This is a genomic window from Sphingobacterium sp. UBA5789 (genome assembly GCF_002418355.1).
GTDB lineage: Bacteria > Bacteroidota > Bacteroidia > Sphingobacteriales > Sphingobacteriaceae > Sphingobacterium.
In genome coordinates, this window is record NZ_DIDX01000007.1 from 574,434 (window position 1) to 805,119 (window position 230,686).

The 230,686-nt window shown below is 39.3% G+C and carries 184 protein-coding genes, 3 tRNA genes, 1 CRISPR repeat array and 1 riboswitch (2 of these 189 only partly in view); of the genes, 90 read left to right on the top strand and 97 right to left on the bottom strand.

Annotated elements, in window-relative coordinates; all coding sequences use genetic code 11:
• The 6 genes from B4B65_RS19985 to B4B65_RS20010 all read right to left on the bottom strand — a co-directional run.
• Positions 1–1,275, bottom strand: the 5' portion of a protein-coding gene (locus tag B4B65_RS19985; protein WP_293918256.1) for a GMC oxidoreductase. Its footprint begins 432 nt before the window's first position; 1,275 of the gene's 1,707 nt are visible here — the first part of the coding sequence; it begins with the start codon at positions 1,273–1,275; the stop codon falls past the left edge of the window.
• A 481-nt stretch (positions 1,276–1,756) separates the two neighbouring features.
• Complete coding sequence (locus tag B4B65_RS19990) at positions 1,757–2,476, bottom strand: menaquinone biosynthetic enzyme MqnA/MqnD family protein (protein ID WP_201678360.1); 720 nt, start codon at positions 2,474–2,476, stop codon at positions 1,757–1,759.
• On the bottom strand, positions 2,469–3,098 hold the full coding sequence (locus tag B4B65_RS19995) for a histidine phosphatase family protein (RefSeq protein ID WP_293918258.1): 630 nt from the start codon (positions 3,096–3,098) through the stop codon (positions 2,469–2,471). Before B4B65_RS19995 ends, B4B65_RS19990 begins: the two co-directional genes overlap by 8 nt.
• A 4-nt stretch (positions 3,099–3,102) precedes the next feature.
• The gene (gene mqnE / locus B4B65_RS20000; protein WP_201678358.1) at positions 3,103–4,305 is read right to left on the bottom strand and encodes an aminofutalosine synthase MqnE; all 1,203 of its coding nucleotides are present in this window, start codon (positions 4,303–4,305) and stop codon (positions 3,103–3,105) included.
• Between the two features lie 88 nt (positions 4,306–4,393).
• A complete protein-coding gene (locus B4B65_RS20005) occupies positions 4,394–6,217 on the bottom strand; it encodes an ABC transporter ATP-binding protein (protein WP_201678357.1) in 1,824 nt (607 codons plus the stop codon).
• A 130-nt stretch (positions 6,218–6,347) separates the two neighbouring features.
• Positions 6,348–6,707 (bottom strand): hypothetical protein, encoded by a 360-nt coding sequence (locus B4B65_RS20010; RefSeq protein ID WP_293918261.1) that lies wholly within the window; start codon positions 6,705–6,707, stop codon positions 6,348–6,350.
• Positions 6,708–7,095: 388 nt separating this feature from the next.
• Between B4B65_RS20010 and B4B65_RS20015 the strand changes: the two genes are divergently transcribed.
• The 3 genes from B4B65_RS20015 (at position 7,096) to B4B65_RS20025 (ending at position 10,397) form a co-directional block, all read left to right on the top strand.
• Positions 7,096–8,250 (top strand): pyridoxal phosphate-dependent aminotransferase, encoded by a 1,155-nt coding sequence (locus tag B4B65_RS20015; RefSeq protein ID WP_293918263.1) that lies wholly within the window; start codon positions 7,096–7,098, stop codon positions 8,248–8,250.
• Positions 8,251–8,336: 86 nt separating this feature from the next.
• Positions 8,337–9,176, top strand: coding sequence for a prephenate dehydrogenase (locus B4B65_RS20020; RefSeq protein ID WP_293918265.1), 840 nt, complete (start codon positions 8,337–8,339; stop codon positions 9,174–9,176).
• A gap of 72 nt (positions 9,177–9,248) precedes the next feature.
• Entirely contained in the window at positions 9,249–10,397 is a 1,149-nt protein-coding gene (locus B4B65_RS20025; RefSeq protein ID WP_293918267.1) for a hypothetical protein, read from the top strand.
• A gap of 58 nt (positions 10,398–10,455) precedes the next feature.
• On the opposite strand, the gene B4B65_RS20030 is transcribed toward B4B65_RS20025, so the two are convergent.
• From B4B65_RS20030 to cas9, 14 genes are all read right to left on the bottom strand, one after another.
• On the bottom strand, positions 10,456–11,580 hold the full coding sequence (locus tag B4B65_RS20030; RefSeq protein ID WP_201678352.1) for a hypothetical protein: 1,125 nt from the start codon (positions 11,578–11,580) through the stop codon (positions 10,456–10,458).
• A 19-nt stretch (positions 11,581–11,599) separates the two neighbouring features.
• On the bottom strand, positions 11,600–12,730 hold the full coding sequence (locus tag B4B65_RS20035) for an SPFH domain-containing protein (RefSeq protein WP_293918270.1): 1,131 nt from the start codon (positions 12,728–12,730) through the stop codon (positions 11,600–11,602).
• A 109-nt stretch (positions 12,731–12,839) separates the two neighbouring features.
• Positions 12,840–13,496, bottom strand: a complete 657-nt coding sequence (gene pdeM, locus B4B65_RS20040; RefSeq protein WP_293918272.1) for a ligase-associated DNA damage response endonuclease PdeM — start codon at positions 13,494–13,496, stop codon at positions 12,840–12,842.
• Positions 13,496–15,919 (bottom strand): ligase-associated DNA damage response DEXH box helicase, encoded by a 2,424-nt coding sequence (locus B4B65_RS20045; RefSeq protein WP_293918274.1) that lies wholly within the window; start codon positions 15,917–15,919, stop codon positions 13,496–13,498. Before B4B65_RS20045 ends, pdeM begins: the two co-directional genes overlap by 1 nt.
• Positions 15,916–17,508, bottom strand: coding sequence for an ATP-dependent DNA ligase (locus tag B4B65_RS20050; RefSeq protein ID WP_293918276.1), 1,593 nt, complete (start codon positions 17,506–17,508; stop codon positions 15,916–15,918). Before B4B65_RS20050 ends, B4B65_RS20045 begins: the two co-directional genes overlap by 4 nt.
• The gene (locus B4B65_RS20055; RefSeq protein ID WP_293918278.1) at positions 17,505–18,506 is read right to left on the bottom strand and encodes a ligase-associated DNA damage response exonuclease; all 1,002 of its coding nucleotides are present in this window, start codon (positions 18,504–18,506) and stop codon (positions 17,505–17,507) included. Before B4B65_RS20055 ends, B4B65_RS20050 begins: the two co-directional genes overlap by 4 nt.
• Before the next feature lie 860 nt (positions 18,507–19,366).
• A complete protein-coding gene (locus B4B65_RS20060; RefSeq protein ID WP_293918280.1) occupies positions 19,367–19,906 on the bottom strand; it encodes a hypothetical protein in 540 nt (179 codons plus the stop codon).
• Between the two features lie 77 nt (positions 19,907–19,983).
• On the bottom strand, positions 19,984–21,549 hold the full coding sequence (gene rny / locus B4B65_RS20065) for a ribonuclease Y (protein WP_201678345.1): 1,566 nt from the start codon (positions 21,547–21,549) through the stop codon (positions 19,984–19,986).
• A 283-nt stretch (positions 21,550–21,832) separates the two neighbouring features.
• The gene (locus tag B4B65_RS20070; protein ID WP_002999122.1) at positions 21,833–22,123 is read right to left on the bottom strand and encodes a cell division protein ZapA; all 291 of its coding nucleotides are present in this window, start codon (positions 22,121–22,123) and stop codon (positions 21,833–21,835) included.
• Positions 22,124–22,182: 59 nt separating this feature from the next.
• Positions 22,183–22,491 carry a hypothetical protein gene (locus tag B4B65_RS20075; RefSeq protein WP_003004875.1) on the bottom strand — a complete coding sequence of 103 codons (309 nt, stop codon included), beginning with the start codon at positions 22,489–22,491 and terminating at the stop codon, positions 22,183–22,185.
• A 34-nt stretch (positions 22,492–22,525) separates the two neighbouring features.
• Positions 22,526–24,925, bottom strand: a complete 2,400-nt coding sequence (gene pheT / locus B4B65_RS20080; protein ID WP_293918284.1) for a phenylalanine--tRNA ligase subunit beta — start codon at positions 24,923–24,925, stop codon at positions 22,526–22,528.
• A gap of 231 nt (positions 24,926–25,156) precedes the next feature.
• Positions 25,157–28,282: direct repeats of the CRISPR family, unit length 47 nt; unit sequence GTTGTGAATTGCTTTCAATTTTGAGTATCTTTAGGATATAACACAAC.
• Positions 28,283–28,339: 57 nt separating this feature from the next.
• Positions 28,340–28,621, bottom strand: a complete 282-nt coding sequence (cas2, locus tag B4B65_RS20085) for a CRISPR-associated endonuclease Cas2 (protein ID WP_293918286.1) — start codon at positions 28,619–28,621, stop codon at positions 28,340–28,342.
• Positions 28,622–28,674: 53 nt separating this feature from the next.
• On the bottom strand, positions 28,675–29,568 hold the full coding sequence (cas1, locus tag B4B65_RS20090) for a type II CRISPR-associated endonuclease Cas1 (protein WP_293918288.1): 894 nt from the start codon (positions 29,566–29,568) through the stop codon (positions 28,675–28,677).
• A 5-nt stretch (positions 29,569–29,573) separates the two neighbouring features.
• The gene (gene cas9 / locus B4B65_RS20095; RefSeq protein ID WP_293918290.1) at positions 29,574–33,368 is read right to left on the bottom strand and encodes a type II CRISPR RNA-guided endonuclease Cas9; all 3,795 of its coding nucleotides are present in this window, start codon (positions 33,366–33,368) and stop codon (positions 29,574–29,576) included.
• Positions 33,369–33,675: 307 nt separating this feature from the next.
• Between cas9 and purL the strand changes: the two genes are divergently transcribed.
• Both purL and B4B65_RS20105 read left to right on the top strand, forming a co-directional pair.
• Positions 33,676–37,344 (top strand): phosphoribosylformylglycinamidine synthase, encoded by a 3,669-nt coding sequence (purL, locus tag B4B65_RS20100; RefSeq protein ID WP_293918292.1) that lies wholly within the window; start codon positions 33,676–33,678, stop codon positions 37,342–37,344.
• 205 nt (positions 37,345–37,549) lie between these two features.
• Positions 37,550–37,957, top strand: a complete 408-nt coding sequence (locus B4B65_RS20105; RefSeq protein WP_293918294.1) for an EthD family reductase — start codon at positions 37,550–37,552, stop codon at positions 37,955–37,957.
• 86 nt (positions 37,958–38,043) lie between these two features.
• Here the strand turns inward: B4B65_RS20105 and B4B65_RS20110 are convergent, their stop codons facing one another.
• The 6 genes from B4B65_RS20110 to B4B65_RS20135 all read right to left on the bottom strand — a co-directional run bounded on the left by B4B65_RS20110 (position 38,044) and on the right by B4B65_RS20135 (position 46,290).
• Entirely contained in the window at positions 38,044–39,309 is a 1,266-nt protein-coding gene (locus B4B65_RS20110; RefSeq protein WP_293918296.1) for an MFS transporter, read from the bottom strand.
• A gap of 351 nt (positions 39,310–39,660) precedes the next feature.
• Entirely contained in the window at positions 39,661–40,098 is a 438-nt protein-coding gene (locus tag B4B65_RS20115) for a hypothetical protein (RefSeq protein WP_293918298.1), read from the bottom strand.
• The gene (locus B4B65_RS20120) at positions 40,095–41,207 is read right to left on the bottom strand and encodes an efflux RND transporter periplasmic adaptor subunit (RefSeq protein WP_293918300.1); all 1,113 of its coding nucleotides are present in this window, start codon (positions 41,205–41,207) and stop codon (positions 40,095–40,097) included. The genes B4B65_RS20115 and B4B65_RS20120 overlap by 4 nt, the downstream gene beginning before the upstream one ends.
• A 4-nt stretch (positions 41,208–41,211) precedes the next feature.
• Entirely contained in the window at positions 41,212–44,364 is a 3,153-nt protein-coding gene (locus B4B65_RS20125; RefSeq protein ID WP_293918302.1) for an efflux RND transporter permease subunit, read from the bottom strand.
• 10 nt (positions 44,365–44,374) lie between these two features.
• Positions 44,375–45,763: a TolC family protein gene (locus B4B65_RS20130; protein WP_293918303.1), complete on the bottom strand. Its 1,389-nt coding sequence runs from the start codon at positions 45,761–45,763 to the stop codon at positions 44,375–44,377.
• Between the two features lie 104 nt (positions 45,764–45,867).
• Entirely contained in the window at positions 45,868–46,290 is a 423-nt protein-coding gene (locus tag B4B65_RS20135; protein ID WP_293918305.1) for an HYC_CC_PP family protein, read from the bottom strand.
• Positions 46,291–46,638: 348 nt separating this feature from the next.
• Here B4B65_RS20135 and B4B65_RS20140 point away from each other — a divergent pair, with 348 nt between their 5' ends.
• The 5 genes from B4B65_RS20140 (at position 46,639) to B4B65_RS20160 (ending at position 51,346) form a co-directional block, all read left to right on the top strand.
• On the top strand, positions 46,639–46,926 hold the full coding sequence (locus B4B65_RS20140) for a hypothetical protein (RefSeq protein ID WP_293918307.1): 288 nt from the start codon (positions 46,639–46,641) through the stop codon (positions 46,924–46,926).
• Between the two features lie 171 nt (positions 46,927–47,097).
• Entirely contained in the window at positions 47,098–47,973 is an 876-nt protein-coding gene (locus B4B65_RS20145; protein ID WP_293918309.1) for a DUF3347 domain-containing protein, read from the top strand.
• Positions 47,974–48,010: 37 nt separating this feature from the next.
• Positions 48,011–48,565, top strand: coding sequence for a DUF3347 domain-containing protein (locus B4B65_RS20150; protein ID WP_293918311.1), 555 nt, complete (start codon positions 48,011–48,013; stop codon positions 48,563–48,565).
• Positions 48,562–49,017, top strand: coding sequence for a heme-binding domain-containing protein (locus B4B65_RS20155; RefSeq protein WP_293918313.1), 456 nt, complete (start codon positions 48,562–48,564; stop codon positions 49,015–49,017). The genes B4B65_RS20150 and B4B65_RS20155 overlap by 4 nt, the downstream gene beginning before the upstream one ends.
• A gap of 73 nt (positions 49,018–49,090) precedes the next feature.
• Complete coding sequence (locus B4B65_RS20160) at positions 49,091–51,346, top strand: multicopper oxidase family protein (protein WP_293918315.1); 2,256 nt, start codon at positions 49,091–49,093, stop codon at positions 51,344–51,346.
• Positions 51,347–51,484: 138 nt separating this feature from the next.
• On the opposite strand, the gene B4B65_RS20165 is transcribed toward B4B65_RS20160, so the two are convergent.
• From B4B65_RS20165 to B4B65_RS20200, 8 genes are all read right to left on the bottom strand, one after another.
• Positions 51,485–52,729, bottom strand: a complete 1,245-nt coding sequence (locus tag B4B65_RS20165; protein WP_293918316.1) for a glycoside hydrolase family 88 protein — start codon at positions 52,727–52,729, stop codon at positions 51,485–51,487.
• Positions 52,730–52,780: 51 nt separating this feature from the next.
• Positions 52,781–53,707 (bottom strand): DUF5017 domain-containing protein, encoded by a 927-nt coding sequence (locus tag B4B65_RS20170; RefSeq protein ID WP_293918317.1) that lies wholly within the window; start codon positions 53,705–53,707, stop codon positions 52,781–52,783.
• An 18-nt stretch (positions 53,708–53,725) separates the two neighbouring features.
• On the bottom strand, positions 53,726–55,291 hold the full coding sequence (locus B4B65_RS20175) for a RagB/SusD family nutrient uptake outer membrane protein (RefSeq protein ID WP_293918319.1): 1,566 nt from the start codon (positions 55,289–55,291) through the stop codon (positions 53,726–53,728).
• Positions 55,292–55,309: 18 nt separating this feature from the next.
• Positions 55,310–58,411, bottom strand: a complete 3,102-nt coding sequence (locus B4B65_RS20180) for a SusC/RagA family TonB-linked outer membrane protein (protein ID WP_293918603.1) — start codon at positions 58,409–58,411, stop codon at positions 55,310–55,312.
• Positions 58,412–58,476: 65 nt separating this feature from the next.
• Positions 58,477–60,567 carry a polysaccharide lyase 8 family protein gene (locus B4B65_RS20185; RefSeq protein WP_293918321.1) on the bottom strand — a complete coding sequence of 697 codons (2,091 nt, stop codon included), beginning with the start codon at positions 60,565–60,567 and terminating at the stop codon, positions 58,477–58,479.
• Between the two features lie 14 nt (positions 60,568–60,581).
• Positions 60,582–61,982 (bottom strand): sulfatase-like hydrolase/transferase, encoded by a 1,401-nt coding sequence (locus B4B65_RS20190; protein ID WP_293918323.1) that lies wholly within the window; start codon positions 61,980–61,982, stop codon positions 60,582–60,584.
• 154 nt (positions 61,983–62,136) lie between these two features.
• Positions 62,137–66,147: a hybrid sensor histidine kinase/response regulator transcription factor gene (locus B4B65_RS20195; RefSeq protein ID WP_293918325.1), complete on the bottom strand. Its 4,011-nt coding sequence runs from the start codon at positions 66,145–66,147 to the stop codon at positions 62,137–62,139.
• 105 nt (positions 66,148–66,252) lie between these two features.
• The gene (locus B4B65_RS20200) at positions 66,253–67,134 is read right to left on the bottom strand and encodes a glycerophosphodiester phosphodiesterase family protein (RefSeq protein WP_293918327.1); all 882 of its coding nucleotides are present in this window, start codon (positions 67,132–67,134) and stop codon (positions 66,253–66,255) included.
• A 281-nt stretch (positions 67,135–67,415) separates the two neighbouring features.
• On the opposite strand from B4B65_RS20200, the gene rlmF reads away from it, so the two are divergent.
• The gene (gene rlmF / locus B4B65_RS20205; protein WP_201678321.1) at positions 67,416–68,330 is read left to right on the top strand and encodes a 23S rRNA (adenine(1618)-N(6))-methyltransferase RlmF; all 915 of its coding nucleotides are present in this window, start codon (positions 67,416–67,418) and stop codon (positions 68,328–68,330) included.
• Between the two features lie 107 nt (positions 68,331–68,437).
• On the opposite strand, the gene B4B65_RS20210 is transcribed toward rlmF, so the two are convergent.
• On the bottom strand, positions 68,438–69,466 hold the full coding sequence (locus B4B65_RS20210) for a helix-turn-helix transcriptional regulator (protein ID WP_293918329.1): 1,029 nt from the start codon (positions 69,464–69,466) through the stop codon (positions 68,438–68,440).
• Between the two features lie 357 nt (positions 69,467–69,823).
• Here B4B65_RS20210 and B4B65_RS20215 point away from each other — a divergent pair, with 357 nt between their 5' ends.
• Positions 69,824–71,245, top strand: coding sequence for an RtcB family protein (locus B4B65_RS20215; protein ID WP_293918331.1), 1,422 nt, complete (start codon positions 69,824–69,826; stop codon positions 71,243–71,245).
• Positions 71,246–71,289: 44 nt separating this feature from the next.
• On the opposite strand, the gene glmM is transcribed toward B4B65_RS20215, so the two are convergent.
• Complete coding sequence (gene glmM / locus B4B65_RS20220; RefSeq protein ID WP_293918333.1) at positions 71,290–72,672, bottom strand: phosphoglucosamine mutase; 1,383 nt, start codon at positions 72,670–72,672, stop codon at positions 71,290–71,292.
• 197 nt (positions 72,673–72,869) lie between these two features.
• Here glmM and B4B65_RS20225 point away from each other — a divergent pair, with 197 nt between their 5' ends.
• Together B4B65_RS20225 and B4B65_RS20230 are read left to right on the top strand one after the other, a co-directional pair.
• Positions 72,870–73,460 carry a phosphatase PAP2 family protein gene (locus B4B65_RS20225; RefSeq protein ID WP_201678317.1) on the top strand — a complete coding sequence of 197 codons (591 nt, stop codon included), beginning with the start codon at positions 72,870–72,872 and terminating at the stop codon, positions 73,458–73,460.
• The gene (locus B4B65_RS20230) at positions 73,457–74,242 is read left to right on the top strand and encodes a ZIP family metal transporter (protein WP_293918336.1); all 786 of its coding nucleotides are present in this window, start codon (positions 73,457–73,459) and stop codon (positions 74,240–74,242) included. Before B4B65_RS20225 ends, B4B65_RS20230 begins: the two co-directional genes overlap by 4 nt.
• Before the next feature lie 87 nt (positions 74,243–74,329).
• Here the strand turns inward: B4B65_RS20230 and B4B65_RS20235 are convergent, their stop codons facing one another.
• A complete protein-coding gene (locus tag B4B65_RS20235; protein ID WP_002999220.1) occupies positions 74,330–74,800 on the bottom strand; it encodes a MarR family winged helix-turn-helix transcriptional regulator in 471 nt (156 codons plus the stop codon).
• Positions 74,801–74,909: 109 nt separating this feature from the next.
• Here B4B65_RS20235 and B4B65_RS20240 point away from each other — a divergent pair, with 109 nt between their 5' ends.
• The 6 genes from B4B65_RS20240 (at position 74,910) to B4B65_RS20265 (ending at position 82,017) form a co-directional block, all read left to right on the top strand.
• Positions 74,910–75,146, top strand: a complete 237-nt coding sequence (locus tag B4B65_RS20240) for a FeoA family protein (protein ID WP_002999223.1) — start codon at positions 74,910–74,912, stop codon at positions 75,144–75,146.
• Position 75,147: 1 nt separating this feature from the next.
• Entirely contained in the window at positions 75,148–77,229 is a 2,082-nt protein-coding gene (feoB, locus tag B4B65_RS20245) for a ferrous iron transport protein B (RefSeq protein ID WP_293918342.1), read from the top strand.
• 6 nt (positions 77,230–77,235) lie between these two features.
• Positions 77,236–77,391, top strand: a complete 156-nt coding sequence (locus tag B4B65_RS20250; RefSeq protein WP_201678314.1) for a hypothetical protein — start codon at positions 77,236–77,238, stop codon at positions 77,389–77,391.
• A 155-nt stretch (positions 77,392–77,546) separates the two neighbouring features.
• Positions 77,547–79,178 (top strand): DUF4139 domain-containing protein, encoded by a 1,632-nt coding sequence (locus B4B65_RS20255; protein WP_293918345.1) that lies wholly within the window; start codon positions 77,547–77,549, stop codon positions 79,176–79,178.
• A gap of 81 nt (positions 79,179–79,259) precedes the next feature.
• Complete coding sequence (locus tag B4B65_RS20260; RefSeq protein ID WP_293918347.1) at positions 79,260–80,570, top strand: type IX secretion system plug protein domain-containing protein; 1,311 nt, start codon at positions 79,260–79,262, stop codon at positions 80,568–80,570.
• Entirely contained in the window at positions 80,524–82,017 is a 1,494-nt protein-coding gene (locus tag B4B65_RS20265) for an amino acid permease (protein WP_293918348.1), read from the top strand. Before B4B65_RS20260 ends, B4B65_RS20265 begins: the two co-directional genes overlap by 47 nt.
• 32 nt (positions 82,018–82,049) lie before the next feature.
• Here the strand turns inward: B4B65_RS20265 and B4B65_RS20270 are convergent, their stop codons facing one another.
• Together B4B65_RS20270 and B4B65_RS20275 are read right to left on the bottom strand one after the other, a co-directional pair.
• Positions 82,050–82,466: a response regulator gene (locus B4B65_RS20270; RefSeq protein ID WP_293918350.1), complete on the bottom strand. Its 417-nt coding sequence runs from the start codon at positions 82,464–82,466 to the stop codon at positions 82,050–82,052.
• Positions 82,463–84,370, bottom strand: coding sequence for a PAS domain S-box protein (locus tag B4B65_RS20275; RefSeq protein WP_293918352.1), 1,908 nt, complete (start codon positions 84,368–84,370; stop codon positions 82,463–82,465). The genes B4B65_RS20270 and B4B65_RS20275 overlap by 4 nt, the downstream gene beginning before the upstream one ends.
• A 403-nt stretch (positions 84,371–84,773) precedes the next feature.
• Between B4B65_RS20275 and B4B65_RS20280 the strand changes: the two genes are divergently transcribed.
• The 11 genes from B4B65_RS20280 to B4B65_RS20330 all read left to right on the top strand — a co-directional run bounded on the left by B4B65_RS20280 (position 84,774) and on the right by B4B65_RS20330 (position 102,001).
• Positions 84,774–86,780 (top strand): FUSC family protein, encoded by a 2,007-nt coding sequence (locus tag B4B65_RS20280; protein ID WP_293918354.1) that lies wholly within the window; start codon positions 84,774–84,776, stop codon positions 86,778–86,780.
• 380 nt (positions 86,781–87,160) lie between these two features.
• Complete coding sequence (locus B4B65_RS20285; protein ID WP_293918356.1) at positions 87,161–87,727, top strand: RNA polymerase sigma factor; 567 nt, start codon at positions 87,161–87,163, stop codon at positions 87,725–87,727.
• A 101-nt stretch (positions 87,728–87,828) separates the two neighbouring features.
• Complete coding sequence (locus B4B65_RS20290; RefSeq protein ID WP_293918358.1) at positions 87,829–88,956, top strand: FecR family protein; 1,128 nt, start codon at positions 87,829–87,831, stop codon at positions 88,954–88,956.
• A 193-nt stretch (positions 88,957–89,149) separates the two neighbouring features.
• Positions 89,150–92,635: a SusC/RagA family TonB-linked outer membrane protein gene (locus tag B4B65_RS20295; RefSeq protein ID WP_293918360.1), complete on the top strand. Its 3,486-nt coding sequence runs from the start codon at positions 89,150–89,152 to the stop codon at positions 92,633–92,635.
• A 3-nt stretch (positions 92,636–92,638) separates the two neighbouring features.
• Positions 92,639–94,093: a RagB/SusD family nutrient uptake outer membrane protein gene (locus B4B65_RS20300; RefSeq protein WP_293918362.1), complete on the top strand. Its 1,455-nt coding sequence runs from the start codon at positions 92,639–92,641 to the stop codon at positions 94,091–94,093.
• 5 nt (positions 94,094–94,098) lie between these two features.
• The gene (locus tag B4B65_RS20305) at positions 94,099–94,872 is read left to right on the top strand and encodes a DUF4843 domain-containing protein (protein WP_293918364.1); all 774 of its coding nucleotides are present in this window, start codon (positions 94,099–94,101) and stop codon (positions 94,870–94,872) included.
• A 10-nt stretch (positions 94,873–94,882) separates the two neighbouring features.
• Positions 94,883–96,439: a PKD-like family lipoprotein gene (locus B4B65_RS20310; protein ID WP_293918366.1), complete on the top strand. Its 1,557-nt coding sequence runs from the start codon at positions 94,883–94,885 to the stop codon at positions 96,437–96,439.
• Positions 96,440–96,450: 11 nt separating this feature from the next.
• Positions 96,451–97,827: a TlpA family protein disulfide reductase gene (locus tag B4B65_RS20315; RefSeq protein WP_293918368.1), complete on the top strand. Its 1,377-nt coding sequence runs from the start codon at positions 96,451–96,453 to the stop codon at positions 97,825–97,827.
• A gap of 75 nt (positions 97,828–97,902) precedes the next feature.
• On the top strand, positions 97,903–99,408 hold the full coding sequence (locus B4B65_RS20320; RefSeq protein ID WP_293918370.1) for a retropepsin-like aspartic protease: 1,506 nt from the start codon (positions 97,903–97,905) through the stop codon (positions 99,406–99,408).
• 1 nt (position 99,409) lies between these two features.
• The gene (locus B4B65_RS20325; protein WP_293918372.1) at positions 99,410–100,642 is read left to right on the top strand and encodes a thioredoxin family protein; all 1,233 of its coding nucleotides are present in this window, start codon (positions 99,410–99,412) and stop codon (positions 100,640–100,642) included.
• A gap of 18 nt (positions 100,643–100,660) precedes the next feature.
• Positions 100,661–102,001, top strand: a complete 1,341-nt coding sequence (locus tag B4B65_RS20330; RefSeq protein ID WP_293918374.1) for a TlpA family protein disulfide reductase — start codon at positions 100,661–100,663, stop codon at positions 101,999–102,001.
• A 79-nt stretch (positions 102,002–102,080) separates the two neighbouring features.
• Here the strand turns inward: B4B65_RS20330 and B4B65_RS20335 are convergent, their stop codons facing one another.
• The gene (locus B4B65_RS20335) at positions 102,081–102,938 is read right to left on the bottom strand and encodes an aminotransferase class IV (protein WP_293918375.1); all 858 of its coding nucleotides are present in this window, start codon (positions 102,936–102,938) and stop codon (positions 102,081–102,083) included.
• A gap of 18 nt (positions 102,939–102,956) precedes the next feature.
• Positions 102,957–104,000, bottom strand: coding sequence for an RluA family pseudouridine synthase (locus tag B4B65_RS20340; RefSeq protein ID WP_293918377.1), 1,044 nt, complete (start codon positions 103,998–104,000; stop codon positions 102,957–102,959).
• A 101-nt stretch (positions 104,001–104,101) separates the two neighbouring features.
• Between B4B65_RS20340 and B4B65_RS20345 the strand changes: the two genes are divergently transcribed.
• A complete protein-coding gene (locus B4B65_RS20345) occupies positions 104,102–104,992 on the top strand; it encodes a 1-aminocyclopropane-1-carboxylate deaminase/D-cysteine desulfhydrase (protein WP_293918379.1) in 891 nt (296 codons plus the stop codon).
• Positions 104,993–105,124: 132 nt separating this feature from the next.
• Positions 105,125–105,871: an isocitrate lyase/PEP mutase family protein gene (locus B4B65_RS20350; RefSeq protein ID WP_293918381.1), complete on the top strand. Its 747-nt coding sequence runs from the start codon at positions 105,125–105,127 to the stop codon at positions 105,869–105,871.
• Between the two features lie 243 nt (positions 105,872–106,114).
• On the opposite strand, the gene B4B65_RS20355 is transcribed toward B4B65_RS20350, so the two are convergent.
• The 3 genes from B4B65_RS20355 to B4B65_RS20365 form a co-directional block, all read right to left on the bottom strand.
• Positions 106,115–106,846, bottom strand: a complete 732-nt coding sequence (locus B4B65_RS20355; protein WP_293918383.1) for a hypothetical protein — start codon at positions 106,844–106,846, stop codon at positions 106,115–106,117.
• Positions 106,847–107,128: 282 nt separating this feature from the next.
• Positions 107,129–108,208 carry a linear amide C-N hydrolase gene (locus tag B4B65_RS20360; RefSeq protein ID WP_293918385.1) on the bottom strand — a complete coding sequence of 360 codons (1,080 nt, stop codon included), beginning with the start codon at positions 108,206–108,208 and terminating at the stop codon, positions 107,129–107,131.
• 192 nt (positions 108,209–108,400) lie between these two features.
• Positions 108,401–108,820, bottom strand: a complete 420-nt coding sequence (locus tag B4B65_RS20365) for a GNAT family N-acetyltransferase (RefSeq protein ID WP_293918387.1) — start codon at positions 108,818–108,820, stop codon at positions 108,401–108,403.
• 173 nt (positions 108,821–108,993) lie between these two features.
• On the opposite strand from B4B65_RS20365, the gene B4B65_RS20370 reads away from it, so the two are divergent.
• Positions 108,994–109,866, top strand: coding sequence for a hypothetical protein (locus tag B4B65_RS20370; RefSeq protein ID WP_293918389.1), 873 nt, complete (start codon positions 108,994–108,996; stop codon positions 109,864–109,866).
• A gap of 83 nt (positions 109,867–109,949) precedes the next feature.
• Here B4B65_RS20370 and B4B65_RS20375 read toward each other — a convergent pair whose 3' ends face one another.
• The 3 genes from B4B65_RS20375 to B4B65_RS20385 form a co-directional block, all read right to left on the bottom strand.
• The gene (locus B4B65_RS20375; protein ID WP_293918391.1) at positions 109,950–110,378 is read right to left on the bottom strand and encodes a DUF3995 domain-containing protein; all 429 of its coding nucleotides are present in this window, start codon (positions 110,376–110,378) and stop codon (positions 109,950–109,952) included.
• Between the two features lie 107 nt (positions 110,379–110,485).
• Entirely contained in the window at positions 110,486–111,253 is a 768-nt protein-coding gene (locus B4B65_RS20380; RefSeq protein WP_293918393.1) for a TIGR03915 family putative DNA repair protein, read from the bottom strand.
• 11 nt (positions 111,254–111,264) lie between these two features.
• Positions 111,265–112,518, bottom strand: a complete 1,254-nt coding sequence (locus B4B65_RS20385; protein ID WP_201678287.1) for a putative DNA modification/repair radical SAM protein — start codon at positions 112,516–112,518, stop codon at positions 111,265–111,267.
• A 151-nt stretch (positions 112,519–112,669) separates the two neighbouring features.
• Between B4B65_RS20385 and B4B65_RS20390 the strand changes: the two genes are divergently transcribed.
• On the top strand, positions 112,670–113,167 hold the full coding sequence (locus B4B65_RS20390) for a YdeI/OmpD-associated family protein (RefSeq protein WP_293918395.1): 498 nt from the start codon (positions 112,670–112,672) through the stop codon (positions 113,165–113,167).
• A 27-nt stretch (positions 113,168–113,194) separates the two neighbouring features.
• Here the strand turns inward: B4B65_RS20390 and B4B65_RS20395 are convergent, their stop codons facing one another.
• Positions 113,195–114,337, bottom strand: coding sequence for an Atu1372/SO_1960 family protein (locus B4B65_RS20395; RefSeq protein ID WP_293918397.1), 1,143 nt, complete (start codon positions 114,335–114,337; stop codon positions 113,195–113,197).
• A gap of 91 nt (positions 114,338–114,428) precedes the next feature.
• Between B4B65_RS20395 and B4B65_RS20400 the strand changes: the two genes are divergently transcribed.
• On the top strand, positions 114,429–115,226 hold the full coding sequence (locus B4B65_RS20400; protein ID WP_293918399.1) for an AraC family transcriptional regulator: 798 nt from the start codon (positions 114,429–114,431) through the stop codon (positions 115,224–115,226).
• 15 nt (positions 115,227–115,241) lie between these two features.
• Here the strand turns inward: B4B65_RS20400 and B4B65_RS20405 are convergent, their stop codons facing one another.
• Entirely contained in the window at positions 115,242–115,736 is a 495-nt protein-coding gene (locus tag B4B65_RS20405; RefSeq protein ID WP_293918401.1) for a thioredoxin family protein, read from the bottom strand.
• 33 nt (positions 115,737–115,769) lie between these two features.
• Positions 115,770–116,288 carry a GNAT family N-acetyltransferase gene (locus tag B4B65_RS20410; protein ID WP_293918403.1) on the bottom strand — a complete coding sequence of 173 codons (519 nt, stop codon included), beginning with the start codon at positions 116,286–116,288 and terminating at the stop codon, positions 115,770–115,772.
• Positions 116,289–116,438: 150 nt separating this feature from the next.
• Between B4B65_RS20410 and B4B65_RS20415 the strand changes: the two genes are divergently transcribed.
• The 7 genes from B4B65_RS20415 to B4B65_RS20445 all read left to right on the top strand — a co-directional run bounded on the left by B4B65_RS20415 (position 116,439) and on the right by B4B65_RS20445 (position 122,516).
• Positions 116,439–116,975 (top strand): hypothetical protein, encoded by a 537-nt coding sequence (locus tag B4B65_RS20415; protein ID WP_293918405.1) that lies wholly within the window; start codon positions 116,439–116,441, stop codon positions 116,973–116,975.
• Between the two features lie 202 nt (positions 116,976–117,177).
• Positions 117,178–119,433, top strand: a complete 2,256-nt coding sequence (locus tag B4B65_RS20420) for a sensor histidine kinase (RefSeq protein WP_293918407.1) — start codon at positions 117,178–117,180, stop codon at positions 119,431–119,433.
• A 5-nt stretch (positions 119,434–119,438) separates the two neighbouring features.
• Positions 119,439–120,068, top strand: a complete 630-nt coding sequence (locus tag B4B65_RS20425; RefSeq protein ID WP_293918409.1) for a response regulator transcription factor — start codon at positions 119,439–119,441, stop codon at positions 120,066–120,068.
• A 117-nt stretch (positions 120,069–120,185) separates the two neighbouring features.
• A complete protein-coding gene (locus B4B65_RS20430) occupies positions 120,186–120,659 on the top strand; it encodes an LIC11966 family surface protein (RefSeq protein ID WP_293918411.1) in 474 nt (157 codons plus the stop codon).
• A 138-nt stretch (positions 120,660–120,797) separates the two neighbouring features.
• Positions 120,798–121,187 carry a (deoxy)nucleoside triphosphate pyrophosphohydrolase gene (locus B4B65_RS20435; protein ID WP_293918413.1) on the top strand — a complete coding sequence of 130 codons (390 nt, stop codon included), beginning with the start codon at positions 120,798–120,800 and terminating at the stop codon, positions 121,185–121,187.
• Positions 121,188–121,203: 16 nt separating this feature from the next.
• Positions 121,204–121,734 carry a hypothetical protein gene (locus tag B4B65_RS20440; protein WP_293918415.1) on the top strand — a complete coding sequence of 177 codons (531 nt, stop codon included), beginning with the start codon at positions 121,204–121,206 and terminating at the stop codon, positions 121,732–121,734.
• A 263-nt stretch (positions 121,735–121,997) separates the two neighbouring features.
• Positions 121,998–122,516 (top strand): GNAT family N-acetyltransferase, encoded by a 519-nt coding sequence (locus B4B65_RS20445; protein WP_201678275.1) that lies wholly within the window; start codon positions 121,998–122,000, stop codon positions 122,514–122,516.
• A gap of 94 nt (positions 122,517–122,610) precedes the next feature.
• Here B4B65_RS20445 and B4B65_RS20450 read toward each other — a convergent pair whose 3' ends face one another.
• From B4B65_RS20450 to B4B65_RS20460, 3 genes are all read right to left on the bottom strand, one after another.
• Positions 122,611–123,642, bottom strand: a complete 1,032-nt coding sequence (locus B4B65_RS20450) for a threonine aldolase family protein (RefSeq protein WP_293918417.1) — start codon at positions 123,640–123,642, stop codon at positions 122,611–122,613.
• A gap of 191 nt (positions 123,643–123,833) precedes the next feature.
• Complete coding sequence (locus tag B4B65_RS20455; protein ID WP_293918419.1) at positions 123,834–124,052, bottom strand: DUF4287 domain-containing protein; 219 nt, start codon at positions 124,050–124,052, stop codon at positions 123,834–123,836.
• A 132-nt stretch (positions 124,053–124,184) separates the two neighbouring features.
• On the bottom strand, positions 124,185–125,132 hold the full coding sequence (locus B4B65_RS20460; protein WP_293918421.1) for a hypothetical protein: 948 nt from the start codon (positions 125,130–125,132) through the stop codon (positions 124,185–124,187).
• Between the two features lie 140 nt (positions 125,133–125,272).
• On the opposite strand from B4B65_RS20460, the gene B4B65_RS20465 reads away from it, so the two are divergent.
• From B4B65_RS20465 to B4B65_RS20490, 6 genes are all read left to right on the top strand, one after another.
• Positions 125,273–125,821: a GNAT family N-acetyltransferase gene (locus B4B65_RS20465; protein WP_293918423.1), complete on the top strand. Its 549-nt coding sequence runs from the start codon at positions 125,273–125,275 to the stop codon at positions 125,819–125,821.
• A gap of 434 nt (positions 125,822–126,255) precedes the next feature.
• Positions 126,256–127,722, top strand: a complete 1,467-nt coding sequence (locus B4B65_RS20470) for a phytoene desaturase family protein (RefSeq protein ID WP_293918425.1) — start codon at positions 126,256–126,258, stop codon at positions 127,720–127,722.
• Between the two features lie 28 nt (positions 127,723–127,750).
• Positions 127,751–128,602 (top strand): phytoene/squalene synthase family protein, encoded by an 852-nt coding sequence (locus B4B65_RS20475; RefSeq protein WP_293918427.1) that lies wholly within the window; start codon positions 127,751–127,753, stop codon positions 128,600–128,602.
• A 27-nt stretch (positions 128,603–128,629) separates the two neighbouring features.
• Positions 128,630–129,151 (top strand): isopentenyl-diphosphate Delta-isomerase, encoded by a 522-nt coding sequence (gene idi / locus B4B65_RS20480; protein WP_293918429.1) that lies wholly within the window; start codon positions 128,630–128,632, stop codon positions 129,149–129,151.
• Between the two features lie 4 nt (positions 129,152–129,155).
• Positions 129,156–129,641 (top strand): sterol desaturase family protein, encoded by a 486-nt coding sequence (locus B4B65_RS20485; RefSeq protein WP_293918431.1) that lies wholly within the window; start codon positions 129,156–129,158, stop codon positions 129,639–129,641.
• A complete protein-coding gene (locus B4B65_RS20490; protein ID WP_293918433.1) occupies positions 129,610–130,791 on the top strand; it encodes a lycopene cyclase family protein in 1,182 nt (393 codons plus the stop codon). The genes B4B65_RS20485 and B4B65_RS20490 overlap by 32 nt, the downstream gene beginning before the upstream one ends.
• Here the strand turns inward: B4B65_RS20490 and B4B65_RS20495 are convergent, their stop codons facing one another.
• Positions 130,792–131,445 (bottom strand): MarR family winged helix-turn-helix transcriptional regulator, encoded by a 654-nt coding sequence (locus tag B4B65_RS20495; protein WP_201678266.1) that lies wholly within the window; start codon positions 131,443–131,445, stop codon positions 130,792–130,794.
• A 383-nt stretch (positions 131,446–131,828) separates the two neighbouring features.
• Here B4B65_RS20495 and B4B65_RS20500 point away from each other — a divergent pair, with 383 nt between their 5' ends.
• From B4B65_RS20500 to B4B65_RS20510, 3 genes are all read left to right on the top strand, one after another.
• Entirely contained in the window at positions 131,829–132,425 is a 597-nt protein-coding gene (locus B4B65_RS20500; protein ID WP_293918436.1) for a Crp/Fnr family transcriptional regulator, read from the top strand.
• A gap of 133 nt (positions 132,426–132,558) precedes the next feature.
• Positions 132,559–132,840, top strand: a complete 282-nt coding sequence (locus tag B4B65_RS20505) for a GNAT family N-acetyltransferase (protein WP_201678264.1) — start codon at positions 132,559–132,561, stop codon at positions 132,838–132,840.
• A 300-nt stretch (positions 132,841–133,140) separates the two neighbouring features.
• A riboswitch (Fluoride riboswitch) is annotated at positions 133,141–133,208 on the top strand.
• A 29-nt stretch (positions 133,209–133,237) separates the two neighbouring features.
• Positions 133,238–134,545: a voltage-gated chloride channel family protein gene (locus B4B65_RS20510; RefSeq protein ID WP_293918438.1), complete on the top strand. Its 1,308-nt coding sequence runs from the start codon at positions 133,238–133,240 to the stop codon at positions 134,543–134,545.
• 14 nt (positions 134,546–134,559) lie between these two features.
• Here B4B65_RS20510 and B4B65_RS20515 read toward each other — a convergent pair whose 3' ends face one another.
• From B4B65_RS20515 to B4B65_RS20565, 12 genes are all read right to left on the bottom strand, one after another.
• Positions 134,560–136,284, bottom strand: a complete 1,725-nt coding sequence (locus B4B65_RS20515; RefSeq protein ID WP_293918440.1) for a HAMP domain-containing sensor histidine kinase — start codon at positions 136,282–136,284, stop codon at positions 134,560–134,562.
• A 35-nt stretch (positions 136,285–136,319) separates the two neighbouring features.
• A complete protein-coding gene (locus B4B65_RS20520; RefSeq protein ID WP_201678261.1) occupies positions 136,320–137,444 on the bottom strand; it encodes a sensor protein KdpD in 1,125 nt (374 codons plus the stop codon).
• A gap of 34 nt (positions 137,445–137,478) precedes the next feature.
• On the bottom strand, positions 137,479–138,579 hold the full coding sequence (locus tag B4B65_RS20525) for a porin (protein ID WP_293918443.1): 1,101 nt from the start codon (positions 138,577–138,579) through the stop codon (positions 137,479–137,481).
• A gap of 31 nt (positions 138,580–138,610) precedes the next feature.
• Complete coding sequence (locus tag B4B65_RS20530) at positions 138,611–139,177, bottom strand: K(+)-transporting ATPase subunit C (RefSeq protein ID WP_293918445.1); 567 nt, start codon at positions 139,175–139,177, stop codon at positions 138,611–138,613.
• A 54-nt stretch (positions 139,178–139,231) separates the two neighbouring features.
• Positions 139,232–141,244 (bottom strand): potassium-transporting ATPase subunit KdpB, encoded by a 2,013-nt coding sequence (gene kdpB, locus B4B65_RS20535; RefSeq protein ID WP_293918447.1) that lies wholly within the window; start codon positions 141,242–141,244, stop codon positions 139,232–139,234.
• A gap of 72 nt (positions 141,245–141,316) precedes the next feature.
• Positions 141,317–143,005 (bottom strand): potassium-transporting ATPase subunit KdpA, encoded by a 1,689-nt coding sequence (kdpA, locus tag B4B65_RS20540; protein WP_293918449.1) that lies wholly within the window; start codon positions 143,003–143,005, stop codon positions 141,317–141,319.
• Positions 143,006–143,064: 59 nt separating this feature from the next.
• Complete coding sequence (locus B4B65_RS21725) at positions 143,065–143,142, bottom strand: potassium-transporting ATPase subunit F (RefSeq protein WP_409590533.1); 78 nt, start codon at positions 143,140–143,142, stop codon at positions 143,065–143,067.
• 1 nt (position 143,143) lies between these two features.
• Positions 143,144–143,476, bottom strand: coding sequence for a DUF7674 family protein (locus B4B65_RS20545; RefSeq protein WP_293918451.1), 333 nt, complete (start codon positions 143,474–143,476; stop codon positions 143,144–143,146).
• Positions 143,477–143,727: 251 nt separating this feature from the next.
• Complete coding sequence (locus tag B4B65_RS20550) at positions 143,728–144,090, bottom strand: DUF7674 family protein (protein ID WP_201678254.1); 363 nt, start codon at positions 144,088–144,090, stop codon at positions 143,728–143,730.
• Positions 144,091–144,393: 303 nt separating this feature from the next.
• Positions 144,394–145,740, bottom strand: coding sequence for a sigma-54-dependent transcriptional regulator (locus B4B65_RS20555; protein WP_293918454.1), 1,347 nt, complete (start codon positions 145,738–145,740; stop codon positions 144,394–144,396).
• Positions 145,741–145,775: 35 nt separating this feature from the next.
• Positions 145,776–147,614 (bottom strand): UbiD family decarboxylase, encoded by a 1,839-nt coding sequence (locus B4B65_RS20560; protein ID WP_293918456.1) that lies wholly within the window; start codon positions 147,612–147,614, stop codon positions 145,776–145,778.
• Positions 147,615–147,702: 88 nt separating this feature from the next.
• Positions 147,703–148,575: a hypothetical protein gene (locus tag B4B65_RS20565; RefSeq protein ID WP_201678251.1), complete on the bottom strand. Its 873-nt coding sequence runs from the start codon at positions 148,573–148,575 to the stop codon at positions 147,703–147,705.
• 257 nt (positions 148,576–148,832) lie between these two features.
• On the opposite strand from B4B65_RS20565, the gene B4B65_RS20570 reads away from it, so the two are divergent.
• The 4 genes from B4B65_RS20570 to B4B65_RS20585 all read left to right on the top strand — a co-directional run bounded on the left by B4B65_RS20570 (position 148,833) and on the right by B4B65_RS20585 (position 155,466).
• Positions 148,833–150,110, top strand: coding sequence for a deoxyribodipyrimidine photo-lyase (locus B4B65_RS20570; RefSeq protein ID WP_201678250.1), 1,278 nt, complete (start codon positions 148,833–148,835; stop codon positions 150,108–150,110).
• A gap of 204 nt (positions 150,111–150,314) precedes the next feature.
• On the top strand, positions 150,315–153,059 hold the full coding sequence (locus tag B4B65_RS20575; RefSeq protein WP_201678249.1) for a 2-oxoglutarate dehydrogenase E1 component: 2,745 nt from the start codon (positions 150,315–150,317) through the stop codon (positions 153,057–153,059).
• 55 nt (positions 153,060–153,114) lie between these two features.
• Positions 153,115–154,365 (top strand): 2-oxoglutarate dehydrogenase complex dihydrolipoyllysine-residue succinyltransferase, encoded by a 1,251-nt coding sequence (odhB, locus tag B4B65_RS20580; protein ID WP_293918459.1) that lies wholly within the window; start codon positions 153,115–153,117, stop codon positions 154,363–154,365.
• A gap of 102 nt (positions 154,366–154,467) precedes the next feature.
• The gene (locus tag B4B65_RS20585; protein ID WP_293918461.1) at positions 154,468–155,466 is read left to right on the top strand and encodes a hypothetical protein; all 999 of its coding nucleotides are present in this window, start codon (positions 154,468–154,470) and stop codon (positions 155,464–155,466) included.
• A gap of 24 nt (positions 155,467–155,490) precedes the next feature.
• Here B4B65_RS20585 and B4B65_RS20590 read toward each other — a convergent pair whose 3' ends face one another.
• Both B4B65_RS20590 and B4B65_RS20595 read right to left on the bottom strand, forming a co-directional pair.
• Positions 155,491–157,428: an LTA synthase family protein gene (locus tag B4B65_RS20590; RefSeq protein WP_293918463.1), complete on the bottom strand. Its 1,938-nt coding sequence runs from the start codon at positions 157,426–157,428 to the stop codon at positions 155,491–155,493.
• Between the two features lie 2 nt (positions 157,429–157,430).
• A complete protein-coding gene (locus tag B4B65_RS20595) occupies positions 157,431–159,311 on the bottom strand; it encodes an LTA synthase family protein (protein ID WP_293918465.1) in 1,881 nt (626 codons plus the stop codon).
• A gap of 167 nt (positions 159,312–159,478) precedes the next feature.
• On the opposite strand from B4B65_RS20595, the gene B4B65_RS20600 reads away from it, so the two are divergent.
• The 3 genes from B4B65_RS20600 to B4B65_RS20610 all read left to right on the top strand — a co-directional run bounded on the left by B4B65_RS20600 (position 159,479) and on the right by B4B65_RS20610 (position 163,357).
• The gene (locus B4B65_RS20600; protein WP_201678244.1) at positions 159,479–162,094 is read left to right on the top strand and encodes a valine--tRNA ligase; all 2,616 of its coding nucleotides are present in this window, start codon (positions 159,479–159,481) and stop codon (positions 162,092–162,094) included.
• Between the two features lie 116 nt (positions 162,095–162,210).
• Entirely contained in the window at positions 162,211–162,894 is a 684-nt protein-coding gene (locus tag B4B65_RS20605) for a M15 family metallopeptidase (RefSeq protein WP_293918467.1), read from the top strand.
• A gap of 25 nt (positions 162,895–162,919) precedes the next feature.
• Positions 162,920–163,357, top strand: coding sequence for an SRPBCC family protein (locus tag B4B65_RS20610; protein ID WP_293918469.1), 438 nt, complete (start codon positions 162,920–162,922; stop codon positions 163,355–163,357).
• Positions 163,358–163,414: 57 nt separating this feature from the next.
• Here B4B65_RS20610 and dnaB read toward each other — a convergent pair whose 3' ends face one another.
• Positions 163,415–165,013 carry a replicative DNA helicase gene (gene dnaB, locus B4B65_RS20615; RefSeq protein ID WP_201678241.1) on the bottom strand — a complete coding sequence of 533 codons (1,599 nt, stop codon included), beginning with the start codon at positions 165,011–165,013 and terminating at the stop codon, positions 163,415–163,417.
• 451 nt (positions 165,014–165,464) lie between these two features.
• On the opposite strand from dnaB, the gene ubiE reads away from it, so the two are divergent.
• The 5 genes from ubiE to B4B65_RS20640 are packed head-to-tail and all read left to right on the top strand — an operon-like array spanning position 165,465 to position 168,755.
• Positions 165,465–166,205: a bifunctional demethylmenaquinone methyltransferase/2-methoxy-6-polyprenyl-1,4-benzoquinol methylase UbiE gene (ubiE, locus tag B4B65_RS20620; protein ID WP_293918472.1), complete on the top strand. Its 741-nt coding sequence runs from the start codon at positions 165,465–165,467 to the stop codon at positions 166,203–166,205.
• Positions 166,202–167,032 (top strand): PorT, encoded by an 831-nt coding sequence (locus B4B65_RS20625; RefSeq protein WP_201678239.1) that lies wholly within the window; start codon positions 166,202–166,204, stop codon positions 167,030–167,032. The genes ubiE and B4B65_RS20625 overlap by 4 nt, the downstream gene beginning before the upstream one ends.
• A gap of 8 nt (positions 167,033–167,040) precedes the next feature.
• The gene (locus B4B65_RS20630; protein ID WP_293918475.1) at positions 167,041–167,808 is read left to right on the top strand and encodes an SDR family oxidoreductase; all 768 of its coding nucleotides are present in this window, start codon (positions 167,041–167,043) and stop codon (positions 167,806–167,808) included.
• 24 nt (positions 167,809–167,832) lie between these two features.
• Positions 167,833–168,282, top strand: a complete 450-nt coding sequence (locus tag B4B65_RS20635) for a GatB/YqeY domain-containing protein (RefSeq protein ID WP_201678237.1) — start codon at positions 167,833–167,835, stop codon at positions 168,280–168,282.
• A 20-nt stretch (positions 168,283–168,302) separates the two neighbouring features.
• Positions 168,303–168,755, top strand: a complete 453-nt coding sequence (locus tag B4B65_RS20640; protein WP_201678236.1) for a GNAT family N-acetyltransferase — start codon at positions 168,303–168,305, stop codon at positions 168,753–168,755.
• 35 nt (positions 168,756–168,790) lie between these two features.
• Here the strand turns inward: B4B65_RS20640 and B4B65_RS20645 are convergent, their stop codons facing one another.
• The gene (locus B4B65_RS20645; RefSeq protein ID WP_201678235.1) at positions 168,791–169,747 is read right to left on the bottom strand and encodes a GNAT family N-acetyltransferase; all 957 of its coding nucleotides are present in this window, start codon (positions 169,745–169,747) and stop codon (positions 168,791–168,793) included.
• A 3-nt stretch (positions 169,748–169,750) separates the two neighbouring features.
• A complete protein-coding gene (locus B4B65_RS20650; protein ID WP_201678234.1) occupies positions 169,751–170,584 on the bottom strand; it encodes a 1-acyl-sn-glycerol-3-phosphate acyltransferase in 834 nt (277 codons plus the stop codon).
• 208 nt (positions 170,585–170,792) lie between these two features.
• Here B4B65_RS20650 and B4B65_RS20655 point away from each other — a divergent pair, with 208 nt between their 5' ends.
• From B4B65_RS20655 to B4B65_RS20685, 7 genes are all read left to right on the top strand, one after another.
• On the top strand, positions 170,793–171,455 hold the full coding sequence (locus B4B65_RS20655) for a CBS domain-containing protein (protein ID WP_293918479.1): 663 nt from the start codon (positions 170,793–170,795) through the stop codon (positions 171,453–171,455).
• Between the two features lie 74 nt (positions 171,456–171,529).
• Positions 171,530–172,414: an NAD kinase gene (locus tag B4B65_RS20660; protein WP_293918481.1), complete on the top strand. Its 885-nt coding sequence runs from the start codon at positions 171,530–171,532 to the stop codon at positions 172,412–172,414.
• Positions 172,415–172,468: 54 nt separating this feature from the next.
• A complete protein-coding gene (locus tag B4B65_RS20665) occupies positions 172,469–173,332 on the top strand; it encodes a DUF6089 family protein (protein WP_293918483.1) in 864 nt (287 codons plus the stop codon).
• 22 nt (positions 173,333–173,354) lie between these two features.
• Entirely contained in the window at positions 173,355–174,092 is a 738-nt protein-coding gene (locus B4B65_RS20670; protein ID WP_293918485.1) for an isoprenyl transferase, read from the top strand.
• 117 nt (positions 174,093–174,209) lie between these two features.
• Complete coding sequence (bamA, locus tag B4B65_RS20675) at positions 174,210–176,786, top strand: outer membrane protein assembly factor BamA (RefSeq protein WP_293918487.1); 2,577 nt, start codon at positions 174,210–174,212, stop codon at positions 176,784–176,786.
• 74 nt (positions 176,787–176,860) lie between these two features.
• Positions 176,861–177,394, top strand: a complete 534-nt coding sequence (locus B4B65_RS20680; protein ID WP_201678228.1) for an OmpH family outer membrane protein — start codon at positions 176,861–176,863, stop codon at positions 177,392–177,394.
• 111 nt (positions 177,395–177,505) lie between these two features.
• Complete coding sequence (locus B4B65_RS20685) at positions 177,506–178,081, top strand: OmpH family outer membrane protein (RefSeq protein ID WP_201678227.1); 576 nt, start codon at positions 177,506–177,508, stop codon at positions 178,079–178,081.
• Between the two features lie 268 nt (positions 178,082–178,349).
• On the opposite strand, the gene B4B65_RS20690 is transcribed toward B4B65_RS20685, so the two are convergent.
• Positions 178,350–178,673, bottom strand: a complete 324-nt coding sequence (locus tag B4B65_RS20690) for a hypothetical protein (RefSeq protein ID WP_003005210.1) — start codon at positions 178,671–178,673, stop codon at positions 178,350–178,352.
• A gap of 297 nt (positions 178,674–178,970) precedes the next feature.
• Here B4B65_RS20690 and B4B65_RS20695 point away from each other — a divergent pair, with 297 nt between their 5' ends.
• Together B4B65_RS20695 and B4B65_RS20700 are read left to right on the top strand one after the other, a co-directional pair.
• The gene (locus tag B4B65_RS20695; RefSeq protein WP_293918491.1) at positions 178,971–180,266 is read left to right on the top strand and encodes a 4Fe-4S dicluster domain-containing protein; all 1,296 of its coding nucleotides are present in this window, start codon (positions 178,971–178,973) and stop codon (positions 180,264–180,266) included.
• A gap of 14 nt (positions 180,267–180,280) precedes the next feature.
• Positions 180,281–181,075, top strand: coding sequence for a (Fe-S)-binding protein (locus tag B4B65_RS20700; RefSeq protein ID WP_293918493.1), 795 nt, complete (start codon positions 180,281–180,283; stop codon positions 181,073–181,075).
• A gap of 83 nt (positions 181,076–181,158) precedes the next feature.
• On the opposite strand, the gene B4B65_RS20705 is transcribed toward B4B65_RS20700, so the two are convergent.
• A complete protein-coding gene (locus B4B65_RS20705) occupies positions 181,159–181,893 on the bottom strand; it encodes a class I SAM-dependent methyltransferase (RefSeq protein WP_293918495.1) in 735 nt (244 codons plus the stop codon).
• A 202-nt stretch (positions 181,894–182,095) separates the two neighbouring features.
• Between B4B65_RS20705 and B4B65_RS20710 the strand changes: the two genes are divergently transcribed.
• The 5 genes from B4B65_RS20710 to B4B65_RS20730 all read left to right on the top strand — a co-directional run bounded on the left by B4B65_RS20710 (position 182,096) and on the right by B4B65_RS20730 (position 187,938).
• Positions 182,096–182,638 carry a hypothetical protein gene (locus B4B65_RS20710; RefSeq protein ID WP_293918497.1) on the top strand — a complete coding sequence of 181 codons (543 nt, stop codon included), beginning with the start codon at positions 182,096–182,098 and terminating at the stop codon, positions 182,636–182,638.
• 541 nt (positions 182,639–183,179) lie between these two features.
• Positions 183,180–185,063, top strand: coding sequence for a serine hydrolase domain-containing protein (locus B4B65_RS20715; protein WP_293918499.1), 1,884 nt, complete (start codon positions 183,180–183,182; stop codon positions 185,061–185,063).
• Positions 185,064–185,105: 42 nt separating this feature from the next.
• Positions 185,106–186,233, top strand: a complete 1,128-nt coding sequence (locus B4B65_RS20720) for a helix-turn-helix domain-containing protein (RefSeq protein ID WP_293918501.1) — start codon at positions 185,106–185,108, stop codon at positions 186,231–186,233.
• A 92-nt stretch (positions 186,234–186,325) separates the two neighbouring features.
• Entirely contained in the window at positions 186,326–187,009 is a 684-nt protein-coding gene (locus tag B4B65_RS20725) for a hypothetical protein (RefSeq protein WP_293918503.1), read from the top strand.
• An 11-nt stretch (positions 187,010–187,020) separates the two neighbouring features.
• Positions 187,021–187,938: a hypothetical protein gene (locus B4B65_RS20730; protein WP_293918505.1), complete on the top strand. Its 918-nt coding sequence runs from the start codon at positions 187,021–187,023 to the stop codon at positions 187,936–187,938.
• A gap of 138 nt (positions 187,939–188,076) precedes the next feature.
• Here the strand turns inward: B4B65_RS20730 and B4B65_RS20735 are convergent.
• From B4B65_RS20735 to B4B65_RS20760, 6 genes are all read right to left on the bottom strand, one after another.
• Positions 188,077–188,160, bottom strand: a tRNA-Leu gene (locus tag B4B65_RS20735).
• A gap of 67 nt (positions 188,161–188,227) precedes the next feature.
• The gene (locus tag B4B65_RS20740) at positions 188,228–189,112 is read right to left on the bottom strand and encodes an exopolyphosphatase (protein ID WP_201678218.1); all 885 of its coding nucleotides are present in this window, start codon (positions 189,110–189,112) and stop codon (positions 188,228–188,230) included.
• Positions 189,109–191,157, bottom strand: coding sequence for a polyphosphate kinase 1 (gene ppk1, locus B4B65_RS20745; RefSeq protein WP_293918507.1), 2,049 nt, complete (start codon positions 191,155–191,157; stop codon positions 189,109–189,111). Before ppk1 ends, B4B65_RS20740 begins: the two co-directional genes overlap by 4 nt.
• A gap of 111 nt (positions 191,158–191,268) precedes the next feature.
• Positions 191,269–192,291, bottom strand: coding sequence for a Gfo/Idh/MocA family protein (locus tag B4B65_RS20750; RefSeq protein WP_293918509.1), 1,023 nt, complete (start codon positions 192,289–192,291; stop codon positions 191,269–191,271).
• Between the two features lie 17 nt (positions 192,292–192,308).
• The gene (locus B4B65_RS20755) at positions 192,309–192,884 is read right to left on the bottom strand and encodes a hypothetical protein (RefSeq protein ID WP_201678215.1); all 576 of its coding nucleotides are present in this window, start codon (positions 192,882–192,884) and stop codon (positions 192,309–192,311) included.
• Positions 192,885–192,947: 63 nt separating this feature from the next.
• Positions 192,948–195,524, bottom strand: a complete 2,577-nt coding sequence (locus tag B4B65_RS20760; RefSeq protein ID WP_293918511.1) for a phosphoenolpyruvate carboxylase — start codon at positions 195,522–195,524, stop codon at positions 192,948–192,950.
• Positions 195,525–195,730: 206 nt separating this feature from the next.
• On the opposite strand from B4B65_RS20760, the gene B4B65_RS20765 reads away from it, so the two are divergent.
• The 3 genes from B4B65_RS20765 (at position 195,731) to B4B65_RS20775 (ending at position 199,395) form a co-directional block, all read left to right on the top strand.
• Positions 195,731–196,144, top strand: a complete 414-nt coding sequence (locus B4B65_RS20765; RefSeq protein ID WP_293918513.1) for an organic hydroperoxide resistance protein — start codon at positions 195,731–195,733, stop codon at positions 196,142–196,144.
• Between the two features lie 91 nt (positions 196,145–196,235).
• Positions 196,236–198,425, top strand: a complete 2,190-nt coding sequence (locus tag B4B65_RS20770; RefSeq protein ID WP_293918515.1) for an FUSC family protein — start codon at positions 196,236–196,238, stop codon at positions 198,423–198,425.
• Between the two features lies 1 nt (position 198,426).
• Positions 198,427–199,395, top strand: a complete 969-nt coding sequence (locus tag B4B65_RS20775) for a YpdA family putative bacillithiol disulfide reductase (protein ID WP_293918517.1) — start codon at positions 198,427–198,429, stop codon at positions 199,393–199,395.
• A 2-nt stretch (positions 199,396–199,397) separates the two neighbouring features.
• Here B4B65_RS20775 and B4B65_RS20780 read toward each other — a convergent pair whose 3' ends face one another.
• Positions 199,398–200,003 (bottom strand): TetR/AcrR family transcriptional regulator, encoded by a 606-nt coding sequence (locus tag B4B65_RS20780; RefSeq protein ID WP_003005256.1) that lies wholly within the window; start codon positions 200,001–200,003, stop codon positions 199,398–199,400.
• Between the two features lie 108 nt (positions 200,004–200,111).
• Between B4B65_RS20780 and murB the strand changes: the two genes are divergently transcribed.
• The 3 genes from murB (at position 200,112) to B4B65_RS20795 (ending at position 202,235) form a co-directional block, all read left to right on the top strand.
• Positions 200,112–201,128, top strand: coding sequence for a UDP-N-acetylmuramate dehydrogenase (gene murB / locus B4B65_RS20785; RefSeq protein WP_293918520.1), 1,017 nt, complete (start codon positions 200,112–200,114; stop codon positions 201,126–201,128).
• 309 nt (positions 201,129–201,437) lie between these two features.
• A complete protein-coding gene (locus tag B4B65_RS20790) occupies positions 201,438–201,941 on the top strand; it encodes an RNA polymerase sigma factor (RefSeq protein ID WP_002999461.1) in 504 nt (167 codons plus the stop codon).
• Positions 201,942–201,986: 45 nt separating this feature from the next.
• Positions 201,987–202,235, top strand: a complete 249-nt coding sequence (locus tag B4B65_RS20795) for a cytochrome b5 domain-containing protein (protein WP_293918523.1) — start codon at positions 201,987–201,989, stop codon at positions 202,233–202,235.
• 18 nt (positions 202,236–202,253) lie between these two features.
• Here the strand turns inward: B4B65_RS20795 and B4B65_RS20800 are convergent, their stop codons facing one another.
• The 7 genes from B4B65_RS20800 to B4B65_RS20830 all read right to left on the bottom strand — a co-directional run bounded on the left by B4B65_RS20800 (position 202,254) and on the right by B4B65_RS20830 (position 210,671).
• The gene (locus tag B4B65_RS20800) at positions 202,254–203,174 is read right to left on the bottom strand and encodes a PfkB family carbohydrate kinase (protein WP_293918525.1); all 921 of its coding nucleotides are present in this window, start codon (positions 203,172–203,174) and stop codon (positions 202,254–202,256) included.
• Positions 203,175–203,233: 59 nt separating this feature from the next.
• Positions 203,234–203,307 (bottom strand) — tRNA-Asn (locus B4B65_RS20805).
• Between the two features lie 470 nt (positions 203,308–203,777).
• The gene (locus B4B65_RS20810; RefSeq protein WP_293918527.1) at positions 203,778–204,845 is read right to left on the bottom strand and encodes a DUF5007 domain-containing protein; all 1,068 of its coding nucleotides are present in this window, start codon (positions 204,843–204,845) and stop codon (positions 203,778–203,780) included.
• 8 nt (positions 204,846–204,853) lie between these two features.
• Positions 204,854–205,552 (bottom strand): hypothetical protein, encoded by a 699-nt coding sequence (locus B4B65_RS20815; RefSeq protein WP_293918529.1) that lies wholly within the window; start codon positions 205,550–205,552, stop codon positions 204,854–204,856.
• Positions 205,553–205,571: 19 nt separating this feature from the next.
• Entirely contained in the window at positions 205,572–207,083 is a 1,512-nt protein-coding gene (locus B4B65_RS20820) for a RagB/SusD family nutrient uptake outer membrane protein (protein ID WP_293918531.1), read from the bottom strand.
• An 11-nt stretch (positions 207,084–207,094) separates the two neighbouring features.
• Positions 207,095–210,235 carry a SusC/RagA family TonB-linked outer membrane protein gene (locus tag B4B65_RS20825; RefSeq protein WP_293918533.1) on the bottom strand — a complete coding sequence of 1,047 codons (3,141 nt, stop codon included), beginning with the start codon at positions 210,233–210,235 and terminating at the stop codon, positions 207,095–207,097.
• Positions 210,236–210,464: 229 nt separating this feature from the next.
• Positions 210,465–210,671, bottom strand: a complete 207-nt coding sequence (locus tag B4B65_RS20830) for a hypothetical protein (RefSeq protein WP_293918535.1) — start codon at positions 210,669–210,671, stop codon at positions 210,465–210,467.
• A 62-nt stretch (positions 210,672–210,733) separates the two neighbouring features.
• Here B4B65_RS20830 and B4B65_RS20835 point away from each other — a divergent pair, with 62 nt between their 5' ends.
• Complete coding sequence (locus tag B4B65_RS20835) at positions 210,734–211,174, top strand: hypothetical protein (RefSeq protein ID WP_293918537.1); 441 nt, start codon at positions 210,734–210,736, stop codon at positions 211,172–211,174.
• A 314-nt stretch (positions 211,175–211,488) separates the two neighbouring features.
• Here the strand turns inward: B4B65_RS20835 and B4B65_RS20840 are convergent, their stop codons facing one another.
• Genes B4B65_RS20840 through B4B65_RS20855 form a run of 4 tightly spaced genes read right to left on the bottom strand, consistent with a single transcriptional unit; the run spans position 211,489 to position 218,005 of the window.
• A complete protein-coding gene (locus B4B65_RS20840) occupies positions 211,489–212,559 on the bottom strand; it encodes a DUF5007 domain-containing protein (protein WP_293918539.1) in 1,071 nt (356 codons plus the stop codon).
• An 8-nt stretch (positions 212,560–212,567) separates the two neighbouring features.
• Positions 212,568–213,266: a hypothetical protein gene (locus B4B65_RS20845; protein ID WP_293918541.1), complete on the bottom strand. Its 699-nt coding sequence runs from the start codon at positions 213,264–213,266 to the stop codon at positions 212,568–212,570.
• An 18-nt stretch (positions 213,267–213,284) separates the two neighbouring features.
• Positions 213,285–214,817, bottom strand: a complete 1,533-nt coding sequence (locus B4B65_RS20850; protein ID WP_293918543.1) for a RagB/SusD family nutrient uptake outer membrane protein — start codon at positions 214,815–214,817, stop codon at positions 213,285–213,287.
• 11 nt (positions 214,818–214,828) lie between these two features.
• Complete coding sequence (locus B4B65_RS20855; RefSeq protein WP_293918545.1) at positions 214,829–218,005, bottom strand: SusC/RagA family TonB-linked outer membrane protein; 3,177 nt, start codon at positions 218,003–218,005, stop codon at positions 214,829–214,831.
• Between the two features lie 410 nt (positions 218,006–218,415).
• On the opposite strand from B4B65_RS20855, the gene B4B65_RS20860 reads away from it, so the two are divergent.
• The gene (locus B4B65_RS20860; RefSeq protein WP_293918547.1) at positions 218,416–218,643 is read left to right on the top strand and encodes a hypothetical protein; all 228 of its coding nucleotides are present in this window, start codon (positions 218,416–218,418) and stop codon (positions 218,641–218,643) included.
• Here B4B65_RS20860 and B4B65_RS20865 read toward each other — a convergent pair.
• Both B4B65_RS20865 and mgtE read right to left on the bottom strand, forming a co-directional pair.
• Positions 218,609–218,682: transfer RNA gene (locus tag B4B65_RS20865), tRNA-Asn, on the bottom strand. The two genes, B4B65_RS20860 and B4B65_RS20865, sit on opposite strands and share 35 nt — an antisense overlap.
• A gap of 126 nt (positions 218,683–218,808) precedes the next feature.
• Positions 218,809–220,188, bottom strand: a complete 1,380-nt coding sequence (mgtE, locus tag B4B65_RS20870) for a magnesium transporter (protein ID WP_201678203.1) — start codon at positions 220,186–220,188, stop codon at positions 218,809–218,811.
• Positions 220,189–220,946: 758 nt separating this feature from the next.
• Between mgtE and B4B65_RS20875 the strand changes: the two genes are divergently transcribed.
• Positions 220,947–223,772: a hypothetical protein gene (locus B4B65_RS20875; protein ID WP_293918549.1), complete on the top strand. Its 2,826-nt coding sequence runs from the start codon at positions 220,947–220,949 to the stop codon at positions 223,770–223,772.
• Positions 223,773–223,853: 81 nt separating this feature from the next.
• Here B4B65_RS20875 and B4B65_RS20880 read toward each other — a convergent pair whose 3' ends face one another.
• Positions 223,854–225,044 carry a phosphoglycerate kinase gene (locus B4B65_RS20880; protein ID WP_293918551.1) on the bottom strand — a complete coding sequence of 397 codons (1,191 nt, stop codon included), beginning with the start codon at positions 225,042–225,044 and terminating at the stop codon, positions 223,854–223,856.
• Positions 225,045–225,159: 115 nt separating this feature from the next.
• Positions 225,160–226,929, bottom strand: a complete 1,770-nt coding sequence (gene sppA, locus B4B65_RS20885; protein WP_293918553.1) for a signal peptide peptidase SppA — start codon at positions 226,927–226,929, stop codon at positions 225,160–225,162.
• 109 nt (positions 226,930–227,038) lie between these two features.
• On the opposite strand from sppA, the gene folK reads away from it, so the two are divergent.
• Positions 227,039–227,521 carry a 2-amino-4-hydroxy-6-hydroxymethyldihydropteridine diphosphokinase gene (folK, locus tag B4B65_RS20890; protein WP_293918555.1) on the top strand — a complete coding sequence of 161 codons (483 nt, stop codon included), beginning with the start codon at positions 227,039–227,041 and terminating at the stop codon, positions 227,519–227,521.
• A 7-nt stretch (positions 227,522–227,528) separates the two neighbouring features.
• Positions 227,529–227,879, top strand: a complete 351-nt coding sequence (locus tag B4B65_RS20895; protein ID WP_236581848.1) for an Hpt domain-containing protein — start codon at positions 227,529–227,531, stop codon at positions 227,877–227,879.
• Here the strand turns inward: B4B65_RS20895 and B4B65_RS20900 are convergent.
• Together B4B65_RS20900 and rho are read right to left on the bottom strand one after the other, a co-directional pair.
• Entirely contained in the window at positions 227,876–228,565 is a 690-nt protein-coding gene (locus B4B65_RS20900; protein WP_313270992.1) for a CDP-alcohol phosphatidyltransferase family protein, read from the bottom strand. The genes B4B65_RS20895 and B4B65_RS20900 overlap by 4 nt on opposite strands.
• A 79-nt stretch (positions 228,566–228,644) precedes the next feature.
• Positions 228,645–230,132: a transcription termination factor Rho gene (gene rho, locus B4B65_RS20905; protein WP_201678197.1), complete on the bottom strand. Its 1,488-nt coding sequence runs from the start codon at positions 230,130–230,132 to the stop codon at positions 228,645–228,647.
• Positions 230,133–230,473: 341 nt separating this feature from the next.
• On the opposite strand from rho, the gene B4B65_RS20910 reads away from it, so the two are divergent.
• On the top strand, positions 230,474–230,686 hold the start of the coding sequence (locus B4B65_RS20910; RefSeq protein ID WP_293918560.1) for an MFS transporter. The gene runs 1,515 nt beyond the window's last position; the window shows 213 of its 1,728 coding nt (coding positions 1–213); it begins with the start codon at positions 230,474–230,476; its stop codon lies beyond the right edge, outside the window.

The following is a 230,686-nucleotide window of genomic DNA, read 5'->3' on the forward strand; positions in this document are numbered from 1 at the left end:
CTCTCCCTGTAAAGACATATATACAGACCATCCACCGGGTTGCGTCAAAGCATCTTTATAATCCGCGCCTAACTCCTGCCCTTCGAGACTTCTGCTCCATCCCGATCTGGAAGCACCCAGTGTCATCATATAGCCTCCCTGAAAATCAGCATCTTTGCTGTACAGATTCCGGAAAGATGGTACATATAGATTAGTAGGTCTTCTGCCGTAGTGATAAGCATCCTCAAATCCGTCTATGGTGGCAGAGATACGTCCTCTGTAATTGTGAAAAGCAATATAACGGCCCAGAATATCATTTTTATTTCCTAACCCTTTGGGGAAAGCTACAGATTTCGAATTCATAAGAATCAAATTACTGTTAAGAGTAGAACTATTCAGAAAAATAACTTTAGCTTTAATCTGTTTTCTCTCCTTTGTCTTCGCATCAATAACCTGTACTGCAGAAGCCTTCTTCGAGACTTCATCATATACAATTGACTCCACTAAGGTATCTGTCATTAAAGTCAGATTACCCGTTTTTTCCGCATAAGGCAAAGTAGAAGCATTGGAACTGAAATAACCTCCAAACGGACATCCTCGCTCACAAAGTGAGCGTGCCTGACATTTCATACGACCCTGCTGACGGTGAAATTCGGTTAACTCGGCAAGATTGGCACAACGGCCTATAATGACGTGTCTGTCTTTAAAGTGCGTATTGATTTTCTCCTTTATGTACTTTTCTACCACATTCATCTCAAATGCACCGACCACCTCACTATCCGGCAGGCTATCGATGTTATCTCTGTTGCCTGAAATCCCAACAAATTTTTCGACATGGCTGTACCAGGGAGCTAAATCACTGTAGCGGATCGGCCAGTCTACCGCAAATCCGTCACGTAAAGGTCTGTTAAATTCAAAATCGCTCCAGCGTTGGGTTTGTCTTGCCCATAGCAATGACTTACCGCCGACCTGATAGCCTCTGATCCAGTCAAAAGGCTTTTCCTGAATGTAAGGCTGATCTTTATCTCTGATATAAAAATGCTGAGTCGCCTCACTGTAATTATAGTGTTTACTAATCACCGGATTCTGTTCGATCATTTCACGGGTTTTGGCATTGTGATGCGAAAATTGCCATGGATCCATATTAGCTGTAGGGTAATCTTTGATATGCTTGACCATTCTGCCACGCTCGATAACCAGTGTTTTAAATCCCTTCTCACAGAATTCCTTTGCAGCCCACCCTCCGCTTATACCTGAGCCCACTACAATCACATCAAAATCGGTGTCATTCATCATATTCGGTTTAGTACTTCTTATTTGGTTATTCTAAAATACTAAAATTCAGTTAGCTGTCACCGTCAAACTTTTGATACAATAACCTATTGCCTTAAAAGGAGAGAAAAACAGTCCGGTCAAGCCCTTAGCTATTCTATGTCGTAAGCATTAGCGTAGCGGTGCTCGTGCCTATTCAATCTCTACAATTTCACTGGAACCTCTCTGCCCTGCGGGCATCTCTCCTTAAAAACGAGAGAAAAACAGTCCGGTCAAACCCTTAGCTGTTCTATGGCGCAAGCATTAGCGTATCGGTGCTTGTGTCTATTCAATCTCTACAATTTCACTGGAACCTCTCTGCCCTGCGGGCATCTCTCCTTAAAAAGGAGGGAAAACTTTCTTTGTACTATACTTTTTATCCCCATATACTCAGCTCTTTAATACAAATAAGAAGGCTCCGGATTGAATCCGGAGCCTTCCACTATTTTATAAATAAAACCGCAGCTTACAGTGATCTGTAAAGCTCCAGATATCGTTCTACAGCTTCCCGCTTAGCTTCTGTTAAATGAAAATCCAGATTTTGTGTCAGATATTGCTTATAGTCTATTCCTTCGTAAACAGGAAGACCGGCTATCACATCCTCTGCATGTTCTACTCCATACTTCAGGGCTTCATTAAATTCTTCAACAAAAGATTCCGGAAGTTTCTTATTGGAAACCCACAAAGCAAAGGCAAATGGCAGCCCCGTAAAATTTTTCCACTCTAATCCCATATCGTATACATAAGGAACTGTACCTTTCTTACCAAACGTACGATCACCGATCAATACATAAGCATCTGCTTCTCCTTCCGTAAGAATCTCCACATCCCGTTTCCAGTAATACTTCAACAGAATACGTGCGAGTCCGTTAGAAGTACGGGACTGTGGATCCAGCAGAATAGAAGATATCTGATCTGCAGGCTTCTGTGAAAAGATAAAGACAGAATCTACAGCACCTTCAGTACCAATACAAAAATCCGTATTGATATAGTATTCCGGCAGACTCAATAAAGCCGCTGTAGGGATAATCCCCATATCGACTTCATTATCAATAACACGCTGTGCACAGGCACTCGGATGATCTACACGAAGGTCTATTTTATTTTTGATGTCGGAATGATTAATTCCGTTTAAAAAAGGCAATGTATTGGTATAAGATACGGCAGATATTCTTATTTTATTCATGCTCGGCTATTTCTTCCAAATGTTTGGTATTATAATAATCTATGACATTGAACTTGCCATTTTCAAATTCAACAATATAAAGTGCGGTATTTGTATGCGGAAAATCATCCATCATACATACATCCGTATCTGTAAGGACACACATCAGAATACGCAGGGCACGTCCGTGCAGACAAACCAGAATAGTCTTTTCTTCTGCTTGATCCAGCATATAGGCAATTGCTTCCTTCTGACGCTCCACCAGTTGGTTTGGAGATTCTCCTTCATCGATATTCAGGTCTAGTTCCCCACTGCGCCAGGCCTGTATGACCTTTTCAAATCCGGACATGATATCCGGAGTCTGTTCCTGACCTTCGTAAATACCCCAGCTGATCTCATCCAGTCCGATAAGCTGCTCCCATTCTATTCCCTGCTCGATAAAGGGTGCCACTGTCTGGTGAGTGCGCAATAAAGTAGAAGTGTATACCTTATCAAAGGGTACATCTTTGTAAGCTTTATAAAAAGCGTCAGCTTGCTTTCGTCCGTTATCGTTAAGCGGAGAGTTAACTCCTCTTCCCTGCACGATCCCTTTGAGATTGAGATCTGTCTGTCCGTGGCGTATAAAATAAAATGTCTTTTTCAAAAAATCAGCTGTTAAGAACCGGCAAAGCGTAATAATTCTTTTTCTTTGCAGACTCATCATCAAATACATGATCCTTATAATCCGTAACGATATGGTATAGCGTATCCCGTTCTATAGGATGGCGTCCTACATTCTTGATCAGTTCTACCAATTGTTGCGTGCTCATAGCAGGCGTCTGCTCTTCCGCTCCGGCCATACTATATATTTTGGTCGTATCATCTAATGTACCGTCAATATCATCAACCCCAAAGCTCAGTGACATTTGTGCGGTATCTCTGGAAATCATTGCCCAGTATGCTTTAATATGCGGAAAATTGTCCATGTAAATACGGGCAACAGCATAGTTACGAAGATCTTCGATAACAGAAACCTCATCCACGTCAGACATCTGGTTTTCTTTATTTCTGAATTTCAGCGGTATAAATGTTTGAAATCCCCCTGTCTTATCCTGCAATTGACGCAAGCGCTCCATATGATCTACGCGATGCCAGAATTTTTCAATATGGCCATACAGCATCGTCGCATTGGTATTCATACCTAACAAATGCGCTTGCTCATGTATATCCAGCCACTGTTCGGCAGTACATTTATCATGCGCAATCTGCTCTCTGATTTCCGGGTGAAAGATCTCTGCTCCTCCTCCCGGCATAGAATCCAGACCAGCTTCTTTAAGATATTTCATACCATCAAAGTGGCTCAATTTAGCTTTTTTGAAGATATAATAATATTCAACAGGTGTTAATGCTTTGATATGTAATTCGGGACGGTGTGCTTTGCACTTACGGAAGAAATCAGCATAAAATTCGAGGTTTTGCTTAGGTACAACACCTCCGGTTATATGCACTTCAGTGACAGGCTCGTCATCGTATTTTTTGACAATGTCGATCATAGCGTCCACATCCATTTCCCAACCTTCTTCCCGCTGTTTGATCATTCGTGAATACGAACAGAATTTACAATCGTATACACATACGTTTGTCGGTTCAATATGAAAATTTCGATTGAAATAGGTGATATCGCCGTGTCTTTTCTCCCGGATATAATTTGCTAATACCCCCAGGTAACTTAATTCTCCCTTTTCGTAGAGCAATACCCCTTCCTCAAACTCGATGCGCTCTCCTGCTACAACTTTCTCTGCAATGCGGCGCAATTCGGGGTCTAAACGGCTATCGTTGATTAAAAAATCTATTTTATGTCTAGCTTCCATTTCTCTTCTCCTATTAGACAAATGTACCAATATTAGAATAAAAATGCGAGCAGATTCTTGTTAAAACATTCAATTTACAAAAAGATTACTATTCACCAAACTGTTGCATATCAATAAGGCGTTTGTATAGCCCCTGCTTGATCAGCAGTTCAGAATGTGTACCATACTCTACAATCTTACCGCCTTCCACAACGACAATCTTATCCGCATTCTGAATGGTACTCAACCGGTGCGCAATAACCACAGTTGTTCTGTTTTCCATTAGTTTATACAACGCTTCCTGCACCAGTTTTTCAGATTCGGTATCCAATGCTGAAGTCGCTTCATCCAACAACATAATCGGCGGATTTTTCAGTACAGCTCTTGCGATACAAAGGCGTTGACGCTGACCTCCGGATAATTTGGCACCACGGTCACCGATATTGGTCTGATAACCCCCTTCTGTATTCAGGATAAACTGGTGGGCATTTGCAATTTTTGCAGCAGCCTCAACCTGTTCCTGTGTAGCAGACTCGTTGGCAAAAGCTATATTATTAAAAATGGTATCATTAAACAATATGGAATCCTGATTCACCACGCCTATTAATCTGCGCAGGGATTCCTGATTGAGATCCCGCAGATCTTGACCATCAAACAATACTTTTCCACCAGTCACGTCCATAAAGCGCGGTATCAGATCGACTAATGTGGATTTACCACCACCGGATGGACCGACTAACGCAATTGTTTTCCCTTTTTCAATCGTAAGATTGATATCCGACAGCACCTTGTGTTCGCCATAAGCAAAATCCACATGTTCAAAACGGATATCTGAATTGAAATTATCAACGGTAACAGCATCTGCTTTATCCACAACTTCACTTCTTTCATCGATCAGTTCCAATACACGTTCACCAGCTGCGACTCCGTTATGAATATTACTGAATGAATCGGTAATCGCTTTTGCAGGACGCATAATCTGAGAGAAGATAGCAATGTAGGCTATAAAATCTGCAGCCGGAAGATCGCCGCTTCCACTTAGCACCAGACTCCCGCCATACAACAGAATGACAGCGACCATAACTACCCCCAGCAGTTCCGAGACAGGAGATCCCATCTGCTGCCTGCGAACCATGCGGCGCATAATATTGGCATAGCGGTGGTTTTCGTTATTAAATCTGTTCTTTACAAAATCTGTTGCATTGAAGGCTTTGATAATACGGACACCGGACAATGCTTCATCCAGATAAGTGATCATATTAGCATAGGATTGTTGCCCTTCCTGTGCCTGAGCTTTTAAGGTCTTTACTATACGTGAAATGAAAAATGCAGAAACAGGGATAACCAGCATAGAAAATAAGGTCAGCTTCGCCGATATCACAAATAGCATAATCAGATAAGCGATCAATTGCAAGGGTTCTTTAAATACAACCTGCAACGTACCTGTAACCGAAAATTGTACCACCTGTACATCTGAAGCTATCTTAGAAATTACATCTCCTTTACGTTGTCCGCTGAAATATCCCAGATGAAGATCCATAACATTGCCAAATACAGCTTTACGAAGATTCAACAACGTATGAATTCGTAAATTTTCCATGATTCGCTGAGAAAAATAACGGAAAGCATTACTGATCAATACCGAGATTACAATCACGATACAGACGATCTTCAGTGCTTCATACGGACCATATTGCTGATTAGCCCAATTGGCATAGTAATTAAAGTAGCCCAGAATATCAAACATACCATCCGGCTCAACTAAAGCAGCCTTTACTTCTCCTTCCGTATTGAATAACGTGTGTAGTAAAGGAGCTAACAAAGCCAGATTAAGGGTACTGAATATGACTGTGACCAACGTACATATAATATACGGGATCGCATATTTTTCAATGGGTTTGGCAAATGAAAGTAGTCTAAAATAAGTCTTCATTTAATGTTATAAGCCAACAAAAATAGTAAAAATGTCAACCTTACGCATAAAGTTGAACATTATAATAAACAATGTTACACAATTAAGACAGGAATACAGCCTGTTTTTTAATTCAATAACGGCAATTTAACTATTCGGATACAGCCATTATTTGTGATAGTTCCACCGCCTTTCCTTTATTGTTTTTGCTGATGTCTGCGGCTTCAATAAAAGCACATATCTCTAATGTCTGTGCAATGTCTACAGGTGATACATCGGAGTCAAAAAAGTCAACAATTTTATGTAGAAGCGGATTATAACCTCTGAAATCTCCCAGTCTCACATTTTCCTGTTCACCATAAATTATGCCACCAAAATCATTCTTTCCGATACGCATGCCAAGTACCGTATCTATGCGTCCTCCATCCCATACACCTACAATCAGATCCGAATCTGTGGTATGTACCCGTGAAACCGCTTTACAACCTGTTCCCATTGCAGCAAATAACATCTCTACACCATGAATACCATACCAAAAAAATCAGGATGTGTGCGTTCGAGGGTTACAGGTGTAAAACATCAGAAGCTAATAATTTTCCATAGTGGTCTGCAATAAACTTCTTCCATTCCATCGATATACCGCAGTGAAGATGTGGAGAACATCGGTGTATTATATCATCATTGCGCCCAGAACCGCACTACCAGTGCGGATAAACTCTCTTCTGCCCGATGTATTCTTTTAGTTGATTGATGTTGAATGAATGATAAATGTACAAAAAAGGAAATATGCTCTAAAAGAGAAATAGCTTTATCCGGCACTTTCGTTGCGCTTTTTTATTATATTTTAGTGTAAATAGGTTCATTATTTTTACTTTAGGGTTTTCAAAACACAAATTAAAATGCAAATTAACGTTGCCAAAAGGTTGCAACAGACCGAAGAGTACTACTTCTCTAAAAAATTGAGAGAGATTGACGAGCTCAACAAAAGCGGAGCCCGCGTGATCAATTTGGGAATTGGAAGCCCCGATTTGCCTCCACATCCCGAAGTTATTCAAACCCTTCATGAGCAAGCCAGCTTGCCCAATACCCATGGTTATCAAAATTATAAAGGTAGCCCGGTATTACGCAAAGCTATTGCTGAGTGGTATGAACGATATTATCGCGTATCTCTTAATCCTGAAAAAGAGGTTTTACCTTTGATCGGTTCCAAAGAAGGCATCGTCCATATTTGTATGACATATCTGCAGGAAGGCGATGAAGTGCTTATACCTAATCCGGGATACCCGGCCTATGCTGCTGCTGTACGTCTCAGTGGTGCAACAGCTATTCCTTACACCATGACAGAGGAAAATGACTGGCTGCCCAACCTGAAAGAACTGGAGCAAACGGATCTTTCGAAAGTAAAGATTATGTGGATTAACTATCCGCATATGCCGACCGGATCTAAGGCTACTGCTTCCTTTTTTGAAGCTGTGATCGCATTTGGTAAAAAACATAATATACTGATCTGTCACGATAATCCGTATAGTTTTATTCTGAACGATCATCCGCAAAGTATTCTGGAGACAGAAGGAGCGAAAGATGTAGCAATAGAACTTAATTCCCTGAGTAAATCGTCCAATATGGCCGGTTGGAGAATAGGTATGCTATGTGCTGCAGAAGAACGTATCAATGAGATTCTGCGATTCAAAAGTAATATGGATTCAGGTATGTTTTTACCTCTTCAGCTTGCTGCTGCTAAAGCCCTTAGTCTGGATAGCACATGGTACACGGAGCTGAATGCTTCCTATCAGAAAAGAAAAGATAAAGCACTGGAATTGTTGAACCTGCTTAATTGCAGTTATCGCGAAGACCAGGTTGGTCTGTTTATATGGGCCAAAGTGCCGGAAAAGTATACCAGCGGATATGAACTAAGCGATGAAGTCTTAAATAAGGCTCGTGTCTTTATCACTCCCGGAGGAATTTTCGGAGATGCCGGCAATGCTTATATACGGGTCAGCTTATGTGCTACAGAAGCTGTATTTGAAGAAGCCATAGCACGCATCAGTGGTTAGCTTGCAAACAACTTACGCATACAGCAGACAAAAAAATCACTGTATAACAGTTGTTTAATTTTTACTTTTTTAATTATCATTTTCTAATGAACTTAGCAATTGTCGGAATCGGACTGATCGGAGGATCAGTAGCCATCCGATTGAAAGAAAAGGGAAACTTTTCTAAAATAATAGGAGTTGACAAGAGTGAATCTAATCAGAAAAAAGCTCTTCAGCTTCATCTGGTTGATGAAATCGCCTCTCTGGAAGAAGCTGTAAAAAACTGTAAGGTCATTATTCTGACAGCTCCGGTAAATGCAATTTTAGAACTTGCACCTAAAATACTGGATCTGGTCACAGATCAGGTCATCATTGATATGGGCTCTACAAAGGAAAATATTCTCAAACTTATAGAGAATCATCCTAAAAGAGGACGTTATGTAGCCGCACACCCGATGGCAGGAACCGAATATTCAGGTCCTGAAGCTGCTATACCTGGTCTGTTTAAAGATAAAATGATGGTATATGTAGAAGCTTTCCGCTCAGACGAGGATGCCTTTGAACTGGCAGATTCCATTACCGAGCAACTTGAAATGAAAACTTCCTACATGAATGCCAATGAGCATGATGTACATACGGCATATGTATCCCACATTTCTCATCTTACATCTTTTGCACTGGCACTCACGGTATTGGGTAAAGAAAAATCACAGGGCCGTATTTTTGAACTGGCCGGTTCGGGATTTGAATCTACGGTACGTCTGGCAAAAAGCTCACCAGACATGTGGACTCCGATATTCAAACAAAACAGGACAAATGTACTGGAAGTGCTGGATGAGCATATCAAGCAGCTGCAACTCCTGCATAAGGCTATTGAAAAAGAAGATTATGATGAGCTGTATAAGCTGATTAAAAAATCGAATAAGATCAAAAGGATTATTAAATAAGAATAGTGCTGCAGACTTCAAACTTTGCAGCACTATCTGCTTTTATATAAATAGGAACAAAACCTCCCTACTATGCAAAGAGATCAGCCGGTCTATATTTCACTGACCGCAGACCAAAGTCATAAAATAACTATCCCTGCAGGACAGGGAAGCTTTTCTATTGGCACTAAGGGTATTTCCCAAGGTAAATATGACACCTGGGTGGAAAAAGCAGATGTTATACAATGGAATTGCTTTGATGAATTCAGAACACCTGCCGGCTCACACTGGCCGAGATTTTTCTATTATGCAGGGAATGATAACGGATTCGTTCAATGGTCAGATCAAAGACCTGTTGAAGATTTTCATTGGTTTCCGTATGAACCTGTTTCAGCAGATCTGACAAACGCTGATATAGGAAATTTTTATGTTCATTCAGCAGGAGAACGGGTCGAATTAACATTGGGGAGCAAGATCAGAAGACTCTACCTGTCAGGAAACCTGACACAACTACACATAGAACAACCTACGGGGATACCTTACCTTCATTTCTCTCCCGATACAGTAAAGACGGATGCACTTCCCTATAAATTACCTGTATTTAAAAATTTCGAACACATACCACATATTGATGTAAGTGTTCCTCCCGCAGGTCAGCCATTCGACTGTGAAAGTCTTCTGCAATTCAAAAATATGAAATCTTTGAGTCTGAACGGAAATCTAACAAATATGCAAGCGCTGAAGGAATTGCAACATCTGGAGTCAATAGAATTGAGATATGTTTCTGATTTGGCGGATATGCCCACACTTGCAACATGGTCTCAACTAACATATTTTATCGGATGGAATATAGAAGAAGAGGCAGGTAAAGTATTGAAAAAAGAATTGCAGCAACTCAGTAAAGAAAGAGTATTTAAGTATGCTTCAGTATCCAAACTAAGAAAAAGAATCTGGTTTATAACAGAATATGGAATTCCATTTGCAGACTGGACAGATAAAAATGCAAAACTGGCAACCAAAGCTTATAAAACAGCGCTAAAGGAAATCAGCAAGGCTAAAACAGAAGATGAGGTAAAAGATTCGGTTGTTAAAGTAATCCGGGTTATTAATTCCTTACCGGACATAGAGACTACAGAACGTGAAGATGCAGGGCTCGCTGTAGATCAGCTTATTCAATCTTCCTCCTTAGCAATCTCAACTGAAAAAGCCAGTCAATGGTTTGACGAATACCGGGATTTTTAAGGTCTTTCAAATATTCCATAGCACAGAATTTGAATTCTGAACTATGGAATATTCATATCTACCCTACTCCTAAAAACAGACCAATAATATACAGAATAAGAATTCCCAAAAGAATAGCTCCTACAATTTTCCAAGTACTATACGGCCGGTCACCGTATACCTTTCCACTGAAGGCATTGATCATAATCTGATAGTATTTCCCATTATACTTATAAGATGTCAGCCATACCGGCAGCAACACATACCGTATCCCTTCTTTACTGAAATCTGTCTGTACCGAATCAATACGCTGTTCATCACCACCTATATCATCCTGTATATATCCTCTGATCTGATAGTGCATGACCGCTTTGGCTTCAGCCATTGCCGCCTGAGGATCCAGCTGATAAGTCTGTGCTGAAAATCCACTGATATACTGTTCATTGAAAGGAACAAGCTTATCCAAATGCCAGGGCCCGAGTTTGTCACTGGAAGCCTGAGAAAGTGACTGTGAAGCGCATATAGTGATATCCTTAAAGGCCACAGAGACTCTTCCGGAAGCATATCGCCAGCGTGTGCGCTGATCCTGTACTGTCGTGGTATTCCCATCCTTATCTCTTACCGTCCGCTCCACATAATAATGATCTCCCCGCTCGCCGGTATAATCGGAAACTGTATTTGCATTGAACACCCAGAAAGGAATATACACGCCCTTCAATGCATTCAGAGAGTATGTATCAAAAATTCTTTTAAAATCATTCGGCGCAAACCAGCGCTTACCTCCCCAGGTTTTAAATTGCTGATAAGCCCGCTTATTATCTATAAAAAAGGGAACCAGCGCCTGAGGCCGCACAATATGTTCGGTATGATGATCAATAACCAGAGGCGAAGAGCAAAAAGCACATTTTGCTGCGACTACATGTGAAGGCAGTGTTGTGGATGCCCCACAGTTTGTACATTTTGCAATTTCCTGCAGCTCCTCATATCGGTTGTCGTTGACATCTTTTATAGAAGCAATGTAATGATCATAATCAATAGGAAAGGTAAGCGGAGGAGCATTCTCCACATTTTGCACTATCGTATTACGTGTACCACAATACGGACATAACAAATAATCTGTACCGGGTTTATAGGCCAGAGGAGCACTACAACCGGTACATTTAAATGTTTTATTTATTTCAGCAGTTTTTTCTTCAAATGCCATGAACAACGATTGAATTTGCTTAGGCGCCTGGTATCGGAGGAGGAGTCTGCTGGAACAACTGAGCAAGGTCTGTCGTCTGCGATGCCGCAATCCAATTGTCAAATCCGGCTTTCCAAACCAACATATTTGAAGTCAGTCTGCCACCTGCAATCATCTCTTTGAGCTGTGTCATATCAAATGGTCCCTCCTGCTTATTGTTGACTGCGACATAGTAAGCAACTTGCACAGGTAACGGTGGCGGAACTGCCCCAGCTTCCTGAGCAGCAGGCTGATTACCCTCAAACTTACGTTCCTGAAAAACTCCGGCCATATTACCGGCCATTCCCATTCCTAGTCCCGCACCCATGCCGGCACCCATCAATCCGCCACTACTTGGATTCTCAGCAGCTTTTTCCATTGCATTGGCCGCCTGATACTGTGCATATGCTCCCAAATCTCCCACAATTCCCATACTGCTGCGTTTGTCCAGTACCTTTTCTACTTCATCCGGAAGGGAGACATTTTCTATTAAGAATTTATTAAGCAGCAATCCGATCTCTTCAAATTCAGGGCTTATTTTTTGTTGAATAAGACCTGATACTTCATCATAATTAGAGGCCAGATCAAGAATCGGAATTTTGGATTCGGCTACAGCATCCATACCACGGGTAACCGCAATATTACGCAGCTGTTCATTTATATCATCTACCGTAAATGTAGGATTGGTTGCAGAAATTGTTTTGATAAACAAGCCGGGATCTTTGACACTGAAAGCATAGTTACCAAATGCACGCAGCCGTACCGGACCGAATTCGGCATCTCTGAGCATAATAGGATTGTTGGTTCCCCATTTCTGATTCACAAACTGTCGCAGACTCACAAAAAAAACGTCTGCTTTGAAAGGACTGTTGAAACCATATTTCCAGCCCTGTAAAGTCGTCATAATAGGCATGTTCTGTGTTGAAAGTTCATATCGCCCGGAATAATACACATCGGCAATACGTCCCTCATTCATAAATACAGCAGCCTGACCTTCGCGTACAGTAAGCTGTGCACCCATTTTTATCTCATTCTGATAGCGTGGAAATTTCCAGACAATGGTGTCTTTGGTATCATCCACCCACTCGATGATATCTATAAATTCATTTCTGATTTTATCTAACAATCCCATAATTTTCAAGTTTATATGGATTAAAGATAGCACTTTTACAGCATATCAAAAGAAAGATTTAACAGGTATAATAAGCTATTTTGCAGGGCTGCAATCTGCTATACTGAAGTTAAGCAAACTCTTTTATTTCGACGACCTCATCATAAATAACAGAAAAAAAACGAGCATTATCCTCTTTCGGCAATATATGCAACCCTGTCCATTTGCCATAGGCCGGCAAGGTGAGAACATTGTTTTTCAAATGGAAACATGGAAGCCTGAACTGTTGCCGGCCCTTTCCTCTGACGACACATCCGGGATGCAGGTGTCCTACAATATTGAACATGTAAGCGGGCAAATCTGCAACAGGTTCGTGCGAAAACAGCAGTCCTTCAGCCAGAATATATTGTGGAATAATCTGTAAACGTGCTTCAGCCCAGTGCGTATCTACCAAAATATCATGATTACCACGGGTAAGCAAAAAACTGATTTTCGGATAGCGATGTGTAAACATAGCAAATGCTGTCCAGTCTTCATTCCAGTCTGAATGAAACAAATCGCCCAGTAATATTACCCGTTCTACCATCAGCTCCTGCAATAACAATTCCAGGCGGCTGATTTCTTCTTCTACTTCTACAGGAGGCACAAATAATCCCTCCTTCCGAAAATGTTTCATCTTGCCCAAATGCCAGTCTGACACGACCAACAAATGATAAAAGGGAATATACAGTACTTTCTGAGGCAGTAAAAAGCAATCTAATCCATTCAATACAATCTTCTTTGCCATTACTCCAAAGTTAACTGCATTTTCAGTTTTTCCAAACGGCTTTGCCAATCTTCATTACTGTAACGTTCGCGGAAAGATTCGGAAAAAACGGGAAAAGCGAAAGGAGTCAGCTTTTCAGGATGTGTCAATATAATACGGTGTCCACTGATCCGGTTGAAAGCAGTCTGCATACGTCCTTCCTCCAGCTGAAAATCAAATACTTCATCATAGGCCTCTCTCAACAGCAGATTATGAGGATCATAATCCTGAAATACAGAAAAAAACAAACCTGAATTAGCCTGCAGATGTTTGGTTTTCACATTCTTACCGGGAAATCCCTGAAAAACCAGTCCTGCAATCCCTGCGATATCCCTGAAGCGCCGTCTGGCCATCTCCTGCACATTGATTCCGCTTGACAGATCCAAATGCAGATGCTCGGGTGAAAATACTTTTTGTAATAAAGGAAGAGTAATATCAAATTTCGTTTCGGAGACCAGTTCGAATCCATACTCATTTGTAGCAATACTAAAGGTCGCAGGCTGAATCTTACCCAACCTGTAAGCGATGACCTGAGACATTCCTTCATGCACAAGCTTGCCTTCAAAAGGATAAACAAATAAATGGTGTCCATATCGGGTTTCCATATATTCGACCAGCAGCTCGTCTTCTACCGGCAAAGCAGAGCGAACCTTCTGTTCCTTAAAAAGAGGTTGTAAAAAGCGGATCTCTTCACTTTGATAACTCCTTTTCTGAATATGCTGAAAACTATGACGGATCGCATCTCCCAGATCGGGAGATATGGAAAAGCGTCCACCCATCCACGACGGTACTACTCCTTTCTTTTTTGTAGAAGGTTTAACGGTCACGTCCATTCCTCTGGTATGCAGCAATTCCAGCTGCCTTCCGGAGAACCAGAACACCTCGCCTTCCTTCAGTCTGGAGATAAAGGATTCTTCTATGGACCCCAGATACTTGCCATTCATAAACCGAACCCGCATCATGGCATCGGATACAATCGCACCAATACTAAGCCGGTGTCGCATAGCCAGTTTTCGTGATGTAACTTTATACAATCCGTCAATATATTCCAGACGGTGAAAATCGTCATAAGCTGTAAGTGATTTACCCCCGTGAATAAGCATCGCCATACATTCATCAAATTCTGACCGGGATACCGATGCATAACAGTGTGTCTGCACGATTTCCGCAAAAATCTGATCTGCATCAAATCCATCCCCTACAGCCAGTGTCATTAAATACTGAATCAGCACATCAAAGCTCCGGATATAAGGTATGCGCTGTTCGACTATATGCTCTTTTACAGCATATTTCAGCGAATCTCCTTCTATAATTTCAAGCGAATTCGTAGGTACATAATAGATTTTTGAAGTCTCATCCGGCCGGTGTCCCGAACGGCCTGCACGCTGTAAAAAACGCGCTACTCCTTTTGGAGAGCCTACCTGCACCACACAATCCACCGGTCGAAAATCTACTCCCAGATCCAGGCTACTGGTACAGACCACCGCTTTTAATCGGCCTTCATGTAGTGCTTCTTCCACCCAAAACCGAATCTCATCACTCAGTGAACCATGATGGATTGCCAGTAATCCTGCAAATTCGGGGTAGTTCAGAATAATCTGCTGATACCATATTTCAGCCTGAGACCTTGTATTGGTAAATATCAGGGTCGACTGATGTGCGTTAATGATTGGAATGACCTTATCCAGTAACCGGATTCCTAAATGTCCGGCCCACGGAAATTTCTCTAGTGAATCCGGCAGAACAGTCTCGATATGAAGTTTCTTTTTAATATCTGCTTTGACCATTACACCGGTATTTTCTATACCCAGCAAGATATCCTTTGCCTCTGCCAGATTACCTATAGTAGCGGAAATGCCCCATATCTTCAATCGCGGATTGATGGCCTTAAGCCGGCTTAAAGCCAACTCTACCAACACCCCACGCTTGCTGCCTAACAATTCGTGCCATTCATCAATGACAATAAATTCCAGTGATTTGAAATACGCGGTACTGTCTTTGGATGCCAGCAGCAGATGCACACTTTCCGGTGTGGTAATCATGGCCTGCGGAGGAGTCTTACGTTGTCGCTGACGAACCGATGCAGTGGTATCACCCGTACGTAATTCAATAGTATAATCCAGATCCAGTTCTTCCGAAACTGCATTTGCAGCTTTATAGATTTCTTTGGACAAGGCCCGTAAAGGCGTGATCCAAAGTGTATGTAATTTCTTATTCTTAGCGACAGAATGATGCGCATAATAATGATCCAGAATTCCAAACCATACAGCAAATGTTTTCCCGTATCCTGTAGGGGCATTTAGCAATCCGGAATTTCCTTCACGAATAGCTTTCCAGGTTTGCTGTTGAAAACCATGAGCCTTCCATCCCTGATTATGAAACCATACGTCTGCAAACTGATTCATTTCAACGAATCGATTAAGTCCAACAAATCTTGTTTTGTATTCGCATCTTTTGCTAATTTATCCTTTCGCCATCGCAGAATCCGGGGAAACCGCAAAGCGACACCCGATTTATGCCGGCTGCTGAGATTAATCCCTTCAAATGCCAGCTCAAAGACCATTTCCGCTTTGACACTTCTTACTGGTCCGAATTTTTCAATTGTATTCCGTTTGATCCAGTTATCCATACTAATCAGCTCCTTGTCTGTCAATCCTGAATATGCTTTCGCAAAAGGTACTAATTGCTCTCCATCCCAAACAGCAAAGGTGTAATCGGTAAACAAATTTGCCCTTCGCCCATGTCCGGACTGTGCATAAATCAATACCCCGTCTATCGTCATAGGATCCGTTTTCCACTTCCACCAGTTCCCCCTTTTCCGTCCTGTTTCATAGGGACTTGACTTGCGCTTGATCATAAGTCCCTCCGCATTATGTTCCCTTGCATGTGCTCTGTAAGATGCTGCTTCCTCCCAGGCACTGAACTGTAAAGCCGGAGACAGCAACAGGACATCAGCAACACCGGCTGTATCCAGCACATGTTGCAGAAGATTACGTCTTTCCGCTAATGGAAGTGCTCTCAGATCCTTCCCTTCCCATTCCAGAAGATCATAGCACACCATCACTAACGGAGCATCAGCCAATGTTTTAGCAGACAGATTTTTGCGTCCTATACGGGTCTGCATAATATTAAAATCAAGGGGTGTGCCCTCCTTCCAGGGGATAACTTCGCCATCGATCACCGTACCGTTTGGAAGCAGGTCTTTTAATTTATGAAATTCCGGAAATTTCTCCGTCATCAGATCTTCCCCTCTGCTCCAGACAAAAAGTTCGTCTTTTCGGATAATAAGCTGTCCGCGGATACCATCCAGCTTAGGCTCCAATATCCAGTCTTCGAGATCACCCAGCTCTTCTACCGGAGAATCAATCGCATAAGCCAGATAAAAGGGATAAGGTAGAAAATGCTTATCTTCATTCAGATCACTGAAAAATAAAGAATCCATCTGCTCAGTAAGCGGACTCCATTTCCCCATAAGCCGGTGCTCCACAACAGCCTCTTCCATTTCCAGATAACGGGCAAGCCCTTTTCCTACGATCTTTTTGGATACCCCAACCCGAAAATTTCCGGTCAGAAACTTATTAAAAAGAAAAAGTGCTGTGCCGGATAATTGTGTCCAATATCCCAAAATCACTTCTTTCTGTACATTTTCCGGCTGCCCATACAGGTTTATCAATTGCTGATAGATGGTATGCAATTCAAATGTAATTGCTGTATTTGATGCCGGTAATACCAAAGCCAGACTTTCGGCAAGATCCCCCACAATGTAGTAGCTTTCATCCAGAAGCCACAGTGGAATATCGGCCAGTTCTGCAGCCCATACTTTTAATAAACTGGTCTTGACAGGACGTTTTGGTTTATTACCCATTAGCAATGCTATTCCAAACAGCTGATCCTCCTGTCTGGCATTTATCAGATAATGATGAATGGCTTCAATTTTTTCATTTGTCCGGGTTGTACTGTCCAGTGCTTCGAAGAGTTCTACAAAATCTTTCATTCCATATCCTCCTCTTCCTGATCATGAAACAGTGTTTTGAAAACAGATGCTTTTACACCCAGATGTTCATTGACCCATTTTGAAAATACTGCTTCGTAACCATGTGTTACATACACGTGGCCGGCACCAGTTTCCTGTACAGCTGCATTAAGCTGTGACCAGTCGCAGTGATCGGACAGGACAAATCCCTGATCCACTCCTCTTCTTCTTCTGGCTCCGCGCAATTGCATCCAACCGCTGCACATGGCGATCTTGTAGGGTCTTAATTTCCGTATCCAGGGAGTATCCATTGCAGATGGCGGTGCAACAATAAGCGCACCCTTTATGGCGGATCGATCCGTCTCCGCAAGAATCCGTTGTCCCGGGAACTGATACCCCACCTCCTGTAGTGCCTGATTAACATTCGCTACAGCTCCGTGCAGGTATATCTCACCGATAGAGGTATCCAGATGTTTTAATATGTTTTGTGCCTTTCCTAGAGAATACCCCAACAATACTGTATTTAATCCTTTATCCTGATTCTGCTTCCACCAGCGGTTGATGTCTTCATACACATCAAATGCAGAAGGAAAATGATACACCGGCAGTCCAAATGTAGATTCTGTGATAAAATGATCACACTTGAGCAATTCAAAAGGTTGTGAAAGACCATCCTCACTCCATTTATAGTCACCTGTAAATACCCAGACTTCTCCCTGATATTCCAGACGTACCTGAGCCGAGCCGATAATATGTCCTGCAGGATGCAGACTTATCTTTACCCCGTTGACGGACATTACCTCACCGTATTCCATGCCGGTAACATTGTTTTCTACCCCAAGACGCAGACGCAATATCGGAATACTGTCCGGATGACACCAGTAGTGTCCCATCCCCCAGCGTGCATGATCACTATGTGCATGGGTAATCAGGGCATTATCAACAGGTTTCCATGGATCAATATAAATATTCGCTTGTTTACAATACAGACCTTTGCTAGTCACAGATAGTAATTTCATATAATCCCGGGCTTCCTTTCTTATGCTATATTTAGTATAAGACAATAAAAGGTAGCAAATTGTTTAGGTTGTACACCGGAATGAAGAGCAATTATGTACGTGTAAAGTTATCAGGGTACTTACTGGCACTAAAAATAAATACTCTACATACACTGCAACTGATTAGGACACCAATTGACGCAGCGGGCTGTAATCAAATCACGCAATAGCAAAGCAGACATCAGGAAATATGTCGTAGGCGTTTGCCGGTGTTCTTACAGGCATTACAAAGAAAGCTCCTATACGTTGCTTAGAAACTTATTTTATCAATTGGTGGGGACACCAATTGACGCAGTGGGGTGTAATCAAATCACGCAATAGCAAAGTAGACATTAGGAAATAAGTAGTATACATCTGCCGCTGGCCTCACTGGCATTACAAAAAAGCTCCTCTACTTTGCTTAGAAATTTATTTTATCAATTGGTGAGGACACCAATTGACGCAGCGGCTGTAATCAAATCACGCAATAGCAAAGCAGGCATCAGGAAAGAAGTAGTATACGTCTGCCGCTGTCCTTATAGGCATTACAAAGAAAGCTCCTCTACTTTACTTAGAAACTTATTTTATCAATTGGTGGGGACACCAATTGACGCGGAGAGCTTATCAAATCACTCAGTAGCAAAGCAGACATCAGGAATGTAGTATGCGTCTGCTGCTATCCTTACAGGCCTTACAAAGAAAGCTCCTATACATTGCTTAGAAATTCATTTTATCAATTGCAGAGAGCTTATCAAATCACTCAGTAACAAAGCAGATATCAGGAAATAAGTAGTATGCGTCTGCCGGTGTCCTCACCGGCATTACAAAAGAGGATGTAAGAATTAAAACTTTAGTTTAAGTTTCTTAAAAACAAAACTCCATAACCATATCGGCCCTATAGTGATTAACCGTATCAGGCTATTGCTTGATACAGGACCTGCTTCTCTTTTTGTCAAGGCAATCAGTACAGCAAGTGAAACCAGCATAATGAGTCCGGTGATCAACCATACTGCGGGACCTCCTGCTCTTTCCAGGTATTCCAGCTGAACAATAAAAAAGCTCATAATACCGATCTCAATCAACATAGCATAAGACAACGTAGGTGCCAGACGAAGATAAGAATAAACGATAACAGCAATAAAAATTGATCCCCAGTTAAGAAAAGTATGCCATCCCATTTTGACCATAAAATCAAACTGCGGGAAAGGAATCATCCAGATCAGTCCCATTAGTCCAAAGAAAAATAAAGTTAAAAAAACAGCATACAATCCTCTGTTTTGAGGATTTGCAAATACGGTTGATAACTCTTTGAAATAAATATCTACTGGTCTTAAAACTTCCTGAGGAACAGGACTCGGTTTGTTTTTCTTTTTATTACTCATGAGACTCTTTTAACAGAAAGAAGCTGTCTGAAAGAATAATTCCCTCAGACAGCTCTCCTTTTTTATCTATTATCTTCTTATTTCGCGTAAGCCACAGAACGTGTTTCCCGAATTACGGTCACTTTAATCTGTCCCGGATAAGTCATTTCCGTTTGAATACGGTTAGAAATATCTGCAGCCAGAATTTCAGCCTGCGCATCTGTTACTTTTTCACTTTCAACGACAACGCGTAATTCACGTCCCGCCTGGATAGCAAATGTTTTCTCCACGCCTGGGTATGACAGCGCAAGATCCTCCAGTTCTTTCAGACGCTTGATATAGCTTTCCACTACCTCACGACGAGCTCCCGGACGGGCGCCTGAGATCGCATCACAAGCCTGTACTACCGGAGAGATCAATGAAGTCATTTCGATTTCATCATGGTGAGCTCCGATCGCATTACAGACATCAGGATGTTCTTTATATTTTTCGGCCAGCTGCATTCCTAAAATTGCGTGCGGCAGTTCAGGATTATCATCAGGCACTTTTCCAATATCATGCAACAGACCTGCACGCTTGGCAAGTTTCACATTCAATCCCAGTTCTGCTGCCATTGTTGCTGCAAAATTGGCAACTTCACGAGAGTGCTGCAACAGGTTTTGTCCGTAAGACGAACGGTAACGCATACGTCCTACCATACGGATCAGTTCCGGATGAAGACCATGTATACCCAGATCTATAGCTGTACGCTCACCGATCTCTACGATTTCATCTTCGATCTGTGTTCTTGTTTTTGCGACTACCTCTTCGATTCTCGCCGGGTGAATACGTCCATCAGTCACCAGACGGTGTAAAGCCAGACGGGCAATTTCACGGCGTACCGGATCAAAGCCTGACAGAATGATAGCCTCCGGTGTGTCATCTACAATGATTTCAACTCCGGTAGCGGCTTCCAGAGCACGTATATTACGACCTTCACGACCGATAATACGTCCTTTGATCTCATCATTTTCGATGTTAAAGATGGAAACGGTATTTTCGATAGCCGATTCGGTTGCTGTACGCTGAATAGTCTGAATAACGACTTTCTTAGCTTCTTTTGTTGCCGTCAGTTTGGCTTCATCTACGACATCCTTGATCTGAATCATCGCCTGAGAACGGGCTTCTTCACGTAAAGAATCAACCAGCTGATTTTTGGCTTCTTCAGCCGTTACTCCGGCAATATTTTCAAGTTGTTTGATTTGTTGAGATTTCAAATGGTCCACTTCTTCGCTTTTCTTCTCATTCAGCTCTACAAGTTTTTCCAATTGCTTTTTAGTATTGTCCAGTTCTTGTTTCTCGCGGTTCAGGTTTTCCAGCTTCTGGTTAATAGACTGCTCCTTCTGGCGGGTAGCATTCTCTTTTTGGACAATGGTATTATTACGCTGATTTACTTCTTTTTCATGTTCAGCTTTTAGTTGTAAAAACTTCTCTTTTGCTTCCAGAAGTCTTTTCTTTTTGATATGCTCCCCTTCCTGTTCTGCCTCCTTCACGATTTTCCTGGCGTTTTCATGTGCAGCTTGTTCTTGCCTTTTAAACAACATTTGCAGCACATAACGGCCAATCAGAACACCCACGACGAGGGAAACTATGATTGTGATTGCTATTATGATCTGTATATTCATTTGTTTTTATGTGTGTTATATTAGTTGATAAAAATTGTTTCTATATGTTTTGATTTAAAATTTTTGCAAAAAAAAACCGCAATTAAATATAAACGGGTACCAAGTATTATTAAACTTCCATTACACATGATTAAGCGATTGATCATGACCTAGATGGCTTACGCAAAATGGTCTACATCTTTTTTTCGCCCGTGATATTGAAGCGTTAAGTTTAAAATAGTGACAACCCGAATTTAATTGCGGCAAATTCGTAGTTACAAAGCGTTGTATAAGAACGATTTTGTTATTTATTAAAGAAACCTGTCAACAACTGATCCAGTTCATGAACAGCCTGCTCTACCCCTTCTTCGTGGTTTTGTGCATTTTTTTCGGCTTTCAACATCCCTGTTGCATATTGCAGGACACACATAGATAATAAATCCTGTTTATCCCGAACTGCATAGTTGTCTTGTAGTTCTTTTATTCTCTCATTAACCAATTTCGCTGCATGACGGATAATCTCCTCCTCACCTGCATCCACTTTCAACGGATATACCCGATCAGCGATATTTATTTTTATGGAAATATCTCCCATTTTTCCTTTGAGCTTATAGTAAACAAATGCTGTTTTTGTACTTCCTTATCTCCGTTATCTTACTTCAATAAGCCTATGCACTTGTCTATTTCTTTAACAAAATCGTTAATTTTTTGCTTCGTGTCAAGTATTTTCTCATTTATTGCGTCTTTATCCACATTCGAATCTTCCAAAGTACGCGCTACAGCAAGCGCTTTCACCTTTTCTTCTGTCTGCTTTACTTTTTCGGAGCTTGTATCCAAAGCCACCTGTAACGATTGCACTTCTAATTTAAGTAAATCATTCTCTTCCTGCAAGGCTTCACACAATTGAATTAAATTTTTCGTTTTCTCAACGATAATATTCATTTGTGTTGATAAAGATGCCATACTTATTTACTGCAATTAAAGTTATACTCCACTATTAGCGCACTACTGCGCCTAATTCTTTCTCAAAGTTAAGAATTAATTTTTGAACTATAGCGTCAATTTGTTTGTCTGCCAAAGTTTTTTCTTCATCCTGCAAAACAAAGCTTAAGGCATATGATTTCTTACCCTGAGGCAGTTTATCGCCTTTATAGACATCAAAAATATTGACTTCTGTAAGCAACTTACGCTCCGTTTTAACTGCCACCTGGCGGAGTTTTTCAAATGTAACAGCCTCATCAACAAGCAATGCCAGATCACGGCGAACAGCCGGAAATTTGGAAACTTCCTTGTATTTAATGCTATTTTTTCGAATTACTTTCAGCACCTGATCCCAGTCAAAATCAGCAAAAAACACCTGTCCGTCTACATCCGCCTTTTTCAGATTAGACTGTGCTACTGCACCAAATGCAACTAATGTTTTCTGCCCCTTTTTATATGATAATCCGTAATCGAAATAGGTAGAATCTGTATCTACGACTTCAAGTCCCTGTATATTCAATCTGCGGATAATAGTATCCACAGCAGCTTTAATGTTGTAAAATGAAACAGGCTTTGCTTCTCCACTCCATTTTTCGCCGGTTTGTCTTCCTGCAAGAGCGAGTCCAAGATGTTGCCTTTCCTGATAACCTTCTTCCAGTAAGTGGTAAGTACGCCCGAATTCAAAGAATTTCAGATCTGTACTTTTTCTCTTCTGGTTGTAAGACACTGCTGTCAAAGCAGAAAATACCAGATTCTGACGCATTGTATCCAGATCGCTGCTTAACGGGTTTAACAATTTCACGGCTGTATCCACATCATCCACATATTCAGATTTGGTCAATGAATTCGATAAAATCTCATTATAACCATTAGCAATCAATAAATCCGCAACCTGATTCAATACCACTTCTCTGTCCGGTTTTTCCGAAGTATTTAAAGAGGCATTGATCTGCTGTTTGATCTCTATATTATTGTAACCGTATATACGCAGAACTTCTTCTACAATATCCACTTCACGGGTTACATCTACTTTAAAAGGAGGTACCTGTACCAGCAGTTCATGTTCATTTTCTTTTGCAACAGTGATTCCAAGAGAGGTAATGATGGAGCGAATATCTTCCTTCGGAATCGCTTTACCGATAAGACGTTGTACATTCGCATAATTGACCGTAAACTCGAACGGAGAGACCGGATCAGGATACAGGTCTGTAATCGCTGAACTCACTGTGCCTCCTGCAACTTCAAGAATCAATAATGCAGCACGTTTGAGTGCAAATTCTGTCATATTCGGATCGGTTCCTCTCTCAAAACGGAAAGAAGAGTCCGTTTTCAACGCATGTCTTTTCGCTGTTTTACGGACAGATACGGGATTGAAATATGCGCTTTCTAAAAATATATTAACGGTAGAAGCACTTACTCCGGAATGTAAGCCACCGAATACACCGGCTATACACATTGGTTTTTCTGCATCTGCAATAACCAGATCTTCTGCGGACAAGGTACGTGCAACTCCGTCTAAAGTTGTAAAAGCTTCTCCTTCTGCAGCATTACGCACAATGACCTGCTGACCGGCAATCTGATCAGCATCAAAGGCATGCAGAGGTTGTCCCAGATCATGAAGTACATAATTGGTAACATCCACAATATTGTTAATCGGACGAATACCGATAACATTCAGTTTTTCTTTCAACCAATCCGGAGATTCTTTTACTGTCACTCCTGAAATATTTACACCTGTATAACGGGGTGCAGCATCTGTATTTCTGACGGAAACTACAGTTTGCACAGCACTTCCAGCTGACTGAAATGCAGAAATATCCGGTAATGTAAATGAAGTTCTGAAAAAACCCGCTAAATCACGCGCTACTCCTAAGTGAGAAGCGGCATCAGCACGATTGGGAGTCAGACCGATTTCATAACGGTAATCATCTGTAATGTGAAAATAATCACGGGCTGTCTGTCCTACCTGTGTATCAGCAGGTAGCACCAGGATACCATCATGCGATTTGCCCAACCCAATTTCATCTTCTGCACAGATCATCCCTTCTGATACTTCACCACGGATTTTAGATTTATTGATTTTAAAAGGTTCTCCTTCCAGCGGATGCACAGTAGTTCCTACAGTAGCTACTATTACTTTTTGTCCGGCAGCTACATTCGGTGCACCGCAGACGATGTGCAACAATTCTTCACGTCCTACATCTACAGTTGTGACACGAAGACGATCCGCATTGGGATGTTGTTCACAAGTCTTCACTTCCCCTACAACAAGACCTTCCAATCCTCCGGGTATGCTCTGAACCGTTTCCAACACTTCTACTTCCAGACCAATATCTGTCAAAATATGAGAGATTTGCTCAGGAGTCTTATCCTTTATATCAACAAAATTCTTTAACCAGTTATATGAAATATTCATTGTCTAATCTATATGAAGCACAAAGATAGAACTTTGTAACGAAATACGGATTCCGCAGCTGGTAAAATTTGAATAACTACGCATATGGAATGTATTATTTTTTGAGTAGATTTAGGTATTGCTTTATTATAAACTGTCCGCGATCGTAAAGGTTGAGCTTTCATACGGTCGGTTCTTTGATTTAATGATATTTACAATAACGCTAGCTCGACAGAGATCCGTTCGTCAACTGTTGTGAATTGCTTTCAATTTTGAGTATCTTTAAGATATAACACAACAGATTAACAATATTGACATCATTAGGTCAAGTTGTGAATTGCTTTCAATTTTGAGTATCTTTAAGATATAACACAACCAGGATTTAAGCCGAAGAAGGACATCTATGGTTGTGAATTGCTTTCAATTTTGAGTATCTTTAGGATATAACACAACACCCGGGTATTCTATGGAGAGACAACAATAGTTGTGAATTGCTTTCAATTTTGAGTATCTTTAAGATATAACACAACTACAGGTAGTTTTCTGATGACTATCATTGTGTTGTGAATTGCTTTCAATTTTGAGTATCTTTAGGATATAACACAACCCTCTCAATATGACCTCTTGCGTACGTGTAGTTGTGAATTGCTTTCAATTTTGAGTATCTTTAGGATATAACACAACTCGCTGCGCTGCGCTCTGTCAGCTGCGTCCGTTGTGAATTGCTTTCAATTTTGAGTATCTTTAGGATATAACACAACCAACTTTGCCAGTTGATCTTCCAATCTCTTGTTGTGAATTGCTTTCAATTTTGAGTATCTTTAGGATATAACACAACGTGCTTCGGGGCTGTTGTATTCGTTCTCCAGTTGTGAATTGCTTTCAATTTTGAGTATCTTTAGGATATAACACAACTAATGAAGTTGGCACGGTGTTAGCATTTATGTTGTGAATTCCTTTCAATTTTGAGTATCTTTAGGATATAACACAACCAGAGGTAAAATAATCTTTTCGCCAAGACCGTTGTGAATTGCTTTCAATTTTGAGTATCTTTAGGATATAACACAACTTTTGATTGACTGGTGTCAATGCGCCATAAGTTGTGAATTGCTTTCAATTTTGAGTATCTTTAGGATATAACACAACCAGAGGTAAAGTAGTCTTTTCGCCATGAGCGTTGTGAATTGCTTTCAATTTTGAGTATCTTTAGGATATAACACAACGTGCTTCGGGACTGTTGTATTCATTTTCCAGTTGTGAATTGCTTTCAATTTTGAGTATCTTTAGGATATAACACAACAACTGATCCTAGAGCTATAAGAGCTACCCCGTTGTGAATTGCTTTCAATTTTGAGTATCTTTAGGATATAACACAACTTCTATAGGTTTTATAATATACCATTTCCCGTTGTGAATTGCTTTCAATTTTGAGTATCTTTAGGATATAACACAACGCAATTGTAAATAAACTCTTGTCTCTTTTGGTTGTGAATTGCTTTCAATTTTGAGTATCTTTAGGATATAACACAACTAGGTTTGTATGTTTGTATTGTAGTTAATGGTTGTGAATTGCTTTCAATTTTGAGTATCTTTAGGATATAACACAACAGTTTATAGATACAGGGGTTGCTGTCTCAGGTTGTGAATTGCTTTCAATTTTGAGTATCTTTAGGATATAACACAACGTCAAATTCATATCTCTTTCTACCTTGTATGTTGTGAATTGCTTTCAATTTTGAGTATCTTTAGGATATAACACAACTTCCTGCAAAACTAACTTTTATAAGAGGCTGTTGTGAATTGCTTTCAATTTTGAGTATCTTTAGGATATAACACAACTGTAATAAAAATTAAAGACATTGGGTGAATGTTGTGAATTGCTTTCAATTTTGAGTATCTTTAGGATATAACACAACACAAGTCATGTGTTAACGACAAGCTACGTGGTTGTGAATTGCTTTCAATTTTGAGTATCTTTAGGATATAACACAACGTTATAAACCAATGTCGTATACTCTTCTTGGTTGTGAATTGCTTTCAATTTTGAGTATCTTTAGGATATAACACAACTTAAGGTGCTTATATCCCTGACCTGATAAGGTTGTGAATTGCTTTCAATTTTGAGTATCTTTAGGATATAACACAACTTCTTCAACCCACTGGTGAAACTCGAAACAGTTGTGAATTGCTTTCAATTTTGAGTATCTTTAGGATATAACACAACCCTGGCTAATGCAGATCTGACAGCTGCTGGGTTGTGAATTGCTTTCAATTTTGAGTATCTTTAGGATATAACACAACTGCGGATCTGGAAACAGCTAATTCCACTATGTTGTGAATTGCTTTCAATTTTGAGTATCTTTAGGATATAACACAACATTTGCAAATATTCTCCTATGTGGCAAGCAGTTGTGAATTGCTTTCAATTTTGAGTATCTTTAGGATATAACACAACATATCTACCCTTCCTTATACGGATAGTATGGTTGTGAATTGCTTTCAATTTTGAGTATCTTTAGGATATAACACAACTTTCTCTTGGGGCATCAAATACCTCCACCGTTGTGAATTGCTTTCAATTTTGAGTATCTTTAGGATATAACACAACGGACTGGAACTTTATGCTAAACGTAATAGCGTTGTGAATTGCTTTCAATTTTGAGTATCTTTAGGATATAACACAACAGAACTAAAGAAGTTATAGAGATAGCACTAGTTGTGAATTGCTTTCAATTTTGAGTATCTTTAGGATATAACACAACTCCTGCTCCTAATTGACCTCCTGCTCCGCTGTTGTGAATTGCTTTCAATTTTGAGTATCTTTAGGATATAACACAACTTTGAATATAGAGAGAATTATCATAGATGGGTTGTGAATTGCTTTCAATTTTGAGTATCTTTAGGATATAACACAACGCCTGACTTGTTAGAATATCCTAATATACTGTTGTGAATTGCTTTCAATTTTGAGTATCTTTAGGATATAACACAACAGCGGTTTCTTTGCCTACTGCCGTCACTTTGTTGTGAATTGCTTTCAATTTTGAGTATCTTTAGGATATAACACAACCAGATCGATGTCGAATGTGTCTCCCTTTAGGTTGTGAATTGCTTTCAATTTTGAGTATCTTTAGGATATAACACAACTTCGAACGCTTCGTTTTTTGACCTCCCTAAGTTGTGAATTGCTTTCAATTTTGAGTATCTTTAGGATATAACACAACATTACCAGGGATGACCTGACAACAGACAGTGTTGTGAATTGCTTTCAATTTTGAGTATCTTTAGGATATAACACAACTGCCGTGCAAAACGTGTGTACTCATTTGAGGTTGTGAATTGCTTTCAATTTTGAGTATCTTTAGGATATAACACAACCTCAAAATTTAATCCGTTGATAATCAACGGATTTTTTATTATTTTAGAAATTAAAATTCAGAATAATTCAAGTTGCTGAAAGGTTGGAAAGGGTTGTTCTTTATTTCTGGCAAAGAAAATTTCAATATCACCAAATTGTTTGTCAGTAATACACATGATTGCTACTTTACCTGCTTTTGGGAGCATTAGTTTTACCCTTTTGATGTGTACTTCTGCATTTTCACGACTGGGACAATGTCTTACATACATGGAAAACTGAAACAAAGTAAATCCATCATCCAATAAGTACTTACGAAATCTACTCGCATCTTTCATATTTGCCTTGGTTTCGGTTGGCAAATCTTACAATACTAAAACCCACATAATCCGGTAAGCATTAAACCTTTCGGTTTTCATATTAGTTCAGGATAAGCTATCAGACGTTTCTCACCTGTATAGCATTTATAAAGTGATGACACTGTTGTTTTTATTGCAACCAACAATGGTCTTTTCTTTCCATCAATCTTTACATCTTTAATAGCGATTTGAAGGATATGAGCTTTAAACTCCTTGGTTAGTTCTTCTGTGTCTTTATGTACTTCAAGCCATTGCATAACCAATAGGTCTAAAAATGGGCGATAAGGCTCCATGAGATCATCTGCAAGACAATAGGGATTGTATTTGTTTTTGTGAAAAATACCCAAAACGGGCAACAAACCAGTCTCTACAATAGCCCTTGCCACAATACTGCGCAAAACAGCATATCCGAAGTTAAAAAACTGATTGGGTGAATCCCCAAAACGCTGCCGGAGAAAGTTTGAACTGATAAGATATTTCCAATAGTGTTGCGCTGCAATGCCTTCCATATTGGTAATATCTCCACTTTTCACATTATCCTGATAATCCATCATGGGTTCGTAATAATTTCCTAATTGTTTTAGGACCTCCTTTTGGTTCTCAATTTTACATTCAACCGTTTGTTTCCAAAGCTGCTTTTTGAGAGGTTCACTGGCTTCCAACTGGTCTTTTACCCGATCTGAATGTTCAGTATGTCCATACAGTGGGAGCATCATCCCATGAGGTAAATGCTGTGCGTCACAACTGACCACTACGACATTGTTTCCCATCATTTTCTGAATAAGCTGATGTGAAATAGTAATCTGAAAATGATCCAACATCAACAACCCCAAATCTTCTACCGGAACTTTACCTTTTAGTCCTTTAGTTTCGGGACACAGAATATACATCTGCTCGTCTTTGAGTTTAAGATAAGCAGGGTTACCAATGTAGATGGAACGGGTGATCATAATTATTATTCTCCGATTTTGGTAATTTCTCCTAAATGATTCAATCTTACCTTTATTGGATTTAAAGAAAATAAAGAGCCCAAACTTCTAATATTATAAAACCTTTTACTTTCTTTAGCACCATCTGTTTTCTTTAAATCAGAATTTTTAGTTTCTAAATGATGCCTGAACCAATAATTATTTTCAGAAATACTCCATACTAAATACAAATGTTTGCTTAATAAAGATTTATCATTATTAGCTAATGCTTCATCAAATTCTTCCTGTGATAGTCCCAAAATAAACATTTCATTTTGCTGCATACTGAATTTAAGATTCAGTTCATCAGCGGGTAATTTATCCAAAAAAGATACTGGAAGTTCTTTGTTTAATAACTCATTCCAAACTTCTGATGAATCTCTGATAACAGCAGGAATATTGTATTTTTTTCTTTCTACAGCATGCCAAAATGTACAGCTATGCTGAATAAGCTTATAAGCTTTATCATCATAAATTGCAATATGATGATTGTTACCCGTAAGAACAAAACCTATAGCTCTTCCATCTTCATCTTTTTTAATAACCTGTAAATTATCCGCATCCGGACGAGCAAACAATCTAACGGTTATAATCGGAATTTGTTTTTCTTCATTAAACCAAAGGGTATCCTTAAAAGCTTCTTTTTCTTTATTTCCAAATTGAGCAAGTCTTTCTATTACTATTTTTTTTATTCTTTCATCAACAATATCATTGGCCTGACTTGCTTTTAGACTCTGTAATTTGTATTTCAATACCGTTGCATCATTGTAACAAGATGCTTTTTCTAAGATTTCGTTTTTTTCTTTATTCAAAAAGATTGGTTTCTTATTTAATGTTGACAGAGCCTTTTTAGAATTATTTTCATTTTCTGAAAGCCTTGTTTCAACAAGATTTTTAATTCTTGGATTTGCAATTTTATCCGAGTTTTCAAACAAATACTTCAAAGGTTTATCTTTTTCTATCCCTTTTATTTTTCCATAAACAGATTGTTCGTGCAAAGCCCCTCTCGGTACAATAACACCAGTATCTTTGTTCTTTCCTGTTGCTTTAAATTTTGTTATTGTTGCTACTTTTTTCCCTGCTTTAAAAGAAATTAAAATCTTGTCAGCTTCTTTCATTACTTCCTGTATACTAAAAGGCTTCTGCGTTTTAAGATATTTCTCTAAGAGTGTGGTCTTTTCATTAAATTCTATCTTAGCTTCTTCAACCTCTTTCATCATCAAATCTTTTGTCTCACTCGAATTCAAAGTATTTATCCGTTGAATAAAGCCTTGCTTTGTGCAGGCAATGACCAAAGCATCAATAGCATGATGACGATGGTCATCTCTTTTTGTCCAGTTTTCGATTTCATCTTTTTGATGTTTTCTTTTTCCATGTTCACTTGTCCATTCCTTGGTGATGGTTTGTCCTAACTTTTTGTATTTAGGCATCTGAAGATTCATCAAAACATCGTCCCACCCCCATAAATTACGAAGCCTAGCAGTAACACCACCTTCAGTTGTTGTTACATTATTACATATCTTTTGTAAAATCTCTCTTGATTTGCGGGAAATATATTGAGTGTCTCTCAATTGTCTGTCAATGAAATTTTCCCAAAGCTTTTTGTCGGTTTCTGTTTCTTTTCCAAGCTTTTTTCTTTCAAGATATTCTTTGTGTGAAACTTTCAATCTTTGCATTTTACTGTAAGAGATAATTCCTCTCTGAAACCAGTCATCTACACGCTCGGAGTATAGCCTGAACTGTTCATCGCCTTTTGTAGCAATGTAATCATATGCAGTTTGATTCGTTTTTGTTGAGTTACATTTTCGATGAACCAGCACTTTATTGGTCTGAGAGTCATCAAACAATAAAGCTTTTGGCACAATATGATCTACATCGTAAGCATCTCCACTCAAAGCCTCTGTTAAATTGAAAGTTTCACCACAATAAATACATTGATTATTGACTTTAGCTTCTTTCAGGTTTTTACTAAGCGATGGAAATATGAATTTGTATTTTTGAATATATCGTTTGGTTACAGGCAGTCCTAATTCTTCTAATCGTTTTCCAATCTCATCATTCAATTTTTTGTTTTTAGAATTTTGTAAATCAGTTTCGTTCCGCTCATCTTTACTTTGTTTGAGTTCGCGGGCAAGTTCAACTCTAATTTCAGAAGGCTTTCCATATTGCTCAAGAATCGCATTAATCACATTAATCATCTGGTTGAGAATTTTTTCAACAATAGGCTGTTTCAAACTGTTTTTAGGAAGAAGTTCTAATCTGTCTAAAGTGATTTGCCGCTCTCTTTCATCTCTTGTCAAAGAATTAGAGTGATTATAACCTGCCAAACTGCAAGATTGAGAATAATCATAACCCTCCATTAAAAAAGGAAGAATTTTCCTCATGGATTTATTTGATTTATTCCCGAAACCCTGCTTATTAAAATCAATACGAGACAGCTTTTCCGCAGTTACTTCATCAAAATCAAACCTTTTTATTAGAGCATTTTTACATTCATCCAAATCTTTAAGTGAATAAATGGTATGCCATAGTTGAAACAATGGTCCTTTCTCCAATGATGGATCAAGTTCAAGACCCGCCCTTTCTTCAAGAATCTCGCCTGTCTTCCTATCTACCAATAACGCAGTTTGATTTGTAGTCGTGATAAATACATCAAAATTTAAAAGTTTATTATCACCTAAAATACTATGAAGAGCTGAATACGTCTCATTTCCTTTAATGCCTTTCTGTATCTGCTTATTCACATATACATTTTCTTTTTTTAATTCTAAAATTTCAAGAAGTTTACTAAAGCTTAGACTTTCATTTTTGAATAAATAATCGGCTAAAATTTCCTTTTCTTTTAAATCCGGAATCTTTTCACCCCATTTATATTTGCTGCCTTCCGGATTTTTTATTTTTAAAGTGATTGTATTAACAACTTCCCAAATTCTGCAAAGCTGAAATAAAGGAGATGTTTTGGGTGCAACCTTAGGACCAACAAAAACCATTTTATCTTTGTTTTTTTCCTTATCAAAAACAGTTTTTTCAAAGCCTTCAAATTCACAAATACTAACTAATCCTTTTTGAGATTTCAGTTTTCTTTGAAAATAAATGATTTCATTTCTTAGTTGATTCACCACCTTATCTGTAAGGAAATCGTGCTTCTCTCGTTGAGTACTAATGATAGTATCAAATTCCTCTATATAAGCTTCTCTTGGATAAACTTCTTCTTTAATTCTGAAGTATGAATTATTGGCATTTGCATTGTACAATTCTTCATAAAAATACTGTCCTATAGTCTGTTTTCTATCTTTCAGCTGAGCATAACGACCTTTTACCGCCTGAACATAATCTGTATCCTTCTTATCGGCGTTAGCCTCGCTCCTGGCAGACTTATAACCTCTTTTCTGATTAAGCATATATAGAATACGTCCTAATTGTTCTGCAGAAATATTTTCATCTGGGTTAGCTGAATCACTTCTCAGCTTCCACAAATCAAGCATTGGAAGTTTTAACAATTCTTCTGTTGGAAAAATATTGTATTTATTCAGAATTTTCTTTAGATCATTTTTCTTTAACTGTTTCCTGTCATAACCCTTTCTCTGGGTACGACTTACTGTTCTGCTCTGGTTTTTCGTAATCGACAAACCTCTTTGAAATTCTTCCTTATCACTTGTTGATAAAGGAATTATCCTAGAACCCATAGCAATAATGCGGATAGGAATATTATTTTCATCAATTTCTATCAACGCCCAACCAATAGAATTTGTCCCTAAATCAAGCCCAAGTATATATTTCATAATTTATTCGCAATTTTAGTTTCTTAAATATATAAATAATAAAATACATCCTAATTACGGTTTTCCGTATTTCAAATAAAAAATATTTATTAACTTTGTCTTGAAAGCAATTCACAATAAGGATTATTCCGTTGTGCAAACATTCAAGGCGGGGCAACTCGCCTTCTTTTTTACCCTTTTTGCTGCTCTGGCTGCGAAATTCAACTATCTCCTTAGTTCCTTCCATTTTTTACGTTGTTATGCTATTTAAGTCAAAGGATTAACGTATTTTTGTACTTTAATTCTACAAGACAACAATTTCATAGTAATGATTCATTTCTTTGTGAACCAATCGAACACTGTTTATGCTGTTCAAACTCAAAAAGATTTATCAACCGAAGATATCTCTAAACTCAACTGGCTATTTGGCAACGCAACCAAAATTGAAAAAACCACTCTTGATGATTACTATGTAGGCCCTCGTGCTGCAATGATCACTCCGTGGAGTACCAATGCGGTGGAAATTACCCAAAATATGGCCGTTGAAGGAATTATTCGTATTGAAGAATTTCAGCCGGTGACAGCTGATTTCACTGACTTCGACCCGATGATCTCCCAAAAGTATAATGCGCTTACACAGGAAATGTACAGTATCAACATTACACCTGAGCCTATTATGGATGTGGATGATATTGCTGCTTACAACAAGCAGGAAGGTCTGGCTCTCAATCCGGAAGAAGTAGAATACCTGAACAACCTTTCGATAAAGCTGGGTCGTAAGCTGACAGATTCTGAGGTTTTTGCATTTTCGCAAGCCAACTCAGAGCACTGCCGTCATAAAATCTTTAACGGGACATTTGTAATCGATGGTGAAGCTAAACCGACTTCTTTATTCAAACTGATCAAAAAAACATCTGAAACACATCCTAATGATATCGTTTCAGCATATAAAGACAACGTGGCTTTTATAAAAGGTCCTGTTGTGACACAATTTGCACCACAGTCAGCGGATAAGCCTGATTATTACACTGAAAAGGAATTTGAATCTGTAATTTCATTAAAAGCAGAGACGCACAACTTCCCGACTACTGTAGAACCCTTCTCAGGTGCTGCTACAGGTTCAGGAGGCGAGATCCGTGACCGTCTGGCTGGCGGACAAGGTTCTTTACCACTGGCAGGAACAGCCATCTATATGACATCTTATTCCCGTCTCAACGAAGAGCGTCCATGGGAAAAAGCAATGCAGGAAAGAGATTGGCTGTACCAGACACCAATGGATATCCTGATCAAAGCATCCAACGGAGCTTCAGATTTCGGTAATAAATTTGGCCAGCCCCTTATTACAGGTTCTGTCCTGACTTTCGAGCATGAAGAAGAAGCCCGTAAGATCGGATATGACAAAGTGATTATGCAAGCCGGAGGTATAGGTTACGGCAAGCTGGATCAGGCAAAAAAACATAAGCCACAACCGGGAGATAAAGTAGTAATTCTGGGTGGTGAAAACTACCGTATCGGTATGGGAGGGGCTGCCGTATCTTCTGCAGATACCGGAGCTTTCGGATCAGGAATCGAACTGAATGCCATTCAGCGTTCTAATCCTGAAATGCAAAAACGCGCTTCCAACGCCATCCGCGGACTGGTAGAATCCGACCACAATCCAATCGTGTCGATCCATGATCACGGAGCAGGCGGACACTTAAACTGTCTTTCTGAATTGGTAGAAGAAACCGGTGGATTGATAGACCTGGACAAATTACCTGTCGGGGATCCTACCCTATCTGCAAAAGAAATCATTGGTAATGAATCTCAGGAACGTATGGGATTGGTTATTGGTGAAAAAGATATTGTTACTTTACAAAAGGTAGCTGACCGGGAGCGCTCACCGATGTATACTGTCGGAGATGTCACCGGTGATCACCGTTTTACTTTCGAATCCAAAACTTCGGGAGAAAAGCCAATGGATTTTGCACTGGAAGATTTCTTCGGGTCTTCTCCGAAAACCATTATGAACGACAGCACTGTTAACCGTACATATGCTGATCTGGACTATACAAAAAATGATATCCCTACTTATCTGAATCAGGTACTGCAACTGGAAGCGGTAGCTTCCAAAGACTGGCTGACAAATAAGGTAGACCGTTGTGTGGGAGGACGTGTTGCAAAACAACAATGTGCCGGCCCGCTACAATTGCCGCTGAACAATGTCGGTGTCATGGCGCTGGATTACAGATCCGCTGAAGGTATTGCCACCACTGTCGGTCATTCGCCGGTTGCAGCATTGGTAGATCCGGCAGCAGCTTCACGTACAGCAATTGCTGAAGCACTTTCTAACATCGTATTTGCTCCGATCAAAAACGGACTTTCTGGTATATCATTATCCGCCAACTGGATGTGGGCATGTAACAATGAAGGAGAAGATGCCCGTCTGTATGAAGCAGTACAGAGCTGTTCTGACTTTGCTATTGCCTTAGGCATCAATATTCCTACCGGAAAAGATTCCCTGTCCATGAAGCAAAAATATCCGAACGGAGATGTGATTGCTCCGGGAACTGTGATTATTTCTGCGGCAGGAAATTGTACAGATATCAATAAAGTCGTAGAACCAGTCCTGAATAAAAATGCAGATTCTGTTTACTATATCAATCTCTCAAAAGATACCTTCAAATTAGGGGGGTCTTCTTTTGCGCAGATTTTAAACAAAGTAGGTAAGGAAGTACCGACAATCACAGATGCTGATTATTTCAAAAAAGCATTCAATACAATTCAGGAGCTTATCAAAGCGGATCAGATCGCAGCAGGACATGATGTAGGTTCCGGAGGTTTGGTTACGACTTTACTTGAATTGTGTTTCGCAGATGTAAATCTTGCTGCAAACTATGATCTGTCCGGTTTACAGGAAACAGATACGGTAAAAGCTTTGTTTAATGAAAATATCGCTGTTGTCCTTCAGGCTAAGAACGATGCTGCATTTGAAAAAGCATGTTCGGAAAACGGAATTGAAGCGGTGAAGATCGGTGAAGTTGTCGAAGGTTCATCTGTAACATTCAAGAATAATGAAGATCTGTTTACGTTCAATGTTGCAGAGACAAGAGATACCTGGTATAAAACATCATTCCTGTTAGATTCGAAACAATCTAAGAACGGCATGGCTCAGGAACGTTATACCAACTACAAAAACCAGCCGTTGAAATATGTATTTCCGGCTCATTTTGATGGTAGAAAACCCACTATTGACAATACACGTCCGAAACCAAAAGCAGCAATATTGCGTGAAAAAGGTTCAAACTCTGAGCGTGAAATGGCAAATGCCATGTATCTTGCAGGCTTTGATGTAAAAGACGTGCATATGACCGATCTGATCTCCGGTCGTGAAACATTAGAGGACATTCAGTTTATCGGAGCAGTAGGTGGATTTTCTAATTCTGATGTTTTAGGTTCTGCTAAAGGTTGGGCAGGTGCATTTCTCTACAATGAGAAAGCGAAAAAAGCATTGACTGATTTCTTTGCCCGCCCGGATACTTTATCTGTAGGGATATGTAACGGATGTCAGTTGTTCATGGAACTGGAACTGATCAACCCTGATCATGATGTACATGGAAAAATGCATCACAATACTTCGCAGAAACATGAGTCTAACTTTGTATCTGTAAAAGTTCAGGATAATAATTCAGTGATGTTATCTACGCTTGCCGGATCAACTTTAGGCGTATGGATCTCACACGGAGAAGGTAAATTTAATCTACCTCAATCGGAAGAGCAATACCAGATCGTAGCGAAATATGCTTATGAGCAATATCCTGCGAATCCTAACGGTTCCGATTACAATACAGCTATGTTGTGTGACAAAACCGGTCGTCATCTGGTTACCATGCCACACATTGAACGTTCAGCGTTCCAGTGGAACTGGGCTTACTATCCGAATGATCGCAAAGATGAGGTATCTCCGTGGATTGAAGCCTTTGTCAATGCCCGCAAATGGATTGAAAATCAAAAATAGTCTTTCAGATATATATTGTAAAAATCTCCTCTTTAGCTTAAAGAGGAGATTTTTTTATTAAAACCTCTCCCTGACCTTTCCTTAGAAAGAAGAGGGAATTGTTTCATCTCAAATTCTATGTAATTTATTAAATGAAAAATCACCTATATTTATATTCATAAATCTTGACCAATAAAGATTATAAACCCTTGTCATATCAAACATTATGAAAACAAAAATCGGATTACTGATGGCCATAATGGCTCTCCTGATCAGCTGTCAGCAAAGTTCTGCTCCTTCCTTAGCCTTTCATAAGAAAGGTATGATTAAAGTGACCATATTCTATCCAAAAGGGGAAGGCACGACCTTTGACATGGATTATTATATCCACAAACATATGCCTTTAGTTCAGCGGGTGTATGGTGATGCATTAAAAGGTCTAACGATAGATAAAGGAATAGGAGGCGGATCTCCCGAAACAGCTGCGCCCTATATGGCCATGGGGCATCTGTACTTTGAAAATGTAGCAGCTTATGAAGAAGGATTAAAAAAGAACAGAGAGACCTTCGCAGCAGATTTTCCGAAATATACGAATGTTATGCCGGTCGTACAGATCAGTGAAGTGATTCAATAAAATGAAAGAGGCTGTCTTAAAAAGATCTCGCTTAATATAATCTCTTCAGACAGCCTCTTATATACCTCAGTTGATACAGGTAGCTATTATACCTGTTCCGGAGAATTTTCTTCTTGTTTCTCTGTTATTGTATTTTTCTCCTTACCCAATCTCATCAGCGAAGGCGTAAAGAAAGACAGTAATCCTACTCCTACCACAACCAGTCCGAGGATGATGAAGGTAAGATTCACGCCTATGGTATCTGCTACAAAACCTGTACTTAACAGTCCGACAACAGAAGGGATGACTACAATACTAAAGAACATCGAAAATACACGTCCCATCATAGCCGGATTTACCTCTTCCTGCAATACCGTCATAAAACTGGCATTGTATACAGAAGCCGCTAATCCACCAATTCCTGTAAGTACAACGAACAGTATAAATCCGGAGACAGGAAGCCAGCCGGATATCGCCAGACTAAGACCTAGCAGCATATGCATGGTATTAATAATAATGACTTTATGGATATTTGGCTTCCAGATACCCAACAATCCGCCACCGATCAGCATACCCACACCCCAGGCCATTTCAACTATACTCATTTCTATTTTGTCTCCGCCAAAATGATTGATGGTCATCAACGGAAAAAGTACAGCGACAGGCATAATACAAAAAGTAGCAATGACAGTATACAGGAACAGGTAAGAAAGTCCTCTGTTCTTACGTATTTCTTCCCATCCGAGTTTAATATCCTTCCACACCTGCTGTAGACTTGCTTTGGCTTTCTCTGCTATTTCCGGATTGGGAATATGCACAAAGAGTAAGGAGGTAATCGCCACGACTGCTCCGGCAATATCCAAAAGCAACACATTGCCGATCGACATAAATCCAATTGCCAGCGCTCCAAGAGCAGGTCCTGCAATACTCGAAACGGATTGTATAATCTGATTTATACCTGCTATCCGTAACAATTCAGATGGAGGTGCAAGCATAGGAATCGCGGCCTGCATAGCCGGCATATGGAATGCCGAACCTACTGAACGCAGAGCTAGCATAACATAGATTAACAACAGACTTTCATTGCCCATATAAAAACTAACGGACATGATCAGTGTACAGAATGCCACGAACCCATCTGCAAACATCATTGTTTTCTTTCGGTCCCAACGATCAATATATACACCTGCTATCGGACCGATAATAGCCTGCGGAAGCAGACCTGCAATAGCTGCATAAGCCAATACTTCAGCAGAACCTGTTTCCAGACTCAACCAGATAATTACAGCAAAGTTGACTGCCGTACTGCTTAACAGGGAGATAAACTGTCCCACCCATATAATAGAAAATTTCTTTTTCCAGGAATTTTGCATATAAAATAATTTTGAGAATACCTTAAAAGGCACACTCCGGTCAATAAAAATAAAAAAATGATTTCCAATGTTCCGGAAACGGAAACATTGTGATAGAATTTAAAAAGAAATCCTATACCCAGCTAGGCGACAAGTCTGTCACGAAAGGTGTAAATTCTATATAATACTGCTATCCACATGATGGTATGTGTTTAAAATATGTTGCAAATATAGTATTTTTTTCGAAATTAGAAAATAACTATTAAACACCTGTAGGAAGATACGTTTTATACTTTAAAAGTCAAAAGCCCTCACGGGCTTTTGGATAGGATAACATATGATAATCACAGGTTGTACTGAATACATCGCATTTTAGTTCTGCTGTTGTTTTTCCAGAATAAATTGATCATATGTTTGTTTACTTTTAAAATATGCGACCTCGCCATTCTCCCCGATCATGACAATATAAGCAGAAGCTTTATCCACACTTTTCATCGTTTGCGGATCTATAGCTGTACGGACAGCAGCGTCTTTTGGGATACGCTCTTTACACATATTGCAGCAACCGTAATAGGTCTTTCCTTCAAAATCTACCTTAATCTGTTCTTTACCCATATAGGCGTCATTGACCATACAAACTAATTCTGAAGGCACATGGTCTCCTTTTTTTACCGTCCCTGCCAATGCTATAGGTTTAGCCGGACTGTTTTCTTCTACACTTGTCCCTTTCGCAGGAGTATTGTTGTTCTGACATCCTGTTAACAGAATCAGCAGCATAGCTGATCCACTTAATATTTTTATAATTTTCATGATCTTTTGTTTTTTATATTTGAAATTGTTGTGCCTTCCTGAATTTCTTCAGAAGCTTTCAGTATAATTTGATTTCCTTCTTCCAGATCCCCGAATATTTCTACCTGATCCGGCATACTTCGGCCTTTAGAAACAGGCACTTTTTTTACTTTACCATTTTCATCTTTGAGAATGTATACCCCCAGATTACTTTCTACCAAAGCAGTTTTCGGTACAAAGAAAGTTGCTTCAGAATGCTGTAAAGGAATCAATGTCTCTGCAACCATAAAGGGCTTCAGTTCCTGCTGTATATTGTTGAAGTCCGCTTCAATCTTTTCCGCACGAAGTTTCAGATCCAACGTACCTGATTTACGGGATATTTTTGCGAAATACTTTTTCTGCGGCAGAGAACGTACGGTAAAATGAATAGTATCCCCCAGATGGAGGAAACCTGTATTTGCTTCCGGAACGGAGAGGGATAGTCTAAGCTTCTGCGTATTCTGTACAGTCAACAGGGGTTTCTCCCCTCCTTTTCCCATTGGACTCACATATGCCCCAAGATCGACGTTACGATCGGTGATAACTCCCGAAAAAGGCGCACGGATCAGCAGATAGTCTTCTATATTCTTCAATTCCTGATAGCTCGCTCTGGCCGCATTGAGTTGTGCTTCATCAGCAATACTTCTGGCTGTGATCTGGTCCAGTGCATCACGTGAAATTGCTCCCTTTGTCTCATTTGCTTTCAGCATACGATCGTAACTCGCTTTTGTAGCTGCATAAATTGCCTCTTGTCCTTTCCACTTTTCCTTTGCAGTAGCCAGCTGAGACTGGATCTCAGGAGCTTCCAGAATTATGAGCACCTGTCCTTTGCTGACACGATCCCCTATATCCACGCGAATGTTCTTTACATAACTATTGACTTTTGCATAAAGATCCGTTTGCTGATCGGGTGACAACTCACCTGCCAGCTTCAGTCTGACGAGTGGATTGCTTTTTTGAACAGCGACTGTTTCCAGATTTTGCGGCATAGCCATTGTCATTTTTTCTGATGTTTGTTTCTCTTCTTTATTAAAGCCGGAACATGAGGTAAACAGGATTACCGAAGCCAGCACATATATTAAATTGTTCATAGGATTAACGATTAGTATTGGAGGGTGAATAATGGATACTGGATTCATCTTCAGGATCAAGTGATACGGAAGTAATACTGCTTTTTTGCTGTATCCAGCTGAACAGTAGTGGCAGGAGAATCAATACGGAAAAGGTAGACGCAAAGAGTCCGCCTACTACGGCCCTGCCCAATGGAGATACCTGATCTCCGCCTTCTCCGAATCCGATGGCCATGGGCAGCATCCCGGCGACCATTGCAAGTGTGGTCATTATAATAGGACGCATCCGCAGATTAGCAGCTTGCAGTGCTGATGTGGTCGCATCTCCGGTCTGCAGGCGAAGGGTCTCTGCATTAGTAATCAGCAAGACTGCATTGGCAATAGACACGCCTACGGACATGATAATACCCATAAAAGACTGCAGGTTGAGTGTAGAGCCTGTAAGACGAAGCAGCAATAAAGAACCTAATACTACAAAAGGTACAGTAGTCAATATCACAAATGAAACTTTAAAGGATTGAAAATTGGCGGTCAACATCAAAAATATCACAAGAACTGCTATTAATAATCCGCTTAACAAACTGTTGAAAGTATCATCCAGTACAGGAGCCATTCCGGCCAGTTTGATATTGACTCCTTTGGGCAGTTCACCTAAAGACGCAATAGCGAGTTCCACATCCTTTTTCGCTCTTTGCAGATCTACCTGATGTAAATTAGCAGTAACTGTGGTGTACCCCATGGTGCCGTCATTGTAGCTTTCGCCCATTGTTTTGACAGGCGTGATTGTGGCAACATCCCCAAGGACCGGTCTGTCCGAATTTTTGGATAATGGAATATTCGCCAGCTCGTCACGTGAAGTCAGCATATGCTGAGGCATCTGTACCTGTACATCATATGCAATATACATCATCCCTCCTACCCACATATTCTTACTTGTATAACGGGAAGAAGCGGTCGTCGCAACCAGTGATCTGGCAATATCCTGAGCATCTAACCCCAGTTGAGCGGCACGGGTACGGTCAATCTGGATTTCCAATGCCGGATAGTTCATAGACTGAGGAATTTGCTGATCACGCATGTAATCCAGCTCTTTGAGCTTAGTCAGAAGCTTATTGGCGTACATCATATTCATCTTTTTCATCATTCCCGAAACACGGATTTCAACCGGAGTATTTGCCCCCTGACTCAGTATTTTTTCCGTCAGTTCTATAGGCTCAAAAGACAATTTCAATTCGGGCATTCGCTCACGCAGATGTTTTCGGATCTTATCTTTCAACGCATCTGTATTTCCGTCTACAGACCGAAGGGCAACCTGCATCAGGGCTTCATGTGGCCCGGCATTATAGAGATAGATAGGACTCACGGCAAATGTCGAAGGATGTTGTCCGATAAAAGTGGAGGAGATACTGACATTATCTTTTCCTAATAAGGTATCCAGTTCGCCCAGCACGGCTTTGATTTTTTGTTCGGTTTTTTCTATCCGTGTACCTTCGGGTGCTGTGATCCTTAGCTGAAACTGACGGGAGTTTACAGATGGCAACACATCTTTTCCAATATGCATATACATAAAGGAAACAGCTATAATCGCAGCAATCATACTGAGCGAAAAGATAATTTTCTTACGCTGCATCAGCTTGGTTAAAAAGTATAAAAACCGTACTTTAAAACGATCAAATCCACTTTCTTTCTCTTCATGTTTCTCTTTATTCTTCATCAGCCAGTTGGCCATTACAGGCACAAAAGTCTGGGACATCAGAAAAGATATGATCATGGAGAATCCTATAGCTAATGCAAGCGGCATAAATAATGCTCCCGGTATTCCAGTCATCACGACAGCCGGAGCAAACACAGCAAGAATACATAAGAGAATCAGCAGTTTTGGAAAGGCTATTTCTTTACACGCATCCCAGATCGCCTGAGCCTTTGTTTTTCCCATAGCAAAATGTTGATGAATATTCTCAACAGTAACGGTACTTTCATCTACCAATATCCCGATGGCCAGTGCCAATCCGGACAATGACATGATATTAATAGTCTGTCCGAACAGCTTTAGAAACAGTACACCTGCTATAATGGAAATAGGAATGGTCAGGATTACAATCAAAGCCGCTCGTCTGTCTCTCAGGAAAAGCAAGACCATCAATCCGGTCAGAAGTGCGCCCAATACTCCCTCTACGACCAGACTTTTCACAGCATTAATAACATATACAGACTGATCAAATTCATAGGAGATCGACACTCCTTCCGGTAGATTACGCTGGATATTCGGAATCGCTTTCTTGAGACTACTAACCACATCATAAGTAGAAGCATTGCCTGACTTGGCGATATTAATGTAAACAGAACGTTTGCCATCTATCAGCGCATAGCCTGTCGTAATATCTGCACCGTCTTTTACAGTCGCTACATCCCGGATATATACATTATCAACCTGTCCTTTAAAAATCGGGATATCACCAAATTCTTCTACCGTCTTCAGGGTATTGTTAGTCGGGGTCAGGTAGTTAATATCATTGATATATACATTTCCTGAAGGAGAGGTAATATTCTGCCTGCTGATAGCTTCCACTACCTGTTCCGGAGATAGTGAATGCGTCCTAAGCTTACCGGGATCAATATTAATTTCAATCGTTCGGGGACTACCGCCAAAAGGCGGTGCTGTTGTCAATCCCGGAATAGCAATCAGGAATGGCCGGGCATTGAAATTGGCTATATCCTGTAGCTCATTATTGGTTTTCGTATCACTTCTGAATACGAGCTGCCCTACAGGTTGTGAAGAAGCATCAAAACGAATGATAAACGGAGGTGGTGCACCGGGAGGCAGGAATACCTGCGAACGGCTGGATAACGCATTGATGGATGCAATAGCTTCTCCCATATTCGTCCCTTCATAAAAGTTTATTTTCATCAGGGTTAATCCCTGGGTATTTTTGGTTTCAATACTCTTGATCCCATTCGCAAAGAGCATCATATTCACGTACATTTTAGTGAAATATCCTTCCATCTGTTGTGGCGTATACCCGTGAAAGGAATGTGCAATATAGACTACAGGCAAGTTCATTTCAGGAAGTATATCGACCTGAACATCTTTGGTGGCCTTGATTCCAAAGAATAAAAGTCCCACTACCATTACCATAATGGAAACGGGTTTTCGCAATGCGAAACGTATTAGATTCATTTTTCCTGAATTATTTTGAACGTGAATAAAGTAACGGATGGAGATCCCCGTTTGCTGCAGACTGCAGCAGCAGAGCCTGCCAGATATTATTCTTAGCAATCTCATGCTCTATCTCTGCCCGATTGAGTGCATAGAGTGCCTGTGTAAAGTCAATCAGTGTCGTTAATCCATTTTCGTAAAGTGCGCTGTGCTGCCGATAGGCTAATGTGGCAGACTCCAACTGAATCTTCGTCTCTTTGAGGTTGTCTCTGGCATTTTCATATTGTGCATTTGCCAGTGCTTCCTGTGCCTTCAGCTCTTCATGTACACGTTCATAATCATGTCTGAAAGCTTGTGTAAGGTATTGTTGTTGCTTCTGCTTATGATTATTACGGAAAATATTACTGATGTTCCAGTTCAGATTAAACCCTACTATATAATTGGCTCTGTCTATACCTGCTCCTTTCCAGTAAGAAGAAGAATAAGCTGTATTATCCTGAACATAATTCCAGTCAAAGCCTGTACCTCTTCCCTGAATCACACCAAATGCGGACAATGAAGGCTTTTTTGTGGCAAGGGCGACTTTTTCCTGCTCAACACTTTCATCGATTTTATGTTGCCGGAACAAAAGAACCGGATGCTGTCCGGCCGGAAGAGCGGGTGTCCTTGCTGCCGGAGGTTCCGAAGTATAATAAAGACTGTCTGTCGTATAGTGCTGAAAAGGTTCTCCCATTAAAACAGCCAGGTCTGTGGAATATGCCAGTACCTTATCATATGCTTTAATCTGGGCAGACTGAGCATTGGATACTTCTGCTTTGGCTAAGGAAGCATCAACTTCTGGTAGCAGACCACTGTTTGCCCGGCTTTGTGTCATTTCATAAAATACCGTTGCCCGATACAGATTCCGTTCCTGCACATATCGGAGACGTTGACTGGCGACGAGATTGAGGTAAGCGGCCCCCACTTTAATCTGATGTTGAAAAATTTCCTGGTCCAAATCGGATACCTGCACCTGATAACCGGCACGTGCTGCAGACAGTTCGCTTTTGAGTCTGCCGAAAGTAAAGATATTCCAATTGATATTGGCCAGATACAATGATCCGAATGCTGAATTCCAATTCTGTTCGGCCAAAGGCATAGATGTGGATGCTACACCCAATCCACCATAGGCGTACATAGGACCATTCTGTGCATTTACAGAGCCGAATGACTGCTGCACCATAGCCGTTACATCCGGCAGGTACATGCTTTTACGGTAAGATACATTTTCCGAAGATGCATCTATTAAAGACTTCTTAGCCTTGATTTTTTGATAATTTTGAACGGATCGTTCTGCTGCATCAGGGAGTGTCAGCATCTGCCCTTGTACAAGGGAAAATCCAAGACACAGTATCCCTGATACTATAATTTTTGGATACATATCCTATATAGTAAAATGAGACAATAAACAGATTTTATGCATATCTTCTGCCTCCAACAGTATGTGTTGACAGGCTGAGACTACTAAAATGAATGGGTTATTGTCTAAATACGATATACGCAATGATAAATATACAGCGGAGTTGCCTGTACAGAGAGGAGAGGTTGAGGATAATGCTCAAAAGCAAAGGTCAGATAAACGGAAGGCGATTCGAATACAGCTCCAAAAAAACGATGCAGAATAGCTTCGTTCCAGAATTTGAAAGACAGCTCCGTTTTGACAACCTTCTGCTTCTCCTCGGTTAACTTAAGTACTTTTGTCTCGTGCTGGCAACAGCCATCTTTTTTCTTTGTCTGTCCCTTATTTTTGCTTACACAGATCGCACAGGGCTCCTCAGGGGGAATAGGTTTAGTGAAAAAGTTGGTTTCCTGAACAGTTTCTTTTTTACAGAAATGTGTCTGAATGGCTACACCAAAGGCAGACATCAGATACAGATAAGAAAGAAAAAGCAGAAATATTTTTTTCATATACGGTACAAAAATGCTCAATTATGGACGTATGGAAGTTATATTATTTCCGGTAATGGTTATAGAATTTCAAAGATTACGGCAGAGTTTCCTATATAGATTTTAGAGTCAGGAAGACTAAAACATATAAAAAAAACCGGCTTATAAAGCCTTAAAAGCACTTACTGTTCACATCAGCTTTTACCATAATTCTACACATCTTTCCCATAATAATATAACAGATTGATTTTATTCTTAGGTCTTCATACCCTAATTTTGTATTTGATGTATAGAACATGGTATATCATATTTTCTGTCCTGTGGCTCGGCCTGATATTATCACCGCAGCAGGCTTTCTCCTGTGAACCCATGGAAAAGCATAATCCTGCATCCTCATCACATTGCAACACCGATCGTAATATCAGATCCCAAAAGTCTTGTTGTGATGATCAGCAAAAACATCACGAAACAAAAGATTGTGATCAGAAATGTAGTGACCAGATCTGCCATATCCCGGCAAAATTAAACCTTTCTGCATCATCTCTTTTAACATTCAATCCACAACTTTTCGACATCAGTAAATCCGTATTCTGGAAAAATGACATGTCGATCCTGTGCGTTTCCCTATCCATCTGGCAGCCTCCCCGATTAGTTTAATCCGTAATGTATAGCCAGAAGTGTGTCCTATCCGAAGAGATGGCTCCTTCTCCGTTTACTCTTAGATGTAAACCATTATATCCACTTGTGACATTATAATATTAATTAATCTATATGGACAACATACCCTGAATCTCATAGAAGATCCGGGTATCAAAAGACAATACTGACATGAAATCACTCAAAAATATATTTTCACTGATCTTATTATTAGGAATAGCAGCTTCACCTGTGCTGGCTGCTGCACAAATCAAAAATGCAAAAACTGAAACTATCCGCATTGAAGGAAGTTCACAAGCCTGTAAAAACCTGATTGAAAAGGCAGGAAGCAAAAAGGGTGAATCTGCACTCGACTGGAATACAAATACCAAGGAGGCTTCACTCACCTACAATAGTCAGAAAACATCAAAAGACGAAGTGCTGAAACGTGTTGCTTTGGCTGGGTTTGACAACGAAATGTACCTCGCTCCAACAGATGTATATCAGGCACTTAGTCCAGAATGTCAATATAAAGGTGCAATAAAAACAAGTATGGCAAAATCCGGATCAAAGAATATGGATCATGCCAAGATGGATCATTCAACAACAGAAGGTATCAACGAACGTACTGCTAAGGAGTCTAAACTCGAATCTTTGTACAAGAATTACTTTACAATAAAAGATGCGTTGATAAAAGGTGACAGCAAAACTGTAACAACAGCTGCTGCAAACTTAAAATCAGCAATTGCAGCCATTAAAATGGGCGAGCTGCAACCAAAAGAGCATGATGTATGGATGATGGTCATGAAAGATCTTGAAAAACAGGCCGCAGCTCTTCAGTCTTCAAAGGGTTTGGATAAACAAAGAGTAGCTTTCACTGCATTATCCGAAACTGTCTATAAATTGATCAAAGCTTCTGACCCTGGTTATATGGTTTACTATAACCACTGTCCAATGTTCAATGATGGTAACGGAGCAAATTGGTTAAGCAAAGAAAAAGCTATCCAAAATCCGTACTACGGATCGCAGATGCTAACGTGCGGATCAACAAAGGAAATCATTAAATAAGAAGTCAGAAGAATTAATGCATATAACAATTCACATTATGAAAAGAATAATCATATTATTACTGGCTCCAATACTGTTGATGGCTTGTCAATCTAATACGAAACAAAAAGATAGCAATTCAGCAGATTCAACAGCACAAGATTTACCGGTAAGTTCGGATTCTGATCCGAACTTACCAATGGTCACAGCTTATTTAAACTTGGGAAAATCTCTCTATGACCAGGATCAAGAAAAAATAATGGAGATCGCAAATACATTTGCTCAGATACTCAACTCTCAGCAATCTGACAAGCTGCCTGCAGACTCAAAGGAAGATATCAAAGATATACTGGATAATACCAAGGAGAATATCCAACACATTATCGATAGTAAAAACAATCTTATCCATCAAAGAGAACATTATGAAATTATCAGTGAGGATATATATGACTATATTAAATTACAAGATATAAAACGTACTCTTTACAAATTTGAATGTAAACATGGAGAAAAGCCACAGATTTGGCTTTCAGATACGAAGGAAGTACATAATCCCTATCTGGGAAGAGAAAAACAAGCATGCGGTACGCTGACAGAAACTTTAAATGAATGAAAACGACAGGAATAATTGCAGTCATTATAACCGGAGTATTTGTTGTTCTCCAGTTCATTCCTGCAAGTCCCAGAAATATTCAAAAAGATAATAACTTTAGCTTTACCATGCAGTTTTTACCCTCAGAACATGTTGCTGGTTTATTAAAGACCTTCTGTTTTGACTGCCATAGTAATCATACCGAATATCCCTGGTACACAAATCTCCAGCCGGTAGAGAGTTTTATGTCTGTGCATATAAAAGAAGGAAAAGAAAGATTAAACTTTGATGAATTAGCAACCTATAGAAAGCGTAAGAAACTAACAAAATTCAAAAGCATAATTCAGGTACTTCAAGAAAATAGCATGCCGTTGACTTCATATAAAATAATGCATGGATCACTATCTAAAAACGAACGGGACTCTTTAATTTCATATTTTGACGGGTTAATATTAAAAGAAGAAAAACTATAAGTCTCACAAGGAAACAACAAATAAAAATCTCATTTTGAGCTGTTCAGCGAATGGCTCATAATTTAAAATTTAAATGAAAAATCAACTAAGATTAATATTTATATCTCTCTTCGCTTTGCTACTTCTGCAGGAATCAGAAGCTCAGCAAGTCAGGCGTTACGATTTGTATGTAAGAGATACTATCGTAAACTATGCGGGCAAACCTAAAAGAGCGATTGCCGTAAACGGGCAGATACCTATGCCGACGCTTGAATTTACAGAAGGTGATACGGCAGAGATTATCGTTCACAACGAACTGAAAGAAAATACATCCTTACACTGGCACGGTTTGTTTCTTCCGAATAAGGAAGATGGTGTCCCCTATCTGACTCAACCACAGATCGCACCCGGAACCACATTTACGTACCGGTTTCCCATTATCCAAACCGGAACACACTGGTATCATTCTCATACGGGATTGCAGGAGCAGATTGGTATGTATGGAAGTTTCATCATGAAGAAAAGGGCAGATGACAAGACTTTCCGAAAAGGTATTGATGATCTGCCGGCTGTACCGGTTATATTAAGCGAGTGGACAAATCTAAATCCGGATAATGTGCACAGAATGTTGCACAATGCAAACGACTGGGCTGCCATAAAAAAAGATGCTACTCAATCCTATGCTGAAGCGATCAAAGAGGGAAAGCTCAAAGTAAAGCTTAAGAATGAATGGAAGCGGATGATGGCTATGGATGTCAGTGATGTATATTATGATAAGATATTAATGAACGGCAATCCTCTTACAGATCTCAAAAGCGTAGATGGTAAAGCTCTCAAAGCCGGCGATAAAGTAAGGCTTCGTATTTCTAACGGAGGTGCTTCTTCTTACTTCTGGTTACGTTATGCAGGAGGAAAAATAACGGTAGTCGCTAATGACGGTAATGATGTAGAGCCTGTAGAAGTAGATCGTTTAATTATAGCTGTATCCGAGACTTACGATGTAGTCCTGACTATCCCGGAAGATGGTATAGCATATGAATTTATGGCGACAACAGAAGATCGTACCAACTCGTCCAGTTACTTTATCGGAAATGGTGTAAAGCAGTTACTCTCTCCTCTTCCGCGCCTCAAATATTTTGAAGGAATGAAGATGATGAATGATATGATGAAGATGAATGGAGATCTGGATGATATGGGTATGCAGATGAGCCTCAATAAAATGGACATGAATGTGGTCATGTATCCTGAAATCACCGGAAGCAATTCAAAAAAACAAGATCATAGCAAGCACAATATGGATGCTGATCCTAACCGTTATAATGCAAATGCGTTAGGTGATATCGTGACCCTAAATTATACTATGTTGTCCTCTCCTTACAACACCAAACTTCCGGAGGATGCTCCCGTCAGGGAATTAAAATTTGTACTGACCGGAAACATGAACCGCTATGTATGGAGTATGGATAATAAAGTGCTTTCGGAAACAGATAAAATACCTGTCAAAAAAGGAGAAGTATTACGTATCACGATTTATAACAATTCAATGATGCGGCATCCTATGCACTTACATGGATTTGATTTTAGGGTAATCAACGGTAAAGGTGAAAAGTCTCCCTTGAAAAATGTTCTGGACATTATGCCAATGGAAACAGATACGATTGAGTTTCTGGCTAATGAGGAAGGGGATTGGTTTTTCCACTGTCATATCCTCTACCATATGATGTCCGGAATGAACAGGGTATTTGAAGTTGGCGATTACAAAAATCCTATTTTACCGGATAAAGCCGGAGCTTATAAAATGCTGCAGAAGGAAAGCAATATGTGGCACTTTATGGCACAGAATGATTTTGCTACGAATGGGAATGATGGTCAGGCTATGTTACAGAATGCCAGATGGAGTGTCGGAACGGAATGGAGACTGGGGTATAATGATATGCATGGCTATGAAGTAGAGACACATGTCGGCAGATATATCGGAAAGATGCAATGGCTGATGCCTTTTGTAGGTTTTGACTGGCGTTACCGTAAGATGGGAAAAGATGAACATGAAAAAAATATGTTCGGTCAGACCAATAAGAAAGATAAAAGAGGTGCAGTCAGTTTAGGTTTTATGTATACGCTGCCGATGCTGGTCAACTTTCAGGCAGAGGTCTATCATGATGGAATTGTGCGTCTGGCGGTTATGCGTGAAGACATTCCACTTTCTAAAAGGTTACGTGGCGATTTTATGTATAATACAGATCAGGAGTATATGCTGGGACTTAATTATATACTGACAAAGAATATGAGTATACGTACCCACTACGACAGTGATATGGGATTTGGCGCTGGTCTGTCTCTCAATTATTAAATTTCAATAAACATATAAGATTCAAAACAAGCCCCTGAACACTTGACTACCGAAAGGTATAGTGTTCAGGGGCTATTTGTTACTGCTGAAGTTTGTTTTATCGGTCAGCTGTTACCGTTGAAACAGTTTGATCTGCCTCTACTTTTTGAGTTCGCGATAGCGGTTAAGGGCTTCCAGAAAATAGTAATCTGCATAAGTCAACGGCACATCAATCTCACTGGAATGTGGCATACTACCCACAGAATGTAACAACAGAAAACCACCATTGGTGCCTGCCTTTGCCAGATATTCATCTGAAGAAAGTGATTTAAGAATATGCTCAGATGCTTCCAGATAAGTTTTGCCTTTTTCCTGTGCATAACCGCTTAATTCAAGAAGTGCAGAAGCAACAATCGCTGCTGCTGAAGCATCCCGGTGTATTACATCATAGCGCTTGGCATCATACGCCCAATCAGGTTTGTAGCCTTCCTGATTTACATTAAAATCCCAGTATGGAACTTTATCTTCAGGTAAATTAGCATGATTAAGGAAAAAATCTGCTGCATGTTGTGCGGTTGCCAGATACTTAGGATCTTTTGTTTCCCTGTACATCACTGTATATCCGTATACAGCCCAGGCCTGCCCTCTGGACCAGGTAGAATTGTCTGCAAAACCCTGATTAGTCTGCTGATGTAATACTTTACCAGAAGTCGTATCATAGTCTACTACATGGTAGGTGCTGTAATCCGGACGGAAATGGTATTTCATAGTCTGATCTGCATGACTGATAGCAACTTTTTTATATTTATCATTCCCGGTCAGTTTACTCACGTAAAACAACATTTCAAGGTTCATCATATTATCAATTATGACCGGATAATTCCAAAGTGTTTTCTTGTCCCATGACATTTTTGAATTCCACGATTTGATCAATCCAACCTTGGGATTATATCGTGTCAGTGCGGACTCTGCAGACTGAATAAGGATCTTATTATAGGCATTTATTTTTGTGCTGTCTTTCAGGTTTTTTATTGCATTACCATAGGAACAATACATTACAAAACCAATATCATGGTGCTGGGTCAGAAATTTCCCCTCTTCCAGTGCTTCTGTCCATTTTATAGCTGCTGCTTCCCACTTTGGATCTTTGTTATATTCGTATATATTCCAAAGGCTGCCCGCAAAAAATCCTCCGGTCCAGTCCCATACATCCGTACCTTTCACATTGCCGGCAGAATCCAGAGTACGCGGAAAAACGGTAATATCTTTGGAATTGTTGAGTAATACGGTGTACTGCTCTTCTGCTCTTTTAAAATCTTTAGCAACAAAATTTTCTGAGCTGGAAGAACATGCCATTGTAAGGGCTAACATAGAGAGCGCAGTGGCTTTAAATAATCGTGTCATATCGATATAATTATAATTTATTTTTTAATTGGAGATTCACCCATTCAGTTCTTATTCTGTAATGTTAACTGTGACATCTTTAGTAACCTGATCCTGTCCATATATATTTGCATTGGCAGCGACAAAGGTTACTGTATATTTACCAGGTTTTGTATACACATGACTATGGCTATCCATTCGGGTGGCCATGTTTTTGAGTGCAACTCCTGTATCCGGACTTACGGTAGTTAGATTCAGACCTGAAGTCACTGCCCATACCTGATTACTTCCTACAGCGGCTGCACCACCGGCATACTTAAGGATATTATCGGTCCCAAATATCCATGTAACCGGAGAAGATGGGAGTACTTTTACAAATTTCCATCCTGCTTCTTTTATACCCGATACCGTGAGTACCTGTCCATCGCTTGTGATGGTATTGATATTAAATGCATTGATCCACCAGCGTGGTTGTGTAGATCCCGTCACACCCGTATATTTAAAAGCAAAATAGATTGGCTTCTGAACATCTACAGTCAGACCTGTCTGTTGTAATGCCAGTAAATTGACGGTGCCGGAAGGTGCATAAGTGGCATCGTTGGACTGGATGGGTGATAGTGTAAAGGCACTTGTAATATCGATCCAATCTGATGGAATAATGTTTGCAGCGTCATATATGGCATTAAAATTTTGCGTAGCAAGTAAACGTAAAGAATTCGGCTGCTGGGTATCAGCACCGTATCTTCTGTTTGACGCAAAAGAAAGCTGGATTACCTCGCTCTCTGCACGTGTACGATCCCGGTATATGTAACGGTGACTTTCTTCACCAGACCAGAATACCAGTTGATCCGGATTACCGCTTAACACAAAACGAACAGTATCTCCAACCTTATAATTGGCTTTTTCTGTACTGACCGATAAGGATACCGGTAAATTTTCTCTTTTTTCACATGCTACCAGCAAGTAGCATAATGATAATATATATACTATCTTTTTCATATAAGTATCAACTGATTATTACCACCCCGGATTTTGTTTAATAGCATTATTCAATGAGATCTCCGCAATTGGAATTGGAAGCAGGAGATCCCGATCGGCAACATTTTTCCCAGCCAAAGACATGTATTTAACTGCTGCCGGTGCAGATGCTTCGATCTCAGTTGCAAGTGACTTCATATTAGACTGAAAGAGTCCCCAGCGGATGAGATCATATTTACGGATTCCTTCAAATGCTAATTCGCGGAAACGCTCATCACGAATGAGTTGTCTCATATCATCTTTAGTACCTATGGCTGTACTCTTATCGGATGCTTTGGCCCGGTCACGCACCTGCTTAACCGCAGCTTTGGCTTCTGCAGTAGCTCCATTGACTTCATTTTCAGCTTCCGCATACATTAACAATACATCCGAGTAACGCAGTAATGGAAAATTAATAGGCGTGTAGTTTTTATTGCGGGGCAAAACCCTTTCATATGGTCTCCGGTATTTGGCAGCATGCCGGTTTTCAATATCTGTAGCTGCATAATATACTGAATCGGTAACTTTGTTATTTACATAGGAATATTTGTAGGTAGCGATATTCCAGTCTCTGCGCAGGTCGGTATTTTCATATGCCTGATACAGTCGCTTAGTAGTCGCAATAAATCCGTAGGAATAACCATATGCCTCATCATTACATTGAATTCCGATGGCATTTCCCAGACGACCGGCTTCAAAATCTGCCGAACGATTACCTGCAAACTCGACTTCCCATATAGATTCCTGAATATTGTATTTGTCTGATGCCATATCTTTAAACAGTTTTGCATAGTCACCAATCAGCGCATGCTGATAGCCAGAAGAATGCACTACTTTTCCTGACCACTCTAATGCTTTCTCATATTTGGAAACATCGTTGAGCGGAAATCCTGCCATTTTAAGGTAAACACGAGCCAGTATACCTTGTATAGCTGTCCTAGTAACCCGACCTGAATAACCATATTCATTGATGTTTTTAACCATTGCTTCCGCAGCCTCCATTTCAGAGACTACAAACGTATAGATGTCTTTTGCTGCAGTTCCTTCTATATTGACATCTGTAACAGATGCTGTCGGCAATGTTTTCAAGGGAACATTGCCCCAGTGGCTTACCAGCAGGAAATAATAGTAGGCTCTCAAAAACTTAGCCTCTCCTATCGTCACTCTTTTTACCATTTCATCCATTTGCACTTCATTGATCCGGTATAACAGTGTATTTGCTCTTTCAATACCTTCGTACAGATAGCGCCACAATGCACGCACATTACTTTCGGAAGCATCAAAATTGTAGACCGATAATCCTGCCACATAGGCACTCCGGTAATATACGCCTTCATCGGAAATAGGAAGGTAAACAGACAGATTGCTTCCGTACACTTCTTCCTTACCCAGGATATCGTATACTCCTGTCAGTCCGGCCTGTACATCGGCTTCTGTTTTATAATAGTTTTCTTTAACAATGAAAGTAGGGTCCTTATCCAGAAATTTACTACATCCCGGTAACAGGAAAACGATCACCATCAGCAGCACTGCTGTTGAAGAGATATTTTTTATCGTGATTTTCATGTTTATCTTTTTAAAGTCTTACAAACCAACATTTACTCCAAATACATAGGTTTTTGGGCGAGGGTATGATGAATAATCAAAGCCCGGTGTCAAAGCCGAATAGTATACCGCTACTTCCGGATCAAAACCGGAATAATTTGTAAACGTATACAGATTTTGAGCAGTCGCATATATACGCAAACTTCTGATCTTCAACTTGCTTAACACTTTCGGATCAAAATTATAACCCAACGACACCGTTTTCAACCTGAGATAAGAGGCATCTTCCACGACACGGGATGAATAAGCATAAGGCCCCATTCCTCCGACTCTAAACATCTCATTGGTTTGATTTTCGGGTGTCCATCTGTTTTCAAATGTTGCAAACTGATTGAGGTTGGTTTTGTTTCCTGCCTCAAACCAAAGCCGGTTCGCATTGACTACATCATTTCCATACGACCACTGCATAAACACATTCAGATCAAAATTCTTATATCTGAAATTGTTGGAGAATCCTCCCTGATGAATGGGATAGGCATTTCCGATCACTGTCCTGTCGTAGTTATCGACTACATTATCTCCATTCAGATCCCTGTATTTAATATCTCCCGGGCGGATATTAGATCTCGAATTGCCATTCGTACTCACACCGGATTTGAGCTCATATGTGCCGTTAGGCAACAGATTGAAGTCTTCATACTGGTATACTCCATCCCATATAAATCCATAAATTTGTCCGATTGGCTGTCCTATTTTTGCAATATAGAGTGGAATCGATGTATAGTTTTGATCCCATGGAACTGTGCTTGTAATACTTTCCTGATTTTCGGTCAGAGATACCACACGGTTTTTATTGAATGCGATATTGAAAGATGAATTCCAGTTAAAGTCGGTTTTCTTTATTACATCTCCTGATAAACTGATTTCCAAACCTTGATTAGTAGTAGCACCGATATTCTTGAAAGCAGTGGAATAACCTGTACTCAGAGGCAGACTGGCATTCAACAGAAGATCTGTAGTCTTTTTCTTATAATAATCTACTGTCAACAGTAAACGTTGCTTGAATAATCCAAGATCCACCCCAATGTTAGATTGTTTGGTGCTTTCCCAACGCAGATCGGGATTAGCAATAGAACTCAAATATACGCCTTGTGTAATCGTGTTATTAAAGGGATAATAACCATTTGTCCCTGGCCCTGTATTATCAAAACTTAACTGTGCATAGGTTGCATATTCATTGACTCTGTTATTTCCTGTCACCCCATATCCCAAACGCACTTTCGCATCTGAAAACAAGGTTTGTTCTTTCATAAAGCTTTCATTGATCAGTCTCCACGCAAATGCTGCTGACGGAAAATACCCCCATCTGTTATTTTTTCTGAATTTGGAAGAACCATCTGCCCGGTAGGAAGCTGTAAGAAGGTACTTATTCTGATAACTATAGTTTACCCGGGCCAGATAAGACATCAGTGACCATTCTGTATTCAGAGAGGTAACAGGTTGTGCAATTCCCTGACTCAAGCCAGCCAGACCCAGATTTTCATTAGGAAGCTGTATTGCAGAAAGGCCATAGCGCTTCCAGATATTTTCCTGAAATGTAATACCGGCCACCGCATTCAATGTATGATCTTTACCAAATTTCTTATTATAGGTCAGCAGGTTCTCATTCAGCCAGGTATAGCTATCGGTATACATAATAGAACCGTTCACTTTATTGATGCTGGCCCAGTAACCGTAACGCGTCATCGAATTATTAAAAGATTCCTGTCTCCAGTCGGTCTTGTTGATACCCCCGTTGATACGAAGTTTCAGGTCTTTGGTAAAAGCATATTCTGCATACCCATTTGCAATCAATCTGTTGTTAAAATTAGCCCGGTATTCATTCTCCGCAGACATAATCGGATTGATACGATAATCGTTACTGGCATCCACATCAGGATCTATCAATGAATTAACAAGATCTGTATCATTTCCGAATCCTACCGGACGGTATCCCCAGACACTGTACATCAGATAATTCATCGCCGAATAGGTGGCATCCGGTGCGGATGGATTAGTACCCGAAGTTTTAGTTGCAGTATACATGGCATTAACCCCCACTTTGAGTTTATTGAAGGTCTGATCTAAAGTCATTTTCCCCTGATATCTTCTGAATCCTGAATTGATAATGATACCATCCTGATTAAATACATTTCCGGAAAAAGAATATTTAGTCGATTTATTTCCCCCCATTACCGATAAGGAATGATCCTGCATAGTAGCTGTTTTGAAAAGCAAATCCTGCCAGTCATTTCCGGTTGCATTACGGTAATCTTCCAGACCTTTACCCTCTCTGAAATACGTGAGTTTGATTCCGACAGAGTCAATATCTCTTTGTAATTTCACAAACTCATAAGGATTCATCAGTTCCATTTTATTGATAATCTGCTGTACACCTACATAACCGGAATAGTTGATAACCGGAGCTCCTTCCTTACCTTTGCGTGTTGTGATGAGGACAACTCCATTTGCACCTCTGGCTCCGTATATAGCTGTAGCAGAAGCATCCTTAAGTATTTCTATAGATTCGATCTCCGCAGGATTCAACACATTGGCATTTGCATCTTCCATCGGAAATCCATCAATAACATAGAGCGGTTCGTTGGATTGTGTCAGAGAGTTAGCCCCCCTTACGACAATGTTAACACCTGATCCCGGTTTACCACTTTCTGAAGTAACCTGCACACCCGCAACCCGTCCGGCAAGAGCTTCCAGAGCCGATCCTACCGGAGCCCGTTTGATATCTTCCATTTTAACTGATCCTACAGATCCGGTTACATCTTTACGCTGAACTTCTCCATAGCCTATGACAACTACTTCATCTAAAGACCGGTTATCTTTACGGAGCGTTACAGACATCGCTCCCGCACCGGGAATACGGACATCTTTGGATTCATATCCGATGTATTTAAACGTCAACACCGCATCGGTACCGGAAATCGTAAGATTAAATTTCCCCTGTGTATCGGTAACTGTACCTGCTTTTGCATTTTGCAGAGAAATAGATACACCCGGTAAAGGCTGCCGGGTTTCCTCGTCATAGACCGTCCCGGTAACGGTCCTTCCCGATTGGGCAGATCCTGTATGCCAGATCAGCATCATCAGGAACAGGCTTATTATTCGAATACTGTTCATAAATATTAATGGTTTATAGTGGTTTAATTGGTTTAATTCATAATCTGTCTCACGGTAGACCCCTGTAACTCCCGTTGCGGAAGAGATATCGTCCGGGGTTGTCCAGCTGTCCCCTGTCCTGCACTAACCGTGATCTGTGTCTCTTTATAAAGCGGATCTGCAATATCCAGAATTACCTGATTGCCGGTTTTTCTCAGCATAAAAACACAGGGCTTATCCGTTGTCAACATCAATCCTTCATGTTCAATTTTGCCAGCCTCATACATTACGCCCATAAGCAACTGATTTGCGGCATGATATACAATCTGAGCCCGCTTTGTATTTTCGACTACCTGAGCCTGATTCTTTACCTTGGCAAATGCTTTGGCACTGGACAGGGCAGGCAATACACGGTATTCATAGTGTGCATCCTTAGGCCGTATCCCATGATCAATCCATAACTTAAATACCTCTCCTTTAACAGGTGCTGCCTCTCCTGATTTATTGATCCGTTTCCATGACCCTTCCTGTGTTTCTGCTGAAAGAAATGTTTTCTGTCCTTCTGCAATCACATATCCCGATCCATTATGCCACAACCAGGAAGCCGAAACGGGCATAGGAGCTTGTTTTTTGACTGTTGTTTTACCATCCAATTGTATGGCGCCCTGTAACCAGGCCTGATTGACAGTAGTGGTAATCGGAACATCCAGATCACTGTTGATATCAGCGCCCAGACAGAGGATTTCCTGATCAAAGAAAAACCATGATTTTTTCGCTTGCACAGCATCATAATTCATCTGGTAAGCTGTAACTCCATAGAGACTGTCTGATACTCCTCCGGCAAACTGATTATTCCCGCGCACTCCCCATTCTGTATCCATCAGTTTATCCTCTTTGTGATCGGGAGATGTCGTCCCCGGAATTTTATCCCATTCCCAGACGGGCATTATATTCATATATTCTGCTCCATTCTGCTGTATATTCATGGCACCATCAGACAAGTATCTTCCATACAAATTTTCACCATTTCCGGCCTCACTTCTGTTGGTACGGTCACTTGCTGTCCGTACAGACACATGATATTCAGGACGGTTATGAAGGGTAAAATCTGCTTTCCAGAAATAACGGTGAACTGGTTTTACCTCTTTTGAAAGATTAGAAGGGTTTTCAAATTTAGCCTTCTCTGATTCGTAAGCTTTTATATTCTTACTATCGATCAGCATAGCGATATCCAGACGTTTAGGCTCATTCGTTTTCAGCAAGATATCTTTTCTGCTCACTCCTCTTCCTTCTACATTAAAATCCATGTATTTACTGCGGTGCATAGGGAGAAAAGTATGACGATAGAAACCGGTTAGCAGCGCCAACTTATCCTCAGCAATAAAATAAGGTGTATTGTAAACGTATTTTAAAATTGTGAATAATCCGGTCAGATACACATTCCCATATCCTGAAATATAGAGTTGAGGACCATGTTGTAAATAAGAATAGTCATATTGCAGTCCCTCTTCTCCGTCAACTAATTGTACAGGCTGATACAGCTCGCTCAGAGAATAGCTCAGAAGTTCTTTATCTTCGGTAAGCAGTGATCTGTAAAAATAGTGCATAGCGATATCTGTTTTATTGGCTCCCGTCTTTGCTGCGGCATCACCTCTTTTCATACGTTCTATCAACTTCTGATCAAGTTCTGCCGGTAGTTTTTCAGCTCCGTAACGGGATAATATCAACAGCACCCCCAGTTGCTGTGGTACACTGATTTCATTATGCCACCAATTGCCGCTTTTCGGATCTTTATCATACCAGAATTGATAGGCCTGTACGATAGCATTATAAAACTTAGGATCATTATAATGCTTTCCGTCCTTGTTGATATAGGACTGAATAAGGAGTGACAGTCGTGTGAGATGATCAGAAGGAGTCCATTTTGTAAAAACGACATCCGCATAATCGATATCATCCCAGCTTCCGTTTTTACTCATTCTGGCCAGCATATCTTCAGCCCGCTTATCCGCACCGGCATCTGTTCGCAGGTGATCATCAACAATACGCTTACTGATCGTTCCAAAAGGATAGGTAGCTTGTGCTGATACTGACTTGGTCAGCATCAGTACAAGAAAGCACATTATTATCTGTAGGTATTTCATAGGTAATTGAATATTTAAGGATACTGACGTTCCATCTTTCTTCCGATGACGTCCATTTTATGTTTCATAATCTGATTATAATCTCCATAGGGACTTACCCAGTGTGGATTGTCGAGACCTTGTTCCCAATGTTGCAGGAGAGCGGTCAGTTCTTTCACTTTTTGAGGCTGAGCTTCTGCCAGATCTTTAGTTTCTCCGATGTCACGGCTGAGATCAAATAATAAAGGTGATTCTCCTCTTACCTGTATAAGCTTCCACCGTTCTTTGCGAATAGCAGCTGCAACCCCTCTTCTCCAGCAGAGATACGCATGAGGTTCCTGATTATTTTTACCGCTTATAAACGGTAAAATATTTACTCCGTCCAGCTGCATGTCTGATCTTACTGTTCCTCTTGCCGCAGCAACGCAGGTAGGAACCAGATCGAGCGAACTGACCAGGCCATTGTAATCTTTACCTTCAGGTAGCTCTTTCGGCCAGTGCATAATCATTGGAACACGGATTCCACCTTCCCATTTGGAACCTTTAAGTCCTCTCAACGGACCATTATCGGCTCCGTTATTGGTAGCAGCCCCATTATCATTTAGAAAAATAAGTAATGTATTCTCCAGTTGCCCGCTTTCCTTTAGCTCAGCGACTATGCGACCGATACCGTCATCCATAGCAGACATAAGTCCCGCATAACTCCGGCGCTGAGCATCTTTAAGGTGTGCAAACTGTGCTAACTTTTGAGGTGTTGCCTCTACAGGAGTATGCACTGCATTATAGGACAGATATATGAAATATGGTTTATCCTGTTTTTGGCGAATGTAAGATATGGCTTTATCTGTAAACATATCCGTAAGGTAATAGACATCCTTTTCATCCACTTCGGTATAATCATTCAGGATCTTTTCTTCTTGCTTAATAGCCGTTCGGATAGGGAAAAAGCTACGATGACCACCTATAAATCCAAAAAAATGATTAAATCCTTTATGCAGCGGATGATGCTTTGTCTCATTTCCCTGATGCCATTTTCCGATAGCTACTGTTTCGTATCCGTTTGACTGCATCTGATCAGCAATAGTACGAATGGTATCCGACAAACCTACATCCTGAATCTGATAGCCTTTTACTGGTAAATTAGAGACGTTGTGTTCAAATCCGCTTCGTTGTTGATATTGTCCCATTAACAGACCTGCACGTGAGGGTGCACATACTGAAGCAGTCACATAACTGTTTGTAAAACGAATTCCTCCCTGAGCAAGGGCATCTATCTGTGGAGTAGGAATATCCGGACTTCCATAACAGCCAAAGTCTTCGTATCCGCCGTCGTCTGACAGAATAAGAATAATATTAGGACGCTGCTGCGCACTAACAGATCCCGTTGTCAGCATGAATAGGGTGAACAGAAAAACGATTTGATTCAAGGTTCCCATTGATCACGTCATTAAGTTTATCTACAATTTGGTCATATCGGTATAACATACCTGTATTCCGATATTCAAATATTCAAAGATCCGGGAAACAGAACAGGGTAATATTTTACTTTTTTAGGGTGAAAATTTTACATTATGCCTCTGTTATACTTTATCAGCTATTTTTAGAATAATCTGTAGGATTCTTTCCAAAATATTTTTTGAATTCTTTACTGAAATATTTTGGATCATTGAAACCAACTTTGTAGGCAATCTGAGACACGGGCAGATCTGTCTCCTGCAGCAGCGCAGCCGCACGATTGAGACGGAGTATTTTAATAAAATCACCTATAGTCAGTCCGGTTAGTGTCTTGACTTTTTTATAAAAAGCAGTTTGCGAAACCCCCATATGTGCGATCAGATCCGTTACACGCAGATCTGCATCTTCCAGTCTGTTTTCTATATGGGATTTCAACTCTTTGAGAAAAACAGCATCTATATCCGTATAGGTTTCTTCTGAGGTAGGATTTAAAAGAGATTCTGTATATTTTTCCCTCAGGCGGTCTACATGATCCAACTGGTTGCTGATCTGCAGTAGTAAAACCTGTATACTAAATGGTTTGATAATATATGCATTGGCTTTTGCCTCATATCCGGCTGTGATCTGCACTTCCTTGTCCATTGCAGTTAACAGAATTATAGGAATATGACTGGTTGCAGGATCAGACTTCAGTATACGTGTGAGCTCCACCCCATCCATTTTCGGCATGGATACATCAGAAATAATCAATTGCGGAAGTATCTCTAATGCCATCTGCACACCCTCTTCACCGTTTGCTGCCGTATATACATCATATTCCAGCTCCAGTGATTTGAGCAAAAAGTCTGCGACATCTCTGTTATCTTCAACAACCAGAAGGCTTCTTTTTAACTTAGGATGTATAAGGGAAAGTTCGGCAGACGGAATGCTTACCTCTGAATTATGCCGGAACATTGTATTTTCCGGATGTACAGGATAGGAGGTCGGTACAGAGGCCGGCAGTAGAATGGTAAATGTGGTTCCCTTTTGAGCTGTAGATTGAACATGGATTGTTCCTCCATGCTGTTCAACGATAGCTTTACACAGTGACAGTCCTATTCCCCAACCTTTTTCACGCACCTGGTCACTCTGATAAAAATTCGCAAATACTTTCTCCAGATCTTCCTCAGCGATCCCCATACCTGTATCCGTGATGACGACAGCTACTTTAGTTTGCTGTCTTTCTGCCTCTATACTGATTGATCCGCCTGCAGGTGTAAATTTGATTGCATTGACCAGCAGATTGGACATTACTTTACTGAATTGATAAGGATCGAGATAAACAGGCTCTGTAACGGTACATTTCAGGGTAAAGTGGATTCCACCTGTATGAAAAGCCTCCTGAAACAGCTCAACCTGTTCCTCTATAAAAGGCAACAACATCACTTGCTGTAATCTTAACTCCACTTTACCTTCTTCGATTTTCCGGAAATCCAGCAATTCATTGACCATCAACAAGAGGCGATCTACATTCTTTTTGATGATACCAAGGTAGTAGGATCCGGTTTCCTTTTCGCGGATCTGTTCCAACAGCTTATCCAGCGGAGCGACAATCAGTGTCAGTGGTGTACGGATCTCATGTGATATTTTAGTAAAGAAATCCAGTTTTGCCTGATAGAGACCATCCAGATCCTTTGCATACTTCTGCTGATAGAGCAGTTCATTGCTCAATTGGATCTGCCGGCGTCTGAAGCGGTCAAAAAGATATCCTCCGGAAAGCAGAATCATTGCATAGAGCATATAGGCCCACCAGGTCTGCCACAGAGGGGGCCGAACTTTGATGGTCAATGCATACGGTTTATCCCCCCATTTACCGTCTGCATTTGTAGCATTGAGCAGCAAGGTATAATTTCCGGGAGAAAGATTCGTATAACTGGCAACGGGTTGGTCCACATAGTTCCATTCCTGATCAAAACCATCAAGTTTGTACCTGTATTTTATTTTAAACTGATTGATATAGTCAATGGAGATAAAATCTATGGTAAAATAATTCTGGTCGTAGTTGAGTGTAAGCCCGGACATCAGACTTATATCGTGATCCAGCAAATGAGTAGCATCGTCGGGATGTACAATCGTGTTGAACAGTTTGAGTGCCGAAAGCCTGATTTCGGGATTCTTAGTTTGTCCGGTAAATTGCTTCGGATTAATCTCGACAAGCCCTTTATAGGTACCGAAATACAAACGACCATCATGGGCACGGGTCGAAGCATTAAGACTAAATTCGGAAGACGGTAATCCGTCATGTGTATCAAAAAGCTGGATATTGCCGGTTTCAGGGTTTAATCTGGCCAATCCTTTATCCGTAGCTACCCATACCATTCCCTGTTCATCAAATTCCAGAGACATTATATTGGGACTTGGCAGACCTTCTTGTATACTCCAGCGATCAAATTTATGTGTGGCTTTATCAAATCTGTAGACACCTCCCTTATAGGTTCCGATCCATATTTCTTTGGAAGGACTTTCCCGGATACAATGGATATAAGAAGATGTAAGCCCTTCCTCTCCAATCTCATACAATTCAAACTGAGTGGTATTCTTCCATAGCACATTTAACCCCTTAACTGTTCCAACCCAAACATTCGCAGATTGATCGATCAGGATATCCTTGATGTAATTGTTAGACAAACGGACTTTGGAGGTATCGTTAATATAAGAAAAACGCTGTTGTGTGCTGTCATAAATATTGATCCCGTTGGAAGCAGTACCAATCCAATACTTCCCGTCCGGATGGCGCTGAATGCTGCTTATGTATCCCTGATTAAGCATATGCAAGCCGGGAGAAAACGACTGTATACTTTTCCCATTCTGCTGCAGTACATCTATTCCTCCGTCAAACAAGCCTACCCATATCCGGTCTTTATCTATCCATATGGATTTGACTGTAGAAGAACGAATTTGCCCGTAAGTCCCGGATATACTTGTAAACCTTTGGGTTTTCCGGTCCAGATAATCAAGACCGTTGCCTTCGGTTCCTATCCATAAATTGTCAAACTTATCGACTTTCAACTGGCTTATCAGATCTCCGCTCAAACTGTTGACATACGGATTAGCACGATATATTTTAAAGTAGGATTTGGTCGGATGAAATACGGATACACCTCCGAAATTGGTACCTAACCAAATGGATCCGTCCTTATCTTCAAATATATCTTTAATGGAATTGTCCGAAAGATTGCTGCTGTTGGAAAGATCTTTATGTATCTGATCTATACGTCCGCTTTTCAGATCCTCAATAGTCAATCCGCTCATTGTACCGATATACAATTTTCCTGATCTTTTGGAGTAGATGATTTTGCGGATAATATTATTACTTAACTTACCATTCTCCTTTGTATAATTATGTATAATACCATTTCGGAGATCATATCGTATAATTCCCTTATTATCTACTCCTATGTAAAGCTGATCGTTTACGCATTCCAATGCTCGGACAAAGTAAGATCCGGAAGGATGCAATATTCCGGATTGCTCTATCTTAATTTTATGATTTTTTGGGATTTGAATTTTATTTAATCCTTTATCTGTCCCTACCCATATATTCCCTGCAGCATCTTCACTGATCGTATTTACTTGCTGACCGACAAGCCCTTCCTTATCACCTATATGAATAAATTTTCGGGATTTGTTGCTTTCCAGATAACTTAAGCCTTCATTAGTTCCGAAGAATATTCTTTTATCTCGTGTAATGTAAATGCAAAGTATTGCAAATGAATGTGGCCTGCTTTTGCCAGCTACCTGATAATTAATCTGTTCAAAACGGTCTTCGGCCAGTGAATAGTAACTAAGTCCTTTCTGTGAACCAAACCAGATATTTCCGGTTTCATCTTCTTTGATACTGTAGATATAATCATTGTCTATAAGCGTTGTCGGGTCATCTGCAGTATGTGAATAATGCGAAACAGTACGACCGTCATAGCGATTGAGCCCGTCTCGTGTACCAAACCACATAAAGCCCCTCCGGTCCTGCCCGATAGAAAGTACGGTACTGTTGGATAGCCCGTCTGCTACTGATAAATGGTCAAAACGGTACTGCGCGAACGATACATCAGGTAGAAATAACAGCAACAAAAAAAGATAGTATACTAATTTCGGCTTATAGGTCATAATTCAAATATAATTGAATTTCTAAATAATAGACCAAAAAGCTAAGAAGGAGCTTAAAAAAAGAGCTCCAGGTTTAGTATTTTAAGCAATGAATTAAACGTTTTCCTATCTCAAAGCCTGTGAAACCTCTACAGGCAGGTCAGACTCAAGTATAGAAGCTCCATCCTCAAAGACCGCACGGTATTGCTCTGCTCTGGCTTCTTTGCTGCTTAACTTATCATAGGTCGGGGCTGTAGAAATCATACACATCACTGATTTGGAATGGAAAAAGTCATACATCTGCTGATTGGCTGCTTTCACTTCAGGGCCGATATATACGATCATCCGGTTATACGGCAGTCCTGACGCTTTAAACTTATCCAGTGCAGATTGATCTTTGATATGCATAGACATATACTGATCAGGGTTTTTATCCAGATAATATTTAGCCTGATCTACATGATGTACCGTGACCCAAACCCAACTGTAAGCATTATGTTTTTTGATAATACCGGCAGTCATTTCCATAGGCAGATCTTTTTTATCCAGATTGAGGATTGTCTTTCCTTTAGCCCAGTCTATGACTTCATCCAGTGTATTGATACGGTAAGGGGTTACATTACCGGCATGGTCTTTAAGCTTCAGCTTTTTCAGTTCCTTCCAGGTGTAATCCGATACTTTTCCCTTCCCATTTGTGACGCGCTCCAGATCAGCATCGTGCAGCAAAACGGCAATACTGTCTTTTGTGAGCCGGGGATCAATCTCAAAGATAGCGGGAGTATGTCTTAACACGGCCTCAAAAGCCGGGATAGAATTTTCAGGAAGCCCTTGCTCTATTGTCCCCCGATGTCCGCTTATTATTTTTTTACCTGGTGTATACTGAAAAGCTTTGTACATATCCGCTACCGTTTTATAACTCTGTATGTGAAGTTTTTGAGCAAAAGCATTTGAAATAGTATAGCAGGTAACCAGAATCAATGGCAGAAGCAGTTTGCAATAGGTTTTCATATGTATATAGTTTATTTTTAAGGATTACAGGAATAGCCGAACCAGATATAAAGAACTTATCAAACAACTCCTTCACTTGTGTTTGTACAGCCTTCACGATATGGATATTTCACAGGTATTATTCTGACAGTGAAAATAAGAATTCCAGTTTAACAAAATGTAATCTTTTTGTTTCCCTGAGATCAAGAATCTGCAGATCCTGACGATTAGTCACAGTCCTATAATTTTATACATGTCCGTAAGGATTTAAATCTTACCTTTGTTTTTTTAAAATTCATCATATGAAACCGTCCCCAAAAGAAATAAAAAAGACCCTTCATTCGCGTAATAAACATATTTCGGGTTACGATTTTCAGCGTTTAACGAAAAAAAATCCGAACCTGAGCGGATTCTTAATCACAAACCCTGCAGGGCAGGTCACTATTGATTTCGCCGATCCAAAGGCCGTATTTGAACTTAACAAGACATTATTGCTTTTACATTACGATCTGCAACATTGGGAAATTGGTAAAAACAGTCTATGTCCGCCAATTCCGGGCAGGGCGGATTATATACATTATGTCGCTGATTTACTGGCGAAAGACCACAATGGAAATATTCCCCGTGGCCCGCAGGTAAAAGTGCTGGACATAGGAACAGGAAGCAGTCTGATCTATCCGATCATCGGACATCAGGAATATAAATGGTCATTTGTAGGTACAGATATTGATGCGCAGTCTCTGCATCATGCTTATATGAACAGCTCCAAAAACGAAGCATTGAAAAAATCAATCGTTTTGAGAGAACAGAAAGATAAGGCACATGTATTTGCAGGTGTGATATTACCGGGTGAAAAATATGATCTGGTGCTCTGCAACCCTCCCTTTTATGGTTCACGGGAAGAGAACTGGAAAAGTACAACCAGGAAATTTCAGAATGTCAATAAGAATAAAGAAGCTCTTCCGGTTCAGAATTTTGGAGGTAATGCCAACGAACTTTGGTATGAAGGCGGGGAAAAAGCTTTTATCCGTACGATGATCTATGAAAGTATGGATTACCAGGCACAACTGGGCTGGTGTACAACATTAGTCGCAAACAAAGACAACCTGAAGCCTTTAGTTGCTGTTCTCGAATTTAAGAAAGCAAAAGATATCGAAATCATCAAAATGGAACAAGGCAATAAGATAAGTCGGATTCTGGCCTGGAGATGGTCCTAATTGTCTATAAAAAAGATAAACTGAAGCCGCTGTTATAAAAATAGCGGCTTTTTTATAGTATTGCCGGTACTTCCATATCCATTTGAAAGCAAATCGCTACCGAAAAGCTAACTCTTATCTGTTGGATTATAAAGTTCATTCATTTTGTTTATCCTCCTCGCAATCCGGGTCTGCAGATTACGGGGAGAAAGCACTTTAATGCATTCGCCGAAACCCAGGATTTCGCGTTCCAGCTCAAAATTGAGCACCACATCCAGACGAATCAATATACTCCCGTTTTCTTTACGATCCAGCAACTGCTGTGAACTATGTATGGGTTTGGTCAGTACATAATCTGCATTGTAAGCGTCCACTTCCAGGATGATCCGCTGTCCCCTGTCTTTCTCCGTCTTAGTGACACCAATGACATCAGAATAGTATCTTTCAAAATCCACCCCATCGTATTCCACAAAACCATCCTTTGCCATTTCTTGTATCTCTTTCATACGATCGAGTGCCAGTGTCAGTAACATCTTTCCTTTCCGGGGTTTACATATCATAAACCAACGGTTACGATATTCCTTCAGCAAATACGGATAGTAGACGCTTTCTGTAGGATGTTGAGACTTAAAGGATTGATAACCGATCAATAAAGGGATCTTCTGTCGTATAGCCCGATGGATAACAGGAATCCAGTCCAGCCCCCGTAGCAATTTATTTCCTTCCAGCTGTATGGTACTTCTTTCCGTTTTGCCGGTTTTATGAAGACTATTTTCCAACCGGGCAATCAAATCGCTCATTTCATCAAAATAAGAAAAGCCATTAAGGTGTTTCAGTACATCAACGACTTCTTTCATTTTGTCCATATCGGCAGTTGTCACAGGAGAATTGCTGATGCTGTATTCCCGATCCGAATAACTGTAAAACTTGCGGTCTGTAACTACAATCGGGGCATTATACCCCAGCTTATCGCTTCGCATAAGTTGAATATCCGCCTGTACAGTCCGTCTGGAAATCCCGTTTGTAATTCCTTCATACTCGTACAGAGCATCGGCTACTTTTTCGATAAGATCATCCAATGTCCATTTTCGGTGCCTGTTTCGGAGGCAATCATCAATCGTTTTATAGCGTATCAGGGCGAGCTTATTAGTTGCCATACTATCAGGTTTTTTTAATGAATGGGAATGTTATCGTCTATTTTGATTTTTAAAAGTAATCAATCCGCACTGTATCTACGCAATCAAACTGCGCAATAAAGCAAAAAAAAGATTTTAAAATCAAAATTTTAAAATTAAAAAACTAAAAATAAGACACTTAAAACTTTAAAACAATATAACATCTATCTGCGCAAAAGCACTGCGTCATACCTCTTGCATCTTTGTATTGTCAGGTCGATGACTTGAGAAGCTCCGGAGATACAGGTTGGAATCCTGTCACCTGCGAGAGGTGTAGCTTAAAGGCATAAAGAGCCGGTTAGAAACAATAAAATTTTTAATAATTTGCATTATACAGATATGACACAACGAATTAATGGCAATGATTTACTTGCCCTGGGATATAAAGAGAACTATTCATTAGGTACAGCGCTCAAAATCAACAAGAAAAGATTAGGATTTAGCAGAGAGGAAATGCTAAACCGTTATAAAGAAATTCTGGGAGATCCGGAAGCTTTTCTGAATGACCCTATTTTTTCTCCGCTGGCTCAGTTGCTGATAGATGAAAACAGCATACCTGCAGACGATACGATTCCATTGATTGAAGATCCAAAAAATTACGAGATTTATGGTTCAGAACAAATCGAGGATGGGGCCAAACATCAAATGAATATTGCGATGAAACTACCTGTAACAGTAGCCGGTGCACTGATGCCCGATGCGCATCAGGGATACGGTCTTCCGATTGGTGGTGTACTTGCTGTAAAAAATGCGGTTATCCCTTACGGTGTAGGAGTAGATATAGGTTGCCGAATGGCTTTATCTGTTTACGATATACCTGCTGACAAGCTAACGGAAAATAAAGAAATTTTTCAGAAAGAGCTGCTTGACAATTCCCGTTTTGGTGCCGGACACGGATTTTTAAAATATCAGCGAAGCGATCATGCTGTCCTGGACAATATTTTGTTTGACGAACATCCTCTGATCAGTACGCTCAAGGATAAAGCCTGGTCTCAATTAGGAACTTCAGGTGGAGGCAACCATTTTGTAGAATTCGGAATTATTGAATTCAAAGAAACTGATACCACATTAGGAATACAGGCTGGTACTTATGTCGCTTTACTGACGCACTCCGGATCACGTGGTCTTGGTGCAACGATTGCCGCACATTACACAAAGATCGCTAAAGAGCTATGTAAATTACCGTATTCGGCGAGCAACCTTGCTTATCTGGATCTGAACAGTGAAGCCGGACAGGAATACTGGATGGCGATGAATCTTGCCGGGGATTATGCTTCTGCCTGCCACGAGATCATCCACACAAAAATGGCTAAAGCACTAGGCGCAACAGTATTGGCGAAGGTAGAAAATCACCATAATTTTGCCTGGAAAGAGAAATGGCATGAAGAAGAGGTCATTGTACACCGAAAAGGAGCAACTCCTGCAGGTAAGGGGGTATTGGGAATTATCCCGGGATCAATGACTGCACCCGGATTTCTGGTAAGAGGAAAGGGAGAACAAAACGCTATTAATTCCGCTTCCCACGGAGCAGGACGTCAGATGTCACGTACACAAGCCATCAAGACTTTATCTAAAAAAGCATGGAAAGAAATGCTGACAGACCACGGTGTAACGTTACTGGGAGCCGGAATGGATGAAGCGCCAATGGCTTATAAAAATATCCATACTGTGATGGAAGCACAGACAGATCTGATCGATGTGCTGGCTACCTTTTCACCAAAAATCGTTCGAATGGCTGATGACGGGAGCCGGGAAGACTAATCTGCTGCAATAAAAAACGGGCACTGAAAAGTGCCCGTTTTTTATTATTTAATAATTTCTTCAATCTCCCGAATTATCTTCTGTGCAATTGCTTCTGCAGCAGCTGCTGTCGGACCCTCGGAGTAAATCCGAATAATAGGTTCGGTATTAGATTTACGGAGATGTACCCATTCATTAGCAAAATCAATCTTCAGTCCATCGATAGTCGAATGATCTTCGTGTTTGTATTTTTCTTCCATTTTTGCCAGCAGATTATCAATATCTAATTCTGGTGTCAATGTGATTTTATTTTTAGACATATAATACTGAGGCAGTTCAGCACGATACTCGGACACCTTTTTACCTAATCTGGCCAGATGCGTCAGGAAGATAGCCACTCCAACCAATGCATCACGACCATAGTGAGATGCCGGATAAATAACTCCGCCATTCCCTTCTCCACCGATCACTGCATTCACTTCTTTCATTTTGGTCACTACGTTCACTTCACCTACAGCAGCTGCAAAATATTCACCACCATGTTTGACAGTCACATCACGCAATGCGCGTGTAGAAGAAAGATTAGACACCGTATTGCCTTTTGTATGCTGTAAAATATAATCTGCAACGGCCACTAAAGTATATTCTTCTCCAAACAGCTCTCCGTCTTCCATCATAAATACCAGACGATCTACATCCGGATCCACAGCGATACCCAGATCAGCAGCATTTTCTGTAACAGCTTTGGAAAGATCTGTCAGATGTTCTTTAAGAGGTTCCGGATTATGTGGAAATTGCCCGTTTGGCTCGCAATGAATTTTATATACTGTCTTTACTCCCAATGCATCCAGTAATGCGGGAATAAATAATCCTCCGGTGCTGTTCACCGCATCCACGGCAACTTTAAAATTAGCATTACGCACCGCTTCCACATCCACAAGATCCAATGCCAATACATCATCTATATGCTTTTGCAGATACGAATCATTCTTTTCTACCTTGCCTAATTGTTCTACTTCTGCAAAGTCAAAATCAAGACTTTCACCCAGACTCAGGACTTCTTTGCCTTCGGCATCATTGATAAATTCCCCTTTATCATTCAATAACTTCAATGCATTCCATTGTCCAGGATTGTGAGACGCAGTCAGAATAATTCCTCCTCCTGCATTCTCTTTCGGAACAGCTATTTCTACTGTAGGTGTCGTTGACAACCCCAGATCTATCACATCAATACCGATACTTTGTAAGGTGCCGATCACAAGATTGCTGACCATCTCTCCCGAAATACGCGCATCGCGTCCGACAACAATTTTATTATTTCCGCTTTTTTTGACAATGATTTTGCCAAATGCAGCTGTAAATTTAACTATGTCAATCGGAGTCAGACCTTCTCCTGACCTACCGCCGATTGTACCTCTAATGCCTGATATTGATTTTATTAATGTCATCTCAAATTATGTTTACCGGGTAAATTTAAGAGAATAGCTGTATATTTTATAATTAACTGTTTCTTTTTTGCTGAACTAACCGTATATTTGTTGCAACAAAGTTTCATTTGATGGAATTATTTCTGTAGGTATAAATTATTCTTACTTTTGGTATTGGTTTACCTCATACAGACACTGTTCATCATTAAATAGAAAACATGATTCAACAACTTATTGAAATTGACCAGGCTATCTTTTTAGCCATTAATCAGGGACTTAGTAATCCCTTTTTTGACTGGTTACTTCCTATTCTCAGAAACCCATACACCTGGGCTCCTTTATACTTATTCCTGGTGATCTTTTTCATTAAGACATACGGAAAAATGGGGATTCTGATCGTGGTTTTTACACTTGCAAACTTTGGTATTTCGGACGCTGTTTCTTCTCATCTTATTAAGAAAACGGTGAAACGTGTACGTCCGTGTAATGACATTGAATTCAAAGAAGAAGTCAATATCCGGGTCAGGTGTGGCTCCGGTTTTAGCTTTACTTCTTCGCATGCCACCAATCACTTTGCAATGGCCTTTTTCTGGATTGTACTTTTCCGCAGAAAATGGAAACATACACTTTGGCTGGCTATTACCTGGGCGACACTAATCAGTGTATCCCAAATATATGTCGGTGTACATTATCCATTTGATGTCCTCTGTGGGGCACTTCTGGGAATTTGCATCGGATTACTGACCGGAAATCTGTTTAAAAAACTGAGGCCGGACTTTTTTAATTCGACTTCTCCAATAACTGAATGAGCGCAACCCTTATCATAGCAATTTTATTTATTTCCGCTTTATCCAGCGGAATCGCTGTCTTTTTTGTCAAAAGAGACAACACCAGCAACCTCAAACTGATACTTTCCTTTAGCGGGGCTTATCTGTTTGCGATCACTGTACTCCACCTGATACCACATGTATATCAGGCATCCAATACCGACCCCGGGATTATCGGGCTTTATGTACTTGGCGGATTTTTGTTTCAGCTTGTACTGGAACAATTTTCTCAGGGGATAGAGCACGGGCACATCCATAATCACGGACATCAGGCATTCCCGATCGGAATCATGATAAGTCTGTGTCTGCATGCTTTTCTGGAAGGAATGCCTTTAGCATCCGCCCATCAGAGTGAGCTGGTATTTGGTATTGCGATACATCATATTCCTGCAGCTTTTGCTTTGGGAAGTTTATTGCTAAACACCAAACTGACCAAAACAAAGATTAGTGTCTTCATCATTATTTTTGCAGCAATGACTCCTCTGGGATTTTTATTAAGCAAAGGTATCAGTGCCGGAGAAGTAGGAAATATTCAATTGTATTTTGATAAAATCATGGCCGTAGTTATTGGTATATTCTTACACATTTCTACGACTATACTGTTTGAATCTGGTTCTGCGGATCATCATCATTTCAACAAGAAGAAAATGATTGCTGTAGCTTTGGGTGTGGCCGTATCACTGTTCAATTTCTTATTTGACAGTCATGATCACGGCGATCATCAAGGTCACGATCATACTGAACAGCATGATCATCAGCATTAGTAAATAGATATCCTGAATAGCAGGTATCTAAAAAAGTGTCATTCGTTTTCAGACAAATGACACTTTTTTTATAAGCTGTTATTTCTTCTATTCTTCACCCGAACAGAGAGATCCTCTCAGTTTGTCCAGCAGATCACTTAGTTTTTCACAATCCTTTTCTTTAAAATTCTTTGGCAGGATGTCGTTAAGCAGCATAACCTCTTCCAGTTCTTCCAATACCTGTAATCCCTTGTCAGTGATCAGCAGATCCACGGATCTCTTATCTCCTGAACTTTTACATCTGGAGATCAGATCCTTTGCCACCAGACGATCCATCAGTCTGGAAATGTCCGGAGTATTTGTTAACAACCGGCTTTTCAGCAGATTATTGGTTGCCGGATTCGGATATTGACCACGAAGAATACGCAGTGCATTAAATTGTTGCAAAGTAATCTGCTGTTTTTCAGCCCGCTTTTCCAGAATTTCGGTCAATTTATTCGCAGTAAAAACAAGATTAACCGTCACTTTATGCCACTCGCTTTTGAACTGTCTGACTTTTAATTCTTCCTCAATCTTCATAATTAGTCTAAATAAATTTAATACACTCAAATGACAAGGTTTCCCCCTATTTCCTCAAAACAATTACTATATTTGGGGTTTAATTGTTCATTAACTTTAAATATACAAAATGCAGCACAATAATAGCTTGGATAAATTAAAAAAAGGCGAAAGAGCAAAAATACTTAGTTACACTTCTACAGATATCCCTGCCAAATTCTTTGAAATTGGGTTTCTTCCGGGTATCGATATTGAAATAAAACATATTGCTCCGTTTAATGGTCCAATTTGTGTCAACATTCTTCAGAATAACGCCCTTATTGCATTACGCAAATCCGAAGCTAAACATATAATTGTCGAAAAATAGCATGAAGTCCCCTATAATAGCCCTGCTAGGGAATCCCAATGTTGGTAAAACATCCCTATTCAACAAAATCACAAAGTTACATCAAAAAGTCGGAAATTATCCCGGCATTACAGTAGAAAAACGTGAAGGAACGGTTAGTTATGCAAACCAAACCTATCGTGTTATCGATCTACCCGGAACCTACACGCTGTTTCCCAATTCTCTGGACGAGGAAATTGTATTCAACACCTTACATAACAAGCAAGGAAACAATTTTCCGGATCTGGTTGTAGTCGTAAGTGAGCCTACGCATCTGAAACGATCCATCGTACTCTATCAACAAGCCAGAGAACTTGGTTTACCTGCTATTTTTGTAATGAATATGATCGATGAAGCCAAAACAAAAGGCATACACATCGATCTGCCAAAGTTAGAGCAATATTTACAGACTAAAGTTTATCAAACAAATGCCCGGACCGGGGAAGGTATAAATGAAGTCATCAAACAGTTTAAATCTATACCGGGAAATTATTTTGGAAGTTTAGCCATTGATGAACAGTTTCATGCTGCACTGGATGAAGCCAAAAAACTATTCCCGCTGGAAACAGAATATTCCACCTGGCAGTTTCTTGCCCAAAATAATGTAGACTTTTTATCCAACGACAAAAGAGCGGCATTAAATGATATTCGCCTGAGATATAATCTTGATACGGCTATGCTGCAAAAAAGTGAATCTCTGATCCGGCATAAACTGATTGATGAAAAGTTACAAGATATTATATCCTACAATCATCAGGAGAAAAAAAGTATCACACATGGCATTGACCGTATATTATTACACCCGCTATGGGGTTACGTTATTTTCTTCGGCCTTCTTTTCTTAATGTTTCAGGCCATATTTGCATGGGCATCTCCGCTGATGGATTTTATTGATGAGACATTTGCTTCTCTTTCTGCATATGTTCAGGAATTGCTTCCTGCAGGACCTGTTACAGGTCTTCTTACAGATGGTATCATTGCCGGTATAGGTGGTATCGTTATTTTCGTTCCACAGATTGCTATCTTATTTCTGTTTATCTCATTGATGGAAGAGACAGGATATATGAGCCGTGTTGTTTTTCTTATGGACAGATGGTTGCGTCCATTCGGACTTAACGGTAAATCCGTTATTCCGCTTATGTCCGGAGCTGCCTGTGCTGTTCCCGCTATCATGTCTGCAAGGAATATTGAAAACAGTAAAGAACGGTTAATCACTATGCTGGTAACTCCTTTTATGACCTGTTCTGCCAGACTGCCGATCTACATAGTTATCATAGGACTTGTTATTCCGGAAACCAAATTTTTAGGATTCAACATCCAGGGTATTACTTTATTTGCGCTATACATCCTTGGTGTAGTCAGTGCGTTAGGTTCAGCCTGGTTATTAAGCAAAATGCTGAAAAGCAAACATAAGACCTTCCTGATTTTTGAATTACCGACCTATAAACTTCCTGACTGGAGAAATGTAGCCATGAATGTATGGGAAAAATCTTCCGGTTTTATTATCAATGCAGGTAAGATCATTCTTGCCATGTCCATTATCCTATGGGTATTAGGAAGCTTCGGCCCCGGAAAATTCAATCGTGCTGAAGAAATAGTAAATCAGCAATACCCTAATGCTAGCGAAGAAGAACTGGAGAATCATATCAAATCCTTTGAGTTGGAAAACTCCTTTTTAGGTATATTAGGTACGACTATAGAACCGGCTATTGCACCATTAGGCTATGACTGGAAGATGGGTATAGGTCTGATTTCTTCCTTTGCGGCCCGTGAAGTATTTGTCAGCACGATGGCCACTGTCTATGCTCTTGGTGATACAGATGACGAATCTACCATACAAGGACAGATGCGTAAAGAGATCAACAGAAATACCGGATTGCCGGCATACAATTTTGCGTCCGGAATTTCGTTATTACTTTTTTATGCCTTTGCTATGCAGTGTATGAGTACCATTGCTATTGTTAAAAAAGAAACAGGTTCCTGGAAACTGACACTTTTACAAACAGGTCTCATGACAGGACTTGCATATATTGCAGCATTCATCGCTTATCAACTTTTAAAATAGACGATTATGACGAATGAAATCATACAATACAGTATCATAGCAGTTGTTTTTATTGCAGCCGTGATCTTTCTTTACCGCAAAATGAAAGGTTCGTCCAAAGGAAGCTGCGGATGCTCCAAAGGAGCGTGTTGTAATGTTAACGAATCTGCAAAGCAACAATAAACAATCTACAAAGGGAGCTACAACAAGCTCCCTTTTTTTGTATTCCTCCCTTATTTTTAAAGATCTTCCTTAATCGAAAAATATTTCTGAAAAAAAATGAATTATTTTTTGTGGAATATGGATATACCCTGCATCCTTGTCCAAATTTCACTATTATGAAGATCGAAACAACCATAACAACAGCTCTTTTCTGTCTGTTAACAATCACAGGAGCAAACGCACAACAATCAAAAATTGTTAAAGCGGATTTAAAAGATGTCACGCTGTATATAAATTCAGCTGAACTCAACCATCATGCAAATCTGATATTACCCATAGGTACAAGTGAAATTGTATTTACACATGTAGCCAATGGAATAGATGAAAACAGTATACAGATCGGCACGTCGCCGGACGTCACTGTCATGTCTGTACGTGCGGCCCAAAATTATATACAGACAGATGTAAAAACAGAGGCTTACTTAAAAGCCGAACAGGCTTATCAAAAAGAGGAAGATATCTTCAAAGCATTGCAGAATCAGAAGTCTACGGAAGAAAGTGTTCTGAAGTTATTGGAAAGTAATCAGAAAATCGCCGGAACCAACGGCAATACGACTGTGCTGGAACTTTCCAAAATGGCAGACTACTACAAAACTAAATACCTGGAAGTAAAGAACAACATTTCAGCCTTGGAAGATAAGATTACGAAGCAGAAACAAATACTGGAAAAAGCCGAAATTCAGCTCGATGAGGTAAAAGGCCAGAATACAGGTTCAGGCGGACAGCTTATTGTACAGGTATTAAATAATAAAGCAGGCAACCAACCCTTTGATGTGACGTACCAAAGTCCGAATGCGTCATGGTATGCGTCCTATGATTTGCGTGCTGCAAATACAAGTTCACCTTTACAGATCATATACAAAGCAAATGTCACCCAACTCACAGGTGTGGATTGGAAACAGGTCCATCTTACATTAGCAACAGGAAGTCCGACTCAATATGGAATGGTGCCTACATTACAACCCTGGTCTCTTTATTATCAATCCAATATGCAGTTACCTGGTTATTCCGCTCAACTCAGAGGAAGAGTAGCGGGCATCGCACTGGATGAGAATAAGCTTGAGGAAGTGGTAGTCGTGAATGATAAAAAATCAAAAGCGAAAAGCAGTATCAGTGCTTATACGCAACAAGTCGAAAATCAACTTAATACCACTTTCAATATTGCTATTCCATATGACATTGCTTCTAATGGTAAACCGCATAGCGTTTCCCTGAAAGAATACAGCCATATGGCTAATTATACATATACGGCTGTTCCCCGTCTGGATCCGACAGTATATCTGATGGCAGAGCTTACAGATTATGAAAAATTGAATCTGATGCCGGGAGCCGCAAACATCATGTTTGAAAATATGATGGTGGGTAAAACAACGATCAACCCTAACAATACATCGGATACCCTGAAATTAAGTATGGGCAGAGACAAAATGATCAGCATCAAACGGGATAAAGTAAATGATCTGTCACAGACAAAAGTATTTGGAGGCAGTAAAAAACAAAGCTTCGTATACGAGATAAGTATCAAAAACAATAAGAAAAACGGTGAAACGATCCTGCTGGAAGATCAATTCCCGATCTCAACAGATAAATCTATGGAAATCACATTAGATGATGACGGTGCTGCAGAAGTAAACAGAGAGACAGGAATTCTCAGATGGAAAGTAACCGTTCCTTCGGGTACAACCAAGAAAATCAGATTTGGATACACGATCAAATATCCGAAAGACAAGCAACTAAATATTTATTAAAAAATGATTATCTTAGAAAACCGCTGTATGTTTACAGCGGTTTTTTTAGTTTTAAACCTTTAAGTCCTTATTTTTGCAGGCATGAATAAATGTATAGTGTTAGGTGTGGTCTTTTTCTTTATTGCCGGCATCAGCTACGGGCAAAAGAAAAAGAAGAAAAAAGATAACGATTCGGATCGCTCGCCTAAACAGGAGCTTATATACGACAATATCAATTACCTGCCCAGCATACAATCTGTACAACTCTATCCGGGCACTGCTGAATCTACTCTACCTGTTATTGATCTGGAACAAAGAAATCAATTGGTATTGAGCTTTGATGATCTGCGGGCAGATATCCGCAATTTTTATTTTAGTATTGAACATTGCGATGCAAACTGGATGCCCAGCCGACTTTCTCCACTGGAATATGCGGAAGGGTTCAATGAAGGACGAATAGATAATTACTCCAGTTCAAAAGCCACTTTTCAGCCATACACAAACTATCAGGTTAATTTTCCGGATGAATACGTGGGGCCTAAACTTCCCGGTAATTATCTATTGAAAGTCTATGAAGACGCAGACAAGAGCAGGCTTATTCTGACGCGTAAGTTCTATGTGATCCGCAAACTGATGAGCTTATCGGCCAAAGTAACTCCTTCAACAATAGTAAGTTTGCGTAATAAAAATCAAAAACTGGATGTATTTGTAAAGACAGGAGCCGTCACAGTTACCAATCCACAAAGAGATTTACGTGTAGTCGTTTTACAGAATCAACGTACAGACAATATGATGAGTCTTTCTGACCCTATGTTTGCCGGAGCAACAGAGATCAACTACAACAACAGTCAGACACTTGATTTCAAGGGTAACAATGAATTCAGGTATGTAGATTTACGCAGTCTGAAATTAGGATCCGAACGAGTCAGCAGTATCCGTATGGATTCGCTGGTGAGAGTAGACCTTCACCCTGATGAAGACAACAGTGCTTCCACATATGCTTCCACATTTGATGAAAACGGAAAATTCTACATCCGCAATATGGACCAGCGGGAAGCTACACTCGAAGGAGATTATGCTCAGGTAACCTTTTCTTTAAAAACAGATCAGGCGATAAAAGGTGATATTTATATTGTGGGCGGATTCAACAATTACCAACGTACATCAGCCGGAAAACTGCACTACAATGAAAGTCTTAAATTGTGGCAGGTTGTATTGCCGCTCAAACAAGGGTTATATGACTACGAATACGTCCTGCAAGACCCTTCAGGAAAAGTTAGCACAGATGCATTTTCAGGAAGCTTTTATCAGACAGGCAATAATTATCAGATCCTTCTGTACAACCGTAAAATAGGAACCTTCTGGGATGAGCTCCTGGGATTTGGAGAAGTCAGTATTAATAATCGTAAATAATCATACAGCAGTGGAAGAAAACACTTCAGAAAAAAAAGAGTTAAACAGAGGGTTAAAAAACCGTCATATTCAACTGATCGCCTTAGGTGGCGCTATCGGTACCGGTTTATTTTTAGGGATAGGTCCGGCTGCAGTATTAGCCGGCCCTGCTGTTATCCTGGGGTATGCAGTAGCAGGAGTTATTGCATTTTTCATCATGCGTCAGCTGGGTGAAATGGTAGTAAATGAACCTGTTTCGGGAAGTTTCAGCCATTTCGCTAATAAATATATGGGGCCTTTTGCAGGATTTTCTTCCGGCTGGAATTACTGGTTTCTGTATATTCTGGTCAGCATGTCCGAACTTACCGCTATTGGTGTGTATGTACAATTCTGGTGGCCTGAAATCCCTTTATGGCAATCCAGTTTATTCTTTTTTATTGTTGTCAATGCGCTCAATTTAGCTTCGGTCAAAGTCTATGGAGAAGCCGAATTTTGGTTTTCCATTATCAAGGTACTGGCTATAGTCGCTATGATTATTTTTGGAACGTACCTGTTATTCAGCGGTTCCGGAGGGGAGCAGGCTTCTGTTACAAATCTGTGGAATGACGGAGGATTCTTTCCCAAAGGTTGGTTATCAGAAGACGGCAAAGGTGGATTTCAGGGATTGCTGGCAGCCATGGCACTCATTATGTTCTCTTTCGGAGGACTAGAGCTGATTGGAATTACTGCTGCAGAGGCTGAAAATCCGGAGAAAAATATCCCGAGAGCTACCAATCAGGTGATCTATCGAATATTGATTTTCTATGTTGGAGCATTGATTATTCTGTTTTCGCTGTCACCATGGCGAAATATTACAGCGGGTAGCAGTCCGTTTGTCATGATCTTTGAAAATCTCAAAGGATTTCAGTTTTCACTGTTCGGAAATACATTTTACTTTACCTCCATCATTGCCAATGCACTTAATATTATTGTACTGACAGCCGCTTTATCTGTATACAACAGCAGCGTGTATAGTAATAGCCGTATGTTGTATGGATTAGCCAAACAGGGTAATGCTCCCCGTTTCCTGCTCAAACTGAATAACAATCATGTGCCTATTATGGCGATATTGGTTTCAGCAGCATTTGCCGCAATTTGTATTGTTATAAACAAGCTGATACCGGAAAAGGCATTGGGGATTCTGATGTCTCTCGTTGTATCCGCATTAATCATCAATTGGCTGATGATTTCTATCACGCATTTATATTTCAAAAAGGAAAAGATTAAAGAAGGAAAGAAAACTTTATTCCCCTCCTTTCTATATCCTGTAAGTAACTATATCTGTCTTATCTTTCTGGTCGGAATATTAGCGATGATGTGGATAACAGGCCTTAAGATTTCGGTTGAACTTATTCCTATCTGGTTGATTCTGCTTTATCTGGGATATCTGATGGTAAAGAAACGTAAGGCTAATCAGATTGAATCCTGAAAACGATATTAGTATTGATCTAAGGCTGATAATTATTGATTATCAGCCAGATACTCGTTAATATATCCGAAAAGCCTGTCCTTTGTGATAGGCTTTTCTATATATTCATTAATAAATACATAATTATGGATTTTCTGTTTATCCGTAGTGCTTGTTGATGAACTTAAGATATAGACAGGTATATGCAGTACAAAGTTTATCCCTTCCTGCATGATTTCGTCCATCATCTCCCAACCTGACAAAAAAGGCATATCAATATCCACAAAAAGAATATGCGGAAGCTTATCTTCCTCATGCTGATACAATCGAAAGTAGTTCAAAGCCTCCAGACCATTTTCGAAGACCTGAACCTGAACAGGTAATTCCGAAAAATTTTCCAGCATCTTACTGAAGATAAGTCTGAATATAATATCGTCATCAACAATAGCTATACGTAAGGTCTCTATCATATGGTTAGAATAGGTACATCCTGATGTAAATAAAAATGTACGGTAAATATACTTCCACTACCGGGTTCACTTTTGACTGTGATTTTTCCTCCCAGTGATTCTATCTGGCACCGTGTCATAAATAAGCCGACTCCTTTACTATCAAATCCCCGATGAAATGTTTTCCTGAACTTAAAAACCTGATTACCATACTTTTGAAGATCGATCCCCACACCATTATCTTCAAAACTCAGGCATACATTATTTCGGTCCTGATATGCACGGATATGAATATGTGGACGCTTCCCTTCAACAGAATATTTTAACGCATTACTGATGAGGTTTAGCATAATACTTTCCAAATATATTCTGTAGTAGTAAATTCCCTTTACTTCAAAGTCTGTTGTTACGACTGCTTCTTTACTTTGTATTTCAACAATAAATTGCTGAACAACCTTATTATAGATTTGATCAAAGTCACAGTAATGAAAAGGAATAGTCTGCTGGTTACGAATTTCAAGAATCTCAATCAATTCCTGTAAAATCTCTGTTAGTCCGTCACTGCTGGACTGCAACAACTGCAGATATTCTTCCTTATCATTTTCATTCTCTGCCGTCAGGATTTCCTGAATAAGCATTTTTATATTGACTACCGGCCCTCTCAGATTATGTGCTACGATCTTATTAAACTCTTCTAGCTGCTGAATTTTTGTTTCGAGATCAAACATAGCCGTTTTTAACTGATTTTTCTGACGTTCCAATATTTCCACATTCTTTTTGGACAGACTGATATCCTGTACCTGAGCAATATAAAAGATAGTAATTCCCTTTGCATCTGAAACTCTGGAAGAGGTCAGCAGACACCAGACATAATGTCCTTTTTTGTGCCGGTAACGTTTCTCTATCGTATAACTATCCAACTGACCCTTTCCAAGTTTTTCCAAATTCTGCACATCCATTTCCAGATCCTCAGGATGAGTATATTCATGAAAACGAAGGGTAGTTAATTCAGCAAGTGTATAACCCAGTATTTTACATAATGTCTTATTTACTTCCAGACACACACCTTCCTGATTGACCATAGCCATACCTATACCCGAATACTGGAAAGCCTGATTGAATTTTTGTTCATTGATTCGTGTCATTTCCTCCCGTCTTATACGTTCAGTAACATCCGAAACAATGACTGCTACCCGATCCTCCATGAAACGGATGGGTCGGGTTTGTATTCTATACCAGTTGTCTTTATGTGAATCAAACGGGGACTGATATTCCATTTCATTAGAAATTCTTTCTGCTAAAGAATTCTGTATAAGTGCAAGAAATGACGTTGCCAGATCAGAAGGAAATAATTCCTCTATGTTTTTATTCAGAAAATAATCAGGGACATAAAACAGGCTTTGGGGATCATTCACCCAGTAATTGAGGATAATACCTTCTGCAGTAGCTTCGAATACAATGTCATCTAATGATGCAACCAACAGATGAAGCTGTTTTTCATTTTCTAAAGCCTTGCGGTTTACTTCCATAATCCGGCTCACATCTGAAAATGAAGTCAGGATAAAAGGGGTATTTCCAATACATATCTGTGTAACATTGAGATTGTGCCAAACCATCTGTTTATTTTCCTGCACAGATACCATAATCACGTCTTTCTGCGCTACACCTGTCTCAGCAGTGATATTAACCGGAAATTTCTCATAGGAAAAAGGAATAAAATGCTCATCACAGAAAGTAGCAAACAGCTCAAAAACATTCTTTATTAAACATGATTCTTTCGGTATGTTCAGAACCCGGCTTGCCTCTTCATTCCAGAAAACCAATTTGCCATCAAGACTTGATACAACCATACCTTGAGTGGTTCCATTAAGTATAGGTAATAGTACCTCATCGACTGACAGATTTTCAAATTCCTCTGAAAGCATTCTCTCTTGTGGTTTATTATTCAATATTTAATTACCCTATTACAAAAAAGTAAGGTGTTTGAATCCAAAACTTTTTCAAGGTGGTTTAGACAGCGATCAACGATTGTTGGGGAATATCTATAATATAGTATTACATACTTATTTACATTGCAGTACTTAGAAAAAGAAATCGGATTTCTATCTAAAACATACTGAAATTCATAAAAAAGTAAATTTTCCGACAATTATATTTTAAATGTAGGAATTTCAATTATTTATTTCGGTGTTTGGCCAAATATTTTTTAAAACGGAATTATCAGACGACATTAGAATTACATTGTCATTTTTAAGATTGATTTTATATGCAGGCATAATAGATCCATAAATATTTATATTTTTGCACAAAATTTAAATGTCTGATTATATGGCATTCTACGCGCTTAAGCACAGAATTTCTTCGGTTTCAAAACTTGTTTTCCAGTTTATTTCAGGGGAAAACAGTGGGGATGCTTTTCGCAATATTTTTACAACACTTGTACCCAGCATTATAGTCTTTTACTGCGGACATCTGGATACTGCCATTACGGTAGGTATGGGTGCATTATTATCTTCTCTTACTGATCTACCTGGCAACCGGCAGGACAAATGGAAGTCTGCAAAATGGTGCATACCCTTATTTTTTACAGCTTCATTTGCTACTGCTTACGCCATCTCTTCCGCCTGGCTTCTGCTTCCCTTACTCATTGCATCAGGTTTTATATGCGCAATGTTATCGGTATTTGGACTGCGGGTAGGAATTACAGGTACTCTAACCCTTATTTTGGTCAGTTTTGTGGTTGGTTTATGGCCTTCGCATCCGTTATCCTTCAGTATAGAAATTACTTTAGGTGCAATATGGTTTTATATGGTCAGCATTGCGCAGGCTTATATTGTACCTTACCGTTCATTACGCCATGCCATGGCTGATGGCTTTCGCAGTATGGCTGTATTGCTTCAGGCCAAAGCAAAATGTTATGATGAGCTTATTCCGTTAGATAAAGCATACAGAGAACTCGGAAGATTGCATATTCAGGTAAGCGATCAACAAGAGACTATACGATTCCTTCTGCTAAGAGAAAAGAAACTGATTTACTCTGAAGAGGGAAAAGTCTGGTTGAATCAAGTCTATCAACTGATTGATCTGTATGAACTATTAATGGCTCTTGACCACGATTACGAGTCTATCCGAAAGACTCTGGAACCTACAGGCGCACTTCAACACATCCGTAAGCTGATTATCAGGATAGCCGGAGAAATAGATTTATTAGCAGCAAATTACTCCAAAAAGGTATCGGATCAGCATAATAATCATATGGAGATTTCCTCATTACTGAATGAGCTTATCGCTATACGGGATCAGCAAGAGGGCGAAGCTTATTCCATTTTAAATGCGACTATACGTAATATTCAGTTGATTCTCGACTTCATTACACGTATACGATCTACATCGGATGCGAAGGTATTTGATTCGGTAAAGGAAAATGAATACCAGCATTTTCTTTCCTTACCGCCACGCGGATGGATTGCGGTCAAAAATCAACTCAGTTTTCACTCCACGATATTTCCATTTGCCTTACGACTGGCCGTTTTATTTGGGTTAGGCGGACTATTCGGTATGCTCCTTCCGGAATACAGATATACTTACTGGATTCTGCTAACTATTGCTATTGTAGCGCGACCGGGTTTTGTAACTACTCAACGCCGGAATTTCCAACGCATTACAGGTACACTTACAGGTATTCTCTTAGGAATATTGATTCTGAATCTGATTTCCAATATATCCATACTCCTTATTATAGCAGCAATATGTCTTTATGGTTTTTTCCTTTTCAACAAACCGAATTACCTGGTCAGCGTGCTGTTTATTACGGCAGGGATTGTCATTACTTTAAATAGCTATGAGGGAAATATCGACCGTATACTGGGAAGCCGTATCATATTTACGCTGATCGGATGCCTGTTGGCTGTAGCAGGTTATTTCTTTGTTCCGATAAGGCAGAAGCGCGGTATGTTAAATCTTGCTGATCTGGTCGTAAACCATAATGATCAATATTTTAAAGCCGTTGAAGGACAGCTGCACGATCATCAATCTGATATATATGAGATTCGCCTGGCAAGAAAAAAAGCACAAACAGCTCTGGCTTCATTTTCAGATACCATCACGCAGTTACAGAATGAACCCGGTAATAAAAAGAAAGACTGGTCTGATGCGAACACCTTTCATGCTCTTGCTTATCGCATCAATTCGCTGATCGTAGGATTATCCATCAATGTTACAGTGCAACATCAGTCAGCTGTAAAATCACAGCAACTAGAGGAACGTATACTGGCTATACAGAATCTTCTGAATGAACTGGATCAACTGGCAAAAAGCCTGAGACAGACAATGTAAACGCTGTTTTGGGTGGACACCTTTTATTATCAAAACAATTACTTCAGATGCTTGGCCGGACAATTCTGTTTTATCACAACAGAAATCAGAAAAAGATTTTTAAAACCAGATAGATTCTTCTATTTTTAAGGAAACAGCAGCAAGATATATCACTAACTATTGCTGCAAAATGATAATGATGTATAACGCAGACACGAAATTCTTGCAATCAAATGCATATACATTTTAAATTAACCCTTAAAAACGCTTACTCTTATATTTTGTTACGAAATATCTAAAATACTTAGAGAATGACGTGCAGTAATAGATTCTCAATCAGTTTAAAACCATCTATTGCACTAAATGCCACTAATTTATTACATTTGTCCGCACCCAAGCACATGAATACAAGTACAGAACATACCTACCTGCCTTTGTTAGCTAAAATCGCTAATGATGATCAGCATGCTTTTTCTGAACTGTACGATATATTTTACCCATCCTTGTCCCGGCATATCCTTCAAAAAATTGATGATAGTGCCGTAGCCGAAGATTTATTGCATGATCTCTTCCTTAGTTTATGGAAAAACAGGGAGAATTTGGTAAAAATAGAATCTCTGCCGGCTTACCTCTACTCTTCCTGTCGATATCTTGTCATTGCCTACTATAAGAAAAAAACAGCAGTAGAATATTACGATGATTTGTCTGATTATGATCTTCTTCTAGATGAGCAACCTTTGGAAGAACGCTTGCATTACCGCTATATACTGGATATTGTAGAACAGGAGATAGAGAATTTACCTGAAAAATGTAAACAGATTTTCAGACTGAGCAGAGAACAATTCAAAACAAATAAGGAAATTGCAAAAGATTTTGATATTTCCGAATCTACTGTAGAAAACCATATCAACAAGGCTATCAAACGATTAAAATCTGTTACACGTCATTTTTTTCATTTTTTCCTATAATATTTCAAAAAAATAAAAAAAGAAGTAGGTGCTATCTCCTTCAAGTCTCACTACATATATACAACCGAACTGTAAAAGTTATCAGCTAGCAGCCGTATATTATGAAAGCAGACAAGAAGATCAGTCATATTCTAACTAAATATTTGCGCAGGCAAGAGAGCGTTGAGGAACGCAAAACATTGTACAAATGGTACGATGAGCTCAATCATGTGCATACAGATGTCGATCCAAGGTCTTCTCATAAACGGACAAAAGCAAAACTTTTGAAAGAAATTAATCCATCATATACCATCAGACCGCTATGGTATAAAATGGGTGCAGTAGCTGCTTTGTTGCTGATCGGGTATTTTGGTTATATGTATTATAATGCCCGGAACAGTTTCACTCCTATGGATGCTCAGGAAATCGCAGCTATAAGTCCTGGAGAAAATAAAGCCACTATAACGCTGGCAGATGGTAAAATAATAGATCTGAATGAGTTGGATCAAAGCCAAACGCTCCCAACTGGCAGCGGACTGTTTATTAAGGATGCTTCCGGTCAGGTTACATATGTCAATAAAACAGCATCTTCAAATCCGGGTAAATTAAACATACTAAAAACACCTAAAGCCGGACAATATAATATTATTCTTTCTGACGGTACCAAAGTATTTCTTAATGCAGAATCCAGCCTGACTTATCCCGAAACATTTGGTAGCAGCGATCGCATTGTCACCCTCCAGGGAGAAGGCTATTTTGAGGTAACTAAAGATCCGAACCATCGCAAGTTTATTGTAAAAACTGCAAAACAAACAACAGAAGTACTGGGTACCAAGTTTAATATTAATGCCTATGAAGATGAACCCGTCGTCAGAACCACACTTGCTGAAGGATCTGTCCGTGTAAATCCAACAAATAAAAACATCAGTCCGATAACCTTAAAACCTGACGAGCAAACTGTACTACAGACAAATAAGATGCTGAGTCAACAGGTAGATGCCAGCTATGCTATAGGCTGGACACAGGGACAATTCTGCTTTGACGGAACCAACTCTTCGGAGGTACTTAGGCAAATTGCGCGCTGGTATGATGTAGAGATCGAATATGCAAACAAAAATGCAATCACATATAGTGGGAAGATCCCAAAAAATCTATCGCTGGATAAACTTATAAAACTACTGGAGTTCGCAGATATAAACGTTCAGGCAGTGACCAATTTGCAAAACAAACGAAAATTAATCATAAACTAACCCTTAACTAAAAATGAAAAGAATGAAATACAACTACGAAACCAGCTAAACCAGACAGTAGCAGTAAAACAAAAAATCCGGAAAGTGCGCCAACACGATCCGGACCGATACGTTTAGCTGCTAAAAAAACAGTGGCAATTGTTTTTTCTAATTATCGAATAATTAAATTTTACATCTAAACTTAACAAAGTTAATGAAAATTAATCTAAACCGTCTTTCAAAAAAAGACGAAATGCATCCTGCTATACAGCGAAGCAAGGACGATATATTACCTACCTGTCTCTTTCATCAGCTCAGCAAAATGCATGCAAATAAGACACTAACAAGTATAGTTATGAAAGTGCAAATTATAGCTTTCCTGATGGGGATAGGGCTATTACAGGTACATGCTAATTCGTATGGACAAAACATCACGTTAAAGCACAATAGTATCACGCTGGAAGGCACACTCAAAGAGTTTGAGAAACAAAGTGGTTATGTCTTTTTCTATAAAAAGGCAGATGTAAATCCTGTAAAAAACCTTTCCGTTCATCTGGAAAAAACACCTTTAAGACAGGCTTTAAATACAATCCTCAAAGACGCTGGATTCAGTTATGAATTTTTTGATAAAACTGTGGTTTTAAAGAAAAGACCTGTACAACGGCCTCAGGTAATCATTAAAGAGAGTACGCTCATATCGATACCTCAGCAGGTCTATATCAGAGGAAAAGTAATAGATGAAAGCGGAAAGCCGGTAGCAGGTGCTTCAGTACGGTTGAAGTCAGACTCAAGAAAAGGCGTCATGACTACTCCAGATGGTGTATTTACGCTACCGATCACAGCAAATAATGAAACGGTAGTTATTTCATCTATCGGATTCAAGACCACAGAAGTAAAAGTTAAGCTGGAAGATTCTCCTATTACTGTTCGCTTAGAAAAATTGGAACAGACTATGAAAGAAGTGGTGGTATCTACAGGTATTTTCAAAAAAGAAGATAAAAGTTTTACCGGATCCTCCAGAACGGTTACAGCCGAAGAGCTCAAGCAATTTGGCAATCGCAATCTGGTTACCTCACTACGGAATATTGATCCTTCCTTTAATATTATTGAAAGTAACTCCTTCGGATCCAACCCTAACCTTATGCCGGAAATACAGATACGCGGTAATTCCAGTATTCCGAATGTCGGAGAAATTCAGAATGAATCTAATACACAACTGAATACCCCTTTAATTATTCTGGATGGTTTCCAGTCTAACTTAAGAACACTATTAGATATAAACGAAAATGATGTTTCATCCATCACCATTTTAAAAGATGCTTCAGCGACTGCCATGTACGGATCACGTGGAGCAAACGGGGTAGTTGTCATCACTACCAAATTGCCAAAACCCGGCAGATTAAGAGTGAGTTTTGGTTCTAACCTGAATGTGGAAAATGCGGATCTTGGCGGTTATCATTTACTGAAATCAAGAGACAAACTGGAGCTAGAGCGTCTGGCGGGATATTATAATTCCCCAAATGCTTCTACCGATGTTCCATTAAAACGTTATTATAATTTTATTCTGAATGAAGTAAACAGCGGTGTTGAAACCGATTGGTTAGCTCTTCCTCTGCGCACTTCTTACGGATTACGGAACAATCTTCGTCTTGAAGGTGGTGATGGTCAGTTCAGGTATTCTGCTGCGGTACAAAGCAACAATATTGCCGGAGTAATGAAAGGATCGGATAGAAATACATTCAACGGAACGATTACCCTCTCCTATACCTATCAAAATTTACTCTTCAGAAATTACCTGAATATAAACAATGCTAAAAGCAGTGAATCTCCTTATGGTGAGTTTTCAGACTATGTCAAACAAAATCCATACTGGCGTCCTTATGATGAAAACGGTAACGTAAATAAATTACTTGGAAATCCTGGAAACCGTGACTATGATCAATACTGGAGTACACTACCCACCAACCCATTGTATAATGCGACGCTGAACACGTACGATAAAAACAATTCAACTAAGATTACAAATAATACTTCTGTAGAATGGCGTATTATTCCTGAATTAAATCTGCGGGCACAAATAGGAATTACCAAAGAAAACATTCAGGGAGATCGCTTCAGACCAGCCGAACACACAGCATTTGCCAATTACTCAGGAGTCGATCTGATACGAAAGGGTGATTATAAATATTCCATCGCAAACGGATTTTCTTATGACGGATCATTGAATATGGATTTCAACAAAAAAATTAAAGATGTACATGCTATCTATGCAGGTGCCAGTCTGAACATGCGACAAGACGAATTCTCGACCTATAGTTTTATTGCTGAAGGTTTCCCTAATGCTAATCTGGATTTCATCACGATGGGCTTACAATATGCCAAAGGCGGAAAACCTACAGGTAATGAGCAATTTAACAGAGCTATCGGCTTCGTGGCGAATCTGAACTACATCTATGACAATCGTTATTTTGCTGATTTTGTATACCGCAGGGATGGTTCATCCCAATTTGGTGCCAATCAGCGATTTGCGCCTTTCTGGTCAGCGGGTATAGGCTGGAATATTCATGAAGAGGCCTTTTTCAAGGAGAATACTAAAGTCAACAGATTAAAATTAAGAGGATCTATCGGAACTACAGGTTCTACGAATTTTAATTCATATCAGGCAATGACTACTTATGCATACTTTACGGATGACCGTTATTTCAACTGGAACGGAGCATATTTATTAGGATACGGTAATGAAGATCTTAAATGGCAGCAAGCCTTAAAAATGAATATCGGAACAGATATAGAGCTGTTCAACCGCTATTTATTGCTGAACACAGATTATTATGTAGAAACGACCCGGGATTTGGTATCCTCCGTGAATACGCCTGCTTCAAACGGTTTCCCATCTTACACAGCTAATATAGGTCGCTTACGCAATAAGGGCTTTGAAGTTCGGGCAACTGTCTTTCTTAAAAAACAGGCTAATGGATTTATGTGGTCTGTCACAGGAGCAGTTCTCCAAAACCGCAACAAAGTTATAGAAACTTCGGCAGCGTTGAAGGAAGCACAAAAAGCTATACAAAATATGCAGTCAGATGCCCGACAAATGTATGTGGAAGGCTATTCCAGTAATGCCATCTGGGTAGTACCATCCTTAGGGATAGATCCAAGTACAGGCAAAGAGCTTTACCTTGGTGCAGATGGTAATCCGACATATACATGGAGAGGAAAGGACGTAATTGCTGTAGGTAACACAGACCCGGATTTATTTGGAAATTTCAGTACAATGATCCGTTACAAAGGTTTTGTTTTCAATACTTCTTTTCGTTACAGAATAGGCGCACAACAATACAACAGTACTCTAGTAGAGCGGGTAGAAGCGTCCAATTACAAATACAATATGGATGAACGGGTATTCTTTGAAAGATGGCAGAAGCCAGGAGATAATGTTCCATTTAAAGGAATTACAAACACGACTCCAACCTACAAATCTTCACGTTTTGTTCAGGATGAAAACACGCTCATCATGCAAAATTTTAATATTCAATACAATTTCGCTGGAGCAGCCTGGTTGAAAAAAATGCGCTTTGAGAATATCAATATTTCAGCCGATGTAGCCGAACCGATGTATCTGTCAACCATACGTAGAGAACGAGGCACTATTTACCCATTCTCCAGACAATTTTCCTTAAGTATTAATGCAACATTCTAAAAAATGAAAAAGAAATTAATAATCACCTGTATGGCAGCAGTCTTTTTGGTCAGCTCCTGCAACAAGTATCTGGATGTTCTACCTAAAACACAAATACCCGAGGAGGCTCTGTTTGATTCAGAACAAGGATTTAAAGATGCATTAGCCGGTGTATATATCAATGCTAAAAATGAAAACGCATATGGAAGACATTTAAGCTACGGAGCGATTGAGAGCATTATTTCCAGCTGGGATATCTCATCAGGTACAACTGAACAACAAATTGGACTATTCAATTATCAGGATGATAGAGTTTTAGCATTATTTAACGGCATTTTCAGTCAGCAGTACAGAACTATTGCTCATATCAATCAAATTCTGGAAAATCTAGAGTCCAGAAGAGCTGTATTGAAAACAAAGAACATGTACGAGCTTGTCAAAGCAGAATGTCTGGCTATGCGCGCTTGTGTGCATTTTGATCTGATACGTCTTTATGGCCCTATGCCTCTTGAGCCTTCAAAAGGTAATCAACTGGCATATGTCACTACTTTTGGAAAAGGGCTTAACGAACATATTTCTTACGATCAGTTTAAGCTAAGAATCTTTCAGGATCTGCAGGATGCGGAAGCCTTGCTCAAGCCCTTCGATCCAATTATAAAGTATAGCCTCACAGAGCTTCGCAGACCGAATAGCGGAGATTTCTTTCCTGACGATACGTATTTCGCTTACAGACCTCTGCGTATGAATTACTATGCTGTAAAAGCACTTGAGGCAAGAGCGCATCTATGGTATGGAGAAAAGGATCTTGCGTTTGCCTCAGCAAGTGAAGTCATCGAAGCAAAGGATTCAAACGGTACACCGAAATTCAAGCTTGGTACCGGTGCAGATTTTACAGCCAAGAATTTTGTGCTTACCGGCGAACAGATCTTTGGACTCTATGAAAATAACATGAATAAAAGCTATACAGATTATTTTGGCAGCGGCATGTATCGGAAAGGAACAACAACTACAACCATTAGCCGGGACCTCTATGGGAATACAGGAACTGATATGCGTGAGGCCTCACTATGGAATTTAATAACATTAACCAACGGTGCGAAATATTATGTTATTTCCAAATATCTGCCTCTGGAGCTCAACGCAACGTCAACCGATAATGACTACAAACAAATACCAATGCTACGGGTCAGTGAAATGTACCTGATAGCAGCAGAGGCAGCTCCATTTGCACAAGGAGTAGAATACTTTAAACAATTTCGTGCTGCCCGTAATATTTCACAGTTGGCTGTCCCGCAGAATGAGCTGGAACTGAATATCCAAATCCTTCGGGAATATAGAAAAGAATTCTACGCCGAAGGACAGGCTTTCTTTGCATTCAAACGTACAAATGCGCCCAAATCACAGATTTTATTTGTTCCAACAGCGGCTACAGTCAATTACCTTCTGCCAATGCCAACCGTAGAAATCACAAATCAATAAAAAAAATGAAGAACTATACATATTTTATTATAGTTGCTTGTTTTGTTATGGCAACTATTGTCTCCTGCCAAAAGGATCAGTATTATTATTTTAATGATGTGGCAAGAATTCAGTTCGGACCACCTCAGTATACCGGTAAAACGATATATTCAGAATACGCAGACACCACTAAGTCAGCTACGTTCTACTATGATGATAGTAATGTAAAGCTGGATACCGTATATTTTGATATATACACTATAGGGGGTATCAAGAATACAGACCGTGTTTACAAAATCCAACAATTACAATTAGCCGGACTTGACAATGCTGTACCGGGTAAACATTATATTCCATTTGATGATCCTTCCATTCAGCAACTCTATGTTATAAAAGCAGATTCTGTACATGCTCAGGTGCCTGTAATTCTGAAAAGAGATCCGGAATTAAAATCTAAAACATTGAATCTGGGAATCGTCGTACAGGAAAATGAGAATTTCAAGTTTGGTGAACAAACGAAGTTATGGCGTAAACTTAGTTTTACAGACCGGTTAAGTAAACCCGATGCCTGGACAGCTTCCATTAGTCAGTATTATTTTGGTCCATACAGTGTGGTCAAACATGCCTTTATGATTGAAGTCACTAATGAACGATGGGATCAGACATTTATGTCTAACCTTCCACTAGACGTCACTAATTATTACAAATCGTTCTTAGCAACTGCCTTAATCAATTATAATAAAGAGCATCCCACTAATCCGTTAAAGGATGAAAACGGTGTCATTATTTTCTTTCCTTAATCAGCTAAATATGAAAACAACAAATTTTTTATTATATGTAATAGGGGCTGTATTCTTGTTCTCTTGTGCAAAAGACAAAAGTAATTACAGCTATACAGACGGAGAGCTGATCACTATTGAAGGAGTCCGGGATAGCTATTCTCTCATTTCCCAGAAAGACACATTAAAATTGAATCCTACTATACAATCAAATAAAGAAGGAGAATTTGAATACCGATGGGGAATCTACGAGACTAATGTTCAGGGACGTACCGAACCGCTGGATACCATTGCCCGTACCAAAGAACTGAATTATTATATACAAGAGGATGCCAAAGACTGGATACTGGTATTTATGGTACGCAACAAAAAGACCGGCTACACACAATATAAGAATTCAACATTAACAGTTAACACACAGTTTACACGCGGGTGGTATGTGCTCAAGGATGACGGAACTCAATCTGACCTTGATCTCTTCTTAACACCGGCTACTGCCCTGGCGGAAGGAAAAGTTGAAGATGTATTTAGCCTTGTTAATGGCAAAAAGATGGATGGTAAAGCCACTTCTTTAAGCTTCTTCTCTGGGTACAAAAGCACGGTAACAGGTACATTAGGTAATACTCGCGCTATCATGGTTTCAACGGAACAGGACATACAGGCGATTAATCTCAATACACTCAGAACCATTCGTAATAAAGAAGATATTTTTTTAGGTGGTGCTCAGAGTGTAGGTCCTGCATCTGCTGTATTTATAGCCTCTACAGCCAATCATGTGATAAGTAAAGGACAGCTTTATAATATTAATTCCAACTCTCCAAACTCAGGACAATTCGGAAACAGGATAATGATAGATGCAAACAATTCGACATACGAACTATCAAAGTTCTTCTGTACCAGTACTAATGCTGATCCCATATTATTCGACAATATTTCAAGCTCATTCGTTACGCTGGCAAATGGCTCAGGATCTCTACTGACAAACTTCTCAACAGTTGCAAATGCTCCTGTTCCGGTTAAGAATAATAATAAAACAGCATTGTATATGGGATTCAAGAATTCCGTGTATTTACCTGCTCCAAACTATTATTCACAGGTGAAAGGTTATGGAGTTTTTCAGGACAAAACAAATCCTTCACTTAAAACTATATCCTATCTGGAACAGGATAAGTTGGTTTTAAAAATCACAAACGATACTATTGCCAGCTCCAGACAAATCTTTAATGCAACCCAGTACAGTTTACTTACGGAAGATGAAAACTTGCTATACTTTGCAAACCGCAATCAGCAGATATACAGCTATAACCTGAGTAATAAATTTGAACAATTACAATACGCACTTCCCGCTGGTGAAGAAGTGACATTCATCCGACACCTGAAATATACATCTACTGCTGATGTCGCTTTTAACTTCAATTTTGTAATCATCGGATCCAAAACAGGCTCAAATTATAAAATCAGAATGTTCAGAAAAAACTCCGGCAACCTGGAGTCTACACCTTTTCAGACACTAGAAGGAAAAGGTTCTCCAAAAAACATTATCTATATTTCACCAAGAGTAGCTGAAAACACTTTTCCAAATTCGTAATCTAATCTATCATGAAAAAAACACTTCTATTATTTATATCAGCCCTTTCCGGTTTAGTGACATTTGCCCAATCTCCTGTAGAAATAAAAGGTAGTCTGGAAAGAGAATTTCTTAAACCCGTCAAACTTTTTAAAGTCGTAGAAGGAAATGCAGTAGAAATTGCAGCTTCCACACCTCAGGGTGAAGGAAAATTTGGTTTTATTTTCTATCCCCAATACGAAGGATTATATGCTTTAGGAACAGGAAACCCAGGCAGTCCGAATGATAATTATAAATTCTATTTCAAACCCGGTGACAAGTTATCCGTAAGATTATTGGATTCCAGCTACGTATTGACCGGAACAGAAAACAGTAAAGAAAATCAGATCCTGACCCAATGGCATGATCTTGTCTTTCCATTAGAACAAAAAGCAATCAACTTTATGAAAGTGCAGAGTACTTTCGTGGATTTCTTCCCTGATCTGGAAAATATTACGGAGAAAGCAAAAGGATTCGCACAAGGCAAATCATCCGGCAACCCTACATTCGATAAGCATCTTAAGAACTACATGAGCAGTGATCTGGCTATGTATGCAACTAACTTTTTAAGTACACCCAGATCTGCACATCCGGCTACAGATGAACTAAGTCCGTTTTATGAAACTATAAAAGCAAAAGATTTTGCAGCAACCACCCAATTGGTTTATGAAAATCCCTGGGGACGTCGTCTCCTCTCCGGTATTATAATGCTCAATATGAAACAGGAAAAGATCAAATATGCTCAGGGAATACAGGGTATAAAGGATCAATTTGCGTTTTTGGCAAATGACACATTAAAGGGGGATGCTGTATTAGATGCGGTGAGCAGACTGAAAACATTTGAAGCCTATAAAGAAATTATGGATCAATATGGTTCTTTCGTAGTTACTCCTAGTCAGAAGAAACGCAATATGGATATTATGTCAGAGCTTGCTCAGCTAAAAGCCGGAGATGCAGGTTTGAATTTTGCATATCCCGATCCAAACGGAAAGACTGTAAAATTTGAAGATCTAAAAGGAAAAGTTGTTCTGATAGACGTATGGGCAACATGGTGTGGTCCCTGTAAAGCCGAAATTCCTTTTTTGAAAAAACTTGAAGAAGAGATGAAAGGAACAAACCTGCAGATTGTCAGCATCTCTGTAGATGAAGCCAAGGACAAAGATAAATGGGCTAAAATGATAAAAGATGAAAATCTGGGTGGTCTTCAGTTATTTGCTTCTGGATGGGGTGATTTAGCACAATACTACAAGATTAAAGGTATTCCCCGTTTTATGATTTTCGATAAACAAGGTAAAATTGTAACAACTGATTCTCCAAGGCCTTCTAACCCGGAATTGAAAACATTATTAAACAAAATTTTGCAACAATAAACCTGGTAATGGTACAGTCTGAAAAGTAAAATTTTCTTTTCAGACTGTATTGTTTTATTAATACCAAGAAAGCATATGAATCGTATTTTTTTCAGATCAGTATTGATCTTCATGCACTTGTTATGTTTAAACTTTGCATTTGCACAACAGGATCACAAACTAGTACAGCAAATCAGGCAGGCCTTTAAGGATAAGAATTCTGCTAACTTAAAGGTCGCTTTAGCACCTTCATTTTCTGTTGCCGGAAATACGCAAGAAGGAGCGTTGCGTTATCTGGATCATATTCTCTCGAGCTATCCGGCTCAGGATGTCAGATTTGTATCCATCAAAAAGCAAAATTCAGGACATAGAATAGCAATAGAAATCAGCAAAACAGATAAGAGCACGATACAAACAGCCTTGTATACCGACTCTGCAGATCGTATGCTCTATCTGGATCTTTTTGATCAGCTCTATGGTATGAATCGCTATCAGACATCTCGCTTACGGGCTAAAATACCTTTCGAAAATCACGAGGGAACAATAATATTATCGGTAAAGATTAATGATTTTAAACGTCCTTTACGCCTGCTGTTTGATACAGGAGCCGACGGCATGGCCGTCAGCCAACAACTTGCCGATGAAATCGGGCTTAAAGTAACCCGTCAGAATAACGCTTCTGTGGTAGGAGGCAATATGCAGATTCAGGTATCTGATAATAATACTATTTTCTTAGATACGCTGAAATTATCCGGTCAGGGTATTGCGATATTTCCGGAGATGCACAGGGAGACAGATGGCATCATCGGCAATAGTCTTGTAAAGCGATTTATCACAAAAGTTGATTATGATAAATCCGAATTGCTGCTCTATGATTTTGGAAATTATCAGTACGAACAACAAGGACATAGTATTCCTGTTGAAATGCCTGCAGGTTTACTTATTATCCCTGGTAATCTGGAGATCCGCCCTGGAAAATCCTATACCGGAAATTTTGTCTTTGATACAGGAGCATCCTATTCATTGATATGTTTCAGGCCTTTTGTCCGGACGAACAAACTACTGGTTAGCGGATTTAGACCGGAGTACCAGGGCACCACAGCAAGCATGGGTATGGTCTCCCCTACTTTTACCGGACGAAGTCACAGCTTTTCTTTTTCTCATTTACCAGCAGTACCCAATTTGCCCGTTACCCTCATGGCAGGAGGAGCTAATAACGAAAACTGGAAACCAGAATTTGACGGATCGATTGGTGTACGCCTGATCAGCAGATATAATTTCACCATCAATCTCCAGAACAGGGAGATATATCTGGAACCTAATCACCTGTATCCGTATCCTCAGGATTTTTCAATCGGCAGTTATCTGTTTGGATATGATTCGGACGGTACATTGCGTTTACTCAGTCTCGTGGGAGCAGAGGATGAGAAAGTAAAATTAACAACCGGAGAAGCTATCTCAAGTATAAATGGTATTGCGGCACACAGCTTCTTAAAGGATAAGACTGCTCTGGAAAGCATCTTAAATCTGGAAAAGGGTACAGCTATAGCTATAAAGCCGCAATCTGATACCGTTACAGAATCTTACACTATCAACCGATAATATGAAAACAAATTTCAAAAAACTTCATACACTTATTATACTGATGCTCTTCAGCACAGGGATATTAGCACAGCAGCTTAATGTTTTCAAAGGTTCATTTGATCAGTTAAAGGCGCAGGCACAAAAAGAAAACAAGCTTATTCTGGTTGATCTATATTTTGAAGGTTGTATGCCCTGCAAACAAATGGACAATGAAGTATTTCCTGATCCTAAAATCGTGTCGCTGTTAAACAAGGATTACCTGCTTTTCAAAACAGATGTATTTAAAGAGATGGAAGGAAAGCTTTTGTCCCGCAAATACGCTGTGAGTGGTTTCCCGACTTTTCTATTGTTAGATGCAACAGGAAAATTAATCACTATGGAATCCGGCTTTTATGCCGTTGATCGTTTTGCAACCTTATTAGAGACAACAAAAAAGCAGGCATCTAACAATATCTTCAAAGCTTTTGATACGGATCTGAACAAATCTTATCCGGATTTTTATTCTGCACGCTATATGATGACCGGACAGAAGTTTGAATCTTCAGTCGTAAAGGAATATCTGGATAAACAATCCGACCCCCTTTCTGAAGTTCCGTTTGTATGTATCCTGAACTCCAATATCTCACATTACAATCAGCTTGTATACAATCATCTTCCCGAATTACTGGAGCGCTATGGCACATCCATTCTGCAAAACAAGATCACAGCTATAACAAAGACTAATATTGTAAAATTTGGCAAAAACAATCAAAAAGACAGCTTGTTAGCCACGCTGGATTATATCAGACCCACTTACAATGAGCGTCTGTGGTCCGTATATTTACCCATATTTATTACAGATTACTACAAAAACGGCGGCCAGGCTACAGATTACATACAGCTTATAGAACATGTTAAACCCTTCGCATCATGGGACGCAGAAAGTAATGCATACGCCAGACTCATTATAGATCAGAAACAGCAAACCGAAGTTCTGAAAGCATTGGAATTAAAATACCGTACAGCGTTGAAAGAAACGACTACAAATGTAGCTGATCAATATAAATACAGTTTGATACAGGCATATCTCGGAAATAAAGAGGCTGCTATGGATCAGATTCTCAAATTAAAAAAGAGTCCGGTGAATGCAGATAAAAATCCGCTGATTTCTGCACATGCAATTACGGAGCTGGAAAATGCGATTAAGAACAATACTGTAATGGCATTAAAACCAGTCAATGCATTGACAACAATTCCTTACTCCTTAAACTAAAACAACAGTATAAATCATATGAGAACTTCCTTATTCATTCTGCTACTGAGTCTTCTGACCAGTAGCCTGATGGCTCAAAATGCCACTATTATCAATGGAACTGCAGACAAAAAAGCCTACGCAAAAGTATTTCTTTACAAAGTATTGAATGGTCGTCTGGTGGAAATAGCTACGGCTACGCCAGATTCATCCGAACGCTTTGCTTTCAAATTCACACCTGAATATGAAGGATTGTACGCAGTCGGCGGATCAGATGTCCTAAGTTTACGTCATGTATTTAAATTCTATTTTAAAGGAAATGATGAACTCAACATCCGTTTAGAAAAAGCAAATTATTCACTTTCCGGTAACAATAGTCCTGAAAATATTGCACTGACAGACTGGTTCAAGGCATCTTATTCGCTATTGGATAAATCCGTCTATTGGTCCACAATAAGTACCTACATGGATTTCTTCCCGGAAGTGGAAGAAATGTATACTCAACTTGACGCAATCAAATCACGTAATAAAACAGGAAATGCTAAATTTGATGCATTTTTTTCCAAAATAGTTGATTTTGACTTTGCTAATCTGGCTATTGGTTATCTGTATACACCTCGTTCTGCCCATCCAAGCAAAGAAGAACTTTCAGATTATTATATCCAGTTCAAATCAGATCCGTTTCTTTCGGAAGACTTGTTAAAGTTCCCTTACGGAGACCGTTTCATGACCAATTTAGTGTATAAAAAAATTGATCTGGCGAGTAAACCGACTTTCGAACAACAGGTAGAAGCTATACCTGTTGATGTCATCAAAGGACAATATGTATTAGCCCGACTTTCAGGTGCCCGCTCTTATAGTGATTATCAGGAAATGTATAACCAATACAAGCAGTATTTTATATTAAAGGATCAACAGGAACGTACACAAGCCATCGCTGTTAAACTGGCTGATACGAAAGAAGGTACACAGGCCATTGCCTTTAGCTATCCGGACATATCCGGTAAAAAAGTTTCACTGGCTGATCTGAAAGGAAAACTGGTATTGATAGATCTATGGGCAACCTGGTGTGGTCCCTGTAAAGCAGAAGAACCACATTGGGAGAAATTGAATGAACAGTTTAAAGGAAAAGATATTGCCTTTGTAGGGATATCTGTAGATCAGGACAAAAAAGCATGGGATAAATATGTTCCTGAGAAAAATCTAAAAGGTATACAATTGCATGCCGGTCCGGGAAATGATCTTTCAGCAGCCTATAAGGTAACGGGTATTCCCCATTACATATTAATTGATAAAAAAGGAAATATTATTACGACAGACAGTCCGAGACCGAGTGACCCTAAGCTTAAATCCCTGATTGAAACCTGGTTAGCCAGATAAAATTGAAAAAGGTGTCTGACAAATGACAGACACCTTTTTTATAACACAAAGAAGAAAGAGTCAGAAACTTTACAAACCTCTAATCTTCAACTTGATAATTCCATGTCAGCAATTTCTCCTGAAGTATTCTGGATATCTTATTAAAATATCTTTTTTGTTTATATCCCATTACCCATTGCACTCCGTGCACAGCATTTGTACAAAAGATCTCATCCGCCTGGCTCATAATCTCCGGGCTGATTTGCGCTTCTACCACTGCTATACCTTCATCCGCTGCCATATCCATCACTACTCTTCTCATTATTCCAGCAATACAACCTTCTGAAATTGCAGGAGTATATAACACCTTCTCATAAAAGACAAATATATTGGATGAAAGGGCTTCACAGAGATACCCTTCCTGGTTAAGTAACAATACTTCATCAAAACGATGCTTTCGCTTATGTAAGCCTGCCATGACATATATCAAAGCATTATTTGATTTGAGTTTAGAGAGATCACTGTATGGTTTACGGTATTCGGTATATAAATCCACAATCAGACCGACCTTCTTATCCCGTAGAGATTCGGGTATACGCACGATCTGAAGGACATAAGCCGTTTTATTAGTTTCCGGACCATACAGTCCTCCTCCGTCACGATAGACGATCAAACGGACCCGCACCTGCTGTCCCAGCATATTATTCTTACGAATCAGTTCTTCCGTCTTGGATTTGATAAAAAAGGCATCAAATCTATGTGCATCTTCCATATGCAACATACGGAGTCCTTCCTGCAAACGTTCAATATGAAAGGGCAAAAACCGGATATCTCCGTCTTTCCATAGCATAGTCTCAAACAGACCGTCACCATACCGGAAAGCTCTGTTATCTGCCGAAACGATAGCGTCGGATTCCGGCACAATCTTCCCGTTGCAATTAATATATGTTGTAGACATAAAAATTCTATATATAAATTAGTTGGTCTCCTGACCAGATGTCGTGGAGTACCCACGCCACTTCTCTAATGCTAAACGGAAATCTTCCGGTAATGGTGTTTCGAATGTTAAAAATTCTTTTGATTTGGGATGTTCAAATCCCAGAACCTGCGCATGAAGTGCCTGTCGTGGTAATAAAGCAAAACAATTATCCACAAACTGTCTGTACTTATTGAACACAGTACCTTTAAGGATACGATCGCCGCCATATGCAGCATCATTAAATAGCGGATGTCCTATAGATTGCATATGCGCACGGATCTGATGTGTACGCCCGGTTTCCAGCTGACACTCAATCAGTGTTACATACCCTAATCTTTCCAGCACACGATAATGAGTAACCGACCATTTTCCTTTCTCCGGATCGTCATACATCGTCATCACTCTCCTATCCTTGAGGTTGCGACCGATATAACCGGTTACTGTTCCATCTTCAGCGATATCTCCCCACACCATAGCCACATATTTACGAACAATACTATGATCGAAAAACTGTTTGGCCAGGTAAGTCATAGCCCATTCTGATTTAGCGATCACCAGCAGGCCACTGGTATCCTTATCTATGCGATGCACTAATCCCGGACGACCCGCATTCCCGGGCATAGTTGGCAACTGGTTGAAGTGATGCGTCAATGCATTGACAAGCGTACCGGTGTAATTATTAAATCCGGGATGAACGACCATGCCTGCAACTTTATTAACAACCATTACTTCATCATCTTCAAACATGATATCCAGTGGAATATCTTCCGGATATACCTCCGTATCTCTTGGCGGATCAGGCAATACAACAGAGATAATATCAAATGGCTTAACCTTATAACTGGATTTGATAATGTTGTCATTGACCAATACAGAACCTGCATCTATTGCATTCTGAATTTTATTCCGGGAGGCATTCTCAACCCTGTTCATTAAAAACTTATCGATACGCAGCAAAGCCTGCCCCTTATCTACTTCGATTCTTAAATGCTCGAACAACTCCTGCTCGTCCTGTTCCTGTATTGCTAAATCTTCTGCCATCGTACAAAAATAGCTGAATTCAGACAAAATCCTCTTACTTTTGTAAAAGTAACCGAATATGTTGGTCATTTGACACTACAGGCAAGGTTTAATGTTTTACAATGGAATTGACATTCAATTTTCACAGTCCTGAGGAAGAAATAATATCACCTCTTTATATTGAAAAAAATATAAGGGTCTTTGTCAAAAGGGATGATCTCATCCATCCTTATATTTCAGGAAATAAGTGGAGAAAATTAAAGTACCCTCTCCAGAAAGCACTTCAGCAAAACAAAAAAAAGGTGGTTACTTTTGGAGGAGCATGGTCTAACCATCTTCTGGCAACAGCTTGTGCGGGAGCTAAATTCGGATTCACAACACATGGCATTGTACGTGGGGATGAAGTAAATAATCCTGTACTTACACTTTGTCGTCTATATGGCATGACGCTGCATTTCGTCAGCCGCGATCAATATCAGGATAAAGCAGCTCTTTACCTGCAATATTTTGGAGAAGAGACCGACCATACATTCTTTATTGACGAAGGAGGATATGGCAGAGATGCTGCAGAAGGTTGTGCCCATATTATCGGAGAGCTGAAGCATGATTATGATCACATTTGCTGCGCTTCCGGCACAGGTACCACAGTAGCCGGATTACAACTGGGACTCCAAAAGACGAACCTGACTACTGTTCTGCATACTGTACCTGTATTGAAAGGTGGAGCATTTATTCGTGATGAAGTGGAAAACCTGGGAGTCGATCCTTCCGGAATACTACTACATACAGATTATCATTTTGGAGGCTATGCCAAAACTAAACCGGAATTACTGGACTTTATACGTGATTTCGTGTCCCATACCGGAATTATGATTGAACCTACCTATACAGGAAAGCTGTTTTTTGCGATAGATGATCTTATCCGACAGGATTATTTTAAAGCAGAATCCCGTATTTTACTTATTCACACAGGTGGATTAACGGGTTTTTTGGGTATGTATGAACGTTTCTAAACTTTAGAATCTGTTGTCATTCTGACTTATTTTTTGCGCTGAATTTTTATCATTCAATAACATGGATCACTTTTTCCCAAAACAATTCGTACTATACAGGCGTTTTATAACTATAATCAACAAAAAAAGTCTATGTCACAATCCTTATTCAAACAATTACATCAACAGTCTACACCTCTTTTATTAGGAAATGTATGGGATGCACATTCTGCTCAACTTGCTGAAAAAGCAGGATTTGCAGCATTAGGATCTTCCAGCCATGCGATAGCGAACCTTCTTGGTTATGAAGATGGAGAGAATATAGCCTTCGAAGAATTATTTTTTATCGTAGAACGCATTGTTAAAGCAGTTAAAATTCCTGTGTCTGTAGATTTTGAAGCAGGATATGCTGATGATCCGGCTACTGTAGCCAAATATGTGAAAAAGCTAAGCGATATAGGTGTTGCAGGTATCAATCTGGAAGATGGTCAGGTTGAAAACGGCAAACGCAGTCTTGGAAGTTCACAATTACTGGCCGACAAGATAAAGGCAATCAAATCTGTAACCGATATTTACATTAATGCCCGGACAGATACGTATGTTACCAAGCAGGAAAATGCGTTGAAGCAATCTATCGAGCGTGCATTGATTTATCAGGAAGCGGGAGCAGATGGAATATTTGTCCCTGTTATTGAAACAAAAGCAGATATTCAGCAATTTACAACCGAAGTAGCCCTACCATTGAACGTCTTTCTCACGCCTAACCTCCCACAATATGACGAATTGGGAGAACTTGGAGTAAAAAGACTTAGCCATGGTGCAAAGCTTTATGAATGGTTAATGAAGAAGGCTGAGGAAGAATTGGCTTCATTTAAAAAACACCCCGTACTCCCAAAATAAGAAATTAAAAAAGTTCTGCATGCTCTCCATATCCAATGTATGGAGAGCATTTTTTGTTTAAGTAAAAGCTTACGCATACCTTCAATCGAAGTCGTTCAAATCAAAGTTTATAAATACCATGTTATTAAGGTATTTTCTTCTTTTCATTATTCAGATTATTCCTTCCATATTATCTCCACAAATATATATACAGTTTCAATCTGCCTACATGGAGGAAATCCCTTTTAGCCATCAGGGCTTTTGTCAATTGTTTAGTACTTTGCCAATTTCCTCACCACTATAAGTCATTATGAAATTACTACTCTTCTGATCATCCAATGTCACACTTTTTAGATTTACAAGGTCAGGAAGAATTTTTAGAAGCTCTGATTTTACATTTATTTTAGGCTTGGAGGCACCAAATCTTTGGTTGGTAATACGTAATTGTTCCAGACCTTTTGCATCCTTCAATGCGCTCAGACCGGATAAATAATTCATACTTACCAAGGATACATCTTTCAAGTTTGTCAGTTTTGAAAAATTAAAAAGATTTTTTGATTTAAGATGAAATAGCATTAAGCTTTTTAAGCTTTCAAACTCACTCAAAAATGTCAGGTCCACAATACATGGAACTTCTGAAATGACAAGTTTTTCGAGTGATTTTATATTTGGGACAGTAAAGTCTTTTGTTTTTGATTTAAAAGTATCTATAGTAAGAGATTTTATGGATAGACTTTTTATGAAATCAAAATTTTCGAGACTTCCACCTGAAATTTGCAATTCTCTCAATGTCAAACATTCGGATACTGGGGAAAAGTCCTTTATGCTACCTGAGAGAGTAAGTCTTTCCAGGTTTGTAAAATTTTTCAGGAACTTCAGCGAAATCGGCTTGAAGAAAATCAGCATTAGATCCTTAATTTCTGATAAATCTCTGTCTTTAAGGATATCTAAATCTTTTACGCCGTTTGATATTTCAATTTCTAATTTATCGGTCATTTTCTTGCTAGGTTTTTGTGTTAGTGAACTTACAGGTCACTTATAAATATACGAAACTTTGTCATAAAGACAGCCCCCATAATAGAACACTTACCCCTCCCTATTCCGGTTCTTTATTTTTTCAAGTCTTCCTTTTTTAGTTATATACCTCCATATTTATAAACTAAAAAAGCGGTTATAAAGTCTTTATTTATAGCCGCTTTTTACTTACTGGTCTTTGGTACATTTTTACTCAGAATTTATTTTAAAAGAACAAATCCTGTTAAAAAAGTATTGCTTATTTTAAAAATTTGCTCCTGCAAATTTAAAGGGAGAAGTTACTTTAAATGAGCCGGAAGATTCTCCCGAATACGTTTCATTATGAGCAACTGAAAGCTTTAATACTTTCCCTTTCTCACTAAAATCTAATTTCTTCAAATCTACCCAGAATGTATTTGGAGTCAGGACTGTTTCGAAATAATAAACAAGATTTTTATGATCCGACAACGATCTCCATCGTGTAGATGATATATTAGGTTCTTGCTCAGAAGATATACCAAACGGAACAGAACAATTACGAATAACACTCATTACGCTTCCTACAGCTACTCGGGTATCATCTGTCTGCGGTATAGCTCCGAGATAAAATTTAGCCCTCGCAAAACGGTCCGCGGCACGGTTAGTACCCGGCAGCATAATATTTCCCGGAATAGAAGACCAGTAATTGCTTAACGCTAATTGCTGATCAAACACCGGAGAGTTAGTCATCACAGTATAGGAAGGGTCATGATGAATAACCAGTTTACCCTCTATATACTCAAAAATTGCATTATCACCTTTAGCATCGGATACAGAAAGATGTAAAGTTGTAAACTTATCGGTTCCTGGAATTACATCCGACACAACCACAAAATCATGCTTGCGCATCGCATTGACCACTTCTTCTACAGTGGCAAAGTTATCCAGCATATACTGCGCCCATGCAGATATAGCCAGTCCTTTCTTTCCATCTTTCGGATTAAATGTTTCATACTTTGATTCTACTAACCACAATACATTAGCAACCAATCCTTTTTCATTCATTCCGTCAGTAGTCGCAATATCAAAAGCACTGGTTATCAAACTACCGTATTGTGATGTCCACTCCAGCGAATATGCTCCTATTTCACCGTTTCGCTTCATACCTCTCGGAAAAACCCAAAGGTTAGCCGGAATATCATCCTTCCAGTCCATTGAACGGGCAGTTATTATAGTATTAGCGGGTCCTTTATAGACTAAACGTGTACATGCGTCAAGCGATGAGGGCAAAAGAGACAAACCACAAGCCAAACCCATACAAGCGAACTGAAATCGACGTAATGTTGACATTTTTTTATTTTCCATACTTTTTAATATAGTTTATTTAAATAATAGGATAAATACTAAGTTAAATGTTTTTTACTATTAAAATGTCTAAAAATATAAAAGAATAGCGATGTCTGAGGGATATCATTTATAAAGAGATAGAAAGCTTCCGTCAGTACAGCTCAACATCAGGTTTTATAAAGCAAGTAACCCCGTTCAGGATAAATTACATCAAAGTATCAATTCCATTCGGACGTACCGAATATTGTTTTTGGTAAAAGTATCTCCAGTTTTTTGCATACCAAATTTTTCATAAAAGGCCATTGCATCGAAACGGGAGTTGCACCAGATTGCTTTTGCATCATAACGACGACAAAATTCAAAAACGGCAAGCAACAACTGACTCCCTATGCCTTTGTGCTGATGATTTTTTAAAACTGCAAATTTCCTGAACTGAAACAAGTCTTCATGACGAAAAACAGAAATTACTCCAACAATTTCGTCACCTAAATAGGCCGCAAAATGAGTTCCTTCAAAATCATCATCAATCTGTACATCTTTCAATGATCCATCAGGATAAAGAATACGTTGCCGAATATTCCAGGTACGCGGAGCGACTACCTGCTCAATACGTATAGCTTGACTTTCCATAAGCATGGTGTTAAAGATTCTTTGCCTGCAAAAATATAAAGATTTGAGAACTACTTTACAACCTTTTCTATCGACAAACTCTTTCACTAAAATTAAAAGAAGTAAAACTTCGAGCCAAAAAGCAACCTGTTATTTATTTTATTAATTCTAAAACTAAACCCTAACTTTACAACATGAAAAATTACATTCTACTTGCATTTACTTTAATCTTTTCATTTAAAATTCATGCACAGCAACAGCCTGCAGCGTACGCTTTAAATGAAGAGTATAACTTCTGGAATATTGATCAGGGTACCACAGCATATGTTATAGCGGATCAGGCATATATACGGGATTATCCTAATACTACAGCCAAACTCATAGATTCAGTAACTGTAGGAACAGCCGTAAAAATCTTAAGTCCGGGATACAATGGTAATAAAGTAAAAGGATTTTCTGCACCCTGGCATGAAGTTTCCTACCAAAAGAATAATGAAACAAAAAAAGGGTTTATCTGGTTAGGATTATTGGCTTTGGGACAACAGGTAGATAATGAAGGTAATCAGTATATATTTGGATTTGACAGATTTGTTCCGGAACGCAATGAAACACCCGCATATTATAGTTGTGATGTCAAGTTACTGGATAAGACCGGAAAATTGATCAGTAAATATAATTTTCACTATGATTACCTTGATCAAAGCTTTTTTCAGAGTAAGCTTCTACCTAACATGGGATTGGACGGTTTGAAAAATATCCTAAGGCTTGAATTTGCTGGTGAAGCCTGTGGTATTCCAAGTGAGTATTATTATGTAGGCTGGAATGGCAGTGAATTTATCGACATGCCGAAGCGTTACACTGTAAGTGATGCCGGCATTTTCTATTATGAAGAGAAAATACTCTTTCCCTCCGAACATAAAAAAGAACCGAATATGGTGTACAAACTAATTGAAGAGGGACAGGCAGATGATCCGGACAAAGAAGATTCTAAACTCACCATTACAAAAAAACAGGAGACCTATATCTGGAATGGAAAAGTCTTCTCTCAATTACTGGAAATGAAGTAAAATAACTTATTACATATTATAAATCCAAAGGCCCCGGCAGCAAAATACTGCCGGGGCCTTTGGACTTTGTCAAAGAGCACATATCACAGCAACAGCAATATATGTCCCAGAACCAGTAACAAGCACAAAGGAGTATAGATCCATTTATCTCTGACAGCAAAAGTAGTTTGTGTAAATCGTTTGGTAATCCCTACATATCTGAAATCACCAATAGCACGTAGCAAAAAGATAGCACCAACAACAATAATTGCATAGCGTAATAAAGATTCCTCAATGTCCAACTGAAGAAAACCGATATACATCAGATTAATTCCCGCAAACAGAAAAAGTCCTAAAGCAACAAATAAAGTACCGCCTTTCCGGGGCACAAAGATGCGTCTTCCGTTACTATCTGTTGGTATCGTGCCCGCGATTCCCCATTCTCCGCCTAAAACCCAGTATACATGCAAAACGGCTAGAAAAACAAAAATAAATGCATTTATATATGCAGGTATAATGTCAAATGTTATCATGGAAATACAAATTTTAAAATATAATATAGTAACTGTTTAATAGATCCTAATCGCCTTTAAGATGAATATTGAAATTTGAAAAGGATGCGTGGGTGTTCCTGAATTTGTCACCCCAAAACTAGCGATTTTTCATTAAGATATTTCCAATATCGTTTGGGTACATGTTGTATATGGAGTTTCATATTCTTCCGCTCCTTAATATTTACACTCTGAAAATATCTCTTCCACAAATCGTCATACAATAGTTCATTTTCATGTGCCTTATCCATTACATTTTGATCTGAAGGAATGAAATCGAAATGAACTTCTGTCACTTCTGACTTGTCATAGTAGATTCTATAATCTCGTTTCACATCATAAATAAGCCACAATTGATCCGCATATCTGTTTTTAAAATGCGAACTGATTAGTGGTAAAATATTGAAATCAGGTTCTATTCTGGCCATATATAGTCCATCCTCCATTTGTCTGAACCGCACAAAAGCTTTAAACCGGTGACGTTCGCGGGATACGGACTTCGTAATTTGCTTGAGTTTCAACACATCTTCATGTCCATAATTAGCGGATACCTTTACCTTTGATCCCAGATAATACTGAACCAGACGCAGGATCAGTAATTCTATATCATTTTGTTCGGAAAGGTAAGCGCAGTAAAGTTCCTGCACAACATCCTTCCCTGCTTTAAGAACAATTCCTTTGAGCACCCTCTCTGCTTTATTACTGTCCGTATAGACCAGATGTTTCTCCCCAAATAAATGTTGCTGAGTTGTTTCATTGTTTCTACTGATGGCATGAACATCCATCCGGTATTCATACACCTCAAAGATTAATGTCATTAATCCATACCAACTCCCGTCATATGCGATGATCATCATACTTTTTCAAACTAAAACAAGGTCAATTGTTGATTGAACATTTTTTCATATTTGGATTTGCCGGAGGTCAGAATATAGTGCTTGATTGTTTCAGCTGGCTTATCCGACCGTAAAGGCACAAATCCCTGACAGCTGATAAAATATTTAACCTTATTAACAGACACGCCTATTTTCTGAAGGTTTTCCAGACGCAATGCGCCAAACCTCCTTGCAGCTACAATTTTTTTTGCAGACGTCACACCTATACCCGGCACACGCATAATCATTTCATAAGATGCCCTGTTAATATCGACAGGAAACTGATCCATATGGCGTAATGCCCATCCAAGTTTGGGATCTATATCCAAATCCAGATGGGGATGAGTTTCATTGAGAATATCCTCTCGCTTAAATCCGTAAAATCTCAACAGCCAATCTGTCTGATACAGTCTGTTTTCACGTAATATCGGAACTTCAGAGCCTAATCCGGGAAGCCTTTTATCATTGGAAACAGGTACATAACCCGAATAATAAACACGCTTAAGATTATAATGCTGGTAATAATGATCTGCGGTCTTCATAATATGCAGATCAGATTCTCCCGATGCCCCAATAATCATCTGCGTGCTCTGCCCGGCAGGAACAAATTTGGGGGTGGACCGGATAATTTTCTTTTCTTCTTTGGTACGGATAATTTCGTTTTTGAGATAGCCCATCGGCTTATCCATATCTGCCCTGTTCTTTTCAGGAGCCAGAAGTTTAAGCCCCTGTTCCGTAGGAATTTCCAAATTTACACTCAGACGATCTGCATACAAGCCTGCTTCGAACATAAGTTCATCGGAAGCACCTGGAATTGTTTTAAGGTGAATGTAACCATTGAAATTGTGCTCCTGTCTAAGTTTCTTAGCTATTTTTGTAAGCCGCTCCATCGTATAATCTGCGTTCTTAAAAATACCGGAACTCAGGAACAGCCCTTCTATATAATTACGTCTGTAGAAATTGATCGTCAGATCCACCACTTCCTGCACCGTAAAAGCTGCGCGCTCAATATTATTGCTGCTACGGGAAACACAATACGCACAATCAAAAATACAATGATTGGTCAGGAGAATCTTCAGTAAGGAGACACATCTGCCGTCCTCCGTGTAGGTATGACAGATACCTGCTCCTGTATCGCCTAATCCGTTTTTTGTATTTTTACGATTACTTCCGCTGGAACTGCAACTTACGTCATACTTAGCGGCATCAGCTAGTATTTCCAGTTTTTGTTTTATTCGATCCGACATAAACTAATTATATTAGCAATATTACCAATTATATTAGTTTTTTCAAAATATTTTAACAGTCAATTTATTACAATATGGGCACCTGCTATTTTATTTTGCTTCAATTTCCCTGTTGACATAGGGTTGTCACCGGTATCTTTACTTTTGCAGGATGACTATAATTCAAAAAGGAACAGAAGGCTCCGATCTTCTTGTAGACAACATATATAACATAGAAAAATTTGAGGGAAAAGGCGGCTGGCATTTTATTCGTCTACCGGAAATAGCGCAAGACAGGAATGCTAAATTTGGCTGGGTCAGAGTTAGCGGAACTATTGATCATTATGAGATCCGGCATTATAATCTGCAGGCCATGGGAAATGGTATATTATTTTTACCACTTAAAGCCGATATCAGAAAAAAGATAAATAAAAAAGAGGGAGATCAGGTACATGTCCGACTGTTCCGTGATAATTCGGATATAGAAATTCCGAAAGAACTCAAAGCATGCCTTACAGATGAACCTGCTTTATACAGATGTTTTATAAATCTTCCCGAAAAAGAGAGAAAATCCATTATAAAAAGAATCTGTTCTGCTACAAAAGAAGCGGATAAAATAAAACGTATTGCTCAGACCTTACAAGATCTGAGCAGAATCGCTGAATTCTAATCTTTTTTATAACTGGAGAACAGGAATTTATTCGACCTCAAATACCGCCTGTATTTCTACAGCAGAATTGACCGGCAAAGAGGATGCACCAAACGTAGCACGGGCATGTTTACCTCTTTCGCCGAAAACTTTGACGGTAAGATCAGAAGCAATATTCATCAGGTCAGCGTGCTTGCTGTACCCGTCTTTCGTATTAAAAATACCGGTCAATTGCACACAACGGACTACTTTGTTGAGATCACCGTCCACAGCATCATTCAATACAGCTAATACATTTAACATTGTCACTTCTGTAGCTTGCTTAGCCTGAGCCTCATCGATCTCTACTCCTATTTTGCCGGGATGTACAATCTTTCCTTCCTTCAAAGCGACCTGATTGATAAATACCAGATTACCCGATTTTACGAAGGGCTTATAATTACCCGCCGGAGCCGGTACTTCAGGCAAAGTAATACCCAGGTCTTTTAACATATTATTATTTGCTGCTGTTGCAGCCGGGGGCGCTTTCTCATTCTTAATAAATGTTCCTTTCATAGCAGATGCCACTTTTGCAATAGTCTCTCCCTGCAACTGAGCAAGATAACGCTCACTTTCGCTAGGTCTTGCAACATTCTTCAGAGAGGCGAGACTGGTTGTACCTAACACGGTATTTCCCTGAGGAGTTGATTTATCTATATGTTCATAACCTCTGATACCACTGGGTACAATAATCATCCCATGAACTGCCAGACTATTCCAAAATCCCTGAATAGCAAGCTCACGCCCTGCACCACTTCCTGCAGACATAAAAACAGTGGCTGGAATACCTTCAAGACTGTGGCGCTGCCATATTTCTACAGTCTTTGACAGAAACGCACTCATACCTGTGCTGATATTACCAAAATAAACCGGTGAGCCAAAAGCGATACCATCATAAGCGGAAAGCTCCTCCACTGATGCTACCGGAATATTCTTTAACAACGGATGAGCAGAAACAGCAGTCTGCTTGATTACAGCAATCGCTTTACTATTCTTTTCGATACCCTTAGCGACTTCTTTAGCCAATTCATATGTACCTCCGTTATCAGAATAAAATAATACCAAAACCTTGGTCTTATCTTCCTGCGCTTCTATATTATTTGTCATAATCATAGCCATTATCATTAAGAAAACCATTCTTCCTATTCTCATATTAATACAATTTGTTGTTTAATCTGTTTGTAAAATAAATGTACAATGCAAAGATAAGACAGGCGTTTTTATTAATTTTGCCAAAAAAATTATGAAAAACGACACGAAGTGCGGCCTATTGGAACAAAAACAAGGTGAATTTTCTGACACAATCAGCAAGCAAGCGTATGTATGGTATGAAAAAGACTGGAAACATGATGACTATGAACATACACACAGTCGTGCGCAACTCCTTTATGTAGAAGAGGGATATCAATATGTACATATGGAACAGAAGATCTACTTATTACCACAGAATCATGTGATGTGGATTCCTTCATCTGTCAGTCATCGTACCACGTCCGAAGCACAGACTGTAAATTTAATGACAGTATTGTTCCATGAAAATCAGCCGGAAGCTTTTTATAAAAACATCCATGTATTTGCTGCACCAGCTATTCTTAAGGAAATGCTTCTGTATGCACAAAAGTGGAGTCAGCAGACGGATCGAGATCCGGAGGAAGATGCTTTTCTACATGCGCTACTCATTAGTCTGCCTCACTTTTGCAGAGAAGCGGATAGTCTTCAGATTCCCATACCTGCTGACACACGATTACTCCCTGTCTGTGCTTATATCAATATGCACTTTCACGAACAACTACAGATTCAGCAATTAAGTGAGATCGCAAATTTATCTGTACGTACATTGGAAAGGATTTTTAAACAGGAAACAGGAATTACCGTACAGAAGTATATACAGCTGATTCGTATCATCAAAAGTATAGAATTGAGCGATTCCGGAAAATATACACTCAAGCAAATCGCTTATATGGTAGGTTACAAAAGCGCCGCAGCCTTTAGTTCAAGTTATCTTGCGATAATGAAGAAAAGGCCGGGTACTAAAAAGTAAGAATCAATGGAAGGATTACCGGGTAATTGATTTCCGGAAAAAAGCCAGGACTTTTTCCTTATCATAACCTTTTCCGGCTTCCAGACTTCCACTATCATGTACATTCAACACCTGACCATTCTTGTCCAGCACAATGAAAAAAGGATAGCCTAATTTTCCGCCTTCAGGAGCATATTTCTGAAAGACTGCTTCATTTTTATTCTCCTGTGAATAGTTAAGATGATAATACAATACGTTCTTGTTCAGCAGATCTTTGATTTCCGGAGTTTCATGGATGTAGGTATTAAAGCGCAGACACCAGATACACCAGTTACCACCTGCCTGAATGATAATAGTCTTATTCTCCTTTTGTGCTTTTACAACCAAAGCATCTATGTCTTTCTGAGCATCCGCTTCCGGATGATAAGGTTTCTCAAATGTTTCCTTCTCAATTGCAGACTTAGTCTGTCCAAATCCCAATTGTACGCTACAAATCATCATGGCGAACAACAATATCCTGATATTTTTCATATTAAAAATTAATGACTATCCAAATTTTACGCTCTAACTTACCAGCAACAATTTCTCAAATGCTTTACGGGCACTTCCTCTAAAATATACTTCACCGCAATAACTATAGCCTAGTTTTTCAAAAATGCGTAGCATCGCCAGATTATCGTAGTTAGTATCCACCTTGATGCTATATACTTTATTTGCAACAGCTACAGCTTCTACCTGTTGCATGATAAATGTAGCTGTGCCTTTGGTCTTAATATCCTGTGCAACTGCCAGACGGTGAACAACGGCATAAGACTGATCACTTAGCCATTTCCCTTCCAATGAATCATAAGCAGGTTCACCATCAAAGATTACAGCAACGTATCCAATAATAGCATCCTCCTGAAATAAAATGTGACCGTATCCGGATTCAATATCGTGACGGATCGTATCCAAATTTGGATATCCATCCTGCCATTGCCGGCTTCCATCCTGCTTTCTCAATTCAATAGCCTGCTGCAAAATGGTCCAGATTCTATCTATATCTCCTATTCCGGCCTGACGTAATATTGGGGTATCGCTCATACTCTATATCTGATATGGTAAATGAAAAATACAATTTTAGCAAAAGAGAAATAAAATACAGCACATATTCTGTAAAAAAGTAAATCATACAAGAACCTGAAAAACAGAAACTCAGAAAAATATGTTATATTTATATCAAAGACTATTCTTATGAAAAAGCTCATCTTCACCGGATTATTCCTTTTATGTTTAGCAGCAGTGTCTGCACAGGTAGTTGTCAATCCTGACGGTACACATTCTGTTGTAAGCGGAAGTCATATTATAAATTCAAATGGAACCGTTTCTGCCATCCATGGCGATCATATCATTGGTTCAGATGGCAGTATTTCTGCAAAACATGGAAATCATATTATAAATTCAAACGGAACAATTTCTGCAATACATGGCAACCATATTATAAATTCAAACGGAACAATCTCTGCTATACATGGCAATCATATTATTAATATGAGCAGTGGAACTATTTCAGTAGTACAGGGAGTTTACCCGCTGCATGAAGATGGCTCACTGAATTTGTTGCAGAATAATTTGCTGATCCCGGAATTATCTCCGTCTAATCAGAAAAAATACAGTTTCAATCCGTTTAAAATTGTTAACTATTCAGATTCGTTACAAAATCAGGATACAACTCCGAAGAAAATCAGATCTACAAAGAGAATCAAATTATCTAAGAAGGATACGAAATAGAATTACACCATTTTACAAGTTGTAAAGCACATTTTGCACCCATGTTACGATCCTCATAGCAGATAATTTCTGTCTGGTGAAATAATATGCTGTCTTCCAAAGTAAATATTGGCTATCTTATTATTTTTAAGATTTCTTTACCCGAAAATCCCGTCATTTTTATATTTTAACCGTTTCAACAGACAGCCAAGGCAGTTAAGTAATGAACAAATCGATTTCTATTTATCTTGTCAGTAGTATATTATGTATATTCTTACTATTTGTATCCCACATATGTAGAGCTCAATCTGCTATAGAAGAGGCCGAAATCCGTTACAAAAAGGCTATCCCTGAAAGTACCGATCAACTTATGCTGGCAGGAAAATATGCGCAGACGCTTTTCTTCAATAATCGTCAGGAAGAGGCTTTCCGTTTATTGGAAAAAAACATCCGGGTGGCTGAAAAGAAGAAAGACGGTCAGTATGCGGCATATCTGAACAGCATCGCAGCTATGAACAGCCGCATACTCAACAATAAAACAGCTTCCGATCAATACATTAAAAAGGCAAAATACTATGCCAATGAAACCAGCGATATCATTACAAAAGGCTATGTGATATATTGTGAAGGTTGGTTACAAGTCCGTGATGAACAGGAAGCTTTAGCTGTAAAAAGTTTTCAGAATGCTTTAACGTTACTTGACAAAGTGCCGAATACAGAACTGGTTCTTAACCGCAAAACAGCTATATATAAAGAACTTTGTACGATATATTCCAATTGGAAAGCATATGATCTTCAAAAACAGTATGCTGAAAAAACACTGGAGGTTGCCAAAATAAGACAAGATCCCATGAGTATCTTTGACGCATATATGCTGATGGGATATATGTATGAGCAACAGCACAAGGAGAATCGTACTGATCAAAAAGCACTAAAAGCTGCTGAACAGTATTACCTTTCCGCCATTAACACCTATCAGCAGCAAAAAAACAAGATGGCGATTCCTTCAGATCTGTCTTTCGCAGCTATTAATCTGGCCAATCTGTATATGGAGTTTTATCCGGAATCCTATAGAGAAAAATCGCTGAACTATGCAAAGCTGGCACTGGAAAAGGGAAAGGAAACACAGCAATACACCCATGTCGCAGCGGCCTACGGAATCCTGTCTGAATTCAGCCTTCAAGAAAATAAACGTGACGAGGCTAAAGATTACCTTCTGGCATCATTAGCGGCATTAATGAAGGAAAATTTTATCGATCAGGGAGTTGCTATGAGTTTATTTCAAAAGCTAACTGAACTTTACGAAGAAGAAGGAGATTACAAACAGGCAATACACTACTACAAGCAATACATTGCTGCATTTGAAGCCGTATACAATTCAGAAAAAATGGAACTGGGGCGTCGTCTGGAAGCTCAGTTTGAAAAAGAAAGACAAAAGCAACTGCTTATTCAGATGCAATTGCAGGCCGACAAAAAAGAACAGCAGCTATCCCTTATGCATGCCTTATCCGGACAACAAATGCAGCAGCTGGAAAACATGAAACTGAATGAGGAAAACCAAAAGCAACAGCTGGAAGTCGTACAGCTGGAAGCTGAAAAAAGAGGACAGGAACTCCGGCTTTCCCGTCTGGAGACGCAACAGCGGGCTAATGAGCTTTTTTCATCCAAACAGCAACTGGACTATAAAACCCGTATCAATACTTTTTATTTCCTGTTAGTCTGCGCATTTTTCATTAGTGCCCTCCTCCTTTTATATGCGTACAGGCAGCGCTCAAAAACATTGAAACAAAACGAAAACATGCATTTGCTGGAATTGGCAAGAGAAAAACAGAACAGCAAAATATCCAATCTTACAGCGATGTTGGAAGGTCAGGAAGCAGAAAGATCCAGGCTGGCCAGGGACCTGCATGACGGATTGGGAGGACTGCTATCCGGAACAAAAATCGGACTGTCCCGTGCCAGCGAAAAAGCTGAAAAACCTGATCTCAAAAATGCGATCAGCTCCTCTCTGGATCAGATAGATATTGCTGTACAGGAACTAAGAAGAGTCGCTCATAATCTCATGCCGGAATTGCTGATAAAATATGGCCTGCAGGAAACTATCACAGAATATACAGCACGAATGTCAGGCGAAAAACTAGAGGTTTCAGCCGAATTTGTAAATTGTACAACTCCACTCAATCAGGAACGGCAGATATTAGTATACAGAATCATCCAGGAGTTGGTAAATAATGCCATAAAACATGCAGAAGCAAGCCAGATTATTGTACAGTTATCCGAAAATGATAACAGATTGCACATAACTGTTGAAGATGATGGCAAAGGATTTGATCCGAAACAACTAAACGGTAAAAAATCTGCTGGTATGCATAATGTAGAAACCCGGCTTTCATTTTTAAAAGGAAAAATAAATATTCATTCTCAACATAATATAGGTACAACAATAGAACTGGACTTTCCACTTGATCCCAACGCTTAAGAAGTATGATAGAAATTATGATCACAGATGACCATCCAATGGTATTGGAAGGTTTAAAAAATGTACTCGCTACAGAAGACGACCTCAATCTTGCAGCCTGCTTTACAGACGGAGCATCTCTGATAAGCGGACTAAAGGAAAAACAACCCGATATTCTGTTATTAGACATTAACCTTCCGGATATCAACAGCATAGAACTCGTCGCTAAACTCAAATCAGCATACCCTGAAATGAAGATTATAGCGCTCAGTGTACATAACGAATTTGCCGTTATCAACAGCATGCTGACTGAAGGTGCATCAGGCTATATTCAGAAAAATGCTTCAGGATCCGAAATCATTACCGGTATTCAGACGGTATACAATGGAGGGCGTTTTCTATGTGCGCAGTCAAAACTCATCATGGATAAGAAGACTGCCGAAGGTCTCCGCAATGTTCCCAAAATAACGCGTCGGGAAAAAGAAATACTACAGGAGGCAGCCAAAGGTCTTACCTCAACGGAAATTGCAGATGTACTCTTTATCAGTACCCATACAGTAGAGAGTCACCGCAAAAATCTCATTGAAAAATTTAAGGTAAAAAACATCGCCTCTGTTATCGGATTAGCTTTAGAATACGGATTGATTCGGAAATAATATCCATACAATCAAAATCACTGATTTTGGGGATACTATCGCTTTTCATTTAGCTCTACTTTTGTAATGTGCCTGAATGAAAGAGGCAATCATATGTATAAACTAATTTCAAAAAACATGAAAAACATTATTTCAAAAAGTTTGCTGATGCTACCGGTTCTGTTGATTATGAGCTGTGGTGCAAAAAAAGATCCTGTAGAGTACAACAATGAACTCATGACTGTCATTAATGGTGGAGAAAAAAATATCACAGAAATGAACAGTGCAATGCAGGCTGGAGACTTCGACAAAGCAGGAAAAGTACAACAGGAATGGAGCGCGGCTCTGGATAAAGATATCAAGAAAGTAGAAGAAATCGGTGATTTTAACGGTGACGCCAACCTGCAGACTGCAATTCTTACAGGATTAAAGGGGTACAAAAAAATTGTTGCGGAAGACTATCCTAAACTAATTGATCTACGCAAAAACAAAAAAGAGGATCCTGCTACAGAGCAGCAATTACTGAATAATATCAACAATGCGCTGGAAGTAATGGCTAACGGTGTGAATGAAGCTTCAGGTAAATTTGAAAGCGAGCACGCTAAAAAATAATCTTATTAACAGACCATGTTAAGTGCGTTAGACATGGTCTGTTAAATTTTTATCCCCTTCCCTACCTCCTCTCTCCTACATTACACGATTTACTTTTCTTATTGACCCTCCATTCAGATTTGTGTATCTTCACTTCATATGTTATATGTTACTTGTGCAATCATTATCCATCAGGAAAAAATTCTGATCTGTCAGAGATCTGAGAAGATGAAATTACCTTTAAAATGGGAGTTTCCGGGAGGAAAAATAGAGCCCGGAGAAAGTAAAAAGGATTGCCTGATAAGGGAAATAAAAGAAGAGTTACATCTGCATATAGAAGTAAATGAAGCTTTAAAAATGGTAGAGCATCATTATACTGATTTTTCCCTGCAGTTATTTCCTTTTGTATGCAGCGTTAGAGGTGGACAACTCACTCCGCAAGAACATGCACAAGCCTTATGGGTATCTAAACAGCAGCTGATGGACTATGACTGGGCAGAAGCAGATATTCCAATAGTGAAAGAATTCTTATTAAGTGAACTCATCTAAATGAAACCGTAATGTTATGGAATTGAGAAAAGAAATAGAGCCTCGTCTTGATATCGCAGAAAAACTTTATCCGCAGATTTTAAAGCTTATTCTCGACTATACGGATTATTGTGATGAACAGGGAGATGAAGAACTGGTCGAATACAAAAGGCTTGAACAACACTTACATCTTCTTACAGGCAAAGAAATGTCAGCATTTAACCTCTGGGAATGGTGGGAAGAAAGCGGAGCTGAAACATTGGCTTTTGACATCAGCCTACCCGATCCTGAAAAAGTAGATCATATTTCTTCGGAAGAGCTTTCGGAAATAGTACGCCGATTAAAAACTTATGAAGAGTCCGAAGAGGGCTCAAATTCGTTTCGTTCTATGTTTCATATACATCTTACCTTTGGTAACGGATATTTTGACAAATTCTTAAAATTAAATTTCAAAACTTATGATCCCAAACTTTTTCAACGTAATAAGGATAAAAACGGAAACTACTTTGAATACGGGATTACTGAAATAACAGATATACTATGGAATAATGGAGACTACAAAGCATAACCCTGTTTAATCCCACCTCCTTTTATCAAATCTCAGCTCATCTTCATTTCTATCCGCATTTATTACCATCTTACACTGTAAAACGCAGTGAATTGTCAGCTAAGCGCAACATATTTCTTCAGAGCCACATATCTTAACAACCTTTTACCTTAATTTACAGATTATTACACTCAAATTTAAGAAAACTGACATTAATCTTTCATTTTTTGAAACCTGTGTATTGCAGCAAAGCGAGACTTTTTTTAATTTAGGACATATCTGACATGGAAAAAGTAATAATTGAAACAGAAAGATTAATAATCAGGGAACTGGAGGATTCTGATTGCAAAGGCATTTTCAGATTAGATTCTAATCCGGAAGTTCACAGATACCTCGGCGGAAAGCCGCTGACAACGGAAAAACAGGCATCTGAAGTTATTGCTTTCATACGAAAACAATATCAGGAACATGGAATCGGCAGATGGGCCGTCATCCAAAAAGAATCCAATGAATTTATCGGATGGTCAGGTTTTAAACTGATCAAAGTCATGACGAATAATCATATTGACTACCTGGATATCGGATACCGTTTTGTTCAGGAAGCATGGGGTCAGGGTTATGCCACTGAAAGCGGAAAAGCCTGTCTGCAATATGCCAAAACAAACCTGACTCATTATCCAATCCACGCGATATCGGACATTAATAATCTGGATTCGAAAAAAGTCCTGGAAAAACTGGGGTTTGAAGCAAAAGAGATTTTTGATTACGAAAATCAACTCCACTTCTGGTATCATTTGCGCTAATCTAAAAAGATAGGATTACTTGCATTTGCTATCCGAAAAAACAAGTTTCGCACATATCAAAAATACTCCGGTTAGTATAAAAATCTGTCTGGTATTACGATGATATACGCTTCAGATCTTTAATAAATTCATCTACATAATATTCTTCTGTAGCCCATGATGTAATCAGTCGAATAGCGGAGTGTGATTCATCAATTTGCTTCCATATATAAAAATCATACTTGGCACTCAGTTCTTCGATAACAGATAAAGGAAGAACAGGAAAAATCTGATTGGTCACCGATACCGTAAGCATAGTATATTGACATTCTTTCACCGCTTCAGCTATTTTCATTGCCATAGTATTAGCATGTCGCGCAAGACTAAAGTACAGGCCATCCCTGAATAACTCCAGAAATTGAATTCCCAATAACCTCCCTTTGGAAAGAAGTCCTCCTTTTTGCTTGATCACAAAGTCAAAATCAGGATAAAGAGTCGGATCCGGCAGGACAATCGCCTCTCCCAATAGTCCGCCGTTTTTGGTAGCACCAATATAGAATGCATCTGCAAATCGGGATATATCCGCCAGTGTCAGATCATTTTCTTCGGCAGTAAGTGCGTGTCCCAGTCTGGCTCCGTCCAGATACAGAAGTAAGTTATTTTTACGGCAGCATGCGGATAGCTCCTGTAATTCTGTTCTCCTGTAGTGTGTTCCTATTTCTGTGGAATTAGAAATGTAAACCAATCTGGGTTTTACCATATGCGGAGCTAGCGAATGTGCGGACAGCACACGTTCTATATCCGCAGGCTCTAATTTCCCATCTCCCTTTTCTACAGCGATTACCTTATGCCCTGTAGATTCTATTGCCCCTGTTTCATTCGCAAAGATATGTCCGGTAGTTGCACTGATCACAGCCTCGTGTGGACGTAATAAGGCCGCTATACAAATAAGATTTGCTTGCGTCCCGCCGGAAACAAAATATATAGCAGCATTTGTATTCTTCAGTTCCCTTCTTAAAATTTCTTTTGCTTCAATGCAATAACTGTCTTCACCATAACCGTTCTGTTGAATAAGATTGGTTCGGACAAGCTGATCTATAATCTGAGGATGGGCACCTTCTGAATAATCATTTTTAAAACTGTACATGCTGCAATAATATTTATATATGGAAGCAAAATTACAGTTTATATAAACAATGAGCACAATATTAAAATGAAAACCGACAGCTTCATCCTTTTATGATGCCACTGCCGGTTTTCTGTTTTTCATAGGAGTGAAATATCTCCTTAATTAACAGGTCTTTTGGGACAACCTGTATCTCCCTAACCTAAGTTAGATTAAGATCTCTTTCCTTTCAAATAAGCATATATAGACATTGCATGTCCATGCCCCAGATCAAAGTCTGCCTTCAGCCATTCTAATACCTGTGTAGCTTTGATATCAGACTTGAGTTTTCCATTTTCTACAAAACCCTTTTCCGTAGCTAAAGCTTGCAGATCTTCAGGACTCTTTCCTGTCTTGGTTTCAATATTATCTAAATATGCTTGAAAGGACATCTATATTAATTTTTTATGTTAGATTAATTTCTGTTGTATCACAGGAACCAAATATAATGTCATTCCGGACTAATATGCTTTTCATATGACAAGAAAACAAAATTTTCGTTAATATGCAACAATTCTAGATAATCAATTTATCCAGCTCCAGCAATAGATAACTAATATTCTGATTAATTGTACGCGTTGCTGATTGCATCTGATTAAGCATCGTTGCTCTGTTATGTAAGTCTTCGGCAAGATATTGGCCTCCGTCACTGAATATAACTGACTGATCAGCAGACGCAGTATCCCGGCAAACTGATATTTTAACCATCTCTCTTTCATATTCTGGATTAAGGATTTTTCACCTCTGTTGGAGAATTTCTTTTCCGTAAACATATACCAGATGAATGGAGGAAAATTAGGCGATTCCAACTTTTCATGCCATACATCACGCAACAGATTTCTTCCATGTATAAATTCTACTTTTCTGCCTTTAGGATTGAAAGTAGCCAATCCAAAACCGGCTCCCAATACCCCACCGCCAATACCTATAATATCGCTCCACATATCATTTTTGACTATTCCGCCGGCGATGGAAGTTGCAGCTCCAGCTACGATAGAATACAATATCAGCTTATTGGATTTGCCGGCATTTAAATTATCTACGAAATTCCCCATTTGAGCTACGCGCTCTCCTTCACAGTCATACTCAGCAGCAACAGCATCGAGTTCTGTCAGTGAAATACTGATTTTATTGTTAATTACGTTTTTGAGTTGAAGAATTTTCAACTGAGATGCCATTGTAGAATCACTTTTCAGTTTCATAATAGCCTCCACCTCATCCACATTACCCAAGGCATTCAATATTAAAATGCTTTGATCAGAGAAGGATTTGCGCAGTGAAACATTAGCGTTAAGAATAGAATCCGCATTATAAGACGGAACTACGTTCTTATAATCATAGATAAAAGGAGATTTGCAGTAGCTGTCTCTTAATGTCAGAATATTGCTGTTTATAGTCTTTGAACGACTCGAAGCACAAGACATTAAAAGAAGCAAAACAACATGACAGATCCAAAAATTTCTTTTCTTCATTCCTTATGTTTATAACATCAAAATAAGATCCCGCTTTAGATAATAATTCCTAATCGAAAAGTAAGATATTTTTCTAATAAACCGAATTAAATTATATAAATTCCCTAAAATATAAGGATACACACTAAATTATAGTAAAAATGGAAATCAGAATAGATGAACATATCAAACTGCAACAGACATCTCCTGAACATGCAGACGGACTCTTTAAGGCCGTCGATCAGAACAGAGTTCATCTTTCTAAATTTTTACCATGGGTGAGCAATATGCAGAAAGTAACAGATTTTGATGAATACATACAATATTGCATGGATCTTTATGATCAGCAACAGGAGATCAGTTTTGTCATTTTCCTGCATCAAACCATCATAGGAAGAATCGGTCTACATCATATAAATCAACCGAACAAAAGTGCGGCTATCGGATATTGGCTAAACAGAGATATGGAAGGGAAGGGAATCATCAGCCGATCATGCAAGCAGATTATTGATTTTGCATTTACAGAGTTAGGTCTAAACCGCATAGAGATAAAAGCTGCTGTAGAAAACACCAAAAGCCAGGCTATACCTGAAAGACTGGGTTTTCAAAGGGAAGGTATTTCAAGACAATCCGAGTTTGTGAATGGTATCTATCTGGATCTCGTGGTATTTTCCATATTAAAAGAGGAATGGAACCATTCTGTTAAATAAGAATGGGTGGTAAACTGACGTTTACCACTCCACTACACTAACTATAAACTATATTAAATAAAGGTTTCCAAATACATTTAAGACATTAAAGGAATGTAAGGCCTATTTTAATTTCTTCAGCTTTCTCTTATTTACGATAATTGAAATCATCCGGATTCGGCCGTATGGATTTTTTCCTTATCAGTTCGGATTCCATCTCCATAACATCTATTCCTGTTTGTCTTGCTTTAGCATAGTTTCCATACTATTGTATATAAACAACCAACGTTTTAAAAATATTGAATTTAACAAATACATATCGATAAATTAAAAATATGTTAACAAACTAAATTTTGATAAAATATGTTTGTTTTAAAACTTTTTTAATTCAAATATCCTAAAAAATAGAATTAAAAAATACTATATTTGATAAGATTTGAATTTTATCAAACTATATGGATGTTTCAGTAATAGGATCAGGAATATCGGGTCTGGCCGCAGCCTGCTATCTGGCAAAACAAGGTCACAATGTTTCTGTTTTTGAAAAAAACAGCACTCCCGGTGGTCGTGCGCGTCAATTCAGAGAAGAAGGATTTGTGTTCGACATGGGTCCCAGCTGGTATTGGATGCCGGATATTATCGCATCCTTCTTTCAGGATTTTGATCATGAAGTTTCAGACTTTTATGATTTGCAACGCTTAGATCCTTCCTATACGGTCATTTTTGATGAAATAGAATTGCCTGTACCTGCAAATATGGCGGAACTGGAAAATCTATTTGAATCGATAGAATCAGGCAGTAAACAAAAATTAAGACAGTTTATGCATAATGCAGCTGTCAAATATGAAATAGGCCTGAAGAAATATGCTACATTTCCTTCTTTCAGTGTAATGGAATATGTACAACCGGATATTTTTAAAGCATTGATGCGTCTTGACCTGCTTTCCAATATGGATAGTCATGTTAATAAGTATTTCAAAAATCCATATTTACAGAAGTTAATGAAATTTCCGGTGCTTTTCCTTGGGGCAATGCCTGACAAAATCCCGGCGATGTACAGTTTGATGAATTATGCAGATGCTTCTCTCGGCACCTGGTATCCTAAAGGGGGAATGTATAACATTATTGAAGCACAATATAAACTGGCTAAAGAATTGGGTGTATCCTTTTATTTTGATCATGACATTAATGAGTTGCTGGTCGAAGGAAGACAGGTAAAAGGATTAAGAGCTAATGATAAAACCTTTCATTCAGATTTTGTTATTGCGAGTGGAGATTATCATTATATGGAACAGTTACTCCCAGCTCATCTGCGCAATTACAATGACACCTACTGGAGTAAACGCCAGATGGCTCCCACCTGTCTTATCTTTTATCTGGGAATCAACAAAAGATTGGCTCTTACTCACCACACCTTATTTTTTGACAGTGATTTCAATGCTCATGCACGCTCCTTATATGATAAAGAAGAGTGGCCGAAAGAGCCTATGTTTTATGTGTGCGCTCCCTCAGTTACAGACCCTTCTGTGGCACCGGAAGGACATGAAAATCTTTTTGTGTTAATTCCGTTAGCGTCCGGACTGGAAAAAGGTATAGATGAAGTTTCAGCCTTTTATTTTGAAAATGTAATAAAGAGGATGGAATCAAGACTGCATACCGATATAATGCCCCATATCTGCTATCAAAAGAAATATACCATTAAAGATTTTAAGGAAGATTATCATGCCTTTAAGGGAAATGCCTATGGCCTCGCAAATACACTGCGTCAGACCGCATTTGGGAAACCCAGTCTTAAAAACCGCAAAGTTGACAATATGTTGTACTGTGGTCAGCTATCTGTGCCCGGACCAGGTGTACCTCCTGCCCTGCTTTCTGGTAAAATAGTTGCGGATCAGGTTGCCCGATATTTAAGTAAAACGTAATTCTTCAAAATCTTATAAACATCTACCCATGGACAATCTCAAAATCTTCAATGAACTATCCCGCTTGTGCAGCAAAAAGGTTACCCAGCTTTACAGCACATCCTTCAGTAGTGCCATATCTGTATTGCATTCTGATCTGCACAAACCTGTCTATAGCATCTATGGATTTGTGAGATTGGCGGATGAGATTGTTGATAGTTTTCACGGATATGATAAAAAGAGTTTACTGGACGATTTCAAAAGAGATACTTTTGGAGCTATAGCGTCCGGAGTAAGTATAAATCCGGTGCTGCACAGCTTCCAGTGGGTAGTCAATACTTATGATATTGATCATCATTATATACATGCTTTTTTTGAAAGTATGTATGCTGACCTCGACAAGAAAGTATGGAAAGATCAAAATGAACTAAATGCTTATATTTACGGATCAGCAGAGGTTGTAGGTCTAATGTGTCTGCATATTTTCTGTGAGGGAGATCAGGCACTTATTAAAAAGCTCACTCCTTCCGCTCAGGCATTGGGAGCAGCTTTTCAAAAAGTAAATTTCATGCGGGATCTTCGTGAAGACACTTACGATCTGGGGCGAAGATATTTTCATGATATTCAGATGGACCAATTTGATAAGGATACAAAAATCAAAATTGAAGAACAGATCACAAAAGATTTTGAAGAAGCATTTAACGGGTTAATGCAACTGCCATCCAAATCCCGATATGGTGTATTGTTAGCATACAGGTATTACCTTTGTCTGTTCGAAAAAATAAAACGATTACCTCCGGAAAACATTTTAAATAAAAGGATCAGGGTACCTGATTATCAAAAATTATTTCTTTTACTTAGAATCAGCCTGGGAAGCCGGCTAGCAACTAATCTGGCTTAGCTAAATGATAGAATTATGATAACACCTATGGAACAAGAACTCATAACCGTCAATATCAACGATGAAGAAACAGGAGTAATATCTAAATCTCAGGCCCATCGTCTGGGAATATTACATCGTGCATTTTCAGTACTCATCTTTGACACAGAAGGAAAGATGCTCTTACAGAAAAGGGCAGATGAAAAATATCATAGCGGAGGACTGTGGACAAATGCATGTTGTAGTCATCCGAGTCCGGAAGAAACAACTCTGGATGCTGCTCACCGCCGACTTCAGGAAGAAATGGGATTTGACTGTCCCTTATCTTATATGTACAAATTCCAATATTTCGCAAATCTGGATAACGACATGATCGAACATGAAATGGATCATATTTTTGTGGGTACGTACAATGGAACTATTATTCCAGATCCCGATGAAGTATCTTCCTATGCATATATGACTTTGGATGATATTTCTTCCCGCATACAACAGGAACCGCAGACGTTCACCATCTGGTTCAAAATTATTTTCCAGCATTATCTGGATCATTTAAATACTAAATCTTAACATTATGCATTGGATTCTGGGTATTTTTCTTACACTCTTCACATTTTGCTCTATGGAGATCCTGACCTGGCTGACCCATCGCTATGTGATGCACGGCTTCTTGTGGTTCCTTCACAAAGATCATCACCAGACTACTCCCGGAGCATTAGAAAAGAATGACTGGTTTGCCGTAATTTTTGCTATACCCTGTATTATTCTTTTTGAAAGAGGCAATTCAACCAACACACCATGGCTGAGTTATGTTGCAGCTGGAATTTTATTATATGGAATTGCTTACTTTCTTGTACATGATATTATTATTCATCAACGCATTAAGTGGTTTAGAAATTCAAAAAACAGCTATATAAGAGCCATGAGATGGGGACACAAAATGCATCATAAGCATTTAAATGCTGATCCCGGCGAATCATTTGGATTCTTATGGGTAGAAAAAAAATACAGGAATAAGATCAAAGCGGATGATGAAAGAAACCGGAAGCAGCAGCACTAGTTTTGACTACATTGTGACCGGAGCTGGTCTTTCCGGTCTGAGTCTTGCCATAGCACTAAAGGATTATCTCCTTACTACGGGCAAAAAATTATTACTGATAGACCGCAGCTTTGAAGAGTATACAAACAGAACCTGGTCATTCTGGGAGGAAAATAATGGTATTTTTGACTTTCTATGTCATGCGCGTTGGCAAAAACTAAGATTGTATGCAGATGACAAAGAGATTATAAGTTCTACATCTCCCTTTACATACAAATCTATATCTTCAGAAGATTTCAGATCATATTGCTTTACTATTATTCAATCTCATCCTCAGATTACATTGGTAAAGGATGATGTAACAGATATTACCCAATCTACCCCAAATGAGCTTATAGTAAAAACCAAATCCGGCAGATTTGCTGCAAACTACGTTTTTGACAGCCGATTTGATCCGGCTCTTCTATCGCATTCAAACGTCAATACGCTCTGGCAACAGTTTCAGGGATATTTTGTCAAAACAGATTTCGCAGCATTCCGTAAGGATGTAGCGGATATTATGGATTTCAGAACCGAACAACAGAATCATGTTGCTTTCTTTTATACACTGCCTTCAGATGCTAATAATGCCCTTATAGAATACACGCTATTCACTTCAGTTCTGCAAACGCCTGAGTACTTTGAAAGAAATCTAAAAAAATATCTGGATCAGCATTTAGGGAATCATCGCTATGAAATAACGAAAACGGAGGAAGGTAAGATCCCAATGACATCCTATCGTTTTCCCAGACGTAAAGGGAATATTATATATCTGGGTACTGCAGCCGGATGCAGTAAGGCATCTACAGGATATACTTTTTATTTTATACAGAAGCAGATCGGTCAGATACTCAACCACCTCCAAAATGAAACCTTGGATCAATACGCTTCCCCTTCAACGTTTGACAGGTTTCATTTTTATGACCGGATTTTATTACGCATACTAAAAGATCAGCCCGAAAAAGGTCATCGTATTTTATTCAGTATGTTTCAACGGAATAACGCTACTCAGGTTTTTCGTTTCCTCCATAATGAAACCTCCCTAATGGAAGAATTAAGACTTTTTGTCAAGCTGCCTGTTTACCTTTTTTCAATATATGCTCTTAAAGAACTTTTTGGAACAAAAGTATAGCTAGTTTTCTGTGTGAAGATAATCCGTAAGTTCCTGTTTGTCTTTATGCCCGTACTGATCGTGGTGATAATGATCCAGTTTTGCCAGCAGATAGATCAGCAGCTGCCGCTCTGTCTGGTTAAGATTTCCTGATACTACATTTCCCACCATTCTCATCTTAGGAAGCATATCTATAAGTACTTTTCTTCCCATAGGGGAAATTGAAATAGGCTTGGATCTTTTGTCTCCGGATCGTTCGGCTTCCATGATCATTCCCATACGCATCAATCGCTTGATCACTTCATTACCGGAAGCTTTTTCCATAATATTCTTACGGATCAATTCTGATTGCGGTAATTTGTCATAGGTAAACAGAACCATCAGGTAAGTAAATTCTTCAGGAGTCTGCAACGGAGTACCCGCAAATGCTATTTTTATATAATTTTTCGCATATCTGTATAACATGACCAAGAGTTTCCCGATATCTTCAGCTGGCATATCCCGTTCCATAATAGGTACATAGTCACCTCCTACCTGTCTGGTAACTGTGTGTTGAGAAAGACGGTTTACATGTACAAAAGATGCAAATCCTTCATATGTCAGATTTTCAGGGTACTGCGTACAATATTCGTCCAGTTGGTCGATGACCTGAATTAACAAGTTCTTAGGTATCATAGACATTATTTGCTAAATATAGTATTCAAAATTAAACAATAATAGATTGTAAACATACTTTTATAAATTAATTATTTCCACATCATACAATTTATTATGATACCTCTTCTGAAAGCCTCAAGCAATTGAAAACAAACATTTTAAAACAAAAACCAGACCTGCACCCAGTAAAACAATAAATAAAAATCAAACATTCATATAAAAAAATAAAATAAATTTTTAGTTTAACTAATTTAAACAACTAAAATTTAGTTTTTAACCACACTATATTGATACATAAATATATACATGTATTTAAGAATGATTTTTCTAACTAAACTCACAGAAGATTAGTGAACATTCAAAAAATTAGCTAAGTTTAAAGTGTAAACATCTATAGACACATGAACAATTTTTCTTTTGTAAGCTACCTGACTTCTAACATTGATATAGATACAGAAAGTGTCGAACAACTGGTATCCCATTGCCGGACTGTAGCTGTTAAAAAAGGAAATTATCTTCTGCGTGAAGGTGAGGTAGGAAAATATACCTATTTTGTAGAACAGGGGCTGCTTAAACAATATTCCATAGATGAAAAAGGCAAAGAGCACATCCTTCAGTTTGCTCCGGAAAATTGGTTTGTATCAGACAGAGGAAGTGTTTACTTCGGTCTTCCATCCCATTATTACATTCAGGCACTGGAAGATAGTAAAGTCATGCTGATAGAGGAAGAGTTTATTATAAAACTATCAAAAGAAAATCCTTCATTTCTGGAATTCAATAATAAGAACCTGCACAACCATATTCGTCATCTGCAAAAGAGAATCACATTATTACTTAGTGCTACTGCAGAGGAAAGATATCTTGATTTTATAAAGATATATCCTAGCCTGACCCTTCGCGTTCCTCAGACACTTATTGCTTCCTATCTTGGGATAACACCTGAAAGTCTGAGCCGTGTACGCAAGGATCTGGCGACACGAAATTTCAGACCTTTATGATTTTCTTATCATGCATCAATGGTCGCTTCTTCCTAAAGCCATAGCTTTGTCTTACAAAACAAAATCAAAAACTGATGGTTGTTATCAATAGTTGGTTTGAAATACAGATCAGTAACTTATAAAACATAAAAAAATGGAAATCAAACACGTACAGGAAGGACAAAAGGGATACTTTTCAATGATGGATCAGAATATCGAAGCAGGACGGATCACGTATACCTATGCAGGCGAAACTAAAATCATTATTGATCATACAGATGTAAATGACGAGTACAGAGGACAATCTATAGGGAAGAAGATTGTATTGGAAATAGTAGATTTTGCACGCACCAATCATATCAAGATATTACCCTTATGTCCGTTTGCCAAATCGGTATTTGACAAGACACCGGAGATCAAAGACGTATTGTTTTAATAACAACGGTTATAGATAAACAGTTGGCGGGGACGCCAACTGACGCAAAACAAATAAGATAATTTACACCAGCAACTTTAATGGAGAGAGTCTTTTATTCCCCATTATGCCGAAGTAATGACATCTTCTAAAAGGGAGAGAAAACTATCCTGAAAAGCCTTTTTTCTCTCCCTGTTAAGGAGTGATCCCGATTTATCGGGAGACAGGTTCGCGGGTAAACTCAAAACCGGTTTATCACCCATAAAAACAATTACATATCTTGTTTTCCTGAAAGATAGTTCTTAGATTTGCGCACAGACAATTAAAAAAGGAAATGGTGTTCTTCCTTAACCAAACCGCTTTAGAAAGCTGATGACGCCTGATTGATAAATGTTAAACTATTTAATCAGGAATAATTATGCTTACGAAACAACCAAAATCCATTCGTCAAAAAACTCAGATCCGCACCCGGTTATTCTTTCGGAATTACCCTACAATGCCCTATATTCTTAAATGGGTCTTTATCAGTCTTATTCTAGGGGTATGTATAGGATCTGCTTCTGCAGGTTTTCTTATTTCACTGGAGTGGGTGACCAATTTTCGGGAGGAGCATAAATGGATTATTGCCCTACTTCCTGTAGGTGGCTTGTCTGTAGGGTTGCTGTACTATTGTTGGGGAAAAGATGTAGAAGCAGGTAATAATCTGCTGATTGATACGATTCATACACCTGGGCAAACTATTCCGTTTAAAATGGCACCTTTTGTCTATTTAGGGACCATTATTACACATTTATTCGGAGGATCAGCAGGAAGGGAAGGCACAGCACTGCAAATGGCAGGTGCTATTGCAGATCAGTTCAGCAAACGATTAAAACTCAATCCTGAAGAACGTAAAACATTAATTATTGCGGCCGTCGCAGCTGGGTTTGGTTCCGTATTCGGTACTCCTCTTGCCGGAGCAATATTCGGAATGGAATTTTTCCTTATCGGACGGCTTCGGTATAATGCCATTTTTCCTGCCTTTGCTTCTGCGATCTGTGCAGATCTTATTACGAAATCGTGGAATGCTCATCACACCCATTACCATATAGATATTGTTCCGGATCTTTCATTTGTAAATATTATACTGGCGGTACTGGCTGGTGTTCTTTTCGGATTATGTGCGACCGTATTCAGTCGTACATTAAAGAAAACATCCCAACTTTTCAAATCTTATATCAGCTACCCTCCATTACGGCCTTTTATCGGAGGAATAATCGTAGCCACTGCAGTGTGGTGTATCGGCACTACTGCTTATATAGGACTTGGTATCCCCGGCATAGAAGCATCTTTTCAACAAACAGCATTGCCCTATGATTTTGCATTGAAAATGGCTTTCACGATCCTTACCTTAGCGGCTGGATTTAAAGGAGGTGAAGTTACTCCACTCTTCTTTATCGGAGCCACCCTAGGTAGTGCATTATCCTTATTTATTCCCCTACCTCTGGGTTTACTGGCGGGAATGGGATTCGTAGCCGTATTTTCCGGTGCCACCAATACGCCACTGGCCTGTAGTATCATGGGAATAGAACTTTTCGGTGCTCAGGCAGCAGTATACATAGCCATTGCCTGCATACTGGCGTATCTGTTTTCCGGAAACACCAGTATTTACGGAAAACAGATGATAGGTGACCCTAAAAACAAAAGATTCTCTGCCCTCACAGGAAAACGGATTAATGATATCTGATACTTTCGGGTAAACTAACTTTCAACAGGAAACGAGAAAAAGAATGTGCTACCTAAGCCGGGCTTGCTCTCCACTCCTATTTTCCCTGCCTGATTTTCTATAAAATCCTTGCTGATAGCCAATCCGAGTCCCGTTCCCGATTTGGCACTTCCCGGAATCTGAAAGTAACGTTCAAAAATACGTTCCTGATATCGGGGATCAATTCCCCGACCAAAATCCTGTACAGCAAACACTAATCTATCCTGCTCTTTGTATAAGGAAACAATCACTTCATTATGGTCCGAAGAATAGCGAATAGCATTAGTGATAAAATTGGTTAATACCCATGCTGTTTTTTCTGCATCAACAAGGATAAAAGGAAGGTCTGGCTGCACCTGCTGTACGATTGACAGGTTTTTCTGTTCTGCCGGAATACGTGTAGTATCCACCGCATATTTCAAGATCTCTAAAGGGTCGTTAGCCTGCATATTCAATTGAATATTGCCTGTTTCGACCTGAGACATATTTAACAGTTCAGAGGTAATTTTCAACAACCGTTCGCTATCATCTCCGATACTTTCCAGCAATTGCTGCTGTTCATCTGTCAAGGAGCCGGTACGTTCATGTGCCAGAATATTAAGGCTCATTTTTATAGAAGATATAGGTGTTTTCAGTTCATGTGAAACAGTAGCAATAAAATTAGTCTTCGCAAAATCAAGCTCTTTGAAAGGAGTAATATTCTTCAGCATAATGACATAGCCGATCAACTCGGACTCCTGTTCTCCTGTAGGAACTACATTTATATCAATGATTTCCTTTTCAAAGTATTGTTGTTTTCCGTCAGCAGCTATTTTCACTGGCTCAGCCGAACTCTTTTCCGGACTCATCATATCTCTGATCAACAGCCTGACAAGATCATTATTAACAGCAATATCCTGAATTTGTCTGCCTTGTATAGCCGTCCATTCCAGTCCTGTGACCTTTAAGGCCTCATGATTCGCAAATAATATCTTTTTCTGTTCATCAATTCCTATGACAGGATCATGCATATTATTGATAAGTGTTTCAATTCTTGTTTTTTCTTTGAGGATAATGGCCAGATTACTGTTGGAATATTCTTCCAGTTTCTGTGCCATAGTATTAAAAGATCTGGCCAGCTCACCGAATTCGCTATGTCCTTCGAAGTGCACCCGTTCACTGTAATTCTGAGCTGCTATCTGCTTTATACTGCCGGTGAGTTCGCGTATAGGATCGGCAATATTGCCGGGCAAATTCACAAATAACACAAAAGCAATCAAAAAACAAAGCGCTCCTGTCACGGATATCCAGACAATAGCTGAAGCTGCTGTTTCATTTGCAATATCACTTTTACGTCCTATAGCTTCCATATTTAAACGCATGACTTCTGCTATGTCTTCACGGATCAGGACCTTCAGGTTAGCTGTTTGTGGATTTTGTTTCAATTCACCCAGATGGACTACAATTTGTTCCGTAGCCTCTTTCTCTCCTTTTTCAGTTTCGTTAGCCCGCTGTAACCGGAGGTTTTTCTCAAAATCAGTTAAAGCCAACGGATCCGAATCCAATTTATCCAGCGCAAGCAACATGTTGCGGCCATACTCCAGTGTATTGTAATTGGCGAGTAGAATATTTTTAGTGTCTTTCTTCAGACTATTCACATAATAGGTGCTTACTCCTGCCAATAAGACGATCAGAAGAAATAAAACACCTACTCCAAAAGTCAGTTTTTGTTTAGTTCTCATATCCGTTAATATTTTCAGTCCCTGACAAACGGATGTCAAGATAAAATAATTAAATCAATATCTGCTGATGACAGTTTTTTTAATAACTCATTGAACACTCCTGTTGCCAGTATAATCCCAAATAAGGTCAGCTTCGGCTTACCTATACAGACAGTTGTAATGTTCATTTTACTCACCTGCTCCAGAATTGCATTTGGGATTTGTTTACTTTTCACCTGCAATACCTGCCCCCCCAATTCAGTTGCTAATTTAAAATTATTGATCAACAAACGCTGTTTATCCAGTGCGATTTTATCCACGCTTTCCCGGGGAGTCTGCACATACAAGACATACCATTCTCCGCCATAATAGCTTGCCAGACGTGCTGTCTTTCGGATCACATTCTTTGCTTTCCTGGCATCACTCCCAATACAGGCCAGAAAACGATCATGTCTTACCATCATCCCTTTATGCACCACATGGTCTACCTGTCTCACCACATGTCCCGCAACTTCTTTTAATGCAAGCTGCCGCAGCTGAAGAATATGGTCACTTTGAAAAAAATTATTCAATGCAGCCTGTATCTTATCAGATGGATAGATTTTTCCTTCCTTCAGGCGTGCGATCAGATCTTCCGCTGTGAGATCAATATTGACAACTTCGTCTGCCAGGGCAATAATCCGGTCGGGTACGCGCTCTCTCACCTCTATTCCGGTTATGGTCTTTATTTCCTCATTCAGACTCTCAATATGTTGTATATTGACCGCACTGATTACACTAATGCCGGCCTCCAGTATTTCCAATACATCCTGCCAGCGCTTTTCATTCTTGCTGCCTTCAATATTAGAATGAGCCAGTTCGTCTACAATCACGACCTCAGGATGGAGATTAATGACAGCCTGGACATCCATTTCTTCCAGCTCCTTGCCCTTATAGAAAGAAGTACGTCGTGCAATGACTGGCAACCCTTTTAATTGTTCTACCGTTTCCACCCTGTTGTGTGTTTCTACATAGCCGATCTTTACATCAATAGCATTTCGCATCAGCGAATGTGCTTCCTGCAGCATCCGGTAAGTCTTACCTACACCGGCACTCATACCGATGTAGATTTTAAACTTCCCTTGTTTTGATTTCCTGATCAGGGAGAGAAAATGTTCTGCATTCTTTCTTTCATTTTCCATGTCCGGTAGTGGATATACTTTATTGCAAAATATGTTAAAAACTAATAGCTAAAGCAGTAGTTGCTGTAAAGCTATTGTCTGTCAGACGCTGATTCCGATCGGTAAAAAGAGCATCTTTACTGTTCAGATTTCTGAGCTCCGTGCGCCAGATCACATTAGACAGGATATGATAATCTATATTGACAGAATATCCAAAGGTCTGAAATCCATGTGGGGTATCCGAAGCAATGATTACACCTTTCTTATCCTGATAATATTCACCTCTTGCTGTCAAGCTGACCCGTTCTGATGCTGCATACCGCGCCAGCACAACAGGCGTATACCACACATCATAATCCTCGGATCCTTTCTTCTCCTGCTGCGCACCAATATCGAATCCTGCAGTCAGTCCGAATCGATCACTAACCTGATAGATCGCATACAGATTATGAAAATAACGCATCTGCCGTACACTGTCAGCCTGATCACTTCCGATAAATGAACCGCTGTTTAAAGTCAATCTCTCCGTAGGTTTGAATGTCAGCTGATGTCCAAAGGATACGGTGTTATTTCCGTCTACCCGTCTGATCCGCTGCCATCCGTTCAGTACAAGAGCACTCATCATCCATCGCGCATCCGGGGTAGTATAAGTGATCTTTGCTCCTGTTTCAAAATAAGGTGAATTCTCGGCAAACAGACTTCTTGTCAATGCCCAGTTATCTTTACCTGCTGCGCTTTCAAAGCCCAGATGCGAGGGCATTATACCGGCATCTATCCAAAGGTCATGTTTTTCAGAAAGCCTCACGCCGATATTAGCTTCATATACATTTTTCATAACATCATTTTCTGCAGCATAGTTTGCACTCATATAAGTCCCGGCAGCCACTGCCAGATTGGACCGCACACGATCCGCAGAGTAAGACGCTTTCAGATAGGCCAGATTCAGATTGACTTCATCAGACCGGTTGTGACTATACAAAAAACCAGGTCGGGTATGATTCTCCGGTCTGTTAAAATCCTGTGTATAATAAACCTCTGCGTATCCTCCGAAACGTAATGGATTTGGTTGTTCATTGGTCTGCGCACAAGCCATCTGCTGTATTCCCAAAGCACTAATCCCCATCAGCGCAGCAATTAATTTTAAAGTTGTATTCATAAGTTTGTCGATGTCAGAACAGTTATTACAGTTATTTTTTACTCCGTTGATCTAAGGCTATATTCAGCTTTAGAACATTGATTTTCTCCGGACCGAATAAGCCCCATAAAGGTTTTTCGATCTGTTGATTTACCAGCTGTTCAACTTCAGATAGCGCCAGCTTTCGGACTCTAGCTATACGCTGAATCTGTACTTTAGCGGCCTGTACGGAAATATTCGGATCAAGACCACTTCCGCTGGCGGTAACCAGGTCTACCGGGATATCCGATTTTTTGATGCCAGGATTATGTTGCATAAATGTCTCTATACGTGTCTGGACAGCTTCCAGATATTCTTTATTAGATGGACCTTTATTGCTGGCTCCTGATCCGGAAGCATTATAATCAACAGCAGAAGGACGGGACCAGAAATACCGGTCTTCTGTGAATGACTGGCCGATATTACTGTAATAAGTATGACCATTGTATTGGACAATCTCACCCTTACCCCTGTTTGGACTGACCTGAGCAAAAGCCCAGACAAGTGCAGGATAAAGGACTGTAAATAGAATAAGTGTTCCTAAAGTCAGCTTAATCGCTGGTAGAATATGTGTTTTCATTATGATTAACTTTATCAATGTATTATGAAACAATGGTGATGATAGAACCTGATATTATATAAAAAGAGATACGACTACATCTATGAGTTTGATCGCCACAAAAGGAATAAGTACCCCTCCGAAACCATACAAAAACAAATTGCGCCGCAATAAGGCTGAAGCTCCGATAGGTTTGTAAGTCACTCCTTTGAGTGCCAATGGAATCAATACCGGAATAATGATTGCATTAAAGATCACGGCAGACAGAATAGCACTCTGAGGGCTTCCCAAGTGCATTATATTCAGTCCTTGCAAGGCCGGAATAGCTGTGATAAACAATGCCGGAATAATCGCAAAATATTTAGCCACATCGTTTGCGATGGAGAACGTTGTCAATGTACCACGCGTCATCAGGAGCTGCTTACCGATCTCCACAACCTCAATCAGTTTGGTGGGATCATTATCCAGATCAACCATATTTCCGGCTTCCTTTGCGGCCTGCGTCCCGCTATTCATCGCTACACCGACATCTGCTTGTGCCAAAGCAGGAGCATCGTTTGTACCGTCTCCCATCATCGCGACCAACCGACCTTCTGCTTGTTCCTGTTTGATGTAATTCATTTTATCCTCAGGTTTAGCTTCTGCTATAAAATCATCCACCCCGGCCTTCTCTGCAATGAACTTTGCCGTAAGCGGATTATCACCGGTAACCATTACCGTCTTTATGCCCATCTTCCTCAACCGCTCAAAACGTTCCTGTATACCCGGCTTTATGATATCCTGCAATTCTATCACACCCATCACTTTTTCATTTTGCGAAACGACAAGTGGTGTTCCGCCGTTACCAGAGATCTGCGTAACCCGCTCTTCAATCTCCTGAGGAAAGGTATGGCCAGCTTTCAGCACAATATTGCGGATCGCATCGGTAGATCCCTTGCGAATACGTGTATCTGTAAAATCTACACCCGAAGTACGGGTTTCAGCTGTAAAATTGATATAATGTGGTTCTTTTATCTGCAGTGTCAACGGATCCGGATTAGCCAGTTCAAGAATAGATTTTCCTTCAGGTGTATCATCCGCCATAGAGCTGAGAACTGCAGCCCGGATAAGTTGTTTCTCTTCTATTCCATCTGCTGCATAAAATCGGGTTGCTTTGCGGTTACCGATCGTAATAGTCCCTGTTTTGTCCAATAACAGAACATCAATGTCTCCGGCTGTCTCTACCGCCTTTCCCGATTTGGTGATGACATTTGCACGAAGTGCTCTATCCATTCCCGCAATACCGATAGCAGATAATAGTCCTCCGATAGTAGTGGGAATAAGGCATACAAACAGTGCAATGAAAGAAGCTATAGTGATAGATACATTTGCATAATCTGCAAAAGGTTTCAATGTCACGGTTACAATAATAAATACCAGCGTAAATCCGGCAAGCAATATCGTCAGCGCAATTTCATTGGGTGTCTTTTGGCGACTTGCACCTTCTACCAGAGCGATCATTTTATCCAGAAAACTTTCCCCGGGTTGTGTTGTCACCTTCACTTTAATACGATCCGACAGGACTTTGGTTCCACCGGTAACAGAGCTTTTATCACCTCCAGCTTCCCGGATCACAGGAGCAGATTCTCCGGTGATGGCACTCTCATCAATAGTCGCCAGTCCTTCGATAATTTCCCCGTCGGTCGGAATTACATCTCCAGCCTCGCAAATGAAAATATCACCTTTTTTCAGTGAAGAAGAAGAAACTGTAGTTCCATTCTCTAGTTTCGCAGGAGTCTCTTCACGGGTTTTGCGAAGACTGTCAGCCTGCGCTTTTCCTCTTGCTTCAGCAATAGCTTCCGCAAAATTGGCAAACAAAAGCGTGAAAAATAAAACCACAAACACTGTTGCATTATATCCAAAACTACCCTGTGAACGGTCTCCACTCAGCGTCCAGAGGGTGACGACAAGCATCACCAGTGTACCTACTTCTACAGTGAACATCACCGGATTCCGAAACATAAGCTTAGGATTTAACTTGACAAAAGATTGAGCAAAGGCTTCTTTTATCAGATCTTTTTGGAACAAAGATTTATTAGTTGAGTTCATATTGTTATTTATATTATAAATGAGCCTTAAAGCAAAAGAGTAATCTCTTATACGACTGTTCTGTATTGCGGCTTAGTTAAGTGAAAAATGTTCGGCGATAGGACCAAGTGTCAATGCCGGAAAGAAAGCAAGTGCTGCGACAATAATGATTACAGCAAAAACCATGAGTCCGAATGTTGGGGTATCTGTTTTTAATGTTCCCGATCCCTCAGGAATGTAATTTTTAGCAGCCAGCAAACCTGCAATGGCCACAGGGCCTATAATGGGCAGGAAACGACTCAGAATCAAGACAAATCCGGTACTGACATTCCACCACAACGTATTGTCCCCCAATCCTTCAAATCCACTACCGTTATTTGCAGCAGAAGACGTATATTCATAGAGCATTTCACTGAATCCATGAAAACCAGGATTGTTCAATGTGGCCATTCCATACTCCGGGAATGCACTTGCCAGAGCTGTTCCCACCAGGATCAGGAAGGGATGCAAAAGTGCGATGATCATAGCGATCTTCATTTCACGGGCTTCGATTTTCTTTCCCAGGAATTCCGGAGTCCTTCCGACCATCAGACCACTGATAAACACACCCAGAATAATAAAAATAAAAAAGTTCAGCAGGCCCACTCCATTTCCGCCATAGAACGCATTAATCATCATAGCCAACAACTCATTCATACCGCTGAGGGGCATAGTACTGTCATGCATAGCATTGATAGATCCGGTAGAGATCACAGTGGTCGCAATACTCCAGTAACCTGAGGCAATCGCGCCAAACCGCATTTCCTTTCCTTCTGTATTGCCCGATGAAATATCAATACCCATCCCGCTTACTGCAGGGTTACCTTTTGCTTCCAGGATAATATTCGGAATGACCAGCAGTAAGAATCCTACAGTCATAACTCCGAAAATCATCCAGGAGAGTTTTTTCCGTCTTATAAAATAACCAAAGGCAAAGATCATAGCCAATGGAATGATCATCTGCGCAAACATCTCCGTGATATTGGTCAGATAATTCGGATTTTCAAACGGATGATTAGAATTGACTCCAAAAAAACCACCTCCGTTAGTTCCTACGTGTTTGATAGCAATAAAACCCGCAGCCGGACCCGTAGACACTTCTACTGTCTTTCCCTCCAGCGTGGTCATACTATCCTTTCCGTTGAATGTCATCGGTGTACCGTTAAAGACAAGAATCAAGGCTACAACAATAGATAACGGAAGTAAAATACGCGTACAGGATTTAACAAAAAAGTTGTAGAAATTGCCAAGTGTATCACTTCTCTTTTCGCGGAATGCCTTGAAAAGAATAACCCCCGCAGCCATGCCTGTACCAGAGCTTACAAATTGCAGAAACATCAGCCAAAATTGACTCAGATAACTTACACCGGTCTCTCCCGAATAATGTTGGAGATTACAGTTAACGACAAAAGAAATAGTCGTATTAAAAGCCAGATGTGCTGACATATTGGGATTGTTATCCGGATTTAAAGGTAGCCACTGCTGTGTCATAAGGATAACCATACCCATCAAAAACCAAAGCATATTAATGGTCAGCAATGCAGCCATATGCTGTTTCCAGTTCATTTCCTGATGCTGATCAATACCGCTGGTACGGAATATTAATCTCTCCAGCGGATTGAAAACAGGATCAAGCCATGTTTTTTCATTTCCGAAAACTTTAGCGATATATTTTCCAAGAGGTATAGCCAGAATGACCGTCAGGACAAACATAAAGACTATACCTAAAATTTCTGTGTTCATATTATTGTTTTAGATTATTTGTTGCGGCGTATAAGATATACACACCGTAAATAGATGACTTAAAATTTTTCCGGTTTGAGTAACACATAACAGATATATACAAACACCAGAATAGAGATAATAAATAATGCGGTCATGTTAATTTTCAATTATTGTTTTCAAATACACCTGTCTCAATTCTTTTGGAAAAAATGTCAGATGTTTCTTTAGACTTTTTGGAGTTTCCTCATTTGCTATAATGCATAGAAACTCATTTTCAATAGCATTTTTATCGTGCAATTTTCCGTTCAGATATAGAATATTGACAATCTGAGCGGCTTCAATGGCCATAGCTTGCTGTTCTTCATCACCCTGAATGTGCTGTAAAAAATAACCTGCCAGTGATTGCAAAGCGGTATAATCATCGCTGATCTGCTCATGAATGACCTGAGGAAGCCATTCACGGATTGTTTTAATAACTTTAGTTTCCATATCGCGAATGAATAATTAGATTTTATCAAAAAAATGGATGGATTTATAGAACAGCGCAAAACATATAATGCCTGCTATAATTAATAAGACTGTAAGCATGGATAAGTGTAGATATTGATACATAAATCTGAAAGATGAACCGATCAGGATCACGTAGACAAAAAGGTAGATCAACAAACGGAACGGTTTGACCTTGCTCCATCTGCCGACAATCTTTCTCTTATCCTGATAAGTACATGTGGATTTCATAATTATAATGATGAAAGTTGACGGATATAAACGGAACGTAATGAATAAGGAATCTTAGTCTCAACGGATTGCCATTCTTGCGGATGACAGATACGTTTCATTCCGTTGAATGATCGTACAAAGAGATTTTCGATGATCTCTTTCACTGCGGCATCGCTTCTTCCGTAAAGCCATCCCATAAACATCATACTCCAGCGTACCCGAGGCAGATTATGGTGCTGAAGCATATCTTTCATAAAAGTGACTACGATCTGAATAGCACCTGCGATATTCTCCCTTGAACTAAGCCTGTTAACTTCCTCACTGACTTCCGGGATCTCGGCCGAAATAAGGGGAAGCAGATCTGATTTGTGAATAATTTTCATCGGTATAAAATTTATATTATCTGATTTGGAATCCCTTATGCCAAAAGAAAGACCATTTGAATTATAAAAAATACAACTATCTGAAAATCAATTAAAACAATAGTTTTTAGAAATTTTAAACATAAAAAAAGCCTATCATTTTGATAGGCTCATTATTAAAATGGAAGGGTTAATTTATTTATTCCTGTACAGGAAGTATGCTGATCTTCTGTTATTGTCTTAGTAAATCTGTCAGTATCTGATACCCCAAAAGATATTTCATAAATAGTATACTATATTCCGGAACAGATCCGCTGCTTTCATTTATATACTCATCTTATATTCCTCTATTTTACGGTAGAGCGTGGCAATGCCGATTCCCATTAAACGGGCAGCTTCAGCTTTATTTCCCTGTGTATGGAGTAATACCTTTTGGATATGTGCCTTCTCCGCCAATGCCATAGAGAAAGGCGATTGATACTGCGATTCTCTGTCTATTCTATTAAATTCATCTGGCAGACATGTCATATCCAGTACATTTCCATCGGATACGATCACACTCCGTTCGATAATATTTTTCAATTCTCTGATATTCCCTTTCCAGGAATAGTTTTTAAGCGCATTTAAGTAATCCGGTGTACATGTCACTGAACTAAGATTTGCTTTAAGGGCATATATCTGCATGTAATACTGCGCCAGTAATTCAACATCCTCTTGTCGCTCCCTCAAAGGAGGCAATGTGATCGTAAATACGGATAACCGATAGTAAAGATCACTTCGGAAATGCTCTTTTGCTATCTCTTCTTCCAGATTGCGGTTAGTAGCAGCCAATATGCGTACATCCACACGTGTAGCTTTCGTATCCCCGACTTTAAGAAATTCACCAGACTCCAGCACACGCAATAACTTAGCCTGTAAATCTATTGACATCTCTCCTATTTCGTCCAGAAATATAGTACCGGTATTTGCTTCTTCAAATAAACCCTTTTTATCTTTACTGGCTCCGGTAAAGGCTCCTTCTCTGTGACCAAACAGCTCACTTTCCAGAATTTCTCTTCCGAATGCAGAACAGTTAATAGCCACAAAAGGCTTGCTCTTCCGGTTGCTTTCATAATGGATGGCCTGCGCAAAGACTTCCTTTCCCGTACCGGTCTCCCCCAGCAGTAAAACCGTCGTGTCCATAGGAGCGACTTTCTTTCCTAAAGCCACAGCCTGTAAAACAGCTTTTGACTTGCCGATAATACTTTCAAAAGAATACTTTTTCTCAATCTTAAGCTCCAGTTGATGGACACGTTTTGCCAGAGAAGCCTTATCATATGCCTTATTCAGCAACGGAATGATCCGGTGATTATCATCCCCTTTGGTAATATAATCAAATGCACCGTTTTTGATAGCTTTCACACCATCCGGAATATTACCATAGGCCGTTAGCAGAATTACCTCTGCAAAAGGCTGCAGTGTTTTGATTTGCGGAATAAAACTTACGCCATCCCCATCCGGCAATTTGACATCACAAAGCACCACATCATAATCCGATTTATTCAATTGCCTGAGTGCTGCCTTGAGACTATCCGCTTCCGTCACCTCGTAGCCTTCACCTTCAAGACCTATTATGCGGGCAAGAAGGGTCCGTAGTTTATGCTCATCATCGATTAACAGTACTCGTTTCACAGTTCTATAAATATAAATTTCCTGATATCCCTAATTTAAATAATTCCGTACAGCGACCCTCCCTTTTCACCCAATACATCGACTCTGCGCTCGACTGCTTCATCTTTGATCAGTGCAGGAGCATGATGAGGTTTACTGCGTGCATCAATAATAAACGGACCTTCACATCCCCAATGTTTAAATCTGGTAAAACTCCGGATACCGTAAATATCATAGGCAGGATTACTTCTTGTGAAAGTCACCCATACAAAGTTATTGACGGTCTCTGCTGCAAAGCCGGCATCATCTGTCAATACGATCATTGGTATTCCAGTCCAATCCAGATGAGCCACCTGATTACACCATTCTTCAATGACGGACTGTTCCTGTTCATAATTCGTAAATGCACTGCCTTCGACCATCAGTACTCCCGGTATCGCCATACGTGCATGTTGAAAAGGTCTTGCCAGCTCAAATCCGGCCGGGAGCTCCGTTGCCAGCGTTCTTTTCTGTGTTCCTGCAGCAGCAAATACCACTTTAGATCCGGCATTCAGTCCGTCTCCGGAATAATCCAGGGTATCAATTGTCGTATTTGTCTGAAAATGAATATCACGTGTCAGATCTATACGCTCTAATATATGTCTGAAAAACTGCGGGATATTATGGATATCCAGTTTAGGATTATCTTCATAAGCAGAAATAAAAAGATATTTAGCAAGACTCAATTGATTCTTTCCCAGGATCTGATTAGCAATAGTAAGGATTTCCTGGGGACGATCCACTTGTTGGTAAGGAGTATACCGTTCTGAACCAATGGCGAACAACAAAGGATGCACCCCTGCCGGATCAACCGCATTCACCGCATGTAATCCATTGATTTCCTGCGGAATTGCAGAACCTGTGATTTCATGTATTAAAGCTCCGAAACTTGTATCTTCCTGAGGAGGTCGCCCTACCACAGTAAACGACCATATCGGATCTTTTTTGTGGTACACATTGTGTACCCGCATCAACGGAAAAGGGTGTGTAAGACTATAATAACCGATGTGATCCCCAAACGGACCTTCCGGTTTATTTTCATTAGGATATACAGTTCCGGTGATCACAAAGTCTGCATCTGCAGAAATACAAAAACCTTCCTCATCATAGAAGTATCTAAATCTTCTGTTACCCAGGGCACCTGCAAAGATCATTTCAGACAAGCCTTCGGGTAGTGGCATGACAGCAGATAACGGGTGAGACGGAGGTCCGCCAACAAAAATACTCACTTTCAAAGGTATCCCAAGTTCATTTGCCTTAGTCTGATGTACTCCTATTCCTCTGTGCAACTGATAATGCAATCCAATCTCCCGGTTCGGTACATACTCATTACCGGATAATTGTATGCGATACATGCCCAGATTAGCATTCATAATACCAGGTTTGCTTACATCTTCGGTATATACCTGAGGCATCGTGACGAATGCACCTCCATCCATTGGCCAGTTTACAATTTGTGGCAATTTGCTGATCTGCGTTTTACCATACAGAATCGGAGCTCCGCTCTTTCGTTTCCACGGCAGAGCGCCCAGAGCGGTCATGGAAGATCCTACATATTGAAAAGGATTTTTAAGTACAGCAGCAGGATTCATTTTGACATCCACAAGTTTTTTCAGATGATCCAAAGAATCCCGAAACATAAATTTTGAACGCTCCAGCGTACCGAAAAGATTGGAAACGGCAGGAAATTCAGAACCCTTAATACGTTCAAAAAATAAAGCCGGCCCTTCCTTGTCAAACACACGCATGTGTATAGCTGCCATCTCCAGATGAGGATCAACTTCTTCTTTTATTCGTATCAGGTGGCCATTTCTTTCCAGATCCAGCACGCATTCCGCTAAACTTTTATATCCCATAACTGTCGTATCTTGAAGATTACAAAAATAACAGAATATACCAAGTAAAGGCTTATTTTGACAGAATTATCAAAATAACAGTAACAGATTAACAATCCTGTTCAATCGCCTGTTCCAGTGGAGTGAGTTCCATGGGCATCAATTGCTGCCATTGCTGATTATCAACAATATCTTCATAACGGATAACCTGTCTGAATTCCTCAAAATCTTCACCGTTAATGTCATATAATTTTGTAAATATCGCTTTGACCAGGGGCTTGGGAAGGATAAGAGTTCGGGGAGGAGCCTGATCCGGACTAAAACGGGCATAAAGATTAAAAAAGTCACGGAAGCTCACAACAGAAGGCCCTCCCAGTTCGATTACCTTATCTGTAAATACATCCATTTTCAGCATTTTTTGTAACCAACGGATCACATCTAAAGCTGCAATGGGCTGAAAACGGATTTTAGCAATCCGGCCAACATAAGCAACTATTTTTTGCTGCTCCAGAACTTTGAATATATTATCCAACATAGACCCCAATCCTACCGCACAGTTATTCAAGACAATAGTATATTGTATCTGTTGTGCATTGAAAAGATCTATTATAGGACGAAGATGTTTTTTGTCCATCAGACGTGCGACATAGGTAATACGCCAGCAGCTCTGTCTTCTTACCAGTTCGATAAAATTACGCAAAGCTACCATTTCCAGCTTGATATGAACAGGATCATTAAGGGTTGGTACCTGAGCAAAATAAATTGCAGCATCCAGATGCCTGATCTGAAAATGATCGTAATCCCCCGTTCTGCGTATCAGATCTACAGGGTACAACTGCGCCGTCACCGGCTCAGAAGTTCGGGAATAAAAGAGTTCCGTATTACGGGTTATGGCTGTCACATGCAGCTCTTGGTTAGCAAGATGTGCAGCAGCTCTCTTTCCCAGATAATTGTTCAATCCGCATATCAGCACTTCTTTCATTCCGATTTGAATTTGTTTAGTAGAATGTTCCTCAATCAGTTTTTGTTAAAGAAGGAACATCCGTAGGCTATTTATGTTTAGGAAAACTTTAAATGTTACAAAACTTCTTTAAAAACTACCCGTTCAAAAAATGTCCGAATATTGTCAATTATAGCATAATTGAACTAAAACTAACCTATATAACCTAATAAATAACGTATATTTGCAGTTATTTAGAAAGATTCAACATAACAGTTGATGCGTTTAAGAAAAGTTTTATGGAAAGTAAAGTGACTCTTATTTGGTTTAGAAACGACCTTCGTTTTCATGACAATGAGATTCTTTTTGAAACAGTCAGTAAAAGTCCTATTATTATTCCTGTTTATTGCTTTGATCCCCGTTATTTTTCCAAAAAATCAAGTGGTCATCGAAAGACAGGGGTTCACAGAGCACGTTTTATTCTGGATTCTGTAAGAGAGTTGAAAGAAAAATTTGCTGCGATGGGTTGTGATTTAATGAGCTTTGTCGGCTATCCTGAAGAAATCATCCCCAGACTCGCTGCCAAATATGAAGTCAATGAAGTTTTTCACCATAGGGAGGTCGCATCACGCGAAACTATAATTTCTGAAAACGTAGAAACTGCACTCTGGAAACTTAAAATCAATCTAAAACATTTTATCGGACATACCTTATACCACAAAGAAGACCTTCCTTTTCCTATCCGTGATATCCCGAATGATTTCATGGTATTCAAAAAGAAAATAGAAAGAGAAAGCACCGTAAGACAACCCTTCCCTACTCCGGAATTGATGGTCACACATCCTCATCTGGAGAAAACAACTATACCGACGCTGGAAGAGCTTGGCTATACGGACGAGGAAATACAAGCTGCAAATAATAACCCTATTCATCTGCGCGGTGGTGAAGATGAAGCCCTTAAGAAAGTTGAAGAAGTATTATCGGGACAATTCAATGAGCAGCTGGACTATATGATGCTTTCGCCTTACATTGCAGCCGGCGCATTATCACCAATCTATCTTTATCATAAAATAAAAGAGGCCAAACTTGTTCTGAATAAAAAAAGGACAGAAAAATTAACTGCACAGCTGCTATGGAGAGATTATTTCCGTTTTATGCTTAAAAAATACCCAAATGTGTTCTTTAAGAAAAACGGGACAGGCAAGAACGAATATTCAAATGCCGATACCAATCCGGAAGATCTGAAAAAGTGGCAATCCGGACAGACGGGCTATGAATTTATCGATAAGGCTATGCAATTCCTGTCTCAGACGGGCAATCTGCCCTCAGACCTTAAAAAAATAGTAAGCCTGTTTTTTGTCCAGGAATATCAGGGAGACTGGAGAAAAGGCGCTTCCTATTTTGAAGATATGCTGATAGACTATGCTCCTGCTACCACATACGGATATTGGGCGCATTATGCAGGCGTGGGAACAAGTATTAAAAACAATACTCCGGCATCCTGGGAAGTACAAATGAAGAATAGTTATCCGAACGGGTTGGAAATACCATTCTTCGATCAAAATATTGTGGCTTAAATAAATAACCAAACAGCTCTAAAAGCTAAAACCGACATATTTGAAAAGTATTTGACCTGAGCAATACGGTTTTTCCAAAACATGCGTTGAAAAGGTCAATACTCTCATTATGAACTTTAAAAACATACTATTTTCTGACAAATGATTAGCCAAAACTCTTTTATAATTCCTAACTTTGGCGAAATAATACTTTTACGTTTCTAAATGGACAATTTAACATATTTGAGCAACGCCGATTCAAGCTATATTGACGGTCTGTACCAAGCTTATAAACAAGATCCGCAATCTGTTGATTTCGGGTGGCAAAAGTTTTTTGAAGGATTTGATTTTGGATTGACAGAAGAAAAAGGTGCTATCTCAGGAGAAGCAGGTGCTGCACCGGAACATTTCTTAAAAGAAATCAATGTATTGAACATGATCAACGGATACAGAGATCGTGGTCACCTGTTTACCGAAACTAACCCTGTCCGTGAACGTCGTAAATATTTTCCAGGTAAAGAATTAGAAACATTCGGTCTCTCAGAGGCTGATATGGATACAGTATTCAATGCCGGTGTTGAAGTAGGTTTAGGACCTGCCAAACTTAGAGATATCCGCCAACTGATCGAAGACACCTACTGTCGCTCTATCGGTGCGGAATTTCGTTATATCCGTAACCCGGAGAAAATCAAATTTCTTCAGGACAAAATGGAAGTGGAACGCAGCACACCAAACTTCTCATTGGATAAGAAGAAACGTATCCTGAAAAAGTTAAATGAAGCTGTAATTTTTGAGAACTTCCTGGGCACCAAATTCTTGGGTCAGAAACGCTTTTCTCTTGAAGGAGCAGAAAGTCTGATCCCGGCACTGGATTCTATTATTGAAAAAGGTTCTGAAATCGGAATACAGGAATTTGTATTGGGTATGGCTCACCGTGGCCGTCTGAATGTACTTGCCAATATCATGGGTAAATCGTACAAAACGATCTTCTCTGAATTCGAAGGTAAGATGCTGGAAGAAGATCCTGAAATCCACTTCGGAGGTGACGTAAAATATCACCTGGGATTCTCCTCAGATGTAAAAACTGATGATGGTAAATCTGTACACTTAAGTCTTGCTCCTAATCCTTCTCACTTAGAAACAGTAGATGCGATCATCGAAGGTATGGTACGCTCTAAGATCGACATGAAATATGAAGGTGATTCATCTAAGATCGCTCCGATTATGATTCATGGAGATGCAGCTGTAGCGGGACAAGGTATCGTATACGAAGTCATCCAGATGTCCAAACTGGATGGTTACAAAACCGGAGGAACGATTCATATTGTCATTAACAACCAGGTAGGTTTTACCACCAACTTTAAAGATGCACGTTCATCGACATACTGTACAGATATTGCTAAAGTAACCTTATCTCCTGTTTTCCATGTGAACGGAGATGATGTAGAAGCATTAGTATACGCTATCAACCTGGCAGTAGAGTATCGCCAAAAATATAAAACAGATGTATTTATAGATCTGTTGTGCTACAGAAGATTCGGTCACAACGAAGCTGATGAGCCTAAATTTACACAACCCCTGCTTTATAAAGCGATAGAAAAACACGCTAATCCGCGTGAGATCTATGCGCAAAAATTATTAGATCAGGGCAGTGTTGATGCCAATCTGGCAAAAGAAATGGAAAAAGAATTCCGCAGCCTGTTACAGAGTCGTCTGGATGAAGCTAAGGGATCTCAAAAATTAAATGACGAAACACCTATGTTCTCAGGAGCATGGAAAGGACTTCGTCAGGCAAAAGCCAATGACATCTTCAAAGTTGCAAATACAAAAGTAGACAAGAAGAAATTCCTGGAGCTAGCCAAACAAATCAGTACACTTCCATCGGATAAAAAATTCTTCCGCAAGATCACTAAAGTGTTTGAAGATCGTTTGAAAATGATTGAAAACAACAATTATGATTGGGCAATGGGCGAACTAATGGCTTATGCAACTCTTCTTAATGAAGGAAACCGTGTTCGTATTTCGGGTCAGGACGTACAACGTGGTACATTCTCACACCGTCATGCGGTAGTGACACTGGAAGATTCAGAAGAAAAATATGTGCCTTTAGCCAATATTGAAGGCGGAGACAAATTCAATATTTACAATTCGCACCTTTCAGAATACGGGGTATTAGGTTTTGAATACGGATATGCTTCCGTCAATCCACATTCACTGACTATCTGGGAAGCACAATTTGGTGACTTTGCAAATGGTGCTCAGATTATCTTTGACCAGTATATTTCCAGTGCAGAGACAAAATGGAGACGCTCTAACGGTCTTATTATGTTATTGCCTCACGGTTATGAAGGACAAGGCCCTGAACACTCTTCAGCACGTATAGAGCGTTACCTGGAGCTGTGTGCCAATAACAATATCATTGTGGCTAACTGTACAACCCCTGCTAATTACTTCCACCTGTTGCGTCGTCAGTTACACAGAGACTTCCGCAAACCATTGGTAGAAGCTACCCCTAAAAGTCTGCTTCGTCATCCGAAAGCGGTGTCAACATTAGAAGATTTTACGGAGAAAGCTTTTCAGGAAATAATTGACGATCCGAATGTAACAGCGAAATCTGTAAAACGTGTTATCCTTTGTTCTGGTAAAATCTACTACGAATTATTGGAAAAACAAGAGGCAGACAAACGAAATGACGTAGCGATTGTTAGAGTAGAACAACTCTTCCCTGTAGCCTTCGATCAGATCGCTGCATTGCGTAAGAAATATGCAAAAGCAGAATTTATCTGGGTACAGGAAGAAAACGAAAATATGGGAGCATGGCCATTCTATTTGCGTAAATTCAATGGTTCAGATCTGAACTTGACTGTTATCGCAAGAGAAGAGAGCGGAAGTACAGCAACAGGCTATATGAAACAACACGCTGCCCAACAAGCTTCCATTATTAATAAAGCATTCGAATTAAAAAAATAAAACATAAAACTGCAGCTGATGTTATCATCAGCTGTTGTTCACAAAAAGAGATTATATGAGCTTAGAAATCAAAGTACCAGCCGTAGGTGAATCGATTACGGAAGTAACCTTAGCACAATGGTTGAAACAAGATGGCGATTATGTAGAAATGGATGAAAACATCGCCGAATTGGAATCTGATAAAGCAACATTCGAATTACCTGCAGAAAAAGCCGGTATCTTGAAAATTATTGCACAAGAAGGAGATACTTTAGAAATTGGTGCTGTAGTATGTACAATCGAGGAAGGATCTGCTCCTGCCGGTGGTGGTGCTGCCCCTAAAGCAGAAGAAACCAAGGCTGCTGCACAACCTGCTGCATCTACACCTGCGCCAGCGGCTGCAGACGATGAAGATCAAAATTCATATGCTGCAGGTACAGCGTCTCCTGCTGCTGCTAAAATATTAAGAGAAAAAGGAATTGATCCTGCCGCTGTAAAAGGTACAGGAAAAGATGGACGTATCACAAAAGAAGACGCTGAAAAAGCGCAGGCTGGTGCTAAACCTGCAGCAGCTCAACCAGCAACTTCAGCTCCTGCTGTTACACCAGCTCCTGCAGTTGCCGGTGCACGCAACGAGCGTCGTGAGAAAATGACTTCTCTACGTAAAACCATTGCTAAACGTCTGGTAGCAGTGAAAAACGAGACAGCTATGTTAACGACATTCAATGAAGTTAACATGCAGCCGATCATGGATCTTCGTGCTAAATACAAAGATACATTCAAAGAAAAACACGGTGTTGGACTTGGGTTCATGTCATTCTTCACAAAAGCAGTTACAACAGCGCTAAAAGAGTGGCCAGCAGTCAATGCCCGTATTGAAGAAAACGAATTGGTATACTCTGACTTTGCAGATATCTCTATAGCTGTATCCGCACCAAAAGGATTAGTAGTACCTATCATCCGTAATGCGGAATCTCTTTCACTACATGAAATCGAGAAAAAAATCGGAGAACTAGCAGGTAAAGCCCGCGACAACAAGTTGACTATTGAAGAAATGACAGGTGGTACATTTACCATTACAAATGGTGGTGTATTCGGATCTATGATGTCTACTCCTATCATCAATGCTCCTCAGTCTGCAATTCTGGGAATGCACAATATCATCCAACGCCCTGTTGCAGAAAACGGTCAGGTTGTGATCCGTCCGATGATGTATATTGCATTATCATATGATCACCGTATTATTGACGGACGTGAGTCTGTTAGCTTCCTGGTACGTGTAAAACAATTACTGGAAGATCCTGCAAGACTACTATTAGAAGTATAGTTCTTTTAGTTATATTTCAAAAACAATACAACAAACAGGCTATACTAACACTATAGCCTGTTTCTGTTTCCTCGTATCTTATTTGCCCAAATCTCTGTACTAATGGTTAGAAGATTCATCACGTTACTCCCTATATTACTGTTTTATTTAAATTCTTATAGCCAGGATCTCGGTTTTCAGATAGACTTTCTCGGCTACGCTGACAACAGAGAATTTAAAATCCCGTACACCGAACCTAAAACCATATTCGGAACCCGTATATCTCCTGAACTTTACTTCAGGCTGGGAGACAACCATACCGTACATGGAGGAGTACATGTCGCTCAGGAATTCGGAGAGAAAGAGCATAACAACCCTATGGTAAGACCCATCATTTATTACAATTACAGAAATGAAAATTTTGATTTCTCCATAGGACATATTCCACGTTATGATCTGATGAAAAATACGCCACGTGCTATTCTCAATGACACTCTTATCTACTTCAGACCCAATATTGAAGGGATGATGCTCGCATACAGAAACGATCATTTTCAGCAAAGACTATTTATAGACTGGACCAGCAAACAATCTGATAAATACAGGGAACGTTTTCTGGTCGGAATGAACGGAAAGGTAAGAGTTAGTGATTTTTATTTTTCGGATGATCTCATTCTATGGCATAATGCTCTTTCTGCAAACGGCAATATAGAAGAGCATATTCAGGATAATGGGGTAGGGATATTTAAACTAGGAAGCGATCTGAGTAATCACACCCCGCTGGACTCCCTTACTATAGATGCCGGAATACTCGTCGGAATAGACCGGGTAAGATCCAAATATGAATTCAGATTTCAGAAAGGCTTTACATCCACTATTTATATGGCTTACAAGAGATTTTCATTAGAGAACACCTTCTATAAAGGAGACAGTCAAAATACACCTTATGCGGACAGTCATTACAGATACAGTACATATGACCGGCTTGATGTTGGCTGGACTCCTTTTCATTCCACCAATATTCAGGGAACACTCAAACTGGCTTTACATTTTACGCCAGGGCATATAGAAAATCAGCAAATGTTTACTCTACGTTATCTTTTGAACAGAGCAATACTGTAATAAGGATTAATAATATTGGTCCTACTACTTTTTATACGTCAGCTTATTCCCGATCATACGATTGTTGTACTGCTGAATAAAGGCTTTCATTTTGGTTTCCATCGTATCCAGAACTGCAGGATGTTGCTTCAGCAGATCAGTTTTCATAAACCGGTCCTCTTTCAAATTAAATAACGTAAGCGGGCCTTTGCCATCATAGGTCATAAAATAATCCTTGTAATAGAAATTAAAAGATCCTGAGTTATTATTCACAACAAAGTTGTCATGCTGTTGTTCAGCAAACCCGTTAAAACCAAATGAAAAATAAGGTTTATCATAATGAAGGTAGCTGAGTACCGTTGGCATAATATCCGTTTGCTGAATCAACTTTGAAGACCTGCCTTTGAGATCTCCTCCGGGATAATAGAATATAATTGGAATCGCATATGCATTGGGCAGTGTTTTATATTCCGGAAGGTAACTTACGGTAGCATGATCCGCACAGATTACAAATAGCGTATTTTTATACCACGGCATCTTTGAAGCTGTAGCAAAAAACTCTTTCAAGGCATGATCTGTATATCCTACAGGCTCTTGTACTTCTAACGGTCCTTTCGGAAAAACACCCTTATATTTCTCGGGCACCTTAAAAGGATGATGGGAGGACAAAGAAAAGAAACTGGCAAAAAAAGGCTGTTTGAATGTATTGATCTTATTAGCCATAAACTGCATGAACGGCTCATCCCAAATCCCCCATATACCGTCAAAATCAGAATCATTATTATATTCGTTCTTACCGAAATAATTTTTGATTCCTGCCAGTCTGGTATAGGCTGAAAAACCCATGCTTCCATTTGGAGCACCATGAAAAAATGCAGTTTCATACCCCTTGTCACCCAGCAATTTTGCAATACTTGTGGTTTCATTACCAGAGTAGATAGAGAGTACGAAAGGCTCTCCTACCGAAGGAATACCTGTAATCACAGAAGGCAAAGCATCTATAGATTTGCGCCCGTTTGCATAAGAATGATCAAATGTGTAAGCCTGTCCGATCAGGGAGTCCAGGAAGGGTGTATAACCTTTGTACTGACCATTCTGAATATCTTTATTCAAGGCACCAATATGTTCCTTTGCATAGCTCTCCAAAATCAGAAATACCACATTAAGTTTACGGAATGAAGCCGTATCCACGGGCTGATGAATAGTTGGGTAAACCTTCTCCAGTTCCAACTCTTCAAAGTAATGAACAGGCTTCAGATTGACGGCCTTAAGTGTTTTCAATATAGAAAAAGGCGTATTCAGCACAATATTCATCTCCTCCGGCACTTTGACATAATCGCCGGCATTACTCAGGGTAATAGGCCGTGTACTATGCGCCCAGCCCCCACGTACTCCTCCAATAAACAGAAAGACATAAAATAACATCAATATAAGATGAATACCTGCTGTTTTCCAACTGAACACATTAGGCTTTACAACCTTGATAAGATCATATGTCTTTGCCAAAAGATAAACCAATCCGGCAAATAATAAAACCAGATACCAGTAGCCCAGCAAAAAATCAAAAGTAAGTTTCAGCAGATTATTTTCATTGGCAAACTGATCAATTACAGTCCCTGTAGTCCTCTTTAATGTAAAAGGATAATAGGCATAATCGATCAGGTTAAGCGCTATACCTATACTGTTTGTAATGACAAATATCCACTTCGCTATCCGCTGATAAGTGTTGTTGTACTTAAAAGGAACAGGAATTATATAGAGTAAAATATAAAGGATATTGAGATAAAGCAAAGCAGCAACATCAAACTTGACACCGCCTTTCATCATGATAAAAAGTTCCCCTGCACTTACATTAGGAAACAAACCAATATTAAGCCAGTAAAAACCAATCCGCAATAATGCATAAATAAATAAAAGCAGTAAAAAACGAAACGCTATAGCTATAAAAGGAGCCACAGGATGCTTTAATGTCAATACTTTCATAACTAATACTTCAAAAATTCATCGTATACCTTTTGGTAGTACGCTTTAGCTATATTTAATAAACTATCATTTTTGGCAACAGGATAAGCTCTGTTTTGATTGTAATTGATGATTTTACCGATGTTGTCAAAACTTAAGGCCTGCTCCGGAGTGATTACCCCAAAGGCATCCTTAGAATTATAAAACGCAATTTGCGGTGTAGTCTTATTAAATAAATCCCTGCTCCAGTGATAGCGGTGAGAAGAGATCCCCATCTGCTGCAATAAAGTCGCCACAAGATCAGTCTGATTACCAATACGGGAGTAAACTTTACCCCTGTATTCTGGTTTTATAACATCTCCAAAAAATAATAATGGGATATGAAAACGGTTAGGATGCGACAAATCCCATTTCTCCGACGGCAAACGGTGTCCGTGATCTGCGATCACCACAAAAAGTGTGTTCTTGTACCACTCTTTCTGTTTAGCCTTGGAAATAAAATCGTACATCACCGAATCTGTATAGTATGCCGTGCTTCTGAATTTATCTGCATTTGTCTTATTGCCAAATTTATAACCATTCTTCAGCTCAAACGGTTCATGATTGATCAGTGTAAAGATCGTTGAAAAGAAAGGTCTCTTTTCCTTATCAAAATCTGACAGCATCCGTTTGAACACCTCATGATCATACGCTCCCCAGGACGCACGGTCAACATGATTATCAAAATTGGCATTATCTACAATCTTAGCAATGCCATGCATATACATATAAGATTTAAAATTATAAAACTCACTCTGACCTCCGTGATAGAAAGAAGTATGATAACCTGCAGAATCCAGTTCCTGACCTATAGCCGGCATATTCTCATGCTTATCTATATATTTAATAATGCTTTCAGGTCCCTGAGCCGGAAAAGCACTCAGCGTACCCACCATACCCTTATCGGACCGATCTGAAGCTGAATAGATGTGATCAAAGAATACACCTTCGCGGATAAGTTTTTCGAAATTCGGAGAAATACCCTTTTCGCCACCCATAGAAGCAACCAGATCACCAACGTAGCCTTCCAAAAGAATAAGCACGACATTGGGTCTCTTATTGGTCAGTATTTCCACAGTAGAATCCGGATTTGCCGTAAAAGCAGGTTTCAAGGTTTCAGCCAAAGAAGTCTTGTCCGGATAGAAGTTATACGGATTCTGCAGTTTAGTACTCCTTTTGAAATAATCCCGCAAAAGCGCCCATTGCGTATTGACTGCAGCATGATTGTAAAATGTTGTTTCCGAAAAATAAGCCTTACTCGAATTTAAAGTAGCACGTCCGTATCCACCACGGATAAACGTAAACAGGATAAAAATACAAACGGCAAATTTCAAAAAATTAGGGAGTACTTTCTTGAGGTTAAAGTAATGCACCTTACCCAGCATCCAGCGATACAATTTCCATCCTACAAAAATGAAAACAATCATCCCCAGAATAGGGACAAAAATAGGAGTAGATTCAGCAGAAGCAACTGCCCCTGACGGAGATGCCCAGAAAGCATCAATAGCTCTCCGTGAAATCTTATCTCCCCACTCTCTGTAAATATTAATATTGATAAAGGTCACTACCGCGTAGACCGTCAATATACTTACAGTGTAAATATCTATCCATCTTCTCGAAAAACGCACTTTAGGAAAAAACGAAAGTATGCTATAGAACAAAAACGGAAGCGCTACAATATAAGATACTGCAGAAAGATCTAATGAAAGTCCGTTATAGTAAATTCTGAAAATATCAGCGAAATGATTAAAGCCTATCTTCTCAAAAAAAGAGCAGATAAATAACAGGCGATCTACAAAAGTGATAAGGAGCCAAAACAAAAAATATTGAACCAGAGCCCTTACCTCATTAGTTATATCATTCATTGTTAACGTCAAATAAAAATAATGGTGCAAAAGTACACTAAATTCAGTGAGTTAATTCTGTATTAACAAAATATTATCAAAGTATGATGACTCTTTTACAAACTGATTCTTAAAATAAGTAAGGACAAATGCTTATTTTTGTATTCTTTTATTTTTTACTTACAAAAATGAGTATAGCGAAAACTTACAATCCTAAAGAAGCTGAAGAAAAATGGTACAGCTATTGGATGAATAACGGATTTTTCCGTTCGACTCCAGATGAACGTGAACCGTATACAATCGTAATGCCTCCTCCCAATGTTACCGGAGTTTTACACATGGGTCATATGTTGAATAATACGATTCAGGATGTGTTGATCCGTCGCGCACGTATGCAAGGTAAAAATGCATGCTGGGTACCGGGAACAGATCATGCATCTATTGCTACGGAAACTAAAGTCGTCGCTATGCTTAAAGAACAGGGTATTGATAAAAAATCAATCAGCAGAGAAGATTTTTTGAAATATGCCTGGGAATGGAAAGAAAAATATGGTGGCATCATCCTGAAGCAACTCGAAAAGCTGGGAGCATCATGCGATTGGGAACGTACTAAATTCACAATGGACCCTGAGCTTTCTGAAGCTGTATTGGACACCTTCATCAAATTCTATAAAGAAGGATATATCTATCGTGGGGTACGTATGGTCAACTGGGATCCTCAGGGAAAAACGGCGTTGTCTGACGAAGAGGTAATCCGTAAAGAGGTTAACCAAAAACTATACTATATACGCTATAAGGTAAAAGATTCAGACGAGTACGTAGTCATTGCGACCACACGCCCTGAAACGATCATGGCCGATTCAGCAATATGTATCAATCCCCATGACGAACGTTACCAGCATTTAAAAGGAAAAACAATACTCGTACCACTGGTAAACCGTGAGATACCCATCATCGAAGATGAATATGTAGATATGGAATTCGGTACAGGCTGTTTAAAAGTAACACCTGCACACGATCTTAATGACTATGAACTTGGACAAAAGCACAATCTTGAAGTAATAGATATCCTGAATGATGATGGTACGCTCAACGAAAAAGCAATTATCCTAATTGGTGAAGATCGCTTCATTGCCCGTAAAAAAGTAGCAAAACTACTGGAAGAGGTGGATCAGATCGAAAAAATAGATGATTATAAATCACAGGTCGGATTTTCAGAACGTACTGATGCTGCCATAGAACCTAAGCTATCTATGCAATGGTTCTGCAAAATGGATGAATTAGCTAAACCGGCATTAGACTATGTTATCAGTGGAGAAGTGAATCTTATACCGGACAAGTTTACAGCCAGCTACAAACACTGGATGGAGAATGTCAAAGACTGGTGTATCTCCCGTCAGTTGTGGTGGGGACAACGTATTCCTGCCTGGTATAACGACAAAAATGAATGGGTAGTTGCAAAAACAGAGGAAGAAGCCATTCAGGAATTTACAAATCAAGGTAAATCAGCAGCTGGTATACGCCAGGAAGATGATGTACTGGATACCTGGTTCTCTTCCGGTCTGTGGCCTATGTCCGTATTTGACGGTGTACGTAATCCTGAAAACGAAGATTTCAACTATTACTATCCGACCAATGATCTGGTAACTGCACCCGAGATTTTATTTTTCTGGGTAGCACGTATGATGATCATGGGGCATCATTATACGGGAAAAGCACCTTTCAAAAACGTATATCTGACCGGAATTGTACGCGACAAACTGGGCCGTAAAATGTCGAAATCACTGGGCAATTCCCCGGATCCTATCGAACTGATGGAACAATATGGCACTGACGGAGTACGTGTAGGGATGCTCCTGTCCTCTCCTGCCGGAAATGATCTGATGTTTGACGTGTCCTACTGTGAGCAAGGACGTAATTTTGCAAATAAGATCTGGAATGCATTCCGTCTGGTAAAAGGATGGGAAATCTCGAATGAACCCGCACCGGAAGCTGACAGAACTTCTGCGGCATGGTTTGATGCCAGATTCAATCAGGCACTGGTAGAAATCGAAGAACACTTTGCGAGTTACAGATTATCAGACGCCTTAATGGCGACATACAAACTCATCTGGGATGATTTCTGTGCATGGTACTTGGAATTAATCAAACCCGCTTACGGATCTCCGATTCCTGCTGAAACATTTGAAACTGTAAAAGCTTTCTTCCAGCGTGTATTAACACTGGCGCATCCGTTTATGCCATTCCTCACAGAAGAGCTATGGCATGACGAACTATTCGGCACACGTGAAGCTAACGACTGCTGTATCGTCGCAGAATACCCAAAAACGGAAGCTTTTGATGAAACACTTATCAAAGAATTCAACACCGTAAAACAAGTTATATCTGAGGTAAGAAATGTACGTAATACCAAGCAGATCTCTCCGAAAGTAGCTTTGCCACTGGCAATAAATGCAAATGATATCGATTTCAGGAAATACGAGGACAGCATTATCAAGCTGGCAAATATATCCGAACTGACATTTGTAAAAGAAAAGATCGCTGGTGCTGTCAGTTTTCTGGCAGGACGTGATGAGTGTTATATTGCAATGGAAAACAATATCGATGTGGATGCAGAGCGTGAACGTATCGGCAAAGAAATTGAATACCTTAAAGGTTTCCTGATCTCAGTAGACAAAAAACTCTCGAATGAACGTTTTGTCCAAAATGCAAAACCTGAAGTTGTTCAGAATGAACAAAATAAAAAGGATGATGCACAAACGAAAATCAAAATCCTGGAAGAAAGTCTCGCTAATCTAGGCTAATAATCTTCATACAGCATAATACAGAGGCTTCGTCACATGTGGACGAAGCCTCTTTTCGTTTATAAACATGGTATTTAAGCATTAAGTTCTTAAATTTAGGTTCACCTCTTATAAAAATGAAAAAGATCAGTATACTTAGTCTGCTTATTCTGGGAACCCTTTCCTGCGCCTCCATACATGTTGTACAAAAACTGCCGGATGGTTTTGTTTATATCCACAAACTGATTCCCAATATTCAGTACGACATTCGTTATGCAGGTGACCACAACTTTACAGGAAAAAAGATCAAAAGTTATAATAAAGAAGTAGCGATTCTTTCAAAGCCCGCAGCGCGGGCGCTGAAGAATGTTCAACGGGAACTGAACAGACAAGGTTTAGGCCTCAAGATATTCGATGCTTACCGTCCTCAGACAGCAGTAGATAATTTTAAAGAATGGGCACTGATTATAGAAGACACGCTGGCTAAGAAAGAATTCTATCCGGATATTGATAAAAAAGACCTCTTCCAATCAGGATATATCGCCGAAAAATCGGGACACAGCAGAGGCAGTACAGTAGACCTGACAATCATCTACAGTAAGAGTAAACTCGAACTGGATATGGGAAGTCCTTTTGACTATTTTGGAACAGCTTCCCATCATGACTATTCTGATCTTACAGGCAGACAGAAAGAAAATCGAAAAATTCTAAAAACAATAATGGAAAAATACGGTTTTAAATCTTACCAGAAAGAATGGTGGCATTATACTCTTAAAGACGAGCCTTATCCAAATGAATACTTCAACTTTCCGGTAGAATAGAGCAAACAGAAAAACGTATTTCGCTATGACGACACTAACGTACAGCATTGAAATCAATGCAACACCCGAAAAAATCTGGCAAACGCTTTGGGATGAAGAAAGCTACAAAGTCTGGACACATGTATTCAGCCAGGGAAGTTATTATAAGATTTCAGATTTTAAAGAAGGAAATACGATTCACTTTCTGACTCCGCGGGGAGATGGCATGTACAGCCTGATCAACAAACTTGACTATCCGGATTATATATCCTTTCAGCATCTTGGTGAGATAGTCAATTTTGAGGAAGTACCCAATCACGATCCGGAATGGGGAGAGTTATATGAAATATACGAACTTCATCCGGAAGGAAAAAAGACTATACTCCTAGTGAAAGTAGATACACTGACAGAATATAAAGAAAGTATGAACAAGACATTCCCTCTGGCGTTGCAGAAAGCTAAAGAAATAGCCGAACAGCCTTAATCATGAAGAGGAAGGAATACCCTTACAACTAAAATTAATTAAAATCTGCCTGAAGGATTAAAAAGGAGCATCGTCCGGCATATCATTCATACGCGAAGGCATTGTGATACCTCCTCCTCCAAATCCTTCAAATGAAGTAGAAGGATTCATCGCTGATGAAGAAAATGTTGTCGGCTCCGCACCGAAACCACCGGCATCTCCCATACCTGAAAATTCGTCTTCCAGATCGACAAACTTCACGAATTTACCAACGAAACGTAAAGGAACAATACCCGTTTCACCATTACGGTGTTTTGCAATGATAACCTCCCCGACACCAGCCGTAGGACGTCCTTCCTCATCTTCGGTAAGACCATAGTATTCCGGACGATACAGGAAGAGTACCATATCCGCATCCTGCTCAATAGATCCCGATTCACGCAAATCGGAAAGCATTGGACGTTTACTGTTTCCCGGACGGGATTCTACAGCACGGCTCAACTGCGAAAGAGCCAATACCGGTATATTCAATTCCTTAGCAACAGACTTCAATGCCCGTGAGATACTACCAATTTCCTGCTCACGGTTACCTCCACCCTTGCCCTCAGATTTACCATGCATCAGCTGCAGGTAATCGACAATAACCATCTGAATATCGTGTTGCGCTTTCAGACGACGGCATTTGGCACGGAACTCAAATACGTTAAGAGCAGGTGTATCATCGATAATAAGTGGAGCCTCAGTCAGACGCCCGATTCGGGAATGTAACTGTTGCCACTCATGATCCGCAAGGTTACCCTTTTTAAGTTTTTCCTGTTCAATTTCAGTTTCACCGGCAATAAGACGATTCACTAACTGAACCGAAGACATCTCCAGCGAGAATACGGCTACCGGCTTATTATGATCCACGGCAGCATTACGCGCTACAGACAGTACGAAAGCCGTTTTACCCATCGCAGGACGTGCCGCAATAATAACCAGATCCGAAGGCTGCCAGCCCGAAGTCATGCGATCTAAAGCGGTCAGACCGGAAGGAACCCCTGTCAGACCATCAGTTTTATCCCTCAACAATTCTAAAGAAGAAATAGCCTCACGCATAATGTCATCCATTTTACGGGAATCTCTTCTTAAATTGTTTTGGGCAATATCAAACAAACTTTTCTCCGCATGATCCAGAAGATCAAAAATATCAGCCGTCTCATCATAAGAACTATTGATAATTTCTGTCGAAACTTTAATAAGCTCTCTTTGAATATACTTTTGAGATATAATTCGGGCGTGATACTCAATATTGGCGGCAGATACTACACGGTCAGTAAGAGAAGTAATGTAATATGCTCCTCCAACCATTTCCAATGCTCCCATCTTACGTAATTCGGTGATCACTGTCAAAATATCAATGGGCGAAGTTTTCTGAAACAGATTGAAAATAGCTTCAAAAATCTTCTGATGAGCCTCCTTGTAGAACGATTCGGCTTTCAGGATATCAATAATCTCACTCAACGCATTCTTCTCCAGCATCAAAGCACCCAAAACAGCCTCTTCCAGATCAATTGCCTGTGGAGGCAATTTGCCCAACCCACTGACCAGATTATTGAGACGTGTCCGGCGCTCTCCGTAATTTGCCCGCTTATTGCTGTCAAATTTATTGCCTGAAAATTCGTTTTCGTTGCTCATGTTGAGGACCTGCGTTTGTTTGTCGATGATTAAATATTTTGAAATCCTTTGTTGAGAATTTTAGCTACTCTCGCATTGGGGATAACAAAAGTATAAAAAATACTTTTGGTCCAAACAAAGAGTTGTACACAGCCTTAAAAGTTGCCTCAACAATCATACTAAAAACTGTTGATACAGACCGTTTACCGCGACCTAGTTATCAACAGCAAGTGTTGACAAAATGTGAATTACTATTATAACTACTAAATTATCAAATTGTTATGTAAATGTGGATAACTTTAGCGTTTGTTAACAACATAAAATTACACAAACTGATTTCACCTTATTAAAGCACTATATACAGCTAATCTCTGTAGCGATTAACAGTCAATGACTTATAGAATAATAATGAAAAAATATTTCTAAAACAGGACGTCACTAGCTGCAAGATAATATTGTATCTTTGTAAACTATGACAAATGAATCATCCACTTTAAAGCCATATAAAAACGCAGAAGGCGACAAAAAAACACAAGTTGCAGATATGTTCAACAATATATCCAAGACTTACGATTTTCTGAACCATTTTATGTCCTTAGGTATTGATATTATCTGGCGTAAAAAAGCAATCCGCTCTCTCAAATCGATTCAACCCCAACTTATGCTGGATGTAGCAACCGGAACAGGAGATTTTGCATTGGAATCAATTAAGATTCTAAATCCTAAAAAAATCATAGGTGTAGATATTTCGGAAGGAATGCTACAGGTAGCACAGGAAAAGATTACAAACAAAGGTCTGCAGCAGCAATTTGAAGTTCAACTTGGAGATTCAGAAAAACTGATGTTTGAAGACCATACTTTTGATGCAGTAACTGTAGCTTTCGGTGTACGTAACTTTGAAAATCTGGAACAAGGGCTTGCAGATATTTGTCGGGTACTCAAACCGGGAGGAAAAGCGGTTATTCTTGAATTTTCAAATCCTAAATCCTTCCCGATCAAACAGCTGTACAATTTTTATTTCCATAATGTCACACCATTTATAGGCAAATTGTTTTCGAAAGATAGCAGTGCATATTCTTATCTTCCGGAATCAGTCGCTAAGTTTCCCGATGGAAACCGCTTTGCCGCTATTATGAAAGAAGTCGGATTTTCCGAAACAATCATACGTCCTCAGACATTTGGTGTATGTACCATTTATGTTTCTACAAAATGATAAAAAAACTCAGTTTTCTAATTGGTCTGGTTACTTTGCCCTTTTTAGTAAGTGCGCAATCTATCTCATTGCCTTTTTCATCCCGATATGACGAGAATGCTACACTCCTCTTTGGTATACAGTATTCCTATGTCAATTCCCGGTATGTCATGGGATTAAAGAAAGATTGGTCCGGCTATCCGTTAGATTATCCTGAGGGAAATATCAACGAAATAAAAGATCTGAGATCTATCAAATCAGGTGTAGGTCATGGAATGGGTGTAGGCATTCCGATGCATCTGCGAATCACAGATAATCTTTATACTACCCTCAGCCCGACATTTGTATTCATAAACAATTCCAGTATCATTTATACCGGAACAAATGACGATGGGAGTACACAAAAAACACTGACCCGAAGAACCAGACACACTACGCGATCAGAAGGAGGAACAAATTTCAATTCATTTGAATTCCCGTTAAGTCTCAAATTCCGTTCAGATGAGAAAATTCTGAAAAACAAGTTCAACCGATACAGAGGATATATGATTGCGGGAGTAAAATGGACAAAATGGAGTCAGCTAAATGATGATTATGATGCGCTGATGGCCAGTAACCAACAATCTCCTGATCCCATTATCATCAAACCGGATTATCTTTCGTGGGAAGCAGGCATAGGAGCAGATATTTTCTTTACCCACTTTAAAGTGTCTCCTGAAATTAAATTTTCTCAAAGTTTTGGTAATGTACTTGACCTGAACCATCCTCTGTCAGTTAACAACAAATTTATGCGGCCGCTGGACAAAACATTGATCCGCAACGTATACTTTAGTTTGATCTTTCAATAATATTAAAAATGGAAAAAATCGCTTTTATTACAGGGGCCAGTTCCGGAATCGGTGCTGCCTGTGCTGAAGTATTAGCAAAAGAAGGCTATAACCTGCTGCTATGCGCAAGAAGAATAGACAGATTGGAGGAATTAAAACAAAATATTTCCGCTCAATATCCAGACTGTAACATCTATATTTTTAAATTGGATGTCCGAAATGCTGAAGAAGTGCAGTTATCTATTCATAATCTGCCGGAAGAATGGAAAAATATGGATGTCCTGATCAACAATGCAGGACTCAGCCAGGGGCTGGATCCGATCCAGAATGGAGATATAGGTGATTGGGACCGGATGATCGATACAAATATAAAAGGATTGCTCTATGTGACACGTACAGTCGTACCTTTCATGGAATCCCGTAAAAAAGGTCATATTGTCAATCTAGGTTCTATTGCAGGCAAAGAGGTCTATCCAAATGGAAATGTATATTGTGCAACCAAGCATGCAGTAGATGCCCTAAATAAAGCTATGCGAATAGATTTATTAGCTAAAGGCATTAAAGTGACCGGAATAAATCCTGGAATGGTAGAAACCGAATTCTCCGAAGTAAGATTTCACGGAGATACAGATCGGGCTGCTGCTGTCTACAAAGATATCACCCCGCTTTCCGGAAAAGATATAGCAGAAACCATTGCTTTTGTACTTTCACGCCCGGCACATGTCAATATCAATGATCTGCTGATCATGCCTGCCGCACAGGCAACAGGTACTATCGTACACAGAGGAGAAGAATAAATACAAACATTAAATATAAATAATATGGCATTAGAAGAAAAAATAAATCAGGATATCAAAGCTGCTATGATTGCGAAAGACAATGCAAAACTTCGTGGACTTAGAGCAATAAAAGCTGCTATTCTACTCGCCAAAACTGAAAAAGGCGGTAGTGAGGAATTATCTGAAGACACAGAAATCAAAGTACTTCAGAAACTCGTAAAACAACGCAAAGAGTCAGCAGAAATATATAAAACACAAAATCGGGAGGATCTTTATCAGATAGAAGTAGAAGAACAAAACGTCATCGAAGAGTATTTGCCGAAACAACTGGACCGCACTGAAGTAGAATCCATCATCAAACAGATCATTCAGGAAACCGGAGCTTCATCTGTCAAAGATATGGGCAAAGTAATGGGTGCAGCCAATCAGAAGCTTGCAGGTCAGGCAGATGGAAGAACCATTTCCGAAGTTGTAAAAAGTTTACTTTCTTAATATGCTAAAATAGTTCAGATATGACACCAGTCTGGTTTTATAAAACATTTGATGCGCTGTCCGTTAATCAGCTCTATCAGATACTAAAGCTTCGCAATGAAGTTTTTGTCGTTGAGCAAAACTGCCCGTATCTGGATTGTGATAACAAAGATCAAAAATGTGATCACCTGTGGGCTATGATCAACAATGATATCGCAGCCTACGCCAGAATAGTACCTGCAGGCGTGTCTTTTAAAGAAGTATCTATCGGCAGAGTATTATCTAATCCGGCATACAGGAAACAGAAAATTGGCAGAGAGCTGATGCGAAGAGCAGTAGATACAATCATGGATCAATACGGAGCGGTAGATATACGTATAGGTGCGCAACTTTATCTTAAAGCATTCTATGAGAGCTTCGGTTTTAAGCAAGCCTCAGAAGAATATCTGGAAGATGGTATTCCCCACATCGATATGTTACGGAAACCCCAATAAAAAAGAAAAGCGCTTTAAACAAGCGCTTTTCTTTTTTATTTCTTTTTCTTGGGATTTCCATATTCACTATCCCTTTCAAAAGTAGACATGTGCCTTTCTTTCTTAACCGGATAGATATCATCAAGTGTGACCAGAATCCCAGTCTCTTCCACCTCACCGAATTCATCATTACGGGCTGTGCCAAATGATTTCATCGTTGGCGATAAATTCATGTATGTGTTGATGAGAGGAGGAATATTTTCGCCCATGCCTCTCACTTTAGAGTTTAGCAATTTATATCCTTCCTTGTAATCCAGTCCGTCGAACATACCCTCATACTGACTCATATCTGTTTTATAACCGACAGCACGAATAGGTGTCACCAACTTATCCGGATCCGGAAAATAATGCTCCATAAAATAGAGCAACAAATCTCTTGCTTCCACATTATAATGCGGATACATAGTGACCTTCCCAAATAAATATTTGATTTCCGGGTTCAGCATTACCAAAGCGCCGAGTCCGTCCCAAAGATTATCCAATGAAAAGATACCTTTCCGATTATCAATTGCAGGTTGAAAACGCGGCTGCACAAAAGACCGCCCTAGTTCTATTGTATACGGAAGATACTCCGAAATAAATTTTTCCGAAAAATTAAAATAATGAGCCGTTGAAAGATTGATCACGCCATCCTTCCAACTTGCCTCTGAACATTTAATAAGACGATATCCGGCGATGATTTCTTCCTCCTCCGGATTCCAGGCGATCAATTGATCATAACAATCTTCGCTTGTATCATTTTCGTCAATATCAATAGATAAGCCCGTACCTCCGCCCGCTGCTCTGAACGTTACTTCACGTAATCGTCCAATTTCACGCATTACATTCGGCGCATTATGATGATTGATTACATAGACTTCATTATTTCCATTGTTGGTAAAGCGTACAAAAGCCTCCTTTGTAAGTTCAGCCTTTATCAATTCTTTGTCAACAGGAGCAATAATTTCTTGCATAGATTATTTTTTTACCTCAGCCATGTTATAGACCAACTGTTTCACTTCTTCTGCCCACACTTTCTCACTTTTTGATGTATCAAAATGCGTGTAGGGAATTCTTTTTCCGATCTTGATAGTTACACGGTGATTACGTTGGGCAAACATCTCATCCGGAAGATACAACATCTCCAGATTTACTTTCAAACCCAATTTCTGTCTGAGTTGAGCAAAATTATAAAAAAAGTTGGAATTCTTCCCCTCAATATACACAGGAATAATATCCTTTTTATATTTTTTTGCTTTGTTTATAAAACTCTTTTTCCATTCCAGGTCCATGATTTTTCCATTTTGCTTTCTGGAAACCAGCCCGGCAGGAAACACAAGCAAAGCATCTTCGCCTCCATAGGCCCTTTCGATCATCTCTATCCCGTTTTTACCCTGCGTACCCAATTTATTAACCGGAATAAAAAGTGGCTGTAAATTTTTAATATTTAAAAGGATGTCATTAACCAAAAATTTGACATCTCTACGATATCTTCCTACGGCATGCATGAAAGCTACACCGTCCAGTCCGCCCAAAGGATGATTGGAAGCAAAGATCACACTATCCTCCAACGGAATATGCTCCTCCCCTTCCAATACGACTTCTACACCAAGTTCTTTCAGCAAATCATCTACAAAATCCAATCCGTACCGATCCTCAAATTTATTCATGATATAATTGATCTCATCTTCATGAATCACCCTTTCCAGATAACTGATAAACGGAGATGGAATCCATTTTGCCAGTTTAGGACTCTTTTTACGAATTACTTCTCTTACTTCAATAAACTTCTTTTGTTCTTCCTGCTGCATATAGTTGCTATAGTCGATACGCTAATGAAATGTAAAAATAGTGAAAATCCAACGCTCTTTTGTATCGTCACATAAATTTTAAATACCATATAAATACTCTTCTTACTATTTGCATATATTCACATATTGCTTAACTTCGTACAAATACCACGATAAGATTAAACGTTTTCCTTTTTTGAGTGTTTAATATTGAAAAGCAACACGGCATATGTACATCGGTGAAATACTATCTCAAAAATTCTGCGAAGTCAGTCCTTCAGACACTGTTCAGAAGGGTTTAGACAAGATAGGTGAATTTCACCTGTCTCATCTTCCCGTTGTTTCAAATAAAGAATACATCGGAATGATTAGTGAAGATGAACTTCTGAATCATGAAGATGAAACAGATATTATCAAAAACCTCAAACTGAATCTTGCCCCTCTGTATCTTTATGAATATCAGCACGTTTATGATGCAATGCTGTATCTGACAAATTATAAAACAGAGCTGCTACCTATTCTGAATAAAGACAATCGTTATGTGGGCGTAATTACAGCACAAGATGTACTGCAGGCCCTTAACAGTTTACAATCCAATAATGAAACCGGCGCGATAATCGTACTGGAAATAGGAGCTAAAGATAATGCGTTGTCGCATATCGCTCATATTATAGAATCGGATAATGCCAGCATCCTGAGTACCGCAGTAAAAACATTACCAGATTCATCCAAACTTGAATTGACAATAAAAGTCAACAAAACGAATATTTCATCATTAGTGGCCACACTCTGGAGATTTGATTATGTTGTAAAAGCGACATTTAATGATGGTAATGATGAAAATGACATGCAACAGCGGTACGATCTGCTTATGAATTACCTCAATATTTAGTATTAGCGTACTTTTTTCTCATCTTTGAAAAAAATTACAAATAGCAATACTGAATTGCTACAGATATAGTAAGTATGAAAATAGCGATTTACGGAAGAGAATTTAACCTTTCGGTTCTGTCGTATGTACAACAATTGTTTGACTTTTTAAAGAAAAAGGAACTGGAGATATGCATTTATGCAGATTTCTACGATTTTTTAAAAAGTAAATTTGCCTGCCCGGATAATCTAATCACATTTACCAGTCATGAAGATATCCCCAAAGATGTAGCGTTCATGCTGAGTCTTGGCGGAGACGGGACTATGCTCTCAGCGGTTTCTATTATAAAGGATTCAGGTCTTCCTGTTGCAGGTATTAATTTTGGACGCCTTGGTTTTTTAGCCACCATCAACAAAACAGACATCGAAAAAGCACTTGTTCAGATTCTCAATAATGCCTACACGTTGCAAAAACGCGCATTGCTGACCGTAGAGTCTGATGAAGAAAAACTTTTTGAAGGAAAAAACTTCGCATTAAATGATATTACCGTTTTTCGATATGATAGTTCAGCCATGATTACGGTCAATGCCCATATCAACGGTGAACTGCTGAATTCCTATTGGGCAGACGGACTAATTATTGCTACCCCTACGGGCTCTACAGCATATTCGCTAAGCTGTGGTGGTCCGATTATTATGCCCGGAAGTGGCAATTTTGTCGTTACTCCTATATCACCCCATAATCTGAATGTAAGACCGATCGTTATTTCTTCAGATTTTGAGCTGGATCTGGAAATTGAAAGCCGTACCGGAAAATACATCTTAAGCTGTGACTCACAGAGTGTCACCCTTTCTACTACTACAAAACTGAAAATAAAAAAGGCTCCATTCTTTATTAACCTTATCCGGTTAGATAAAGAAGGCTATTTCAGCACCTTAAGAGAAAAGTTGCTGTGGGGAATAGATGTGCGGAATTATTAGGAGTTTATCAGGTATTGCCTTTTGTTTTAATGTATTTTAACAACTTTTTATACAATGCTATTGATTGAAATACATTATCTTTACCGCAAAAAAACTATTTTGCAAAGACTTTTCTATAGCTTATTAGTCCTAATTTGTTTTTTCCCAATTTGTAACCTTTCTGCCCAGCAATGGGAATTAGGTGCCAATCTGGGAACAACAGGATATATGGGGGATATCAACCCCGGCAATCCGCTGTATTTCAGAAGTCTCGGAGGCGGTCTGACCGGCAAATACAACTTTAATCCCACCTGGGGAGTAAAAGGAGGCATCAATTATCTGCATCTGTTCGGATCAGATGCTAATAGCAGTAACGAACGTCAAATTCAGCGGAATCTCGCTTTTCAAAATAAAGTAGTAGAAATTTCGGCAATTGGCGAGTTCAATTTCTTCAGATTTGTTCCCGGCAAAAATAAACTGGCATACACCTCCTATATATTTGCAGGAGTAGCAGCCATCTATCACAACCCGTATGTCAAATTCAGCACAGGAGAAAAATATGATCTCCGCGATCTGCAATTGGAATATGATGCGGCTAATAATCCCGGAAAATACAGTAAATTTGCAATTGCAATACCATTTGGAGCAGGATTTAAATACAATATCAAAGGCCCGTGGAGTGTAGGAGCAGAATTAAATTATCGGGTAGTATTGTCAGATAATATTGATAACGTAAACAGAAACTATGCGACCAGTATGAAAGAAGGGATCGAACAACAGATAGATCCACTTGTCTGGGAAAGTCTCGCAGACAGATCCGGTAACTGGGAAGCAAATAAAGGGAAACTTCGCGGAGATGGTCGTCCGCATGACGCATATATGACTTTTGGTTTGACGGTAACCTATACCTTTATCAGCCAAAAATGTTACTGGTGGTAAGCCAGCACAATTCAATAAAAACATGAATATCAAAGATAAAATTGACCGTAATAATTTGCCTAAGCACGTTGCTATCATTATGGATGGCAATGGAAGATGGGCTAAAGGATTAGGTAAATTAAGAATATTCGGACACCAGAACGGAGTGTCCGCAGTTCGGGAAGCTATGGAGGGAGCTGTAGAATTAGGTATCCCCTACCTCACATTGTATGCTTTTTCTACTGAAAACTGGAACCGGCCAAAATTAGAAGTACTTGCTCTGATGGAATTACTGGTCACTACCCTAAGTAAAGAAATCAAAACATTTCAGGATAACGGAATACGTCTCAATACGATTGGCGATATTGACAAACTACCTAAAAACTGTCGTGCGAAGCTCATAGAATCCATGGAATTAACAGCACAGAATAGCACTTGTGTGCTTACACTCGCTTTGAGCTACAGTTCACAAAAAGAGATCGTCGATGCTACAAAGGAAATCTGCAAACAGGTGATGCAAGGTAACCTTGATATTGATGCTATTGATGAAAAGGTTTTTGCGAATCATTTATATACCAAAAATATGCCTGACCCGGATCTGTTGATCAGAACAAGCGGCGAGCAACGTATCAGCAATTACCTGCTTTGGCAAATTGCTTATTCTGAATTGAGTTTTCTCCCAAAAATGTGGCCAGAATTTACCAGGGAAGATCTTTATGAATGTGTTTATAACTATCAGCAACGGGAAAGACGATTCGGAAAAACAAGTGAACAATTATAATCTTAATTCTTAACTTTGCACGCAAAATACCATTGTTAGATAATAATTTAGCAATATTTTCTTTTAACAAAATTTAACAACAGATTGGTGTACTTTAGCATCGATAAAAATTCATAGATGAAGCGTATAGTATTTTTAATAACTTTTATTTCTTCGGTTTATTCCTATTCTGCCCAAGCGCAAATCACCGGCAATAAACCAATTAATTTAAGTAACCCTGATGAAATTAGTTATTTGACTCCCAGAGATTATGTAATTGGCGGTGTTACAATCACAGGTACACAATACCTGGACAATGATGTATTAATCACCATTTCCAAACTGGTTGTTGGTCAGCATATCGAAGTACCAAGTGATGCTACAGCCAATGTAATTAAAAATTTAATGGCTCAGGGTCTGTTTGATGATGTACAGCTATATGCAGATCGTGTAGACGGAGACAACATCTTCTTCAACATCAGAGTGCAGGAACGTCCGCGTCTGACCCGCATTGATATCAATGGTCTAAGCAAAAGCCAGACAGAAGAAGTTCGGAAACGTCTCAACAGCAACACAGGTAAAATCGTAAATGAGAACCTAATCAATACAACTCGTTTTACCATACAACGCTTCCTGAGAGAAAAAGCTTATTTATATCCTGATATCACGACAAAAACGCTGAAAGATACTGCACAGGTAAACAATGAGATTCTTGTGGTAGACGTGCAGCGCAACAAAAAAGTGAAAGTCCGTAAGATCACTTTTACTGGAAATAAAGAGTTTTCACAACGTGCATTGAGAAAGGCGCTGAAAGGGGTAAAACAAAGAGAATGGTACCGGATCTTCGGACCAGGTAAATTCAAAGATGAAAAATACAAGGAAGCTAAAGAAAAATTAGTAGCCAAATTACATGACAAGGGATACCGTGACGCTGAAATCATCAGTGATTCGGTGAAAAAATTCGATGCCAATGAAGTAACAATTGACATGGAAATCTACGAAGGTCCGAAATACTATGTAGGTAATATCAGCTGGTCTGGTAATTCTAAATATTCAGATTCTGTATTGAATATGATCCTTGGTATTGAAAAGGGAGATGTATTCAGTGAAGAAAAGTTAATAACCAAACTTTCAGGTCCTACACGTAACAGTGATGACATTTCTTCCTTATATATGAATGACGGATACCTGACATTCTCAGTAGATCCTGTTCAGACCAGAGTATATAATGATTCAATTGATCTGGAGATCCGTATGTACGAAGGAGCTCAGTACACGATCAATAATGTAATCGTTAAAGGAAATGATGTAACAAATGACAAAGTTGTCTTACGCTCAATATATACTAAGCCGGGTCAGAAATTCTCAAAAGATCTGATTATGCGAAGTGTACGTGAAATTGCACAGCTTGGTAACTTTGATGAACAGAAAACAAACCCTGTACCAACTAATCTTAACCATGCTGAAGGTACAGTAGATGTGCTTTACAATGTAGCAGAAAAACCTTCCGATCAGGTAGAGCTATCAGGAGGTTATGGAGCTGGACAGATCATTGGTACCTTAGGTTTGACCTTTAATAACTTCTCTACCAGCAATTTCTTTGACAAAAGTTCATGGAAACCATTGCCTCGTGGGGACGGACAAAAATTAAGCCTTCGTGGACAAACGTCAGGTAAACGTTACCAGTCCTATAGTTTCTCATTCTCAGATCCATGGTTAGGTGGTAAAAAGCCTATTTATTTTGGATTAAGTGCCTATACATCTAACTCTTCATATGGTGGATTCAACTACTATACAGGAGAGCAAATGGTAAGGGATTCCGAATTACAACGTATCTGGATGACAGGGGTAACGGCAACATTAGGTAAGCGCCTGGAATGGCCTGATAACTACTTCCAGATCAACACTTCACTGTCTTTCCAACGTTACAAATTACAGAATTACGGTAACTACTTCCTATTCTCAAACGGTACAGCGTACAATATGAACATCACACAGGAAATCAGTCGTAATTCAGTGGATGCCCCTATTTATCCGACTTCAGGTTCAAACATCAAATTCTCTGTTCAGTTGACGCCTCCATACTCTGCATGGAACAACATCAATTACAAAACAGCTCCTCAGGAAGAGAAATACAAATGGACAGAATACCACAAATGGAAATTTGATTCACAGTGGTATATCAAAATTGCAGGTAAACTGGTCCTGAAAACTCAGGCTCAATTCGGATTCTTAGGAAATTACACCAACAAGACAGAGACTTCTACTTTCGAACGTTTCAAACTTGGGGGTGACGGTATGCAAGGATTTGACTTTCTTCAGGGTTCTGAGATTATTGCACTCAGAGGATATGCCAATGGTGTAATTATTCCGGAGAGTACACCTAACAATTTCCAGCAGATTGCCATCAACTCCGGTAGCCCAATCTATACAAAATACCAGATCGAGCTGAGACACCCTGTAATGTTAAATGATCAGGCTACAGTATTCGTAATGGCATTTGCAGAGGCAGGTAACACATGGAACAAATTCAGTGAATTCAATCCATTCAAAGTAAGACGTACTGCCGGTGTGGGTGCACGTATCTTCTTACCTATCTTTGGTATGCTAGGTATTGACTACGGTCATGCATTTGACCCGATCCCTGGATTACCTGAAAGTTCATGGAAACAAAACTTCACGTTTAGTATCATGCAAAATATGGGAGGATTTTAATTCCATTAAACTTTTTGGAATAAATATTGTCCATAACAACAAAGAGAAATGTTTAACGATTTATCTAGATAAAAATGAAAAAAATAATAGCTATTATCGCCTTTTTAACGTTGGCTACGACTGCTACATTTGCTCAACGTTTCGCATATGTGGATTCGGAATATATTCTAAAACATATTCCGGAATATGTTTCCGCACAAAAACAATTGGATGACCTTTCTGTACAATGGCAGGAGCAGGTAGACGCCAAATACGGTGAAATCGAAAAATTGTATAAAGCTTATCAAAACGATCAGGTATTACTTAACGAGGACATGCGTCGCCGTAGAGAAGATGAAATCGTTAAGAAAGAAAAAGAAGCTAAAGAATTTCAGCGTCAGAAATTCGGATATGAAGGTGAGCTTTATCAGCAACGTATCCGTCTGATCAAACCTATTCAGGATCGGGTAGCAAAAGCTATTCAGGATCTTGCCAGTAATCAAGGCTTAGACATCGTATTGGATAAAGGAAATGAAGTGACATTCCTGTATGCAAATCCAAAACTGGATAAAAGTAATGAAGTCATTACTAAATTAGGATTTAAACCAGACGCAGCGCTTGTAAAATAAGTTTTTTTTATTATCATTGCGACGTGCAATTAAAAGGTATCATAGTTTTAAAAAAATAAACAATTATCTTATTCCCACAATTGGATAAGACCAAAGATTAAAATCAAAAGAATGAAAAATTTAGTAAAAAGTGCAGCATTGGCAGCGGGATTGCTTTTCTCAACTCAATTGGTAAATGCTCAACAAAAAATCGGACATATTAACTTTGGAGATATTATCTCCGGTACTACAGAATTCAAAGCTGCTCAGGATCAACTTAAAACGTTGAATGACAGCAAAACTAAAGAATTGCAAGGTATGTATGCGGAATACCAAAAGAAACAAACTGATGCAAACGAAAAAATGCGCAACCGCAGCGAAGCTAACAAAGAAACTGTTGATGCGGAATTGAATACCTTAGGTACACAACTTCGTGATATCGAAACCCGTATCAATGAAGTACAACGTTTAGCACAGGAAGAAGTTGGTAAAAAACAAGAAGAATTGTACCAGCCGATCGAAAGAAAAGTAATGACTGCAGTTAACGATATCGCTAAAGCAAAAGGTTATGCTTACGTATTTGATATCTCAAGCACTAATATTCCTTACTTTGCAGGTGGTGATGATTTGACTACTGAGGTAAAATCTAAGTTAGGAATCTCTACTACTGCAGCTCCTGCAGCAGCAACAACACCGGCAAAAAAATAAGACGGAAAACCTTATAATAAAAAGACAGCTCATAAATATGAGCTGTCTTTTTTGTTTAGAACTATTGTCAATTACCAACCTACCCTTCTCAGCGCCATCCCCCCTACTTAAATACTCATCCTAGTGCTTATTTAATTGTTGCAAAGAGAGAGAGAAAACAACAATTTAATCAGATCAGTATAAGTAAGGAAGCTGTGCTGAACATTTGTGCCTGGATACTGTAAAACTCACTCACGATGATAAAAAAAGCAGCCCAGGACTTAATTTTTTAAGACTTTTCTATCATACTATATACTTCCTGCATATAAAATGATTCTGTCAGAGCCTCTACAAAGTCATCCCATTCCTCTTTTCTGAAATTGAAAACAATCTCCGGACATGGTGTATTCAATAATAGTCTGAATTCACCATCAGGAAAACTCACAAAACAATGATCGTTACCCTGACTTAATGTCGTTTCTACAAAAGTCTCAAACTGACGTCTTGTAAAAGTCAATACAAATGAAGATTGCCAAATGTAAAAGGTTTGACACTTATTGCACAGACTTACATGCGTAGTTCCTTTTTCACTCAATAAAATGGATTGACACATATGCTTAAATATCTTTTGTCTCTACTATATTAAGTCTTCCTAAACAGTATCTCCTAACGATAGGAGTCTTTATGATACTTTGTTATATTTATTTAGACTCATTAAAAATAATATTCAAAACTAAAGATTCAAATCCATATCTCAAAACTATTTCTCATATATTCTTGTTTTTATTTTTCAATGTTTACAAATCATACATGCAGTTGGCTTTTATTTTTAACCATTATAAATTAAATATTATGCAAGCATAGTATTTAATTTATTCTATATTTGTGTTACACCTGATTTTGAACAGTTATGATCAGTCAAATCATTTTTAGTATTCTTTTTATTGCGGCCATAGTTTTTTTCACGGGCAATGCCCGTAAGATATGGCGCAATATACGTTTGGGAAAAAATGTAGATCGCTTCGACCGTCCGGGTGAACGGTTGAAAACCATGTTATTGGTTGCTTTTGGACAACAGAAAATGTTCAAAAAACCTCTTCCTGCCCTGCTCCATCTCTTTGTATATGCAGGTTTCTGTATTATCAATATTGAGATGATAGAAATTATAATCGATGGTATCTTCGGTACACATCGTGTACTTTCTTTTATGGGCGGTTTTTATAATTTCCTGATCTATGCTTTCGAATTATTAGCATTTAGTGTATTAGCAGCCTGTGTTATCTTTTTTATCCGCAGAAATGTATTAAAGATAAAGCGCCTGCAACAAAAGGAACTGAATAACTGGCCAAAGACAGATGCTAATCTGATTCTTATTACAGAGATACTGCTGATGGCAGCCTTTCTTTTTATGAATGCAGCAGACCACAAGCTTCAGCTGGCAGGTGTGAGTCACTATCATCAGGCGGGTTCGTTTCCGGTTAGTTCCTGGTTAATGGGTATTCTACCGGATAGTCCCTCTGCTTTGATAGCCATTGAAAGAAGCTGCTGGTGGTTTCATATCATAGGTGTATTACTATTTCTGAATTATTTGCCTGTATCAAAGCATCTGCATATCATACTGGCTTTCCCCAATACGTATTTCAGCAAGCTGGAGCCTAAAGGCAAGTTCGAAAATATGGTTTCAGTAACCAATGAAGTCAAAGCTATGCTTGATCCCTCGTTTACTCCTCCGGTTACTGATGGAATTTCCAGATTCGGAGTTAAAGATGTACAAGACCTCACATGGAAGAATCTCCTGGACGCATATACCTGTACGGAGTGCGGACGCTGTACCTCAGCATGTCCGGCAAACATGACGGGTAAACTCCTTTCTCCACGCAAAATTATGATGGATACAAGAGACCGTTTGGAAGAAGTGGGTAAGAATATAGACAAGAACGGTAGCGTTGCAGAGGACAACAAGTCTCTTTTGGACACCTATATAAGCAGAGAAGAAATATGGGCTTGCACAAGCTGTAATGCTTGTGTAGAACAATGCCCGGTAAACATTAATCCATTAGAAATCATTATGGGCCTCAGACAGTATGCTGTCATGGAAGAATCCCAGGCTCCTTCCAGTATCAATGCCATGTTTGGTAATCTGGAAAACAATGGTGCTCCCTGGAAATATGCACAGGCTGACAGAGCAAACTGGGCGAATCAATAAATCATTCAACAACTATGGAAGAGCAATTACACATACCTACTGTAGCCGAATTGGCCGGTAAAGGCGAAGCTCCGGAAATATTATTTTGGGTAGGCTGTGCAGGAAGTTTTGATGAACGTGCGCAACGTATCACCAGAGATATATGTAAGATTCTGCATCATGTGGGACTCAAATATGCCATTCTGGGGACTGAAGAAAGTTGCACAGGAGATCCTGCCAAACGTGCCGGAAATGAATTCCTGTTTCAGATGCAGGCAATGACTAATATTCAGGTACTCGATGCTTATGAAATAAAAAAAATCGTAACAGCCTGTCCACACTGCTTCAATACCCTTAAAAATGAATATCCGCAATTGGGAGGTAACTACGAAGTTATACATCATACCCAGCTGATTCAGTCTCTGATAGACGAAGGAAAATTAAAGCCAAGTGACGGACATGAGTTTAAGGGAAAGAAAATCACTTATCACGATCCGTGTTACCTGGGTAGAGCGAATGAAGTATACGAAGCTCCACGTAAGGTTCTTGAAGTACTTGACAGCCAGCTTGTAGAACTCAAAAGATGCCGCAGCAATGGTCTTTGCTGTGGTGCCGGTGGAGCTCAGATGTTTAAAGAACCCGAACCGGGAAATAAAGACATTAATATTGAAAGAATAGAGGATGTCATAGCTTCAGAAGCACAGATAGTAGCGGCTGCCTGCCCATTCTGTATGACCATGCTTCGCGATGGTGTCAAAATAAAAGACAAAGAAACGGAAATCCAGGTTCTGGATATCGCAGAAATCACGGTAAAAGCAAATAAACTATAAAACAAAGGCAGTTCGAAAGAGCTGCCTCTTTTATACAGGCTATTTTCTCAAACAATTACTTACTTACACGGATACTCAATCCTTTAATTCTTTGTGGCGGAAATAAGAATAAAAATAGGTCTTCTGGATTCATCCTTCATCTCAGGAAATTCTTCTAGTAGGACTTCTGAAGGCTTGGGTTCTGCTATTCGGTTAATCGTAAATCCAGCGGCTATGACTCCATTTAACAAAGTCTCCATTGTTCGGTGATACTTGACAACCTCATGCCCAAGAAACATTGTATTTCTTCTACCTTCCTGCTGGTAATGATCAACAGGCCAGTGCAAGCGTGTACCTTGCTCATTCGTATACCAATCCTGCTCCGCTCGGGCTGTAAATATCGGATGTTCCATAGAAAAGATAAAACTCCCGCCTTTTTTCAAAAAATGATTCACTTTCTGCATAACAGTCTCCAGGTCTTTTATATAATGAAGAGCTAATGAACTTATTACTATATCAAATTCTTCCGGTGCAAAATCAATATCTTCAATGGCCATCTGCCGGTAATAAATATCGAGTCCCGCAGAATTCTCCTTTGCCTTAAGGATCATCTTTGCAGAGAGATCGACTCCAATTACATTTCTTGCTCCCTTTTGACTGGCATATATACAATGCCAGCCATATCCACAGCCCAGATCAAGCACATCTTTATTCGCAAAATCAGGAAACATTGTTTTTAAAACATCCCATTCTCCGGCAGCTTGCAACCCCTCTTTAGAACGAGGCATTTTTCCATACTCATCAAAGAATCTGTTATCATCATAAATATTTTGTTTCATAATATCCTTTTGTTTTTTGACATGTCTAAATAACAAAATATTGCATATTAATCTTTCTAAAAAACTGCTTAAATTCATTAAATTAGAATATGAATTTGGAGTAAATCAGGTGCAGAAAATGAAAAATAAAGAGATAATATTTTTATTTCCGCTACAATACTCAACAAAGCTCTAAATCAGATTAAAAGATATTATAACTATTATGAAGGAACTTTATGCATCTTGCTTAACATATACCAACAATCTAAATGCAAGAATAGGAGGCAAACCTCCTGAAATAATCGAAAACAATATTCCTGATGATTATAAATTCTATGCTGTTATCCATCACCCGGAAAAACCAGATAAAATGCTTTCTATACTTATACATAGTAATTTTGATGTGCTTTTAGAAAACAATATTTATCCCAATATAGCTATACAGGTAATAGAACATGAATACTCGGAAATGGGAGACAGAACAGATAAGGCTATTTCCTCACTTGGAATTCATTCCATAAGTAAGTACTCCGCAGTAAACGAAAGTGATTTTTTATTTCTAAAAGCTGGAGGAGAGCCTCGTCTTATTCAACCCAAAAGTTATTATTATGAACAGTTGGAAAAGGATAATTATTCCTTCCTTTTACAGATAGAAGAAGAAGGATATGCTGAAGAATCTGACTATGTTTTTATGTATGGAGGACTATACCTGTATAAAAACAATATATCCGAAGAAGTAATAGCCGGCTTCTGGCAATATTCTTAAATAAGATTTTGTTACATATTGCCGAAACAAACTATTACGTACTATTTTCCCATTTAATTGTAACGGTTTATTTAATATCAAAATAACATCCACCCTTATTTAATCCCACTTTTGCTATTATGGTATAAGTTTCCGATTCTGCATAGGTTGACTCGTCATATTGCCATCTGTCGTTTAAATAAATCACATCTCCAAAATCTCATCTGATTGGACTTGTCAATAGTATGATCACAGCATTGGTAACATTAAAGTTGATCTGAAAAAGATTCGCAGTAGTTTCATGGCGAACATCAACCAAAATAGATTAACCAAAACAATCGCCAATTGCGTCATCTTCTTCATCACTTCATGACGATGTTATTAGACTAAAAAGCAGAAGTATTTTTAAGCCTTTCATAAAATTGTTATTAACATGTATTTCAACTAATAACAGACAAATATAAAATCGTAAAGCACTTAGAAGTTTACGTATATATCCGTTTGGATGGAAACGGACACTCTTGACCAATATCATTGCAAATTTACAAAAAAGAAAAAGCATATGATCAAACTGAATATCTTCATTATCGCTATACTCACGATGCTGATCTGTTCCAATGTAAATGCGCAGCTCGGGAGTACTTCAAACTATAATCTCGGCATAGACCAACTCTGCAGACGATTGGATACCATAATACAAAAAGAACATATACCCGGTCTTATGGTCGCTATTGTAAAAAAAGACAGTATTTTATTTTCAGGCGGATTTGGATACGCAGACCTTGAACAACAACTTCCTGTAGATCAACACACTCAATTTCATTTAGCATCAATTACAAAATTTTTTGTAGCTATGGGCATACAGCAAATGGTCGCTAGCGGAAAGCTCAAACTCAACGACCGGATTCGAGATATAGCTCCGGAAATTCCTTTTTCCAATCGTTGGGAAGCCACAGACCCTGTCAGATTGGTGCACTTACTGGAACATACTGCTGGTTTTGAAGATGTACAGCTTAACAGTATGATAAATGTAAGTAAAAAAGACCTTCATGGTATAGACGCTATCAAGGCCGTCAGTAATTCACTTACAGTTCGCTGGAAGCCGGGAACTATGATGTCTTATTCTAATCCTGGCTATAATGTACTGGGTTATATTATTGAAAAAGTCTCAGGCATGCCTTGGGAAAGATATTTAACACAAAGTCTTTTTATACCGCTGCACATGCAAAACAGCCTATTTGACCGTCAAGGTATTCCCCTGCCTGAATTCGCCAAAGGGTATAACTATCAAAAGGGAAATTACAGATCTATGCCCCTTTATAAGCTCAGCGGAAATGGAGCCAGCAGTGCTCTCGTTTCAAATGCGGAAGATATGGCCAGATTTATGTATTATCTGCTTAATGGTCATCCGGACAACAGATTACTGGATAATGTCAATCTAAATGAAATGGAAACCATCCACAGCACTCTAGCCAGCCATGCTGGACTGCAGACAGGTTATGCCTTAGGAAATGACCTTTTTCCAAATAACAAAAAAATAAGCTTCCGGGGGCATAATGGAAAAGGCGAAGGGTTCGTTTCCTGGATATTCTTTAACCGGGAAGCTGGTTTGGCGTATGCCATTGCGGCCAACAGTGTAGTCAATATGTGGCCGGTTTCTGTGGCAATTGAAGACTATCTGACAGGAGACCTCTCTGCGCCCAAATTAGTTAACATGCCTATTGATAAACAAAAAACAGAGCCTTTATTGGGTTATTATCAGTTTATGAATCCGAAAAACGAACGTTGGGAATTCTACAGACGTATATTTAGCGGGATTGAATTACAGAGTGTAAGTAACGACAAGCTTATTGTCAAAAGGGATAACGGCCAAACAGACTCTCTTATTCATGTTGGTAATGCTATGTTTCGTTTTAAAGGAGATATTCTGCCATCCTTTATACTAGCCCTTGATTCCGAAGGTCATCCCTTTTTTCAGGGCTATGGCAACAGTTTCTATCGTAAAGTATCACACACTTCCATATTGGCACAAAAACTCCCAATCTACCTCGGATTAGCAGCAATTTTGATCTATGTGGTTTATAGCATGGTGGCCATATTTCTTACTCTATTTAAAAAGATGAAATTAATAGATCTTTGTATACCTCTGTTACCCATTGTCGGTACAGTCTGTTTTCTATTGGCTTACTGTATAATGGGTTTGACAGATGCCGGTCACAAAGAATTATTTGCCTCATTCAATGCAACCACCTTATCAATTTTCACGGGCATGCTCATTTTCGCTATTTTAATTGTCCTAAGCAGTTTTCTTCTCTATAAGCGTTGGTCAGGAATTGAGCGTTGGTGGTTGCGACTATTTTTAGCTTTCAATAATTTCTTCTTATGTTATCTCGTTGCACTACTAACTATAAATGGCTGGATTGGAGTGCCTATCTGGATGATGTAACTTCATCTGACAGATTATGCTTAAATTCACCATTCAAAAGGAATGTCACTGTTAATCATGATCCATATAACCTCTACATTTCATGCTTTCTCCGCCGGTGCACTTTTGCTCCTTGGCACCTTGATCATTTTGGGCGTTAACCGAACAAATGTTCATGCAGATCGCTGGTTGAGTACATTCTATTATCTGACAGCAGCCATGTTTACCCAGCTTTTTCTTGAAGGTTTTCGTGTTGACTATAAAATATTGCTACATCTACTTGAGCTTCCCCGCTGGACGATTCTTCCTTGCTTATATATGGCTATTCATTATATGGTCAGACCCTCCGCAGCAGTCAAACATTGGATCTTGCATTTTATTCCCTTTTTAGCTTTCCTTCTCCTATCAGTTATCTATCTTATGCCTGCATTTTTCAATGCAGACATACATCCGCCACAATTACCACAGGGGCTGGTTTTTATTATTAAATATTTCTTCTTTGCGCAATGTATCTTTTATTGGATCGCCTGTTTCCGACTTCTAAATAGACATCATAAAAATATTCAGCAACTCTCTTCCTATTCCGAAAAGATTAATATGATCTGGCTAAAATATCTTTTAATAGCCGTATTATTTCTTATAATAGTGCGATTATTAGCATTTATTCATTTAGCCTTTACCTTTACTTCTCCAATCCTATATTTCATTGGCACACTGGCCTTGGCATATGCAACCTTAACACAGCGGTCAATTTATACTGTAGAATCAGAAGAGAATCTAATGTTCGAAACCAGAAACAAAAAAGATAAAACCGAAGAAAGACTTACCCCGCAACAGGTCGAAGTATTAAAAAATAAATTGGTACAAAAAACAACAAATGAAAGACTGTATCTTGATCCCAGCCTGACACTATCAACTCTCGCCAATCAAATCGGCATCAACCCTCACGATCTTTCTTACATCATAAATAATGGATTAGAAAAAAATTTCTATCAGTTTATCAATGAACTCCGTACGGAAGAAGCAAAGAAGTTGCTCGTATCAGAAAAAGCCAAACAACTCGATATGTTTGGAATTGCAATACAAGCCGGCTTCAATTCAAGAACTACTTTTTACAGTAATTTCAAGAAAATAACCGGAGTTACACCTACAGAGTATATTAAAATCCATAACAGTAACAATTCCTCATAAATATTTTTAGGTTGAGTTTGTTCAACTGCATCCGTTCGAACATCTGATCTGTCAAAAAGATCTATTCTTGTATTACATCAACATAAAAAATTATGATACAGCGAATCAAATTACGCATTCAACCGATTTCGATCCACCAGATTACTAAGGTGACTTTGAGCCTTATTACAGGTCTATGGCTTTTAAATCCAAATTTCACTTACGCACAGACTAAAGCAGCTCGGGAATCCCCGCAGCAACAAATCCCTTTACAGGAATTTCAAGGTTACTATCAGTTGCCCAATAAAGTAGCCTTTATTTCTTTCGAACAGCAAGATGATACACTTTATGCAACTCAACTATGGGATCAAAAAAAATATCAGCTTATTCGCTCAGGTGAAACTAACTTTTCGTCAAAGATAGAAGGGTATGCTATAGAGTTTTTAAAGGACAGTTTGGGTGATTTTAACCGAGCAAAGATTTTGAACAGGATTTTATGTCAGCGTGTATTATTTAATCCCACAAAAATTGCCACCCTCTCCTTATCCCAATTGAAACAATTTGCCGGAATATATCTGATGGCGAATGACAATAATTTAAAAATTAAAATTGAACCTTCTGCACAAGGGCTGCTTCTTACTCAATTATGGGATAATCGTATAGTATCCTTTTCTCCTCGTTCGGAATTTTTCTTTCTCAATGAAGATGGTACTTTTCCCTTGACATTTTCTTTTGCAAATGGGAAAGTAAAGCAACTGCAATGTTTCGAAAATGATCTTTGGTTAAAGGCGGATTAATTATTAATCAGATGAAAGATAATATAAGCGGAATTTTGACCTGTGGTCTCCTTATGCTGTTTTCAATTTCCCAGATATACGGACAACAAGTTGCAGACGAAAAATTCAGTTATCCCATTACTGCCCCTCGTTACAGGGTAGGAAACGGTCCACTCGCATTATTTGACGAGGCACACCATAATTCCGTTACTCTGAAGGGAACGTATGCAGCTTTTTCAAATCTGTTAATTGCTGACGGATACAGACTCTTAAGCACTAAAGACAAAATTTCTTCTGACAGGTTAAGTGATGCAAAAATTTATATAAGTGTCAATGCTATGTTTGATCCTGAGAACTGGAATTTAAAACCACATTCGGCATTTTCAGAACAGGAGATAGAGATACTCAGGCAATGGGTTTATGCGGGGGGAAGTCTGTTTCTCGTGACCGATCATATGCCTTGTGGCGGGTCGATACAGGCACTTGCTGCAACATTTGGTATTCACGTAGTGAATGGTTTTGCCTTAAGGAAAGACGGTCACCCAGAAATTTTTTCCAGAGAAAGGAAGAGCCTCCTCTCCAATGAAATCACAAATACTTCCGGTGAAGAGATCGACAGCATTATGTGCTGGGGTGGAACAGGTTTTCTTGTACCATCCTCAGCACATGTTATATCTATGTTAAATGAGGAATATGATATTTATCTACCCGATGATGTTAATAAGATAAAAAGGTCTGTACCAGACAACATCCCTAGACTATCCGCTACGGGATTTGTAAATGGGGCATATCTACGATTCGGAAAAGGAAGAGTTGTTATATTTGGGGATGCAGCCCCCTTTTCTGCACAACTGCAAGGAATTAAAAGTGAAAAAAGAGGGATGAATCATCCTTCAGCGAAACAGAATGCACAGTTTCTGCTCAATATAGTTCACTGGCTGGATCAATAATTTTTTATCACTCTGTTTGAAAGCGAAAATAATATGATTGCTGGTCGCCAAAATTGAGACGGAGTATTTACAGGGACATTAGGTCTTGAATCAATTTAAAATAAAAAGGAGACAACTAATGCGAGTTGTCTCCTTAAGTGCCCAGGAGCAGATTCGAACTGCCACGCCCATTCAGGCGCCACCCCCTCAAGATGGTGCGTCTACCAATTTCGCCACCTGGGCATCTTGAGTTGCAAAAATAATCCTTTTTTCGGAACCTGCAACCTAAAAATCATCTTTTAGTAGGATGCTAATTGTTTTTTTTCAGATTTCTGCGGATCAGTGTCTGTATGATTCCATCTACCAAACCTACCCGAGGAGCTACAATAGTTTTCAAATGTCCGATCTTCATAATCGTGAGAAAAATATCTGCTGCCGGGATAATAACATCCGCCCGGTCTTGCTTCAATCCCAATACATTGATCCTGTCTTTGAGCGAATAAGAGGTAAGATGATTATAGATAGCTTTTAACTTAGAATAAGACATCGGTTTGTCTTCTTTAGCATTTGCCAGTCTGGAAAGTTTATTAATGTTTCCGCCTGTTCCGATACCATACACCTGCTTGTACATCTGTGTATGCGTTTTCACCCAATCCTTCAGTTCATCCCATGTTTCCGGCTGATCCTGGTTATCCAGAATACGGATAGTTCCCAGATTGAATGATCGGGACGCTACGAGTCTGGAATTAGCAAATAAAGATAGTTCCGTACTGCCACCACCTACATCAATGTACAGATACACTTTATCCTTATCCATATCCTGCTCCAGATGACTGTTATAAATAATCTCAGCTTCCAGACTACCATCTATGATCTGAATATCCACACCGGCCTTTTTACATGCTTTCACGACTTCCTTTCCATTTCCGGCATCCCGCATTGCTGAAGTAGCACAGGCCATATAATCAGTCACTCTGTATACATCCATCAGATTTTTAAATGCTGTCATTGTACTGACCATATCCTTAAACTTTACATCAGAGATATGATGTTGGATAAAAGCATCATCGCCTAAGCGTAATGGTACACGCAATAAGGTATTTTTGATAAACGATATTTCTTCTTTGGTTTGGTCAATGTCGGCAATCAGTAACCTGACGGCATTGGAACCAATATCTATGGCTGCGTATCTCACAAAATTTCTATTTTATTTTTTAAATAATTATAAGTATCGACCTGAGCACGGTTAGTGGCATTTACCGGACTCCGTTTGTATCTGTTCTTCTGCTGTGCATCAATAATCCTTGCTTTGGTATTATCTGCCAGCTGGATTTTGATCAAATCATATACTTCAGCTATCAGGTGCTCATTTTCAATCGGAAAAGCGATCTCCACTCTCCTATTCAGATTTCGTGTCATGAGATCGGCTGATGACAAGTAAATCTCCCTGCTGTCTCCGTAATCAAAAATCCAGACCCGTGCATGTTCCAGATAGCGGTCAACGATACTGGTTACATGAATATGCTCACTGAAACCTTCTTTACCCGGAATCAGACAACACATTCCGCGGATAATAAGATTGATCTTCACACCCGCATTGTTTGCCTGATAAAGGCGCTGGATAATATCTTCATCCGTAAGACTGTTCATCTTCAGAATCAGGGAGACTTTTATACCTTGCTGGCTTAATTTAATGAGACGATCTACTTTCGTATAGAAAATATTCCGCATGGCCAGAGGAGCAGTGATAAGTGAATTATAATTGTCGTGATATACACTTTTCTTCAGTCCGGTGAACAAGCGTTTAAGATCGCGCGTAATAAGTTTGTTGGCTGTAAATAATCCGATATCACAATAGATTCTCGCTGTCTTTTCGTTAAAATTACCTGTAGACAGATAGGTATAAGCTACTCTTCTTTTACCTTCGCGTCTGAAGACCAGGCATGATTTGGCATGAAGCTTAATACTGACATTGCCCAAAAACACATTCACTCCGGCCTCTTCCAGTTTCGTCAGCCAGTAGATATTTGCCTTCTCATCAAATCTCGCCTTCACTTCTAAAAATGCATTGACCCGCTTCCCGTTTTTGGCAGCTATGATAAGCGCATTCATAATATTAGAATTGTTAGCCACCCGGTACAGCGTGATATTAATCTCTTCTACCGTTGGATCAATAGCCGACTCACGTATGAAATGCAAAACATAATCATAGGATTGATAAGGCAGATGGATAAGATAATCTCTCTTCTTTATCGGTTTAAAAAGACTTTTGTTAATATCCAGTCCTGGTATAGGTAATGCGGCCACAGGTTCATAAGCAAGATCTGAACGGTTTCCAATTGGAAAATTTATAAAATCACTGAAGATCATATAACGATTCATCGGAATAAATCCATCATCGTCTACTTCCAGTTGATCATCCAGATAACTCAGTAATGAAGGGGGCATATTGGCATCATACTCCAGACGGATAACTTTGCCGGTCTGTCTGTCAATCAGACTCTTTTTTAATACTTCCAGAAATTTATCACTGCGATCTACGTCCAGATCAAGCTCTGAATCACGGGTGATCTGAAAACGGTAACCAGATATTTCATCAAATTCTACTGCGGTATAGATATCGTCCAAAAACATCATGATGATCTCATCCAGCAGGATAATCTCATGTTGTCCTGTACTATTCGGGACATGATGAAAACGGCTGATCACATTTTTAGGCATTTCTATAATAGAGATGCGTTCCTGATCCTTATGGGATAGTTTTACTATAAAATGCAGACTTCTGCCATTAATATTGGGAAAGAACTGATCATTGACCCAGATCGGGATCAGATACTTCAGAATTTCTTCCTGAAAATAGGTATGCAGGTATTCGCGCTGATCATCCCGCAGATCGTCTGCCTCCAGAATATTGATATTCTCTTCTTCCAGACGTTTCATCAACACCTGATCAAAAAGATAATCAAACTTCTTGTCCAGTTTCAAAACACTATGCTGAATTTGTTTCAGCACTTTTTTAGGTTTAAATCCTATTTTTTTGTTCTTCAGCTCATTTTCTACCATACGGTGAAGAATAGCTACACGAACACTGTAAAACTCAGATAAGTTGGAGGAGTAGATAGCCAGAAAACGCAATCTTTCCAACAAAGGTACGGTATCGTCTGCGGCCTCCTGAAGCACACGTTCGTTAAATTGCAGCCAGCTAAGCTCGCGATTAAGGACAGGAAATTGGTCGCTCAAAATAATAAGATTTTTAGATCCTTAAATTTAATATTTTTCAGACCAATATTAAAGACTTGATGTTAATTATTCATTAAGAAATAATTAACACTTTCTTAATTTAAATCTATATTAATGTGCTGGTGCCAATATCTCCAATTGCAATAAAATCTGATCTTCGGTTACAAAATATGGATCTCCATGTCGTAATGTCTGGTAGACAGCCTCGAATAATTTACGATAATCTCCACGATCAGCGGCTACGGATTCGTTCAGCATATCCCCTTTTTCATCTACCAACGTAAGTAAAGCCTCTTTTCCTTGCGGTTCAATTCCATATGCTTCATTATTTGGAGACATCCCTGCCAGAAGCTGCTGCTCCTGTACGTCGCTTCTGTCTTTTACAAAAGATCCCTTGAGAGCATGGAGAACAAAGCTTTTTTGCGGATTGGCGACCAAAAGGCTGACCGTAATAAATACGCTTAATCCTTTACCATAATTCAGGAGCAGACAGGCATAATCATCAACTTTAGATTTGGGGCGGTTGGTAGACAGAATTTTCGTTACTGATTTAGGCTTGCCAAACAGCGAAATTGTCTGATCTAATAAATGTGACCCCAGGTCATACAATATACCACTTCCCGGACGTTTGGTTTCTTTAAATTTTTTAACCCCTATCTCAGTCTTATAGCGGTCAAACCGAAGATGTAGCTCCACAGGCTTACCCAGTTTCCCTGATTCAAGTGTCGCTTTCAGGGATTGAAAGTCTGAATCAAATCGCCTGTTATGATAAGGAAGTACATGGCGGTTCATTTTACGTCCCAAAGCGTACAGTTCCTTTGCTTCCCTGACAGTCGGAGAAAAAGGTTTTTCTACCAATACATGTTTACCTGCCAATAAAGCCATTTTGGCAAACTCAAAATGTGTATCGTTGGGCGTATTCACAATGACAAGTTCAATCTCTGCGTCTTCCAGCAATTCTTTCACACTGGAATAGCTTATGATTCCCGGATAATCCAGATGTGCCTGTTTGGTTTTACGCTCTACAATAGCTTTCAGCTGGAAGCTGTCACTACCCGCTATAAACGGCGCATGGAACACCCTTCCGGACATTCCATACGACAATATTCCTGTAACTACTTGCTTTACAGCCATACAGTATTCTTTAATTATTAATGGTGAGCATGCTCATCATGTTTTACTCCGGCAGCGTGATACACCTCTTCCAAAGCTTTTGCATGATCAGCAGCAAATTTTTGCAATTTCACGTTTGTGTTTCTGGAAACACGGTCGAATTGCTCTTTAATAAGGGTTTGCTCATGCTCCGCATGTGCCAGGAATGCAGCGTCCGAGTAGCTGGCAACTTTTGAAGTCACTGCAGTACTGTCTGTTCCGGCAGTTTGTTGAGCAGGAGCCTGAAATGCCTGTGCTCCTCTGATCGGGAAGTCAACATGCAATTCTGTAGCTACGCTATCCAAATGAGGAACTAATGATCCATAAACTTCTTTAATTTTAGCGGCTAACGATTTTACTTTTGCATCAGATGAAACACTCGCTGCATAATCAGCATAAGCTAATTCATAAGGAATCTTCTCACCTACTGTCTGGAAAAAGCGATATGCATCACCATCGACTAACGAAGTGTGTGTATATTTCAACTGATTCTGCTCAGCTGTCTTATTACTACAGGAAGCAAATAATGTACTACCTCCGATAACTGCTACTACAAATAAAGTATTAAGTTTCATATTCTCTTTTGATTACGACCACAAAAATATAAATAATATGCTAAATTCCCTATTCTTCTGTGATTATGCTAAATTTCTTCCGGCGTTTACAACCCCGTATATTGTCCTCGCAATCAGTTTTGAATATACATCATATTTTGGATCCTCCGTTTCGAGCTGTTTCTGCTTTCTGATCGCATAGTGCTGAATAATTAACAGTGGCAGAATAATCTTTTCTCTGGCCAGAATGGATTCCCTTTCCACCGGATAATTTTCCATCAGAAATTTTGTATTACTCAATTTAAGCACATATTTCTTCGTAAGCTCATATTCAGCATGAAGCATTTTCCAGAAATCTCCGTATTGCTCATCAAACTGCATGTACGATGTGATATCAAAATTGGACTTTGTCATGGACATCATACAGTTATCAATGATGGTATTAAACATACCTGAATGTTCATAAAGATTTCGAACATAAGACCAAAGATTGTTTTCTTCCGCAAATTGTAAAGCAGATCCTACCCCGAAGAATCCCGGAATATTTTGTTTCAGCTGACTCCATGAAGTTACAAAACTAATTGCACGCAGATCTTCCAGCTTCAATTCCTTATCCGAATTCCGTTTAACAGGACGGCTACTGATATTGATGGTTGAAAGCACTTTAAGCGGACTCAGATTTTCCAGATAATTCAGGAATAAAGGGTCTTTACGCAAAGACATAAATTTCTCATAACTCACCTCAGCCATCTGATCGATTACGTTCTTTTGTTTGATGGTCAATGTATCCCCTTCATTTTGTCTTATTTCAGAGATAATACCAGCATGAAGCAATTGTTCGATATTATATTTAGCGGTATCAAGTGAACCGTATTGACTGCTGATCGTCTGTCCCTGAATGGTCAGTTGAATATGTTTGTTCTCAATTTCACGTCCCATAGAAGCATAGAAACGTTGTGTCTTACCACCGCCACGGGCAGGAGGTCCACCACGACCGTCAAAGAAGACCAGATCGACATCAAAATCTCTGGCAATGGCCGTCAGATCCATTTTGGCCTTATATATAGACCAGTTGGCCATCAGATATCCGCCGTCCTTTGTACTGTCTGAAAACCCAAGCATAATCGTCTGCTTGTTTCCTCTGGATTTAAGGTGTGCTACATATGCAGGATGTGTATATAAAGCTTTCATGACATCTCCGGCTCTTACCAGATCGTCAACTGTCTCGAAAAGCGGCACAAAATCTATAGTCAGCTCTTTCTTCTTCCATCCGGACCACAAAAACAGCTGCATAAGCCCGAGAATATCAGAAGCCTGTTGACAGTTGCTGATAATAAAGCGCTGAGCCGCTCTTTCACTTCCGGCATTCTGAATACTTTTTAATAAAGGTATAACTTCCAAAGTGTCTTTTACCAGCAAAGCAGCATCTTCTCCTACTTCAAGATCAAGCTCTGAGAATGGAAAACCTTTTTGTTTGGCTGTTTCAGTCAGACCTTCAAAATCTTCTCCCAATCCTGTTTTTTTCTGATTCTTAGTAATCAGGTAGGTAATCGTATCTCTTAATATGCGACTATCCTGACGGATATCAAGTGTTGTAAAATAACATCCAAAAGTCATGACCTTACGAATAAGGTCTTCCACTACCTCTATAAATAAACTATTATGTTTCTCGATGAGGACTTTTTTAATGGCTTTCAGATTTGCAAGGATAAGATCCGTTTCATCCTTAGGATTCTCCACAGGATTAAAACTGTTCTCATAGAATAGTTCCTGCAGTGTATCCATATATTGCTCTACACCTCTGAAGGTAATGCGTCTCTTGATGACTCTGAAATCCCGATAATAGCATCTGAACAAAATGGTCCGGAGCATAGTCGCTACTTTACGTGTACTTTCGACAGTTACATTTGGATTTCCGTCACGGTCTCCACCCGGCCAGAATCCAAGTTCGATTAGTTGTTTGACATCTTCAGTAGGCATCTCAAGCTCATCATCTATAGTAGCCTGAATTTCGGAAGCTACTTTATAGAATACGTTTTCCAGATACCAGGCCAGACTTGCGGCCTCATCTACCGGAGTAGGTTTGAGCTTATTGATAAAAGGAGTTTTACCCAGTTGCTGAAGCAGCAAATGAATGTTATTGATATCATTTTCCTTAATAGCTTCGATAAGGTCATTAATAATAGAAAGTACAGCCCCCGGATAGAATTGGGTAGGATGCGCCGTAAGAACTAAGCGCACAGAGAAGTCCTTCAGTTTGTTAACAATTTGCTTTCTGAGCTTACTGTTTGTTTCTGTCTGCCGGAAAAGAGGTTCCAAAAGACCGGCTTCATCTGCACGTCCTATAGATTGAAAAGAAGAATCCTCCACCGCATCGAATAAAACCACCTGCCGCTCTACATATTGTACGATTCTGAACAGAAGATCTACACGGTCCTCTTCCTGTACATATTGTTCATATTGACCAAAAAAACTATCTATAATCTCCTCCGGAGCAAGATGCTCTTCCACTCCTTTCTCACAATGTGTAGTAAAAAAAGGCAACAATGTACCCGTATGCTTTACGCGCTGAAACGGTAAAGTAAGGAATAAACTCTTGAAAAGTTCAAAACGGGTCAACACCTCGTTTTGAAAGGTAGCTTCTTTTTGACTTAATTTCATGGTTTTGAAATAACACGAGGTTGTGTGTTTTGTTTGTTTGATTTAGTTGATTTCAACCTCCGAAAATCAAATATATAAAATTAATACTCAAATATCCTTTATAATGTAAATTTTAAACACAAAACTTCAAAATTTTAAAAAATTACTAACAACATTATTCTGACTTTACTGTTATTATATTATTGAAAAACAAATAATGTATTATCATGAGCAAAAAACTATATACAGCGGAAGTAACCGCCACAGGTGGAAGAGATGGTGCTGTCCGTTCATCGGACGGAATAATTGATTTTGAAGTTCACAAACCCGAAGCTATGGGAGGAAAAGGTGGGGCAACAAATCCGGAGCAACTATTTGCCGCAGCATGGAGTTCCTGTTTCTTAGGAGCAATGGGAGCTGTGGGAGAAAAAGATCATGTGGATCTGAAAGATGCGACTGTGACAGTAAAGGCTTCCTTTAATGAAGAAGATAATTCATTTTTTCTGTCAGCTGAATTAGAAATACATGTGCCTTCGCTATCCATTGACGAGGCTCAGAAACTGGCAAATAAAGCCCATAAAGTCTGCCCCTATTCAAAAGCCACAAAAGGTAATATAGAAGTCAGCATAAAAGCTATCTAACTCTTTACAAAAAAGACTGTTCAGCAGTCTTTTTTACTATCTTTTTCAACACTTATCCTAAATCTATCTGTATCTTTGCCTGGCATAGATTATGAAGAAAATAATTCAGGAAATTACAAACTTCTTTAACGGTCAATACTTTGCGGATGGCGTACGGATTACCATTGGCTGTATAGTGCCTATCTTTGTGTGCGCGGCATTAGGTGATTTCCGCACCGGGACACTTATTTCTTTAGGAGCTTTGCTTGTCGGATTGTCTGATACTCCCGGCGCTCCGGCTCACCGCCGATTCGGGATGTTCGCATGTCTGGGCATTACTGTCTTTACGTATATTGTCACTTACCTTTCTGCCGGATCGGTCATCCTCACCACTATCGTGATTGCTTCATTGTGCTTTCTCTATGCCATGCTTGCTGTATTCAATTCAAGAGCAGCCAACATTGGTTCTATGGGTATTTTGATGTTGCTTATCCATATTGACGTTTCCGAATCGTTTACAGACTTCGCCTTTCACCTTCTTTATTTTATAACAGGTGCGGTATGGTATATAATCATCAGCCTCTCCCTGACACAGGTAAGACCATATAGACTGGCTCAGCAGGAACTTTCAGAAACGATTCGCAAAGTAGCGGACTACATCCGTATTAAAGCTAATTTTTACGATGTAAAAATCGACAATGACAGCAATTATCTTAAGCTAATCGAACAACAGATCCTCGTACATGAACACCAGGAAAATGTACGGGATCACTTATTTCAGAGCAAACGATCTATAAAAGACACAACCAAAACGGGCAGATATCTTACTTTAGTGTTTTCGGACATCGTCGATCTGTTTGAGCAAAGTATGGCGACGCACTACGACTACAATGCTGTCAGTGAAAAATTCGGTCATACAGGAATACTGAATGAATTCAAATTCACTATTCTGAAAGTAACAAACGAACTGGACCATCTTGCCTATCAACTCAATGCAAACAAGGTTCCCAAACCGCTGTATAATTTCAGAACGGATGTGGATCACCTTATGGAATCTATTGATAAGATAGAAAAAGAATATCAGTACAACACGATTGCGCTCAAAAAGGTCGTCATCAATATAAAGAATATTGTATTACAACTGGAACGGATATACAGCTTTGGATATGCTATTCCCAAAGAAATTACAAATTCAGATATTGAAGACGCAGACAAATTTGTAAATAAAGTTAATCTGGATTTCCGTCAGTTTGAAGAAAATCTCACCCTTAAATCCACGATTTTCAGACATGCACTACGTATGTCTATTGTCATGACATTCGGGTATGTGCTGACCCAGATGCTCGGTTTCGGGCAGTTCAATAGTTATTGGGTCATGTTGACAATTATGGTTATTCTCAAACCCGGATTCGGACTTACAAAAGAAAGAAACGTACAACGTCTCATCGGGACTGTCGTCGGGGGGATTATTGGAACGATTATACTGATTACAATTAAGGATGATACCACACGCTTTGTATTGCTTGTCTTTTTCTTCCTTACCGCATACAGCTTATTCCGTGTTAATTATATTATTGCCGTCATGTTTATGACGCCTTATGTACTGATCATGCTTAGTTTCAACGGCATGAATACAATGGAAATGGCGCAAAACAGAATAATTGATACTTTTCTGGGTGGAATGCTGGCCTTCGTTTCCAGTTATGTTATTTTTCCGAATTGGGAAAGCGCACAGGTACGGGGAAACATGCGGAAACTGATTATTGCAAATTACAATTACATCTCGCAGATTATCTCCATTATTTCCGGACAAAAACCAACTATTACGGAATACAAACTAGCCCGAAAGCAAGTGTATATCGCAACAGCCAATATGGGATCAACTTTTCAACGTATGCTGACTGAACCCAAAAGGAAACAGAAGAACACCAAAGAAGTGAACAGGTTTGTAATCTTTAATCATATTCTTTCCTCTTATTCTGCGACCTTAACCCGTAGAGTATGGGAAGCAGATGCATCAGAACTGAATAATGAACATCTCAAGCTTGTTAAAAAAGCACTTAATTCTCTGGAAAATGTCATTGTACTGCTGACAGATGAAACGGATACAGATCCATTCTATCCCGTCAAATACAATATTCCAAAAGAGGAAGAAGAGGGAGCGATATCTGAGGAATCTAAATTAATTACAGAACAATTACAGTTTTTGAATAAGATTTGCTCAGATTTACAAAAATCAGTAATTCAAATAATAGACGTTGAAGAGAAGGCAAAACTCGATCTTCAGCAGGAAGCAGTATAAAATGGTTGATTTAGATATATTAATTATCGGAGCAGGCCCCATCGGATTGGCCTGTGGAATCGAAGCAAAAGCAGCAAATCTATCGTATATCATTGTAGAAAAAGGATGTCTGGTCAATTCCCTGTACAATTACCCTGTGAATATGACGTTCTTTTCCTCAGCAGAACGCCTTGAAATAGGAGAAACACCATTTGTAACGACAAATCCAAAGCCTAAACGGGCAGAAGCCTTGGAATACTACAGGCGTATCTGTCAGAAATTTGAACTAAACACCCATCTTTTTGAAGAGGTCATAGCGGTTGATCCCGCAGAAAGTAATACATATATCGTATCGACTGATAAGGCTACTTACCGCGCAAAGCACATTATTGTTGCAACAGGTTTTTATGATATTCCCATGTTATTGAATGTTCCTGGTGAAGACCTGCCGAAAGTCAGACATTATTATAATGATCCCCATTATTATGCAGGTCAGCATGTCATTGTTGTTGGTGCCAGCAATTCTTCCATAGATGCCGCATTAGAGACATACAGAAAAGGAGCTAAGGTAACATTGGTGATTCGTGGAAATGAAGTCAGTCCAAGAGTGAAATATTGGGTGCGACCGGACATAGAAAACCGTATAGCATTTAAGGAAATTGATGTCTTATACAATAGTCATATCCATAGTATCTCAGAAACAGCGGCTGAAATCTCAACTCCACAAGGACTGATTACAATAAAAAATGATTTTGTACTTGCGCTGACAGGATACAGACCTGATTTTGATTTTCTGAAGAAAATCGGAATCAATGTGCCTGATGTATCTCCCATGATTCCCGAGCATAACGAAGAAACCATGGAAACGAACAGAAAAGGAATATATCTGGCAGGTGTAGTATGTGGAGGATTAAATACCCACCTGTGGTTTATTGAAAATTCAAGAGTACATGCAACTCAAATTATCAATCATATTGTATCCGGCAGGTAAGCTTATTTTCTCAATCCGTTGAGGAATATCTTCACCATTTTCTTTTGCAGTGTCAATATAAAATCAAACTCTTCTTTGGTAGGAAAGATCAGGCATTTCATATCCTTCATAATACCTATCCGCATACCAAACAACGAGTAAAGCAATAATTTGGCTGTATCTTCCAGATCATCCACTTCAAGCTCACCTTTGTTTATACCTATCTGTAATACTTTACCCAAAAGAGTGGCTTCTTTCTCAAAACATTCTTTAATTACTTTTTCAATTTCAGCAGGCATCTCTTTCACCAAAGCTGTGGACTGCTCAAACAAGCTATAGTATTTATTGATCAGTTCAATCCGCTTATCCAGCGTAAACATCATGGCATCTTCATAATTATCCGATTTACTGATATAATCACTTATTTCGGTCATCATCTCATCCATCACATATTCAAAGACTGCTGAATAGAGGCTGTTTTTATCCGGGAAATAATAGTATAGTAATGCTTTAGAGAATGACAAATCTTTAGCAATTTCTGCCATTGTTGTTTTAGCCATTCCAAAATGCGCAAATCTCCTCGTTGCCGCCTCTAAAATTTTCGTTCTTTTCAAATCTGCGTTTGCCATTTCTTCTTTTTAATTCTTCTAAGTAAATGCTATGTACTATCTTTATCCCCTTAAATCATTGATAAAATTAATGTTTTTTTTGAACATTTGAAAACAAGAGTCAAAAAAATGAATAACCTCATACAGTCTGATATCTCACTGAAATCATATAATACTTTTGGAGTAGACGTTTTAGCCAAACGTTTTGTACAAATAGAAAACAGACAACAACTACTGCAAATATACAATGAGGGGTGTTTCAATGATAATTTCCTGATCCTGGGAGGAGGCAGCAATATACTTTTCACAAAAGACTATGAAGGACTTTTAATCAAAATAGCACTGAAAGGTATTCATAATACCATTCAGCAGAATTTTGTATTTGTAACAGCTCAGGGAGGCGAAGTATGGAATGATCTGGTATGGCACTGCGTCTCCAACAACTTTCCCGGACTTGAAAACATGGCTCTTATCCCCGGGACAGTAGGTGCATCTCCCGTACAGAATATCGGAGCATACGGTTCCGAATTAATGAATATCTTCTACAGTTGTGTAGCTTTTGATACCAGGACGGGGCAGTTTGTAACCTTTGCAAAAGAGGACTGCGAATTCTCTTACCGGGACAGTGTATTCAAGTCCAAACATAAAAACCGCTATATCATTGTCGAGGTTACCTATAAACTAAATTTAGATGCCCCCATCAATACTTCTTATGGTGCTATTGAAAAAGAGCTCAGCCACAGACAGATTGCTAACCCTACAATAAAAGATATTGCAGAAGTAGTGTCCTATATACGTGTCGAAAAACTTCCGGACCCCAGCACAGTGGGCAATGCGGGTAGTTTTTTTAAAAATCCTATCATTCACAAAAACATATTGGACAGATTAATTGTTGACTTTCCAGAGATTGTATATTTCAATGTAGATGAGGAACACGTAAAGCTGGCTGCAGGCTGGCTGATAGAACAGTGCGGATGGAAAGGCAAAAGATTGGGTCGCGCGGGTGTATGGCATAATCAGGCTTTGGTACTGATAAATGCAGACAACGCTTCGGGTGATGAAATCTATGACCTATCGTCCACAATTTTGAACGATGTGTATCAAAAATTCGGCATCAAACTGGAGCGCGAAGTAAACATTTTATAAAATTTAATATTATTTTTAAGTTAAATTACATCCTCATAAAGTAAATAAAAAAATACAGAATAGAGCCTCATCCCACTTTCAGGCTCTATTCTTTCATATTAACCTCCAGTAGAATTCTACCTTTCTGCTTATTGAATCTCCATATTTTTACTTTTTAGCATAGTATTTGCACCATTAGACCTGAAACCGTAGCTCTGGTTTAAAATTTCCGGAAAAATAAATAGAAGAGTGCATATATAATAGAGTATCTGAATATCATAGTGTTAACTTTTATACACCGCTGTGTATAAACTAAAAAACAGATCTAGTATGACTAAATTCGAATTTAACTCAATGGTTATCCAACAAGCGAGTTCTCTCAAACTCTACGCTAAAAATTTTACGAGAGACCAAGATGACGCCAACGATTTAGTACAAGACACCTTACTGAAAGCTGTCACTTACTTTGGAAATTTCAAAGAAGGAACTAATCTTAAAGGCTGGTTATACACCATCATGAAGAATACGTTTATCAACAACTACAGACGTATTGTAAAGACCAATTCTTTTATTACCAAAGAAGAAGAAATTACCAGTGCGAATCTGTTCGTATCTGCAACACACAATGACGGTGAAAACAAATTCATTATGGAAGATATCAATAAAGCATTGACCAATCTCTCTGACGAATATTATATCCCATTCAGCATGTATTTTGAAGGATATAAGTATCATGAGATTTCCGACCACTTGAACATACCGATAGGTACTGTCAAAACCCGGATCCATGTTGCACGTAAAGCAATGAAAAAAACGCTGACTGCGTACAAGTAGTCACAATCTGCGAGAAACGCCTATGAAGTTTATTACTTTTGTAAAATGATTGAAGACAGTAACCTTCCTTTTTTTACAAAATCGCGGCTTGCCTTAAGAAACGGGCAGGATCGACCAGAAATTTGGGTAGCTTATAACGGACTGATATATGATGTATCAACCAGCCGCCTATGGCGTAAAGGACAGCACTATGAGCATTGGGCTGGTCAGGATCTGACAGCCGAGCTTGCTGATGCGCCGCATACAGAAGAAGTATTTAAAAGATTCCCGATTATTGGAAAACTGGAACTATAAAAGAGTTGAGATAAGCGATTATTCGCTTATCTCAAATTTTGACAATGCTATAAACTGTTGAATACGTTTGCTGATATCTTCCTGAGTCAGATTTTGTAAACGTTCCGTACCGAATCTTTCCACACAGAATGAAGCTAATGCAGACCCGTAAATGATCGCATTCTTCATATTATTAAAGTTTACTGTATTCACTTTCGCCAGATAACCCACAAATCCACCTGCGAATGTATCTCCTGCTCCTGTCGGATCAAATACTTCTGCCAACGGTAATGCCGGAGCATAGAATACCTGATTTTCTCCGAATAACAATGCACCGTGCTCCCCTTTCTTAATGATAAGATATTTGGGTCCCATATTCAGAATTACTTCCGCAGCTTTCACCAGAGCATATTCTCCTGACAACTGACGAGCCTCTTCATCATTGATTGTCAACACGTCTACTTTCTTCAGGACAGCCTTCAGATCGTCGAGAGCTACATCCATCCAGAAGTTCATTGTATCAAGTACAACCAGTTTTGGAGTGTGATTTAAACGTTTAAGAGTTGTTAACTGAACCTGCGGAGTAAGATTTCCCAGTAACAGGTACTCACAATCCTGATATTTTTCAGGTACAATAGGATCGAAATCAGCCAATACATTAAGCTCAGTAGCCAATGTATCTCTGCTGTTCATATCATTATGGTATTTACCTGACCAGAAGAAGGACTTTCCACCTTTGATGATTTGAATTCCTTCTGTATCGATACCTTTATTTTTTAAAAGGTTCAGATTTGTATCACCAAAGTCCTCTCCGATAACAGAGATCAATTTTACATGGTCATACAAATAAGATGCGGCTATACCTGCAAAGGTAGCTGCACCGCCTACAATTTTGTCTGTTTTTCCAAATGGAGTTTCTATTGCATCGTACGCAACAGTACCAATAATTACTAAACTCATAGTTGCTGTTTAATATTCAAAAACAAAAAAACCGGCCTTATAGCCGGTTTCAACTCTTGCTCCTGAAGCTGGGCTCGAACCAGCGACCCTCTGATTAACAGTCAGATGCTCTAACCTGCTGAGCTATTCAGGAATTTCATCTTATCAAACAAATTATCTTTGTTTTTCAAAGCGATACAAAAATACGGCTTTTCTACAAATTTACAAATATTTCACATGGAATTAGTGAAACAAAGCGTTATTTCCCTGATTTTCAAAGTTATTATTTAAAAATAAAAATCAGCAAATAGGTTTATAATGGCTTTAATGCATAAAAGACTCGGTTTTTATTATTTGATAAACCAATTCTCTCTCATTTTTAAGGAGAGGGTTAGGGTGAGGTTTTGCAGTTTTATAATTAACCTCTCTACCCTTCGGGCATCTCTCCTTTAGAAGGAGAGAAAAGTTATAACAAGGTCACTACACTAGAAATGGGGCTATCCAAAAAGGTTGGATAGCCCTATTTTATATGTACCTTCCCTACTGCATCCTTTCAGATATGCAATTCTCAAAGAGTTTGATGGCGAATTTTTAGATTCTTTTGTATATTCCTCCCTTTAGTATTTACTTCGCACCTTCTTTCAGGGTGGTCCGAAGTTTCATTTCATAAATGTATTTACCGGGCTTATTAATTTTAACACTAAAACGCATACTAACTCTAACCGGTTGCTGGGTATAGGTTAAATAATTAACAGAATTTGGCGGATTCCAGGATGTCCGGTCCACATAGTCAATCGACTCAATCCATTTTTCATAGATCCTGTAGTAGCAGTTTATACCGTTGCCTTGCGTATCCCAATATACATCCGGGAATCTGGCCTGCGCATAATCATAAAGTACTGCTGTATCCGTTACCGTTGTTTTATAGGCAAAAGTTGACAGGTTATTCAGGAAGCCATTCCCACTTGGTCTGCGCTCCAACGCTTTTCCGGGGAAGATCTTTCCATTCTTATCCAACACTTTAAAAACAATCTGATTCGGCTCATTAGCGACACGGGTGATTTTAAGTGTTGCTGTAGCGGACTGTCCTTTTGACGGGTCAAACCACTGATCGTCATAAGGAAACCGAATAAATGACTCATTATTCACCGGACTTACTATAAAGTATGGCGCATTTTCGTAGGTATACTCCTGAACCGGATTAATACGTATCGTAGTAATTCCTTCGTATATCTTCGTCCCGTTTGGATTTTCAACCTTGATATCTACCAGATAATCTCCCAGAGGAACACTGTCCGTAGCCTGAGAAAATAGAAGTTGTCCGCTTTTCTCCAGAACAGAAAAAGCTGTCTTCTTTTCTTTCGTTCGTTTGGAAGTGATTATTTCTAATGTTGTATCCGTTCTGGGGTCATAAGCCTGCTTCCATACGGTGACATTATACTCCTTAAAAAAGGCTTCTTCACGTTTTCCTGTTTCTTTATTCCGTACATTTATCAGGGTTATCTTAAATGGTGGTGTGGAGTCATCCGGAATTATCCCCTGCGTAATGGCAAATACACCCTGATTTACGGCAACTGGATTAGAAGCATACCGGATATTGTCACTCAGGTATCCCGTCTGGACTTTTTTACAGCCTCCAAAGCCTACAGTCACAATAATAATGAGTATAGTGTTTTTTATTGTCGATTTCATGATTTCTATTAATTAGAAGTTTTAAAAGTCCAGACATGTCCGTTTGTAAGCACATGGACGACACCTGTTGTTGTTTCAATTCCGGATGTCTGGCAGAGTACACGCGCATCCAGCTTTTTAGGATCCTTTGTCGGATCTTCATAACGACCATTGTTTAGCACATCTTTTTGCCCTACTACCTTATTCAGATAGATTACTGTTGGTTTTTCGGAGTACATACCGCTACCGTTATACCCGTCCAGACTTTCGAGGTTGGCCCATAGGGTAATACTGGATACAGCAGTCCGGTATTCAAGCCAGTCCTGCCTCAAGTCAGGCCAGCTGATCTGTCTTTCGGGAATAAAATACATGCCTATAGAATCCTTTAACATCTGAGGAGTAAAATACTTAAACAGGGAGTCCAGCGTATAGTTCAACCGTTCATCCTTTTTACGGGCTTCATCCCGTTTAAGATTCAGAAAATTAGCAACAGTATAGTCGTTTGGCACAAAAAAAGTACCCCGGCTATTGACCAGGTCTTTGAGTCCTGCTTTATCAATAAGCATAATAGTAGTATCAAACATGTTCCGGGAATGCGATTTCAAAAAGTCATAGGTCGTCATGTTGACCTTGACCTGATGTATACCTCCATTGATTACAGGATCTTTCTTACAAGAGACCGCTAACAGACCAAGGGTACATAATATGAGGATAATATTTGTTTTCATGAGTTCTTATGTTTTAAATTTAGTAGCGATTCATCCAATATGGATTCTGCGTGATCAGTCTGTTGGTATTGATATTACTATTGTGAATCGGGAAAAGATAGCCTTTCTGTTCAAACCGTGTTCTGTTCATCGTCCATGGAGTAAGTGAACTGACCAATGCAATGTTTCCTGTTTTGCGGATGTTACGGACGATATCAAAGTAATTGTGTCCTTCTCCGACCAGTTCACGTTGTCTTTCTTTCAGAATAGCAAGCTTCAGATTCACCACAGATGTCAGAGGATTTGCTCCGGCACGTTCCCGGATTAATTCCATATGGCTCAAGGCATCATCCTGTTTGCCAGTTGCTTCCAGTGCCTCTGCTTTTAACAGGATCAAATCCGCCAGACGGAAGATAACTATATTACTTTCCGTCCTGGGGTCTGAGCTGGTCACCGGATTTTTATAAACGATATCCGAATACTTCATCAGCGAGTTTACATACGAGCTCCTGCCAGTTGTAAAAAACTGGGTTCTCCGGATATCATCGGGATTATCTTCTACTTCATACAATACATCCAGTTTTGATGTTTCACCAAAATAGATTGGCGTCACAAATGGCATCTTTTGGAAGATATCGCTACTGACAGTCAGGAAACCAACCGAACTGGTGAAGACACCGTTATATGCGCTGGATTCATTTTCAGCATCCTTATTGGTAATAACAAATATATTTTCAGGTGCTGTAGCCTCTTTAAATACATTGCGGATAGTCTCTCTGTCTTGCAAAGCAAAGTAATCCGGACGGTCGATAATAGAGTCGGTATAAAGGATTGTCTTTGCATAATCATTCTCCCATGCACTGACGTGTGCCAGTAAAGCCAAAGCAGCGGCTTTACTGGCTCTTCTCCTGCCTTGGGTATTTATGCCTTCCCAGGTCAACAAAGAGGAAGCTTTTTGCGCATCAGACATTATAAACTTCAAAATTTCTTCTGTAGAAGTACGCTCCTTTAATACCCCTTGTGCGGCAGTTGTGGTAGACTCGGTTTGTAAAGGAAGATCACCCCACACCCTTGTCATATAAAAGTAAGTCAGTGCACGCATGAAGTGTGCTTCCCCCAGCAGGTAGCTTTTGCGTCCGGCATCAAACTGATCATCCGGAATTTTCGGTATTCTTTCAATAGCTGCACTGGCAGCATCTACTACCCTGTACCAGTTTTTCCAGTTGTGTATGCCTTCTTCCCGGTAAGGTGTCACAAAGTCTCCGTTATAGATCCCGGTTTGGAGATTACCTTCATCAGATGTCATAACACCTACAGGACCATCTCCCCAGATAAAAAAAGCCTGATTGGTAGCATGTGCTCTGCGGAAAAGCGAGTAAACTCCTGCCAAAGCACTGTTGGCCTCAGATTCATTCTTCCAGTAGGTGTCGGCGTAAGTATCATTACGCAACTTGTTTTCCAGATATTTCTCACAAGAGCTCAGTGATACAACAGTCACAAGCAAAGGTAAAATGGCATATTTAATATGCAGCAATTTTAAAAGTCTTTTCATGGCATTATTTATTAAAAATTAAACTGAAGGCCTATAGTATATTTTTTAGGTATCGGATAGCCGTCTCCGTAATCGTTTCCCTGTCCGTCTACACGCTCTGCATCTATCCCCGAGAATTTCTGAAATAAAGCGACATTATCCATATTCCCGAACACCCTGAAAGAGTTGATCTTAAGCCTCTGCATCCACTCATGATGTGCCGGTCTGAAATTATATGCTAAGCCAATATTGCGGATACGGATATACCACCCGGGTTCCATAAACATAGATTGTCCGGTTCTCCAGACATATAAGCCCATATAAGGATTAGCAGCAGGATATTTGGCAATATCTCCTTCCTTCCGCCAGAAATCATATGCATCCAGATCTACAACAGAAGCTCTGGCAAGATCCTCCGGGCTGCCATAGAAAAAGCCGTTAGACATCCTTCTTGCAAAGGTGCTGTTAAAAATATCCCGTCCCAACGTAAAAGTCGTCAGCACCTGAAGTGTAAAGTCTTTATAGCTGAAAAAATTATTAAAACCTCCTGTCACCTTAGGATTGGCATCACCATAGAAGGTCATATCATTTTCACCAATATTGTCCGAAATCTTATAATCACCGTTGACATCTACCCAGTTCGGATAACCTGGTTTCAAAGTACCCCATTTGGTGGATCCTTTAGCCCCGGTATAAGGATTAATGATGATATCTTGCTGGGAAGAAATAGCCCCGTTTACTAAATAACCATAATACATGTTTAATGGCATACCGACTACATATACAGCACCTCCGTTGTATAAATCGCGGTTGCCGTTGGGAAGCTGAGTAACCATATTTCTGTTTAAGGAGATATTAATAGAAGGGTTCCATTGAAAAGCACTGGACTGTCTGAAAATTTTTCCAAGCAAATTGATCTCCAGTCCGGTATTTCTGACTCCTGCAGCATTGGTAAATGTGCTGTTGTAACCTGTATATCCAGGAATCAGAATGCGCAGCATCTGACCTGTAGTTTCTCGTCTGTACACATCTACATTCAGGTTGATACGGTTATTCAACAAATATGCGTCTAAGCCCAGATTCCATGCATCTGATTGCTGCCAGGTGATATCATCGTTGGTAATGCCATTATAATTTGGTATTACAGATATAATTCCACCATACGAAGGGACTCCGTTTCCAGCCTGATACGCATTGTAACGGTCATAGTCTGAAATGGAACTTTCGTCTCCGGTAAGTCCCCAGCTGGCTCTCACTTTCAACTCATTCACCCAACCCAGATCCCGTACAAATTCTTCTTCGGACAGCAGCCAGCCTGCGGCAAATGACGGAAAATATCCCCATTTTTTATTTTTACCAAAACGGGAAGATGCATCTGCCCGCCACACGGCATCAAACAGATATCTGCTCTTATAATCATAATGAAAAGCACCTAAGAAAGACAGCTTGGAATACGTAGACAAGTTCGTGCTTCCTTCTAAATTAATACCCTGAACTCCTTTGATTACCTGAATATTGTCGCTTGGTATGCCTCTACCAAACAAAAATATGGTTTCATTTCTCCGGGTTTCAAATTCCTGAATCAGGTTTACACTGAAAGCGTGACTGTCTTCGAATGTTCTGTTCCACATCACGTTGTTTGTCAGTACGTATTTTTTATACTGAGAGTAACTTGATCTGGCCACTGCTAAACCATCATTATTCAATACAGACGGTGAAGCAAAGTCATTTTTGCCTGTCGAATAACTGATAATGTTACGTGTACTAATCCGGAAATCTCTGAGAAAAGTATAGCGCAACTCGCCAACACCGTTGAGACTCATATCGATATTGTCATTCCGTTGATATTCATATGGATTGAGAATACTGGAAATATCTTTTTCATTTAGTCGCAACAAGGAGGTGGGCATATTTACAGGATTAACGGTAAAAATATCGCGGTAGCTGGTACTTCCTTTCCCATCCAACCGGCGGGATGTGGAAGCTCTCAGGTCAGTTAATAATTCCAGATCTTTATTGATTCTGAAGAGGAGATTAGACGTGAAAGAATAACGTTTAAAACCTGTATTGAGCACCACTCCTTTCTCATCGTAATATCCCCCGCTGACCCGGTAATTGAAACTTTCATTTCCACCGGAAATTGCAATATCAGCATTGTAAATTTTTCCGGATTGGTAAAACAAATCCTGATAGTCGTTATTGTTATTGAAAGACGGATTCAGGCTGTCCGTCAACATCTGTGGTGCACCATTACGCAGCTGGTTATCATTTGAATACTGATAGATCAGATCTAATTTCTTACGTCTTTCGGCAGCACCGATTAATGTAGCTACTTTCTCAGGCTTCGAAACATAACCCTGATAGGTATTGATACTGAATTTCGGCTTGCCGGATGAACCCCTCTTGGTCTTGATAAGTATTACACCATTTGCAGCTCTTGAACCATATAACGCTGCTGCTGAAGCATCTTTCAGTACGTCTACAGATTCAATATCATTGGGATTCAGACTCGCCAGATAATTGGTTCCGGTTGCATTAAATGCACGAACTTCATCATCAGATACCGGTATTCCGTCAATAACATAGAGAGGATTGCTATACAGATCATCCGGATCAAATCCGCCACTAGAATTTGAAATTTTGGTATTCCCGCGGATAACCAGAGCAGTCTTGACACCAGGCTGTCCGGTAAAATTCTGTACATTAACCCCGGACAGCTTTCCCTGTAGTAAGATATCAATACTGGCCGCAGGTAAATTCTCAATATCTTTTGCTGTAATCGAAGCCATAGAGCCAGTCATCTTCTTACGGTTTATGGTAGTGTAGCCGGTCACAATTACTTCGCTTAATTCATCCCGGGTTTCTGTCATGATCACATCAATATGACTTTTTCCATTTACAGGAACAGTAGTGCTGGTATGACCGATTAATTTAAAAACAAGCACATCAGAAGGAGCTGCTTTGATTTTAAATTCACCATTTGTATCAGTACTGGAAGCCACTTTAGGCTGAGATTTTATACTCACAGTCACCCCTGCTAATGGTTTCTGACCGGAAGTTACTTTTCCTGAGATAAAGGTTTGCGCTACGCTATAATGAGAGTGAATGCAAAAGAAAAGTGCCAATACAATTGGCCCATACCTCCTCAATGGTGTGAAGATGTTGAATATCATAATTATAGATTTTAGTTAGTGACACAATTTAAGTTAGCAGTACAAGCGCCAAATGCTGTGATACATCTTAAGAATGTGTGGAAAAAATGAATTTTCTAAACACTGACAAAAGATATATTTCTTAAATTAAATGCTTGAGATTGGTTCACACAAACATTCAGTATTATTCAAATTCTTACCACTTTATAACAACAGCGTGAATAATTATTTATGAGCATTCATTATTAACTCACAGTCTATTTATCTTATTCCGGATAGCCGCTTTGACAGCACGATCTAACTGATGGTACTCGTCTTTAATTTTTGTTGGAAATGTCCCCACACGATCCCCCCGAATAGACATAATCACATAATTTCTGGTAAAACCATACTTCAATCGTAACTCATTGATAACTGCATCATTGTAGTTGTCCTGTTTTTTCTTAGTTTTACCCATTGTCCAAACTGTTCTTGTTACAGAACAAATATATAGACAAAATTTCGACTTATGGAAATATTATGGATGAAATTTTAACAAATATAAAAGAAAGAATACTAAAAGTGGCTGAATATAAAGGAATTAGAAAAGAAAAATTCATTGAAAATCTAAACCAAAAATATTCAAATTACAGAGGTAATTCAAAAAATTCCGCTCCTTCCTCGGAGGTTATAGCTGAAATTTCAACAAAATATCCTGAAATAAGTCTTCGTTGGCTACTCACTGGCACCGGGAAAATGGTAAAAGATATTACAGATACAAATCAACATATTACAACAAATCTGTTGACAGATATAAATGAAAGTCCTATTGAAACCGTATTACGGGACAAAATTCTTTTATTACAGGAAATTAAGGAATATCTAACACTTGAAAATAAAAGAATGCAAGAAGATATTAAAAACCTCAAAAATCAAATAGAAGAGTTAAAAGGTAACGAAAAAAAAACCAGCCACTTGTAGATTTATTACTACAGCTGTGGATTCTGGAAAGGAGGAATTAGCACCGAAGGATTACATAAAGGCATAAAAGTCTTCCAGGTTTATACTGAAAAGCTTTGTCCATTATACTTTTGCGATTTATAAGGAGTAATATCAGTAACCTTTTAAAGTATTCATCAATTAATGTTGTTATACAACTACAACAAAAAATAATTAGCACATAAAATAAGCTAAAAATCTATGCATAATTAAATCTCATCAGACAGAAAACATTTACGACGAAAAAGGCCATGGCGTAATAGCCATGGCCTTTTGTATATTACTTCCTTTAGTAATTACTTCGCACCTTCTTTCAGGGTGGCCCGAAGTTTCATTTCATAAATGTATTTACCGGGCTTATAAATTTTGGTATTAAATCGGATGTTGATTTTGACCGGTTGATCGGTATATGTGAGATAATCAACTGAATTTGGCGGATTCCAGGAAGCCGCATCCACTTTATCAACGGATGCCAGCCATTTTTCGTAAATCCTGTAGTAACAGTTTATACCATTGGATTGCGTATCCCAATACACATCAGGGAATCTGGCCTGCGCATAATCATAAAGCACCGCTGTATCCGTTACAGTAGTCTTATAGGCAAAAGTCGATAATGTGTTTAAGAAACTGTTACCACTCGGTCTGCGTTCCAATGCTTTACCCGGGAATACTTTTCCATTTTTATCCAATACTTTCAATACAATCTGATTCGGGCCATCAGCCACACGTGTAATCTTCAGCGTCATAGAAGCCGATTGACCTTTATCTGCATTGAACCACTGGTCATCGTATGGAAAACGAATCGCTGTCTCACTGTTTGCCGGTAATGCCAGGAAGTAAGGAACATTTTCGTAGGTATACTCTTGAACGGGCTTAATACGTATAGTCGTAACACCTTCGTAAGTTTTCACGCCTCTCGGATTTTCAACCTTAATATCGACCAGATAATCCCCTGCAGGGACGCTATCCGTAGCCTGAGTAAAGAGAAATTGTCCGCTTTTTTCAAGAACAGAAAAAGCAGCTTTTTTCTCGACTCCTTGCTTGGCAGTAATTAAGGCTAATGTTGTATCCGTTTTAGGATCATAAGCCTGCTTCCATACAGTGACATTATAATCTTTGTAAAAAGCTTCTTCACGTTTCCCAGTTTCTTTATTCCGGATATCCAGCAGTGTAATTTTAAATGGCGGTGTGGAAGCATCCGGAATTATCCCTTGTGTAATAACAAACACACCCTGCTCTACTGTAACCGGGTTGGAAGCATACCGAATGTTGTCACTCAGATATCCAGTTTCCACCTTTTTACAGCTTCCGAAGCCTAAAGCAGCAATAGTAGCTACTATAGACCATAATTTTATTGTTGATTTCATGATTGTCATTAGTTAATTGTCTTAAAAGTCCAGATATGTGTATTCGCAAGCACGTGGACAATTCCTGTTGTTGTTTCTATACCGGATGTCTGACAGACTGAACGTAAATCCAGTTTTTTAGGATCTTTAGTCGGATCTTCATATCGGCCGTTGACAAGAAGGTCTTTTTCACCTACAACTTTATTCAGATAGACTACCTTAGGTTTTTCAGAGAATATACCGCTTCCGTTGTATCCATCCAGACTTTCCAGGTTAGCCCATAAGGTCAGATTAGATACAGAAGTCTGATATTCACTCCAGGTCTGTGCCAGATCCGCCCAGTTAACCTGTCTTTCGGGAATAAAATACATACCTATAGAATCTTTTAACATTTGTGGTGTAAAGTATTTAAATAAGGTATCTAACGTATAATTCAGACGTTCATCTTTCTTGCGTACTTCAGCCTGTTTCAGAGCCAGAAAGCCCGCAATAGAATAATCGTTAGGCACAAAAAAAGTACCGCGGCTATTCACAAGGTCTTTAAGTCCTGCTTTATCTATAATCAGAATAGTGGTATCAAACATATTCCGGGAATGCGATTTCAAAAAGTCATAGGTCGTCATATTGACCTTAGCCTGATGTATGCCTCCGTCGATTACCGGATCTTTCTTACAAGACACCGCAAATAGACCAAGGATACATAATATGAGAATAATATTCGTTTTCATGAGTTCTTTATTTAACGTTTAGTAGCGACCCATCCAATATGGATTCTGTGTAATCAGTCTGTTTGTATTAATATTGCTGTTGTGAATCGGGAAAAGGTAGCCTTTCTGTTCAAACCTTGTTCTGTCCATTGACCATGGAGTGAGCAGACTCACCAATGCAAAATTTCCTGATATGCGAATATTCCGGACAATATCAAAGTAACTTTGCCCTTCACCCACCAGCTCCCGCTGTCTTTCCTGCAGGATGGTACGTTTCAGGTTTATCGCAGAGGAAACAGGATTTGCACCGGCACGTGCCCGGACTTTATTCATCTCAATCAAAGCCTCCCCCGGTCTGCTTGTGGCTTCCAGTGCCTCCGCTTTTAACAGGATCATGTCTGCCAGACGAAAGATAACCATATTACTTTCTGTTCTCGGGTCTGAACTTGATGCCGGATTTTTATAAACAACATCTGAATACTTCATCAGGGAGTTAACATCCGGTGTATTGGTAGATCTGAAAAACTGAGTTCTTCGGATATCGTTAGGATTAGTGGATACTTCGTAAAGTAAATCCAGTTTTGGTGTTTCTCCAAAATAGGTAGGCACTACATATGGCATATTCCGGATGATATCAGCACTGACTGTCAGGAAACCTACAGAACAATTGTTATTATTATCCGTTCCTAATGCCTGACTAAAAGCACTGGATTCATTTTCAGCATCTTTATTGGTAATAACAAAAATATTTTCACGTGCTGTAGCATCTTTAAATACGTCACGAATAGCATCGCGGCCTTGCAACGTAAAATAATCCGCACGGTTGATAATTGAATCGGTATAAAGAATTGTCTTTGCATAATCATTTTCCCATGCAGTAGTATGCGCCAGCAATGCCAAAGCAGCGGCCTTACTGGCTCTTCTTCTGCCTTCGGTATTTATACCTTCCCAGGTTAACAATGAAGAGGCTTTTTGGGCATCAGTCATTATAAACTTCAAAATTTCCTCTGTAGAAGTACGTCCTTTTAACACTCCTTGTCCGGCTGTTGTCGTAGCCTCGGTTTGTAAAGGCAGGTCTCCCCATACCCTCGTCATATAGAAATAAGCCAGTGCACGTAGAAAATAAGCTTCCCCTAACAGATAGCTTTTACGGCCGGGCTCAAACTGATCATCGGGTATGTTTGGAATATTTTCAATAGCTGCACTGGCAGCATCTACGATCCGGTACCAGTTCTTCCAGTTATGCACACCTTCTTCGCGGTACGGTGTAACAAAATTACCCCCGGTATAAATAGCCGTATAGTTGGTACTTTCTTTTGAAGTCATAATACCTATCGGACCATCTCCCCAGATAAAAAATGCCTGATTGGTCACATGTGCTTTACGAAACAAGGAATAAGTTCCGGCTAAAGCGCTGTTGGCCTCTCGTTCATTCTTCCAATAGGTATCTGCATAGGTATCATTACGAAGTTTATTCTCCAAGTCCTTTTCACAGGAGCTAAGTGATACCACTGCTGCAAGCATAGGAAGGATTGTGTATTTAGTGCTATATAATTTAAAGAGTCTTTTCATGGCAATATTTATTAAAAGTCAAACTGAAGGCCTAAAGTGAATTTTTTAGGAATCGGATAACCGTCTCCATAATCATTTCCCTGCCCGTCTACACGCTCTGCATCGATTCCAGAAAACTTCTGGAATAAAGCGACATTATCCATATTTCCGTATAATCTGAAGGAGTTCAACTTAAGCTTTTGCATCCACTCGTGATTTGCAGGTCTGAAATTATACGCTAAGCTGATATTGCGGATACGGATATACCATCCGGGTTCCATAAACATAGACTGTCCGGTTCTCCATACATATAAGCCCATGTAAGGATTAGCAGCAGGATATTTTGCCTGATCTCCTTCTCTTTGCCAGAAGTCGTACGCATTCAGGTCGACGATAGAAGCTTTGGCGAAGTCCTCCGGATTGCCATAGAAAAAGCCATTGGACATTCTTTGGGCAAAAGTCCTGTTCATAATATCACGACCAAATGTAAAAGTCGTCAACACCTGAAGAGTAAAGTCTTTATAGCTGAAAAAGTTGGTTAAACCTCCTGTTACTTTTGGATTGGCATTACCATAGAAGGTCATATCATTTTCACCAATATTGTCAGAAATCTTATAATCACCATTGACATCTACCCAATTCGGATAACCTGGTTTCAAAGTCCCCCATTTGGTAGAACCTACAGCACCAGTGTATGGATTGGTAATGATATCTTGCTGAGAAGAAATTGCTCCATTTACCAAATAACCATAATACATGTTTAATGGCATACCTACGACATATACAGCAGACCCGTAGTACAAATCTCTGTTTCCATTAGGAAGCTGGGTAACCATATTTCTATTTATAGAAATATTGATGGAAGGATTCCATTGAAAAGCGCTGGACTGGCTAAAGACCTTTCCTAATAAATTAATCTCTATTCCTGTATTTCTGACACCGGCTGCATTCGTAAATGTATTATCATAACCGGTATATTCCGGGAACAAAATACGTAGCATTTGTCCTGTGGTTTCACGTTTGTACACATCTACATTCAGATTGATTCGGTTATTCAACAGATAAGCATCCAATCCGAGATTCCACTCATTTGATTCCTGCCACGTGATATCATCGTTAGTAATACCATTATAGTTTGGAATAACCGATGCTACTCCACCATAAGAAGGTGCTTCTGATCCGGGATAGCGTCCATTACCCGCTAAGTATGCATTGTAACGGTCATAATCAGTAATAGAACTTTCGTCTCCGGTACGTCCCCAGCTGGCTCTCAGTTTCAGTTCATTCACCCAACCCAGATCCTGAACAAACTCTTCCTCGGAAAGCAACCAACCAGCGGCTAATGAAGGAAAATATCCCCATTTATTATTTTTACCAAAACGCGAAGATGCATCTGCACGCCATACGGCATCAAAAAGATACTTGCTCTTATAATCGTAATGTAAGGCCCCTAAGAAAGAAAGTTTGGAATAAGTAGACAAATTAGTATTTCCCTGCAGATTAGTCCCCTGTACACCTTTGATCACCTGAATATTGTCACTTGGTATTCCGCGCCCCAGAAGGAACATAGACTCATTTCTCCGGGTTTCAAATTCTTGAATCAAGTTTACACTAAATGCGTGCTTCTCTTCAAATGTTCTGTTCCACATCAGGTTATTTGTTAATACGTATTTTTTGTATTGAGAATAACTTGATTTCGCAACAGCTAAACCGTCGCTGTTTATTTCTGACGGTGAAGCAAAATCATTTTTAGCAGTCGAGTAGCTGATAATATTTCGTGTGCTGATCCGGAAATCTTTGAGGAAAGTATAACGCAATTCTCCAACACCATTGAGACTCACGTCTACATTATCATCACGCTGATATTCATAAGGATTAATAATACTGTTAAGATCTTTCTGCGTTAGTTGAAGTAAAGAAGAAGGCATATTTACAGGACTAACGGTAAAGATATCGCGGTAATTATTTACTTTACTAAAGTCTGTGCTTCCCTTTCCATCAAACCGGCGGGATGTAGAAGCTCTTAAATTGGTTAGCAATTCCAGATCCTTAGTGATTTTGAATAGAATATTAGAAGTAAAGGAATAGCGTTTCAGTCCAGTATTAAGTATCACCCCTTTTTCATCGTAATATCCTCCACTGACCCGGTAATTCAAATTCTCATTTCCCCCGGAAATTGCAATATCTGCATTATGAACCTTTCCGGACTGGTAAAATAAATTCTGATAGTCATTACTGTTGTTAAAGGATGGGTTCAAGCTGTCTGTCAACATCTGCGGTAAACCATTTTGCAGTTGCGTATCACTTGCATATTGATAAATCAGGTCTAACTTTTTACGTCTTTCTGCTGCACCAATTAATGTCCCTACTTTATTTGGCTTTGAAATATATCCGTGGTAGGTATTGACACTCAGTCGTGGTTTTCCGGATGAACCTCTCTTAGTCTTGATTAGTATTACACCATTTGCTGCTCTTGAACCGTATAATGCTGCAGCTGATGCATCTTTCAGAACGTCCACAGATTCAATATCATTGGGATTTAAACTCGCCAGATAATTGGTTCCGGTTGTATTAAATGCCCGTACTTCATCATCAGATACCGGTATTCCGTCAATAACATAGAGGGGGTTACTATACAGATCATCGGTATTAAAACCTTCCGTAGAGTTTGAAATCTTGGTATTTCCACGGATAACAAGAGAAGTCTTAACACCTGGCTGCCCGGTAAAATTCTGTACATTGACACCCGGAAGCTTTCCTTGCAATAAGATATCAATACTTGCCGCGGGCAGATTCTCAATATCTTTTGATGTAATAGAAGCTATAGACCCAGTTGCCTTCTTACGGTTAATAGTTGTATAGCCCGTTACCACAACCTCGCTGAGTTCATCAGAATTTTCTTCCATGACCACATCAATGCGGCTTCTTCCGTTTACGGAAACTTCAACAGGTGTATGTCCGATTAACTTAAAAACAAGTACATCGGATGGTCCGGCATTGATGTTATACTGACCGTTCACATCCGATCCTGAAGCTGTTTTTGGGTTTGACTTTACATTTACAGTCACTCCTGCCAGGGGCTTATTTCCGGAAGTTACCTTACCAGAAATGCCAGTTTGCGCATCACTGTAATTAAAATAGGCAGAAAATAGCAAAGTCAACACTAAAGGTCCTGACCTTCTAAGAAGTTCGAAAATCTTAATAATCATAATATGGATTTAGTTAGTCACATGTAAAACCACATGTTTCAGCCAAGGTAGTAATTATACTACATTTTAAAAGCTTACCAGATTATGCGTTTTCTAATACTTGTCTATGCAAACGTTTGATTTTACAAACTCAAACGTTTGCGTAATTTTCACATTTTTTAACACTTAAATGTTATGTAAATTAAATACTACAAGAGATTGTAATTTCCATTAATGACAGTCTTCAATAAACATTTGGATTTTGGAATAAAACGGTTATAGTTTTTCGTAGCGTGGTAGCTTCACAATGAAAACAAATGCATCATCTCTTAAAATGGAGATAAGTAAAAGAGATAAGCCATCAGAATACTTTCCTCCTTCGGGAGAAGCTATAGCTGGAAAAATCCTTCTTCCAATTCAGGAATATATCTGTGAGTATATCTGCAAACAGAAAGCAGACAATAAAAGATTTCGGAATGCATGTGTCTGCCCGGCCTGAGCAAAGAAACTCTGAGGGAATACAACTTTTGAATCCCACACGATCTGCAATTTCCAAATCGTGGGTGGGACAACAGAAAATAACAAAGCCTTCCAGTTTTACACTGAAAGGCTTTGTTCCATTTGCTCCTGAAGCTGGGCTCGAACCAGCGACCCTCTGATTAACAGTCAGATGCTCTAACCAGCTGAGCTATTCAGGAATGACCGTTACTTTATTGGCTTCCCTTTAAAGTGATGCAAGTATCGGAAGTTTATCTGAAACGTGCAAATATTTTTTCATTTTATACATCAACTACCTCGCTTTCAAGCGAAATAATTTTCATCTTTTACAGATGTACTTCACTCAACAATAAGGTGACGAAAGTAAAGTAGATCAAAAGACCGGTTACATCAACCAATGTCGATACAAAAGGTGCGGAAGAGCTTGCAGGGTCTGCTCCAAGTTTTTTCAGCAAAAACGGAAGCATGGATCCGGTAAGCGAGCCCCAAAGCACTACACAGACTAACGAAAGACTTACCACTACTCCAATGATAGCCCAGTGATCGCCATAGGCATGCGAAAAACTCTGCCAGGTAGCGATGCGGATAAAGCCAAGCGTTCCGAGAATAAGCCCCAGAAATAATCCAGACAAAAACTCTCTTTTCATAACTCGCCACCAGTCGCCCAATGTCACCTCTCCGAGAGCCATAGCCTGAATAATCAATGTGGATGCCTGTGAGCCACTATTCCCTCCACTGGACATAATCAACGGCACCAGCGCAAATAATGCTATGACGGTCGCCAATTGCGCCTCAAAATGCTCGATTACCGTCGCCGTCAGTAATTGCCCAAGAAAAAGGATAACCAGCCAGCCTGCACGTTTCTTAACCAGATGAGAGATGGCCACGTCAAGATAAGGCTCATCGAGTGCCTCTGTTCCCCCGAAGCGCTGCATGTCTTCGGTGTATTCTTCATTTGCAACCCAAAGAATATCATCTATCGTCACAATACCCAACATGATATCCTGATCATCGACTACAGGAAGCGCCACCCGATTGTTCATACGAAACACAGTGACCGCCTCTTCCTGCGGATCATTTGCTTTTAATGAGATGAGTCTGTTATCAATCAGATCACCAACTACAGCATCCTCTTTTGCAATGAGCACATCTCTGATCCGAAGGTCATCAATCAGCTTACCATTACCATCGATCACATAAAGTACATCAATAGTTTCCGACGCATTACCATACCTGCGAATGTGATCCAATACTCTGGCCATATTCCAGTACTCCTTTACGGTGATGTAATCTGGAGTCATCAGACGTCCCACACTATCTTCCGGATACCCCAGTAAAGAGAGCGCTTCTTTTCGCTCCTGCGGAGTAAGCATGATGATCAGCTGTTTTACGACATCACCTTTCAGTTCACTGAAGAAGGAAGTCCGGTCATCCGGAGGCATCTCATTTATAATTTCACGAACCTTAGAAGGGGGAAGTTTTTTGAAGACTCTCTCCTGAGTCGGGAAGTCTAAAATCCGGAATACATTTACTGCGCGATTCAAACTAAGTACCTCCAGAAAAAGGGCAGCGTGTTCGGGCAATTCATCTATTAACTCTTCAACATCTGAGATGTTCAGTTCGTTCAAATATTCGGCAAGCTCCTCCAAGTTTTGCGACTCGAAAAGTTGCTCTACGCGTTCCACCTGCATTTCCAAATTCTCCATATCGGGCCTTACTTTATTTTTGAATTTTACATTCGGGTAATTCTTTTTGTTTTGCAAAAATCGTTTTTTTTGACGGAATATTATAACCTAAAATAATATATGCAAAAATCACTGTTACGACATTTATTTTTCTCGAAAAAATAAGCGGTTTTAACAGCAGATTACCAATCAGAATTTTGAAGATTCTATCCTCTATATAGCTAACCCCACAAACTCAACAGTGTTTTTGAAAATATACAAAAATGCCAAAATGTCACCAAAATAAAAACAACATTTTCAATAACGCAAACCTACCTTATGTACTGGAGGGCACAGCAAAACACAGACTCTTTTATACTACCGGTATCAAAGACTTTCATAAGTATTTCTTGCCAGCAACCTTACTCCAAAGAAAAGTACATGCTCATAACTATCATTAGCCAATAGAAGAAAAAGAATGCTTCCGCTATTTTTTACTTCTCCCATAACTGCGAATATCAAATCCTTAATTCCTGTTAGAAATTAACAAAAGAAAATGTACATTAGCAATATGTAATATTCACTGTTTATCTTCCGAAATCTATTAAACAAGAGCAGCTTTTGAAAGAAGATATGCATACAAAAAAGTAACAAATAGAGTATGTTGCAAACAATTTTAAAAAATTAAAAATCAACGAATTAATACAAATTATATAAATTAAAAAAATATATAAAATGCATTATTTAAACTAAAAATATTAGCAAATCAATAATTAACCATTATTGTTATCCATAATACAATGAAAAACAGAATATTAATATTAATTATATCAATTATATATCCACTTATATCTTCTGCGCAGATTTTTGACGACACTCAGGCTCCTCCAGGTATAAAATGGGAGCAAATCAACACTAAAGATTTTCAATTGATTTTCCCTCATGAATTCCACAAGCAGGCCTCTACCCTCTCCCATCAACTGACCAGAATTATCCATCGTGTAGGACAGGATTTCAAACGCAAGCCTCGAAAAATTTCATTTATTATTCAGACACACACGCTGGATCAAAACGGATATGTGCAACTCGCACCGAGAAAATCGGAGCTATACGGTACACCCTCAGGTATCGCATCAAATCAATCCTGGCTCGACAATCTCGCCTTACACGAGTCCCGGCACGTTCTTCAGTTTGACAATTTGACAGGTACATTTCGTGCACCACTTTTTGAACAGCTCGGTTTAGCTCTATACGGTCTTCACCTGCCTAGCTGGTACTTTGAAGGAGACGCCGTATATACCGAAACTGTACTCTCAGAAGGAGGCCGCGGAAGGCTGCCCTCATGGGAAATGCCTATCCGGACAAACATACTGGAAGGCAAAAAATACACCTATGAGAAGTATACTTTAGGATCATTTAAGGACATCGTACCCTCCTATTATACGATTGGATATTTCATGGCAACCAAGATGAAAAATGATTTCGGGGAAGACATTCAGCAAAAGATGCTGACGGATATCAGACATCATTTACTACGACCTTACAGCTTTAATAAGGCACTACAAAAACACACGAACATGACGGGATCCCGCCTGTTTAAAAGCACAATAAAAGAGCTTGAAGACTACTGGAAAAATCAGGAAAATGAAATTCAACCTACCCGTTACAGTCATTTAAAAACTCAAAAATCAAAGTATCCTCAGCATTGGATGTTACCTCAAACTGATCAAAACGGAAAGCTGTACAGCCTCTATCAGTCTCCAAAAAATGTTTCTCAAATCGTGCAGATTGACACATTATACGGTTCACAAAAGACCATTTTAAACCTCGGAATTCAGTTAATGCCATACTTCGATCTGAAGGGAAATTTGCTTGTGTGGGATGAATACAGAAGAGATGCACGGTATGTTAAACGCAGCTTTAATGTCATCAACATTCATAATCTGAACACAAAAAAAACAAAAACACTCACTACAAAAACGCGTTATTATACCCCTGCGTTAAGCTATTCAGGAGATCAGATTGTGTGTATCGAAGTCAATATGACTAATGAAGCAACTGTCGTCATACTGAATAGTGAAACTGGTAAAGTGATAAAAACTATAGCTTCTCCTGATCATATTCACCTGCAACAACCGCAGTTCAACGCCTCCGGAGATAAAATTATTATGATCGGAGTAAGTGAAAAAGGAACTTGCCTTGTAGAATATAGCCTTAAAGACAATAACTGGAACGAACTGACCATCTGGGACAATCAACAGCTTGAACGCCCTATATACGTCCAAAATGACGTTATATTTAAAGCCCACTATAATGGGACAGATAACATCTACCGATATGCGAGATCAGGCGAACAAATTTTTACACTTACAAATGCACGATTTGGTGCGTTCTCTCCCTATGTAGACCACGAAACTAATCAGTTATTCTTCAATGATTATGCCGTAGATGGATATAAACTGGCCAGTATTCCACTGAATAGCGTACAGGAAAAAAATATCAAGGAAACACCTGATCTGTTTATTCATTATTACAAACCGTCACTTGCCAGAATTCCTGCAGTTGACACAGTATTTGACACCGCTGCATTCGAAATCAAACCCTATAACGGAATAAAAAGGGCGGTTAACTTCCATAGTTTAACCATCAGCAGCACTGATTTTTCAAGTTTTGACAACTACAAACCGGGAATTTTCTGGATTTCCAACAATCTGCTTAATACAACAAAGATTAGTCTGGGATACGAATATGATACCGATCTGGATAAAGGAATTTATTCTGCCCAGATACAGTACCAGAAGTATTTCCCAAAATTCACGGTCCGATACGAAAATAAAGGACAGATAGGCCGGGCATCCTTTATAAATAAGCCAGACAGTTCTGTTTCCTTTGACTGGCAAGAGCACCTGATCACTACCCAGATGAGCCTGCCCTGGTCCATATACCGTCACAATCAGGTCTACAGCTTTGGATTCAACATAGCGACATATTATCAAAACAGGTATAACCCCAGCCTGCAGAATATCCCTAATTTCAGAAGAGAATTAAAGTTTCCGCTGAGCTACCAGGCTTATTTCAATAGAAATGCCATGCAGAGCAGAATGGATCTTGCACCAAAATGGGGACAAAACTTCAGCGTGACCTACCGCCATTCTCCTTTTGAAAATGCTGTACGTGGCACTCTGCTTTCTTTCAGAAGCAATTTCTACTTCCCGGGCTTAGTCTCCAATCATGGATTTCAAGTCAGATTCGGAGTTCAGAAGGCTTCAAATGTATATCAATACAGTATGGATATCCCTGTCGTAAGTGGTTACGGATTCTTCAATTCACCACAGGTGACAAACACCTTGCTATTTAACTATAGGCTCCCGATAGCTTATCCGGACTGGACTATTGGCGGATTAGCTTATATCAAACGATTTAAAGGCGGATTTTTCGCAGATTATCAGAATGTTCACAACAGCAGCGTTGCTCCTAAAACATTCGGATTAAACTTATCCGCAGATGTCAACTTCCTGCGGTATGTCTTGCCTGATTTTGATTGCGGAGTCAAGTTTACTTATATCAATGATCCTTCAGCGAGGCAAAAGGTAGTAACAGCTTTTAGTCTTGGATATACCTATTAGGTTCATCCAAGACCTCCATAAAATACTAAAGGCCTGTCTTTATCAGACAGGCCTTTAGTGTATATTGTAATAAGAACCTTATTATTCGTTAATAGCTTTTACACCCGGAAGTTCTTTTCCTTCCATATATTCTAACAAAGCTCCACCACCTGTACTTACATAGCTTACATGCTCTGTCATTTTGAATTTAGATACCGCTGCAGCCGAATCACCACCTCCGATAAGAGAGAAGGCACCTCTTTCTGTTGCCGCTACTACTGCATCTGCAACCGCTTTTGTACCTTTAGCGAAAGTATCCATTTCAAATACACCCATAGGGCCATTCCATAAAATAGTTTTAGAAGCAGAGATAATCTCAGCAAAATGCTCTCCTGATTCTTTACCGATATCCAATCCCATTTTATCAGCAGGGATTTGATCATTTGGTCCATCGTATACTTCTGCATCATTAGCGAATCTGTCAGCAATCTGACTATCTGTAGGAAGTACCAGATTGACACCTTTTTCTTCGGCTTTTTTGACCAGATGATTAGCCAGATCCAGTTTATCCAGCTCCACCAGTGACTGACCAATTTCTCCGCCTTTTGCTTTCACAAAAGTATAGGCCATACCACCGCCAATAATCAGGTTATCAACCTTTTCTAATAAAGCTTCAATCAATTCCAGCTTATCAGATACTTTTGCTCCCCCCATGATCGCCGTAAAAGGACGTTCAGGATGATTTAATACTTTCTCTGCATTCTGCACTTCAGCAGCCATCAGATATCCGAAATATTTATTACCCGGGAAGAATTGAGCAATAACAGCTGTTGAGGCATGCGCACGGTGTGCTGTTCCGAAAGCATCATTAACATATACATCGCCCAATTTGGATAACTTCTCTGCAAAAGCGACATCACCTTTTTCTTCTTCTTTATAAAAGCGAAGATTCTCCAGTAACAAAACTTCACCTGACTTCAAAGAGGCAGCTTTATCTACAGCTTCCTGACCAATACAATCCGCAGCAAACTGTACATCCACACCTAATACTTTAGAAAGATGGGAAACAATATGTTTTAATGAATATTTATCTGTAGGTCCTTCTTTTGGTCTTCCCAAATGAGACATTAAGATCACAGATCCACCATCTTTTAATATCTTTTTAATCGTTGGAGCTGCCCCCTGGATGCGGTTATCATCTGTAATATTAAATTGATCGTCCAAAGGAACGTTAAAATCTACACGGATTAAGGCTTTCTTGCCTGAGAAATTCAAATCGTCAATCGTTTTCATGATATTTTTAAAACTTAAATTTTGAGCGTCGAATCTGTTTGATTCAAGTTGAGGGAATAAATATATAAAAAAGGGAGTGTTTCTTAAAAAAATACACTCCCTTTTTATCAAAATATTAGTGAACCTCAATCGAATACGGCAATTTGGCCATAATACCCGATTGTTGGGTTACTGATTTTAGTTCCTGAATGTATCGATACTGATCACCCAGCTGATCTTTCATATACCAGACACTGATCTTTTCTTTGGATGTCGACAGAATAGAGGAGAATGGATCTTTAAGTGAAGGGTATTTTACCACTTTATAATCCTTTAACTTGGCCATCTTGGCAGCAGAACGGATAGCATCTCCAATGCTTCCAATACGATCTACCAGTCCGATTCCGACAGCCTGCTCACCTGTCCACACCCTTCCTTGTCCGATACTATCTACATTAGCTACTGACAATTTACGCCCTTCAGCTACCTTTTTGGTAAATGAACCATAGGTTTTATTCACTTCCAACTGGATAATATTTCGCTCTTCCGCTGTCAATGGACGATCAGGAGCAGACATCAGATCAGCATATGTACCGGTTTTGACACCATCAAAATGAATTCCCAGCTTATCATTCAGCAAACCTTTGAAGTTAGGAATAAGCCCGAATACACCTATAGAACCGGTAATTGTATTCTTTTCTGCAAAGATTGAATCGGCTGCAGCCGAGATATAATAGCCTCCCGAAGCAGCATAGTCACCCATAGAAACGACGATAGGTTTTACCTTTTTAGTCAAAACAACCTCTCTCCAGATCACATCTGACGCTAAAGCACTTCCTCCGGGCGAATTCACACGGAAAACCACCGCCTTCACACGATCATCTTCTCTTAATTTACGTAATTCACGTGAAACCTTATCTGAAGCAATCTGACCGCTTTCTCCTTCACCTGATACGATATCCCCTTCCGCATACAATACAGCGACACGTCCTTCTCCTTCAGAAGTACTGGAATTAGCACGATAATCAAGAATGGAAACAGTTGAGAAATCTTTCTTTTTATCTTTAATATTCAATCTTTTCTTTACTTCTTCTATCAATTCATCTTTATACAGCACTGCATCAACCAACTTCAAGCTGACAGCATCCTCTGCATCACGTACCGCATATCGATCCGCGATAGAACGCAAAGAGTCTACCGGAATCTTACGACTCGCAGACACGTTATCCAGAAATGTGGTATACAAACTACCTAAATAAGATTCAACCTGAAGACGGTTGGGCTGACTCATTCCATTTAACATAAAAGGTTCTACAGCACTTTTGTATGTACCAACTTTGACAACCTGCATATCAACTCCCAACTTATCCAAAGCATCCTTCATAAACATGATAGAAGTACTCAATCCCCTGAAATCAAGACTTCCTTCCGGATTTAAATAAATTTTATCCGCCACAGAAGCCAGGTAATACGCTTTTTGTGTGTACCCTTCACTGTAGGACACAATAAATTTTTTGGACGCCTTAAAGTCTATCAGTGCATCCCGGATTTCCTGTAAAGTTGCAAAACCTGTATTTACACCGGATATATTCAAATAAATTCCCTTAATTTTGCTATCAGTCTTTGCGGATTGAATACGTTCCAGAATATCGTCCAGTCCCAGGGTTTTCGTGGTACCAAGTCCCGGAATGTCGACACCTTCAAGCGGATTTGTTTCACTCCGCTCTTTTATTTCATGATTCAATGTAATATAAAGAACAGAGTTATCGGCAACAACCGGAGCAGCATCTGTAGAAGCACTGCTGATCAAAGATCCTATTATCCCGGCAATGACAATAAAAAGAATAACCGTTGCAATGACAATACCGGTAATAGTCGCCAGTACATATTTTAAAAATGATTTCATGTTTGTGCGTATATAATTTGAATTAACTTTCGTAAGCAGTCATAAATGTAAATCAATAAATTATTTAATACAATATATTATACAAGTAAATCAAAATATAGTTTTATAAATGAATCAGACATATCTGCTATTGGGAGCTAACCTGGGAGAACCTCTTGTGATGCTGGCAGAAGCACGCATACAGATTGAACATCATATCGGCAGGCTGACCAGTCTATCGGGTTTGTATGAAAGTGAAGCATGGGGTCTTGAGGATCAGCCAAATTTCATCAATCAGGTAATAAAGGTGGAGACTATGCTTTCGCCGGATGATCTCTTAAAACAAACTCAAAAGATCGAAACCAAGCTAGGCAGAATACGTCATGAAAAATGGGGTGCACGTATTATAGATATTGATATTCTATACTATAACAACAGTTGCATACATCAGGAAAACCTGATAATCCCGCACCCGTACATTCAGGAAAGAAATTTTGTATTGGCACCTTTAACGGAGATTGCAGCAGATTTTGAACATCCTGTATTGCATAAAACTAATTTAGTATTATTTCAAAACTGCAAAGACTCTTTATCTGTTAACATCCTTAAATAAATAGATTATGTATAACCTAATTGATCCAAGCCTAATCTCGTCTACGATGATGGACAACAGTGATATTATACGTGAGTTTATAACACTGTATGTGGCTCAGACTCCTCTGGATGAAGAAGCATTAAGGACTGCGATAAAGAATAATAATCTGAATGAAATAGCAAGCAAGGCTCATCATATCAAGCCAACAATGGAATACATAGGTGCATTTGCCTTAAAAGACAGAATTGTTAAGATAGAATCCTTAGCAAAACAAAATGCCGATATCGATCTGATAAAAGATGAATTTACATTGCTGGAAAAGCAACTACAGGATTTGTACGGTGAATTGCAACACTATCTGAACTCCTTAAGTTAGCCTTTGTCCTGTTGCGGCGTACGGAAGTGAATAATAGAGAATATAATATAGAATAGAAGAATAAACGGAATAGCCAGAAACTTCAATATGGCCAGCAACACGACACTCAGAATCAGAAACAGATATTTAAACTGGTTAGCTTTCCAACTTAGAGAAGATAATTTCATCGAAAAAAGTCGAAGTTCGGAAACTAACAGCGTACTGGATACCGCCACTGTAATTAAAAGGAATACATTATTCATAATGATCTCCGGATAGATCTGCGCAATAAACGGCAAAGAAATAATATAAAAGGTATTCATTGGTGTATTCAGGCCAATAAAATCTGTAGACTGACGTTCATCCACATTAAATTTTGCCAATCTCAGACCTGAGAATACTGTCATCACAAATGCCAGATAAGGTAGCAAAGACATTTCTGTATTGATTTCCTTTAATAAAAAGTAGATCACGGCTCCGGGTAAAAAGCCAAAACTAATCATGTCTGCCAGAGAATCTAACTCCTTACCGATAGTTGACTTGACATGTAAAGCTCTTGCAGCCATACCATCAAAGAAATCACATACTCCAGAAAATAAAACACAGTAAAAGGTATATTGAAATTCTCCCTTAAGAGCAAAAAGTACCCCCACACATCCACTAAAAAGATTCAGGCAGGTCAACGTATTCGGAATGTATTTTTTCATGTAGTATATAACTAAAAAAGCCATCTCTGAAAGATCACAATCTTCAAAGATGGCTTAAAATTATACATTTTAAATGGTTTTACCCATTCATACTGATCAAAAACTCTTCATTAGACATCGTACCTCTCATCTGAGCAAGCAAGAATTCCATTGCTTCATTGGAGTTCATATCCGCAAGGTGATTACGTAACACCCAGACACGCTGTAAAGTATCTTTATCAGACAACAGATCGTCACGACGAGTACTTGAAGCTGTAAGGTCAATAGCAGGGAAGACACGTTTGTTCGCCAATTTACGATCCAACTGTAATTCCATATTACCTGTACCTTTAAATTCTTCAAAGATAACCTCATCCATTTTAGATCCTGTTTCCGTAAGCGCGGTTGCCAGAATCGTCAATGAACCACCGTTTTCAATGTTACGGGCAGCACCAAAGAAACGTTTTGGTTTGTGTAAAGCATTTGCATCCACACCACCGGATAGAATCTTACCGGATGCAGGTGCTACAGTATTATAAGCACGTGCCAGACGAGTGATTGAATCCAACAGGATCACCACATCATGTCCGCACTCTACCATACGTTTTGCTTTTTCCAATACGATATTTGCAATCTTAACGTGACGGTCAGCAGGTTCATCAAATGTAGAAGCAACGACTTCTGCGCGAACACTTCTGGCCATATCTGTCACCTCTTCCGGACGCTCATCAATCAATAGAATAATAAGGTATACTTCAGGGTGATTTTTGGCGATTGCATTTGCGACCTCTTTCAGGAGGTTTGTTTTACCTGTTTTAGGTTGAGCGACGATAAGACCGCGCTGACCTTTACCAATCGGCGTAAACAGATCCATAATACGGGTTGAATAATTATTCGCCCCCATATTCAGGTTCAAACGTTCTGTTGGAAACAATGGAGTCAGGTAATCAAAAGGTACACGATCCCGCACTTCAGCCGGGTTCTGTCCGTTGATAGCCTCTACCCGTACTAACGGGAAATATTTTTCACCTTCTTTCGGAGGACGTATACTACCCCGGACAGTATCACCTGTTTTCAAACCAAAAAGTTTGATCTGAGATTGTGAAACATATATATCGTCTGGAGAAGTTAGGTAGTTATAATCAGAGGAGCGCAGGAAACCGTATCCGTCAGGCATAATTTCAAGGACACCTTCATTAACAATCACATTATCGAAATCCGTAGGTACAACAGCGGCTTCAGTTTTTGCAGGAGCAGCTTTAGGTACAGCTGTAACCTTTGTTTCTTCTGTAGCTTCTGTCGTTTTCTCAGGATGTTCTTGAGTCTCAACATCGTCATCAGATCTTCTTCTGATCGTTACAGGCTCTGTTTTTACAGTGCGGGTACGGCGTCTTGGTCTTTCAGATGCATCATCTTGGATAGAAGAAGGCTCTGAAGAGGCAGCTTCAGCATTGTTTTCATCTCCGGTCTGGATAATTCTATCAATGAGTTCCTGCTTTCTTAATTTATCGGCATCTTCTATACCAATAGCTTTGGCAATCTCGCGCAATTCGGAAACGAGCTTTGCATTCAATTCATTAACATCCATTAATTTTTATATGTATTATAAGATATAGGATTTTTTACTTAACATGAAAACTATTCATTTAGTTTTAACAATTTCAACTTATGCCGTATCTGTTAAAATGCTTGGCTTCCAGAACTAAGTGAATTCTTTCAGGCCAGAAACGAATAATTTTTGAGAACAGCCACAAAGAAAAACATAAGTATTCTAATTTCAAAGAAAAATTGAAAAAAAAACCAAATTACAAGAATCTTCTGTTAAGTAAATCGTTTTACTAAATACTTTAACGTAACTTTTTTGGTTAAATTATGGAGATTTGTTTTGAATTCTTTGTATGTTAGCTGTCTTATTTAAAATCACCTTTCATGAAAGAAAACGAAATTAAAACTAATTACCCTGCCCTGTATACGTTGGTAGTGGTATTCTTTTTCTGGGGTTTCATTGCTGCTGGAAACAGTGTTTTCATTCCTTTTTGTAAAAACTATTTCCATTTAGATCAATTTCAATCTCAGCTAATTGACTTTGCATTTTACACAGCCTATTACATTGGCGCTTTGCTGTTATTCATTTTCAGCACA

Coding starts and splice junctions, on each gene's coding strand:
- B4B65_RS20650 (WP_201678234.1), bottom strand. CDS start 170,584: ATGCAGCAGGAAGAACAAAAGAAGTTTATTGAAGTAAGAGAAGTAATT.
- B4B65_RS20700 (WP_293918493.1), top strand. CDS start 180,281: ATGGAAGAGCAATTACACATACCTACTGTAGCCGAATTGGCCGGTAAA.
- B4B65_RS20400 (WP_293918399.1), top strand. CDS start 114,429: ATGAAAAACGACACGAAGTGCGGCCTATTGGAACAAAAACAAGGTGAA.
- B4B65_RS20005 (WP_201678357.1), bottom strand. CDS start 6,217: ATGAAGACTTATTTTAGACTACTTTCATTTGCCAAACCCATTGAAAAA.
- B4B65_RS20705 (WP_293918495.1), bottom strand. CDS start 181,893: ATGAAACAAAATATTTATGATGATAACAGATTCTTTGATGAGTATGGA.
- glmM (WP_293918333.1), bottom strand. CDS start 72,672: ATGACATTAATAAAATCAATATCAGGCATTAGAGGTACAATCGGCGGT.
- B4B65_RS20470 (WP_293918425.1), top strand. CDS start 126,256: ATGGATGTTTCAGTAATAGGATCAGGAATATCGGGTCTGGCCGCAGCC.
- B4B65_RS20405 (WP_293918401.1), bottom strand. CDS start 115,736: ATGAAAAATATCAGGATATTGTTGTTCGCCATGATGATTTGTAGCGTA.
- sppA (WP_293918553.1), bottom strand. CDS start 226,929: ATGAAATCATTTTTAAAATATGTACTGGCGACTATTACCGGTATTGTC.
- B4B65_RS20635 (WP_201678237.1), top strand. CDS start 167,833: ATGGCATTAGAAGAAAAAATAAATCAGGATATCAAAGCTGCTATGATT.
- purL (WP_293918292.1), top strand. CDS start 33,676: ATGATTCATTTCTTTGTGAACCAATCGAACACTGTTTATGCTGTTCAA.
- B4B65_RS20585 (WP_293918461.1), top strand. CDS start 154,468: ATGGTTAGAAGATTCATCACGTTACTCCCTATATTACTGTTTTATTTA.
- B4B65_RS20195 (WP_293918325.1), bottom strand. CDS start 66,147: ATGACCTATAAGCCGAAATTAGTATACTATCTTTTTTTGTTGCTGTTA.
- B4B65_RS20630 (WP_293918475.1), top strand. CDS start 167,041: ATGGAAAAAATCGCTTTTATTACAGGGGCCAGTTCCGGAATCGGTGCT.
- B4B65_RS20250 (WP_201678314.1), top strand. CDS start 77,236: ATGACGAATGAAATCATACAATACAGTATCATAGCAGTTGTTTTTATT.
- B4B65_RS20390 (WP_293918395.1), top strand. CDS start 112,670: ATGACTATAATTCAAAAAGGAACAGAAGGCTCCGATCTTCTTGTAGAC.
- B4B65_RS20760 (WP_293918511.1), bottom strand. CDS start 195,524: ATGAAATTAAGTCAAAAAGAAGCTACCTTTCAAAACGAGGTGTTGACC.
- B4B65_RS20505 (WP_201678264.1), top strand. CDS start 132,559: ATGGAAATCAAACACGTACAGGAAGGACAAAAGGGATACTTTTCAATG.
- B4B65_RS20360 (WP_293918385.1), bottom strand. CDS start 108,208: ATGGAAAATAAAAAAATGTCAACATTACGTCGATTTCAGTTCGCTTGT.
- B4B65_RS20035 (WP_293918270.1), bottom strand. CDS start 12,730: ATGGGATTGTTAGATAAAATCAGAAATGAATTTATAGATATCATCGAG.
- feoB (WP_293918342.1), top strand. CDS start 75,148: ATGAAGTCCCCTATAATAGCCCTGCTAGGGAATCCCAATGTTGGTAAA.
- B4B65_RS20660 (WP_293918481.1), top strand. CDS start 171,530: ATGAAAATAGCGATTTACGGAAGAGAATTTAACCTTTCGGTTCTGTCG.
- B4B65_RS20225 (WP_201678317.1), top strand. CDS start 72,870: ATGATTCAACAACTTATTGAAATTGACCAGGCTATCTTTTTAGCCATT.
- B4B65_RS20900 (WP_313270992.1), bottom strand. CDS start 228,565: ATGAAAAAATACATTCCGAATACGTTGACCTGCCTGAATCTTTTTAGT.
- B4B65_RS20875 (WP_293918549.1), top strand. CDS start 220,947: ATGAAAAACAGAATATTAATATTAATTATATCAATTATATATCCACTT.
- B4B65_RS20115 (WP_293918298.1), bottom strand. CDS start 40,098: ATGAAAATTATAAAAATATTAAGTGGATCAGCTATGCTGCTGATTCTG.
- B4B65_RS20810 (WP_293918527.1), bottom strand. CDS start 204,845: ATGAAATCGACAATAAAAAACACTATACTCATTATTATTGTGACTGTA.
- B4B65_RS20175 (WP_293918319.1), bottom strand. CDS start 55,291: ATGAAAATCACGATAAAAAATATCTCTTCAACAGCAGTGCTGCTGATG.
- B4B65_RS20180 (WP_293918603.1), bottom strand. CDS start 58,411: ATGATGCTGATCTGGCATACAGGATCTGCCCAATCGGGAAGGACCGTT.
- B4B65_RS20235 (WP_002999220.1), bottom strand. CDS start 74,800: ATGAAGATTGAGGAAGAATTAAAAGTCAGACAGTTCAAAAGCGAGTGG.
- B4B65_RS20355 (WP_293918383.1), bottom strand. CDS start 106,846: ATGACCGATAAATTAGAAATTGAAATATCAAACGGCGTAAAAGATTTA.
- B4B65_RS20495 (WP_201678266.1), bottom strand. CDS start 131,445: ATGATACCTAAGAACTTGTTAATTCAGGTCATCGACCAACTGGACGAA.
- rlmF (WP_201678321.1), top strand. CDS start 67,416: ATGAAACCGTCCCCAAAAGAAATAAAAAAGACCCTTCATTCGCGTAAT.
- B4B65_RS20850 (WP_293918543.1), bottom strand. CDS start 214,817: ATGAAAAGACTCTTTAAATTATATAGCACTAAATACACAATCCTTCCT.
- B4B65_RS20410 (WP_293918403.1), bottom strand. CDS start 116,288: ATGAGCGATACCCCAATATTACGTCAGGCCGGAATAGGAGATATAGAT.
- B4B65_RS20340 (WP_293918377.1), bottom strand. CDS start 104,000: ATGGCAGAAGATTTAGCAATACAGGAACAGGACGAGCAGGAGTTGTTC.
- B4B65_RS20575 (WP_201678249.1), top strand. CDS start 150,315: ATGGACAATTTAACATATTTGAGCAACGCCGATTCAAGCTATATTGAC.
- B4B65_RS20765 (WP_293918513.1), top strand. CDS start 195,731: ATGAGCAAAAAACTATATACAGCGGAAGTAACCGCCACAGGTGGAAGA.
- B4B65_RS20070 (WP_002999122.1), bottom strand. CDS start 22,123: ATGGGAGATATTTCCATAAAAATAAATATCGCTGATCGGGTATATCCG.
- B4B65_RS20440 (WP_293918415.1), top strand. CDS start 121,204: ATGGAATTGAGAAAAGAAATAGAGCCTCGTCTTGATATCGCAGAAAAA.
- B4B65_RS20370 (WP_293918389.1), top strand. CDS start 108,994: ATGAAAAATTACATTCTACTTGCATTTACTTTAATCTTTTCATTTAAA.
- B4B65_RS20680 (WP_201678228.1), top strand. CDS start 176,861: ATGAAAAAAATAATAGCTATTATCGCCTTTTTAACGTTGGCTACGACT.
- B4B65_RS20800 (WP_293918525.1), bottom strand. CDS start 203,174: ATGAGTTTAGTAATTATTGGTACTGTTGCGTACGATGCAATAGAAACT.
- B4B65_RS20520 (WP_201678261.1), bottom strand. CDS start 137,444: ATGGAAAATGAAAGAAAGAATGCAGAACATTTTCTCTCCCTGATCAGG.
- B4B65_RS20570 (WP_201678250.1), top strand. CDS start 148,833: ATGGAAAGTAAAGTGACTCTTATTTGGTTTAGAAACGACCTTCGTTTT.
- B4B65_RS20830 (WP_293918535.1), bottom strand. CDS start 210,671: ATGGGTAAAACTAAGAAAAAACAGGACAACTACAATGATGCAGTTATC.
- B4B65_RS20560 (WP_293918456.1), bottom strand. CDS start 147,614: ATGGGATATAAAAGTTTAGCGGAATGCGTGCTGGATCTGGAAAGAAAT.
- B4B65_RS20720 (WP_293918501.1), top strand. CDS start 185,106: ATGTCACTGTTAATCATGATCCATATAACCTCTACATTTCATGCTTTC.
- B4B65_RS20515 (WP_293918440.1), bottom strand. CDS start 136,284: ATGAGAACTAAACAAAAACTGACTTTTGGAGTAGGTGTTTTATTTCTT.
- cas9 (WP_293918290.1), bottom strand. CDS start 33,368: ATGAAATATATACTTGGGCTTGATTTAGGGACAAATTCTATTGGTTGG.
- B4B65_RS20460 (WP_293918421.1), bottom strand. CDS start 125,132: ATGAAGAAAAGAAATTTTTGGATCTGTCATGTTGTTTTGCTTCTTTTA.
- B4B65_RS20755 (WP_201678215.1), bottom strand. CDS start 192,884: ATGAAACTTAATACTTTATTTGTAGTAGCAGTTATCGGAGGTAGTACA.
- B4B65_RS20590 (WP_293918463.1), bottom strand. CDS start 157,428: ATGAAAGTATTGACATTAAAGCATCCTGTGGCTCCTTTTATAGCTATA.
- B4B65_RS20775 (WP_293918517.1), top strand. CDS start 198,427: ATGGTTGATTTAGATATATTAATTATCGGAGCAGGCCCCATCGGATTG.
- B4B65_RS20655 (WP_293918479.1), top strand. CDS start 170,793: ATGTACATCGGTGAAATACTATCTCAAAAATTCTGCGAAGTCAGTCCT.
- B4B65_RS20665 (WP_293918483.1), top strand. CDS start 172,469: ATGCTATTGATTGAAATACATTATCTTTACCGCAAAAAAACTATTTTG.
- B4B65_RS20255 (WP_293918345.1), top strand. CDS start 77,547: ATGAAGATCGAAACAACCATAACAACAGCTCTTTTCTGTCTGTTAACA.
- pheT (WP_293918284.1), bottom strand. CDS start 24,925: ATGAATATTTCATATAACTGGTTAAAGAATTTTGTTGATATAAAGGAT.
- B4B65_RS20105 (WP_293918294.1), top strand. CDS start 37,550: ATGAAAACAAAAATCGGATTACTGATGGCCATAATGGCTCTCCTGATC.
- B4B65_RS20165 (WP_293918316.1), bottom strand. CDS start 52,729: ATGACACGATTATTTAAAGCCACTGCGCTCTCTATGTTAGCCCTTACA.
- B4B65_RS20200 (WP_293918327.1), bottom strand. CDS start 67,134: ATGAAAACCTATTGCAAACTGCTTCTGCCATTGATTCTGGTTACCTGC.
- B4B65_RS20060 (WP_293918280.1), bottom strand. CDS start 19,906: ATGAGTAATAAAAAGAAAAACAAACCGAGTCCTGTTCCTCAGGAAGTT.
- B4B65_RS20450 (WP_293918417.1), bottom strand. CDS start 123,642: ATGTACAGTTTTAAAAATGATTATTCAGAAGGTGCCCATCCTCAGATT.
- folK (WP_293918555.1), top strand. CDS start 227,039: ATGAATCAGACATATCTGCTATTGGGAGCTAACCTGGGAGAACCTCTT.
- B4B65_RS20260 (WP_293918347.1), top strand. CDS start 79,260: ATGAATAAATGTATAGTGTTAGGTGTGGTCTTTTTCTTTATTGCCGGC.
- rny (WP_201678345.1), bottom strand. CDS start 21,549: ATGAATATACAGATCATAATAGCAATCACAATCATAGTTTCCCTCGTC.
- B4B65_RS20265 (WP_293918348.1), top strand. CDS start 80,524: ATGAGCTCCTGGGATTTGGAGAAGTCAGTATTAATAATCGTAAATAAT.
- B4B65_RS20490 (WP_293918433.1), top strand. CDS start 129,610: ATGATGAAAGAAACCGGAAGCAGCAGCACTAGTTTTGACTACATTGTG.
- B4B65_RS20385 (WP_201678287.1), bottom strand. CDS start 112,518: ATGTCGGATCGAATAAAACAAAAACTGGAAATACTAGCTGATGCCGCT.
- B4B65_RS20295 (WP_293918360.1), top strand. CDS start 89,150: ATGAAAATTAATCTAAACCGTCTTTCAAAAAAAGACGAAATGCATCCT.
- B4B65_RS20030 (WP_201678352.1), bottom strand. CDS start 11,580: ATGGCATTTGAAGAAAAAACTGCTGAAATAAATAAAACATTTAAATGT.
- B4B65_RS20170 (WP_293918317.1), bottom strand. CDS start 53,707: ATGAAAAAGATAGTATATATATTATCATTATGCTACTTGCTGGTAGCA.
- B4B65_RS20840 (WP_293918539.1), bottom strand. CDS start 212,559: ATGAAATCAACAATAAAATTATGGTCTATAGTAGCTACTATTGCTGCT.
- B4B65_RS20465 (WP_293918423.1), top strand. CDS start 125,273: ATGGAAATCAGAATAGATGAACATATCAAACTGCAACAGACATCTCCT.
- B4B65_RS20715 (WP_293918499.1), top strand. CDS start 183,180: ATGATCAAACTGAATATCTTCATTATCGCTATACTCACGATGCTGATC.
- B4B65_RS20625 (WP_201678239.1), top strand. CDS start 166,202: ATGATAAAAAAACTCAGTTTTCTAATTGGTCTGGTTACTTTGCCCTTT.
- B4B65_RS20025 (WP_293918267.1), top strand. CDS start 9,249: ATGCAAAGAGATCAGCCGGTCTATATTTCACTGACCGCAGACCAAAGT.
- B4B65_RS20710 (WP_293918497.1), top strand. CDS start 182,096: ATGAAGGAACTTTATGCATCTTGCTTAACATATACCAACAATCTAAAT.
- B4B65_RS20455 (WP_293918419.1), bottom strand. CDS start 124,052: ATGTCCTTTCAAGCATATTTAGATAATATTGAAACCAAGACAGGAAAG.
- cas1 (WP_293918288.1), bottom strand. CDS start 29,568: ATGATCACCCGTTCCATCTACATTGGTAACCCTGCTTATCTTAAACTC.
- B4B65_RS20350 (WP_293918381.1), top strand. CDS start 105,125: ATGTCACAATCCTTATTCAAACAATTACATCAACAGTCTACACCTCTT.
- B4B65_RS20330 (WP_293918374.1), top strand. CDS start 100,661: ATGAGAACTTCCTTATTCATTCTGCTACTGAGTCTTCTGACCAGTAGC.
- kdpB (WP_293918447.1), bottom strand. CDS start 141,244: ATGAACTCAACTAATAAATCTTTGTTCCAAAAAGATCTGATAAAAGAA.
- B4B65_RS20825 (WP_293918533.1), bottom strand. CDS start 210,235: ATGATATTCAACATCTTCACACCATTGAGGAGGTATGGGCCAATTGTA.
- B4B65_RS20640 (WP_201678236.1), top strand. CDS start 168,303: ATGACACCAGTCTGGTTTTATAAAACATTTGATGCGCTGTCCGTTAAT.
- B4B65_RS20435 (WP_293918413.1), top strand. CDS start 120,798: ATGTTATATGTTACTTGTGCAATCATTATCCATCAGGAAAAAATTCTG.
- B4B65_RS20445 (WP_201678275.1), top strand. CDS start 121,998: ATGGAAAAAGTAATAATTGAAACAGAAAGATTAATAATCAGGGAACTG.
- B4B65_RS20605 (WP_293918467.1), top strand. CDS start 162,211: ATGAAAAAGATCAGTATACTTAGTCTGCTTATTCTGGGAACCCTTTCC.
- pdeM (WP_293918272.1), bottom strand. CDS start 13,496: ATGGCAAAGAAGATTGTATTGAATGGATTAGATTGCTTTTTACTGCCT.
- rho (WP_201678197.1), bottom strand. CDS start 230,132: ATGGATGTTAATGAATTGAATGCAAAGCTCGTTTCCGAATTGCGCGAG.
- B4B65_RS20670 (WP_293918485.1), top strand. CDS start 173,355: ATGAATATCAAAGATAAAATTGACCGTAATAATTTGCCTAAGCACGTT.
- B4B65_RS20055 (WP_293918278.1), bottom strand. CDS start 18,506: ATGAAATTACTATCTGTGACTAGCAAAGGTCTGTATTGTAAACAAGCG.
- B4B65_RS20050 (WP_293918276.1), bottom strand. CDS start 17,508: ATGAAAGATTTTGTAGAACTCTTCGAAGCACTGGACAGTACAACCCGG.
- B4B65_RS20790 (WP_002999461.1), top strand. CDS start 201,438: ATGACTAAATTCGAATTTAACTCAATGGTTATCCAACAAGCGAGTTCT.
- B4B65_RS20730 (WP_293918505.1), top strand. CDS start 187,021: ATGAAAGATAATATAAGCGGAATTTTGACCTGTGGTCTCCTTATGCTG.
- B4B65_RS20325 (WP_293918372.1), top strand. CDS start 99,410: ATGAAAACAAATTTCAAAAAACTTCATACACTTATTATACTGATGCTC.
- B4B65_RS20140 (WP_293918307.1), top strand. CDS start 46,639: ATGGAAAAGCATAATCCTGCATCCTCATCACATTGCAACACCGATCGT.
- B4B65_RS20280 (WP_293918354.1), top strand. CDS start 84,774: ATGGCATTCTACGCGCTTAAGCACAGAATTTCTTCGGTTTCAAAACTT.
- B4B65_RS20010 (WP_293918261.1), bottom strand. CDS start 6,707: ATGTTATTTGCTGCAATGGGAACAGGTTGTAAAGCGGTTTCACGGGTA.
- mgtE (WP_201678203.1), bottom strand. CDS start 220,188: ATGGAGAATTTGGAAATGCAGGTGGAACGCGTAGAGCAACTTTTCGAG.
- B4B65_RS20895 (WP_236581848.1), top strand. CDS start 227,529: ATGTATAACCTAATTGATCCAAGCCTAATCTCGTCTACGATGATGGAC.
- B4B65_RS20530 (WP_293918445.1), bottom strand. CDS start 139,177: ATGAAAACACATATTCTACCAGCGATTAAGCTGACTTTAGGAACACTT.
- B4B65_RS20855 (WP_293918545.1), bottom strand. CDS start 218,005: ATGATTATTAAGATTTTCGAACTTCTTAGAAGGTCAGGACCTTTAGTG.
- B4B65_RS20185 (WP_293918321.1), bottom strand. CDS start 60,567: ATGAAATACCTACAGATAATAATGTGCTTTCTTGTACTGATGCTGACC.
- B4B65_RS20315 (WP_293918368.1), top strand. CDS start 96,451: ATGAAAAAAACACTTCTATTATTTATATCAGCCCTTTCCGGTTTAGTG.
- B4B65_RS20305 (WP_293918364.1), top strand. CDS start 94,099: ATGAAGAACTATACATATTTTATTATAGTTGCTTGTTTTGTTATGGCA.
- B4B65_RS20365 (WP_293918387.1), bottom strand. CDS start 108,820: ATGGAAAGTCAAGCTATACGTATTGAGCAGGTAGTCGCTCCGCGTACC.
- B4B65_RS20375 (WP_293918391.1), bottom strand. CDS start 110,378: ATGATAACATTTGACATTATACCTGCATATATAAATGCATTTATTTTT.
- B4B65_RS20475 (WP_293918427.1), top strand. CDS start 127,751: ATGGACAATCTCAAAATCTTCAATGAACTATCCCGCTTGTGCAGCAAA.
- B4B65_RS20695 (WP_293918491.1), top strand. CDS start 178,971: ATGATCAGTCAAATCATTTTTAGTATTCTTTTTATTGCGGCCATAGTT.
- B4B65_RS20500 (WP_293918436.1), top strand. CDS start 131,829: ATGAACAATTTTTCTTTTGTAAGCTACCTGACTTCTAACATTGATATA.
- B4B65_RS20320 (WP_293918370.1), top strand. CDS start 97,903: ATGAATCGTATTTTTTTCAGATCAGTATTGATCTTCATGCACTTGTTA.
- B4B65_RS20345 (WP_293918379.1), top strand. CDS start 104,102: ATGGAATTGACATTCAATTTTCACAGTCCTGAGGAAGAAATAATATCA.
- B4B65_RS20510 (WP_293918438.1), top strand. CDS start 133,238: ATGCTTACGAAACAACCAAAATCCATTCGTCAAAAAACTCAGATCCGC.
- B4B65_RS20145 (WP_293918309.1), top strand. CDS start 47,098: ATGAAATCACTCAAAAATATATTTTCACTGATCTTATTATTAGGAATA.
- B4B65_RS20135 (WP_293918305.1), bottom strand. CDS start 46,290: ATGAAAAAAATATTTCTGCTTTTTCTTTCTTATCTGTATCTGATGTCT.
- B4B65_RS20150 (WP_293918311.1), top strand. CDS start 48,011: ATGAAAAGAATAATCATATTATTACTGGCTCCAATACTGTTGATGGCT.
- B4B65_RS20780 (WP_003005256.1), bottom strand. CDS start 200,003: ATGGCAAACGCAGATTTGAAAAGAACGAAAATTTTAGAGGCGGCAACG.
- B4B65_RS20230 (WP_293918336.1), top strand. CDS start 73,457: ATGAGCGCAACCCTTATCATAGCAATTTTATTTATTTCCGCTTTATCC.
- B4B65_RS20610 (WP_293918469.1), top strand. CDS start 162,920: ATGACGACACTAACGTACAGCATTGAAATCAATGCAACACCCGAAAAA.
- B4B65_RS20290 (WP_293918358.1), top strand. CDS start 87,829: ATGAAAGCAGACAAGAAGATCAGTCATATTCTAACTAAATATTTGCGC.
- B4B65_RS20550 (WP_201678254.1), bottom strand. CDS start 144,090: ATGAAAATTATTCACAAATCAGATCTGCTTCCCCTTATTTCGGCCGAG.
- B4B65_RS20130 (WP_293918303.1), bottom strand. CDS start 45,763: ATGTATCCAAAAATTATAGTATCAGGGATACTGTGTCTTGGATTTTCC.
- B4B65_RS20215 (WP_293918331.1), top strand. CDS start 69,824: ATGACACAACGAATTAATGGCAATGATTTACTTGCCCTGGGATATAAA.
- B4B65_RS20395 (WP_293918397.1), bottom strand. CDS start 114,337: ATGAGAATAGGAAGAATGGTTTTCTTAATGATAATGGCTATGATTATG.
- B4B65_RS20160 (WP_293918315.1), top strand. CDS start 49,091: ATGAAAAATCAACTAAGATTAATATTTATATCTCTCTTCGCTTTGCTA.
- B4B65_RS20820 (WP_293918531.1), bottom strand. CDS start 207,083: ATGAAAAGACTTTTAAAATTGCTGCATATTAAATATGCCATTTTACCT.
- B4B65_RS20380 (WP_293918393.1), bottom strand. CDS start 111,253: ATGATGATCATCGCATATGACGGGAGTTGGTATGGATTAATGACATTA.
- B4B65_RS20595 (WP_293918465.1), bottom strand. CDS start 159,311: ATGAATGATATAACTAATGAGGTAAGGGCTCTGGTTCAATATTTTTTG.
- B4B65_RS20075 (WP_003004875.1), bottom strand. CDS start 22,491: ATGGCATCTTTATCAACACAAATGAATATTATCGTTGAGAAAACGAAA.
- B4B65_RS20725 (WP_293918503.1), top strand. CDS start 186,326: ATGATACAGCGAATCAAATTACGCATTCAACCGATTTCGATCCACCAG.
- B4B65_RS20190 (WP_293918323.1), bottom strand. CDS start 61,982: ATGGGAACCTTGAATCAAATCGTTTTTCTGTTCACCCTATTCATGCTG.
- B4B65_RS20210 (WP_293918329.1), bottom strand. CDS start 69,466: ATGGCAACTAATAAGCTCGCCCTGATACGCTATAAAACGATTGATGAT.
- B4B65_RS20845 (WP_293918541.1), bottom strand. CDS start 213,266: ATGAAAACGAATATTATTCTCATATTATGTATCCTTGGTCTATTTGCG.
- B4B65_RS20600 (WP_201678244.1), top strand. CDS start 159,479: ATGAGTATAGCGAAAACTTACAATCCTAAAGAAGCTGAAGAAAAATGG.
- B4B65_RS20565 (WP_201678251.1), bottom strand. CDS start 148,575: ATGAAAGAAGTGCTGATATGCGGATTGAACAATTATCTGGGAAAGAGA.
- B4B65_RS20310 (WP_293918366.1), top strand. CDS start 94,883: ATGAAAACAACAAATTTTTTATTATATGTAATAGGGGCTGTATTCTTG.
- B4B65_RS20015 (WP_293918263.1), top strand. CDS start 7,096: ATGCAAATTAACGTTGCCAAAAGGTTGCAACAGACCGAAGAGTACTAC.
- murB (WP_293918520.1), top strand. CDS start 200,112: ATGAATAACCTCATACAGTCTGATATCTCACTGAAATCATATAATACT.
- B4B65_RS20120 (WP_293918300.1), bottom strand. CDS start 41,207: ATGAACAATTTAATATATGTGCTGGCTTCGGTAATCCTGTTTACCTCA.
- B4B65_RS20430 (WP_293918411.1), top strand. CDS start 120,186: ATGAAAAACATTATTTCAAAAAGTTTGCTGATGCTACCGGTTCTGTTG.
- B4B65_RS20835 (WP_293918537.1), top strand. CDS start 210,734: ATGGATGAAATTTTAACAAATATAAAAGAAAGAATACTAAAAGTGGCT.
- B4B65_RS20285 (WP_293918356.1), top strand. CDS start 87,161: ATGAATACAAGTACAGAACATACCTACCTGCCTTTGTTAGCTAAAATC.
- B4B65_RS20525 (WP_293918443.1), bottom strand. CDS start 138,579: ATGAATACAACTTTAAAATTAATTGCTGCGCTGATGGGGATTAGTGCT.
- B4B65_RS20300 (WP_293918362.1), top strand. CDS start 92,639: ATGAAAAAGAAATTAATAATCACCTGTATGGCAGCAGTCTTTTTGGTC.
- B4B65_RS20795 (WP_293918523.1), top strand. CDS start 201,987: ATGATTGAAGACAGTAACCTTCCTTTTTTTACAAAATCGCGGCTTGCC.
- B4B65_RS20110 (WP_293918296.1), bottom strand. CDS start 39,309: ATGCAAAATTCCTGGAAAAAGAAATTTTCTATTATATGGGTGGGACAG.
- B4B65_RS20690 (WP_003005210.1), bottom strand. CDS start 178,673: ATGTGTCAATCCATTTTATTGAGTGAAAAAGGAACTACGCATGTAAGT.
- B4B65_RS20425 (WP_293918409.1), top strand. CDS start 119,439: ATGATAGAAATTATGATCACAGATGACCATCCAATGGTATTGGAAGGT.
- B4B65_RS20685 (WP_201678227.1), top strand. CDS start 177,506: ATGAAAAATTTAGTAAAAAGTGCAGCATTGGCAGCGGGATTGCTTTTC.
- B4B65_RS20880 (WP_293918551.1), bottom strand. CDS start 225,044: ATGAAAACGATTGACGATTTGAATTTCTCAGGCAAGAAAGCCTTAATC.
- B4B65_RS20275 (WP_293918352.1), bottom strand. CDS start 84,370: ATGCTTTCAGAGGAATTTGAAAATCTGTCAGTCGATGAGGTACTATTA.
- B4B65_RS20240 (WP_002999223.1), top strand. CDS start 74,910: ATGCAGCACAATAATAGCTTGGATAAATTAAAAAAAGGCGAAAGAGCA.
- bamA (WP_293918487.1), top strand. CDS start 174,210: ATGAAGCGTATAGTATTTTTAATAACTTTTATTTCTTCGGTTTATTCC.
- B4B65_RS20270 (WP_293918350.1), bottom strand. CDS start 82,466: ATGATAGAGACCTTACGTATAGCTATTGTTGATGACGATATTATATTC.
- ubiE (WP_293918472.1), top strand. CDS start 165,465: ATGACAAATGAATCATCCACTTTAAAGCCATATAAAAACGCAGAAGGC.
- B4B65_RS21725 (WP_409590533.1), bottom strand. CDS start 143,142: ATGACCGCATTATTTATTATCTCTATTCTGGTGTTTGTATATATCTGT.
- B4B65_RS20415 (WP_293918405.1), top strand. CDS start 116,439: ATGAAAAAGCTCATCTTCACCGGATTATTCCTTTTATGTTTAGCAGCA.
- kdpA (WP_293918449.1), bottom strand. CDS start 143,005: ATGAACACAGAAATTTTAGGTATAGTCTTTATGTTTGTCCTGACGGTC.
- B4B65_RS20125 (WP_293918302.1), bottom strand. CDS start 44,364: ATGAATCTAATACGTTTCGCATTGCGAAAACCCGTTTCCATTATGGTA.
- B4B65_RS20545 (WP_293918451.1), bottom strand. CDS start 143,476: ATGGAAACTAAAGTTATTAAAACAATCCGTGAATGGCTTCCTCAGGTC.
- B4B65_RS20815 (WP_293918529.1), bottom strand. CDS start 205,552: ATGAAAACAAATATTATCCTCATATTATGTACCCTTGGTCTGTTAGCG.
- B4B65_RS19990 (WP_201678360.1), bottom strand. CDS start 2,476: ATGAATAAAATAAGAATATCTGCCGTATCTTATACCAATACATTGCCT.
- dnaB (WP_201678241.1), bottom strand. CDS start 165,013: ATGAGCAACGAAAACGAATTTTCAGGCAATAAATTTGACAGCAATAAG.
- B4B65_RS20420 (WP_293918407.1), top strand. CDS start 117,178: ATGAACAAATCGATTTCTATTTATCTTGTCAGTAGTATATTATGTATA.
- B4B65_RS20645 (WP_201678235.1), bottom strand. CDS start 169,747: ATGCAAGAAATTATTGCTCCTGTTGACAAAGAATTGATAAAGGCTGAA.
- mqnE (WP_201678358.1), bottom strand. CDS start 4,305: ATGGAAGCTAGACATAAAATAGATTTTTTAATCAACGATAGCCGTTTA.
- B4B65_RS20750 (WP_293918509.1), bottom strand. CDS start 192,291: ATGGCTGTAAAGCAAGTAGTTACAGGAATATTGTCGTATGGAATGTCC.
- B4B65_RS20485 (WP_293918431.1), top strand. CDS start 129,156: ATGCATTGGATTCTGGGTATTTTTCTTACACTCTTCACATTTTGCTCT.
- B4B65_RS20770 (WP_293918515.1), top strand. CDS start 196,236: ATGAAGAAAATAATTCAGGAAATTACAAACTTCTTTAACGGTCAATAC.
- idi (WP_293918429.1), top strand. CDS start 128,630: ATGGAACAAGAACTCATAACCGTCAATATCAACGATGAAGAAACAGGA.
- odhB (WP_293918459.1), top strand. CDS start 153,115: ATGAGCTTAGAAATCAAAGTACCAGCCGTAGGTGAATCGATTACGGAA.
- B4B65_RS20155 (WP_293918313.1), top strand. CDS start 48,562: ATGAAAACGACAGGAATAATTGCAGTCATTATAACCGGAGTATTTGTT.
- B4B65_RS20020 (WP_293918265.1), top strand. CDS start 8,337: ATGAACTTAGCAATTGTCGGAATCGGACTGATCGGAGGATCAGTAGCC.
- B4B65_RS20045 (WP_293918274.1), bottom strand. CDS start 15,919: ATGAATCAGTTTGCAGACGTATGGTTTCATAATCAGGGATGGAAGGCT.
- B4B65_RS20335 (WP_293918375.1), bottom strand. CDS start 102,938: ATGTCTACAACATATATTAATTGCAACGGGAAGATTGTGCCGGAATCC.